Consider the following 230,686-nt stretch of genomic DNA (forward strand, 5'->3'; position numbering starts at 1 on the left):
CAAACCATTAACTGAAAACCTTAAGGTGGTTATTGCGGCGGGGCTCACCTCTTCCCATCCCGAACAGAGAAGTTAAGCCCGCCTGCGCAGATGGTACTGCAGTATTGTGGGAGAGTATGTCGTCGCCTTTCTTTTGAAAACCCTGTTTCTAACGAAGCAGGGTTTTTTGTTTTATAGACTTTTGGGTTTTTATAAGCAAACCTGAAACCTTCTTCCAGAGCCGATGCGTTAGGGATGGGAGCGGCATCCTTTTGCTTTTTTCTTTAAAAAGCAAAAGATACAGCGCACAGCCCGGCCCAGAGGGAAACGCTATAATAATTATTATGTTGTTTTTTAATCTTTTCTTGGAATCATTTCCAGAAGCTCGTCCATGCTGTTTGGAATGGTGTATAACGAGATGTTTTTGGAAATTTCGGGTATATCTTCGAAAGCTACTGCTCCCAAATAATTTTCAGCAAAATCAAAACTATATACCTGCCAATTTTGGGTGTTTTGTAAAAGAGTTGAATCAATTTGGTATTGCCCGTCTAAACTCGGAAGGTTTTTAAAATCTTCATCAATTCCTTTTCCTAATGCTTTTACAAAGGCTTCTTTACGGGTCCACGATGTGTAAAAGGCATGTTTTATATCTGATGAGTTTTGAATCTGCAGAACTTCTTTATCTTCAAAAACATCTGGAAGCAGAGTCGTAAATTTAAAATCATTAGACATGTATTCAATATCCAATCCAACTTTTTTTCGGGAAATGGCTATGGCGGCAAATTCTTCAGAATGAGAAACATTGAAATGCAACCACGGATGAGATATTAAATAAGGCTTTTTATTGAAATTATAGTCGAAGTAAATATCTTTTATGCGTAATTTACTATATGCGGCTAAAATAAACTTTAAAATGGCCCTATAGGTAATAAAACGATTGGTATCTGATTCTTTGTAATAGCGCTGTGATTTTTTTATTTCTTTGTCGCTTAAATATTTAGAAAGATCAGATTTTAAGTCGGTGAAATTAGGTAAATAAATAGTATAGATAATAATATCATCACTGTCTAAAAAAAACTTTTTATCAGGAATCGATTCTGCACTTTTTACATCTGAAAAAGAGATAGAGAGCTTAGATGTTTTCATGTTTCTCATCTAAAATATCTTGGATTAATCGTGCTAATACTTTGTCATTTGGCGGAGCAACAATATTTAAGTGATTACCAGAAATATTGTGAATAGTTACGCCACCTAATGCTGCTTTTTTCCAGCCTAAATGTGTAGGGTCTAATTTGTAGTTATCATCATCTTTTGATCGAAATAAATCAACTTTGAAAGCTTGTGGTTTTAGATGATAAAGGTCTACAATTTTTTTAACCATCTTGTCAGCTTCAATAAATTGCTGAAGCGCCAGTTCTTCTTGTTCGGTCATTATTTTTTTCTTTCCAAAATGTCTTTGCAAGATGTATTCTTTTTTACCGTTGATTCGCATTTTAAAGGCTTTCCAGCTTAATAACATTTCTTTTAGGAAATCTAGTCTTCTATAAGTAACATCCATATAACGAACAAGTTGTTTACGGCGGTAATTTCCATAATAGTATGAAGAATCTACATAAGAATCTAGTAAGGCGGTTAAACTTACTATTTTCCCTTGTGCTTTTAGCTGGCGTGTCATTTCAAAAGCTACAATTCCGCCAAATGAGAATCCCGCCAACGCATAAGGTCCTTTCGGATTTACTTTGATAATGGCGTCTATATAATGTGCCGCCATTGCTTCTATGGACTCGTACCATCCGTCAAAACCTTTTGGTTTAGTACCTTGGATACCGTAAACCGGCTGATCTTCGTCGAAGTGTTTACTCAGATTTATGAAATTTAATACATTCAGCCCTGCGCCATGAACGATAAAAAGTGGAGGTTTGTTTCCTGTTGGTTTTATCGGAACTAAACAATCGGAATAAATTTCCGTACCTGTATTTAATAATTTAGCAAATTTTTCGACAGTAGAATATTTGAACAGTGCTGATAGTGGAATTCGTTTACCAGTATGTTTTTCTATCTCAATCATCACTTTTACACCTTTGATTGAATGACCGCCCATTTCGAAGAAATCACTAAAAATATCGATATTTTCAATGTTTAGGCTTTCTTTCCAAATAGTTGCGACTATATTTTCTTCTTCAGTACGTGGTGCAGTATAGGTTATTTTTTTATTGACTTTATATTGTGATAGTGCTTTTCGATCTATTTTTCCGTTAAGAGTTGTTGGAATCTTTTCTATTAAATTAAAATCATGAGGAATTAATTGTACCGGTAGTTTTGCTGCTAAACTTTCACGCCATAAAGGAATTTTAGTTTGTGCTTCTTCTATTTCTGAATCAGGTACAATATGGGCAATTAGAAAATTTTCGTCAGCCAGTACTACAGCTGATTTTATTCCATCAAGAGACAGAAGTGCTTGTTCGACTTCTCCTGGTTCGATACGATGCCCTCTAATTTTAACCTGTTGATCTAAACGTCCCAGACATTCTATTTCATTATTAGGAAGTAACTTTCCTAAATCTCCTGTTCGGTAAAGTATTTCTTTTTCATCGTCGGAGAATTTGTTTTTAATGAATTTTTCGGCTGTCAGTTCAGGTCTATTCCAGTAGCCTTTTGCAACTCCGTCACCACCAATTATAATTTCGCCAATATTTCCTGGTGCAACAAGCTGACCTTGCTCATTTACTATATAAATTTGTGTATTTCCAATTGGTTTACCTATAGTAATTGTTTTATCATCGGCATTTATTTGTTTTAAAGAAGACCATATTGTTGTTTCTGTTGGACCATAAACGTTCCAAAGCGAATCGCATTTATTTAAAAGCTCTTTGGCTAGATCAACAGGCATTGCCTCACCTCCGCATAATGCTTTAATTGGAAGTTTTTCAGACCATCCAGAATCTAAAAGCATTGACCAAGTAGTTGGTGTAGCTTGTAAGAAATTTATTTTTTCATTTTTTACTAAATCAAGTAAGAGCCTTCCGTCTCTTGCGGTTTCATGATCGGCTAGAATTAATGTTGCTCCTTTTATTAAAGGCAGATACAATTCTAATCCTGCAATGTCAAACGAAATTGTAGTGATTGATAGCAGTCTGTCATCTTGCTTTATACCTGGCTCCAAAGCCATACTGCAAAGAAAGTTAACTAAATTTTTATGAGTGATAGGCACTCCTTTTGGATTTCCTGTTGATCCCGATGTATATAGGATATAGGCAGTGTTTTCGGCACTAAGGGTAAAAGGAAGTGGTACTGTCGAGTACTGACTCAATGAATCGATAATATCTTCTATAAAAAGCATTTGTGACCATGATGGTAACGATGCAAACACTTCTTTGCTGGTTAATAAAACTTTTGCACCCGAATCGTTTAGCATAAATTCTAAACGTTCTTTTGGATACTCTGGGTCTAAGGGTAAGTAAGCAGCCCCACATTGCATAATGGCTAACAATGTATAAAGCAGTTCAGGGCTTCTTGGGAACGAAACAGCTATAAAATCACCAGATTGAATGCCTTGTGCCTTTAAATAATGAGCAAATTGATTTACCTTTTCTTGCACTTCAAAATAGGTCATTTTTGATCCGTGAAATTCTAGTGCAATACTTTCAGGTGTTGTTTCTGCTTGGGCCTTAAATAATTCCGTTAGAGTAACATTTGGATAAGGCATTTTGGTATTATTTAACGCTGTATAATCTGTTAAATAATTACCTCCAATTAAATTAGATAGCGGATTGTTCGCGTTGGCTATTACCTCTTTGATTATTCCTTCAAACGAAGCCATCATTTGACTTATAGTTTCTGATTTAAAGAGTGTTGTATTGTATGTCCATTGAAATGAAGGACCGTCCTTCGCTCTAAAAATATGAAGCTGTATTTCAAAAGTACCATATTGTCTTGGGTTTGCATTAAAACTATGGGTAAGACCTGTATATGAAAATTCATTTTCGATAGTTCGTGCCAAATCAACTGTTAATATAACAGGTACAAGAGGAATTCTAGAAGGGTCTCGTGCGATGGCAAAACTCTTTAAAAGATGTCCAAAGCTAACTTGCTGATGTTCGTATGCGTCAAATAATTCAGAATTTCGTTGTTTTAAGTATTCTGAAAAACTAATGTCTGGAGTAATTTTACTGCGTAATGGAAGCAGGTTAACGCAATCGCCAATCAATTGTCTCATATCATACAATGTATTTCCTGAGGAAGGAAATCCGACAACTAAATCATTTTGACCTGTAGTTTTGCATAAGAAAACTTCAAACGCTGCTAACAAAGTGGTAACTAAACTGCATCCTGAATTTATACCTATGTTTTTTAATTTATTTATAATAGTATCATCCAAAGGAAAATCAATTCGGTCACTATTGTATGTTCGTAAAGCAGGTCTTGTGAAATCTAATGGTAATTCGATTGTTGGAACAGATTCTTTATAAATATTAATCCAAAAATCTTCTAGAGTTTTGTATTCACTACTTTCCATAAATGAATTAATCCTTTCGGCAAATTCACTAAAACGTTCTGGAGTTGGCAATTGAGGTTTTTCATTTTCGAAATAAGCTGAATAAAGTGTTCCAAGCTCTTCGAGAATAATATCAATACTTAATCCGTCTCCAATAATATGATGGATTGTTAAAGTGGCAAGATGTTCAAAATCATCAATTTTAAGCAGGTTAACTCTAAACAATGGACCATTTACAAGGTCAAAAAGTTTATTGACTTCTTCTTTGACTAAGCTGTTTATTGCAGGTTCTTTTTCAGTAAGTGGAAGATTAGAAAAATCATTATGTGAAATTTCGATAGTAAAATCAGTATAGATGCACATAAAACGTCCGTCTGGACTAAAAACAGACCGCAAACCTTCGTGACGCTGCACCAATGTATTTAAGGCTTTTTCGAAAATATCTACTACTAAATTCCCTTTAAATTTGATAGATACCGACAGGTTGTAAGCCTTGTTCGCATCACTGCCTCCAAAAATGCAATCTGACCATATTTCCTGTTGCGAATAGGTGGTGTAGATAACTCGTTCGATTTCAGGTGAAAATGGATTAAATTGAATTATAGTTTCAGTTTCCATTTCTGTTTGTATTTGAGGTTGATTTTTCATTGTTTTCCTATTTTAAACGTAATTGAACAGTTTTTAAATTGACAATTTAAAATATTAGTTGTCTCTTGTACTTCTCTAGTTTTATAGTTTGATCTTTGTCAAACTTCCATCTTGATTGGGATCTTGAATAAACCATGCAGGATTTCCATTTTCGTCCCGACCTAGTTTACTACCTTTTACAGGCGGTTCGTTTGCGTTTATGATGTATTTTTTTTCTGAACTATTGCTTTCAGAAAGTTGTTGATCATTGGTTTTAGAAAGATCAAGTGTTTTTTCTTTTTTTAGAAAACCATTAGTTCCATTAATATGTCCGTTAGTACCATTTGTTTCTGTTATGTTTTCATTACTAAGTTTTACAGAATGAAAATGTTCCGCTTTTAAATTTGTGAATGAACCATTTCCATTAACTGAAGTAGTCTGATAATTTTGTAATTGATCTACCTTTTGGCTCAAAAGCTGAATTTGTTGAACAATTTGTTCTAATGAAATCTGATTTTGATTGGATGATAATTGAATTCCAGTTGATAAAACAGTTGAATCAATAGTTTGAACAGAAGGTGTTTCAGTCTCAGTATTTGGGTCAGTCAGTTGTTCTTCAGGAAGATTCGCTTCAACATAATCTGCTAAGCGTGATGGTGTTGAATATGCTTCGTTGAGTTGTCTGAATGTAATTGGTAAATCGAACTCTTTTTTCAGTTTTCCTGATAGTTGTGTAAGCGATAACGAATCTAAACCTAATTCTAAGAATGTATTGTCAATAGCTTCAGATTCATAAGTTATTCCAGAAGCATTTTTTATAATTTCTGAAATCTTAAGCAATACCGAATCTTTTCTAGAATTAGTTGTTTTAGTATTTATGATGTCGTTGTTTTGAGTCTCAATTGGAGATGTATCAATACCAACAGTTTTTTGAACCACAATAGTTTCAATAACTCCTAAAGGTTCAATCCAGCAAGGTTTACGGTCAAAAACATAACTTGGCAGTTCAATTTTTTGTCTTTGCTGTGCGCTATAAAAAGCTTTCCAATCTGGATTTACACCTCTTGCCCATAAATCGCCTAAAGCATTTAACAGAGTAGAATATTCATTGTCCTGCTCGTCTTTTGGGAAATTTAGACTAGGGAAAACAGGAATAATTTTTCCAGCAGCTTGTTGGCGAGCCAAGGTTGTCAATGTTTGTCCTGGACCAACTTCCAATAGTATAAAATCATCCAACTCAAAAGCAGTATCCATTGCGTCTGCAAATCGTACGGTGTTTTTTAGCTGGTTGACCCAATATGTTGTGCTTGTTGCCTCGGTATCTGTAAGCCATGTTCCAGATGCAGTAGAAATAATTGGCAATCTAGGAATGTTAAGTTTTACTTTTTCTAATTCATTTTTGAAGTCATCTAAAATAGGTTCCATCATAAAAGAATGAAAAGCATGACTTGTATTTAATAGTTTGTTCGGAATTTCTTTAGCATCTAGTTCCTGATTGAAAGCGGCAATATCTTCTTTTGTTCCAGAAACAACACAGAATTGAGTTGAGTTTATAGCAGCAATTGAAAGTGTGCTAGGGAGCAATTCGTTTAATTGATCAACTGGGACACGTACGATTAACATCGATCCGCCAGGCAGTCCACTGATTAATTTTCCTCGAACCGTAACGATATGTAATGCATCTTTTAAACTCAGAATCCCAGCCAGATGTGCGGCCGCAAACTCACCAATACTATGACCACATAGGAAAGTTGGTTTTATTCCCCAGCTCATCCATAATTGTGCTAATGCATATTCTGTGACAAATAGGGAAGGCTGCGTTAATCTAGTATTTTTTAATTGTTCTTCCGCTTCAGGGCAATCGTCTTTTGGATAAATTATATCTCGAATATCGAGCTTTAATTCGTCCATTAATAGTTCGGCACATTTATCTACGGCTTCACGGTATACTTTTTCGTTATCGTAAAGCGTTTTCCCCATTTGAACATATTGAGATCCTTGTCCAGGAAATAGAAAACCTATTTCTGATGGTGCACTCTTTAAAACTGAAGATTTAGTGGTTTTAGCTTTTAGACATAGTAATTTTTCAGCGGCATCAGCTGTAGAATTAGAGATTAAAAAACTTCTATGATTGAAATCATCTCTAGTCATATTTAATGAATAAGCAATATCTGCCAGTGGTATTTCTCTTGATTTATCAATAAAATGACCTAAAGCATTTTCGTAGCCCAATAAACTGTTTTGATTTTTTGCAGACCACATTAAGAGTTGTAAAGGACGCGAAGCTGAAGAAGGAACAGGCGTTTTGTCATATTCTTCAAGGATAGCATGAACATTTGTACTTCCGATACCAAATGAACTTACTCCAGCTCTTCTTTTACCGTCTGCATTCCAGTCAATTAGAGTGTTGTTGACATAAAAGGGACTATTGTCAAAATCGATATTGGGATTTGGTTTTACAAAATTTACCATTGGCGGTATTTTTTTGTAACGCATTGCCAATAATACCTTGATTACTCCAGCAACGCCAGCGGCAGCAGTGGTATGGCCCATGTTGCTTTTAATAGAACCTAATGCACAATAGTTATTTCTTTCTTGTTTGCCATAAGCTATTTTAAGCCCTTCAATTTCGATTGGATCACCAATAGGAGTTGCGGTACCATGAGCTTCCATATAACTAATTGTAGAAGGTGATACTTGTGCATCATTAAAAGCATTAATTATTGCACCCGCTTGTCCTTTTGGGCTTGGAGCCATAAAGCTTCCTTTATCACCTCCGTCGTTATTTACACCAACACCTTTAATTACTCCATAGATAATATCTCCATCTTTCTCAGCTTCTTCGAGTCTTTTAAGAACTACTACTCCAGCTCCGTCGCTAAATACAGTACCTTTTCCAGAAGCGTCAAAAGATCTGGTAGAACCGTCTGGACTTTTAATAAAGCCATCATCATAAAGGTGTCCGCTGTTTATTGGTGCAGTTACACTAGATCCTCCTGCAAGGGCAATATCGCACATGCCGGTTCTTATTGCTTTTACAGCTTCGGCAATTGCTAATAATGAAGTTGAGCAGGCAGAGTGAACGCTTACAGATGGGCCTTTAAGATTTAAATGGTACGAAGTACGAGGAGCAATAAAATCTTTTCCATTAACGGTATAGATTTGTAAATCGCCTATAGCACTTTTTAATTCTTTGTTTGAAAAGATATTATTTTCATAGTAAGAATTGATTTCACTGCCTGAATATACTGCAATGCTTCCTTTATAATGTTTTGGTAAATGTCCGGCTTGTTCTAGTGCTTCGTATGAAATCTCCAAAAATATTCTGATTTGAGGATCCATTGCGGCGGCAAGCTGCGGATTTAAGCCAAAGAAAGCGGCGTCAAATGTTTTTGCAGAAGGCAAAATTCCTCTTGCTCCAATATAAAGCGGATCATTGCGAAGACTTTCGGGTAAACTGTTGTCTAATTCTTCTTTAGTAAATAGAGAAATCGTTTCTTTTCCATCTCTAAGATTTTCCCATAACTCGTCTATAGTGTCTGAACCTGGAAATCTTCCGGCCATACCAATAATAGCAATGTCTTGCCAGTCGGTTTTGTTATTTGTGCTTTTGAATGTAAAGATGTCTTCTTTACTATTATTCTCACTACTATTTTCTTCTAAAATAACGGCTAATTCTCTAATTGTAGGATGAATATAAATTTTTGAAACAGGGACATTTTTCGATAACTGCTGTCTCATTATAGTTGTTACTTTTTGCGCAAGTACCGAACTTCCTCCCAGATCAAAAAAATCATCATCAATTCCAATGCTTTCTATTTTTAGTTCTTCGCTCCAGATTTTTGCAATGTCCTTTTCTAGTTGTGTAGTTGGTTTTTTAAAAAGTGGTGCAGAATCTGGTCTGTTATATTCAGGAACGGGTAAGTTCTTTTTGTCGATTTTTCCATTGGGTGTTATAGGGAATTCATCAATCCAAATATATTTTGATGGCAGTAGTATTTCTGGCAGTACCTTAGAAAGCGACTCATGAATTTGTTTTTCATCCTGCAATTGATCATCAGATTTTAGATAAGCTACAAGTTTGTCTTCGTTTCCAAGATGACGGCTTACAATAACTGCAGATTGTTTAATGTTGGGCAGTGTATTTAATGTAGCTTCGATTTCTCCTAATTCAATACGATGACCTCTTATTTTTACTTGATGATCGATGCGTCCTAAACATTGGAACTCTCCACTTGGAAGTAATTTTCCTAAATCTCCTGTGCGGTACAGAATGGAATTTGGCATCAATGTAAATGAATCTGGAATGAATTTTTCGGCTGTAAGTTCTGGGCGTTTCCAGTAACCTTCTGCGACTCCGTCTCCACCAATAACTATTTCCCCAATTTCTCCCGATCCTACAATTTTACCTTTCTCATCTAACAAATAAATTTGAGTATTTGCAATAGGAAGTCCAATCGTAATTAATTCATCATCAGATTTAATTTGTTTGACAGCAGACCAAACCGTAGTTTCAGTAGGTCCATACATATTCCAAAGCGATTCACATCTTTCAGTTAGTTTACGGGCTAGATTTAAAGGCATCGCTTCACCGCCGCATAAGGCTTTTAATCGCAACGGATTTTCCCAGCCGGAATCAAGCAGCATTTGCCATGTCGTTGGAGTAGCTTGTAATATTGTAATTTCCTTTTTTTGTAAATGATTGAGTAAAAGATGCCCATCTCGAGTAGTTTCGTAATCAGCAAAAACTACTGAAGCACCTGAAATTAAAGGCAGAAATAATTCTAAACCTGCAATGTCAAAGGAAATGGTTGTAATAGAGAGTAGTTTGTCTTCCGGTTGAATGCCAGGCTCAATTGCCATGCTGTAAAGGAAATTTACTAAGTTCTTATGAGTAACAGTAACTCCTTTTGGCTTTCCAGTTGATCCAGAAGTGTACATTATATAGGCAACGGATGTATTAGGAACCGAAAGACTTAATGGTAAATCTGGATATTGATCAAGCGAAGATAATATCTCTTCTATTAGTATATTTTTCGAATTTTTGGGTAATGAAGCTGATAATAGTTTTGTAGTTAGTAAAAAACTTGCTTCAGAATCTTCCAACATAAATTCTAGTCGTTCAGATGGAAATTTTGGATCTAATGGCAAATAGGCTGCTCCGCATTGCAGAATTGCAAATAGAGAAGCAATCAAATTAGGATTTCTTTCCATAGATACAGCTACAAACTGTCCAGGACATAAACCTTGGGCTAAAAAATAGTTAGCCATTTGATTTATGGTTTTTGCTAATTGCTTATAGGTAATTTTTTGATTGCCAAATTCAAGTGCTGTTGAATTTGGAGTTGCCTCGGCTTGTTTTATAAAAAGCTCATGCAATGCATTTTGAGGATAACTCATTTTTTTCCAATTTACCTCGTTGTCAAAACTATTGTTATTAGATCTTTTCATTTTAATGATATTAAAATTAAAATTGAGCAAAATAATATGATAAAATCGGCGTTACTAAAAATGAAACTTGGTTTAAAACCTTGTTGTTTAGTTTTTTAGTGATGTGTAATTGTAAGTTTTAATTACAATTAGCAGCTTTGTCAATAAACAGATGTAAGAATTTTAATTGGTTCTGGCTTTTATTTTGGCTCTGTATTAAAATGGTATTTTTCACTTATTCTTTAATAAGTTGATCAAAAAAAGGAATTTTTTTTCAGTAAATCTTGCATTTTCCATATAAAGCTATTATTCTCGATGAATAGCATGTTTTAAATTGTATATGACAAATTTTATTAAAAATTGTAAGGAGAATTTTGGAGAGAAATTTTGCTTTTGAATGTCTTTTTATACCAATTTTGGGTCCATTTGAAGGGATTTCACGAGTCTATTTTTTTGTTTTTTTTCAAAAAAAATACTGTAAGTATATAAAATATAGAATAAATATTTATTTTTGCGACATGTATCTGTTTGATTTGTAATTAGATATGAAAATAGTTGATTGCATAGAAGATTAATTGTTATGTTAGGTAATAATTATGAAATACAAATAATATGGGCAGGTGTTTTGAGGATTAAATAAAAAGTAAGTACAGATGTAATTTGTGAAATAAAACGGCGTTAATTTTAGTAGTACTAACCTGTTTAGATTTAGGCCAAAAATATTTCAAATACATCTTTAAAGTAATACTATATTAAAAGTCTTTTTTTACAATTGACCATCCAATAAAAAGAAAAATTTAACTTTTTCGATGTAAGTAAATAGTTATTAAAATACTACGTTTTAGGTAGTTAATCGGAATTAACATTATTTTTATCGATTATTTTTTGAGATTAAATATTTTTGCAGTATAAATAAACAAGAGAATTTAACGCAACTGTGAAGTATCTGAAATCGACAAATATCAACCTACTGATAGTAATAATGTTATTGATTCCTTTTGTAGGAATTTGCCAAACGACGACCCCAAATTCTAATGAAATGATGGAAACCATTATTGCTTCCGGAAGCAATGCAAGTGGTAGTTCTGGAACGGTAACTTATTCTATTGGACAAGTATTTTATACTTATATAGGTGTAGAATCTGTCTACAATGTGGCTCAAGGTATACAACACCAAGAAAATGGCACTTCGTTAGATACCCCAGATATAGAAAAACCTACAACACAAATAGTTGCTTTCCCAAATCCAACAATAGATTTTGTAAATATTAGTATGACCGGATTAGAGCTCGAAGGACAAAAATCTTATAGACTCTATGATATACAGGGAAGACTGTTAAAGCAAAATTTAATTAATCAGACTGAAGCTCAAGTAAGTCTCAGTTATCTAAGTCCGTCTATTTATATTTTGGTAGTATATAATGACAGCCAAATTTTGAAATCATTTAAAATCATTAAAAATTAAAAAAAATAAAAATCTAATGAAACTTGCACATACCCTTTTATTATTATTTGTGACTGTTACGTTTAAGGTATTTGCACAATCACCTGAAAAAATGAGTTATCAGGCCATTATCCGAGCACAGGATAATAGTTTGGTTGTTAATTCGAGAATTAGTCTTAAAATTATAGTGCATCAAGGTGCTGCTACTGGGACTAATGTTTATCAGGAAACACATTCTGTAAATACAAATGGTAATGGTTTGGTTTCTCTTGAAATAGGAACCGGAACAATTGTTACGGGTAATTTTAGTCAAATTGCTTGGGATAAAGGACCTTATTTCATAGAAACACAAGTCGATGTAAAAGGAGGGACTAACTATAATATTACAGGCGTTACGCAGCTTTTAAGCGTTCCGTATGCATTGTATGCTAAAACTGCAGGTTCTACTACTGCAACAGCCAGTAGAGCCGTGATTGTTTCATTTACTTCTTCAAGAAATATTGCTGTTGCAGATATAAACAATACAATAGAATGTACAACAACGTCTACATTAACTCTTACTTCTGATTTTGGAAGTATGGCAGTGGGTGAGACTATCAATTTGGAAGCTCATAATGGTGCGGTGCTTACAATTCAGGCTGCTTCTGGTGTTGCTCTTAATTATACCGCTGGTGGAAGCGGAAAGTTTACAAGCACAGCTGGAAACGTGAGGTTTGGATTTCTTAGAAAAACAGGCGCAAATTCCTATATTATTTCAGGACAATGAAGCATTTAATTTATTTTTTACTCTTTTCAACTGCAGTTTTTTCTCAGAACTATCATTATGCAATAGATGAAGCTCCAGTGAAAACTCCTCCTCCAGTAGTAACTCCAGGCGTAAATAACCAAAAAGAAGAAATTGATTATTTTAATGCTTATTTATTGCCTGTAACTCAAAAAGCAACTATTCAGGCCGCTTTAGATAAATACGGTTCTGTGCGATTGGAAAAAGGGGACTACACGGGAGTGGATATTGTAATGAAAAGTAATCAGCGATTGTATGGATATTCTACTTTAAGTCCAGTATCCAATATTACAATTGCAGCAGGAAGTACCAATGTGCTTTTGCAGGATTTATTGCCAAATGGTAAAACAATAACTTTTCAGGCAGGAGCTGTTATTTCGAATTGTACGCTAAAGTCAATTAAATGGGCAACTGTTAAAGCAACTAATGCTCAAATAGAAAACAATTTATTTATTAATGTAATGAGTGCCATACAATTTGATTGTAGTGCATCAGGATATTTTAGAAATAATAAAATCATAAAGCATCAAGTGCATGGTACATCCAACCAGCTTGTAATGAAAGGAAACAGCACAACGCCGAGTTATGGGAATGTACATTTACACTCTAATTTCTTAACGCCTGCTGGAGATGCTACAGATATTAATAATCTGCAGTCGATGACATTCGTTGGATTGGACAGTGAAGCTTGGAATTTTAGCGGTACTGGTACTAAACCAATGTTGTATATGCAGAACATGGGGAATGTAAAGATTACAGATTTTGGAGGAGGAAACGGATATTCTACAGTTCAAACCCCAACTTTTGATATTACTGCCAATAATTTGTTCTTCTTTAATAAACTTATTCAAGGAGAAGGAACAAGCGGCGCTCCATCTGTATCAGGAAAAACTAATGTACTTTATTTTGTTGGAGAGCATGATACTTATAAAAGAAGTACTTCGCCTGTTACAGGATTCGACTTAAAAGCGCATATCCGCGGAATAGGACTGGATAAAGAGGTTACTTTGAATGGAACATCTCAGAATGTTGCTATTTCAGGTTCATCTGCTATTTCTTCGGCTATTGTTGGTACAAAATATACACCATTCAGCCGTACAACGTGGGAAACCTTGCCAGATCCTTTAGGTCCGAACTGGGCTTCTGATAGATCAGGAAAAACAGATAATACCAGTTATATTCAGAATTTAATAAATACTAAAGGTATTGCAGAACTTCCAGAAGGTACTTTTTATATTAGTTCAACTTTAAAAATGCCTGTAGATGGAACAAAAGGAATTATTGGAGCAGGAACAGGAAAAACAGTAATTGTTGGTCTAAAAGACGATTTCCCTTTAATAACGCTTTCAGAGTCTGCAACTGGTGATAATAATTTCGTGCTTTCTCATCTAACATTGCAAGGTGGAAGCGTTGGAGTATATGCTCCAGATGAAATGGATTTGATTGCTTTTACAAATTTAAAATATGTCGTATTTAGAAATCAAAACTATGGTATTCATTTGTATCGAATTTTTGGTTTAGACAACTGCTTTTTTGATAGTTTGAGTTTTGTAAATTGTAACATAGGGTTCTTCCAAGATCCGAATCCTGTATATACGATTAAAGAAGCAGGATATGTTGATAAAGTGGTTTTCTACAACGGACAGTTTTTAAACTGTGGAACGGCAGTATCTATGAAAGCAACAAGAGCAGATAATCTAAATGCATGGATTAATTGTAAGTTTGATGGAAATAGTTTGGCTTTTGATATTTCAGGACATAATTTCCCTATAGCAGCCAATTGCGATTTTACGAATCATAAAGGACCTCATATTATAAGAGATGCTCCTTTGTCTTTATACAGCTGTAATTTCTATAATAATGCAAGCACAGACGCTATAATTAGAGGACAAGGAAGTTTTATGGAAGGCTGTACGTTGCAAGATAATATTCCAGTGTTTTCTTCGACTGTGCATTATCAAATGAGCAACTACATCCTTAATTCAACCATTAGAGGAACTGTTACAAGAACTTACGGAATGACTCAAGGTGTATATGTAAATAGTAATTTACAATCCAATACTGCCTTTAGTAAGTTGCTGGTAAACATGAAAGATAATGTTCCAATTATATTGATAAACGAAACGCCAAATCCTTATCCGCAACTTTTAGTAACACAGTAAAAGATTGCATAAAGATTCTTGATTATTTTTTAGATGTCCTAAGTTTGAAAAGTAGTCTGATATAATATCTATAAAAAACACTTCTAAAAAGAGGTTGAGATTAGTTAAGCTAAGTTCTCAGCCTCTTTTTTCATTTTTATCTAGAAAGCCACTGTAATTACGTCATTCGGCGGGTAAAACTACGCGATTGTTTTCTTACATCGTCAGGTTTTGAGGTCAATATTAGGTCGATTTGAGAGCCTTAAAACTCGTCATGTTGTATTTTATCGGATTTTAAAATCCGTTGAACAGATTTATTATTATAAACTCGAAACATTATATATTTTTGATCGAAATTTAAAATGAATGATAAAGAAAAATCGTCATTTAGCTTTAAATCTTATTAATAATTGAATGGTTGATGTGTTAAGGTGATTTTTTTGTAAAATAAATTGAAATGCGTTGCAGATAATTTTATAATGAATTGTGACAATACCATCTAAATACGAATTATTTATATTTTTTATTTTTTATTTTTTATGAAATATAGTGTATACGAAAATATTAGAAAGATAAGAGAATTAAAAAATTTGACTAGAGAATACGTAGCAGCTGAACTAAAAATGAGTACCAGCGGTTACGGTAAGATTGAAAGAGGCGATGTTGATTTGACAGTTTCCAAATTGATTGAAATTTCAAAAGTTTTGGAGGTTTCAATAGAGTTCATCTTTAAATTCGACGTTTCAATTTTCTTTAGTGAAACCAGATAGAATCTCTTCCTATAATTTGTTGAATATTATAAAAGCAAACTTTAAAAGTTTAAAAAAGTAATAAAAAAATAAGATCATGGAAAATTACTACTTAAAGATAAAAGAGTATCGGTTGCAAAATAATCATACTCCAGAATATGTAGCTATTCAAATGGAAATGAGCGTAAAAACATATGAGAAAATCGAAAATGGAATGATAGATCTTAAACTATCTAAATTGGATCGATTAGTAAAAATTCTAGGTATCAAAAAAAGCCAAATCTTCCAATTGGAAAATTAATATTTCTTCCAATTATCATCTGCTTTCTTCATGAAAAAGAAGAGTTTCAAGTAAGGTGTAATTTCTTGAAAAACTCTTTTTTTTCATTAATTATTATTTATGTTTTACTTTTAAAACATATCCTAAAGATTCCAAAATTAATACATAGTGTGTTTTTGTAATATCTTTTACAACTGCATTTTGATCGCAAAATGGACCAGAATTTAAATGTACTTTATCTCCAATCTGATATTGCATAACTGATATTTCTGAAGCCGTGTCTCCAGTATTCAACCATTCTTTTATAGTCTCAATTTCTTGGTCTTTAACGATAGCATGTCTTCCAAGCCAAAACAAAAAGCGAACAACACCAGGAGAATGAAATACAAGATTTCTATCTTTTTCTGCTAATTGTACAAAAATGTAATGATTAAACAATGGCACTTCTACCTTTACCTTCCTATCTGATCTTTGTTGCACTTTTTTTATGACAGGGCAATAACAGTTTATATTAAACTTGCTTAATTGTTCTGCGGCTCTTTTTTCCCATTTAGGTTTGGTGTACACTACATACCATTTCATAATTGTGACTGTATTAAAATAGTTGTTTTAAAAAAAGTTAAGCTCTTTGTCTTGTTAAATATTCTTTTAATAAAATAATAATCTGATACAATTTTGCCTCTTGTTCAAGACCGCTTTTTCAAGTCAAATTAGTAATAGAGATTGAAAAAAATCGGCTTTAAAGGCATCAGATTTTTTATCTGTAAACTAAGAAGTAAATTTAATTCTGACATTCGAAAATTATGGATGCTTTTTATAGTAAAATTTCCTTATTAAGGACATTTAGCAACAAAAATGAAATTTCTCATCAGTCGTATTATTCTAATTTTATCTTAAATTATTGCAATAGATATGTTGCTTTGATTGGTCTAAATTTTACGTTTTACGAATCAAAAATTGGATCATTTTTAAAGTAATAAACAGCAATAATTTTTTAAAATTTTCACCATTTTATTTTTCTTTTTTGAGTAGTTATAATGTAACTATTCACGGGGAACCCTTATTCAAAAATTAACGAAAAAGCTTCGGAACCCCAGTAAAATGGCTTATTACAATTTTTGAAAATCATACTACATTAACAAACATATTTTTTAATTTAAAACATTAAGCAGATGAGAACTGGAATAACATTTAGTGCTTTTGATTTGTTACATGCGGGGCACGTTAAGATGCTTGAAGAAGCAAAACAACATTGTGATTTTTTAATTGTTGGTTTGCAAACAGACCCAACATTAGATCGCCCAACAAAAAATAAACCCACACAAACTGTAGTGGAACGTTACATACAGTTAAAAGCGTGTAAGTTTGTTGATGAAATTGTTCCTTATGCGACAGAGCAGGATTTGGAAGATATCTTGAAAGCTTTTACTATTGATGTTCGTATTTTGGGCGACGAATATAAAGACAGAGATTTTACTGGAAGAAAATATTGCGAAGAAAAAGGAATCGAGTTGTACTTTAATACTAGAGATCACCGTTTTTCGAGCACTAATCTGCGTCATGAAGTTTATCAGAAAGAAGTTTTAATGCATTCAAATGGCAATTAGTACAGTAACTCATGTAGTTTTAACGGGAGGAATTGGCAGCAGATTATGGCCTCTTTCTAGAAGAACGCTTCCAAAACAATATCTTGAGCTTTTTGATGGGGAGTCACTCTTTGAGAAAACAGTGGCTCGTAATGAAAATGTTTCTTCTAATATGATTGTAGTAGGAAATATTGAAAATTACAAAATGAGCAATGCTATTATGGAAAAGTTCAACAAGTCTTTCACCCATATCGTAGAAGCTGTTCCCCGAAATACGGCAGCCGCAATTGCATTTGCGGCATTTGCATCAGATCCAGAAGATATTCTGCTGATTACACCATCAGATCATATTATAGATGGAGAACACAGTTACAATGATGCTTTGCAAAAAGCTATTGTATTAGCCGGTCAGAATTATTTGGTCACTTTTGGAATAAAACCAACTAAACCAGAAACGGGCTACGGCTATATAGAGTTCGAAAACGAAGATGTGATAGCATTTCATGAGAAACCTAATCTAGAAACAGCAAAGATTTATTTGGAAAACGGAAACTATTTCTGGAACAGTGGTCTTTTTTGTTTTAAAGCAGGTACTTTTCTAGCAGAGTTGGAAAAACAGGAACCAGAAGTATACTGGAGCTCCAAAACAGCTTGGGAAGCCAATACAGATGGGTTTTTGGATTATGAATTGTCTTTAAAAATTCCTTCTATAAGTATCGATTATGCAGTAATGGAGCGCAGTGACGACATAAAAGTTGTTCCAGCTCAATTTGAATGGTCAGACTTAGGCTCTTTTGAATCGGTTTATGATTATTTAGTTCATAAAGGTCATCCCATAGATGCGAACCGAAATATTGTGATAGGAACCTCAATGCATACCACATTTATTGGCGTAAAAAATTGTATATTGATTTATACTATTGATGCTTTAATGGTGCTGCAAAAAGAGAACTCTCAAGAAGTAAAAGAGGTTTATCAGCAATTGGAGTCTATTGCGTCTCCATTATTATAAAGGAAAAATCAAGAAAGAAAATTACAGGTCTTTATAAAATAAAAAGCGACTAACACGATGGATAAAAATTCTATAATATATATCGCAGGACACAAAGGAATGGTTGGAAGCGCCATTTGGAGATCTTTAACAGCAAAAGGATATAATAATCTTATTGGGGCATCTAGCAGCGAATTAGATTTAAGAGAACAAAATGCAGTTCGAGATTTCATTCAGAAAGTTAAGCCAGATGTAATTATAGATGCTGCAGCAAAAGTAGGCGGGATTTTGGCCAACAATGATTTTCCATTTCAATTTTTAATGGAAAACATGCAGATTCAGAATAACCTTATTAATGAAGCTCATAATGCCGATGTAGAAAAATTTATCTTTTTAGGTAGTTCCTGTATTTATCCCAAATTGGCACCACAGCCATTAAAAGAGGAGTATCTGCTTACTGCTCCTTTAGAAAAGACGAATGAATGGTATGCTTTGGCTAAAATTACGGGTGTAAAATTATGTGAAGCCATTCGTGAACAATTCGGAAAAGATTTTGTGAGTTTAATGCCTACAAATCTATACGGTACACATGACAATTTTGATTTAACAAGTTCTCACGTTCTGCCAGCTATGATTCGTAAATTTCACGAAGCCAAAGAAAGCAACAATGCTCCAGTAATACTCTGGGGAACTGGAAATCCGATGAGGGAATTTCTATTTGTAGATGATATGGCTGAAGCTGTAGTTTTTGCATTAGAAAATGAACTTCCAGAACATTTATACAACATTGGGACAGGAGAAGATTTGACAATTAAGGAATTGGCTACTGCGATTCAAAAAGTTGTTGGACATACTGGAGATATCATCTGGGACGAAAGCAAACCTGACGGTACACCTCGAAAATTAATGGATGTTTCTAAAATGCATAACATTGGTTGGAAACACCAAGTGAACTTAGAAGAAGGAATACAAAAAACTTACAATTGGTTTCTAGAAAACATTAAAAACCTAAAACAAAAGAGCTATTAATTACGACCTCTTTTTATTCTAGAAAATCTACAAAAACCTTACAGTTAATACTTTATAAACTTTGCAACATTGCAACACAATGCCTTTGTGCCTTATAATAACATTATGACTCTATTAAAAAAAACAGCGTTCATTACGGGAGTGACAGGACAAGACGGAGCCTATTTAAGTGAATTTTTATTAGAAAAGGGCTATATCGTACACGGATTAAAAAGACGTACTTCGATGTTTAACACAGATCGAATAGACCATTTATATCAAGATCCTCATATAAAACATAGGGATTTTATATTACATTATGGAGACATGACCGACAGTACAAATTTAACTCGCTTAATTCAGGAAATACAGCCTGACGAGATTTATAATTTGGCAGCGATGAGTCATGTAGCAGTTTCATTTGAAACTCCTGAGTATACCGGTAATGTTGACGCATTAGGAACATTAAGAATTCTTGATGCAGTACGTTTATTGGGATTAGAAAAAAAGACAAGAATTTATCAGGCATCTACTTCAGAGTTGTATGGAAAAGTGCAAGAAGTACCGCAAACTGAAAAAACTCCTTTTTATCCAAGATCCCCTTACGCAGTAGCAAAAATGTATGCCTTTTGGATTACAGTAAACTACAGAGAGGCTTATGGAATGTATGCTTGTAACGGTATTTTGTTTAATCACGAATCACCTATCCGTGGGGAAACTTTTGTGACCCGTAAAATTACAAGAGCAACTGCAAGAATAGCTTTAGGATTACAAGATAAACTTTATTTGGGTAATCTAGATGCCCAACGCGATTGGGGGCACGCTAAAGATTATGTTAGAATGATGTGGATGATTTTACAAGCTGAAGAACCAGAAGACTGGGTTATTGCTACAGGAAAAACCACTCCAGTTCGTGAATTTGTGAGAATGAGTTTTGCAGAAGTTGGCATAGAATTAGAGTTTAGAGGAAAAGGTGTTGATGAAAAAGGTTATATAGCATCATGCAGTAATCCTGATTATCAAATTCCAGTTGGTACAGAAGTATTAGCTGTTGACCCGAACTATTTTAGACCTACAGAAGTAGATCTGTTGATAGGTGATCCAACCAAAGCTAAGACTAAACTTGGCTGGGAATGTCAATATGAACTCGAAGAATTGGTGCAGGAAATGATGCAGTCCGATTTAAAATTGATGAGAAAAGAACAGCTTCTTAGAGAATGTGGCTTTACAATAATGAATTACTACGAATAAGAAATTAGGAAATTAGAATAAAGTTAATAAACATTTTTGCCTTCAAAAAAACATATTTAAATGAAAATCAAAAATATTTGTTGTTTAGGTGCTGGTTATGTAGGCGGTCCTACAATGTCGGTTATCGCATTAAAATGTCCGGAAATTAAAGTTACTGTTGTTGATTTAAATGAAAGCCGTATTGCGGCCTGGAACGATGAAAATTTAGATAATTTACCTGTTTACGAACCAAGACTTGCAGAAGTAGTAGGTGAGGCTAGAGGACGTAATCTTTTTTTCTCTACAGATGTAGATAATGCTATTGATGCTGCAGATATGATTTTCATTGCTGTTAATACCCCAACCAAAACGTATGGTGAGGGAAAAGGAATGGCCGCTGATTTAAAGTTTGTTGAGTTATGTGCAAGACAAATTGCCAGAATAGCTAAAAACGATAAAATTATTGTAGAAAAATCTACTCTGCCAGTTCGTACTGCCGAAACATTACAGACAATTTTAGACAGCACTGGTAATGGAGTAAAATTTGAAGTTTTATCTAATCCAGAGTTTTTGGCAGAAGGAACTGCAATAGAAGATTTGTTCAACGCAGATCGAGTATTGATTGGAGGACAGCAAACTCCTGAGGGAAAAGAAGCAATTCAATCACTGGTTGATATCTATGCACACTGGCTGAAGCCAGAACAAATTTTGACTACCAATGTTTGGTCATCTGAATTATCAAAATTAACGGCAAATTCGTTTTTGGCACAGCGCATTTCTTCAATAAATGCACTTTCCGCTTTGTGCGAAGTCACAGAAGCAAATGTTGATGAGGTAGCAAATGCAATAGGGACAGACAGTAGAATTGGCCCTAAATTCCTCAAAGCTTCTGTAGGATTTGGAGGATCTTGTTTTCAAAAAGACATTTTAAATCTCGTGTATTTATGCCGTTTTTTTAATCTGCCAGAAGTTGCTGATTATTGGGAGCAGGTAATTATTTTAAATGATTATCAGAAGTATCGATTTGCTAAAAAAATTATAAGCTCTTTGTTTAATACGGTTAGCGATAAAAAAATTACTTTTTTAGGCTGGGCTTTTAAAAAGGATACTAATGATACCCGAGAATCGGCTGCAATTTATGTTGCGGAACATCTTATTGAAGATGGTGCACAGATACATGTTTATGATCCAAAAGTTCCTGAAGCAAAAATTAAAGCTGACATGCGTTATTTATGGGAATTAAAAGGATTTACAGAGCAAAAAATAGAAGCAAAGCTAAATCAGATTTATGTTTATAGCGATCCAAAAGAGGCACTAGATCAGGCTCATGCTGTTGCAGTATTAACAGAGTGGGATGAATTTAAGACATATGACTGGGAAAACATATATATCAAAATGTATAAACCAGCTTTTGTTTTTGACGGAAGAAATATTCTGGATGCAGAAAAATTAACAAACATTGGTTTTAGAGTTAAAGGAATTGGAAAAGGCTGAAATTTTCAATTGTAAAAGAGAATCTATTTTTTAACTATTTTAATTTCATTTCTTGAAAGATATTTTGATAAAACTTAAAGACCATCCAAAATACGATACGATTGTAAGCTGGGGAAAATTAATTTCTATAACAGGAAGTGCACAGGTTATTGTACAGGGAGTTGGTTTTGTTTCAGGTATTTTAATTATTCGATTACTTTCTGTTCAAGAATACGCTTTCTATACTTTAGCCAATACAATGCTTGGCGCCATGTCGGTATTATCTGACGGCGGAATTTCTACAGGTGTATTGGCACAAGGCGGAAAGGTTTGGGAAAACAAAAAAGAATTAGGAAAAGTGCTGGTTACAGGACTCGAAATGCGTAAAAAATTTGCAGTAATAAGTTTGTTTATATCCCTTCCGATTTTACTTTACTTACTGCTTCACAATGGAGCAGGCTGGATGACTTCTATACTGATTATATTGTCTATAATTCCTGCATTCTACGCTACTTTGTCGGATTCTTTATTGGAGATTCCTTTAAAACTTAATCAAAGTATTTTGCCACTCCAAAGAAATCAAGTTATTGTAAGTTTCGGTCGATTGTTAATGGTGGCTTCAACCATATTCCTATTTCCTTTTGCTTATCTTTCAATTTTAACCAGCGGAATAGCAAGGATATATGGAAATATTCGTTTGAAAAAACATACGAATGTTTACGCTGATACATCAGAAACGGAAGATCCAGTAGTAAAAAAAGAGATTTCTTCGATTGTTAGAAAAAGCTTACCAGGACTTATTTATTATTGTTTTTCGGGACAGATTTCAACTTGGATCATTTCAATTTTTGGAAACCCAGCATCGATTGCACAAATTGGGGCGCTTGGAAGAATAAGCTCAATCATAACGCTGTTGATGGTCGTTTTTTCGATATTAATTGTTCCGAGATTTGCTAGAATACAAAATCAGCCACAAAAATTATTACGACACTATACCAAAATATTGGTTGGTATGACAATACTTCTTTTGTTTATAGTGGTTTGTACCTATTTATTCTCGGATCAGATTTTATGGATTTTAGGTAGTAATTACAAAAAACTAAATACAGAATTGGTTTTGTTAATGATTGGAACTGCAATTACCACCATAATGGCCGCCGCATTGGGACTTTATTTAAGCAGGGGCTGGGTTTTAAAATATTACATTTCGATTTCAGGAAGTTTGCTGCCTATCGTACTGAGCTGTTTTATTTTTGATGTATCAACTTTAAAAGGAATTCTATATTTAAATATTCTTGTTGCAATTGTACAGATGGTATTACATGTATGCTACGGATATTATAAAATTCTGGAATTGAATAAGAATGACGATCAGATATCTAAATGAGTTTTTTTTGAGGTAAAAAAATGCAAAATGAAATATTCAATTGGAATTCCAGCATTTAAAGGACAATATCTCACAGAATGTATAGAGAGTATATTGTCGCAATCATTCACAGATTTTGAATTGATTGTAGTTAACGATTGCTCTCCCGATGGAATATTTGATATTATAAAAAAAAATGACGATCCTCGTATTCGTTATTATGAAAATGAAGTAAATATTGGTGCAGAACATGTTATTGATAATTGGAATAAATGCTTAAGTTTTGCAAAAGGCGATTTTTTTATATTAATGGGAGATGATGATAAAATGTCTCCAGATTATTTAAGTGAGTTTAATAAGTTAATCGATAAATATCCTGATCTAGATATTTTTCATTGCAGAATAAAAGTTATAGATGAAAAATCTCAGGAAGTTGAACTGAGCAATTGCTGCCCTGAATATGAAGATACTGATAACTATATTTTAAATTGTATAGAAGGAAGAAGTGAACAATTCATCTCTGATTTTGTCTATAGAAAAAGTACATTATTAAGTAACGGAGGTTTTTATAAATTACCCTTGGCTTGGTCTTCAGATTATATTTCGGCTTTTATCGCCTGTGGAAATAAAGGAATAGCATACACATCAAGCCCTGTATTTTTTTACAGAAAACATCAATCCAATATTACAAGTACCAGTAGTTTAGAACTAAAAAGAATTGCCATTATTGGAATGGAAAACTGGATAGAAAAATATTTAAACACTTCAAAAAAAAATTCTCACCCGCTTACTGCAGCATTTAAGAAATTTGAACAAGAAAATAAAGAAGCTTTTATTCAACAGATGATAGGCAGAAGCAGATTGAATGGTTTGTATCTCTGTATTGTCAACAGAAAATTATTTAAAATATACGTTGTTAATTTTATAAGTCTTCTATATAATATGTGGCTTAAAAATTAAGTCTATTAGATCCAATTTAGACTAGAATAAAGTTCTAAAAGAACTTTAAAATCTTCAAAACTTCAAAAACTTTTTAATACAAGCACAAATTATGGACATTTTATTTGTTTGTGGCTCCGCTGAAGCTGGAAAAGATGGTGTTGGTGATTACACTCGCCGTTTATGTGCTGAATTATTGCATAGAAAACATGACGTTAGAATATTGGCACTATGTGATAATCAATCCAATTTTTTTGTGACGGAAAACCAATTGATTGGGAAAGATCAGGTTACAGTTTATCGTATACCTGTTGCTACAGATGTCAAACAAAGATTTGCATGGACAAAACAAATAGTAAATGATTTTCAGCCTGATTGGATCAGTTTACAATTTGTTCCTTACAGTTTTAATCCAAAAGGATTACCATTTTGGTTGCCTTCGTTTTTTAAGAATTTAAAAGGAAATTATAAGCTTCATATCATGTTTCATGAATTGTGGATTGGAATGGATTTAGATGCCACAATTAAAAGTAAGTGTATTGGTTTGATACAAAAGGCGCTGATTTCAAAAATTTTAAAAACAAAAGAGAAAGTAGTCATTCATACACAAACCGATTTATATAAATCTAAAATATCGAAATTAGGCTACAATGCGCAAATACTGCCTTTGTTTAGCAACATAGCCAGAAGTAATGAAGTCGAACATAAAGGAATGGTCTATCATTCGGACTTGAGATTCTGTGTTTTTGGCAATATTCATTACGGAGCTCCGGTAGAACAATTTATTTATGATTTAAAACTTGTCTTATCCATTTCTAAAGAAATTAGAACAGTAAAGTTTGTTTTTATTGGAAACTGCGGCGCTGAAATCGAAGAGTGGAAAAAAGTTTTGAAGGCAAACGAAATTAGATTCGAAGTAACAGGATTTGTAAATGATTTTGAGATAAGCCAAATTTTATCAAGCTGTCAATACGGAATTTCAACGACGCCTTATTTATTAAATCAAAAAAGCGGTAGTCTGGCTTCTATGTTTGACCACGAACTAGCTGTTTTATGTGTAGCGAGAGATTGGAATGTAAGAGGATTTAAACCAAGAGTATCTTCAAATCTAATGAAATACGAAAATCATAAAACGATTAATAGTTTTTTGGATAGAAAATTCACTGTTTTAAATGACAATAATTTAGAGTTTGTAGCTACAAAATTTCTAAGTGGTTTAAACTAAGTTTTAAGATATGGCCAGCCTAAGATATATATGGAAAAACCGAATCAAATACCATCCGTTCAGCAAAGCTTTTTTTATTAGCTGGGCCAAACGTTTATTGACTTTTCCAGAATTAATTAAGAATAACAGAAGAAGAAAAAAACTAATTAATAACGGTGCCAATATAGCCGAAACAGCCGAAATAGGAATCGTTAATATTAATGGTAGAAAAGAAAATTTATCGATAGATGATTTTAGCACTTTAGGCAAAGTAGAAATTGCTCTACATGATAAAGTCAGTATTGGTAAATATGTCTGCATAAACGACGGTGTCATTATTCTAAGCGCTTCTCATGATGTTTCAGATCCTTTGTGGAGACATAAAAAAGCACCAATTTCAATAGGAGATTATGCATGGATCGCAACAAATGCAATTATATTACCGGGTGTTAGTATTGGTAAAGGAGCAGTTGTAGGAGCAGGAGCGGTAGTGAGTAAAAATGTCAAAGATTATGCGATAGTAATTGGAAATCCGGCAAAAGAAATTGAAAAAAAGAGAACCGAGAATTTAAAATATAATCCTTGTGAATTTCTAGCAACAAATAACGCATGGCTAAAATGATTTTGTTTTCACATCCAACATTAAATGCAAATTCTAAAGCATTAATTAGTGGTCTGCACAAAAATAACACGCTATATAAATTATATACTTGTATTGCTATTTTTCAGGGACAGTTGTTTTTTAAGCTTGGAGAAAATCCTAAACTGAAAGATTTAAAAAGAAGACGTCTAGATGCTAACTGGAAAGATTTTACGGTTTCCAAATCCTTTTTTGAATTTGGACGTTTGATTGCTTCAAAACTGCGTTTGAACTATTTAGTAAAACACGAAAAAGGGTTCTTTTGTATTGATAATGTTTACCATAAACAAGATAAATGGGTAGCCGATAATTTGGCTAAAGCAAAAAGAAAAGGCGTTTTTGGAGTTTATGCTTATGAAGATGGAGCATTGGCTACTTTTTTAAAAGCAAAAAAAACAGGACTTTATTGTATATACGATTTACCGATTGGCTATTGGAAAAGTGCCCGTTTATTAATGAAGAGAGAGTTTGAAATTAATCCTGATTGGGCAGAGACACTTACAGGTTTCAACGATTCGACTAAAAAATTAAATAAAAAAGACCAAGAACTAGCTTTGGCAGATGTCATTTTTGTAGCCAGCACTTTTACCAAAAAGACTTTAGAAGAGTACTCTGGACAATTACCTGAAATAAAAGTTATTCCATACGGTTTTCCCGAAGTGAAAAGTAAAAAAGAATATCTACCGCTTGTCAATAGAAAACTTAAAGTCTTATTTGTAGGCGGATTATCGCAGAGAAAAGGACTTTCCTATTTGTTTGAAGCTGTAGACGGATTGCAAGACAAAATTGATTTAACAATTGTAGGACATAAAGCAGTTCCTAATTGTAAAGCTCTTAATCAGGCTTTAGAACAGCATACTTGGATTCCGTCATTGTCTCATGATCAGATTTTGGCTTGCATGAGAGAACATGATGTATTTGTTTTTCCATCGCTTTTTGAAGGTTTCGGTTTGGTAATCACTGAAGCAATGTCGCAGGGAGTTCCTGTGATAACAACAGACCGCACTGCAGGTCCAGACCTAATTGATCACGGAAATGATGGATGGATTGTTCCAGCAGGATCTTCGATGGCGATTAAGGAGGTACTAAACGAGATACTTGAAAAACCAGCATTGCTCAAACAATTAGGATTAGCAGCTCAAGTAAAAGCACAGAACAGACCTTGGTCGGTTTATGGTCAGGAAATGGCCGATGAGCTTTCTTTACTAAAAACTTTTTAGACAATATCTTTTAAGAATAACAATGAATGAACAAGAAGTAATTCCGAATTATAAATCCTTGAAAATTACCATTTGGCTTTATTTTTTTCTTTGGATTTTTGAAGGGGCTTTGCGCAAATGGATCTTACCAAGTTTGGCTACTCCACTGTTGGTAGTTCGTGATCCAATTGCTATTTACATATTGGTTAGAGCACTATATCTGAATGTGAAATTTATGACTCCATACATTGTATTTAGTTTTATTTTCACATTATTAAGTCTAGCCATTACATTGACTTTTGGTCACGGAAATTTATTTGTGGGTATTTATGGAGCAAGAATTATGCTGCTTCATTTTCCACTCATTTTTATCATCGGAAAAGTTTTTACAAAAGAAGATATACTCAAACTAGGACGCGTTCTTTTGGTGCTGAATATATTCATGACCATCATTGTATATTTTCAATTTAGCAGTCCGCAAAGTGCTTTCATAAATGTTGGTATTGGAGGAGAAGGTAGTGCTGGATTCTCTGGAGCTATGGGATACAGCAGACCGCCGGGAACATTTTCTTTTACTACTGGACTATCTATTTTTTACACTGCGGTATCCGTTTTTGTATATTATTTCTGGTTGTCTAAAGAGTATTGTTCAAAAATCTTATTGTACACCAGTACCATTGCTTTAGTTATTGCTTTACCACTGACGATAAGCCGAGGTGCAGTAGTAGCAGTACTCATAGTAGGGCTTTTTGCTATTATGGCATCGGTAACAAGTGCAAAAATGTTAGGTAAGTTGGTATTTACAGCCGTTGTTTTTGTTATTGCTTTTTTAGTTTTACAAAACTACGTGACAATATTCAGCTTAGGAACTGAAGTTTTTATGGATCGCGTTGATAGCGCAAACAGATCTACTGGTGCTGGAGGAGGTTTAAAAGAATCTATCCTTCTTCGAATTGTTGGAGATTTTTTAGGTCCATTTATCGATCTTTTTACTCATCCAATGTTCGAAGGTAATTTAGGTATGGGAACCAATGCTGGCGCGCAAATGCTGACAGGAAAAGCTGTTTTCTTGGTATCAGAAACAGAATTTGGTCGTTTGGTTGGTGAACAGGGAATCATTTTTGGAGGCGGAGTCATATTGATACGTTTAGTATTGGCCTTAAGAATTACAGTCAAATCATGGAAACTGCCAAAAGAAGAAAGACTGCTTCCTTTCACTCTTTGCGGTGCTGCTTGTCCGGCATTATTTCAAGGACAGTGGGCACAGCCATCTGTATTGGGTTTTGCAGTTATTATGGTCGGCTTAGTTATGGCAGCTTTAAATAAAGTTGATACTCCTTTAGAAAACAGCACATTATGATTAAAGAAATAATCTTAGTTGGCAATTACGCGCCTGATAAGCAGTACAGCATGCAGATTTTTGAAATATTGATGGCTGAAGGATATAGAAAATCAAAATTTAATGTCAGTACCATTCGTCCTGATGAGATTTTTAGAAAATTAGCCTTCAATAAAAACAGTTTAATAAAATGGCTGGCTTATATAGATAAATTCGTCTTATTTCCTGTCAAGCTCTTGTTACTGAGGTTTACGAATTTAATTTTATTCAAATCGGTAAATTATCATATTTGTGATCATTCAAATGCATTTTATCTTTATTTTTTGCCTAAAAACAAAACGATAATAACCTGTCATGATGTTTTGGCAATACGAGCAGGTTTAGGATTTTCTGGCACTTATTGCCATGCAACAAAATCGGGACAGGTATTGCAGAAAATAATTCTGAATGCACTATCTGGAGCAAGAAAATTAGCGACTGTATCTGATTTTACTTTGAATCAATTAATTGAAATTGATAACAAACCTGGAATAACTAAAAACTGGATTACAATTCACAACGCGATTTCTGAAAAATTTGCCCCTTCGTCTGAAGATGAGGTTCATAAAATCCTTGATAAATTTCAGCAGTTAAAAAATAAAGAGATAATACTGCATGTTGGTTCAGACTTGGAACGAAAGAATAGGAAATTATTAATCTATATGATTTCAGAATTGCAGCATGATTGGGACGGATTATTAGTTCTGGCAGGTGAACCCTTAAACTCAGAATTATTAGACTTAATTCAGGAATTAAAGGTTTCCGATCGAATTATACAAATACATAATCCAACAAACAATGAAATTATAGCATTGTATTCGATATGTCAAGCCATGATTTTTCCGTCTTATTCAGAAGGATTCGGATGGCCGATAATTGAAGCTCAGGCTTGCGGAGCACCTGTTATTACAAGCAACAAAGCTCCAATGATGAATGAAGTTGGCGGTAATGCCGCACTTTATGCCGATCCAGATAATCCAAGTTCTTTTTTAGATCAGTTTCAAAAAATAAGAAATAAAAGATTTAGAAACGAAATAGTCATAAAGGGCTATGAAAATGCCAAACGATTTGATTTTAATAATACTGTAAATCAATATGTTCAATTAATAAAAAACGAAGTGTGATAGTATTAAAAATTTTAGCCGTTTTAATGCCTTGGCCAATTAAAAGATTCATCCTCGTTCAGTTTTTTAAATATAAAATTGATCCTTCGGCAAGAATTGGACTTTCATGGATTTATCCTAAAAAGCTTATTATGGATGCTAATTCCAATATTGGAAATTTTAATGTAGCAGTGCATTTGGATTTAATTAAAATTGGAAAACATTCCAGCATAGCAAGAGGAAATTGGATCACTGGATTTCCTACTAATACAGATTCGAAGCATTTTGCGCATCAAAAAGACAGGCATTCAAACCTGATTATCGGCGAACATTCTGCCATTACAAAAAATCATCATATCGATTGTACCAATAGTATCGAGATAGGAAATTTTGTTACTGTAGCAGGTTATGCAAGTCAATTACTGACACATTCGATTAATATCGAATTAAATATTCAGGACAGTCATCCTATTACAATCGGCGATTATTGTTTTGTCGGAACTGCGTCCACAATTTTAGGTGGTGCATCATTGCCTCCTTATTGCGTATTGGGAGCAAATTCACTATTGAATAAATCTTTTACGATTCCTTATCGCTTATACGGCGGGAATCCAGCAAAAGAAATCAAAGAATTGTCACAAGACTTTAAGTACTTTAATAGAGAAACGGGTTTTGTTTATTAAAGAATACGAAAAACAAATAGTTTTAAAATGAAAGTAATCCACTTTATAGCTGGTATCGATAAAACAGAGGGAGGAACTACAGAATTCATGAGATTGTTGAGTTCTGAATTGAAAAACCACATTGAGCTTATCGTTGCTACAAGATTTTCTTCTTTTCCTATTGAATTGGAAGGAGTAAGAGTTAAATTTTTCGACACCAGCATTACACGATGGTTTTCTGTTGTAAATGAGTTTTATCATTTTTTAAAAACAGAAAAACCAGACATAGTTCACGTTAACGGAATATGGAGTCCTCAAAACTGGGGTTTTCAAAAAGCAGCTCAGAGATTAGGAATCAAAGTAGTTGTTTCTCCTCACGGCATGTTGGAACCTTGGATTATGTGTAATAATTCTTGGAAAAAAAAACTAGGCTTGTTTCTGTATCAAAAAAAAGCGCTTAGAAAAGCAAATTATATTCATGCGACAGCCAGTATGGAATCGGCAAATATTAAGGCTTTAGGTTTTACAAATAAGATTTGCATTATTCCTAACGGTATTGACCTTAGCGATGTAAAAGAGATTAAAATCAATTACGGAACCAAGAGAATGATTTTTCTATCGCGAATACATCCAAAGAAAGGTATTGAATTACTATTGGAAGCTTGGAGAAACAGCAACACGGAAGACTGGACACTAGAAATAGCCGGTAGTGGCGACGAAAATTACCTTCACAGTTTAATTCAAAGTGCCAATGACTTAGAAAATGTACGTTTTGTTGGAGCACTTTATGGTAATGAAAAATGGGAATTTATGCGATCTGCCGATGTAATGGTGCTTCCCACTCACAGTGAAAATTTTGGAATCGTAATAGCAGAAGCACTCGCAAGTGGCGTTCCTGTTATAACCACAAAAGGAACTCCTTGGGAAGATCTGGAAGTTTATAAATGTGGCTGGTGGATCGATTTGTCGGTTTCGAATTTAGAAAAAACAATAAAAGAAGCTTTGGAAACACCAACTCCAGTTTTGGAACAAATGGGATGGCAGGGCAGAAAACTGGTTAAAGAAAAATACGAAATAAAAGCTGTAACCAATCACATCGTCGATTTATACAACAAAATTATACTCAAATAAAAAACAAATTGGACTTATCAACTTATAATCATTCTTTCAGTTTAAAAAACAAAATTTCAAGATTGATTTGGAATTGTGTTGCTATAATTCTGTTTCGTCCATTTGTTTCTCGGTTATTTAAAAAATGGAGAGTTTTTGTACTGAAATGTTTTGGAGCAAAAATAGAATGGTCTACTCATATTTATGCTTCAGTAAAAATATGGGCTCCGTGGAATCTGCAGATGGGAGCCAATTCTAGTTTAGGACCAAACGTAGATTGCTACAATCAAGGTAATATAACAATTGGTGCTAATACGGTTATCTCACAGAAAACGTATTTATGTGCCTCTTCTCACGATTATACAAAAACTGATTTTCCTCTAATCTTAAAACCTATAACTATTGGAAATGGTGTCTGGGTTGCAGCAGATGCATTTATTGGACCTGGAGTTTCCATTGAAGACAATGCAATCATTGCCGCAAGATCGGTTGTCAATAAAAAGGTTGAAAAAAATGCAGTAATGGGAGGCAATCCTGCCACATTAATTAAACTTCGAATTGTTGAATAATCAATAAATATAACCTCAAGAATATAAGCTTTGGAAAATAAATTTAGTATTGTCATTCTAGCCTACAATGAAGAAGATACGCTGGGAGGCTGTTTGGATTCGATTAAATGGTGCGATGATATTGTTGTTATCGATAGTTTTAGCAGTGACGCAACTGTTGCAATTGCAAAAGAAAATGGTGCAAGAGTTTTTCAGAATAAATTTTCAGATTTTGCCCAACAACGCAATTTTGCCAATGATACTGTTGATTTTAAATACGAATGGGTATTTCATCTCGATGCAGATGAACACTTTACCGATGCTTTGAGAACAGAATGCAACAAAGCCATAGAAAGTTATCATTATGGAGCATTTTTAGTGCCGGCAAAAGAAATTCTTTGGGGTACTTGGCTAAAACATTCAGCAGGAACTGTCTATCAAATGCGTTTTCATAAACTAAGTGATGCCCGCTTCGAACAATATGGTCACGGACAAAGAGAATGTGATCTTAAAAGAGGTTTAGGAAAATTGGAAAACTCATACGAACATTATTTTTTTAGTAAAGGCGTAAATCAATGGTTTGTCAAACATTTGCGATATGCAGCCGAAGAGGCAGAAAATGAAAAAAACGTAAGTCTCAAAAAAATACCTTTCGGGAAATTGATTTCTGGAGAATCTCATGAAAAAAGAAGGGTTTTAAAAGCTTTGAGTTATAAAATGCCATTTCGCCCTTTATTCAAATTTTTCTATATGTATATACTAAAAATGGGTTTTTTGGATGGTAAAGTTGGCTTTAAATTCTGTGTAATGAAAAGTATTTACGAGCAATTTATTATTCTGAAAAAATTCGAATCAGAATGGAATAACTAATAAGGTTTTAAGAGCAACAAAAAAGAATAAATAATTAAAAAATTAAAGATGAATATAGCATTTAATGTTAATAGATTAGCAATGATTGGTCTTGGTGTAACCTTGAAATCGTTATTAGACAACTGTTCTAATCCTAGTAAAATCAATATTTATATATTATGTTCTGATTTAAATATAGAGGACAAATCAAATATCCACAAACTGCTTTTGACTTATGGTTTAAATGAAGTAAAGTTGATTGACTTTGATGTAAATGAGCATTTTGGAACTTTTAGTTCTTTGCAGGGAGACTTGACTACATACGGACGATTGCTGTTACAGGATTATGTAAAAGAAGATGCTGTTTTATATCTGGATGCAGATTTAGTTGTCGAGTTAGATGTTTTAACATTAGAAGGATTTGATTTTCAAGGAAAAGGAATCGCTGCGGTAGACGGAGGAAAGATGAAAGATGCACTCGATCATCCGTTTTTATGCAATGAGATTGGACTAGGTATGGATCTGGCTGTATTTAACGCTGGTATAATCTTGTTTAATCTAAAATATTGGCGTGAGAAAGATATTAAAAATCAATGTTTAGCTTTTGGAAAAAAATACGGAACTAAATTAAGATCACATGATCAAACTATATTGAATGCTTTTTTTGCTGGAAATTTTGCTTTTCTGCCTTTAGAATTTAACATGCCTTGGTTTGCACAGAATAAAAGACCAGAAGCTAAAAAAGTCATTCTTCATTTTGTTGGATCTCCAAAACCTTGGGATGTACTTGGAAAATATGTTCACAGAGGATTTTCAGTTTGGAAAAGCTATTTAAATGCCGATTGGGAAAAAGCCTATTACCATTATAATCAAGGCGAATTTTTAAGAGCATGGCATATCAGAAGATCATACGCCAGATTGTTACTCTTAAAAATGAAATCAAAAAATTAAAAAGATTTAGAAATAGGAATATTATATACGCTTTAAATAGATTCTAATGAAAAAAATACTGATAACCGGTGGCGCTGGATTTGTAGGTTCACATTTATGTAAAAGATTATTGAATGAAGGAAATGAAGTAATTTGTCTAGACAATTATTTTACAGGAGCAAAATCTAATATTATTGATTTATTAGATAATCCGTATTTCGAAATGGTTCGACATGATATTACAGAACCTTATTATGCTGAGGTTGACGAAATTTATAACCTGGCATGTCCTGCCTCTCCCGTACATTATCAATACAATCCGATAAAAACAATTAAGACTTCGGTTATGGGAGCGATTAATGTGTTAGGATTGGCAAAACGTGTGAATGCCAAAGTATTGCAGGCTAGTACAAGTGAGGTTTATGGTGATCCTCTTGTACACCCTCAGACCGAAAATTATTGGGGACATGTTAATCCGATAGGGATTCGTTCTTGCTATGATGAAGGAAAACGCTGCGCCGAAACTTTATTTATGGACTATCACAATCAAAATAAAGTGGCTATTAAAATCATCCGAATCTTTAATACTTATGGTCCAAATATGAATCCGGCAGACGGAAGAGTAGTTTCCAATTTTATTGTACAGGCTTTGCAGGGAAAAGATATTACCATTTTTGGAGATGGTTTGCAAACCCGTTCTTTTCAATATGTGGATGATTTAGTAGAAGGAATCATTAGAACGATGAATTCAGACCCTGCTTTCCTTGGACCGGTAAACCTTGGAAACCCTAATGAGTTTACAATGCTGGAATTGGCCGATGCTATTATTGAATTAACAGGATCAAAATCAAAAATTATTCATTTGGATCTGCCACAAGACGATCCAAAACAAAGACAGCCTGATATTTCTTTAGCAAAAGACAAGCTTAACGGCTGGGAACCTAAAGTTCAATTGCGTGAAGGTTTAATAGCTACAATAAACTATTTTGACAAACTTTTATTGAAACACTAAAAGGCCTTTTCTTTAACAAAACACCCTAATTTTTTCAACTGCTTTTTTTCTCAATTTCCTTATTAAGGAAACAGATTCTGCTACACTTTATTCTCAAGCTGGCTTTTTTGTGCTTTTAACGAGTTTTGAGGTGCTTCATCGAGAACTTTTTTTAGTAAAATACCTTTGTTTTAATTTTAACTTGAAATTGTGAAAGAGCAGTTAACTACAGAAGAATATTTATAAATGAAAAAATAATTTTTATGAGAGTTACTATAATCACAGTATGTTACAATCGCAAAAACACGATTGAAAAAGCGATCAAAAGTGTATTGGAACAAAATTATAATAATATCGAATATATTATTATAGATGGCAATTCTAAAGACGGAACAAAAGAAATTATTGAGTCCTATAAAGATAGAATAAGCCAATACATTTCAGAACCTGATAAAGGAATGTATGATGCGATAAACAAAGGATTAAAATTAGCCACAGGAGATGTGATTGGGTTAATGCATTCTGATGATGAGTTTTTTGACAGAAAAGCCATTTCAAGAATTGCAGCCCGTTTTGAAAATGAGGCCAATATAGACGGAGTTTATGGCGATGGAGTTTATGTTTCAAACGATAATGACGAACGTTTGATCAGAGATCGAATAGGAGGTGTTTTTAACATAAAGAAAGTAAAAGAAGGCTGGTTGCCATTGCATCCGACGGTTTATTTAAAGAAAAGTATAATTGAAAAACATGGTTTATACAACCTGGACTTTAAAATTGCTTCGGATACAGAATTCTTACTTCGCTATTTATACAAATATAGAATCAAGATGAGTTACATCGATTCTTATATCGTAAAAATGAGAATGGGAGGTATGAGCACCAGTTTTAAAAGAGCTTTTGAAGTTTTACAAGAAGACTATAAAATTTATAAATATCACGGTTTAGCCGCGATGGAAACAGTATTTCTTAAAAAAACAATTGCGTTAAAACAATATATAGCCCATTAACAAAAAAGAATTCTGCTTTTAATTTTTTAGAAAGTATAAAGCAGAAATTAAAAGTTGCAAAGACAATTTATCAAAAGGTAATCATTTAAGACAAGCCATTATAAATAGAAAAAAGTGAAAGCAGGTTTAGTTTAAGTCACATATCATAAAGGGGTTATTGAGCGCTGAATAGTTTTCATTTTATTTCAATTCAATTAAGAGTAATCAAAGAATACTAATATATACCACAATTAACATGAAGAAAATTTTCCTTTCGATAATCTTATTGCCTTTATTGATGCTTGAATCTTGCACCACAAAAAAGCAAATGTTGTATTTACAAGATTTGGATAAGTATGCAAATTCGACGATAAATTATACTTCGCCAAAAATACAGCCCAACGACATCTTAAAAGTGGAAGTGGGAGATCTTAATCCGTTAGTAGCGGCGCCTTTTAATATCAATAATGGAAATACCGGTACACAAACTTCTGTAGATATGATGAAATTATCAGGATATCTGGTTAATCCGCAGGGAAGCATAATGATGCCGATTTTAAATGAAGTTAAAGTTGGAGGTTTAACGCCTGCCAACGCAGAAATCAAGATAAAAGAACGTCTTATCAACGAGAATTATTTGGTAAATCCAACTGTACAGGTTAGAGTGCTCAATAATAAATTTACCATTTTGGGAGAAGTAAATGCTCCTGGGGTAAAGTCTTTTACAGAAGAATCAATCAGTTTTCTGGATGCAATAGGAATGGCTGGAGATTTAACGTATTCAGCAATTCGAAAAGATATAAAACTGATTAGAGAAGTTGATGGAAAACGTCTGGTTTATCATGTAGACTTGACTTCGGCCTCATGGATGTCTAACCCGAATTTCCGTATCAGACAAGGTGATGTAATTGTTGTAACACCAAATAAATTAAAAGCCAATAGTGGAGGATTAATTAAAGACCCAATACAATTGCTGGGAATAACAGCTTCTTTAGCAGCTCTGATAATAGTTATTGTAAAATAAAAATAGACGGAATATAAAAGAGTATTTCAGAATTAGATTTAAAAACATACTCACGGTTATTAATGCGACTGTGTCTTATTAATTGAATAGTTATGGATTTGAAAAAAGAATTTTTAAAGTATTTTCAGTATTGGCCTTGGTTTTTACTTAGCTTGATTGTATTTATGGGAGCAGCCTATATTTTTATCAAAATAGTACCGCCAACATACGAATCTTCGGCTATGATTTTTATTGACAAAAAGCAGGAAGATGAAACAAAAATAATCAGGATTAGTACTGATAAAAAGAGCGGTGAAGAAAACCTAGAAGATGAAATAAGACTGATTACTTCAAATGAATTTTTATTGGATGTAGTAAAAAATCTAAATCTAAATTTTGATTACTTCGAAAAGGTATTTACAGTACAAAATAATTATGTAAATGAAGTTCCTTTTGTTTTAACTCCAACAGTTTCAAGAGATTCATTACCGCACGTTTCTTATGAAATTAAAGTGGATAAAGAAGGTTTTACCTTAACAAATCCTGAAACAGAAAAAACGTATACAGCAAAAGGATACGACGGAAAAGAATCAGTTCCAGGCCTGCCGTTTAAAATTCAATTATCGGCTAAGGCCAAGAAAAATCCATCTTTTTATTTTGATAATGAATACAAAGTAAATATTGTACCAACAGGCGAAGCTTTAAAAAGTTTGAAGTCAGCTCTTATGGTTATGGCCGATGAAAATGCAAAAGGTGTAATCGAATTAAAACATACAGGTTCAAGCCCAGACCGTTCCAGAAAAATATTAAGCGAAATTATTGTGGAGCTTGACAAAAGTATTGTGGTCAACAAACAAAAAGTATTTAGAAATACCGTTTCCTACTTAAATCAAAGAATTAAAAGCTTTAGTAAAGAAAAAGATTCAATCGAAAGTGTAAAAGAACAGTATTTACAAAATAACGATATCGGGGTAATGGAGAATTACATTACCGAAAAAACGGCAGATAGAAGTCAGAAAAAAGAGAGTTCTATGCTTAACGAAAGACAAATATCTCTTGCCAGTTTTGCTTTAAACGATATCAAACAATCTGGTCCAACGCAGACTTTAGGAACCGATTATAATTTAGAATCTCCTATCGTAAACCAAATGCTTGTAAATTATAATACCAAGCTTATGGACAGCCAGTTAATATTGCAGCGAGCATCAAGCAATAATCCTGCCTATATTACTTTAATGACACAATTAAAGGTTCAGAAACAAGAAATAATAAATACTCTTGCAGGATATTTAAATTTTCTGAATCAAAACAATAAAGCCAATAAAACAGAGCAAAGTATTGCCGAAGCGAAAGTAAAAAGCATTCCAACAAAAGATAAGGTACTGGGGAACATCAACAGTAATCTTAACATGAAGGAAGAAACCTATGTGGCCTTATTGCAAAAGAAAGAAGAAGCCGTTTTAAATGGTGCAATCTTAGAATCTAATTTGAAAACGCTGAATGCACCTGAAACCAATTATTCAGCAATTTTCCCACAGCCTAAGGCTTTTATGTTAGGAGCCTTTATGTTTGGTTTATTGCTTCCTTTCGGAGTGACCTATATGCGTTTGTTTCTGGATACCAAAATTCATAATGAAGAAGATGTTCAAAAGGTAATTAAGGATATTCCAATTTTAGGACATATTCCTAAAATAAGTCTGAATGATAAGTTAGACAATACAGCAACTTCTCGTTCTTTGATTGCCGAAGCATCACGAGCCTTGGTTTCTAATATTTCCTATTTGATGCCAAGGAAGAAAGACAGCAAAGGAAGCGTAATACTTTACACATCATCGATTCAAGGAGAAGGAAAATCATTCTGCGCTTTTCATAATGCAATTACAGTTAGTAATCTTAATAAAAAAGTATTGCTTATAGGTGTCGATTTAAGGAACCCCCAACTGCATGACTATTTCAGCGTAAAGAGAAATGTATCTGGACTTTCTGATTTCTTGGCCAATAAAGATGATGATTGGAAAAAATTCCTTCAGAAAGACGATAAGTTTTCTAAAAATCTGGATGTTTTGTTTGCGGGAGAAGCTCCTCCAAATCCTTCTCAGTTAATAACCAATTCTAATTTCGAATCATTGATTGAAGAAGCCAGAACAATTTACGATTATATCATATTAGATACTGCTCCAGTACAGATAGTATCGGATACGCTTAATTTCAGTTATCTGGCAGATGTAACCGTATTTGTTGTAAAATATGATTATACAGATAAAAGCAATTTGGTTCATGCTGGTAATTTTATCAAAAAAGAGCAACTTAAAAACGTTGGAATTGTTATAAACGGCGTAAACATGAAAACGGCATACGGCTATGGTTATGGCGTAAGTTATGGTTACCACTATCAGGAAGCGAAAGTAAAGAAACCTTGGTACAAAAGAAGTCTTACTGTAAAAGAAGCTTAAGAGTAGAAAGGCCTATTTACTAAAATTAAATAATATAAAATGTTTCATAAAATAGTTCTATTGCTATTGTTCTTGGTCATTGGTGCGGTTTTTTATTTTTCTTGGCTGTCAGATCCTAGTTTATCTAGTGAGAGTTATCTGCCGGGATGGCTTTTAAATTGGAGTAATCATTATTACAATTTGCGCACTGCTGTTCCTTTTGTAGCTGTAGGTTTTCTATTAGAATTATATGCTGAACAAAATAATATAAACGAAGTAAATAATAACAAAAATTTAAATTTCATACAAAACATAATTATTGCGGCGATCATTGTTAGTGTAGCCGAAGGAGGGCAGTTTTTAATTCAAAGGAGAAGCCCAGATTTAATGGATATTTTTTATGGAATTCTTGGAAGTTTAATAGGTGCATTAGGTTATAATTTATTGAAAAAAATAAAAAATGCGAAACAGACATAAATTTACTTTCATAATGTGCTGCGCTATTGCCGATATGATTGCAATGGTGGTTGGAACAATGATTTTTTTGAATTTTGCGACCGAAGAAAATATTGGATGGAATGGCTTATTTCTCAATAAAATGATTCCAATTACAATTTTAAGCTGGCTGTTTTCAGTTACTTACTTTCAATTGTACAGAGTAGACGTTCTTTTTAGTTTAGATGAATTTTTCCGCAATAGCTGGAGATCTTTTTTTACACAAAGAGTTTTATGGCACAGCTACATTTTTATTTTTCAGGATGATGTGTTGTACAACTTTGGAAGCAAGGCAAATTTATTTCAACTAAGTTTTTTATTGTCCTATTTTCTATTATCCAGAATATTATTTACTCTGGTAATTGGAAAAATAAAAGGTTGGGTTTTTAAACAATATACAGTTGCCATTTGGGGCTTTAATAAAACCAGTATCGAATTGGCTTCTCATTTAGAAAGTAATTCCTTCTTTATTAATTTTTTAGGTATTCTTAACGAAAATTCGTCTATAGAATATACAAGCAATGAGGAGTTTACTTTCGCACTGTCAGAAGCTATTAATGATGCCTCAAAAAATGATATCAACGAATTGTATATTGTGTCTAAACCAGACTTTATTTCAGACTTGAATTATTTCTTTGAGCTGGGTGATAAACATTGTATGCGTTTGAAATTTGTTCCCGATTTTTCATCCATATCAAAAAAGCATTTTAACTCAAGCCATTTAAATAATTTTCATGTCATAAAGCCTCGTTTTGAGCCTTTACAAAATGCTTATAATAGATTGGCAAAGAGAATTTTTGATCTTACATTCAGCATTTTGGTAATTGTTTTCGTCCTGTCTTGGCTTTACCCTTTGTTGGCTTTTATAATTAAAAAACAGAGCAAAGGACCAGTATTGTACAAACAGATGCGAACAGGAAAGAAGAATCAGGAATTTTGGTGCTATAAATTTCGAAGTATGTACGTAAACATGGGAGACGAAACACAGCAGGCACAAAAAGGAGACAGTAGAGTAACACCAATAGGAAAATTTATACGCCGTACCAGTTTAGACGAAATGCCTCAGTTCTTTAATGTTTTGATCGGAAATATGAGTGTCGTAGGACCGCGCCCTCACATGATTAAACATACATCTGACTATAATGACCACATTAACAATTTTATGGTGCGTCATTTTGTTAAACCAGGAATTACAGGTCTGGCTCAGGTTTCGGGTCTTAGAGGAGAAACCAAAAAAGTATCTGATATGAGACGTCGCGTTACAACCGATATAGAATATGTGCAACGCTGGAGTCTTATAAAAGATATTAAGATTTGCTTCTTAACGGTTATTGTAACCCTAAAAGGAGATAAAAATGCTTTTTAATAATAAAAACAAACTCAATATTAAACTTAAAAATAAACTAATAACTAATAATCATGGACATTACTAATTACCTTATAGGTTTACTTACTGGAGTTTCAGTGACAACCTTTTTCATTGGAAAAGAATGGTATAAATATTATACTAAATACACTATCCAACAGAAACAATTAGATCGAGTTCTGAAGTTGAACGATAAAATTAAAAAACTGAAAAGTTACAGTCCAGCAGAAACAACAAATATGAATGTTGGCGTTTAAAATTATTATTTTCAAATTTTAGTTTTACTCAGGTGCTTATTGATATATAAATCAGATAAGCGGACTGTTTTATGACAAAGAACAGCAGTACTTGCAATTTTGTTTTTACTAAGAATTTAATCCAGTAGAAATAGAAGTGTTTAAAAATGCTGCTAATTTATAATTGAATTTGATTATAATGAGCTCGATATTATATCGGGCTTAACCCTTTTAGAATTAAATGCATGCCGATTGTTGTGTTCGCATAGTGTTAAACTAACTGAAACCAATCAAAATTGTTGTTTTTAACGAACTGTTTTTTTGTGTTCCCATAAAGCAAAATCCCCAAATCTTCAATTTACTTACTTAGTGCCTTTTGGTGAGTTGTAATCTCTTTTTTACCCCCTTTATCTCTAAATGTTTATTCCTAATTGTTTTAAAACAAAGAATAAACAGCTAACCTTCTTGCAGTTTTGTAAGACTTCCCAAATCTTAATTTAAAGACCATTTTTTTGGTCTACTGTTTATTTTCTTGTCTGTATTGATTCTTTAAGGATGATTTTTATTTAGAAATTATCTGAAATCAAAGAATGAATATTGGATATGAAATGCTATTGCTTCCATTAAAGAGTCCCTGTACTTCTAGTTAAGGGATTTTCTTGCGTAAAAAAGAATGTTCTGTGTTTGTGAAGTGTAATCTATTATAAAAAAAGATAAATGCTAATTCTTAAGAGATGATTAAAAAAGAAAAAGTTTTAGTTCGTGACAATAAAGGAATCTTTTTAAAAATGTTTAAAAGAAAATTTAAAGGGGAATTTGAATTTTCTGAGGATTCTTTTTTGCTTCAAAATGAAAATAAATCAACAGGTTATGATCATTCTGTATTTGTAGTATATGAGTATTCTGAGCTGTTAGATTTTTTTGAACTAGATAGCATAAATTCAAATTTTATGGTGTGTTTGTTTAGCAAGCACCTCTATAATAGTTTATCTCGAATAGAAGAAATTAAAGATCTGATTTTAATAGATGCCTCAAAAACTAAAACGGAAATTTTCGAAGATTTAAAAAACTGTTTTAAAAACTCCTCCAATATAATTCCGAAGTTCTCCAACAAAGGTTTTTCAAAATCAAAAATGCCCAAGAAGCAGTTAGAAGTGCTGCAGAGAGCTTTATATTTTATGATGTAAAAAATAACCGAATGCATAGCTCAGCTGGTTAGAGTCCCCGGTTTTAATATTGGGACGGTCGAAGGTTCGAATCCTTCTGCGTTCGCTTGAGGAGGTAGTCTATAATTTGTAGACTGCCTCTTTTTTTTTTATTATTATGTTGTCTCTCAGTTAAACATAAAAAAGTCCCACCGAAGCAGGACTAAAGATTTTCATCTACGGCATATAGCCTTATTGTGATAAGATTAAAGATTAGAAATTTTAATCAATTACAAATATATTGAAAAAGTATATTGGTTTGAGTAAGGAAAACTCAAAAACTTTCTTCTAAAATTTTATGAATTTAGATTAAGTTCGGAGTCATCTATACAGAATAATTTTCAACCTTTTTATGTTAGAATTCAAAGTTTTGGTGAAGGAAAAACAGGATGGTCTACCTTCAATCCAATAAAAGTAAAAATTTCAGTTTCAGGAATAATCTCTAAAATGTGATTCTATTTAAAAAAAATGGTGTAAATTTACACCAATAAAAAATATTATTATGACACGACAAAGTATCACTTTAGCCAAGCAAAATGATGAATGGCTGAAAGCACAAGTTGCAGAAGAAGAATTTACCAGCAAGAGTGAAGTTGTTAATTATTTAATCAAGCAAGCACGTGAACGTGAAGAATATCACAACTTTGTTCAAATGAAAATTGATAGAGGTGTTAAAAGTGGGTTTGCAGAAACACAAACTCGAGAAGAAATGCTAGCCGAGTTTAAAAAACGATTAAAAGGTGTATAATTATTTTTTGACTAATGAAGCCAAAGAAGATTTATGGCGAATTTATGAATATGGCGTTTATAAATTCGGACTAACACAAGCCGATAAATATTTCAATATGCTGTATGATTGTTTTGAAAGAATAGCTTCTAATCCATATCAATTTCCAATTGTAGTGAATTATAGAAATGCAGAGCGATTTTGTGCTTGTGGAGTAGATGCCATTTATTATAATATTAATAAGGAAAAAGTAGAAATTATTGCAATAATTGGAAGGCAAAATTTTCCATAATATAAATGTAAGTGGTTTGATCAGAGATTAGAAAACACGATATTTTCGCTTTCCAATGCTTTCATTTGAGCATATTGTGGTTTGATTAAAGATTAGAAAACACAATATTAGTTGGATTGTTTCCTGCTTACATACAATGAATTAGAGTTGAATATCGTTTGAAAAAATGCTTCTTTTATGGTTTGATAGTCCATAATTGAGGCATTTTTTATATTCTAGGATGTGGTAAATCAAGTTATGACTTGGATAATAAATGAAGTATTAAAACAATTCCAATTGTGTAGGTTTTGGCTCTTTAGGAACTTCGGCTTTTCCCAAAATTCAATATATTTCCAAATTGTTTATAGGACGAAATGGTTCCATAATGTCATCGGCAAGTGCAAAAGCATTGTACTTGCTTTTATGATGGATTCCTAATGTATTCAACAGTCCACTTCCAGAAAGCGCCCTTGCAGTTGCGGCTCTTAAAATTGCATAACCGTAATTCAAAAAATTATTAGGATAGTCGCCATATCGTTCTCTTTTTATTCCATTAAATTCTAAATTTGGCTGAGGAAAATGTTTCCAATACTGCTGCGCTGCAACTCCTTCCATATTCGATGAATCTCCGCTTAATACTTTACTGGCTAAAAATGCAAAACTATTTTTAGAATCAGTTATTTGTTGAAGTAATTGTCCTTGATTCTTAATTTTTTCAATTATAGTTTGTTGCCACAATTGTTTCTTTAAAGGTATCGATGCTTCAATCTGGTTCTTGAATATTTCCTGCTGAATATGATGACTATTAAGATTTAACAGCATTCCGTTAGGAAGATGATTTTTTCCGCAGATAATTATTGAAGTATTGTTTTCAACAAGTAGATTCATAGCGGGTATACTGAGATAAATTTCATTATGATCAAGAACAAGAAATCCTATGTCTTCAATTGGTATACAACTCTCTTTCATTTCTGACTTTAATACCAGCTGATTATTTTTTGCCGTTATCGAAAACTTGTTTTCAATTAAAATAGTTCTTTTAAGCATAAATTTAGATTTAAATTATAAATAACAGTTAAGTATACATACTCGGTTATTTGCCTAAGTTCGACTTAAAAGAAGTATTAGTTTTATGGATTTCCATAATTCAAAACTTTTAGTTTAAACATTTAAAATTAATGTGTCAAAAGCCTTCATTTAGTATTAAATCATTTTTTCGATTTAAAAAAAGATTTATTAAACCTTTATCAGAATAGAAAAGTATCTTTGCAACTTGCGATTTATGACCTTCTTTTTTTCGCAACAATTATTTCAATAACCTGATAATGTCACAGAAAAACAAATCCATTTATACGCTTCAGTTCATTTTACTTTGCCTGAGTTCGTTGCTATTTTCATCAAGTTTTAATATGATTATTCCAGAACTGCCGAGCTATTTGACAAGTTTAGGAGGCGCGGAGTATAAAGGACTGATTATATCGCTTTTTACACTTACCGCAGGAATCTCAAGACCTTTTAGTGGAAAATTGACTGACAAATGGGGACGTGTTCCGGTTATGGCTGTAGGTTCTGTAGTATGTTTAATCTGCGGATTTTTATATCCGGTTTTAAGCTCGGTTTCCGGTTTTCTGTTTTTACGATTGGTACATGGTTTTTCGACGGGATTTAAACCTACGGCAACTTCTGCTTATGTGGCCGATATTATTCCGCAGGAACGTTGGGGTGAAGCTTTAGGAATGCATGGATTGTGTTTTAGTATCGGTGGAGCTTTGGGACCAGCTTTAGGCGGATGGGTGGTAAATGCGTATGGAATCGATGTAATGTTTTACAGTTCTTCATTTTTAGCTTTTTTGTCTATCGTTATTGTAGCTAATATGAAAGAGACTTTAGAAGCAAAAGAAAAACTACATCGATCAATGTTTTTTATCGGAAAAAGAGATATTATTGACCGTGGAGCACTTCCAGCGGGAATTATAACTTTCTTTTCTTATACCGCTTTCGGATTGATTTTGACATTAATTCCAGATTGGAGCCAACATTTGGGAGCAGCCAATAAAGGAATCTTTTTTACTGCTTTTACTGTAGCATCTGTTATGATGAGGTTTGGAGCAGGAAAAGTTTCTGATAGATACGGTAGAACGAATGTTATTCTAGTTGGACTGATTATAACTTCTATCGCATTATTTGTCATAAGCGAAGGAACGACAGTTAATATGCTTTTAGCGGGCGCAGCCGTTTACGGAATGGGAACAGGAATTTTGTCTCCAGCAATAAATGCATGGACTATTGATTTGAGTGACCCGCAGCACCGTGGAAAAGCAATTGCGACAATGTACATCTCGATGGAAATTGGAATTGGATGTGGCGCTTTACTAGGAGGAAGTTATTACAGTGATATTATTGACCGAATACCACAAATCTTTAAAATTGATATTCTCTTATTTGTAATGGGAATTCTCTATCTTTTGTATTGGAAAAGGAAAACTGCTGACAGAAAAATGATATAGAAATTATGTAAAAATCAATTGGTAATTAGAATATTTTATTTCGGTTTAAAATACGTATTTTAGTATCAAAGCTAAAATTAATCTCATTTTATTACTGGAAGAATGTACATCAAAAGCCTATTATTTTGTTTCGTTTTATTTTCAATTAAAGTTAATTCACAGATTATAGAAGAAAAAAAGAATTTTCGAGCGGCAGATTCACTTTTAAAAGAACATAGTTTTTCTGTTCATAGAGATAATTATTTTTTAACTGGTATTCCAATAAACGAAGCAGTTACCCGTAATACCGCCGATGTAAAATATCAGATCAGTTTTAAGCAGCGTTTAACTGGTAAACCATGGGTTGGTGGTTTTTTCCCTTATTTAATGTATACACAAAAAGCTTTTTGGGATATTTATGCCAGTTCGAAACCATTTTCTGAAATCAATTTTAATCCAGGTGTAGCCATTGTTCGTCCGTTTTATTTAAAAGGAGGAAGATTGACTTACGGAACTATTTCATTTGAACACGAATCAAACGGAAGAGATTCTATTTATTCTAGAACTTGGAACATGCTCGCCTTTTCATTAAAATCACAAATTTCGCCCAGATGGACCGTAGGAATACGAGGCTGGATTCCTTTAGTAGATAAAGAGGACAATCCGGGATTGACTAAATATGTTGGTTATGGCGAAGCAAGTGCGACTTATCAAATAAAACCCGGAAGATGGAGTGCCGATGTGCTTTTTAGAAAAGGAAGCGGTCTTCTCAATTATGGATCATTGCAGACACAAGTCAATTGGAAACCCTATAAAAATGAAAACTATTATCTCACTTTACAATGGTTTGTAGGATATACAGAAAGTTTAATTGACTATCAGGAACACAAAAGCATGCTCCGAATAGGATTTACCATTAAACCAGAAAATATGGGGATTTTCTAAAATTATTTCTTTCCTGCAGCCCAAAAAATAGCATTTTTAAGCAATGTGGTATATGCTTCATTTTGAAACAAATCAGGAGAATGTCCCATAAAAATATAAATATTTCGTGAGGCAAAATTTGTATTGGTCCAAATCACGGGATGATCGCCCATTTTTATTTTAGAATCAGGAATATAAGTAGATTCATCTACGGAAGCCAGTACATGAACATTGTTTCTCGGACTTTTATTATAAGTATACCATTCCTCTTTTTGTACTAAAAATTTGGTGGAAACTCCTTTTGTAACAGGATGAGTGTTATCTTCAATTTTAACTTTGCCAGAAGCAAAATCAGGAATGTAATTTTCAAATCGTATCCCACCCATAAAATCAGAAAACCACTGCCACATAGGATAGCCGTCAAACTCACCAAGCAAAGTAGCATGATGCAAACCAATCCAGCCGCCTTTGCCACTATTCATATATTTTTCAAATGCTTTCATAGATTCTTCACTCCAAGCATAAGGAGGATAGTCCAGCTGTAAAAAGACTTTATATTGTTTTAGAATAGTTTCATTAATGATTTTAGTATTCTCAATATAATCGATTGTGAAATTGTTGTCAAGTGCCAGTTTGTTTAGCCACGGTTTAGCGGCTTTAGTAAAATCTAGATGATGCCCTCCATTTTCATATAAAACCAGCATTTTAAACTTTCCTTTTTTAGACTTCTGAGCGATGCAGTTTCCATGAAAGAAAAAACAAAACAGAACTAGAACAATTGCAAATATTGAATTTTTCATTTTCTTTTATTTTTGAACCAAAGCTGTAATTGCCTGTAAAAACCATGCAGAATGTGGAATCCATTGTTCGGTCCAGCGCCATTCATTTCCGTTGTCTTCCATTTTAAAATCAATTCCAGATCCGTCTCCATTTCCATCTTTTCCAGTAATTCCGTTAGAAATACCACCTCTTTCAGAACCGTGTCCGTAATTAGAATGCATGTAAGGAACATTCTTCTCTCCAAATTCATACATAAAACACATCGAGTAAGGATTACAGCCTAAGATCCATGATAACTGTTGTGAAGCATATACATCCAGTGATTTTTGTGTAGTATCATTTTTCGAAAGACCGAGTGCTTTTCCGCCTTCAATTGTAGCAGTTGACAGCGAGGCTAATCTTGCGTTTTCGCCCTGCCACCACCAGCCCGTTTCGTTTTCATGCGGAATAAAAAAGCCATCCTTTATTGTATCATTGTATAAAAAAGTCTGTCGTGCATAACCAAACGGGTTACTAACATTTTGAGTCACAGCCAAATTGTAATCCAGTGCTTTTTTTATAACAGTAATAGTTGCTGTTTTTTCAGCAGGATCATTTTCTTTTTTCAAATAACGAGTTAAAGCGACTATTGGCAAACCTGCATCTGCTGCGTGCCAAAAAGGACGGTTGCCATCATTACTTCTAAACCAGCCTTTATCTGTCATTCGGTTTTCCAACTTATGAGCCCATTTTCTAGCTTCGTTTTTATAAAAAGCATCGTTAGTGGTAATCCATAATTCTGTTGCGGCCATTAAAGCACAATAATCATCAATAATATTTTCTTTACCATCGTCATCGTACTTTGTATTGTTTGATAAAAGATGGGCATAAGCTCGTTTGGCTCCTTCCAAGTATTGTCTTGATGTAAAATCCCCGTTTTTTTTCCATTGTGAGATTCTAGCTAGTGCAGCAATCGCCATACCAGCGCCTTCGCGAAATGCAGCCTGATATTCATCTGTAGTAATACTATTTGCCTTTAAACCTACGATTCTTCTTGCCGCAGGATTTTTATCAAAATAGCTAAAAACAATCATATAAAAGTAATCTTCATCAGAAAGACACCGCATTAAATAATCTGCACCCCAAATGGCTTCATTATCCAATGAATCTTTTATTTTCCATTCTGTAAGCTGTTTCGGAATAGCTTCAGAGGTATTTATTAGTGACCAGGTTACCAAAGGAGTTTGTTGTGGCGATACAAAATTGGCATAAGCCAGATGCGAAAAATATTTGCTCACATCTCCTGAGGCATCACACCAGCCACCTCTAACATCGACTTTTTTTGAGCTTCCAAATAGCAGAATGTTTTTATCGGCTTCTAATTCTTCCGGAGTATTAGCTCTTTGTTTGTTATAATAATGTACAATCGATGAAATGGTTCGTTTTGCCAATATATTTTCTTCAATTTCAAACGAAGGAGAAGTAATTGTTTGATTCTCGTTTTTTATTGTGATTTTGTATTGGCCTGTTTTTTGGAAAGATGAAAAATCGGCTTTATAAAACAGTCTGCCAAGTTTCCAGTCGTCAACGCTTTCTGCATTTCCAACTTTTGCAGTAAAAACAATTTTTCCAGTTTTGGAATCGATAATACTAAAGGTGGTATTTTGAAGAGGAGTTTCAGTCCCGATTATAGCAATTTTGGGACTTTTTGGATCAAAACCAATTTGGTTTATATAAATAACAGGATTGCCGTAAGCTATAACAGAAAGAAAAAATACCATTACAGCATAACTTAATTGTTTTCTGAACTTGAACATAATTTACTTTTTAATAATAAGTTTTAGAATGAAACTTAAGCAAAGGCAAATTACAAAAAAGTACAATTTTGAACTATTATACAATCTTTAGCCCAAAGATATCTGGTTTAAGAATTGTGCTTGAGGACTTGTATTTACTGATAATTTGGTTGAAATTAATACAGCAGTGATGTGTATTTGATGGGATTTTTACCTAATTATAAAGAGTAGTTTTTACCATTTTAAGTTGATCAAAGCATTTAGAATGTATGGCAGCACCTTCTTTATACTCTTCAAGAGTCATACCATATAAATAAGGAATATTTGCAGAATCTGTCTGATTTGCTGCTGTAACTTTAAATTGCTCTTTAATAGATTTAGTTTGTCGATTTTGTTTTCTATTGTTTTTGTTTCGGTCAGTCATAATAGTTAGGTTTAAATGAAAAGGAATTTTTGTAATCCTTGTTTTAAGAAGTTAAAAGTTTAATTCTTTCAATAGCTTCTTTGTTTTCATAAGCCACTTCTACTAACGCTAATAAAATATCATTTCGTACAATAGTTTTGTTTCTTACGTTTCTAATTAAAGCTTTACTGGGAGCAGGCTGTCCTTTTTTGATAATGCGCGAAATAGTCAGCTCAACATAGGTTACAGGTAAATGCTTGTTAATAAATTCATAAGCTTTTTCATTGTGAGAATTATCTTCTTTAAAATTGCTATTTTTGATTAATTTTGACATATATTTGCTAATTATTAATTAGTATTTTTATTAAAAGACAAATGTAGGAATAATATTATATTATTTGTCTTTTTTAATGTTAAAAAATATATTTTAACTATATTTTTTTTTGATTTTAAATAATGATGTATAACGAGAAATTAAGCAAATTCTTTAAGGCTAAAGGATTAAAGCAAAAAGAGGTGGGAGAAATTTTAGGATTCAGCCCGGCAATGATTGGGAGATATTTACATGGCACGGCTAGTATAGGCTCTGAATTTATTCTTAGTTTAAGTAAAAACTTTCCCGACGTAGATTTAAATGATCTTTTTGCACCAGAAGATGGGCAAAGTATGGTTAATGAAGCAGGAGCAGTTTATGAAAAGCAGAATATGCTGAATGACTTAGAAGAAATCGAAGGGCGTATTCATAATATTAGACTGCGGCTGGCAGAGAAAAAATTTGAGGAATAGTTCTAAATAGTTTTCCGAAAATATCTAACACTTACAGGTTTTAACCAAAAGATTTAAAAAACCACTCATGAGGAGTGGTTTTTTTATGAATTACAGGGTATGTTTAAGTGGTTGTATTGTAATTGGTTAAGTTTTTTTTTATTAAATTTGATAGAACAATTTCTAGCCAACAACCACATGGAAAAATTAAAACGACCGGTTTATGTTAAACCTGGAACTGATGATTTTTTTAAAAAGATGCGTTTAGAAGTGAATGAAACGGTCTTAAATAACTCATCATTGTATCGATTAAATGTTGTCAAGTCTCTAGGACTTTTAGCCGTTTTCTTTTTATGCTACGGCTGTATTTTGATTTTTGGAAACCAGACTCCTTTACTTTTTCTCTTTTACATTTTGTCTGGAATTACAATGATTGTTTTATTTATCAATGCTTTTCATGATGCGGCGCATGGAGCTTTGTTTAAGAAACCAAAGCATAATGAATGGTTTTTGTATGTCTTAGAATTATTTGGCAGTAATCACTGGCTTTGGATGCGTCGTCATATTGGTCTGCATCACGCTTATCCAAATGTTCCAGATTGGGATATTGATATTAAACAGAGCGATATCATTCGAATATTTCCCAATAGTCCATTGTTTAATTACCATAAATACCAGCATATTTATATGTGGTTTATTTATCCGTTGTATAGTTTGAACTGGATTTATATCAGAGACTTTAAAGATTTTTTTGGTACTAAAAACAATTATGTCAAAAAAATAGTAGAGAAGATTCCGAAAGAAGAAGTCTATCGTTTATTTGCAGCCAAAATTATCAATTTGATTTATATCCTTTTTATCCCGATGATGCTTTTAAATCAGCCTTGGTATATGGTATTTTTTGCTTGGCTTTCTATGCACATGTGTGGCAGTGCCATAGGTGTTGTCGCTTTAGTTTCAACTCATGTCGACGAAGATGCTCATTTTCCAAGTACCGATGAAGAAGGAAATCTCTCGGATACTTGGGCTGTGCATCAAATGGTTGTCACCAAAGATTTTAGCACAGAAAGTAAATTAGCCAATTTTTTATACGGCGGATTTACACATCACGTAGCACATCATCTTTTTCCGGGTGTCGGACATACTTATTATCCTTACATCACACCCATTATAAGGCGTTATGCTGAAGAATACAATTTGCCTTACACGTCTTATCCTTTTTATCATGCCGTGCGTTCGCATTTTAGAATGCTGAAGAATAAAGGTGTAAAAGAAAATATTTTAATGGTAGGAGAGATTTAAAAAAAAAACGGTTTTATAACCGCTTTTTTTAGTTATGAGTTATGAGTTATGAGTTATGAGTTATGAGTTATGAGTTATGAGTTATGAGTTATGAGTTATGAGTTTTTGCGCTTAACCCTTAACGCTTAACCCTTAACTTCTCAACCCTTAACATTCTCCTTCTTAATATTCAAATCCTTCAATAAATTGTCTTTGATTTCAATATCAAAATTATCTTCTTTGAAAATGGTGAGTTTTGATTCGGCGAATTTGTAAACATTTATTTTATTGTTTTTCACATCAATATAAAGATCATACGAGTAAGTGCTGCAGTCATGTTGTTTACAGCCCCAGGCATGAAGTATATTTTCTTGTTTTTCAAAAGGCGTTTCAGTATTCCAGTATTTTACCATTTGATCGTAATCAGCGCCCATTAATTTTTTCAATCTTGGAGCCAGACTGCTTTTGGTTAAAAACTGAGTTCCAATCACACTTTTATCAACCAAAGTATATAGAGAATCTATTGGATTTATAACAGAGCTATCCGTTTTTAAAGCTTCTGTTTTTATAGAAGTTGAATCGGTTGTAGGAACGCTTTTTATTATTTCCTTTTTGCAGGATATAAATAGAATACTGCTCAATAAGACTATAGAAATGTACTTGGTGCTGCAATTCATAATAACTGATTTTAGAATTAATAATAGAATTTATAAAGTTGTAAGGGGCTGATTTTTATAAAGATATTAAAATAATATTTCTTTTGAAAGTAAATTAAGACGTTTGTAGTCCTTCAAAAATTGAATTTCAGATTTTGCGAAGAAGTGATAAGCGAGGCAGATTTAAGTTTTTTTGCTTAACTTCAATTTTTAAAAATTATTAAGCAATGAAGTGTTTTTCAAAATTATTGATTGGTTTTCTTTTTTGTGTTTCATCTTTACAAGCGCAACATGAAGCCTATGAAAATGAGCAGGATTCAAAGGTTTCAGATACCACTTTTGTAAATCTGAGGGATTACAGCAACAATTTTATTTATGATATGAAATATGCGACCGAGGATAATTTTTTGAAAGCAAAAGTATACGATTGTGCCGAATGTATGTTGCGCTTAAAAACTGTAAAAGCCTTAATTGCTGCCAATAATGAGTTTTTGAAAAAAGGATACCGAATCAAACTATTTGATTGTTACAGACCGCTGGATATTCAGAAAAAAATGTGGGAGATTGTATCGAATCCAGAGTATGTGGCCGACCCAAAAAAAGGCTCCATCCATAATAGAGGAGGAGCCGTAGATATTTCTTTGGTTGATATAAATGGTAAAGAAGTCGATATGGGAACTTCTTTTGATTTTTTTGGAATTCAGGCCAGTCATAATTTCAAACAGCTTTCAAAAGAAATTCTTTCAAAAAGAGCCTATTTGAAAAAAGTAATGATCAAGAATGGTTTTAATTCATTTGATTCTGAATGGTGGCATTATAATTTAAAAGCAGGTTTAAAAGACAAAGTAGCCAATCAGAAATGGAAATGCGATTAATTATTCAACACATCGTATGTTTTCCATGAAATAAGTATTGGGCTTTGTAACCTTTCCTGTTAACTCTGAAGTAAGTTCACGTTTTACAATATAATCTTCTATATTGGTTAGATATTTTATTCTCATAATGGAGATTGGAGACTTTTTGAGTTCTTCATAATTATCTTTCATAAACATGAAAATCCCAGTATTCACACGGTTATCATAATCTTTGTCATCACGTACCAGTGTACCACAGCTTTCCTGATCGATATGTATTAAGGTTACTATTTTTCCGTTTTCTAACTGTAAAAAGATTTTGGAGTTTTTATCAAAACAATTGGCCTTAATAAAATCTTTGCTTTTCTGGATAGATTGCAGATTCAGCGTTGGCAAACCATCAGTCTGAGCAAGAGAGAAGAAGATATAGTTAAAAGTTCCTCCAAAATATTTCTCACTCATTAAGAATTCGTTCGTTACTTTATAAGATCCGATAGAGTCATTTACGTTTACACTGTATTCACATGGTTTTTGTGCAAATGCGGTAATAGTTAATAAAAAAAGAGTTAGTGTAAATAGTTGTTTCATTGCTTAGATTATTTTGCTGCAAATTAAAACTATTTTGTTATCTTTTACATCGGTTGTAAAAAAACAATACAAATTTCCACCATTTTTTATTTTCCACTTTTTTCTAATGTTTTCTACGGTCTCTGGAAAATTACGAGTTGTGATATTCGCCTGCTGATTTACAAGCTCATTCTTCATCTCGTTTTTGTTATATGAAATGACTTTTTGAACCTCAAATCTGCGTCCTGGGAAATCAATTAAATTTTCTGAAGTATATAAATGGGAATGTTTGTGCAGTTTGTTAATTTGAAATATAGTACTGATTTCATCAAAACCTCCTGATTTCATGATTGCCGAATTGGGTTCATAAATATATTTCAGTGGTAAACCGTATGAAGGATATAGTATTTCTCCCAAAATAAACTCAAAAGTCTCGGTTTTATCTTTTAAAATATTGGCCGTTTTTAGGGTTATTTCGCCCGAATAATTTTTATGAATTTCAAAAAGTAATTCTTTCACTTCATTTTCAAGAGCAATAACATGAATGTTTTTGACATTTTTAAGTTCCGATAATCCAGCAGAAATATCTAATAATGGAGCTGTTTTGATTAAAATAGAATCCGCTTTTTCAAAATAAAGATCCAATAATTCAGGTACATTGGGCAGACAGTCTTTCAGCATAAAAACTTTGCCTTTTGCATCATTTCTTCGTGATGGATCAATATAAATCCAATCGTATTTCTGATTTGATTCTTCTAATAAATGAATGGAATCTCCGGAATGAAAAATACAATTTTCGACTCGCAGTTGTTGAAAATTGTGTTTTACGATTTCAGATAAATCCTCATTGATTTCACAATGTGTAATGGATTCAAATTTCTTAGAAAAATAATAATCATCAACACCAAATCCTCCAGTAAGGTCAATTAAGGTTTTGCCGGAAATTAAGTCTGCTTTATAAGCGGCTGTTTTTTCTGAAGAAGTCTGCTCAACCGAAACTTTACTCGGATAAATTATATTTTGTTCCGAAAACCAAGTTGGAAGTTTATCTTTTGCTTTTGTTCGTGCTTCAATTTGATTTAAAATTGAAATCCAATCCATTTCTGGAAACGGATTTTTCTGAAGCGCTAATTTTGTTAAATCTGCACTCGTATTCTGAATGATAAATTCTTGAATATCGGGATGCAAAATAGGATTGTTCAAAGCTAAATTCTTTCGGTTAATACGGAGACAATTTTATTGTTAGGAAAAAATTCTTTTAAAATTACTTTAATCATTGTAAAAGCTGGAACTGCGATAATCATACCAACAATTCCAAACGTAATACCGCTGATCAAGATGATTAAGAATATTTCTAACGGATGCGAATTTACACTTTTTGACGAAATTATCGGCTGGCTGATATTATTGTCAATTGCTTGTACCAATAAAAAGCCTATCACTACATAAATTGTTTTTGGCAAAATTTCCGATTGAAAATCCTGGCCAATCATGCTGATCATTGTTAATATTGCAGCTAGAGAAGTTCCTATAATTGGGCCTAAATAAGGAATTATGTTTAGAATCGCACATAAAAAAGCAATGACAAAGGCGTTTTTATTTCCGAAAATAAGAAGTACAATTAAATAAAGAATGAATACAACAATCAGCTGCAGTAACAAACCAATAAAATATCGGGTTAAAAGATGGTTTATTTTTGTAATAGAATTTAAAATTTTGTCTTCATTGGAGTCTGGAAGTACTCTTCGTGCTTGGTCTTTAAAAACATCTTGATCTTTTATAAAGAAGAAAGTGATAAAAAAAACAGATACCAATCCCATTCCCATATCGGCCATAAAATTGATAATCGAATTGATAAATCCTGTAAAATAACTAAAGTCTAATACAGAAGTAAGTTTGGAATCTTTTATGACTTTATTTAAATCGATATGCTGGATATTAAAATATTCTTCAAGATGTTTTTCAGTTTCCATGAACTGAGTTTGAAGATGTGCCGTATCCAAAAGAGACAAATTATTGGCCTGAGAGATAATCAAAGGAACAAATAACAGAATAAAACCTACTATTAGAAAAATAAAAAGGATTATTGTTGTTGTGGCAGCCATTGTATTGCTGAATTTTAGTTTATTTTTTAAAAATAAAATCAGCGGATTCGAAATTAGACACAAAAGTAAAGAGATGCATAGATAGATAATAACGGTTTGAATGCTATATAAAAAATATAAAACGATACCAATAATTAAGATCGTTGCTAAAGCTCTTAAAATTCCGTTCGAAATAGTTTTTGACGTGATCATGTTTAAAATTTAGACTATAAATATAGGAAAAAGCATTTTAAAATTTGAGTTTAAATAAAAAAAGCGAGACCTGTTAGATCTCGCTTTCACCTAGTATTTTGTCAGCAATTATTGTGCAAATGAAGCTCTTGCACCTCCACTTGTGAAAATGGCAGAAATTCTGCTTTTTTGTCCATTTGAGAACATGTACATAGCTGCATCATCCACATAATCCATGTAGTTCATTGTCATTTCTACAGGTGTGCCAGAACAAGTACTGTAGTGTGGGTATGCAGGAACTCCATAGTTTGCAGTATTATGAGTAGGAGTATCGGCAACAAGGTCACTTCCGCAAGTTGCATCTCCCCAGATATGACGTAAATTCATCCAGTGTCCTACTTCGTGTGTAGCAGTTCTTCCTAAGTTAAAAGGAGCGTTTGCAGATCCTGATAAACCAAAATAACGAGAATCGATTACAACTCCGTCTGTAGATGAAGCTCCACCAGGAAATTGCGCATAACCTAAGATACCGCCACCAATGTTGCAAGACCACATATTTAGTTTAGTTGTTGGAGAAGTAGGTGCAAGTCCGCCTTGAGCAGTTTTTTTCATGGCGTCGTTTGTTCCCCAAGAAGTTTTGGTTGTAGATTTTCTGATAACTTGATCTAAAACAAATGTAATACCGATGTTAGCTTTAACTCCTGAGAATAATGCAGGAACATTATTATAGTCAGAGTTTAAGGCATTAAAATCTTTGTTTAAAACATCAATCTGTGATTGAATTTGTGCATTTGAAATGTTCTCTGCTGTAGTTCTGTAAAGAACGTTAACGACAACAGGAATTTCAATTTTGCCATTTACAAGACGGCCAGTAAAATTAGAAGGATTGTATTTGGCAGTAAATGCTTCAATTTCATTCATTCTAACAGCTAACATAGGATTTTCTTTTAATTGCGCTTCCAAAACTTCTTGAGTTGCACATCCTCTTCGTGAAGCAACAGTTGCATCTGCATTGCTAGATTCAGATTCTCCATTTTGACAAGCAAACAGCATTAAAGCCGCAAATGTGGTAATAATAACTTTTTTCATAATAATTTGGGTTTTTGTTATAAAAATGTTGATTAGTTAAACATTACCGCAATTTTATAACAAAATTAAATTACAGAAAAATTTTATAAGACTTATTTTGTGAGAATTTTTACAACCCCCTACAAATGCTGGCTCTTACAAAAATGCTTATAAAAATATTAATAAGATTTTACTTATTTTATATTTTTTTTGATGTACTTCGTCGTGATTATTTGCATTTAATCGATTATTTAGATAAGACAAATTAATGCAAAATTCAAAATATTGCATTAAAAGAAACTTTAAGAGTCTGATTTTTTATAAAGAAGTAAGTTCGTAAAGTGCAATACTTGCAGCTTGAACAACATTCATACTGCTGTTTTTGCCAAACATATTGATATGAACAATTTGGTTGGAAATAGTTAAAAGTTCTTCTGAAATCCCGTTGATTTCGCTTCCAATTAAAAGGGCAATTTTTTTGTTTTTAGGAATTACAACTTCTTTTAGAGGTTTGCTGTTTGAAGTTATTTCTAAAGCAATTATTTCAAAACTATTTTCAGTTAAATAGGTTTGAAGTTCAGTATAATTTTCAATTATGGCGTGAGGCACATGAAGATGTGTGCTTCGGGAAGTTTTGTTTATTTTACGAGGTGTCAGCGGAATATCTTTTCCCAAAAAGATAATGTTTTCTACTCCAAAAGCTTCAGAAATTCGGAACAAAGAACCAATATTCTGCTGAAAGTAAATATGATCACAAACTAAAGTAATCGGAAAAGTTTTTCTTTCAAATTGATTTTCTTCGTGAGTAAGCTGCACTTTCTAGAATTTAATTGGTAAAAATATAATTGATGATGTTGGCTCCCATTTTTAAGGCTTTGTCTCTTACGTTTGCAGGATCGTTGTGTACTTCTGCATCTTCCCAGCCGTCGCCCAAATCGCATTCGTAGGTATAAAGAAGCACGAGTTTATTTTCTATGAAAATTCCAAATGCCTGCGGACGAGTTCCATCGTGTTCATGGATTTTTGGTAATCCGTTTGGGAAAGGAAATGGTTTCTGGAATATAGGATGATTGGCAGGAATTTCTACTAAACTATTATTAGGGAATATTTTCTTGATTTCTTTTCGAATAAATTGATCCATTCCATAATTATCATCAATATGAAGAAAACCTCCCCCAGTTAAATAATTTCTAAGATTAGTTACATCTGAATCGCTGAAAACGACATTTCCGTGTCCCGTCATATGTACAAAAGGATAGGAGAACAAATCTGGATTGCTGGGTTCAACAGTCGAAGGTTTGTTTTTGATGCGGGTATAAATATTAGCATTGCAAAAACTGATTAAATTAGGCAGTGAAGTCGGATTAGCATACCAGTCACCGCCTCCACTGTATTTCAGCAAAGCAATTTCCTGCGAAAAAGAAGAGATTGAAATCAATAAAAATAACAAGAATATTTTTTTCATAATTATATGTTTTGTCAATTTCGACGAAGGAGAAATCACACAAGAGATTCCTCACGGTATATCGCCAATCTTTGTAGAGTTACCAGTGTGATCTCTCGTTCCTCGCGATGACAACTAGTGCTATTGGATTTAGTAATGTTTTAATTAGAAACCTCATTAAAAAAAACAACGCTATGACAAGCCACAACAGCAGCAGTTTCCGTTCTTAAACGAGTATTTCCTAAAGTTACTGGTTTATAGTTGTTTTCTAATGCCAATGCAATTTCTTTTTCAGAAAAATCGCCTTCTGGACCAATTAAAATGGTAACATCTTCATTTGGTTTAAGAACTTCTTTCAATGATTTTTTATCGGTTTCTTCGCAATGTGCAATCAACTGAAGTCCTTCGTTTTTTTGTTTAATAAATTCTTTGAACGAAATAGCTTCATTTAATTTCGGAAGAAAAGTTTCATTACATTGTTTCATTGCCGAAAGAATGATTTTTTCAAAACGATCTCTATTGATGACTTTTCGCTCAGAGCGATCACAAAAAATTGGCGTTATTTCTTGAATTCCAATTTCAGTTGCTTTTTCCAGAAACCATTCAAAACGGTCATTCATTTTCGTTGGCGCAACAGCCAGATGAAGATGAAATTTAGGTTTTTCGGCATTGTTTATAGAAAGTACTTGGACTGTACATTTATTATCTGAAGCCAATGTAATCTGGGTTTCAAATAATAATCCAGAACCGTTGGTCACATGAAGAATATCAGAATCTTTCTTTCTGAGAACTTTTATAATATGACGGCTTTCTTCTTTATCAAAAGAAAAACTTTCGGTCTTTTCGTCTATATTCGGATTAAAAAATAACTGCATGTTTAAAATTCAATTCTTGCTTTGGAAACTACGGCAGAAGTTTCAAAACGGTTGGATAAGTATTTCTGATAACCTACAATTCCAATCATTGCAGCATTATCTGTTGTATATTCGAATTTCGGAATAAAAGTTTTCCAGCCATATTTGCTTTCTGTTTCTTTCAAGGTATTTCTAATTCCTGAATTGGCAGAAACACCACCTCCAATTGCAATTTGCGTAATTCCAGTTTCTTTTACGGCCAATTTAATTTTATCCATCAAAATTTCGATAATAGTATGCTGGATTGAAGCACAAATATCGTTTAGGTTTTCTTCAATGAAATTCGGATTTTCCTGTTTGTTTTTCTGAATGAAATATAAAATAGCGGTTTTTAGACCAGAGAAACTAAAATCTAATCCAGGAACTTTTGGTTTTGTAAAAGCAAAGGCTTTTGGATTTCCTTCCTTGGCATATTTATCAATTAAGGGACCACCTGGATAAGGAAGTCCAAGAATTTTGGCACTTTTATCAAAAGCTTCACCTACGGCATCATCGGTAGTTTCGCCGATAATTTCCATGTCGAAAAAGCTGTTCACTTTTACAACTTGAGTATGTCCGCCACTGATTGTTAAAGCTAAAAAAGGAAATTCAGGTTTGTCATAGCCTTCTTCGTCAATAAAATGGGCTAAAATATGAGCATGCATGTGATTTACAGCAATTAACGGAATTTTTAACGCCAATGATAAAGATTTGCTGAAAGAAGTTCCTACCAATAATGACCCCATTAAGCCAGGACCTTGCGTAAATGCGATTGCGCTTAACTGTTCTTTTTGTACATTTGCTTTACGAAGTGCAGCATCGATCACAGGTACAATATTCTGCTGATGCGCTCGCGAGGCCAATTCAGGAACAACACCTCCGTATTGATTATGAATTAATTGATTGGCTACAACATTTGACAATACTTTGTCGTTATGTAAAACCGCGGCAGCAGTATCATCGCATGAACTTTCGATGGCTAGAATAAAAACCTCTGGATTTTGCATATAAAGGCACAAATTTTGAATTATATTTGACAAACCAAAGGATTAAAATTTCTTTGATTTAAGCAGTGGCCCAAAATTAAAGAATTTTTATCAAAAACAGCCGCTCTTTGTCTGTTCTAATAAATTTAAAAGAAAACTAAAATTAAAGAAGCTATCAAAAAAGTAAAGAAAATAATATCCAGAACCCTAATTGGGTTGATTTTACTTTTGTTAGCGCTTGCTATCATATTGTCGCTTCCTGTAGTTCAAACTCAAATCGCGAACTACGTAACAAAGACTTTGAACGAAGATTTTAAAGTTGATATCAGTGTTGAAAAAACTGCTGTCAATATTTTTGGAGGAGTAAAATTAAAGAAAGTGCTGATTCGCGATCATCATAAAAAGACTTTAATTTATTCGGATATCATTACTACAGATATTGCGAGCTTCAGCAGATTGCTTGATGGAGATTTGATTTTTGGAGATTTGCGCCTGACAGGTTTGATTTTTAATCTGAAAACCTATAAAGGTGAGGACGAAAATAATATGAATAAGTTCATTCAAGCCTTTGAAGAAGAGAATACACCACCAAAGAAAAAATCGACTAAACATTTCCTGTTAACTGCTAAAAACGGTTATATTGAAAAAGGACGATTTTCTGTGGTCGATGAAAATAAGACTACGCCAAAATTCCTCGATTTTACTAAACTTAACGCCTATATAAGTGATTTTAAATTGTATGGGCCAGATGTAAATACTACGATTCATCGCTTTTCTTTTATGGATCACCGTGGATTGTATGTTTCGAATTTCGCTGGAAAGTTTAGTTATACTAAAAAGCAGATTAAAGTTGAAAATCTGGCTATTAAAACCAAAAGATCTTCTATTTATGGTTTGGCTATTTTGAATTATAAACCATCAGATTTTCTTGATTTTACAGATAAAGTAAAGTTTAATGTAACCATCGATTCTTCATCTATTGCAACTAATGATATTCGTCATTTTTATGATGGCTTGGGTAGAAATCAACATTTTAAACTAAAAACAAAGTTAGATGGTCCGCTGAATAATATGACACTTACAAGGTTAAGATTAAGTGATACGCACGGATCCAAAATCAACGGAACAATCAACTTTAGAAATCTTTTAGGCAGTAAAACCCAGAAATTTTCTATGGACGGAAAGTTTGATAAACTGCTTTCTAGTTACGACGATTTAGTAATGTTGCTTCCAGGAGTTTTAGGAAAGAGACTTCCTGTAGAAATGAAAAGAATCGGAAAATTTAATATTGTTGGAAAAGCAAAAGTTTCGACTACAGATTTAGAAACCGATTTTAAAATTGGAACAGATGTAGGAAATGGTCAAGTAGATCTTCATATGAACAATATGGATTTTATTGATAAAGCTTCTTATTCTGGAAATATTATCCTGAATGGTTTTGATATTGGAGCGGTTTTAAATCGAAAAGATCTTGGAAAAACAACTTTGAATTTGGATGTTGATGGAGTTGGTTTTACCGAAAAATACTTAAATACCATTATTAAAGGTGATATTTCAAAACTAGATTACAACAAATACACCTATAATAATATAGTACTGAATGGAAACTTTAAACTTCCATATTACAAAGGACAAATTACGGTAAGCGATCCGAACTTAAACCTAAGTTTTGATGGTTTGCTGGATTTAAGTAAAAAAGAAAATCGTTATGATTTTCATATCAACGTAGAAAATTCAGATTTAAGAAAACTCAAATTTGTAAGTGATTCTATTTCTCATTTTAAAGGAGATGTAGTGGTTCAGGTTACAGGAAATTCTATAGAAAACCTTCAAGGAAATATATTCCTGAAAGATGCTGAGTATCAAAATCCTAAAGCCAGTTATGTTTTTGATGACGTAACGGTAAGTTCTAATTTTGATGCAGATCGATTAAGAACCATCACGATTAGTTCGAATGATGTGGTTGATGGAAAGATTGTCGGGAAATTCAGATTTGATCAGTTGGATAAGCTGGTCATGAACTCTGTTGGAAGTTTATATACCAATTATAAACCTTATAAAGTTAGAAAAGGCCAATTTTTACGATTCAATTTCCGTGTTTATGATAAAGTAGTCGAAATGCTTTATCCTGAAATTAATATCGATTCTTCTACAACAGTAAGAGGGAAAATTGATTCTGATTTACAAGAGTTTAAATTTCGCTTCAATTCTCAAAAAATTACGGCAGCCAAAAATACTTTTGATAATATCCGAATTAATATTGATAATAAAAATGCACTTTACAATGCTTATATCGAATTAGATAGCATTAAAACTCCTTATTATAAGATTCGTGATTTTAATTTAATTAATGTCACAGCAAAAGATACGTTGTTTGTGCGTTCTGAGTTTAAAGGAGGAAATGAAGGAGAAGACTATTTTAATCTGGATTTGTATCACACTATTGACAAAAACAAAAATAATATCGTCGGGATTAAAAAATCCGAGATGAAGTTTAAAGACTATATCTGGTATTTAAACGAAGAAGCTGCAAACGATAATCAGATTGTTTTTGATCAATATTTTAAAAACTTTACGATTGATAATGTCATTTTATCTCATGAAAACCAGAAAATTGATTTAAATGGAGTAATCAAAGGAAAGGATTATAAAGATCTCGTACTGAATTTTGAAGATGTCGACATTAACAAAATTACCCCCGTCAATTCGAAGTTTGTTTTTGATGGTAATTTAAATGGAAGTGTTAATTATAAGCAGAATAAAAATGTTTACCAGCCAACAGCTTCCATAAAAATTGATCATTTGGTGATGAATAAGACAGAATTAGGTACACTTAATTTTGATATTTCGGGAGATGAAAGTTTTAGGAAATTTACAGTCAACTCGTCGATACAAAATGGTTTTACAGAATCGTTTAGAGCGAGTGGGAATTTTGCCATAGAAAATAAAGAAACTATTGTAGATATGAGTTTAAAACTCGAAGGATTTAATCTTGCTACTTTGGGAACTATTGGAGGTGATGTCTTATCCAATATCCGTGGTTCGGTTTCTGGAAATGCTGCAGTGGTTGGAAATCTGAAAAAACCAGAAATAAACGGACGTTTGTATGTTGAAAAAGCAGGAATGACAATTCCTTATTTAAATACGGATTATGAATTAAGTGATCGAACGGTAATTGATTTAACTAATGAAAAATTCTTATTTAGAAATAATCAGCTGACGGATACTAAATATGGTACAAAAGGTTTACTGAATGGAAGTATTGAACATAATAATTTCGGAGACTGGAAATTGGATTTAAATATCACATCTAAGCGACTCGTGGCTTTAGATACAAAAGATAGTGATGATGCAGCATATTTTGGTACGGCTTTTATTAATGGTTCGGCAAGTATAAGAGGTCCTGTAGAAAGTTTGTTTATTAAAGTAGAAGCGAAATCGGAAAAAGGTACTGAAGTCAAAATACCAATTAATAATGCACAAAGTGTAGGAGAGAGCAGTTGGATTCATTTTGTGACGCCGAAAGAAAAATACAATCTCGCCAATGGAATTGTGGAGAGAACAAGAAATTATAATGGTCTGGAATTAGAATTTGATTTCGATATTACACCAGATGCCGAAGTAGAAGTTATTTTAGATCGAAATTCGGGTCACGGAATGAAAGGAAAAGGATACGGATCGCTTTTGTTTAAAATCAATACTCTGGGTAAATTTAATATGTGGGGAGATTTCCAAGCATACGAAGGAACTTATAATTTCAAATACGGCGGACTTATCGATAAGAAATTTGCTGTAAAAAAAGGCGGTTCTATTATTTGGGAAGGAAACCCTATGCGTGCTCAGTTGAATTTAGAAGCGGTTTATAAAACGCAGGCCAATCCAGCCGTGCTTTTAGATAATACCTCTTCCTTTAATAAAAAAGTGCCGGTAGAGGTAGTTATTGGATTAAGAGGAGATTTAGCAAGTCCGGAACCTAATTTTGATATTCAATTTCCATCGGTAAGTAATGTATTGAAATCAGAAATTCAATATAAGTTAGACGATAAAGATATTCGCCAGACACAAGCTTTGTATTTGTTATCGACAGGTTCTTTTATGAGTACAGACGGATTTAGTCAAGGCGATTTTTCTGGAACTTTGACAGAAACCGCGTCAAGTTTGTTTGGAAGTCTGATAAAATCAGATAACGATAAAGTAAATATCGATTTGAATTATATTGCGGCAGATAGAAGAATGGGGCAGGAAGTTGATGGTCAGTTTGTGGCTAATATTTCTTCGCAGGTTAATGAAAGAATTACAATTAATGGTAAACTTGGAGTTCCGGTAGGAGGAGTAAACGAATCGGCAATTGTTGGAGATATCGAAATTTTGTATCGTGTAAATGAAGACGGGACAATGAATCTTCGTTTGTTTAATAAAGAAAATGATATCAATTACATAGGACAGGGAATCGGTTATACACAAGGTGTCGGTATTTCTTATGAAGTAGATTTTGATACGTTTAGCGAATTGGTGAATAAACTATTTAAAAGCCATAAAATCGAAAAAGCGGGAAAAAGTCCGTCAGACGATCTTCAAGATTCTTATCTCCCTGATTATATGAGTTTCTCAAATAAAAAGGAATCTGACAAAAACAAAAAGAAGGCGGAAAAAGAGCAAGAGAAAAAGAAAAAAGAAGAAGAGAAGGAAAAAGAAAAGAAAAAACAACAGGAACCTCACAATAATCAAGGCGTGATTCCGGACGATAACGATTATTAACACTTTGTTAAAAATAAGCATTTATAAAACCATTATTCTCATAATGGTTTTTTTTGTGCTAAATTTAGAGGCTCTAAAAGAGAATTTTTTAAGTGAGAAAGAAAATTCGATTTTTATAACACTTCATTTGGGTATTGTTAATTTTGATGATTTAATTAAAAAAAAGGCCTTTTATTATTTTAAATGAAATTTTTGCCATCAAAAAACTTATTAACGAAAACGTTTGAATTTAACATATTTTATTAATTTATAATAAACATAACGAGAATACTGGTGAATGTTTGCTAATTTTACAACTTTAATACTTAAATAATGTCAAAAACAATAAAAAAAGTAGGTGTTCTTACCTCAGGAGGAGACTCACCAGGAATGAATGCTGCAATACGATCAGTTGTTCGAACATGTGCTTATCATAATATAGAATGCGTAGGGATTTATAGAGGGTATCAAGGAATGATCGAAGGCGATTTTAAAGAAATGGGTCCTCGAAGCGTTAATAATATTGTAAATAAAGGAGGGACGATTTTAAAATCGGCTCGTTCTGTTGATTTTAGAACACCGGAAGGTAGAAAAAAAGCCCACGAAAACCTTTTAAAAGCTGGAATTGATGCTTTGGTTGTAATTGGTGGAGACGGAAGTTTTACTGGAGGTTTAATCTTCAACTCTGAATACAATTTTCCTGTAATCGGAATTCCTGGTACAATCGATAATGATATTTATGGTACAAGTTTTACACTTGGTTATGATACTGCTTTAAATACTGTTGTTGACTGTATTGATAAAATTAGAGATACTGCAAGTTCACATAACCGTTTATTCTTCGTAGAGGTTATGGGTAGAGATGCAGGTCACATTGCACTTAATGCCGGAATCGGTGCGGGTGCTGAAGAAATTCTTATTCCTGAAGAGGATCTTGGTTTAGATCGTCTTTTAGATTCACTACAAAAAAGTAAAGCTTCAGGAAAATCATCTAGTATTGTGGTTATTGCAGAAGGAGATAAAATTGGTAAAAACGTATTCGAATTAAAAGATTATGTTGAAGCTAATTTACCGGAGTACGATGTTAGAGTATCTGTTTTAGGTCACATGCAGCGTGGTGGTTCACCATCTTGTTTTGACCGTGTTTTAGCAAGCCGTCTAGGTGTAAAAGCTGTTGAATCATTATTGGAAGGGAAATCAAATTACATGGTTGGTCTTAAAGAAGATAAAGTGATTTTAACGCCACTTGAACAAGCTATTAAAGGAAAATCAGAAATTGATAGAGAATTATTAAGAGTGTCTGACATTATGTCGACATAAACCATATAAAAAGTTTAAAATAGAGAGAAGTTTATTGTGAGGAAATTAGACTTTGAAATAGTGTAATAAAAACAAAAGCAAAAATTTAGTAAAATGTCAAAAGTAAAATTAGGAATAAACGGATTTGGCCGTATCGGAAGAATCGTTTTTAGAGAGTCTTTCAACAGAGATAATGTAGAAGTTGTTGCAATCAATGACTTGTTAGACGTAGATCACTTAGCTTATTTATTAAAATATGATTCAGTTCACGGTCGTTTCAACGGAACTGTAGAAGTTAAAGAAGGAAAATTGTATGTAAACGGAAGAAATATCCGTATCACTGCAGAAAGAAATCCTGCTGACTTAAAATGGAACGAAGTTGATGTAGATGTTGTTGCTGAATGTACTGGTATCTTCACTACTATCGAAACTGCAAGCGAGCACTTAAAAGGTGGAGCTAAAAAAGTAATCATTTCTGCTCCTTCTGCTGATGCTCCAATGTTTGTAATGGGAGTTAACCACGAAACTGCAAAAGCTTCTGATTTAGTTGTTTCTAACGCTTCTTGTACTACAAACTGTTTAGCTCCTTTGGCTAAAGTTATCCACGATAATTTCGAAATCGTTGAAGGTTTAATGACAACTGTTCATGCAACTACTTCAACTCAAATGACAGCTGACGGGCCTTCTAGAAAAGACTGGAGAGGTGGACGTGCTGCTGCAATCAATATCATTCCTTCTTCAACAGGTGCTGCTAAAGCGGTTGGAAAAGTTATTCCATCTTTGAATGGAAAATTAACAGGAATGTCTTTCCGTGTTCCTACTGCTGACGTTTCTGTAGTAGATTTAACTGTAAAAGTTGCTAAAGAAACTACTTACGAAGAAATCTTAGCTGTGTTGAAAAAAGCTTCTGAAAATGAAATGAAAGGTATTTTAGGATACACAGAAGATGCAGTTGTATCTCAAGATTTCATCTCAGATAAAAGAACTTCGATCGTTGATGCTGGTGCAGGAATCGGATTAAACTCTACTTTCTTCAAATTAGTATCTTGGTATGACAATGAGTACGGATACTCAAGCAAATTAATTGATTTATCTGTACATATTGCAGGTTTAAAATAATAATATATATTTTTGCAAAATCCCGTTATGTAAGTAACGGGATTTTCTTATTTTGTTACCTCTATGATTAATGTAGAAATTACACTTTTAAATTAAGAATGGAGAAACCTAATCCAAAAAACTAAAAGAAATGAAATTAATAGTTGACAGTGGATCTACTAAAGCCGATTGGATTGCAATTGATGATAATGGAAAAGTATTATTCACAACACAAACTTTAGGATTAAATCCTGAAATTCTTGACGGACCGGAAATTGTTTCGAGATTAAACGACCGTTTTGATATTTTACAAAACAAAAAAAACGCATCACATTTGTTCTTTTATGGCGCAGGATGTGGAACAGACAGAATGAAAGAATATTTGAAACAAGTCTTTCAAGAGTATTTCTCTAACGCTATTGTTGATGTTCAAGAAGATACTTATGCTGCTGTTTATGCAACAACTCCAAAAGGGCAGGAAGCGATTGTTTCTATTTTAGGAACGGGATCTAACTGCAGTTACTTTGATGGAAAAGTATTGCACCAAAAAGTACAGTCATTGGGATATATAGTTATGGATGACTGCAGCGGAAACGTTTTTGGTAAAGAATTAATTAGAAAATACTATTTTAATAAAATGCCTAAAGAATTGGCTGTTGAGCTTGAGAAAGAGTACGACGTTGATCCAGATTTTATTAAAAATAAATTATATAAAGAGCCAAATCCAAATGCTTATTTAGCAACTTACGCTAAGTTTTTAATTAAGCATAAAGACACAGAGTTCTGCAGAAAAATTATCTTCAAAGGAATGAAATCTTTCGTTAAGAATTACATCAAACAATTCGACAACTGTAAAGAAGTTCCAGTACATTTTGTAGGTTCTATTGCTTTCTATTTGAAAGATGAATTACAAGAGACTTTTGATAAATATGAACTTCAATTAGGTAATGTTCTAAGAAGACCTATTGATGGATTAATTGCTTACCATGTCGCTAATCAATAGTTCTGGTTTTATGGAAATTGCCATTATCGCTCATGATGGAAAAAAGGCTGATTTAATTGATTTCTTAATCAAAAATGAAGCGATTTTACACAATGAAAAAATAAGGCTGATTGGTACAGGAACCACAGGAGGAAAAGCGGAAGCAGCAGGTTTTAAAACTCAAAGAATGCTTTCAGGACCTCTTGGAGGTGATGCGCAGATTGCAGGAAGAGTGGCGGAAGGAATTACACAAATGGTTTTCTTTTTTAAAGATCCTTTGTCAAGCCATCCGCACGAAGCAGATATTAATATGTTGATCCGTGTTTGCGATGTACATAATGTGCCGCTGGCAACTAATGAAGCAACGGCACAATTATTATTAGATGCTATTGCACAGCAATTATAGAGATCTCAACATTTACATTTTTTGGCAAACAAGCCACTTGAACCGTTTCACGAGCTGGAGCGGTTTTTTCGTTAAAATAAGATCCGTAAACCGTATTGATGGCGCCGAAGTTATTCATGTCCATAATGAAAATAGTTGACTTCACAACGTTCTCAAAAGTCATGTCTGCAGCTTCAAGGATAGCGGCAATGTTTTTCATAACTTGGTTGGTTTCGTCGTTGATGTTGTCTGTAACCAATTCTCCTGACTCAGGATTGATTGCAATTTGCCCAGAAGCATAAAGCGTGTTTCCAGATAAAACCGCTTGATTATAAGGTCCAATTGGTGCCGGAGCCTTATCTGTAAAAATGATTTTTTTCATAATGAAAGTATTTTGGTTCGAGAGTAGCTTATCGGTTAGAAACGCTTCGTTTGTTCCATTTAATATCGCTAAGCATACCAGATTTAATTCCGATAAAGAAATTCCAGTTTGAATTTGTTCCCATTGGCTGCCAGTTAAATGCCATTCTCCAGCTTAATAAGTCTCTTTCAAAACGAAATTGAGTAAAGGTAACTCCTTTTTGTACAAAGTCATAACCGGTAGAAACACCACCTTTCCATTTTGGTGTAATATCAGTATTAATAGAAATCATCAAGGAGTTTCCAGAGATTTGATTCTGTCTTGTTGTATTAGAATAAGTCAATGAGTAGGCTAAAGTCATATCCCAAGGAATTTTTGAATTAAAAAATTCGGTTATAACATCGTCTTTTTCTGGTTCATTTGCAAACTGACTATTTCTGCTGTCATTTAAATCGGTGTTCGTTCCGAATAAGTCGTCGCTTCGTCCTCCATTCCGCTGACTTTGGTTGTTTTTTTCTTTCCCGGTTCCTTTGTTCGAAAACGAATAGTTTACGGTTACATTGGCACTAGTTAATCTGAATAAACTTCCTCCATTATCAATATTAAACATATTGATTCTGTTGTTACCGCTGTCTAATGCATAAGGGTCTAAAGTTGCACCAAAGTTCATGTTCATTTTATTGTCAAAGAACTGAGTTCCACCACTAACTAAAATAGGTTGCCATGCTAAGGTTGTCTTGCCGTCAGCATTAAAATTATAACTAGTGCTAAAGTTTAAGTTGTTTAGCAGCATTATTTTTTTAGGTTCTGTTTTTGTGCTGTCTCTATCTCTAACTTTTGCTTCAAAAGTATTACTCAAAGCAAAACCGACGATGTTGGAGTTGTCTTTTCCAGGTGCTCCAAAAATACCATTTTCAAATCGTGTATATTGATTAGTAATAGTTCCAGATGCATCTACTGCATAAGTGTCGTAATAACGCTCAAAACTCGGCGTGTATGCATAGGTAATACTTGGACGCATGACGTGTCTGATGGATTGGATTTTTTTATCTTCTCCAAAATCAAACGTTCCATATATAGTAGTACCTAAATTCATGCTGAAATTGTAGGTTCTAAAAGAGTCAAAACCGTTTACTGTATTAGGTTCTACTTGTCCTGTAGAAGAGTCGTAGGCTTTTTTTATTGTTTTGTTAACCCATGTTTCCTGATAGGTAGTTGAAGCTCCGGCACTAAAGTATTTAAAAATCTTAAAGTTGGTGCTAAGCGGGATTGTATGCTGCATTCCTAATTGTGCATCTTGAAACATTTGTGGTTTAAAGAATAAGGAATCTTTAGTCTTGAAATAGTTTTTACCACTTACGTTGTATTGTAAGTTGATGTTTTTAATTAACCCCTTTTTTACGCCATTTTTTCCAACAAAAGGATAAACACGGTCAATACTTCCTTGTAACGAAGGAAGAGTCATGATAATGTCTTCTGTCTGGGTATTTTGACTATGGGTTGCAGATAATGCAATACGAGAACCCGGAATTGTATTAAAGGTTTTATTGTAGTTGATAGAGGAACTTAAAGTATTGTTCAAATTTGATCCGATATTGGCTTGGTTAATAGATCGTTTAAAATACTTACTACTACCCATATTTACCGATGCAGAAAAGCTTGAATTTGGATTTGATTTAGAATCTTTAGAATGAGACCACTGAATGTTGTAAATATTTTGTTTAGAGTAATCTGGATAACCACGCTCACTACTGATTAGATTTTCAAAACGGATATTTACGTTACCGCGGTATTTGTATCTTGTGGCATACGCAGATTCAAAACGCATGGCATAACTTCCGTTTGTGTAATAATCTCCTAATACAGTTAAATCGTAATTATCGCTTAAGGCAAAGTAATAACCTCCATTTTGCAATGAAAATCCTCTTGTATTCGAATCGTTGTAACTTGGAACAATAATACCAGAAACACTTTTTTCTTGACTTAAAGGGAAAAATCCATAAGGCAGTGCCAGCGGAGTAGGAACATCAGCAATAACCATTTGTGTTAAGCCGGTTACAATTTTTTTTCCGGGTACAAATTTTATCTTACTCGTTCGAAAGTAATATTCGGGATTGTCAATATCAGTTGCAGTTGTAATACGAGCACCTTTCAGGTAGTAAACAGAATCGTTTTCCTTTTTAGTAATCGCTGCTTTAATATTTAATTCTCCTTGTGTTGTTCTCGAATTATAGATTAATGCTTTTTTGGTTTTGAAATTAAAACGAATCGAGTCAGGTTGAACTTCGTTTGAGCCTTGTTTGAAATTAGGAAATTGAGTTAGAACACCAGCTGAATCTTTTATTCTACCAGCATACACTTCATCTTTTTCGTAATTAAGGACAATTATACCAGATTTTAATTCAACATCTTTATAATATAATTCTGCCTCGTTATATAGGGTGATTAATTTTTTTGTTTGATCAATTTTTGCATAATCTTTTGCTTTGTATCTCACTTTACCATCCAAAAAAGTCTTTTTGGGTCTTACCGTATCCAACTTTATGGTATCATTAAGCGCAGGTTTTTCTTTATCTGATTGTTTTACAGCAGGTAAGGGCTTTTTTTGGTTTTTTGTTTCTTGCGAATATAAATTACCACAACCTATAGTTAGGAAAAATGATATTAAAACGATATTAAATAAGTTTGTATGCAAAGGTTTAAATGCTATTTTTGTAAAATTATGGCGTGTTTTTTGACATGTCAAACTTACATATAATTTTTTGGCAAAAATAATCAATTCTAAAAATTATAACAGCTGCATTTTATTAAAATTAACTTTTAGATTTATGAATAGAATTAACAAATTTAAGGTAATATTTACTTTATCTCTAACATTTCTGTCTTTTTATGCTCAGAGTCAGTCAAATGTGTTTAAGGTGACTCTTGACGCGGGACATGGAGATCATGACTTTGGAGCTGTTTATAGTGGCAGGATTGAGAAAAATATTGCTTTAGCTATTGTTTTGAAAGTAGGGAAGATTTTAGAGCTTAATCCAAATGTTAATGTAATTTACACTAGAAAAACAGATGTTTTTATAGATTTGGTCGAAAGAGCCAATATTGCAAACAGAGCCAATTCAAATATTTTTGTATCTATTCACTGTAATGCCAATAAAAATACTGCAGCCGACGGAACTGAAACTTATGTAATGGGTTTAAGTAAAGTAGCATCTAACTTGGAAGCGGCGAAGAAAGAAAACTCGGTAATTACATTAGAGAAAGATTATAAGCGTAAATATGAGGGCTACGACCCAAATTCTCCCGAATCCATGATTGGAATGACTTTAATGCAGGAAGAATACCTGGATAATAGTATTTCACTGGCGACTAAAATTGAAGATAATTTTGAAAAATTAGGAAAAAAACTTCGCCAGGGAGGTGTAAAACAAGCGCCTTTTATGGTACTTCATAAAGCTTATATGCCTAGGGTTTTAGTAGAGACAGGTTTTATTTCAAATCCAACCGAAGGAAATATTTTAAATTCAGAAGAAGGTCAGGATGATATTGCAAGAGCCATCGCCGAAGCTATTTTGAGTTATAAAAGAGAATACTTTGGTTCAGGAGGCGAAACAGAGGAGAGTCGGCCCATAAAAGATACTTCAACTCCGGCAAAACCTAAAACAACGACTCCAGTCACTGCGGTGAAAAATGCACCAAAAGGGATTTTTTTTAAAGTACAGCTTATAGCAAGTATCAAAAAAACACCATTGGAACCAAAAAACTTTAAAGGGCTTAAAAATGTTACCATGTTATTTGAAAACAATATATATAAGTATTTTTACGAAGAAACTTCTAGCTACGAAACAGCACAAAAGTATTTGCAAGAAGCTAAAAGTAAAGGGTATGGCGCTGCATTTTTAGTAGCAACTAAAGATGGGGAAAAAATCAGTATTCAGGACGCGATTAAATAATAAGCCTAAGTTCGAATATTTATATTAATTTTGTACAAACACTTAGAATTTTGAAACTAACAAGAGAAATTAAAACGGCTATATTAGTCATCGCATCGATTTTATTATTTATCTGGGGTTACAGCTTTTTAAAAGGCAAAGATCTTTTTACAAATTATACCATGTTGTATGCTGAATATGATAATGTTGAAGATTTATCACTTTCAGCACCAGTTACCTTAAACGGATTAGCAATTGGTAAAGTAAATAAAATCACAATTGACGAAGTAACAGGAAAATTATTAGTTGAGCTTCAATTAAAAACAGATTTTCCAATTTCGAAAACAAGTACGGCTACAATTTATTCTCCAAGCTTAATTGCTGGAAAACAGATTAAAATTGTTCCAAATTTTGCAGATAAAGAATTAGCAGAAGACGGACAAAAGTTAGCATCAACTGTAGAACTTGGATTAACGGAATCTTTAGGAGGTAAAATTGAGCCAATTCAGCAGAAACTAGATAAAATGCTGGCCAATATTGATGTTCTGGTTACAGGATTGAATAATACACTAGATAAAAACACACAGGAAAATCTAAAGAAAACAATTGCTGAATTAAGTCAGACAATGACTCAGTTTCATAAAGCTTCTGGTAGTCTAAATAATATTTTAGATACTAATAAAGGACAGATTAATGGAATGGTTTCTAATTTTAATAAAGTATCAAACAACTTTAATAAAATTTCTGATTCTTTAAACAAAGCCGATTTAGGAAAAACAGTTCGTAATTTAAACCAGATGTTGGCAAAAGTAGATGCTTTAATGGCTAACTTAAATTCTGGAAAAGGTACAGCTGGAAAATTATTAAATGATGAAGCCTTATATAACAACTTAGCAAAAACTTCAAAAGAGCTTGAATTGTTATTGCAAGATGTACGTCTTTATCCAACTCGTTACGTAAACGTTTCTCTTTTTGGAAAGAAAAATAAACCTTATGTAGCACCAACAGAAGATACAAACTCAACTGATAAAAAATAATTATAAATGAGTTATTTAGATAATATTTTATTTGCCATACTTCTTATAGTTGGTTTCGGTTTTTTTGCAGCGAGCGTAAAAAAAATCATCCGAAACATTAATCTGGGAGTAGATGTGGATCGAAAAGATAATCCTAAGGCTCGTTGGAAAAACATGGCATTGATTGCTCTTGGGCAGTCAAAAATGGTGAGACGCCCTGTTGCTGGAATCCTGCATATTTTTGTATATGTCGGTTTCATAATTATTAATATTGAATTGCTTGAAATTATTATTGACGGGCTTTTCGGAACTCATAGGGTTTTTGCACCGTATTTAGGTGTGGTTTATGATGTTTTAATTGCTTCGTTTGAAATATTGGCAATACTTGTAATTGTTTCTGTAACGGTTTTTTGGCTTAGAAGAAATTTTATCAGATTAAAACGTTTTATACATTCTGATTTAACCGGTTTCCCAAAAAGCGATGCCAATTATATTTTGTATTTCGAAACCGTTTTAATGATTCTGTTTTTATTAATGAATGCTTCTGATTTGCATTTACAGAATGTACCAGGCGGTTATTCGCATTTTCATAAAGCAGGAAGTTATCCAATAAGTCAATTTATTGCGCCAATTTTTAATGGTACATCTAATGAGGTGGTGGGACTTTTGTTTGAAGTGTTTTGGTGGCTGCATATAGTAGGTATTTTGGTTTTTATGAACTATTTATATTTTTCAAAACACCTTCATATTCTTTTGGCATTCCCGAATACTTATTTCGCAAATTTAAAGCCAGAAGGTCAGTTTGATAATTTAGCATCAGTAACAAATGAAGTGAAATTAATGATGGATCCAAATGCAGATCCATTTGCAGCAGCACCGTCGGCAGATGAAAATGCGGCGCCAGCAAAATTTGGTGCAAGTGATGTTCAGGATTTAAATTGGGTGCAATTGTTAAATGCTTACACTTGTACAGAGTGTGGTAGATGTACTTCTTCTTGTCCTGCAAATCAAACAGGGAAAAAATTGTCTCCTCGTAAGATTATGATGGATACTAGAGATCGTTTGACTGAAGTTGGTAAAAACATTGATGCCAACAAAGGTGTTTTTGTTCCAGATAATAAATCACTTTTAAACGATTACATTACTCCAGAAGAATTATGGGCTTGTACGTCTTGTAATGCTTGCGTGGAAGAATGTCCTGTAAATATCAGTCCATTGTCTATTATTATGGATATGCGTCGTTATTTGGTAATGGAACAAAGTGCTGCTCCAATGTCATTAAATGCTATGATGACGAATATCGAAAATAACGGAGCGCCTTGGCAGTACAGTCAGCAGGATCGATTAAATTGGAAAAACGAGAACTGATTTTTAGTTCACGATAATAAATAAGAATTCAGATTTCAGGATAAAATTTGAAACTTTAAACTTTAAACAAAAGAGAGAGAAATGTCAGAAAGTTTAGTAGTGCCAACAATGGCAGAAATGCTTGCCGAAGGAAAACAGCCAGAAGTTTTGTTTTGGGTAGGTTGTGCAGGAAGTTTTGATGATAGAGCAAAAAAAATTACCAAAGCATTTGTGCGAATTTTAAATCGTACGAATGTATCTTTTGCAGTTCTGGGCACAGAAGAAAGCTGTACTGGAGATCCTGCAAAAAGAGCGGGTAACGAGTTTTTGTTTCAGATGCAGGCGATGATGAATATTGAAGTTCTGAATGCTTATGAAGCAAAGAAAATTGTTACGGCTTGTCCGCATTGTTTTAATACATTAAAAAATGAATATCCTGAATTAGGAGGCAATTACGAAGTTATTCATCATACAGAGTTCTTGAAGTCATTAATTGATAATGGAAGATTAACTGTAGAAGGCGGTCAGTTTAAAGGAAAGAAAATCACTTTTCATGATCCTTGTTATTTAGGAAGAGCGAATAAAGTTTACGAAGCACCACGAGATTTGATTCAGAAATTGGATGTGGAATTGGTAGAAATGAAACGTTCTAAAGCAAACGGATTATGTTGCGGCGCTGGTGGAGCACAAATGTTTAAAGATGCAGAACCAGGAAACAAAGAAGTAAACGTATTGCGCACGGAAGATGCCCTTGAAGCAAAACCAGATATTATTGCAGCAGGTTGCCCATTCTGTAATACGATGTTAACAGATGGTATTAAACATGCACATAAAGAGGGAGAAGTAAAAGTAATGGATGTTGCTGAATTAATAGCAAACGCACAAGATTTATAATTTTTTGAGGTTCAAAAAGGCAAAGATGCAAAGGGACAAAGTTTTTAAACATGAAACCTGAGACTTGAAACTCTTCAAAAAATCTAAAATCAACAATCTAAAATTAAAATGTATATACCTTTTGAAGATTTACCAGGTGAGTCTAGAGTCTGGATTTACCAATCGAACAGAAAATTTTCTGAGGAAGAGTTTTCTGAAATTGAAACCGATTTAAAAGCGTTCGTGGAACAATGGGCTGCGCATGGTACAAGTCTTGAAGCTTCTTATTTATTAAAGTACAATCGATTTATAATATTGGCTGTAAATCAGGACGTGCAAGCAGCGACTGGTTGTTCTATTGACAGTTCGGTTGAATTTATCCAAAGTTTAGAGAAAAAGTACAACGTCGATTTATTGGACAAAATGAACGTTACTTTTAAACTTGGAGAACATATTGCACATAAACCATTAATTGATTTCAAGAAAATGGTAAAAGATAAAGCGGTAACTGGAAATACAATTGTGTTTAATAATCTGGTAACTAATATTGAAGAATTTAATGACGCTTGGGAAGTTCCTGCGGCCGAAAGCTGGCACAGCAGGTTTTTTTAAGAAAATCTATAAAATAATTTGAAAAGGCATGAAAACTAAATTTCATGCCTTTTTTTATTTCTGGTAGGATTCTAATTGTTAATTCATTATTATTGTTTTCTGAAACCTCAGTAATATAATTTGAATTTTATGAAAGAAGAAATTAAAATGATGGCTGGCATTTCGGCTAAATCAAGTTTGAAATGGCTGATCGTGATGGTAAGCGGAAATGTATTTACGATAATCTGTTTTTTAATAATTCTTTTTCAAAATGCTGATTTTGCAGGTGGTGGACATGGAAATGTATACGCTTTTTTAACTGGTTTGTTTTTTAACAATATTTGTGGATTTATTTTATTTGCAGGAGCGCCTGTTTTTGCCTTTTTATATTTTGTAATCGCTAATAAAGTTGCAATTCAACAGATGATTTATTTGACTTGGAAAAACAAAAAAATTTCTGATTACATTGATTCGAAAGTGGTTCTTTTAGTAGATAAAATAACAGACTCCAATAGTTTAGTAGGCACAATTTCTAATGAATCAATTTTAAGATTGAAATTGTTGGAAGCTAATAAAAATGACAAGGAAAATTCAAGGATAAAAAAGAGAATTATTAATTATCTGTTTCAAAAAATAAGATTGGACGATGTTGATTTTAGTAAAGAAGATTTAAAATTGTCAGAGATAGTTTCTTTGAAAATAAATCAGTTTATCTCTGAAACGATAGAACCTTCATTGTTGTTCTTTTGGCTTTTATTTTTATTACAGGTTGTTTTGTTTGTGGTTGCCCAGTTTTAGAACGGTTAATTGAAAACTAAAAGGTCTAATTTAGCCCCGATAGAAGCGGTATCTCCCGATTTAGAAAAACAAGGCTTTTTCAGTCGTAGTTTTTGTTGATCAGGAATTTAGCGGATAGTGGAACAAATGGTTCTTTTTATTCGATATTGTGTTGCTTCTAAAAATATTTATTAACTAGAATTGGTCTAATTTTGTCAAAAAACTAACAATTTAAAAGCTTATTTAAACGTGATTTTTGAGTATTTTCGTAGAATTAAATTTAATCCATGAAAATAGCAATTGTTTGTTATCCTACTTTTGGAGGTAGTGGTGTAGTAGCCACAGAGTTAGGTCTCGAATTAGCCAGAAGAGGACACGAAATACATTTTATCACATACAGTCAGCCAGTAAGATTGGCTCTTCTAAACCCGAATGTTCATTATCACGAAGTAAATGTTCCGGAATATCCATTGTTTCATTATCAGCCTTATGAATTAGCGTTATCGAGTAAATTAGTCGATATGGTTAAGTTGTACAAAATTGAACTGTTGCACGTGCATTATGCAATTCCGCATGCGTATGCCGGTTATATGGCAAAACAAATGCTGAAAAATGAAGGCATTAATCTGCCAATGATTACAACACTTCACGGAACGGATATTACTTTGGTTGGAAATCATCCTTTTTATAAACCAGCAGTTACTTTCAGTATTAATAAATCAGATTATGTAACTTCGGTTTCGCAGAGTTTGAAAGATGATACTTTGAAGTTGTTTAAAATTAAGAACAAAATTAAAGTGATTCCTAACTTTATCGAATTGGATAAAGTAAAGAAAGATCCAAATGCACCTTGCCATCGTTATGTAATGGCAAATGAAAATGAACGTATTATAACACATATTAGTAACTTTAGAAAAGTAAAACGAATTCCAGATATTATTAAGATTTTCTATAACGTTCAAAAGGAGATTCCGGCCAAATTAATGATGGTGGGAGACGGACCTGAAAAAGAAAAAGCGGAAATTTTATGTCAGGAATTGGGGATTTTAGACAAGGTGATTTTCTTTGGAAACAGTCATGAAATTGATAAAATCTTATGCATGACCGACTTGTTTTTATTGCCTTCTGAAACGGAAAGTTTTGGTTTGGCGGCATTAGAAGCAATGGCTTGCGGTGTTCCAGTAATTTCAAGTAATTCTGGTGGATTGCCTGAAGTGAATTTTGACGGTTTCTCTGGTTATTTGAGTAATGTGGGAAATGTTGAAGAAATGGCCGAAAATGCTTTAAAAATACTGAGAGACGACAAGGTATTGAATCAGTTTAAGGCAAATGCTTTGGAAGTGGCTAGAAAGTTTGATATTAAAAATATTCTGCCTAAGTATGAAGCTTTGTACCAAAAAGCGGTGGATGATTACAAGTATGAAAAACATTAAATCTTAAAGGGATATAAATGAAAAAGGTAATTTCTATTTTAGTAATTTTTGTTTTAGTTTCTTGCGGAGTAAAGAAAGTTGAAAGTTCAAATGCATTATATGAAGTTTTGACGCAACAATCTGACGGCGGTGGTAATATTAAATTTTTTGAAATTCTAACCGAGCCAAACGAGATAAAAATGTTGGAAAATGATCCGCTTTTGGCTGATAAGATGAAGAATCCAAATGTTCATGATTACAATTATGTGATTTTGAATATGGGAGAAAAAAATACCAGCGGTTATTCTATAGATGTTGAAAAAGTGGAGGAAACGGATAAAAATATCATCATAACCGTAAAAGAAAATAGCCCGGCGAAAGATGCTATGACAATGCAGGTTATTTCATATCCTTACACTGTAGTAAAAATACATTCTAAAAAAGAGATTATTATTAAGTAGTTTAGTCCTTAGTTATTAGTCCTTAGGTGAGAGATTGTGAGTTAGATGTCAGGCTGAGCGAAGTCGAAGTCCTTTTTACATAGTAAGCTTTTTGAATTTTGCTTTAGAAACTTAGTTAAATACATAAAAAAAAACCTGTCGCTTTTAAACGACAGGTTTCTTTTTACAATTATTTTTTATTTTTATTTAGAATCTGAATTTAACTCCTAAACCAACGTCAAATCCAAAGTTGTCATCATCATAGTATCCAGAACCAATTTCAGGTCTTGCATCTAAAGACAATGTAAGTGGTACTTCTTTAAATCTGTATTCGATACCAACATCTCCTGCTGCAAATACATAAGTTCCGCTGTCTTTAAATCGGTTGTCATTGTAGTGGTAGTTATAATCCCAAGCAGCTAAACCTCCACCGACACCGGCGTACCAGTTAAATCCTCCTTCGATGTTCCAAACCCATTGGTAAAGAGCTACTCCTTTGATAGCGTCTACATCTCTGCTGTTTCTCCAGCCTAAATCGAATTCAAGTCTGTTTTTTTGATTTAATCCTAATTGGTAGGATACCTCACCACCAAATCCGTTGTTGTCTCCTAAACGTAATCCTAATGCGTGTTTTGAAATTTCTTGTGATTGAGCCGTAAATGCTAAACCAAAAAGCATAATGGCAGATAGTATTATCTTTTTCATAAAATGATAAAATGGTTAAATTATTTTTTTTCAAATGTATTATTACACTTATACAGAGAACGTATAATATTTTTGAAAATTGTTATATAATTTACATTTTTGTTTTACTAATACTACAATCTGCTTGTTTTGAGCTATAAAAGTAAAATTATTTCAATATTATCGATGATATTAATTGTGAAGAGAGAATGTCTTCCATTTCAAAAAGGTTTTCTTCTTCAACAAAATTACTTGCTTTATAGGAGAATAGTTTCCAACGTTTTTTATGATATTCAAGTGCCGTTAGATTTTCTACCCAGTCGCCTGAATTTAAATATAACGTAGAACCATATTTATTTTCTTTGGTCATGATTTTAGGTTCATGAATATGGCCGCAGATCACATAATCGTAGTTTTTTTCGATAGCCAAATCTGTTGCGGTAGTTTCAAAATCGGAAATAAATTTAACCGCTTTTTTAACGCTGGCTTTAATTTTTTTAGAAAAAGAATAAGGTTCGCGACCTAATTTTGCCAGACACCAATTTACAAATCGGTTCATTAGAATTAAGTAATCATACCCTAATCCACCCAATTTAGCAATCCATTTTGAATGTTGTACTGAAGCGTCAAACACATCTCCGTGAAAAATCCAGGCTTTTTTATCGTCTAATTCTAAAACTAATTTATCGACCAAAGCAAAATTCCCCATATTCATATCACTGAATTTACGAAGTATTTCATCATGATTTCCAGTAATATAATACACCTTTGTTCCTTTAGAAGCCATTCCGATAATGCGCTGAATCACTCTTAAGTGTGCTTTTGGAAAGTAAGATTTTCTAAACTGCCAAGCATCAATTATATCACCGTTTAAGACTAAAGTTTTCGGTTTAATGCTTGAAAGATAGTTGTTTAGTTCTTTTGCATGACTTCCATAAGTTCCTAAGTGAACATCAGAAAGAATGACCAATTCGACATTTCTTTTTTTCAATTTTTCTTGATTTGAAGTTTTACAAATTAAAAAAAATCTGCAGCGTTTTATTTTATCAAAAGGTTATGAAAATGTGGATAATTTTACCAAATTGTGATTTTTAACCGACTTAATGTTTAGTTAATAATACCAGTTTTAAATTTTTTAATTTAATTCATAAAACTTACATTTGCTCAAAACAAAATACAATGGCAGGAAACAGCTACGGCACCCTATATAAAGTAACAACATTTGGAGAATCTCATGGTGAAGCTTTAGGCGGCATTATTGACGGATGCCCTCCAGGAATACAACTTGATTTTGAAGCAATTGAATTAGACATGGCAAGAAGAAAGCCAGGTCAGTCCGCAATTGTAACACAAAGAAAAGAACCAGATGCGGTTCAGTTTTTATCTGGAATCTTTGAAGGAAAAACTACAGGAACACCAATTGGTTTTATAATTCCAAATACCAATCAAAAATCAGATGATTATTCACATATAAAAGACAATTACAGACCAAGTCACGCTGATTATGTTTACGATCAGAAATATGGTTTCCGTGATTATCGCGGTGGCGGAAGAAGTTCTGCTAGAGAAACAGCGAGCAGAGTAGTAGCTGGTGCAATTGCAAAGCAGATGCTGCCAGAGATTAAGATTAATGCTTATGTTTCTTCTGTTGGTCCAATTCATTTAGAAACGCCTTATCAAGAATTAGATTTCTCTAAAATAGAAAGCAATCCTGTTCGTTGTCCAGACGAAAAATCGGCTGCAATTATGGAAGAATATATTCGTGATATCCGCAAACAGGGAGATACTGTTGGAGGAGTTGTTACTTGTGTGATTCAGAACGTTCCAGTTGGTTTAGGTGAACCGGTTTTTGATAAACTTCATGCTGAATTAGGTAAAGCAATGCTTTCTATTAATGCTGTGAAAGGTTTTGAGTACGGAAGCGGTTTCTCTGGTTCTGAAATGAAAGGAAGCGAACACAATGATTTGTATAATCCTGATGGATCTACAAAAACAAATCTTTCTGGTGGTATTCAAGGCGGTATCAGCAACGGGATGGATATTTATTTCAGAGTTGCTTTTAAACCTGTTGCTACTATTATGCAGACTCAAGACTCATTAGATAATAAAGGAAACATTACACCAATGACTGGAAAAGGACGTCATGATCCATGTGTAGTGCCTCGCGCAGTGCCTATTGTAGAAGCAATGGCAGCAATTGTTTTGGCTGATTTTTATTTGATCAACAAAACATATTAATAAAAGGTAAGACAGTGAGGGTCTTATATTTTAATAATCAAAAAATAAATTAATGCAAGAAATTACAGAAACTAAAAAAACATCATTTCTTTCGGGATTAACAGGGCAGATTATAATTGCAATGGTTCTTGGAGCCATTTTAGGAATTATATTGCACAATACCATTTCGCCAGAAGCAGCACAAGCATTTAGCAGTAAAATAAAAATGCTGGCTACCATTTTCATTCGTTTGGTGCAAATGATTATTTCTCCGTTGGTTTTTACTACTCTGGTAGTTGGAATTGCAAAACTCGGGGATATTAAAACCGTGGGAAGGATTGGTGGAAAAGCTATTGGATGGTTTTTTACAGCTTCGTTTATTTCTCTTTTAATTGGATTGTTTTACGTAAATATTCTACAGCCAGGTGTTGGTTTGAAATTGGAGCACGTCGATATGGCGGCAGCTTCTGAAGTTACAGGTAAAACACAAAATCTTTCATTTGATAATTTCGTTGAGCACATTGTGCCAAAAAGTATTATCGAAGCAATGGCGACAAATGAGATATTGCAGATTGTAGTTTTCTCTATTTTCTTTGGTTTAGCAGCAGCATCTTTAGGCGCTACTGTAAAGCCTATTATTGGCGCTTTTGATAAGTTGTCTCATATAGTTTTGAAAATGGTAAATTACGTGATGAATTTTGCTCCAATTGGTGTTTTTGGTGCAATTGCAGCCGTATTTGCTATCAGAGATGCAGAAGAATTGATTATTACTTATTTTAAATTTTTCGGGTCTTTTTTAATTGGTATCAGTACTTTATGGGTTATTCTGATTGCAGTCGGTTATATTTTCTTAAAAGGAAGAATGACAGAATTGTTAAAACGTATAACTGGACCATTGGCGATTGCTTTTGGGACGACTAGTAGTGAAGCCGTATTTCCTAAATTAACGGAAGAATTAGAAGGTTTTGGAGTAAAAGATAAAATCGTTTCGTTTATGCTGCCTCTTGGTTATTCTTTTAACCTTGACGGAAGTATGATGTATATGACATTTGCAAGTATTTTTATTGCCCAATTTTATAATGTGCATTTAGATTTGGGAACGCAGATGGCAATGCTTTTGGTTTTAATGCTTACCAGTAAAGGGATTGCTGGTGTTCCAAGAGCCAGTTTAGTTGTTGTGGCAGCAACTTGCGGTATGTTTGATATTCCAATTGAAGGAATTGCATTGATTCTTCCAATTGACCATTTTTGTGATATGTTTAGAAGTGCAACCAATGTACTTGGAAATGCCTTAGCAACCTCAGTTGTAGGACAATGGGAAGAAAATAAAGAATAAATTTTAACACTAAGAATAGGATATTTATAGACCTAGTGTGCTTAAAAACAATAGAAAAGCTGTATTTTTTTATGAAATGCAGCTTTTTTTTATTTTAAAGTGTATATTTGAGAAAATTAGCCGATTAATGCCCCCAATACGGATTTTTTTACTTCTATTTTTTGCACTGAATTGCTGTGCCAATTCGGTATTATCTCAATCCAATTGTAATCAAGATCCTGAACTTGATAAGCTTGTAAAAAAAGCACTTTTAAATTTTAGAGAATCCAATTTTGATCAGTCTCTCAAAATTTCCAGAACCGCACTTAATGCCGCTACTTTACTAAAAGATTATTGTTTGATGTCTCGGTCTTACAATATTATAGCAGCCAATTATAATGAATTAACAGACTTTGACAAGGCTATTTTTTTCTACAAAAAAAGTCTTTTTTATGCCGACAAAACCAGTAACGATTCTCTAAAAAGTAATATTTACAATAATCTGGGGAATATGTATTGTTTTGAAAAGAAACAATTTGATGAAGGAATTCGTTATTATAAAAAATCAGTTGCTTATGCTTTGAAAATAAATGATTTAAAGGAGGTTTATTTTACAAATGTAAATATTGCTTGGGCTTACTTTGATGTTGAAAATTATGAACAAGGGAATTTATTTCTAAAATATATAAACAGTGCTAAAAACAAATATAGCGATGGATCGACAGAGGTTATTGTGGAGATGCTTAACGGTATTTATTTAAGTCATAAAAATGAAAATAATACCGCAAATACTTATTTTCTAAATGCAATTGAATTAGGTAAAAAAGCGCAGGAAAAAACAGATTTGGCAAGTGTATATTTGGAATATTCTAAGTTCTTGAATAAAATAAATAAACATAAAGAAGCGTATCAGGCGCTGGTTAATTATAATGCTGTTTCTGACGATATTTATAGTGTTAAGAAGATAAAGAAAGCTTCAATTGCGGGAATTGGAGTTGAGTTAGATGAATACAAAAGGCAGATCAATAAAATCGAAAATGAGAAAGTGGAACAATCTCAAAGCCTTAAAAAGTCGAAAATTATTGTAATTCTGTTTGTTCTTATTTCTTTAATACTTCTTTTTTTAATTATCACTTTAGTTAAGAATATCAGGTTCAAGAAAAGACACAATTTAGAGCTTGTAAAAGCAAAAGAAATTGCGGAAGAGGCTTCTTTGCTTAAAACACAATTTATTTCCACTATAAGCCACGAATTACGAACTCCTCTTTACGGAGTGGTAGGAATTACCAATATGCTTTTGGAAGAACATAAAGAACTTTCTAGAAGCCAGCATCTAAGTTCGCTTAAATTTTCTGCCAGATATCTTCTTTCACTGGTAAACGACATTCTTCAGATTAATAAAATTGAGGAAAATAAAATTGTCCTAGAGAATTTGACATTCAATATCTCAGACGAAATTATAGTGATAAAAAATTCGCTTTCTTTTCTTTCTCAGAAAAATAACAATAGAATTTCAATCGAGATTGACCCTGATATTCCGGAATATTTAATTGGTGACAAACTAAGATTATCTCAAATTTTGATGAACTTGGTGAGTAATGCATTAAAATTTACCAAAGACGGACAAGTAGAGATAATCGTCAAGTTGAGTAAAGTTGAAGGGAAAATGAACTATTTAGATTTCCTGATTCGAGATAATGGTATTGGAATAGCAATTGTGGATCAAAGTAAAATCTTTGACAAGTTTGTACAAGTTGGAAGAAAAGAAGAGGATTACCAAGGAACTGGACTTGGGCTTAGTATTGTAAAGAGGTTATTAGGGTTGTTTGGAAGTACCATTACTTTGGACAGTGATCTTGGAAAAGGAACTTCATTTTCTTTTGAAATTGCCTTCGAACATGATCTTGCCAAGACGAAAAGTATTATCGATGAAATCGAAGTTGATTTGACTTCCTATGAAGCATACAAAATTTTAGTTGTAGAAGATAATTTAATCAATCAGCTGGTTACGAAAAAGATCATTGAGAAAAATAATTATACGTGTAAAGTGGTTGATGATGGTTTTGCGGCGCTTAAAATTTTGGAAGATGAAGTTTTCGACTTGATTTTAATGGATATCAATATGCCGTTAATGAATGGTTTTGAAACTACAAAAAGAATTCGGCTTGCTGGAGTAGAAACGCCAATTGTCGCATTGACTGCTTTTGATAAAGATGAAATTACAGATGAAGCACTTTCGTCTGGTATGAACGATATTATTATTAAGCCTTTTGAGCCTGTTAAATTGTTTAAAATAATCAATTACCTTATAAAAGAAAAAAACGCTGTTTAATACCAGCGTTTTTTATTTTTCTTAGAAGAATTGGATTTTCTAGATTTATGAGCACCACCGCTTCTGTTTGAATTTTTTGGTTTTTCTCCAGCTTCAGGACTTCCGGAATGCCATTGATAGGGATGATCTGAAATGGTTTTTACATCAACTTTAATTAATTTTTGAATGTCTTTCCAATAAGGTAATTCATCTTTGCCACAGAAAGAAATTGCAATTCCGCCATTTCCAGCGCGACCAGTACGGCCAATACGGTGTACATAAGTTTCTGGGATATTAGGTAAATCAAAATTGATTACATACGGCAATTGTTCAATGTCAATTCCTCGTGCTGCGATATCAGTAGCAACCAAAACGCCAACTTCTTTGTTTTTAAAAGCGTCTAAAACTCTTTGTCTTGCATTTTGAGATTTATCTCCGTGAATTGCTTCTGCAGGAATATCTTTTTTGCGAAGTGCTTTTACAACATTATCAGCACCATGTTTAGTTCTAGAGAAAACCAGTACGTTTGATAAGTTTTCTTCTTTAATTAAGCTATATAGTAAGTTCCTTTTTTCAGTTTTGTCAACAAAGTAAACACGCTGTTCTACCTTTTCTGCTGTTGATGAAACGGGTGAAACTTCTACTTTTTCTGGATCTTGCAAAAACATTTCGGCTAGTTCGCGAATTGCAATTGGCATGGTAGCAGAAAAAAGCAAGGTTTGTCTGTTTTTTGGTGTAAGTTTTACAATTTTTTTGACATCATTGATAAAACCCATATCCAACATTTGATCGGCTTCGTCTAAAACTAAAGTATGCAGATGATTTAAATCTAAAAAACCTTGTTTATGAAGGTCAAGCAAACGGCCTGGTGTAGCAACTAGAATATCTATTCCGTTTTTTAAAGCATCAACCTGTGGATTTTGAGAAACACCACCAAAAATAGTAAGCTGTGTTAAATTGGTATATTTGGCATAAGTGTCAAAACTTTGACCAATTTGAACTGCTAATTCACGTGTAGGTGTAACTACAAGTGCACGAATCTGTTTCGCTTTTTTTGATGAACCTACAATTCGATGTAATTGATGTATGATTGGGATGGCAAATGCTGCCGTTTTTCCTGTTCCAGTTTGCGCGCAACCAATTAAATCACGACCTTCTAAAACAACAGGAATTGATTTTTCCTGAATTGGAGTCGGATTTAAATAGCCTTCTTCAAATACGGCTCTTTGTATACTTTTTGAAAGTGATAAATCTTCGAATAACATATCTTATGGATTAAACATTTTAGTTTTAAGTACTAAAATGACGTGCAAAGATAGTTTTATTCAGTCAATCGTTTGTTTGAATTGGCTTTTATTTGGGAAAACGCTTTGTTTTTGGATTTGATGTGACGATTTACTTATTCTTTTTCGATGTTTGCTTTAATGAAATCGGTAACCAAATACCCAATCAGCTTACCAATTAAATTATTATTTGGAGCATTGTCCAAATCTGGTGCGCCCTCGCAGATATGAAGATAAGCCGCGTGTTTGTGCTCGGCAAAGAAAGAAACAAATTGTCTCAACTCTTCAACAGAAAAACCGCTGATTGTCATAGCGCTGCTGGCAATATTAGGAATGGCATCTAAGTCGATTTCAATTCCAAAAGCATCATTTTTAATAAAATCCAGAGCCGTAATCATTTCTTTGTTGAAATCCTTCTCTTTTCTAATGTTTACACTGTCATAAGTATTGTAACGAACTCTATCTTCTAGTTTTTTAATTATATCCAGAACACTTTTAGAAGTGTAGTTTTCATGAAGACCAAAGATGAAATATTTCTTTAAAAAACCTTCTTCATAAGCATAAGAGAATCCGTTGCCACTGTGTCTTCCTTCTAAAATTCTAAAATCAGAATGAGCATCAAAATTAATGGCATTAACAGGTTTCCCTTTTGCTAGAGCAGCACCTTTGATATTTCCGTACGCATTGTTATGGCCTCCGCCAATGATAATAGGTGTTTTTCCCGCTTTAATTATAGTAAAAATGATATGAGAAACTTCTTTGTCTATTTTTTCAACCAGCTGGCTTAATTTGGAACGATCATCAATATCGTTAAAATCAAGATTCTCGACTTCACGCATTTCATCAGCAACATTAATGTGTCCTAAAATAATAATGTTGCTTCCTTTGCAAAATCGATTGTGCTGAATGTTGGCAATACTTTTTATAGCAGACTGCCATGCTGAAGCTGCTCCGGGTCTTCCATAATTGGCACGAACACCAATATCTTCCGGAATTCCAAGAAGCACATATTTAGCTTCACTTTCTTTTAGAAAATTAACTTTGTCAGCACCTGAAGGGATGACAATCATTTTTTCTCCAAACTTTAATTCACCGCTTCGATGATTTGTGACTTTTGCTAAATCATTTATAGTGAAAGGGATTAATTTCTCCATTAAAAAAATTTATTTTCCAAAAATAATATAATTGTAGAAACTTACGTTATTACCTTATATTAATTCTTAAATTTGTTATTAAAGAAAATTTTTTTAAATATGGAAAACCCAAAGAACAACAATTCAAGTCTAAAAGCGATAATCGCAGTTTTAGCAGTCCTACTGATTGGTAGCTTAGTGTATATTTTTAAATTATCTTCTGATACAGAGGTAGTTAAAACGGAACTTACCACAACTTTGACAGAGAAAGAATCTGTAATGAAAGATTTACAGGAGTTAAAAGCTACTTATGATGCTGCAATTGCAGAAAATACTTCTATGTCTGACGAATTGATCCAGGAAAGAGATAAAGTAGTTGCTTTAATGGATGATTTAAATAAGTCTAAAGGAGATGTTTCTAAATACAGATCTCAAGTTCAAGCAATGCAAAGCAAAATGAAAACTTTGGTTGCTGAAAATGATGAGTTGAAAAAACAAAATGGTGTTTTAACTACTCAAAGAGATAGTACAATTGTGGTTTTAGGAGAATCTAAAAAATACAACGAAGTATTAGTTGGTCAAAACGAAGAGTTAGCTAAAACAGTAGAAAGAGGTTCTAAATTATCAATTTTGAATACAAAAACTGCAGCTTACAAATTAAGAAGTTCGGGAAAACAAATTGAAACTGATAAAGCTAGCCGTGCTGATGTTTTAAAAGTAAGTTTTACAATTGCTGAGAACCAAATTGCAAAATCTGGTGATAAAACGTACTACGTACAAGTTATCGACTCTAAAAATAATGTTTTAGGAGATAAGAAAACAGAAAATTTTGGTGATAACACATTGACTTACAGTTTTAAAACTACTGTGCAATACGAAAACAAATCTGTAAATGTTGTACAAGATTTACCAGGTAAAGATTTCGCTAAAGGAACTTACTTTATCAATGTATTTGATAATGATGAATTAGTTTCTAAAACTAGTTTCAGCTTAAGATAAGCTGTCAAAGGGATAAAATACCACTTAGATATTAAAGGTCTGTGCATTTCACAGACCTTTTTTTTATGGATTATTGTTAGGAAGAATTTTTCCTTCAATAAAAACGGATTCGATTAAATTGCTTCCAAAAGCATAAGGAATCTGATAATAAGAAGAAATAGGTTTTGTCAATATTAAGTTTGCTTTTTTACCTTTTGTAATGCTTCCGTGTGTTTCTGAAAGTCCCATAGCATAAGCCCCATTTATTGTTGCTGCGTTGATGGCTTCTTCCGGAGTCATTTTCATTTTGATACAGGCCGTTGCCACAACAAAATTCATATTTCCAGATGGAGTAGAACCAGGATTAAAATCTGTGGCTAATGCTACAGGTAACCCCGCTTTAATCATTTCGCGTGCCGGCGTGTATGGAATGCTTAAAAAATAAGAGCAGGAAGGTAAAGCAACCGGCATTGTTTCAGAGCCTTTTAAGGCTTCAATGTCTTCAGGATTCATAATCTCTAAATGATCGACAGAAAGCGCATTAAATTTAATTCCAGCTTGAATACCGCCAATTGAATTGAATTGGTTGACGTGGATTTTTGGCTTTAAGCCAAATGCGATACCAGCTTCCATTATTTTTTCTGTTTGTTCAACAGAAAAATAACCGCTTTCACAGAAAACATCAACGTAATCGGCTAGTTTGTTTTTGGCAATTTCTGGCAACATTTCGTTGATAATTTCATCTAAATATCCTGCTTTGTTTTCTTTATAATGAGTTGGAAAGGCATGTGCTCCAAGAAAAGTCGCTTTTATGGTGATTGGATAATTTTCGGAAAGTCGTTTAATCACGCGAAGCATTTTTAGTTCGCCATCAACGGTTAAGCCATAACCCGATTTTATTTCGACAGCTCCAGTTCCTAAATGCATGACTTCTTCTAAACGGACTTTTGATTGTTCGTAGATTTCTTCTTCTGGAGTTTCGTTTAGTTTTTTGGCAGAATTTAAAATACCGCCTCCACGATTAGCAATTTCTTCATAAGATAGTCCGTTAATGCGGTCTACAAATTCCTGCTCGCGATTTCCTGCGTATACGATATGCGTATGGCTGTCACACCAAGAGGGGAGGACTACTTTTCCTGTTGCATCAATTATTTTGTCTGCTTTAATTTCAGGAAGATTTTCCATTGATCCGAAATCTGAAATAAGATTGTCTTCTAGGATTAAGAAAGCATTTTTGATGGTTGGAAGCACTGCCATTTCTGCTCCAGAAACTTTTGCAATTGAAGTTTCGCGTACCTGTAGTAGTTCTTGTATGTTTTGGATTAAAGTGATCATTAGAAAGGATTGTTATAAAACACAAATTTCACAATTTTTCACTTATTAAGATGTGAAAACTTGTGAAATTCGTAAAAACTATTTGTTTGAAATTATTCTGAAACAGTAATTTCAAATATTTTATCCCAGTATTTTCCTGTGACAAAAATAGTTTTAGTAGCAGGATTGTATGCTATTCCGTTTAAAACTTCAGCATTTTTACTTTTTACAAATTTACGAAGACCAGATAAATTGATAATTCCTTCAACCGCACCAGATTTTGGATCTACAATGGCAATGGCATCTTTTTGCCAAACATTAGCATAAAACTTCCCGTCGATTAATTCTAATTCGTTTAATGCTTTAATTTTTGAACTGCCAGAATAAACATTAATGTAATCAATTAGTTTTTGGTTAGTCGGATCCATTTTCCAGATTTTTTCTGTCCCGTCTGAGTGATAAATGTATTTGTCATCGTGTGTCATTCCCCAACCTTCAATATCTTTATCGTATTTAAATGTTTTTTCCAGTTTAAAAGTTTTAGCATCATAGATAAAACCTGTTTTTTCCTGCCATGAAAGCTGGTATAATTTTCCATTGAAAAAAGTAATTCCTTCTCCAAAATATTCTTTAGGAAGATCTACTTGTTTGATTACTTTCCCGGTTTTATAGTCTACTTCTCTAAAATAGGAATCTTCTTTTTGCCCTGTACTTTCAAAAAGTCTTCCATCATGAAATTCCAAACCTTCAGTAAAAGCTAAAGAATCGTGCACAAAAGTATTTACGATTTTATAGTTTAGAAGTTTTGGTTCTATATTAGAAACTACTTCTATTCTTTTAGTAGCATCGGAAGAATCTCCCCCAAAATAAACGGTTGCTTTTAAGTACTGATATCCTAATTTTTGATCTTTTAATTCAAATTTGAATTTTTGAGCTCCTTTTGTGCTTCCCACTTTTTTGTCGTTAACAAAGTAAGCGATGCTATCGATTTCTTTCGATTTTGGATTAAAAACTCCGATTGAAACAGCTTGTTCAGATGTAAAATGAGCCGGAAAAGCAGAATCATCGATAGTAAATAAAGAATTTTCAGTTTTATTTTTATCTCCGCAACCAATTAATGTGATTCCTAATAAAATGACACCTAGGAAGTTATGTTTTTTCATAGTTTAAAATTTGAATAAGGCAATATACGACGATATTTTTATAGTGACAAAGCTCTTGCAAAAATATAAAAAGGTTGTATATTTGCACCGGCAAGTCCTACACGACCAGCTCCTGCAGACTCCCCCAGGATGGGAACATAGCAAGGGTACGCGGTTGAGCGGTGCGATGTAGGTCGCTTGCCATTTTTTTTTAGAATAATTTAATTTGTAATCTTCCTTTTCAGGAGGATTTTTTTATTTTTGGACGTTTGGAAGTTAGAAGTTATAGGTTAAAAGTTATGAAGTTTACTTTACTTTATCACACAAAATTTATAACTCATAACTCTTAACTTAGTAACTAACAACTTTAAAAAAATGAATAAAGTCGTTTTAATTACCGGAGGATCATCCGGAATTGGGAAATCTATTGGTGAATATTTGCATCAAAAAGGTTTCATTGTATACGGAACGAGCAGAAATCCTGAGAAAGTATTGAATTCTGTTTTTCCTTTGGTTGCTTTGGATGTTAGAAATGCAGTGTCTATCCAGACAGCAGTTTCTAAAATTATTGAAACTTCAGGCAGATTAGATATTGTGATCAATAATGCCGGAGTTGGTATTACGGGACCTTTAGAAGAAATTCCGACAGAAGAAATCCGAAATAATTTTGAGACTAATTTCTTTGGACCAATTGAAGTTATGAAAGCTGTTTTGCCGCAAATGCGTAAACAAAACTCCGGTTTGATTATTAATATTACTTCTATTGCTGGTTATATGGGACTTCCATATAGAAGCGTTTATTCGGCATCAAAAGGAGCTTTGGAATTGATTACTGAAGCTTTGAGAATGGAAGTGAAATCTTTTGGAATCGAAATTACCAATGTAGCGCCTGGTGATTTTGCCACCAATATTGCAGCAGGACGTTATCATGCGCCGGTGATTAAAGATTCGGCTTACGAAAAAGTGTATGGCGATGTATTGGCAACGATGAACGATCATGTTGATGCAGGAAGTAATCCGAATGAAATGGCTGAAGCAGTTTATAAAATTATTCAAACTAAAAAGCCAAATGTGCATTATAAAGTGGGGGCATTTATGCAGAAGTTTTCGATTGTTTTAAAACGTGCACTTCCAGATAAAGTTTACGAGAAAATGTTAATGAACCATTATAAATTATAAACTTATGGAAAAGATTGCAGAGTATTTGCCAGCTTTTTTTGGTGTTTTAGTTTTACTTGTTGTTTGGTTTGTGATTCGTAGAATTTTAGGAAGTATAAGTGACAAGATCAATAATTCTGAAAGTTATAAAGAAGATACCTTAAGAGTTTTGGAAGAAATTAGGGATGAATTGAAAGAACTAAACAGAAACAAATAATTTACGGTTTGTAAATATTTTGTGAATTTTAATATAATTTATAAATTGATTTAGTTTTTGAAATTGTTATTGGCATTGATTTCGTAATTTTGCACCGGCGTTTGCGTTAGGGATAGAGCCTTTTGTGAAGTGAAACGGAACAAAAGATTTAGCCGAAAGCCCGTTCGCCACGGCGAATACGCCCAGAATAAATCAACACAATTTAAATAATATAAATTATGAAATTTTTTATTGACACAGCTAATTTAGCTCAAATTAAAGAAGCACAAGCTTTAGGTGTTTTGGACGGTGTAACAACTAATCCATCATTGATGGCAAAAGAAGGAATCACTGGTAAAAACAACATTTTAAAGCATTATGTTGATATTTGCAATCTTGTAGAAGGTGATGTAAGTGCTGAAGTTAATGCGCTTGACTTTGAAGGAATGGTTAAAGAAGGTGAAGAGTTAGCTGAATTACATGACCAAATCGTTGTAAAACTTCCGATGACTAAGGAAGGTGTTATGGCTGCAAAATATTTTTCTGATAAAGGAATTAAGACTAACGTAACTCTTGTTTTCTCTGTAGGACAAGCGATTTTGGCTGCTAAAGCTGGAGCTACTTATGTTTCTCCTTTCGTAGGTCGTTTAGATGATATTTCTACAGATGGATTGAATTTGATTCAAGAAATTAGAGAAGTTTATGATAACTACGGTTACGAAACTCAAATTTTAGCTGCTTCTGTGCGTCATACAATGCATATCGTAAACTGTGCTAAAATTGGTGCAGACGTTATGACTGGACCGCTTTCTGCAATTTACGGATTGTTGAAACACCCATTAACAGATATTGGTTTAGCTCAATTCGTAGCTGATTTTGAGAAAGGAAACAAGTAATCCTTAGATACTTACAAAATTAAAATCGCCTTTTTTCTAACGAGAAAAGGCGATTTTTTTTACTTTTATATGAATCTTAAATAGCTGATTATGAAAGTAATATTGATTGTGTTGTGTTTTTTTACTGCTAGCTTTTCTGTGAATGCTCAGGCAAAAGTGATTACTTCGGTAAATGATGCGGGCGATGTTGCCACTTATGAATTGGATTGTTCTGTGAAATTCCAAAGTCTGGCAAAAGGGCTTCGGTATAATATTACGAGACATGAGTTTAAAGGTCCAGAGATGAAAAACAGTTACAGGCTGCTTTTGGTTATGGATGGATTTTATTCGAAAACATTAAACAGTGCAATGACGATTTCGGCCGTTTTAAGTGACGGTACTGTTTTAGATGCCAAAAAAACGATAGAAGATGATGGCTTTTTTGACGGTGCCTGTACTTTAAGAATAAAAGACCCACAAGCGCTTTTAAAGACTGATATTGACAAAGTGATTGTTCATGCGGAAAAGATGTGGTTTATTCTATTTCGGCGCAGAATAAGGCTGTTTTTAAAAAGAATCTTGAAAATGTTATTAATGCAAAGTAAAGGATCTGAGATACTAAGATTCTAAGTTTTTTTCTTATAGAGGATAAAAAAATCCAAATTCCGTTTTGTAAAATTGGAATTTGGATTTTTTTTTATATTGGAGTTTTAAATTTTTTAGTGTCCGCCACCTTCACTTTGTACGTGGCTGATACCTTGTTTTTTAAGAATTTTTGGACAATAGAATCCGTAGAATGCTAAATATGCAAAACCAAGAAGTGGAACAATGTAAGAGAAGTGTGTCCATGAAATTCCAAAAATACCTTCTGGACTTGTAAGGTCAAAGTCGCAGATACTTCCCTGAATTAATGGGATTACACCACCTCCAAGAATCATCATGATTAGGAAAGAAGAGGCTTTTCCTGTGTTTTTTCCTAATCCTGCGATAGCTAAATCGAAGATTGAAGGCCACATGATAGACAAGAATAAACCTCCAGAAATGAAGAAGAATTTAGCAATTTCTGGGTTTGGCCAAACTAATCCTAAAATCATCATAGTAATTCCTGAAAGTCCGAAAAGCATTAAAGTTTTTCCAGCATTTTTACCTCCTACGAAACTCACTCCAATGAATAACAAAATCCAAAGCGGGTAAATGTAGAATGAAGAAACATCGTGTGCTGCAAAAATATTAGCTCCGATAATTACACCAAATGCTACCGCAGGAACGATAAATTTAAGTGCTGTATTTACAAGGTTTGAAGTGTTGAAAACGTTTGTGCCGCCATTCCAGCGTCCAATCATTAAACTTCCCCAGTAAAGTGCAATAAATGGTGCTACTGCGTCTTCCAGAATGTTTCCAAATTCATGGGTGTGTAATAAGGCTGGTAAGTTACTAATAATAGTTACTTCTGTTCCTACATAAATAAAAATTCCTAACATACCCAAGTATAATTGTGGATAGTCAAGAATGTTGAATTTACTGTGTCCGTCTTTAATAATTGCTTCTTCCTCTTTTACCGGGTCTTCAATTTTGGAGAAATTCATGAAGATGGCTACAGCAATAAAAGCTAGACCTAAAATGATAAAAGGTAATTTAATGTCTTCTAATGAAAGAGCAGTTTTTTTGTTGTCTCCCATTCCAAACAAAGCAATCCCTAACAAGATTGCTCCAATTGTAGTTCCGAAAGAGTTAATTCCTCCTGCAAGAGTCAAACGGTGTGCTCCAGTTTCTGGGCTTCCCATTTTAATAGCTAAAGGATTAGCAACAATCTGCTGAATTGAGAATCCTAATCCTACTGTAAATAAGGCTGTTAAGAAGAAGGGGAAACTTTGAATTGTAGCAGCTGGAACGAATAAAAAAGAACCAACAGCTGAAAGGATTAATCCTGCTGATAATGTTCTTTTATAGCCGTATTTTTGCAAAATGTCTACTTTTAAGGAAACTATAAAGAATATAATTGATCCAACAAAGTATGCGGCGTAAAACGCCCACGCTACTAATTGTGATTGTACTTGCGATAACGTAAATACTTTTTTGAATACTGGAATCAGGATATCATTGGCAGAACCAACAAAACCCCAAAAGAAGAACACGATTATCAACGAGATAAACTGCCCCCATTTGGTTTGCACATTTTCTGAACTCATAAGAATAAGGTTAATTTTTTATTTTATTGTTTTTTGAAGACCGTAAATATATTTGTTAGGATTATCAAAAAAAAATAAAAGGGCATAAATAATGTTAAATTTATACCAACGACACTCTTTTTTCAACAAAGTGTTAATTTTAACCTACTTATAAAATGAATTTAAGAAATGAATTATTCTAAAATTTTATTTTTAACATCTTTACTGTAGTTTCTGCCTATCGGAATGTTGTGAGATTGGATTTGAACACGGTTTCCTTCAATAGATTTTACCTTATTTAGTGCAATAACATAAGATTTATGTATTCTAAGAAAGCGATCTGCGGGTAATTCTTCGGATAAAGAGGTTAGAGATTTGTGAGTAATATAGGTCTTGTCTGGCGTGACAACTTTGATATATTCTTTCATTCCCTCGACAAACAAAATTTCTTCAATATTAATTTTCATCATTTTTTTATCGACTTTAATAAAAATATGTGAGTCGCCTTTTGCAGTTTCGACTTTAATATTGTTTTTGAAATTATATTCGGTCGTGATTTTATTAATGCACTTTATGAATCTTGGCAACGGAATTGGTTTTACTAGATAATCTAATACATCTAGATCATAACTTTCGGCAGCAAATTCTCTAAAGGCGGTTGTGATGATTACTTTGGTTTTGCTTTCGATTAAACTGATCAATTCAAAACCAGTCATCATCGGCATGTTAATATCTAAAAAGACAGCATCAACAGGAGTACTATTGATAAAATCCAGCGCCTCTAAAGAGTTGTTGAATGTTGCAATAACTTCAAAATCTGTAAAATTGGTAAAATAATTTTGCAGGACTTTGATCGCTAATGGCTCATCATCAATTAACACGCATTTAATCTTCATTATGAGTTGGTATTTGTAGTCTGGTTATGTAGAAATTAAGTTTGGTTTTTTGTTTCAGAGAGAAGTTGTTTCGGTAAATAAGCTTTAATCTCTTTTTTGTATTTACTAACCCAATTCCACGTTTGGCTTTCTGATTTTGTGAAATTACAAAATTATTTAAGATTTCAAAATCAAGAATTTTATTATCGATAACCTTGCAATTGATTTTGATTTTTAAGTTTTTATTATTTAAACCGCCATGTTTAAACGCATTTTCGACTAATGAAATAAAAATTAGCGGTGGGACCACAACATCTTCAATATCCGATTCCAGATTCATAGTTACTTCTACATTCTCGAAACGAAGTTTTTCAATTTCGATATAATTCTGAATGTAATCAATCTCTTTTATTAAAGGAACAAATTTGGTTCCTTTTACATCATAAAGTACATATTCCATTAGATTGGAAAGTTTGATAATAACATCGGGAACTTTTTTGGAAGATTCTAATGATAATGCGTATAAGTTGTTTAAGGTATTAAAGAAAAAATGCGGCTGAATTTGATTTTCGAGATATTTCAATTTGATTTTGAACTGGTTTTCTCGCAGCGATCTGTTTCTTTCTCGTTCTTTCAACCAAGTTAAAGTCAGGTATACTGAAGATGCCATTGCCAAAACATACAGTTCTCCAATGCAGACAGCAACAATATGATTTATTTCAAACGGATGGTACTCTCGATTTGCTTCCGGCCAGATATTTTCGGATATAATGTAATAGGTAAGTGCTGTTTTAAGTAAATAAATCGCAAATAAACTCAGCAGTAATAAAAATGTATACATAATATATTTCTGCTTTAGTACATATTTAGGAACTAAAACAAATAAATTCAGATATACTAAAGGAATAACCAAAGAGAACTCAATTAAGTTCGATTTGAATGCATAGGGATAGTCATTAAAGTAAGCCCCCCATCTTAAAAAGTTCAAAGTAAAATACACACCCCAAAACCAAATATGATTTTGCAGTTTTATGTTAAACTTAACTTTTCGAATTTCTTTCAACGGGCTAGTGATTAGGAGTTTTGGGTTTTTCTTAACAAGAATTAAATCTTGTGCAACTTTAAACAATTAAAGGCAAAGTCGCAATTTTTTTGAATAAAATTTCCCAAATAAACTTAATTGGTGTTTTATTTTTTAAATAGAACGTTTTCGTAAAACGCATTATTGAATGATTTATGTCGTTGGTTTACAGAAAGTGGCAGTTGGTATAAAAAATTTCAGCTGAATTTATTTTAACAATATATTTAGCATATTAACTAATATAACCAGTAGCTTATTTCTTAAATAACTAAATAGGCGTTGGTAAATAAAATCTAAAACTTATGAAAAATAAATTACTCATTTCTATTTGTGTTTTTTTAATTAGTTTTTTAGGATTAAGGGCGCAAGAAACACCTTATTACTATTATAAAGGAAAAAAAGTTAATTTGACTGTTGATAAAAGTTTTGTTAATATCAATGCGGAGCAAAATGTAGATAAGTCTGCTATAACAGCCCTAGGAATTAAAGAATTTGAACTCTCAGCTGATGAATCAAAAAATGCAACTGAAAAGACAGCAAAACTAGAATTTAAAAATGAGCAAACGGATGCAGAGTTTAATCAAAGAATTAAAAAGCTCAGAGAAAATCCAAGTATAAAGAGTGTTTCTTTATATTATAAAAGAGGAGATGCTAAGCCTATTGGAACTTCAAGTTTTTTTTACGTCAAACTGAAAGATGTACAAGACATTAAATTACTACAAAAAACTGCTTCAGAAAAAGCTGTTGAAATTGTTAAGCAGGTTCCATATATGCCGGAATGGTATATTCTTTCTGTTAAAAAAGAAGCTAATGGGAATTCAGTAGATTTATCTAATCAGTTTTATGAAACAGGCCTTTTTGCAGATGTAGATCCTGCTTTTATGTTTGATTTTAAAAAGACCTGTACAAATGACCCTGATTTTGGAAGTTTATGGGGGTTAAATAATGTTGCTAATCCAGCAATTGATATAAACGCTTGTCAGGCTTGGACAATATCACAAGGAAATGGTGTAAAAATAGCAGTGGTTGACCAAGGGATAGATAAAACCCATAATGATTTGGCGGGTAATATTTCTCCTTTAAGTTTTGATGCACAGTCAGGATCTTCACCAAGTGTTTTTATCAATGGTAATAAACATGGTACTCATGTTGCAGGAACGATCGGAGCAATTAAGGATAACAATTTACAAGTAGTTGGGGTTGCCCCATTATCAAAAATAATGACTGTAAGCCATTCTTTGTTGCCAACTTATACGATTTCAGCAGAGCTTGCTAGTGGGATAAGCTGGGCACGTCTAAATCAAGCTGATGTCATTAATAATTCGTGGGGAGATCAAGCAGGATATTATTATGGACAGCTATATAGTGCAATACTTGAGCAATCTATTACACAGGCAATTAACGAAGGAAGAAATGGAAAGGGAGCTGTAGTTATTTTTGCTTCGGGTAATTATGCTCCTGTAATGGACTATCCAGCTTATTTTAATGATAATATTTTGACTGTCGGTGCCATAACATCTGTCGGTGCTCGATCTAATTTTTCGGGTTATGGTGCAAAATTAGATGTTGTAGCTCCAGGAAGTAATATTTTATCAACAATACCTGGAAATCTGACACTTCCTGACAGTGGTACTTCAATGGCTGCGCCGCATGTAGCTGGTATTAGTGCTTTGATACTTTCTGTTAATCCTAATTTGACAGGTCAGCAGGTTCGAGATATTATTGAACAAACATCTCAAAAAGTAGGAAGTTATTCTTATACAACAACAGCTGGGAGATCAAATGGAACATGGAATACAGAAATGGGATATGGGTTAGTAGATGCTTATGCAGCTTCTTTGTTAGCTTGTATGGGTTCATTACCAGTAATAACAGGAAATGATGGAATCTGTACTAATGCAACGTATGCAGGACCATCTGGTGCGACAACCTATAATTGGTCAGTAACGCAGGGAAGTAATTTGGTTACGCTTTCAGGAAATAACACAAGTTCTGTAACATTGACAAGAACCTCCCAAGTAGTTAATGGTCCTATTACTCTTAATCTTTATTATGGTAATGCATCATGTGGTTATAGAACGATTACTAAAAACATTACAGTAGGTAGTAATTTTACAGTTACTTCATCGGGTGTTGGGCCAAGTGGTCAAGTCGATGTTTATATATATGGTGGAGCTCCTCCGTATAAAATTTATAGAGGAGAATCAACCTTAATATATACTGCGAATTCAGTAGGAACATATACAGTTCCTTTTGGATGTAGCGGAGGAATATTGAAAGTAGAAGCAGATACTTCTTGTGGTCTCACTGCAATAAGAAAAATGTATGGAGGATGTTCAGCCAAATTGTCAACCCAAGCTTTAGCAGATTCAAATTCAAAATCGAATAGCTTTTTGTATAATGTCTATCCGAATCCGTCAAGCGACATCATTAATATAGATTTGTCGAACGAAAATGAAACGGAAAATCTTAATATCCCAATTACAGCAACATTATATGACTTAAACGGAAAAGAGCAAAGAAGTATTTCCATAGTTGATAATAAGGGAGTTATTGATGTAAGTAAGTTTCGAAAAGGAATTTATGTATTACATGTAAATATTAATGGAAAAACAGAAAGTCATCAAGTTTTAATTGAATAATAGAGACTTAAAGGAACAACAACATTTCTAAAGCAATACCTGATTGTATTTTACATTTTTAATGAAATACAATCAGGTATTCTTTTTTGGAAAGATATAGTTTTCATTAAATCTAAAATTTGTTAACATAAAATTACCATAATAACAATTTGGCTGAAAATTTGATTTTTAATATTGTGAATTTGTTATTGTTTTTAATTTTTAGATGAAGAATAATTGTAAAAATATAGTAAAAACAATATTGTTGTAACAGGAAAACGTTTTCGTAAAACGCATTATTGAATGATTTATGTCGTTGGTTTAAATTTTGTTGTCGTTGGTTTAATTTATTTTTTTTAACAATGTCTTAAGAATAATTTTACTTCATAACTAACAAAATAAAATAAACATGAAAAAAATTTTCTTAATCTTTATGATTGTTTTTACAGCGCAGGTTTCGCTTGCACAAGTAAAAAGTGTCAAGGGTGTGATTACAGATTCTGATGGTATGCCATTACCAGGTGCTTCTGTTGCAGTACAAGGAGGTCAAAAGGGAACAACTACCGATTTTGACGGATTGTATTCAATTGAAGCTCAAAAAGGTCAGACTTTAGTTTTTACTTATGTTGGACTGGAAACTCAGACAATTGTTGTAGGCGATGCTACTACAATTAATGTAAAGATGGTGCAAGGAGCATCAAATGCATTAAATGAAGTTGTGGTAACTTCTTTAGGTATTAAAAAGACAAAAAAATCTTTAGCATATGCAGCTCAAGAGCTTAAAGGTGAAGAGTTGACTCGTGTTAAAGATGCCAACTTAATTAATACTGTAGCTGGTAAAATTGCAGGTGTAGCAGTTACAAGAAGTTCATCAGGTGCTGGTGGAACTACAAAAGTAACTATTCGTGGTAATTCATCTTTTGTAAATAATCAGCCGTTATATGTTATTGATGGTATTCCTTTGTATAATGGAGGAGCTGGACAGCCAAACGGAACTTTTGGAGATTTAAATGGAGGAAATAAAGATGGAGGAGATGTAGTTTCTTTAATTAATCCAGATGATTATGAAGGAATGACAGTTCTGAAAGGTGCAGCAGCTTCTGTACTATATGGTTCTCAAGGAGCAAATGGGGTTATTTTGTTATCTTCTAAAAAAGCAAAAGCTGGAGCAGAATCATTTAATGTGAACTCTGTTACAACATTTGAAACAGCTGCTTATCTTCCTGAATTTCAATCTGATTATACTTCTAATGCAGGAGATCCAAGATCTTGGGGTGCAAAACAAAAAGTTGAAGGTGATAAAGAGATTAAAGACTTTTTTGATGTAGGAAATACTCAAATTACATCTATGACTTTTACAAAAGCTACAGAAGGTGCTTCAACAGCTTTAAGTTATGCTAATACAGATTCAAATGGTATAATTCCAGGAAATCATTTAAAGAAAAATAACTTCGGAATTCGTCAGACAAGTAAATTTTTTGATGATAAGTTAAGTGTTGCTGTAACTGCAAATTATGTTACTCAAACAATTAACAACAGACCAACAAACGGATTGTACTTTAATCCAATTGCTGGTGTATACAGCCATCCGAGAGCATTTACTTTGAATGACTTAAAAACTTATGAAGTTTTTGATCCAGTGAAAAATATGATGCAGCAAAACTATCCTGGATTTGCTACAGTAAACGAAAGTAATGAAAATCCTTATTGGCAGATTAACAAACAAAAATCTATTGATAAAAATAATTTCTTTACAGGAGCAATTGCTTTAGATTACAAAATTGCAGAATGGTTCCATTTAACTTCTAGATATAGCTATAACAGAAACGAAAGTAATTTCCAAAAAGGAATGTATGGAAGTTCTGCAACTTCTTTAGTACATCCTACAGGGAGATATATTAATGCAAATCTTATTGGAACACAAAACTACGCTGATTTGATTGCTTTGTTTAATACAAAAATTAACGACAATTTTAGCTTTAATGGTACTTTAGGTACAAGTATAAATCACTCAAGAGCAACTGGATTAACAATTGATTCAGGAATTGGTGGAGGATTAGTTTATGATAATATATTTACATTAGGAAATTTTGTGAATAATAATGGAAATGTTCAAACAGGTGCGGAGAGAGAAGTTCAATCTGTATTTGCTGCTGCAACATTTGGTTACAAAGATTACTTATTCTTAGATGTTGCAGGAAGAAATGACTGGTCTTCTACATTAGTTAATACTCAAGATCCAGGATATTTTTATCCAGCTGTTGGTGCAACAGCAATTCTTAGTGAAATGACAACGATGCCAGATTTTATTAATTATGGTAAAGTTCGTGCAACTTTTGCTCAGGTTGGTAATGATATTGCTTCAACAATTACAAGTCCAACATCTAGTATTGTAGCTGGAAATATTGTTAATCCTACGGTTGGACCTAGACCGGGAACTAGCTTGAAAAACGAATTAAAATCTGAATTAGAGCTTGGTACTGAATGGAGAATGTTTAATAACAGATTAGGTTTTGAACTTTCATATTATACTTCAGATACGAAAAACCAATTCCTTCAAGTACCTGCTGAATCAACAAATGCTAATGGATATACTTTCTACGCTATTAATGCAGGTAGTATTTCAAACAAAGGTTTTGAGGTTGTTTTATCTGCTGATATTGTTAGAGGTGAAAAATTCAATTGGGAATCAAGAATCAACTATTCGCAAAATAAAAGTAGAGTTAATGATATCCCTTCGGAATCAACAGGAGGAAGAATTGTACTTACAGATCCGGGTTCTAACTCTTACAGATATTCATTGATTGAAGGAAGACCATTTGGAGTAATCGAAGGTTTCGATTTTCAAAGAGATGCGCAAGGCAGAATCTTGGTTAATGATGATAATACACTACAGAGAACAGATTGGAAAGAAATTGGAAATGCAAATCCTGACTTTATGCTGGGCTGGTCTAATACTTTTAAATTAGGAGCATTTAGAGCAAATATTTTGCTAGATGGCCGTTTTGGAGGAGAAGTTCTTAGTTTAACACAGGCAATCAATGACTTTAACGGAGTTTCTAAAGCTACAGGAGATGCAAGAAATGCAGGTAGTGTTAAGATTAATGGTGTTAGAGCAAGCGATAATACTCCGGTAACTTCAATGGATCCATACGAATATTATAGTAATGTGGCTGGAAGAAATGGTGTTAGTAGCCAATATATTTATAATGCAACGAATGTTAGCGTAAGAGAGGTTTCTATAGGTTATACATTCGATAAAGCAAAAATACCATTTGTTCAAACGGCATCTATTTCCTTAATTGCTAGAAATTTATTCTTTATTTATAAAGATGCTCCATTCGATCCAAACGTGGCATTGAGTACAGGTGAAGGTTTACAAGGAGTTGACGTATTTGGAATGCCGTCAACAAGAAGTATTGGTCTTAATTTAAACTTAACATTCTAATCTTACAATCATGACACTAAATATTATAAGAAAAACAGCAATATGTTTCTCGTTACTGGCAGCTGTTAGTTGTACAGATAATTTTGACGAGATGAATCAAAATCCAGTAGGAGCGACTACGCCGGATTTAGAACAAAATTTTAATAACATTAAAAGTTTGATAAAACCAGCATTTACCAGACTTTATATCTCAGATGTTACTTGGCAGTATCAATTGCAGCAAAGTTTGCAGGCAGATGGATGGTCAGGATATATGACTACTCCAAATGAATTTGGAGGAATAAACAATCATAACTACAATTTAAATCAAAACTGGAATGGTTATGCTTGGGATGATGCGTATGTAAATATCATTGCAAATTTGTTTAAAATTGAACAAAGAGCAAAAGGAAAATATGATCAGTTTTATGCATGGTCACTTATTATTAAAGTGGCCACTATGCAACGTATTACAGATATGTATGGTCCAGCAGTATATTCTAAATTTGGAGGAGAAGGATTAGCAACTTATGATTCTCAAGAACAAATCTATGCTCAGATGTTTAAAGACTTAGATTTCGCAGTAACAGATTTAACCGCTAGAGTTGCTGCTAGTGAGGTTTCTAAATTTACAGAAACAGATCAGTCTAATTATGGAGGGAGTTATTCTCAGTGGGTTAAATATGCAAACTCTCTACGTTTAAGATTAGCGATGCGTATTTCTAAAGTAAATCCAACATTAGCAAAAACGGAGGCTGAAAAAGCTGTAAGTCATTCAATAGGAGTATTTAAAGTAAATGCAGATGTCTTAAAAATTAAATCACCATTAGATTTAAATGTTATAGATGTAATGAGTCATGCTTGGGTAGGTCTATTCATGGGAGCTGATATGGAATCTATTTTAGGTGGTTACCAAGATCCTCGTATGGCAAAATATTGGGATCCATCGGTTCAAGTTGCGGGCGAATACAAAGGAGTTAGAACAGGTATAATTTATCCTACACCTACAACTTATGCAAATTTTTCGCAAACTGGAGCGAGAACCAAAACAGGAGAAGTAACATGGATGTCAACAGCTGAAGTTTACTTTCTTAGAGCAGAAGGCGCTTTAAGAGGATGGAATATGGATGGAGTGGCAAAAGATTTGTATGAAGCTGGTATTAAAGCTTCTTTTGATCAGAATGGTGTAGAAGGAGCAGCAGCATACATTAGCGATAATGTAAAAGTTGCTAAAGATTATGTAGATCCTATTAATGCAGCAAATAATTCTCCAGCAGTTTCTAAAATTACTGTGGCTTGGGGAGCAACAAATGAAATAAACTTAGAAAAAATCATCACTCAAAAGTGGATTGCTACTTATCCTGATGGGCAAGAAGCATGGTCGGAATATAGAAGAACAGGTTATCCAAAATTATTTAGAATAACAAATAACAAAAGTGGTGGTGTAATTAGTACTGAATTAGGGGTACGTAGATTGCCATTCCCTTTATCTGAAGCAACAAACAACCCTAAAGGAGTTGAGTCTGGTGTTGCAGTGCTTGGTGGTGCAGACAATGGTGCTACTAGACTTTGGTGGGATGTTGATAAAGCAAACTTCTAAGAAAAACAAGAATATTAAGTTTGGTTAGTAGTAATGGTATAGGCGGTGTGAGCTGTCTATACCATTCTTAAATCAAAATGTTGATTACTACAAAAAAAGAAAAGAAATGAAAGGTGCTTTAGATATAAAACCTGATATTAGTTATAAAAGCGCAGGAAAGTTTGAAGAAACTCGATTTGAAAAAATTCATAATGAAATCTTCAAAAATTCTGTAGAAGCTTCTGTAATTGTAGCTCAGGAAATTGCGCAGCTGATTCGGTCTAAACAGGAGAAAAACAAATCTTGTGTTTTAGGATTGGCTACAGGTTCTTCTCCTATAAAAGTTTACGAAGAACTGGTGAGAATGCATAGAGAAGAAGGACTAAGTTTTAGCAATGTAATCACTTTTAATTTGGATGAATATTATCCAATGACAAAAGAGAACAATCAGAGTTATCACTATTTCATGCATGAGCATCTTTTTAATCATATTGATATCAAACCTGAAAATATTAATATTCCAGATGGTACAGTTGCAATTGAAGAAATCAATCAGTATTGTATCGATTATGAAATGAATATTAAAAATGCAGGTGGTCTTGATTTTCAATTATTAGGAATTGGACGTACTGGCCACGTTGGTTTTAATGAGCCAGGTTCGCACATCAATTCTGGAACCCGAATTATCACATTGGATCATATCACTAGAGTAGATGCTTCGTCTGCTTTTAATGGTATTGATAACGTGCCGAAACGTGCCATTACAATGGGAGTTTCAACAATTATGAGATCAAAGCGTATTGTTTTGATGGCATGGGGACAAAATAAGGCAGATATCATTAAGAGAACTATTCAAGGAGATATTAGTTCAGAAGTTCCAGCGACATTTTTACAAAATCATGCGAATGCGACTTTTGTTTTGGATCAGTCTGCAGCTTCAGAATTAACTCGTTTTAAAACACCTTGGCTGGTTGGCGAATGTCTTTGGACTCCAGAAATGAAGAGTAAAGCGATTGTTTGGTTGTGCCAAAAAACAAAACAGTCTATTTTAAAACTGACAGACCGTGATTATAATAATAACGGAATGTCTGATCTTTTGGCTCAAGAAGGTTCTGCTTATGATATGAATATCAATATGTTCAATATTTTACAGCATACCATTACGGGATGGCCGGGAGGAAAACCAAACACAGATGATTCGCATCGCCCAGAAAGAGCGAATCCGGCAAAAAAGAGGGTGATTCTTTTTAGTCCGCATCCAGATGATGATGTGATTTCTATGGGAGGAACTTTTTCTAAATTAATCAAACAAGGTCACGACGTACATGTCGTGTATCAAACCTCTGGAAATATTGCAGTTTCTGATGAAGAAGCATTAAAATTTGCTGAAGTAGCCAGTGATTTTGTTGGTGAAGAAAAAGCGGATATCAATTTCAAAGCTGTTATCGATTTTCTAAACAATAAATCGGAAAACCAAATTGATTCTTTGGAAGTTCGAAAATTAAAAGGACTTATCAGAAGAAGAGAATCTTATGGCGCAACAAGATATATTGGACTTAAAGATGAGAACACGCACTTTTTAGATCTTCCTTTTTATGAAACAGGACAGGTTAAAAAGAATCCGTTAGGTCAGGAAGATATTGAAATTGTAAAAGATATTATTGCTAAAATAAAACCGCATCAGGTTTTTGCAGCGGGAGATCTAGCAGATCCGCACGGCACGCATGAAGTCTGTTTGAATGCCATTTTTGCTGCTTTAAAAGAACTTAAACCAGAACCTTATATGAAAGACTGCTGGTTATGGCTTTACCGAGGAGCTTGGCACGAATGGGATATTCATGAAATCGACATGGCTGTTCCGTTAAGTCCATCCGAAGTTCTATTAAAACGCCACGCTATCTTATTTCATCAATCGCAGAAGGACAGAGTTATGTTTCAAGGAAATGATTCTAGAGAGTTTTGGGTTAGGGCAGAGGATCGAAATAAAAATACAGCCGTTTTATATGATGAATTAGGTTTGGCTGAATATGAAGCGATAGAAGCCTTTAAACGTTTTGATTACTAACTATTTTTTTGACGATTCATTTTGAAAATGAATCAAATACAAAATTCAGATTGATCTCATTGCAAAAGTGAGGTAAAGCAGAAATCGGTCTGGGTTTTGTTTTTTTAATAAATTAGGGATACTAAACTATCCAACCAAAAAAAGAAAAAATGAAATATCTATTTGTACTATTGTTTGCGGGCTTATCTGCAAGCGCTCAGGTTAAAAAAGAGCAGCTCAATCTTATGCCTTGGCCTCAGAGCGTGGTTATTAATGACGGTAATTTTGCCTTAACTAAAAGTTTTAAAGTAAATATTACAGGTAATCCAAATCCAAGAATTTTTGGAGGAGTAACGCGTTTTCTGCGCCGTTTAGATGGTAGAACAGGTATGTTTTTCGGACAGGGATTCATCACAAAATTAAATGAAGTCCCAAATGCCGAATTGCAGATCAATTGTACAAAAAGTGGTAAAATTGGTTTATACGAAGACGAAAGTTATCATTTAGATATTACATCAAATAAAATTACGCTTAATGCTTCAAGCGATTTAGGAGCTTTGCACGGTTTAGAAACATTATTGCAAATGCTTCAAAACAATGCCTCATCGTATTATTTTCCAGCTTCAAAAATTTCCGATTTTCCAAGATTTACGTGGAGAGGTTTAATGATTGATGCTTCAAGGCATTTTCAGCCAGTTGATGTGATCAAAAGAAACATCGATGCATTGGCAGCAATGAAAATGAATGTTTTTCACTGGCATTTGGTTGACGATCAAGGCTGGAGAATTGAAATGAAAAAACACACAAAGTTTATCGAATTAGCTTCAGATGGACTATATTATACACAAGAAGAAATTAAAAATATCGTGAAATACGCAGATGAACGCGGTATTTTAATAGTTCCAGAAATAGATGTTCCAGGTCACGGATCGGCAATTTTGACTGCTTACCCAGAAATTGGCAGCAAAGTGATTACGCTGAAGGGAGGAACATCTGAAAAAAATATTGAAGGTACAGCAATTGCTACCTATGGAGTTGAAAGAAATGCGGGAATTTTTTCTCCAACATTAGATCCTTCAAATCCTAAAACATATCAGATTTTAAGTGGTGTTTTTGATGAGGTTTGCCCATTATTTCCAGGAGATTATTTCCATATTGGAGGAGATGAAAATGAAGGAAAAGATTGGGATGCCAATCCGAAAATTCAAGAATTTAAAAAGAAACACAATTTAAAAACCAATCACGAATTACAAACCTATTTTACCATGCAGTTGGCTCCGATGTTGAAAAAACACGGAAAACAATTGATGGGATGGGAAGAAATCTTAACGAAAGATTTATCTAAAGAAGCTATTGTACATTCTTGGAGAGGACCAAACGAAGGAATGACAGCTGGACAATCATTAGTAGATGCAGTTAAAAAAGGATATAAAACAGTTTTATCAAATGGCTATTATATCGATTTAATGTACCCAATTGCAAGCCATTATTTAAACGATCCAATGCCAAAAGGAGCTAATCTGACAAGCGAGGAAAAAGCAAGAATCCTAGGAGGTGAAGCAACCATGTGGACTGAATTGGTTACTCCAGAAACCATAGATTCAAGACTTTGGCCAAGAACAGCCGCAATTGCAGAAAGACTTTGGTCTGCTGAAGATATTGTAGATGTAGAGAACATGCGTAAACGTTTGGAAACAATTTCTTTCCGATTAGAAGAATTAGGAATTACACACATTAGAAATAAAGCAGTTATTTTAAGAAACATCGCTAATAATCAAGATATAAAATCGCTTAATGAGTTTGCAAAAGTATGTGAGCCATTAAAAGGATATACAAGAAATAAAGGAGGAACCGAATACCAAATGTATTCTCCATTTACTTTATTTGCCGATGCATGTGGGCCAGATGCAAAAGATTCACTTGCATTTAACGAAGCGGTTAGCCAATATTTAACAAACAAATCGGCTGATAATAAAGCAAAAGTGACTGCATTTTTTAATAAATGGATAGCAGTTCATAAAGGATTGACTGAGTTGAGTGCCAACGCACCTCTGGTACAGCCAATTCTGCCGTTAGCCAAAAAACTAAGTGATGCATCACAAGAGTTACTGCTTGTTTTAGAAAATAAATCGACTTTGAAAACTGCAGATTTAAAAAACTTGATAGAACAATGCAATACAAAAGACCATGCAGATGTAGAGTTGTCTGTATATGAAAGTTTAAAAAAATTAATTTAAGGTTAGGTTTGAATTAGTCTTTAGTACGTCTTTAAGCTTACTAATGTTTTTTTAGAGTACTGATTATCTCTGCCAGACGATTCTGGCAGAGTAATCTAAAAACTTTGAGAACTTTTTCAGAATTCTAACCAATAATCAACTAAAAAATAACCAATAACGGAGTATTAACCTTTAAAAAACCAAATAGAAAGAATACAACAAAACATGACAAAAAAGAGTATAGATTGATGAGTAGTCCCAAATTTATCATTTGTATTTAAGATTAATTTTTTAAAAATTATAAATAAATATCAATCACTACTATTGGCTAATGATTATGTATGAATCAGTAATAGTAATATTTATCTATAGAATTTAATTTGAGTTTATTTCCAATCGACAGCAGCCTTCCAACCTGCAGTTGAGCGAAACCCAGAAGCTTGATGCTGCTGTGGCCCAATTACTTATTTTCTATTAACTAATATTTATTAATTATGAAACATTTTTACAGATTGCTCTTTTTGTTACTGTTTCCCTTACTTGCGTTGGCGCAACCAGCCCACGGAAAAAAAGTAGTAGGGTATTATGCGCAATGGTCTATCTATGCCAGGGACTTTAATGTTCCGAAAATTGATGGAAGTAAATTGACGCATTTAAATTATTCTTTTTATGGGACGACTTATGATCCTGCCCATCCTGAGAATACAAAATTAAAATGTTTAGACACTTATGCTGATTTTGAGCATATGGAAGGTGGAATTCCTTGGGATGCACCAGTAAAAGGAAACTTTTATGATTTAATGAAATTGAAAGAAAAGTATCCGCATTTAAAAGTTTTAATCTCTGTCGGAGGATGGACAAAAGGTCAAGATCTTTCTCCAATTGCTGCAAGTCCTGTAGCAAGAGCGGCTTTAGCAGCAGACATGGCAAACTTCATTACTACATATCCGTTTATTGATGGTTTCGACATCGACTGGGAATATCCTCTTTCTGGCGGAACTGACGGCACAGAAATAGTAAATGGCGCGCCTGTTCCTCCACAAAAATATAGCCCTGATGACAATAAAAATTTAGTGCTTTTATTGAAAGCGATGCGTCAGGCAATGCCAAATAAACTGGTTACAATCGCTGCTGGAAACAATGTTAGAAATGTTTCTAAACAGTATTTAGGGCCAAACAACAGAGCACAATACGGAATGACAGAAGATATTTCTACTTATTGTGATTACATTACCTATTTCGGATACGATTTTGGCGGAAACTGGTATGATAAAACCTGTTATAATGCACCATTGTATGCAAGTGGAAATCCTAATGATCCATTGTATGGCGCAGCACAATCAGAGTCATTAGACGAATTAACAAATCAATATTTAAACGTAATTGGTTTTCCTGCTAATAAATTAATTATGGGATTGCCTTTTTATGGAAAAAAATTCGATAACGTTGCTGCAAATTCAACAAACGGATTATTTGTTGCAGCACCAAGATATATAGTTGGTGGATGTACAAATCCGCAAAATCCAACAGGTACATGGGATGGTTCTGGTGCTTGTGAAAAATCAGGAAGTATTGAAATTTGCGATTTAGTTGGAAATCCGGTTACTAATTCTCATGCTTATTTAGATCCAAATACTATGATGGTAACTCCAGCCGCAGCTTCTGCGGGTTGGGTAAGATATTTTGATAATACTACAAAAGTTCCTTATTTATATAATGCTACTTCAAAAGAGTTTATTTCGTATGAAGATAAACAGTCAATGGATTTAAAAGTACAATACATAAAATCCAGAAATTTGGCAGGAGGAATGATTTGGGAATTATCTCAAGACACTAGAGGTTCGATTCCGAATTCATTATTAAATCAGGTAGATACTTCATTTGGCAGTGTTGTTCCGGGAACAGTAAGTATTGCAGGTTCTGTAAAAAACGGATCAGCTTTGGTTACAAATGTTACAGTTGAATTACGAAATGCAAGTAATGTAGTTATTCAGACCGTAGTTTCTGCTAATGGAAATTTTACTTTCAATAATTTAACTTCTGGACAAAATTATACACTTACAGCATTAAAAGCTAGTTATACTTTTACTCCAGTAACGTTGACAAATGTAACAGTGAACCAAACAGCTGTTGTTATTAATGGAACACAGCCAACTTACACTGTAAGCGGAACAGTTTTGGATGGAAGCACTCCAGTTTCCGGCGTAACCGTATCTGCTGTTTCAGGAAGTTCAACATTAACAGCAGTTTCAAATGCAAGCGGAGTTTATAGCGTTGCAGGTTTAACAGCAGGTTTAAACTATACAGTAACAGCTGCAAAAACAGGATTCTCTTATACTCCAGCTTCAACAGTTTACAACGCTATTGATTCAAACAAAACTTTGAATTTTACTCAAGGTGCAGCAGTTGTAACTTACACAGTTAGCGGAACAGTTCTTAACGGAAGTACTGCAGTTTCTGGCGTAATTATTACAGCAGTTTCTACAGCAGGAAATGTTACAGCAACAACTAATTCAAACGGAGCTTATACACTTACATTAGCCTCTGGTGGAAATTATACCGTAACAGCATCTTTAACAGGACAAACTTTTTCTCCGGCTTCAACAGTTTATTCTAACTTAAATGCGAATAAAACATTAAACTTTACTCAAGATGTTGTATCAACTTCAAGTAAAATCAGCGGAACAGTTAAAAACGGAACAACTCCGGTTGCAGGTGCAAAAGTAGAATTAGTTTTACCTTGGACAGACAATAATCACAATTGGAAAAGTGTTTTAGCAACAACAGATGCTCAAGGAAAATACAGCTTTGATAATTCTGTGATTGATGGTTATACACAAGCTTTAAGCTTGAAACTAAATTCATGGCAAAATGGAGAAGTAGCTTATTACCCGAACAATCTGGCCAACTTTGCAATTCCTACAAATCCAACTGTTTATAATTTTAATACAAGTTCAACAGCAAAATCTGCTTTAGCGTTGGCTGCAAATTTAATTAGTGGTACAGTTAAAAATGGTTCAACTCCAGTAGCAAATGCAAAAGTAGAAATTGTTTTGCCTTGGACAGACAATACACATAACTGGAAAAGTGTTCTCGCAACAACAGATGCATCTGGAAATTATACTTTCGATAATTCAGTTGTAGCAGGCTATACACAGATTTTAAGTTTGAAATTAAACTCTTGGCAAAATGGAGAGTTAACGTATTACCCAAACAATCTAGCAAATTTTGCCGTTCCAACAACTCCAACAGTTTATGATTTTAATAGACAAGCAGTAGTAACGACTAAACCAATAGTAGCCATTACAGCGCCAACAGCTTCGGCGGTTGCTATAAATTTAGGATCATCAATTAATTTTGTTGCAACTGTTGGATTAAGTGCTTCCGATGCTACTACAATCTCATCTGTGGTGTTTAGTTTAGATGGACAAAACATAAGTGCTTCCAACTCTTCAGGAACTTATACAGCGAGTTGGACACCAACGGCAAATCAGTTTTCGCTTTCTCATACGTTAACGGTTACAGCTACTGCATCAAACGGAACAACGGATTCAAAAACATACAGCTTTACATTAAATTGTTCAGGTGCAAACTGTCCCAATACATTACCTGTAATTACTTGGAATTCACCATCAAACACTACTATATACCAAAGTTCTTTCCAGGCTGTGCCTATTTCAGTTACAGCTGTTGATAGTGATGGATCTGTTTCAGGCGTTACTATTACAATAAATGGTGGCACGTTCAATATGACAGCAGGTACAAATAATACTTACACGTATAATTTTACACCATCTGCTTATCAGGATTATCCGGTTGTAATCAAAGCAACAGATAATAAAGCTGCGGTAACTACCTTAAACAATACTATTAAAATTGCTACAATAAGTGGTAACAGATTCATACCGCTTCCATCTAAAATTATTTTAGGGTATGCGCATTCTTGGGAAAATACTTCAGCACCATTCTTATATTTTTCTCAAATTAAGGGAAGCAAATTTAACGTAGTGGATTATTCTTTCGTAGAAACTGTTAATCGCGATGGTTATACGCCAATACTAACTACTAATGACGCTAGATATTTGACCAATGGTGTTTTCGATAAGCAATTGTTGAAAAATGATATAAAAACATTAAGAGATAGCGGTGTTCCTGTTATTGTTTCTATTGGAGGCCAAAATGGTCACGTTGTTTTAGAAAATGTTACTCAGAAAAATATTTTCGTTAATGGTTTAAAAGCCATTATTGACGAGTACCAATTTGATGGAGTTGATATTGATTTTGAAGGTGGATCAATGAATTTTAGCGCAGGAGGTTTAAGAGATATTTCTTATGCGGGTATTTCTGCTTATCCGAGATTGAAAAACGTAGTAGATGCATTTAAAGAGCTAAAAGCTTACTATGGTCCTGGATTCTTGTTAACTGCAGCTCCAGAAACGCAATATGTGCAAGGTGGATATACTACTTACACAGATACTTTCGGTTCGTTCTTGCCAATTATTCAAAACTTGCGTAACGAGTTGGATTTGTTAGCGGTACAATTGTATAATACAGGAGGAGAAAACGGATTAGATGGCCAATATTATGGTACAGCTAAGAAAGCAAATATGGTAACAGCCTTGACTGATATGATCATAAAAGGATATAACATTGCATCAACAGGAATGCATTTTGATGGCTTGCCAGCTTCAAAAGTTCTTATTGCATTACCAGCTTGTCCGAGTGCAGCAGGTAGCGGATACCTAACTCCAACAGAAGGAATTAACGCTATGGACTATTTAAGAAACGGAACCAATTTCACTGGAAGAACCTACACTATGCAGCCAGGCGGACCATATCCTTCTTTAAGAGGTTTAATGACCTGGTCTGTAAATTGGGATGCCTCTTCTTGTGGTAATTCATCTGAATTATCTAAAGCATACGCGGCTTATTTTGCATCGCAAGCTACGGCTAAAACATTGGCTGTAGAAGATATAACGGCTGATAGTAATACAACTTTAGCTTACTTTAAAAACAATACTTTATCGGTATCTGATGAAACGGAAGACATTGTTCAGGTTGATGTGTTTAATACGATAGGACAGGCTGTTACGAGTCATAGAAATATTCAAAACAACAAAGAAGTACTGCTTAATAGCCCAAGTTTTGCTAGTAAACAGATTTTTGTAGTTATAGTAACAGATAAATCTGGACACAAAAAGTCATTGAAAGTAATGAACTTTTTAAACTAAAATAAAAGGATTGAAAATTTAGAAATAAGAAAATTGGGACGGTTAAAATTGAGTTTGGTTATTTATTTTTTAACCTAATTTTTATTTCTTAAATGCTGTGAATTGAGGTAATTTGTTATTTGGTTTTTGCCTCAAGTAGCGCATTATGAACCCGACAATTTTATTGTCGGGTTTTTTTTATATATGATTTTCACTAAGCGGAATAATAACTCAATATAGCACACGGATTAGGCGGATTTACTTCGTAAAGACGCGGATTAAAACGGATTTTTCATTAATCTATCCAAAAAATAAAATAAAAAAATCCGTTTTAATCCGCGTTTTCGCGATAGCGAATCCGTATCATCTGCGAACCATTTCTTCACAATAAAATCCTAATTAAAAACTATTTTAAGTACTTTTGATTTTACAATTATCGCATAAAACTTCATGAAAAAATCATTCATTATTTTAATCACATTTTTAGTTTCAACTCTTTCTTTCAGCCAAACTAAATTCGGAAATCCAGAAGTTGATCCCATTCAAATTCAAAAAACTTACCCAGAATGGTCCGTTTATCAGAATAAAAAAATAATGCTTTCGAGAGATTTTACCGCTTTAGACGAAGCTTCAAAAGAAATCTCAAAAGAAGTTTTTCTAGATAAATTAGCAAACGAAAACTATATTCCAATTCGATTAAAATCTGAAGAAAGCGCATATGTTTATAAGCTTTTTAAAATTTCACCAAAAACAGACACAAGCATAAAAGCGACAATCAATCAAATTGGTTTTGATGCTTATAAAAACTATAAAATGGAAGGAACAGCATTTCCGCAATTTTCTTTTAAAGATCTAGATGGAAATCTAGTAACCAACGAATCCATGAAAGGAAAAATCATTGTGATAAAATGCTGGTACATTCACTGCACGCCATGCATCAGAGAATTTCCTCAAGTAAATAAATTGGTTTCAGCATATAAAGACAGAAAAGATATTGTTTTTATGAGCTTAGCCGAAGATTCAGCAGAACAATTAAAAACATTCTTAGCCAGAAAACCATTATTATATTCTGTAATTCCAGATATGAAAGAGTATATGAATAATGCTTTACAGTTGAATTCATTTCCAACACATTTTATTCTAAACAAAGAAGGAATGATTGCAAAAGTGCTTCCTAATTTTGAGAGTCTTGAAGTGGCTTTGGCGAAAGAAAGTAAAATGTAGTTTTTTTAACCATATGAGCTCATATAAGAGATTATAAGTTTTTTTTCTTATAGCAGAAATTATAAGTTTAGTTTAAATGAACTTATATCACTTATATGGTTGAAATTATTCTTTTTTTAATTTCATTATTTCTCTGTCAAAATCAGATAAATATTCTCTATCTTGGATAATTCTATATTTATCGAACTCCATCTCGGCTTTAATTTTTGCTTCTAAATAAGAAATTTTCCCTTTATCATTCAAAATAGGATAACTGGAAAGCTGAAGAAAATTGTTTAGAAAAACAGTCCAATCTTCCATTTGCATAATAATTTGGCGTTTAGCATAATTTTCAGCCAAATCTAAGTAGGCAGAAACAATTCTGTTTAGTTCTTGGATATGCGCCTCATTTAAATAATTTTTAGCAACACTGACATCACTTTTCTGAATTTTTCCATTTGGAGCATCTTTCCATGTCGAAAGTCCCATATAGATTTTAGTTGCATCTGCTTCCGTATAAATAATTTCGGCTGCAGTTTTGCCTGTTATTGCCCAATGAAGTTTATTTTGAACGGTTGCAAAAAAAGTTTTGGTTTCTGAACTATCTCTTTCATAATTTGCAGAAAGAGCATAAATATCGGTTATTTTTTGGTAAAAACGTCTTTCGGAAGTTCTAATTTCACGAATGCGCTCCAGTAATTCTTCAAAATAATCTTTACCGAAAGACTTTCCATTTTTCAGCATTTCATCATTAAGAACAAACCCTTTAATAATAAATTCTTTTAAAGTTTTGGTTGCCCAGATTCTAAATTGTGTTGCTTGTTTAGAATTTACTCTATAACCAACTGCAATGATTGCATCTAGATTATAAAATAATGTACTGTAGTTTTTACCGTCAGAAGCAGTTGCTCGAATTTTTCGAGTAACTGAATCTTTATCTAATTCTTTAGATTTGAATATTTTTCCTAAGTGATATGTTATAGTGTTTGATTCTACTCCAAATAACAGAGACATCGCCTTTTGTGAAAGCCAGAAATTTTCATCCAAAAAAGTAACTTCAATATTAATATTAGCTTCAGAAGTTTGATATAATAAAATAGGCGCTTGCATAAGTTCAACTAAAATAAAAAGTGAAGATAAGTAAAATGTAATTTTAAACCATATAAGTAATGTAAGAAAGTATAAGTCTATTTTTAAATGAACTTATATCACTTATATGGTTTTGTTATTTATGCAACGTTCTTTCTCTGCGCCTTTGCGCCTCTGTGAGAACCCATCATCAACATAAAAAACTTTGAACCTTTGCCTCTTTGCAACTCTGAACCTTTTTCCGTACTTTTGCACCAAATTAATTAAAAAGACATTCATGTTAACAGTCAATAATTTATCAGTTCAGTTTGGTAAAAGAGTTTTATTTGATGAAGTAAATACAACTTTCACTCATGGAAATATTTACGGAGTTATCGGAGCAAATGGTGCTGGAAAATCTACTTTCTTAAAAGTAATTTCGGGCGATATCGACCCAACTTCTGGACACATTCATTTAGAGCCGGGAAAACGTATGTCGGTTTTAAACCAGAACCACAACATGTTCGACGAACATACTGTTTTGGAAACTGTTTTAATGGGAAATAAAGTGCTGTACGCTGTTAAAAAAGAAATGGATGAACTTTATTTAGATTATAATGATGCTAATGCAGATAGAATTGGAGAGCTCCAAGTTCAGTTTGAAGAAATGAACGGATGGAACGCAGATTCTGATGCTGCAGCAATGTTATCTAACTTAGGAATCACAGAAGCGGATCATTATACTTTAATGGCCGATATGGAAGGAAAAATGAAAGTACGTGTGCTTTTGGCGCAGGCACTTTTCGGAAATCCTGATTTGCTGATTATGGATGAGCCTACCAACGATTTGGATTTCGAGACAATCGCTTGGTTAGAAAACTTCTTGGCAAACTACGAAAACACTGTAATCGTTGTATCTCACGACCGTCACTTTTTAGATGCGGTTTGTACACATATTTCTGATATTGATTTCGGAAAAATCAATCACTACTCAGGAAACTATACTTTCTGGTACGAGTCTAGCCAATTAGCGGCAAAACAGCGTGCACAGCAAAACAAAAAAGCAGAAGAGAAGAAACAAGAGTTGGAAGAATTTATTCGTCGTTTTAGTGCAAACGTGGCGAAATCGAAACAAGCGACTTCTCGTAAAAAAATGATTTCGAAATTAAATATTTCTGAAATTAAACCTTCTAGCCGTCGTTACCCAGCGATTATCTTCGATCAGGATCGTGAAGCGGGAGATCAGATTTTGAATGTAGAAAACTTAGCGGCTTCTGTAGACGGAGAAGTTTTATTTAAAGATATTAACTTGAATATGGCAAAAGGCGATAAAATCGTTCTTTTTTCTAAAGATTCACGTGCTACAACAGCTTTCTACGAAATCTTAAACGGTGAGCAAAAAGCAGATTCTGGAACTTTTGACTGGGGAATTACAACCAATCAAGCGTATTTGCCAGCTGAGAACCATAAATACTTCGAAAACGATTTGACTTTGGTTGATTGGTTACGTCAGTATGCTAAAACAGAAGAAGAGCGTGATGAGGTATTCATTAGAGGTTTCTTAGGGAAAATGATTTTCTCTGGAGAAGAAGCTCTTAAAACGTCTAGAGTTTTATCTGGAGGAGAAAAAGTACGTTGTATGTTGTCTAGAATGATGATGGAGCGTGCAAATGTTTTAATGCTTGATGAGCCAACAAACCACTTAGATTTGGAGTCTATTACAGCTTTCAACAACTCATTGAAAAACTTTAAAGGTTCTGTAATCTTCACAACGCATGACCACGAGTTCGCGCAAACTGTTGGTAACAGAATCGTAGAATTAACACCAAACGGAGTTATCGACCGTTACATGACGTTTGACGAATATCTTGATGATGAAAAAATTCAAGAGCAGAGAAAAAAGATGTACAATCTTTAATTTTTGAAATTCCAATATATTAAAAATCCCAAATTCCAAATAAAACTTGGAGTTTGGGATTTTTTGTGTTTAAAAATATAGCCACTAATTACACGAATTTCCACGAATTAAATTTGTGCTAATTTGTGTAATTTGTGGCAAAAAAAAACAATCCCGCTATAAAAATGGAATTTGGGATTTTTTATTTGTTTATTTTACTACTATTTGCTGCCGAACATTTTAGCGAAAATCCAGATAATAATCGCAATAATAAAAATTACGATAAAAATTCCGAATCCCATTCCGGCTTTAAAAATGTCTCCAACTAATTCACAGCTTGTAAATGAAAACAGTATTACAAATACCATTAACAATCTTAGTATTTTATTTTGCATGACTTCTGATGTTTTAAATTGATATTTAAAATTACTTCAGGAATCAGGAAAATGTATTACAGAATTTTTTGGAAATGTTTTAGGATTTGGATTTGAATTTGAATAATTGTTATTAAAGATGATTTTCTATATCCATCATTTGATGTAAAATTCTAATAATTTCTATTTGGTCCTCTTTTATATTGATCTTATAGAAAATCAGATGTGATTTAATCTTACTGCGAAAATATCCTTTTCTGATATAATTTACATCCTTTCCGGATTTTGGATTTAAACATAAATATTCGATTTCATCCATTATTAGATCTACATATCTATGAGCTTGTTCACGTGACCAGTTTTCAAAAGTATATAACCATATTTTCTCTAAATCATAAGATGCTTCATTACTGATCTTATAATTCATTGTCAGGATATTTTTTGTCAAGATTATTCAAAAAAGAAACACGATCGAAATCTTTTACAAATCCAGATTTTTCACCTTTTTTCAATTCTTTAATTAGCTCACTTTTTTTTGATTCTTCTTCTTCAAACATTCTCAGAGCTGTACGGATAACTTCACTCGCGGATGAAAATCTTCCGCTTTTTATCTGAGAACTTATAAAGTTATCAAAATAATCACCTAATAATATTGATGTGTTTTTTGGCATGACTAAAAAAATTTATCAAATATACCAATAATTGGTATGTTTTGCAAAAAAAAAGAGCTATTAGATCGACTAATATTATAGAGATGGAATTTAGTCCAGTTAGACAAAAAAGAAATGTTATTTGGTTATCCTAAATCATTCCCTTGTTACTTTTCGTAATCTAGGCCCTTCATTATCATAAATATAAATGTACCACTGAACATATGGGTCTAGAATAAAAATAGGATGAATAATAAAATCATCTTCTCGATCACTATTAAGAGGAATAATTACACATTCTAAATCGTATGCCTCAATTTGTTTCCATCCAAGGCTGGTATTTAAGTAGTTTTTTATCCCATTATTAGTCATTTCAATTATTTCATTATGATGATTAATAAAATACAATAACCTATTTTTTATTTCTAGCCAATTAATATCTCCTGCGTCATCAAAAGTAAATTCATGGTCTATTTCATTTATCAATAAATTACCAAACCAACTACTTTCAAAATATTGTTTAAATTCTATTTTGTACTCTTTGTTTAATTCAATAGTCATTATTACGATTATTTAAAATTGTGATTGACTAGTTTATATGTTTTGCTAAAAACATATTTTAAAACTTAAAAATATCTATAAAAAAGTGGAATTTTATTTACAAAATAGAAAAGAAATATTTCCAACCCCAACACCCCAACAAATAAAATCAGATTCCGTATATTTGCGCAACCAAACATTACAATCACTTATGAGTCAAAAAGTATTACTTAATTCGAAAGAAGTTACTATCATACTCCATCGTTTGGCTTGTCAGTTAATCGAAAAACATCTTGATTTCTCTAATACAATTTTGGTTGGAATTCAGCCAAGAGGAGTTTTTTTAGCTGAACGTTTAAAACAAATATTAGAAAACGAATACCAAGTTCCTGAAATTTCTTTAGGATACTTGGATATCACTTTTTTTAGAGATGATTTCCGTCGTACTGATAAACCGCTTGAAGCCAATAAAACCCAAATCAATTTTATAGTCGAAGACAAAAAAGTCATTTTTATTGATGACGTTTTGTTTACTGGAAGAAGCATTCGTTCGGCTTTAACTGCCATTCAATCTTTCGGAAGACCCTCAGAAATTGAATTATTGGTTTTAATTGACAGACGTTTCAGCCGTCATTTACCAATTCAGCCAGATTATCGCGGTCGTCAGGTAGATGCGATTAATGGAGAAAAGGTAATTGTAAGCTGGAAAGAAAATGATGGTGAAGATGTTGTTCATTTGGTTACCAATTAAAATGAATCGTTAAAAATTGAAAATACAATCATGACAGAGAACGAAGAGTTTATTTATGAATCAATTTTTAACCAGGTAAGAATGGGATTTCTTTCTGTTGATGATATTAAAGACAACATCATGGAAGAAATTGAAGATAATGAATTTGAAGAAGAAATTTCAGAAGCTTGGGCTTTTGAAAAAATCGACGAAGAATACCAAAAGTTACTTGCAGAAAGTAAACAATGGAAAAGCCCGACTGATACCGAAAGACTAATAAACGCGTTTGATGAATTATGCGATCAGAATATCGTAGCGCTTCACAATGCAGGTTACACTACAAGTGATGGCGAATATGAAGTGGTTGAGGTAGAAAGAGAGCTTCGTGAAAATGGAGTTACATCTGACGGCTACTGTTTTTATCACGAACAAGATTTAGCGAGAGCGATTGATCCTGAAAATCCAAGTTTGTATATCGCTTTTCAAAAAGTTGATAACTCTGATCCAGCAGTTACAATTGAAGTTGGAAAGAAAGTTGCCGAAGTTCTGAGAAATAATGGTTTTGAGGTAAAATGGGAAGAAACTGCTTCTCGAAAAATTGAAATTCCAAATTTCAGATGGCAGCAGGTTTATAATGAAGATTCGAGAGACCTTCAGGATTATGGAGAAGTTGTAGAGAGAATGATCGAATAGAGTAGCTGCTCTTTAAAGAAGCATGGAATGAAACCCGTTTTTCATTCGGAATTTGACCAATAATATTAAAGAAACAACAATGAAAGAATTAAGCGTAAATCATTTATTAGGAATAAAATACATTAACGAAAATGATATTAACCTGATTTTTGAAACGGCAGATCATTTTAAAGAAGTCATTAACCGACCGATTAAAAAAGTTCCTTCATTACGAGATATCACCATTGCTAATATTTTCTTTGAAAACAGTACCAGAACCAAACTTTCGTTTGAATTAGCGCAGAAACGTTTATCTGCTGATGTCATCAGTTTTTCTGCAGCTCAATCATCCGTTAAAAAAGGAGAAACCCTGATTGATACTGTAAATAATATCCTTTCGATGAAAGTGGATATGGTTGTAATGCGCCACTCCAATCCCGGAGCGGCTTATTTTTTATCTAAAAATGTCAAAGCCAGTATCGTAAACGCTGGAGACGGAGCACACGAACATCCGACACAAGCTTTGTTGGACAGTTATTCTATCAGAGAAAAACTGGGAGATGTTGCAGGAAAAAAAGTAGTTATTGTAGGTGATATTCTGCATTCGCGTGTAGCGCTTTCAAACATATATGCTTTGCAGATGCAAGGCGCAGAAGTAAAAGTTTGTGGACCAAAAACGTTGATTCCGAGATATATTGAATCTTTAGGTGTAAAAGTTGAACCGAATTTACGCAAAGCGCTAGAATGGTGCGACGTTGCGAATATGCTACGTGTGCAAAACGAACGTATGGATGTGAATTTCTTCCCATCAACGCGCGAGTACGCACAACAATACGGAGTAGACAAACCGCTTTTGGATTCGCTAGGAAAAGAAATCGTAATCATGCACCCGGGACCAATCAATAGAGGAGTAGAGATTACTTCTGAAGTGGCCGATTCGGATCATTCAGTAATCTTAAATCAGGTGGAGAATGGTGTTGCAATTAGAATGGCGGTTATTTATTTACTGGCTTCTAAGATTCAGTAGTTTATAAGTATTCAGTGTTCAGTTTTGAGTATTCAGTCGTTGTAGCAGTTTTCGGTTTTGAAATGAGTGTCACACTGAGCGGAGTCGAAGTGCTTTTATAAACAGATTTGCTTTGCAAACGTGGGCTTCGACTCCGCTCAGCCTGACAAACTTGAAACTTCGAACATGAAACTTGAAACAACAAAAAAACTTATTAAATTAGCATAATAAATATAAGCCCACAAATTATAAAATGAAAGTAGATCAAAAAGGACATACCGTTACAATTAAAGACACTCAAGGAGATGTAAATGCTTTCTTGGAAAAAGTAACGCAGCAATTTAAAACTTTTGAAAAGCACAATATTATAATCGATTTGTCTTCTGACGAAGTTTCGGAAAATGATTTGAAACTTTTTTTACCACTTTCAAAAACTCATAAAAAAGCTAAAAAATCGTTTGTAATTGTAGCATCTGATCTTGATTTTAATGCTATTTCAGATAAATTAGTTGTAGTGCCTTCGCTTTTAGAAGCACACGATATTATCGAAATGGAAGAAATAGAGAGAGACTTAGGATTTTAGATTTCAGATTTTAGACTTTAGATTTTAGATTATAACTGAATCTAAAATATTTACAGCAATTCTAAAATATTTTACCAATCTAAAATCAACAATCTAAAATCTAAAATGAAATTAACAATACTTGGCTGTTACGCCGCAACTCCCAGAACACTTACCAACCCGACCGCACAGGTTTTAGAAATTAGAAACAGATTATTTTTAATTGACTGTGGCGAAGGAACTCAGGTACAGCTTCGAAAGAATAAAATTAAATTTTCGAAGATCAATCACATTTTTATTTCACATCTTCACGGAGATCATCTTTATGGATTGATTGGAACGATTTCGACTTTTTCCCTTTTAGGAAGAACCACAGATTTACATATTTATGGACCAAAAGGAATTAAAGAATTAATTCTGCTTCAATTGAAATTGACAGAATCCTGGACAACTTACAGTCTGTTTTTTCATGAGCTGGAATCAAAGGAAAGTGAAGTGATTTTTGAAGATGCTAAAGTCATTGTAAAAACAATTCCACTGAAACATCGTGTTTATACAAATGGCTATTTGTTTCAAGAAAAACCCGCTGAACGAAAACTGAATGTAGAAGCTGTCCAATACTATAATGTTCATGTAGCTTATTATCAAAAAATAAAAAACGGCGGTAATGTTACTTTAGATGACGGAACTGTTATCGAAAATGAAAAACTAACTTTCGATCCTGAACCGGCAAAAAGTTATGCGTTTTGTTCTGATACTGTTTACAATGAAGAAGTAATTCCGATTATAGCGAATACAGATGTTTTGTATCACGAATCTACTTTTTTAGATTCGGAAGCAAGACTGGCAGAAAAAACGCTGCATTCAACTGCAAGAGAAGCGGCGACTATTGCTTTAAAAGCAAATGTCAAACAATTAATTTTAGGACATTACTCTACACGTTATGACGGTTTAGAGCCATTTAAAAAAGAAGCAGAACAAGTTTTTCCAAATGTGCTTTTAGCAGATGATGGATTGAGTTTTGATCTTTAAAGTTGCTAAGATTCTAAGATGTTGAGATTCTAGGTTTTAGAACTTACATAATATAGATGCCACCCTGAGCGGAGTCGAAGGGCTTTTGCAGTACGAGAGGGCTTCGACTTCTCTCGGCACGACAAACCTGAAATAAAAAAACTAAAATCAACAATCTAAAATAATAGTCATGAGTGATTTAAGTAATTATAGAAAATCCTACGAGAAAAGTGAATTACTGGAAACAAATATTCCCGAAGATCCTATTAACCTTTTTAACCGATGGTTTCATGAAGTAGAAGATTTTGGCGGAAGCGGAGAAGTAAATGCAATGACAGTTTCTACTATCGGTTTGGATGGTTTTCCTAAATCTCGAGTTGTCTTATTGAAAAAATTCTCAGAAGAGGGTTTTATATTTTATACTAATTATAATTCTGAAAAAGGAAAAGCTATAGAAGCAAACCCAAATGTCTGCCTGTCTTTTTTTTGGCAGGAAATGGAACGTCAGGTCATTATAAAAGGAATTGCACAGAAGACTTCGGAGATTATTTCGGATAACTATTTTGATTCTCGTCCGGAAGGAAGTAAGCTCGGAGCAGTGGTTTCACACCAGAGTGAAGTGATTCCGTCCAGAGCTTTTTTAGAAGAAAATTTGAAAAAATTGGAAACCGAGTTTGAAGGAAAATCAATTCCGAGACCTGAAAATTGGGGAGGATATATTGTTACTCCGTTACAAGTTGAATTTTGGCAGGGAAGAGCAAATAGATTGCATGACAGAATACGTTACACCAGTCAATCTGATTTTTCATGGAAGATTGAGCGACTTTCTTCTTAATTTGTAGGAAAATTATATTTACATTAAAAATTAGTATGTATTTCATCGATTTTTTTTGTAGTTTAACGGTAAATTGAATATGTTTGATATAGAAAATTAGACGAGAAATTATTCAAAAATAAATTTAAAGGATTTGCCCCAACATCTACTTTAAACTGCTAAAATGCTGTTGATTATGGAAAAGATTAAGCGCACCATGTTGTTCATTGCGATTTTAGTCGCAATGAACGCATGTTCTGCAGATACCGCCGAAGGAAGCGTGGATAATACTCCAGTCTCAACGCTTGTTACAAACTACACTTACAATGACACAGAAGTTCAGACCATGAAACTCATAAACGATTATCGAGTTAGCGTTGGTTTGCAAGCTTTAGAGAGAATTAATCATATCTCTTTTAAATGTCAAGAACATAATCTTTATATGATTGAGAATAACGTTGTAGATCACAATGATTTTACTGCGAGATCTAATAATATTACAAATGTTTTAGGAGCTAAAAAAGTTGGTGAGAACGTTGCCTACAACTATAAAACTCCTGAAGCGGCTTTGAGAGCCTGGCTGGAGAGTCCAGGCCACAAAGAGAATATCGAAGGCGATTTTACTCACTTCGGACTATCTGTAACAACAGATGCTGCTACAGGCAAAAAATATTATACAAATATTTTTGCTAAGCTTTAAACGAATATTGAACAGGTTGGTTTTTTAGAAGTCGTTGCAATTCATAGAGTTGTAACGACTTTTTATTTACAAAAAAACTGCCTGTATATACAAGCAGTTTTATTGGTTAGATAGTTTTGGTTTTTACAATGCCGTAATAATGAATTCGCTTCTTCTATTGGCTTGATGTTCTTCTTCGGTACACTTAACACCATCAGCACATTTATTGACCAATTGGGTTTCTCCAAATCCTTTTCCAGTTAATCGGTTAGGAGCTATTCCATTTTTAATCAACCATTTGATTGTTGATTTTGCTCTTCGGTCAGATAAAGCTTCATTGTATTTATGAGTGGCTCTGCTGTCTGTGTGCGAACGAATATCAAGTTTCATGGTTGGATATTCATTTAGAACCACTAATATTTTTTCTAAATCTAAAGCCGCCTCAGTTCTAATATTAGATTTATCTAAGTCAAAATAAATCATTTTAATTCCGAAACACTTACCTAAATCATCTCCAACAGTAACTTTACAGGTCGATTTTTCTAACGCAATTGGTAAAGTTGTTTTTCCTGTTGTTTTTGAAATGGTTACACTTAATTCTTTTGTGGTATATTCTGGTTTTTCGGCTCTTACAAGGTAGGCTTTACCGCAATCTACAGGAAAGGAATATTTGCCGTAATTGTCAGTGACTGTGGAGTTTTTAACATTCATTTGGTTGTCAAATAATGTGATTTTTGCGCCCGGCAGAATTGTTCCAGTTTCAAGATCTGTTACAATACCTTCAAGTTCTTGAATACATTTCAGTTTTTTAGTTTCTAGAAATTTATAGATGTCATCAGAACCTTGTCCGCCTTCTTTATTAGAACTGAAAAAACCTCTTCTTGTAGCGGTGTCAATGATATATGCGAAATCGTCTTTGGGTGAATTAATATCTCCACCAACATTTTGAACATTACTGATTTTTCCATCATCTTCAATATTGGCAACGAAAACATCCAAACCTCCTAATCCGGGATGGCCATCAGATGAAAAGTAAATTTCATTTTCATTGGTAACAAACGGATAAGTTTCTTTTCCCTCAGTATTAATTTCGTTTCCTAAATTCTCAGGTGTGCCATATCCACCGTTCGGATTGATAGTAACTTTATATAAATCAGATTGCCCAATAGACCCCGGCATATCAGAAGAAAAATATAATGTTTTTTCGTCAGGACTTAAAGCAGGATGGCCAACGCTGTAGTTATCGCTATTAAAAGGAAGCTCTGTAATATTTGTCCATTTGTTTTTTTCGTCTAAAGTGGCTTTGTAGATTTTTATTAAAGTGACTTTATGATCATCTTTTCCCTTTTTTCCGTCAATGTAATTGTTTCTAGTAAAGTAAACTGTTTTTCCATCTTTAGTAAAAACGGGCGCCGCCTCGTGAAATTTGGTATTAATAGCCGATTTGAATTTGTTTACTTTTCCAGTATTTCCAGTTTCTGCGTTTAAATCGGCATTGTAGATGTTGGTAAAATACTCGCCAGTCCATTTGTGTTTGCGCTGTGAAAAATTACCAGTATCTCTTGCAGAGGCAAAGTAAATTTTGTTGTTATAAACGTAAGATCCGTAGTCTGAATATTTACTGTTTATTCCTGCATTTTCAACTTTATATCTTCCTGAATTGGCTTTAATTTGATCCAAATAATTAACATCATCTTTATAAAATTTTGCTCTCGAATCGTTTTTTGATTTTGCCTTAAATTCATCAAACATTTTATTCGCCTTACTAATGTCTCCTGTTGATTTTAGAGATTGCGCATATCTATAATAGTATTCTGGCTCGACAGTTGTATTCATTGCAAACAACTCACCATACCATTTTGCAGCACCTTCAAAATTGGAATTAAAATAGTAGGCATTACCTAATTTTTTGAACATGTCTTCTGATTTGTAACCTTTATTGGCTACTTTTTCATAGGTTTTAATGGCATCAACATAAGCATAATTATCATACTTCTTATCACCAGAATTTATTTTTGCCTGTTGCGCATAAGTGCTAAATGAAAAAGAACTTATAATGATTAAGAAAAGTAGTGTATAGTTTTTCATGATACAATTTTTTAAAAGAAACGAGGAGTTGTTATTTTACCATTGTTTTTGAAGAACTCATAGCGCAGGAAAATCTCGTGTGAGCCAGAATTATAGTTTCTTAGATTGGTCGTTTCATTATCATAGCCGTAACCAATATAGAGTCCGTCGGTAATTTGGAATCCTGCCATTGCACTAACAGCAGCATCCCATCTATAAGCAACACCCAGAGTTAATTTTTCAAAAAACATAAAGTTTGCAGACACATCCACCTGAAGCGGAGCTCCCTCAACCATTTTGGTAAGAACTGCTGGTTTGAATTTTACCTCCTGAGAAAAATCGAAAACATAACCTCCTATTAAATAGTAGTTTATCTTGTCTTTGTAAATAGCGACATCATTATCATTGTAACGGGTGGTTTGAATAAAATTAGGTACAGATAATCCAATATAAGCTTTGTTGGAATGCCAGTAAACACCTGCTCCAATATTTGGCGAAAAATCATTGTTTATGCTTTGAAGCTGTCTATCTCCTGCGGTTTCAGGATTTAATTTATCAACATCAAGATTAAAAATATCGGCGGTACCTTTTATACCAAAAGAAAGCTTCCATGTTTCTGATGTTGGAATACTGTACGAAAGATCTACAGAAAATTGATTTTCATTTGTCGGTCCAATTTTATCATTTACCAATGAAATTCCAAGTCCGATATTACTGTTATTAATTGGTGTGTTAATAGAAATTGTATTGGTTTTAGGAGCTCCTTCCAATCCAATCCATTGATCACGATGTAAAGCAAAAATACTTAGGGCACCTCGAGAACCAGCATAAGCGGGGTTTATGTTTATTGTATTGTACATATATTGGGTAAACTGCGCATCTTGCTGTGCATACCCGCTATATGTAACTAACAGAATGACGATTAAAAATAATTTTGTTCTCATAATAGATATTTATTATTTTAATTATTACCACTGATTTTTTTAATATATTGAAAATCAATGCATTCTTTTGTTCAAAATTAAGCAAAATTTCAATTTATTCTTTTTTAATATGTTGTAAAAGAGTGGATTATGTTTGTTTTTGCTTGATTTATTATTTGGACAGATATAAATATCCGTCAAGTTTGTTTTCTTGAATAGTATTATTTCCGTCTAGTGACTTATAATTAATGATATAAAAGTAAGTTCCAGTAGGTAATCCGTCAGACTGTTTGATGGTTGTTCTTCCTCTCGAAGTGCCATCAAAGAAATTTGTTGTGTTGTTATAATTGACAGTTTCGAAAACTAAGATTCCCCAGCGATTATATATTTCGACGGTATTTCCCGGATAGCAGGTTACATCATCGATGTTGTCAATTTTAAAGGTATCATTCATTCCGTCGCCATTAGGAGAAAATGCATTGCGAGGTAAAACATCCCCACAAGCCAAGACTTTACAATCGTCATTAACTTCCATATTTAGGACAATACTTCTAGGACATTTTTCATCGGCTATTAAATATTCAAAAGCATAACTTCCAAGTGCCAGACCAAAAGGATTAAGAACACTTCCTTGAAGAGCATTAGTATTGTTTTTGTCAACCCAAGTTCCAGTAATCGGACTGCCTTCTGGAAGTAAAGAAGTCAAGTTGATCAATGATGAATCATCTGTACAAGCAGTACTGCTAATCTGTGTTACTCCATTTGGAACTACAACAATAGTTACAGTCGCTGTATCGCAGTTTTGAGAACTTAATTTATCACAGATTCTATAACTGTAAATATAAGTCCCAGCTGGTGTCAAACTCGATACAGTTACATTTCCAGCATTATCAATTGTAATATTTGGATTTGTTCTATCGCCATTTTGAGTAATAAGAGTAAAGTCAACTAATTGAAGTGTTGCAGGAACAGCTCCTTTTAAATCATTACTTAATACATTACCCACAACTCCAAAAGTGTTACATCCGATGTTGTTATAATTGTCATCATTTGCCACAACTGGTGTTGGCGGTGCAGGAGCATCTTGAATAATAACAGTTACAATTGCAGTATCACAATTTCCAGCATCGGCTTTTTCGCAGATCTGATACGTTAGAGTATAAGTCCCAACTGGAGCATTAGCTGCAACGGTTACCGATCCATCAGCATTTAAAGTCAATATTCCTTTAGGGTCTGGTGTTACTGTTGTTAAGGTTACATCAGCAGGATTGACAGCAGTATTATTTAATAAATCATTAGTGAAAACATTTATCACAGTTGTCGCAACAGCAGGTACAGTGATTGGTGTAGGACTATCGTCATTGGCAACAATAACAAAAGTTGGTCTTGCTGTACAGTAGGGATCTGCAGGCGGATAGTTAACTGTAATAGTTTCAGTTGGATTTAGTGATATTACCAAATTAGCTGTTGGGCGTAATTTTTCGAATCCATCAGCCCCTTGCACCCATTTATTGTTTTCAAAGATCCATCCCGGCCAGTCAATTCCTTTTCCGGTTCCATCTACAACTGCTCCTGGCCATAAAATTCTACCGCTTAACGCTAAATTTGGCATAGTGGTAATTGTATTGTTACTGCTGTCAGTCCACGTAATTGTTACATTATCGACAGGAGTAAAATTTACAGGAGTAACCACATAATCAATATATGGAACATCATTAACACATGTTGGTGTTGCTGTAACCGTCATTTTTGGGGCTTCGATTGTAATGGTAACCGTTGCCGTATCACAGTTATCTGTTTGTGCTTTTTCGCAAATTTGATAAACCAAAGTCAATGTTCCTACAGGAGCATTTGGCAGCACATCTATAGAACCATCAGGATTTAGGTGTAAATAATTATTTGGTGTTACAGTTGTTAAGATAACATCAGCAGGATTAACTAAAACGCCATCTAGCGTATCATTTGTAAATACATTTATGACATTTGGCGTCGTATGATTTACACCAGCGATAGGACCTGCATTATCATCATTTGCGACAATGACTTTTTTAACTCTGCAGTCTACGCTAAAGCTCTGAACCAGTTCTGTTTTATTTCCAGCACAATCTGTTAAAGTATAAGTTCTTGTTAGAATATAAACATTTCCGTTACATCCGCTATTAGTATCTGTTACTGTAATATTTACTGTCGGACTGCAATTATCCGCTGCATCTTTAATATCGGCAGGACTTCCAGTAGGAATTAAATCAATACTTGCCAAATTGGTTACATTAGCAGGAGCAGTTCCTGTTGGAGGAGTCGTATCTTTTACTTTAATAATTTGAGTAAAAGAAACGGTGTTTCCTGCACAATCGCTGGTTTTCCAAGTACGAGTTAATGTATAATTAGTTGGGCATCCGTTCAAGATATCCGATTTTGTTTCTGTAAACACAATTGGTAAATCGCCATTACAATTGTCAGAAGCTTGCATTTCTGCTGGTTCAGGAACCGCATCACAAGATACTTCAATGTCAGAAGGAAGATTACCTGTAAATATTGGAGCAGTAGTATCTTGGATAGTTATCACTTGTGTGAAAGTGTCAGAGATATTGCCACAATCGTCTGTTACTGTCCAAGTATTGGTATAAGTTCCCGCATTACCGCAATTAGCAGAAGCAACAAACTGACCGCTTACTTTTACAATATTAGTTACATCAGTATCACAAGAATCTGAAGCTTCAGGGAATAAAGCCTGTGCAGCTGTTAATGCATTTTGATTACTGCATTCAATAGTTCTATCTAAAGTTCCAGCTTGAGTGGTCCAAGTAGGTGCTGTATTATCTTGTACAATAATAGTTTGGCTAACAGGAAGAGAAGCGTTTCCACATATGTCTTTTGCAATCCAAGTTCTCGTTTTTGTATAAGAGCCAACACAATTTCCGGCTGTTATAGTATCAGTGTAAGTTAGAGAAGCAATAGTTCCTGTATTATCTGTAGCGGTCGCTTGTGCAAAAACAGGTTCTGCTGGACAGCTAATAGTTGTAGTTTCCGGTAATGGATTAATAACTGGAATAATAGAATCTCCATCAAGAATTATAAATGATTCCGAAATGGTACATCCATTTGCATCTGTAATTAATACAGTATAATTTCCAGAAGCAAGATTAACAGCAGTTGCAGTTGTTTGAACTGGATTTGTATTCCATGAATAAGTGTATCCTGCAGTACCGCCAGAAACAGTTACCGTTGCAGTACCGTTGTTTCCTCCGCCACAGCTAGCATCTGTTTGGTTTTTTACCGTGCTCAAAGCATTTTGAGGCTGTGAAATAGTAATAGTACAAGTCGTAGTGTAACCTAATTTATCTGTGGCAGTTACAGTATGTAAACCAGCGTTTAATGCAACAGCCTGCGCTGTTGTTTCTCCATTATCCCATAAGTAAGTATAGTCACCATTACCTCCAATAGCTGTTACGGTTGCTTTACCAGTATTTTCTCCAAAACATTTTACAGGGCTGTCTTGAGATATACTGCAAGAAAGTACATTTGGTTCCGTTATCGTTACAGTGCAAGTCGTTGTACAGCCTTTAGAGTCGGTTACGGTTACAGAATGTAATCCCGCACTCAATGCTGTTGCAGTTTGAGTCGTTTCATTATTATCCCATAAGTAAGTATAATTTCCGTTACCGCCAATTGGTGTTACAGTAGCTTCTCCATTACTTAAACCATTTGAAGTAACTGCTTTATTTTGTGTAATGGAACAGCTTAAAGCAGTAGTTGGCTGTAGTATTATAACTGAATTGGATTGAGAAGAACAAGAATCTGTTACTGTTAAAGTATAAGTTCCAGCAGGAAGGTTTGAAACTGTTGCAGTAGTTCCAACTTCAACATTGGCACTGTTTTTCCAAGAATAAGTTACAGTTCCCACGGCATTGCTTATAGTTCCCGCTGTTACAGTTCCTGTGCTTTCGCCAAAGCATGAAACGTCAGTTTTAGAAGAATCTCCAAGAGCTAATGAAGCGTTTGGCTGTGAAATTGTCACAGAATTTGATACAGAAGAACAAGAATCTGTTACCGATAGAGTGTAAGTTCCAGCAGGAAGGTTTGAAACTGTTGCTGTAGTACCGACTTCAACATTGGCACTGTTTTTCCAAGAGTAAACTATAGTTCCTACAGCATTTGTTATAGTTCCAGCAGTTACAGATCCAGTACTGGTTCCGAAGCAGGAAACATCAGTTTTAGAAGAATCTCCTAAAGTTAATGCACCACTTGGCTGTAAAATACTTATAGTTAATGTTCCTTGACAGCCATTGACATCTGTAGCGGTAACTTCATAATTTCCAAAACCTAAATTATTTAAGGTTTGAGAAGTGCCAGTATAAGCCGAACCATTCTTTTTCCAAGAATAAGTATAAGGAGCAACTCCGCCTGAAGCATTATTTACTGTAATTGATCCCGTAGATTGATTGAAACATTTTACATCTACGTGTGAAGCCGTTGCTTCTGTTATTGTAACAGTGCTTTTTGTAACCACTACAGGTTTTATATCGAAACAGTTGGACGAATTTGTTCCTTTTATATAATAAGTACCAGGAATTGCTGCGCTGGAATTGGCAAGCGGAATTGTTGCCGCTAAATCTGTCCAATAAGTATAAGTCAATCCTGTTGTGCTTCCAGCAATTATACTGGCAGCGGTTAAATCTAATGAAGTTGCCGGTGCACAAATAGGAAGCGGATTAGTTACTATAACCGTTGGTTTTGTATTTACATTCACTACAATCGCTTTTTTAGGACCAATACAAGCATTTGTTTTTCCTTCGGCAACGTAATAGGTAAACTGACCTGCTGTTGTAGTCGAAGGAGTTATAGATTGCTGTGCAGTCGAAGTTGCAGTGAGGTAATAGTATAATGTATATTCTGGTTTTGTTGCAACAGCAGTTAAAGGAACTGCAATATCTCCAATACAATAATTTACTGGATCTGGAATCGTAGGCGTTGTTGTAATACTTTCAATAGTAATCGTAAATTGAAAGTAACAGCCACTGCTGGCTCCTCCAGGAGGAATAGCATAATAAGTTGAGGTTCCAACTGTTGCTGGAAACGGATTGTTAATCGTGTATTGAGTTGTAGTACCAGCCACAACAGGATAAGCATTATAAAATGTTGATCCAGTAGGAAATGATCCTAATACATCGGTTACTGGAATTGATGTCATAGAACTGTTGCAAAAAGTAAAAGCAATAGTTGGTGGTGTTGCCTGACAATTTGCATTAGTGTAATCTGTTGAATTGATAGAGGTCTGAAGCGGAGCTGCTATAGAAGTTCCTGTACAGTTTCCAGAGTTGGTATAACCTAAAATTAAAGACTTATCAGCTACAGTTACTCCAGAATTTGCTCCTTTTCCACTCAATACACCATTTACCTGAATATTGTTATTACAGTTTGAGTTTTTAAGTAAAGCACAGTTTTCTGTAGCTTTTAATTTGAATGTTAATTCAGCCAAAACAGTGTCTGGATTAGAAGGTAATGGTAATGTGCCTATATCCCAAACTATCGATCCATTGGCCCCAATTGTTGGTTCATATGTTAATGAGTTTGGGGTAGGAAGCGGAGAAAAATTTACAATTCCCGCGATACTACCGTTAACAAATGTCGCATTGTATGGAATAGGAATCACAATTTTACTGTTTTGTATGGCTTCTGAACCTTTGTTTTTTATTTGTACTTTGTAACCAAGTTCCTGACCTGGCAAAACGGTATACGGACCTGCACCAGCATTATTTCCGTTGATAGTTGTAGCAGTAAGTACACCTTCAATTTCTGGAACATAAGCATCAACTGCCATTACTATAGAAAAAATGGCGTAAGTATCAACTGTAGATCCGTATCTAAAAGTGGTTGAAGTCTGGTTATTTCCAATAAGGTCTTTCGCGCTGTTTGGCAGGTTGAACATACTGATATCTATACCTGAATTATTGATTAAATTCGGATTTCTATTATTTCCTCCAGTATTTATGGTAGAATTAAAGAAATTAGTTGCAGTATTTGCCGAGTGACTTAAGCTTTGATAAGTGTTTGTATTTAATCTTTGAATTTGAAAATAATCGCCATCATAATATAAGTCGCCTTCTCCCGCCATGATACCCAGTTTGATACCAACAGGACCAGATGTCACCGAATTAAATCCAGAAACAGGAATAGTGTAATTTGCAGTTGTATTATTTGTCACAAAGGCATGACCATCAAAAACAGTAATGTCTCTGTTTTTCATGTTTGAGTTTTCATAAATAACAACTAAACCCCATCCAGCATATTTTCCTATCGTACCTCCATCAGCACCTTCGGTTGCAGCTATATTGGCGGCAAAATATTCTCCAACTCCATTAGCTCTTACATAATCGGTAACTTCTGCATAGGCAGAAAACATATTATTATCTGCATTGGTTGGAAAATAAATATCAGTAGCTGTAAATTCAGTGTAATCAGTATTTACAGGACCTTTGAATAAAATTTTTCTTTTATCTAAAGTTTTAGTTACGCCATTTTTAGTAACAGTAAAAGAATTAGGACTATTAGCGGCATCAGAAACCCTTCCTGTCCAATACAAACCTGCATAAACAATGTTGTAGCAGTTTGTTAATTTCGCACCGCTGTCATTCAGCAGATCCAAAGTGGCTCCAGAAGAATTATGAGTTTGATTATTAGTATCCCTGTCCACATAAACCATTGGATTGGTTCCATTAGGTTCAGTGTTACTATAATTCTGTAAAGTCAAATTGCTATTTCCAATCATCGTAAAATCTCCTTTGATTTTATAGATTGTTCTGGCAGGAGAATAAGAAGAAGTTCTTTCTTTAAACGGTTTTATTACTTGCGCATTCCCTTCATTAATACCAATAACTAGAATTAAAAAGAAATTAAAAACCGTAAAACATTGAGAGTATATTTTTTTCATAGTAATAGTTTTTTAATTATCCGCCTATAGATATTTTGTAAAGGAGAACATATTTTGAAGTATCGTTTTGGATCAGATTACTGATTGTGGCAGGAGTTGTATCAATTTTTGAAATAATGATGATGTATTGTAATTTTTCAAAATCAGAGAAAGAGTTCAAATCGATAGACTTGTTTAAATCTGCTGCTTTTTCAATTTTAATCGTTACAATCTGAATGTCGCTTTTTGAAGAAACCGAAGTGTTTAGGCTGTTAATAGAATTGCTGTCTGTGAATAAGGCTGTTGGCACATCGCCATAAGTCTTTGCTTCCCCCGAAGAAGCATAAACTGCCGATTGTAAATCAAACAGTAGATGTTTAAGATTACTAAGCTTAGAATTCTGCCCAGAGTTTTCTAAGTTTGTTAAGTACGAATCCACATTTTCAATTTGACCAAATGAAAAATTTGTCATTAAAAAAAACAGCAGGAAAAAAATGTTTTTTTGAAAAATGTTCTTTTTGAAAGAAAAAATAAACTTACAATTATTAACAAATTTTACTGCTTTTTCAAGAGTAGATTTAGCTCTCATAACTCAAAGATTTTGTTTTAATGTATTTAAAGTATTTTAACAGAATCAAAGTTATATAGTCCGTTTATTTTTGATTTTTTTTCTCTGCAACTAACCTAAAAACTCGTTGAAATGATCTTTTTTAACAAAAAATAGCGTTAAAAAGCATTTTTTTTAACCTAAAAAAGCAAATTTTTTAATGTGTTTTTTTTGCTTTTTTGACGAAAATTCGTTCTTTTGAAATATTGTAAATATTTAAAAATCAGATATTTAGTTAATTTTTTACAAATATGGATAATATCGATTAAATGCGGATTTTATAGATGAAGAACATAAAACAAAAAAATAGAGCCATTTTAATTTTACCTAAATGTTAACCCTTTAGAAAAGAATCGTACTTGTTAAAATTTTGATATAATGTTAACAGAAATAAAAAAAAGAAAAGGTTTAAAATATCTTTTGTACATTAGAAGTTAAATAAAAATATGAGCCTTCTTATCTAGGTTTTTTTAAATTTAACTGCTTATGAAAAATCTTATTTTAATACGTCATGCTAAATCAAGTTGGGAAGCACCTTTAAAAGATTTTGATCGTCCGTTGATGAAAAGGGGAATCTTAGATGCGCATGATGTCTCATTAAGTATTTCCAAATATCTTCCTAAAACATATATAATTTGGAGCAGTACTGCTGCTAGAGCCTCAGAAACCGCTTTGATTTTTGCACAAAATCTTTCTTATCCTTTAGAAAGCATCATTTTTAGAGATGATTTGTACACTTTTGATGAAAGACAACTGGAAAAGGTTATCAAATCATGTGATAATAGTTTAGAAAGCGTTATTCTTTTTGGACATAACGAGGCTATTACAAATTTTGTTAATAAATTTGGAGATGTTTTTATAGAGAATGTTCCAACTTCTGGCTTTGTCTCGTTGCAATTTGATGCCGATAACTGGAACACGATAGATAAAGGCAAAACTCATAAAACTATTTTCCCCAAAGATTTAAAATAATAACAGTGTACGAACAGAAATATATCGATAGAGAAAAAAGCTGGTTGGCGTTTAATGCAAGAGTGCTTCAAGAAGCAGCAGATAACACAGTTCCGCTTTTAGACAGACTACGTTTTGTTGGAATTTTTTCAAACAATTTAGACGAATTTTTTAGGGTTCGGTACGCAGCCATTCGACGATTAAGTCTTTCGGGCATTTCTGGAGAAAAATATTTAGGAGGTATTTCAGCTCATCAATTAATTAAAGATATTACAGAAATTGTAATTCAGCAGCAGTCAGAAAGTTTACGTATTCTTGGAAATATCGAAGCCGAACTTGAAGCTGAGAATATTTTTATTATCAACGAAACACAGATAACACCAAAACAAGAATGTTTTCTGAAGGACTTTTATACGCAAAAATTAAGTCCAGAATTGGTAACAATCATTTTAAATGATTTAGCCGTTTTTCCAATTCTAAAAGATACTTTAGGCTATCTGGCGGTTCGTTTAGAGTTAAAAAATGATGAAGTTCGTTATGCTTTGATTGAAATTCCGAAAAACATAAACCGTTTTGTTGTCCTTCCTTCTGAAGATGAAAAACAATATGTTATTTTAATTGATGATGTAATTCGTTTTAAACTGAAAAACATCTTTAATATCTTTGATTATAAGACTGTTTCAGCTCATATGATTAAAATTACTCGTGACGCTCAATTGGATATTGATAGTGATTTGAGTAAAAGTATGTTGGAAAAAATTGCTTCATCTGTAAAAGATCGTCGTATTGGAGAACCGGTTCGCTTTATTTACGACAGTTTGATTGAAGACGATACTTTGCGTTTCTTTTTGGATAAAATGAAAATCGTAGAAACCGATAGTATAATTCCGGGAGGAAGATATCACAATCGTCGTGATTATATGAGTTTTCCAAATCTAGGACGTTACGATTTATTGTATAAACCAAATGAGCCGTTACCAGTACCAGGTTTAAGTTTGGACGGAAGTATTTTAGAAAAAATTAGTAAAAAAGATTATTTGGTGCATGCGCCATATCAATCATTTTCATATTTAACTAAGTTTTTACGTGAAGCAGCTTTAGATCCAAAAGTGACAAGCATCAAGATTACATTATATCGTTTGGCTAAGAATTCGCAGATTATCAGCTCGTTGATAAATGCAGCTAAAAATGGTAAACGTGTAGTGGTGCAGATCGAGCTTCAGGCGCGTTTTGATGAAGCTTCGAATATCTCGTATGCAGAGCAGATGCAGACCGAAGGAATCGAATTGATTTTTGGAATAAAAGGGCTTAAAGTACACAGTAAAATATGTGTGATTGAAAGAATGGAAGAGGGTAAAAACCGTCGCTACGGCTTTATTTCGACAGGAAATTTCAACGAATCTACAGCTAAAATATATACAGACGTAACATTATTAACTTGTCATCAAGGAATCTTAAAAGATACATCAAAAATATTTGAGTTCTTTGATATCAATTACAGAGTTCATAGATACAAACATTTAATTGTATCGCCTCATTATACGAGAACCAAATTTATAAAACTAATTGATCGTGAGATTCTTCATGCTTTGGCTGGAAGAAAAACACACATCAAGTTAAAAATGAATAGTTTATCCGATTTTAAAATGATCGATAAATTGTATGAAGCTAGTAATGCAGGTGTTAAAATACAGTTGCAAGTAAGAGGGATTTGTTCTCTTATTCCAGGAATTCCGGGAATGAGCGAAAACATCGAAGCGATTAGTATTGTCGATAATTACTTGGAACATTCAAGAGTCTATATTTTTGGAAACGCAGGACTCACAGAAGTCTATATTTCTTCAGCCGATTTTATGACTCGAAATCTAGATGGAAGAGTTGAGGTAACCTGCCCGATTTATGACCTTGAAATTAAAAAAGAACTAATAGATAATTTCAACATTGCCTGGAAAGGAAATGTAAAAGTAAGATACCATTCTTATAAATTAGATAATAAGTATAAACCTAAAAATCATCATGCCCCGTTTAGAGCGCAATTTGAGACCTATAAATATTATCAGAACAAAATCGCCGTACTAGATGAGGTTCCTCAAAAAGTAAATTAATTTAAAAAAAAACAATTTCAAAATCATAAAGTGAGCATGATTAATATTAGGAAGTTTGCAGCAATAGATATCGGATCAAATGCCATGAGGCTTCTGATAGCTAACGTTGTAGAACAAGAAGGAAAAGAACCACAGTTTAACAAAAGTTCCCTTGTTCGTGTACCAATTCGTTTAGGGCAGGATGCCTTTACAGTTGGAGAGATTTCACCAGAAAATATAGATCGAATGGTGGATGCCATGAAAGCATTCAACCTTTTGATGAAAGTACATAAAGTTGAACGTTATATGGCTTTTGCAACTTCTGCAATGCGCGAAGCCTATAATGCAAAAGAAGTTGTGGCTTTAATTAAGAAAAAAGCAGATATTAAAATCGAAATAATTGATGGTAAAAAAGAAGCTGCTATTATTGCTTCTACCGATTTACATCATTTAATTAAATCGGACGAAACTTATCTTTTTGTGGATGTTGGAGGTGGAAGCACGGAGTTTACACTTTTCTCTTCTGGAAAAATGATTACTTCAAGATCTTTCAAAGCAGGAACAGTTCGTTTGTTGAATAATATGGTGCATGATGTGGTTTGGGATGAAATCGAAAAATGGATTAAAACCAATACAGCAGATTATGAAGAGGTTACACTTATTGGATCTGGTGGAAACATCAACAAGCTTTTTAAAATGTCTGGAAAACAGCAGGAAAAACCGCTATCTTACATTTATATCAACTCACAATACGCTTTCTTAAATTCATTGACATACGAACAGAGAATTGCAGAATTAGGATTAAATTCTGACCGTGCCGATGTAATTATCCACGCAACAAGAATTTATCTGAATGCAATGAAATGGAGTGGAGCCCGCCAGATTTATGTTCCTAAAATCGGACTTTCTGATGGTATCGTAAAAGCGATGTATTATGGTAAAATTTAATTTTTAAAGTTTTTTTAATAGCCACGAATTCACCAATTATTTGCAAATATTAATTCGTGAATTCGTGGCAAATATTTTTCTAATGAAATCAATTTTTCAGACCATTCAAGATTTTTCAGTAGAAGAATTAAATCTTTTAGATGATTTAATTACTATTCGGACTTTGAAAAAAGGAGAGTTCTTATTGTCTGAAAATCAAGTTTGCAATGAAATTGTATTCATAAAAAAAGGAATTTTACGTTCCTTTTTTTTAAACCATAAAGGCGACGAAATTACCAATTGTTTTGCTTTTGAAAATGAATTTATGGCATCTTTCGCCAGTTTTATAACTGAACAAAAGGCAGAAGAAAACATTCAGGCTCTTATCGATACAGAATTACAGGTCTTAAATCGTAAAGCTCTGGAAAAACTGTATCAATCAGGTTTTAATTGGCAGGAAACGGGAAGAAAACTGACTGAATTAGAATTTGTAAACCTGCATAAAAGAATGGTTTCTTTTCAGAAATTATCAGGTTCACAACGCTATGAAGAACTTTATAAAAATCATCAAAAATATTTACAGTTAATTCCGTTGCAATACTTGGCTTCTTATTTAGGAATAACTCCAAGACATTTAAGCCGAATTAGAAAAACAGTAGCTTAGATTTAAAAGTTTTATTTCACGCAGATTTTAAAAGATTTAAGCTGATTTAATAAAATCTGCCTAATCGAAATATTCGTCATTATAATCTTTATCTACCTAATCTGCGTGAAAAATTATAGATTGTAGAAAAGTTTTTTAGGACATTTGTCCAGTAAAAGAAAACACACTAATAGTATTTTTGAAAAAACATAAACATGAAAAAAATACTGATTATAAACGGACATCCAAATCCTGAAAGCTTTAATTTCGGAATTGCTGAATCTTATAAAAACGGAGCAATTACTTCCGGAGCACAAATTGAAACAATTACGATAGCTGCTTTAAAGTTTAATCCCAATTTGCAATTCGGTTACCAAAAACGAACTGAATTAGAACCAGATTTACTTGAGTCTTGGGATAAAATCAAAAAAGCTGATCATTTGGTTTGGATACATCCTGTTTGGTGGGGCGGACTTCCAGCAATTACAAAAGGTTTTATCGATCGATTATTTCTACCCGGAATGGCTTTTCAGTACAGAGAAAATTCGGTTTGGTGGGATAAATTATTGAAAGGGAAAACAGCACATATTATCACGACTTTGGATCAGCCAAGCTGGTACTACAGATTTTTTTTTGGAAGACCGAGTGTTAATCAATTAAAGAAATCTACTTTAGAATTTTGTGGTGTAAAACCAGTAAAAGTAAGCTACATCGGAATTGTAAAGGGTTCAGAAGAAAAACAAAGAAAAAAATGGCTGGAGAAAGTTTATAATTTCGGACTGCAGCATAAATAGTTCTTATTCTTAGCTATTAATTACACAAATTGATTTTAAGTTTTTTTTTAATTGAAATTCGTGGAAATTTGTGCAATTCGTGTTTTAAAATAAAAAGAATAGTAATTATGTGAAATCTAATCCAAATGTAGAACGTAAAAGCTCAATGTTTGGATTGATTTCTAAGAAACGATTGTATCGATCTTGATCATTGAAAGCTCTTATGGTTTGAATTTCTTCGTTTACAATTATTTCAATGGTAATATCATGGTTGTGTAAATGTCCTTTTAAATACCCTAATAATCCATTCATTTGGTTTTCAAAATCCAGTTTAGAACCTTCATTTGGAAGTTCGTAAGTAATTGTTGTTCCATTTAATACTGGATCACTGATCAATAGGATTGATTCCATGATCTTAAGTCCCTTTTGACCTAAACGTTCCGCATATTTATTCCAATGGAGACGCATATCGGTTTCGTTAAATTCTTCAGTTAAAAAGACAGTCGTAGGTTTAACGTAAGATTTACTGCTGGCTTCCATTTCTTTTTTCTTGCGGATACTGGCAAGTGAAAAAGCAGAAACCTTAGGTGTGTTATCTGTTGCTGTTTTTGGAGGCTCCGGAGCCTGAACTTTTGGAGTTTCAACAGGAGGAGTTTGAGCTGTATTTGAAATAGTTACAGCAACAGGATTATCATTGCCATTTTGATTGACATTGACATTGTTATTTGTTTTTTCTTCCGAACTTGGAATTTGAGGTTTTGCACTAGGAATTTCAACAATCGAATACCCTCCGTTTTTAAAGTAAACGGGCGGAATTATGAATTGCTCAACTTTTTTTTTTCTCCATCAAAGTTGATAGAGGCCAATTGCATCAAGCATAATTCAACTAAAAGTCGTTGATTCTGACTCAATTTGTATTTCAAATCACAGTCATTTGCAATATCAATTCCTTTTAATAAAAATTCCTGAGAGCACTTTTGTGATTGTGCAGCGTACATTTGCTGTGCTTGTTCTCCAACTTCCAATAAAGCAATGGTCGAAGGCGTTTTGCTAACTAACAAATCTCTAAAATGAGACGCTAGTCCGGCAATAAAATGATGGCCGTCAAAACCTTTAGCCAGAATATCGTTGTAAGCCAATAAAAGCTTTGGAATTTCATTTTCTAAAAGTAAATCGGTAATTGAAATATACGTTTCGTAATCTAAGACGTTAAGGTTTTCAGTTACGGCTTGACGTGTTAAATTAGTACCACAATAAGAAACTACGCGGTCAAAAATAGATAAAGCATCACGCATCGCACCATCTGCTTTTTGAGCGATAATGTGTAACGCGTCATCTTCAAAATTGATTCCTTGGCTTTCAGCAACATCAGCTAAATGTTCTTTAGCATCTTTTACCGTAATTCTTTTGAAATCAAAAATTTGACAGCGAGATAAAATCGTTGGAAGGATTTTGTGTTTTTCGGTTGTTGCTAAAATGAAAATAGCGTGTTTTGGCGGTTCTTCCAATGTTTTAAGAAAAGCATTAAAAGCGGCCGAAGACAACATATGGACCTCGTCAATGATATATACTTTGTACTGTCCGGTTTGTGGTGGTATTCGAACCTGATCGATAAGGTTACGAATGTCATCAACAGAGTTGTTTGATGCAGCATCCAGCTCAAAAACGTTAAAAGCAAAATCTTCAGTAGGGTCATCATATCCCGGCTGATTTATTTTTCGTGCCAAAATACGAGCGCACGTAGTTTTACCAACTCCACGTGGTCCTGTGAATAAAAGAGCAGAAGCCAAATGGTTGGTTTCAATAGCATTCAACAAAGTGTTGGTAATGGCTTTTTGCCCCACAACATCTTTAAATGTCTGAGGACGATATTTACGCGCCGATACTACAAATTGTTCCATATTCTTTTTTATTCGATAGCAAAGATATGACTTTTGTTTCGTTGTTTAAAACCGATTTTGGTTATTTGGAGAAATTCTTTTTCTTAAAAATAATAAAGATTAAACTTAGTAATAATACAATGTTGACAACCAGAGAAATGATGATATATTGGCTACAAGTTTCTACTTTATCCTGAGCTTTTTCTTTTTCAATAATTCCAATTTGATCTTTTTTATATGCTCTTAATTGTTCTAATTGATAAAAAAATGTAGTAAGGGTTTCGTTTTTGATCTTTAAATTTATAATGTCATTTTCCAGCGAGTCTATCTTTGTGATTTTTTCGTTATAATTTTTTACAAAAGGAACAGGAGGCAAAAATCCAGGAGGAATTTCCATTGTTTGGGAGGGTAGACAATAATTAAGACTTATGGTCTTGTCTTTGTTTAAATTAGCATAGACAATCCATAAATCTTTTTTAAATGGATTGATTTCACAATTATTTTCTCTGCTTTTTCCATGTATTATTTTAGATTGATATTTTCCTTTGAAAAGTTCAATTATTCTGAAATCGTATGTATTTTGAATAGTATCAATTTTTATCAACTCTCCATAAAATACAATATCAGCATATCTAAGTCCCTTTTTTACTAATGTTTCTTTTTTATGTGGAGGACATTCACAAGCAAACGAATTGTTTAAAAAGAAAATGCTTAATAAAAATAATATACATTTTAATTTCATAAATTAGATTTTAGTACAATTATAATCATTATGGCAGTATATTTCAATATTATAATCCCTTTTGAAAAGTTTATTTTTGAGTTAAAAGATATAATCGATAAAAACTCGGTTAATCTGTATGCAGAATATTTGAATGATAAAAAAGGATTTTACTATGAACTTATTGATCCAAAAAGCGAAAACATAACCTTTTTCTCTAATAAAGATTATCGTGGTTTTTTCTTTTCTTCTAAAATCATAGAAATAAAAGAGGGAAATTTAATTTTAGGAAAAACCAGTAAAAAAGACAGCATCAGTTTTTATGATGATGCACTTTTTGATTATTGTATTGAAGGAAAAGGGGGAAGGGAAGATCAGGATAATCTTGAAATAATCAATTTAAGAATAATCAGTAAAAATCCGGATGAACAGATTGCAAAATTTTACAATTCCTTACAGAATACTTTAAAAAAGACCGAAGGTGTAAATAGTGGATTGTTGATTGCGAATTATTTTGACAGCAAAGTTTTTTATTTTAAAACACATAAAAACATGCTCTCCGATTTTGATAAAAAGGATATTAAATATTCAAAGCAAGATTAAGGTTGTGAATTAACTGTTTTACGCAACCATTAATTTACTTTCGCTAAATCAAGACTTCAAGCCTCAGTTTTACTGGGAAACTTATAAAACCACAAGCATATCCTATAATGTTTTAGATTTCAAACTGTTTAATTTTAGATTGTTAATTATTTAAAAGGAAACGTTATGAAATTCAAATCAATTTTATTAGGAATGAGTTTGTGTATTGCTTTGGTATCTTGTAAACCAAATGATGCAGATATTGAAAAAGCAATCAGTGAAAAACTAAACAATACTCCAGAAATTCAAGTTTCGGTTCATGATGGCGTAGCAACGATTACAGGAACTTGTGAGGACGAAATTTTCAAGAAAAATATCGAAAAAAGCGTTCGATCGGTTAAAGGTGTAAAATCTGTTGTAAATACCTGCGAATTGGCCAGAGCGAATCAAGAACCTGCCGCAGCTGCTGTTGTAATCAATCCAGATACAGAATTGGACAAATCGGTGCATAAAGTCGTAGATGCTTATGATGGCGTTAGCGTAACAGTTGTTGGAGGTGTAGTAACACTTTCGGGAGAAATTAAAAGAGACAAGCTACAGCCTCTTATGCAAAGCATACAAGAATTGAAACCGAAAAAAGTAGATAACAAATTAACCATAAAATAAATTGTTATGAGTTTACAGGATAAATACAAAGAAGTGACAGATTTGGCTTCTCAATTGGGAGCAACAAATTTAGAAGTAAGAGAACAAGATAATGTTTTGTATATCGATGGAATAGTAAAATCGGCAGAAGACAAAGAAAAACTTTGGAATGCTTATGGAACAATTGATCCCGATTACAGATCAGCTGATGTTGTAATGAATATCAAAGTTGCAGAAAGCAACTCGAAAGAATATACAGTAAAAAGCGGTGATTCGCTTTCGAAAATCGGAAAAGAATTTGGCGTTTCCTGGCAGACCATTTTCGAAGCCAACAAAGATGTAATTTCGAACCCCGACTTAATTCAGCCAGGCTGGAAATTGAAGATACCAACAACAGTATTGTAGTTTTACCGTTTTAAAAGCCCTCGTTAAGATGGGCTTTTTTTGTGTTTTTTAACCGCAAAGAGCGCAAGGAATTACGCAATGATCGCAAATAAATTGAAAGAACAATGAATAGTAATTTAAGATAAGAATGTTTCTCATTTTATATTATCCCGAGGAACGAGGAATCTCCGTAAATAGCCCGTCAAAGATTGATGATTTTTTTGTGTAGATTCTTCGTTTCTCGGAATAACATAGATTGTGGTTACTTTAGAATAAAAGATAATTTTCTTATGAAACTGAATGCCCTAGCCTCGATAGAAGTGAAAATCCTTTTGTGCCGGGGTTCGGCGCAAAAGATTGTAACGGATAGCGGGATCAGCTCCTAAAAAACTACCTTCCCTTAATACTTAATTGAAATAAAAACTGTGCTGTTTCCTGATCTGAGTCGGCAGAAAAACCAGCTACATACACTCCTTTTTTGCCACTAACAGACCTAATTCCGTATACAACTGCCTCATCCGCTGGGTCCGATTCCCCTTCGTATCGATACACATGAACAATTTCAAATTTCTCAGGATTTTTTTTAATCAGGTCAGCATTTCGATTAAAATCACATGTAAATCCTTTTTCATTCAATTGATCTAAAGCCTTTGAAACAGTTGCGTAATGATACATTCTTCTCATGATAACTGAATTTTAAAATTATAGAATCTTAAAGATAACTATTTTAAAATTAAAAAGTTAGAATAAACCCCGTAAAAACTGAAATTTAAAATCATTATTGTTAGTTCATAAAGTATTACTTTTGCACCGCAGACCGCCTTATCGTCGTTCCGATTTATCGGAAGGGAGGAAAGTCCGGACACCATAGAGAAGCATAGCGGGTAACGCCCGTCGGTCCCGATGCAAATCGGGATTAGGACAAGTGCAGCAGAAAGTATGTACAGGTAATGCTGTAGTGAAACCAGGTAAACTCTATGCGGTGAAATACCAAGTATATCGGCATTTAAGGGCTTCTCGTTCGTTGCCGAAGGGTAGGTAGATTGAGTCCCGAAGTAATTCGGGATCTAGATAAATGATAAGGTATTGTTTTGTTGCAAAATGAGACAAGAACAGAATCCGGCTTACAGGTCTGCATTTTTTATATATTTGTGAAACTAACTAACCACATTTCATGAATATCAGTACTCCAAATCCTTCTTCGAAAAACAATACAAGTATTCTTAAAACCATACTGACCAATCTAACTTTTTGGGTTCTTGTTTCAATTATTGCTGGAGTTTTACTCGGACATTTTTCACCTGAAAATGGTGTCAAAATGGAAGTCTTAGGAAAAAGATTTGTAGATTTGATTAAGCTTTTTATTGGCCCGATTATTTTCCTGACCATTGTTTTAGGAATTTCCGGAATGGGAAACCTGAAAAAAGTCGGAAGAATTGGTATTAAAGCATTAACCTATTTTGAAGTGGTTTCTACTGTTGCATTGGCAATTGGTGTTGCGGTTGCTTATTTGTTTCAACCCGGAAAAGTAGATAAGTCTAAATTAACTTTAGGAGATGCAAGTCAATATACAAATGCGAGTGCAAAGGATTTTTCGTGGCTCGAATTCTTCTTGTCCAATTTTACTTTACAGGTTTTATTAGCGGCTATAGTCTGCGGCATTGCTTTGAACTTTTATCAAAAAAGAGAACAGAGCATTTTGGTTTTAGAACGTTTTTCTAAAGTGGTTTTTACTTGTTTAAAATATGTCATGTACCTCGCTCCAATTGGAGCTTTTGGCGGAATGGCTTATACAATTGGAAAGTTTGGATTACAGACTTTAATTCCGCTTGGAAAATTGATGCTTTGTGTTTATCTGACAATGGCACTTTTTGTGTTTCTGATTTTAGGAAGTATTTTGAGATATTATAAAATCAGTATTCTTTCGATCTTAAAATACATTAAAGAAGAACTTTTGCTGGTTTTGGGGACTTCATCTTCTGAAGCCGCACTGCCAAGTATTATGGTCAAACTGGAAAGAATGGGTTGCAGTAAATCAGTTGTAGGTTTGGTGATTCCGACAGGATATTCTTTTAACCTTGACGGAACTTCAATTTGTCTTTCCATGTCGGTGATATTTTTAGCGCAATTATATGATGTACATTTGAGTTTTTTCGAAATTTTAACAGTAATCGGAATTTTGATGATTACTTCAAAAGGCGCCGCAGGCGTTACAGGAAGCGGATTTATAGTCCTAGCTTCTACTTTAACAGCACTTCATAAAATTCCTGTAGAAGGTTTGGCATTCTTGTTAGGAGTTGATAAATTTATGAGCGAAGCCAGAGCGATTACAAACTTGATTGGAAATACCGTAGCAACAATTATAATTTCGAAAACAGAAAGAGATTTTACGGAGTTGAATTTAAATCCTGTTTTAGAAGAGTAATTTGGGTTTTACCACAAAGACGCTAAGGAGCAAAGTTTTTTTGTTTCCTTTAGGGCTAAAAATTGCTCGCAAAGTCGCAGAGTCGCAAAGTATATTTAAAAAGAGAAGCTTTGCGACTCTGCGACTTTGAGAGATTTAAAAAAGCTTTACGCCTTAGCGTCTTTGTGGCAAAGGAAAAGTAGTGTCTTAGCGCCTTCGAGGCATAAAAAAAATAAAGATGAAGAGAATAGGAATCTTAGGACTGGGTGGTGTCGGAGGTTACTTCGGCGGACTTTTAGCGAAAGCGTATTTCAAATCAGAGGATATTGAAATTATTTTTATTGCTCGAGGCGAATCTCAAAAAGCCATTAAAGAAAACGGATTAAAGATTATTACAGACGATTCTGAAACAATTTTTCACCCCAATTTAGTTTCGAATAATCCCGATGTAATTGGCCAACTGGATTATCTAATCTGTGCGACCAAAACTTATGATATTGAAGAAAGTCTAACCTCTTTAAAAGACTGCATCAAAAAGGAAACGATGATTCTGCCTTTATACAATGGTGTTGATGCACAGGAAAGAATTCAGAGATTGTTTCCAGAAAATGAAGTTTTACAAGGCTGTGTTTATATCATTTCGATGATTTTCTCGCCAGGAACTATTCGTAAAATCGGATTTTATGAAAAGCTTTTCTTTGGTTCCAAAACAGCTTCTGCTTCTCAATTAGAAGAATTGCAAAGTATTCTCCAAAAAGCAAAAATAGAAAGCTATTTAGTCAAAAATATAGAAGAAACCGTTTGGGAGAAGTTTATATTTATTTCGGCTTTAGCTACTGCAACTTCTTATCTCAATCAGAATATTGGAGAGATTTTAAAAAATGCAGATTCAAAAGTGATATACATAGAATTACTTCATGAAATTGAAGATGTTGCACTGGCAAAAGGTTTAAAGTTACCACGAGATATTGTTTCTCAAACCATTATAAAACTGGAAAAATCGCCTAAAGAAGCCACTTCCTCAATGCACAGAGATTTATTAGCTGGCAAAAATACTGAAGCCATTTCATTGACACAATTCGTAGTTAACGAAGGAAAAAAATACGGTGTAAATACACCTCTTTATGAAAAGATTGCATCTATCCTGATTAAATAAATTAAGTTAAAGCCATATTTTTCGCAATCCCGATAACTATCGGGAGCAGAGTCGCAAAGTTTTAATAATTAAAAGAAAACTAAAAAAGAAAAGCTTTGCGACTCTGCGCCTTTGCGAGATTAAAAAAAACTTAGCGACTTAGCGCCTTTGTGGCAAAAAGACTTTTCAGACAAATCTTAGCTTTCATCCTTTGTTGCGCGCACTAAACTAATTCCGGAGGTAAAGAAAACAATTCCTAATATGCCGTAAATAATCAGCGATTTAATATCTCTTGTTTCTCCAGAAGTGTTGGAGAAAATAACAGCTGTATAAATAAGTCCTACAATTCCGAGGATTGTCAGTAATCCACCGAAAAATCTTTTTAGGTTCATGATGTTAGATTTTAAAATTTACTTCAAATTTAAAATCATAAAATCAAAAGCTTGTTATACAATTGTTTACTTAAATTATATGATTTGCAGAAACCTATTTTTCTATTTTAAATTCTAAACCAATATTACGGACACTTTCAATCTTAATTTTTGGATCTGAATTAAAGTATTTTCTAAGTCGGCTGATAAAAACGTCCATGCTTCGACCTGAGAAATAATCATCTTTTTTCCAGACCGACATTAAAATCTGGTCTCTTTTTAATAACTGATTGTGGTTTAGATATAAATATTCAATAAGTGAAGCTTCCATTTCTGTAAGCTGCTGCACATGATTTTTATTGTTAAGAGTTAGACGTTCATTGTCAAAAACATACGAACCAATTTCAATTATAGTATTTCCTTCCAGGCTTCTCTTTTGCTCAATTCTTTTTAAGATATTCTGCAGACGCAAAACCAGTTCGTCGACTTCAAAAGGCTTTGCGATATAGTCGTCTGCGCCTAGTTTTAAACCAATGAGTTTATCTTCTTTTAATTTTCTTGCAGTTAAAAAAATAAAAGGAATTTCAGGATTGATTGTAATGATTTTTTCTGCCAAAGAAAATCCGTCCAATATTGGCATCATGACATCAAAAACACAAATATCAAAAGTTTGTTTGTTAAAATAGTCCAAAGCGATTTCGCCATTTTCTGCCCAAGTTACTTCAAATTGGTGCAGTTCTAAATATTGTTTTAGAATCGTAGCAAAATCAAAATCGTCTTCGGCTAAAAGTAATTTTTTCAAAATAAGGGATTTAAACTTTTAATAAAATAGTAAACTCGGTTCCTTTTCCCAAATCGCTCATTACACTAACAGAACCCTGATGTGCTTTTACGATTTGAGCTACATAATATAAACCTAAACCTAAGCCTTTTGTGTTGTGCAGGTTTCCTTGCTCAACGCGATAGAACTTATCAAAAAGGAGTGATTGCTTGTTTTTGGCAATTCCAATTCCGTCATCTTCAATGCTGATGGAAAACTGTTTTTCAACAATTTTTGTTTTGATTGTAATGGTACTAGAACCATATTTTACAGCGTTTTCCAAAACATTTAAAAAAGCAGTTGTCAAATGAAATTTATCTAAAACTAAAATTGTTTTCTGAGTCTGGAAATCGGTTTTAAGATTGATTTTTGGAAACGTAATTTTAAAATCATTGATAATAGAAAGCAGAAATTCTTCGGTTTCTATTTTTTCTTTCTGTAACTCAAGTTCATTTTCTGCGAGAGAATTAGCCATAACCTGATCAATCAAACTCTGTAAGCGATTGTTCTGGCGCGAAATTGTATTGACAATAGCATTGAAATTTTCATCATTGTCACGAATGTTTTTCTGTTCTAAAATTTTTGTAGAAATTCCTAAAGTAGCAAGAGGCGTTTTTAGTTCGTGCGTGATGTTGTTGATGAAATCGGTTTTTACATCGCTTACTTTTTTTTGTTTGATTAAAGCTTTCAAGGCAATAACAAAAAGCGTAATTAAAGTCAGAATCGATAATAAAGAAAGGATCAGAATAAAAGTCATTCTTCTTAAAATGATTATTTCCCAATCAATAACCGAAACATACATGGAATCTTCCGTCAATAATTTATAATTCTGATTTTCGAAAGTCCCATTCGTAATCCCAACATAACTTCGAACCAAAAAAGCCTGATGTAAAGAATTCAGATTTCCATAAAGTTTGTTTTCAATGAATGGTTTTTCAGAAAAAATGGTATCATTCTTTTTTGCGTTTTGATACAGTATAAATTTGTTTAAAACAATAGCAAAATCAATTTTGAAATACGGCAAATCTTTTTCAAATTTTCGTTGGATTTGTTGTGTTACGGCACTTTGGTATTCATTTTTCAAAACACCAATTTTAATATCCTGTTTGGTATTTTTTCCTTTGATATAATTTTCAGATAGACTTTTGTAAAGTGCTTCTTTTTTAGCCACTAATTCCGAATCAATATCGCTGTAATTATTGGTGATCTTACCAATTTCATTTTTAATCTGCGTATGAAACTGTGCTACTTTGTATTCGTAAGCCGTCTTTACTAAATAACATTGTACTGTCATCAACACAATAAGTGCGATTACAGAAAATGAGATTAATAAATTGATTCTTTGTTTCATTTTTGTGTCGAATTATAGCTTACAGATAACTCTGATGGAATAAGTTTTTTTAAATTATTTCTAGAAAATTTTCTCTCGCAGATTTAGCAAATTGAGCAGATTTTTTATCTCCTAAATCAGTTAAATCTGCGGGAGATTTAAAAATCAATAGGCTAATTTTCTTCGTCAAAAATAATGTTTTTAAAGCATAAATAGCCCGTTAACTCCGCATTAACCTCCCATTAACCTTCGCAATTGGTTTTTCAAAGCATTTTTGCATCATCATAAACCAAAAAACGATAAAATGAATATCTATCTGCCCTTGAAACTTTTAATTGCGCTTTTGCTTTTCTGCCTTTCTTTTATTGCCAATGCGCAAAATGAAACGCCAAAAGATTCTATTTCTAATCAGGAATTGAAAGAAGTCGTCATAGCTCAAAATAAAAAGACTTTTACCAATACCAACGGAAATATAAAAGTCGATGTTGCCAATTCTGTTTACAATGCGATTCCCAATCCGGTAGATTTGCTTTCGAAACTTCCAAATGTACAAGTGAGTGCAGATCGCGAAAGTATATCGATTGTTGGCAAAGGAAATCCGCTGATTTATATTGATAATCAAAAAGTAGGAATGAACGACTTAAATGCGCTGCCTGTTGACGATATTAAAACAATTGAGATTATTCAGAATCCATCTTCGAAATACGAAGCCGAAGGTCGTGCAGTGATTTTGATTACCAGAAAATTAAGCAGAAAAGACGGTTTTAAAACGAATGTTTCGGAAACCGCTTCTTTCAAAAAAAACTATAATAATTATTTAGGATTTAATTCTAGCTTTAAAAAGAATAAACTGGAATGGAAAGCTAATTTTAATTACAACAAATTGCAACCTTGGGAAAACCATAGTATTGCATATAATATTCCGCTGGCAAATATTGTTTCAGATTATGATGTTTCGGCAGTTACTTATAGAAAGGAATATATTTTCGGCGGAGGGTTATTTTATAAAATTAATGAAGAAGATTATTTTTCTGTGAATGTAAATGGAAGAAGAAGAAACGACACTTTTGACATCAATACATTCACTTTTAACAAAAATGAAAACGAAGAAAATAATGTTTACACCTTCAGTGATAATTCCAGTTCAAAGAATTTCATTAATTCGTTTATCAATTATTCTAAGAAAATAAAAGCGATTGATACGAAAGTATTTGTTGGTCTTCAGGGTTCCAATTTTAATCAGGATTTGTGGAGTTTAGTGCAGAATAATTTTAATGAAACTGAACTGCAATTATCTCAGAATCGTAATCAAAAGTTTGATGTCGATGTACTTTCGGGTCGAATTGATTTCGAAAAAAAGTTTAAAAACGAATGGAACTGGGAATACGGCGGATTGTATTCCAGTGCCAAATCCCAATCGGATTACGATGTTTTTGATTATGATAAAAATGAAAACGCCACCTTCGATTATCACTTTAAAGAAGCTAATTCTGCAGTATATACTCAGCTTTCGGGTAAAGTTAAAAAAGTTGATTTTTCTGTCGGACTCAGACTTGAAAATACAAATGTAAACGGAAAATACAGTACAGATAACGCTTTTCTAATTCATAAAAATTATACGAACCTTTTTCCAAAAGCGCAGTTTTCATTTGCCATCGATAGTACTAAAAGTCTAAGTGTAGATTATGCTAAAAGTATTTCAAGGCCCAATTATTCTTCTTTGAGTATGATTGCGACTTACATCAATCCGTATTTTATTTATGGAAGCAATATCAATTTGGGACCAACTTTTATAGATGTAGTTTCAACTGTTTTTCAATATCACGATAAATCAGTAAAACTGACTTTGTATCAAAACAAAAATCCTACTTATCAGGATTTTGTATTTGATGATCAAAATAATGTTTTGACTTTTACCGAGAAAAACTTCCGAATAGAATCCGGTTACAACATCGAATTCACATTGCCATTTGTCTATAAATTTTGGACGAATATGAACTCTTTAATTTTTGCAACCAACAAAATTGAAGATGATTCGGCAGTATTCAATTCTTCTAAAACTTATTTGTATTACTATTCTAATAACACTTTTAAACTTCCTAAAAATTTTACTTTCGTTCTGTCTTTTTGGGGCGCAACGAAACAAAAAGAAGGTGTTTTTGAACGAAATGCAAAACTAATTTTTGATATGTCATTAGCAAAATCGTTTGGTAAAAACTGGACTTGCACTTTGAATTACAATGATATTTTTAAGAACACAATTTATTCAGAACGCTTTACAATCAATACTATCAGTTCAAGAGCCAGATATTTGGTCGATGCCAATGAAGTTTCTATAACCCTCAGATATTCTTTTGGAAAAATTAAAGAAAGTGAGTTTAAAGAAAAAAGCGTCAATGAGAATGAAAATAGAATCAGGTAAGATTTAAATTCCAATAATTCAAATTCCAAACTTCAAATTGGAATTTGGAATTTGAGATTTGGAATTTTATAATTTAATAATCCTCTTCTTCAGATTCTTTTTTTATAGTATCGTGCGGTAATTCTTCATCGTCATCGGTTGAATTTAGTTCAAAAAAACTAAAAAAAGAACCGCCGTAACTTTTCTGAAATGAAAAATTACTCATATGATCGAGTTTGGTATATTTAGAATGTTCGATAATCATCATTCCGTCTTCTTCCAATAAATCTCTTTCAAAAACGGTCAAAACAATCTTTTCAAAGGTCGCCTGATCCAATCCGTAAGGAGGATCTGCAAAAATGATATCATAAGTTGTTTTAGTATTATCTAAAAACTTAAAAACATCACTTTTTGTTGCAGCGATATCAAAATCAAATTCTGATGAAATTTGTTTGATGAATTTTACGCATCCGAAATCGCCATCTACAGAGGTAATTGGTGCGCTTCCACGTGAAGCAAATTCAAAACTGATATTACCGGTTCCCGAAAATAAATCCAAAACCTTTAAGCTGTCAAAATTGAAATGATTATTCAAAACATTAAACAATGCTTCTTTACTCATATCAGTCGTTGGTCTTACAGGCAGATTTTTTGGCGGATTAATTCGACGCCCTTTGTATTTTCCTGAAATGATTCTCATGATTGAAATAAGATATAATGTTTTTGATTTTGAGCTGTTGAAAAACTATTTTTTTCCTGAAGTTTAGAAACATCTAGAAAAGAAATATGACGAACATATTTGTAAGCAATTTGATAAAATGGATCGTTTTCTGAAATAGTTCCTAAAAATTCTAATCTAAAACTTTCCGGATTCATGCTTAACTGTTCTGCGGTAAACAAAATGTAGTAAATGAAGTCTTCCGGTGTTTGATATTCAAATGAATTGAATAATAAAAGCTTCTGATTCTGAACCACTATGATTTCAAAATTCCCAGGGTTAAAATTAATGACCATTTTCTTTTCGTCATCATTACGAGAATTATCCAGCAGTTTTTCTACCAAAATAGTGTTGGCATGTCTGTAATTAAAAGATCCCACGTTATCAATCAGAAAATTATTGATATTCACATACGGAATATAAACAGAATTCATTTCGTAATTTGGGATTCGGTCAAAAGTAAAAAAGTCAGTTTCAAATACTTTTGTAGTGTATTGCAGATAACTTCCCAGGTAATTTTCATCAAACAAGGCGGTCGGAACAAAAGTCGAAAGATTGTTGGTATGAATAACCATTACATCATCATAATTACCCTTTAGTTCAGGATTGTTCTTGAATGCATCGCTGAATAAATCTTCAATTTTAGCCGTTTTGTTTGAAGTATCAAATTTAATTTCTTTAAATGAAGTAATGACATTATTTAAAGTATCAAAACAGCAATATGAAAATCCAGACAGTGAAACCTGAATAGAAAGTTTTTTGTAATTTTTTGAAGTAATGTTGGTGTTGTGTAATGACATAATTGATTTACAATTCGTTACCTGTTTTAAATCAAGAAAGAATTTAAGCGACCACAAACTTACAAATAAAAAAAATAACAATGTCAATTTCAATGGCAATGAAAAGGACTTAATTGACTGGCAATTTCAAAATTTAATATTACAAGAAAGTTAGCAGAATATTATTATTTTGTTTATTATGAACTATTTAAGTGTTTAAATGAATTTAAGTTTTAATAATCGCTTTTAATTTTGAGATTGAGATTGAAATTTGGTTTTTTCATTACTATTGCCATTGATTTTGCGATTGCCATTGAAGTTGTTTTTTTGCCATTGCTATTGATTTTCGCTCTTGCAATTGAAATTTGAAATTGCCATTTAAAAAGGCGAACTTTGCGTTTCAAATTTTCCTTATGAATTCAGCACACTTTTACGGTATTTTACAAAAACGATTTCCTTTTGTTCCAACTCTTAAACAGGATATCTTTTTTCAAAAAATCGCTATTTTTTTAACCGAACCACAAAATGACACTATTTTCGTTTTGAAAGGATATGCCGGAACAGGAAAAACGACTTTAATTTCTACAATCGTAAATAATTTGGGAGATATTAACAAGAAATACGTTTTGCTGGCTCCAACTGGGCGTGCAGCGAAGGTGATTTCAAATTATTCAAATAATCCGGCTTTTACAATTCATAAAAAAATATATTTTCCTAAAAAATCATCGGGTGGAGGAGTGGCTTTTACAAAACAGGTTAACAAACATAAAAACACCATTTTTATCGTCGATGAGGCGTCGATGATTTCAGATAGTACGTTAGATAGCGGTTCGCTTCTGGATGATTTGATCAATTATGTGTATTCTGGGCAAAATTGTAAAATGCTTCTTTTGGGAGATACGGCTCAGCTTCCGCCGGTTAATTTAGATGTTAGTCCGGCTTTAGATATCGATACTTTGGGTTTTCATTACAGCAAAGAAATTGAACATATCGAATTGGACGAAGTGATGCGTCAAGAAGAAAGTTCTGGGATTTTGTATAATGCTACAGAATTACGTGAATTACTCAAAGAAAGCTTTATTACAGAATTCCGATTTAATGTAAAGAAATTTAAAGATATTGTTCGATTAACAGATGGTTACGATATTCAGGATGCAATCAATATGGCGTACAGCAATTACAGTATTGAAGACACAGCCTTTATCGTTCGTTCCAACAAAAGAGCCAATCAATATAACGAACAAATCAGAAGCCGAATTTTATTTAAAGAAAGCGAACTTTCGGTTGGTGACTTTTTGATGGTGGTAAAGAATAATTACTTCTGGCTGAAAGAAACGGATGAAGCGGGATTTATTGCCAACGGAGATATTATTGAAGTTCTGGAGTTATTCGGAATCAGAGAATTATACGGATTTACATTCGCGAAAGTGAAAATCAGAATGGTCGATTATCCAAATCAGAAACCTTTTGAAACCGTTTTGATTTTAGATACTTTAAAAAGTGAATCTCCTTCTTTAACTTACGAAGAATCCAATCGTTTGTATGAAGAAGTAATGAAGGATTATGAAGACGAACCAACTAAATACAAAAGATTCCAAAAAGTAAAAGAAAACGAATATTTTAACGGTTTGCAGGTTAAATTCTCCTACGCTATTACGTGTCATAAATCACAGGGAGGTCAATGGAATACGGTCTTTGTAGAACAACCGTATTTACCGGATGGGATTGATCGTGACTATATTAGATGGCTTTACACGGCAATGACACGTGCAAAGAATAAGCTGTATTTGATAGGGTTTAAGGACGAAAGTTTTGAGGAGTAAAGTTTTTTCGCCATGAATTTCATTAATTCAAAGCTTTAAAAAAATTTGTGAAAATTCGTGAAATTCATGGCGAAAAAAAATCTTTTTGCAACTTTGTGTAATAATTACTAATGGACGAGATAAATAAAAATATAAGAATGAAAATAATAGCGGTAATTCCGGCACGATATGCTTCAACCCGTTTTCCGGCAAAACTGATGCAGGATTTAGGAGGCAAAACAATAATTTTAAGAACCTATGAAGCTGCGGTTTCGACAAAACTATTCGATGATGTTTTTGTAGTAACCGATTCTGATTTGATTTTTGACGAAATTGTTTCCAACGGTGGAAAAGCAATTATGAGCATCAAAGAGCATGAATCTGGAAGCGACAGAATTGCTGAAGCTATCGCAGATCTTGATGTTGATATTGTAGTAAATGTTCAGGGAGACGAGCCGTTTACAGAAACAGAGCCTTTAGCACAAGTATTATCTGTTTTTAAAAATGATCCCGATAAAAAGGTTGATTTGGCTTCGCTGATGCGTGAAATTACAAATGAAGACGAAATTAATAACCCGAATAATGTAAAGGTGGTAGTGGATCAATCGCAGTTTGCATTGTATTTTTCGAGATCTGTAATTCCGTATCCAAGAGAAAAAAATGTTGGAGTAAGATATTTTCAGCATATCGGAATTTATGCTTTTAGAAAACAGGCTTTACTAGATTTCTACAGCCTTCCAATGAAATCTTTAGAAGCTTCTGAAAAATTAGAGCAATTACGTTATTTAGAGTTTGGAAAAAAAATTAAAATGGTCGAAACAACTCATGTTGGAATTGGAATCGATACAGCTGAAGATTTACAAAGAGCCAGAACGATGTTGAAAGATATTTAATTCGTGATATAGAACGCGGATGAAACGGATTCGCTTTCGCGAAAGCGCAGATTGAAACGAATTTTTGTTTTATTGCAACGGGTTAATCTTATTTTTGTCATTTCGACCGAAGGGAGAAATCGCACTCGGGATTCGACAAAGATTGCGTAAAGAACTTTGTCATAGTTTTAAAATTTGGCAAAGAATAGATATAAAAAAAGCTCCAAAATTTTGGAGCTTTTTTTATATCTAAAAATATTCTAAATTACTGGTATAAAGCAGGATATTTAGAAGGATTAACTTCATTCATCATTTCGTAAATTTTCTCGAAGATATCTTCAGCAGAAGGTTTTGAGAAATAATCACCGTCAGTTCCGTATGCTGGTCTGTGTGCTTTTGCAGCTAGAGTCTGCGGTTTGCTATCTAAATATTTATAAGCGTCTTGTTCTTCCAGAATCTGCTGTAAAATATATGCTGAAGCACCACCAGGAACATCTTCGTCAATTACTAAAAGACGATTCGTTTTTGCGATACTTTTCACAATGTCTTTATTGATGTCGAATGGAAGTAAAGACTGAACATCAATTACTTCACAATCAATTCCTAATTCTAATAATTCGTTAGCGGCCTGCTGTACCAAACGTAATGTTGATCCGTAAGAAACTAAAGTAATATCAGCACCTTCTTTTAAAGTTTCTACAACTCCAATAGGTGTTTTAAATTCACCAAAATTTAAAGGCGTTTTTTCTTTTAGTCGGTAACCGTTCAAACATTCAATAACTAAAGCAGGTTCGTCACATTCTAATAAAGTGTTGTAAAAACCAGCCGCTTGTGTCATATCTCTTGGAACCAAAACATGGATGCCACGAATAGCATTGATAATCATTCCCATCGGAGAACCAGAATGCCAGATACCTTCCAAACGGTGTCCACGAGTTCTGATGATTAACGGTGCTTTTTGTTTTCCAACAGTTCTATATTGTAATGTAGCTAAGTCGTCACTCATGATTTGAATAGCGTACAATAAATAATCTAAGTATTGAATTTCTGCAATAGGACGTAAACCTCTCAATGCCATTCCGATTCCCTGGCCGATAATGGTAGCTTCACGAATTCCGACATCGGCAACGCGAAGTTCTCCATATTTTTCCTGCATTCCTTCCAAACCTTGATTTACGTCTCCGATGTTTCCAACATCTTCACCGAAAATTAAAGTTTCAGGATACTTTGCAAATAAAGCATCAAAATTATCACGAAGAATCATTCTTCCGTCTAAATCTGGTTTTGCATTTTCAGCATATTTAGGAAGTACTTTTTCAACAGAAAATACATTTTGAGCAGACTCAGAATGCTGATTGCTACTGAATTTTTCCTGAGTTTCAGTTAAGAAACGCGTAATCCAGTTGGACAATAAAACTTTACTGTTCGGAACTTCAATAAAACGAAGAATCTTTCTGGCATAAACTAATAGTTCTTTCTTTAAAGGCGCTTTGATTGCACTTAATTCAGAAATTAATTTTTTAATTCTTTCTTTATGATTGATGCTTGCTTCCGCAATTTGTTCTAGTAATTCAAGAAGATTTTTCTGCTCCTCAATAATTGGATTGATGAATGAATTCCAAGCTTCTTTTTTAGCTTCAAGAACATGTTTCTTTAATTCGAAATCAAGTTCTGAAAGCTCTTCTGGAGAAGCGATATTGATTGCAATCATCCACAAACGCATTTGGCGGATACAGTCATAATCTTTTTCCCAAGCTAATCTTTCTGCACTTTTATAACGTTCGTGAGAACCAGAAGTAGAGTGGCCTTGAGGTTGCGTTAATTCGCTTACGTGAATTAAAACCGGAATATGTTCTTCTCTTGCGATTGCTCCAGCTCTTTCATAAGTCGAAACCAATTCCGCATAATCCCAGCCTTTTACTCTAAAGATTTCATAACCTTTAGCATCTTCATCACGCTGATATCCTTTTAAAATTTCAGAGATATTTTCTTTGGTAGTTTGGTGTTTAGCATGAACAGAAATTCCGTATTCATCATCCCAAACGCTCATTACCATTGGAACCTGTAAAACTCCTGCAGCGTTTATGGTTTCAAAAAATAAACCTTCAGAAGTACTGGCGTTACCAATTGTTCCCCAAGCTACTTCATCACCATTGACAGAAAATTTGTCTTTGATGGTAATTCCATCAACATTTCTGTAAATCTTAGAAGCCTGTGCTAATCCCAATAATCTTGGCATTTGTCCTGCAGTTGGCGATATATCTGAGCTTGAATTTTTTTGTTTTGTTAGATCTTTCCAAGAACCGTCTTCGTTTAAACTGTGTGTAACGAAGTGTCCTCCCATTTGTCTTCCTGCAGACATTGGGTCGAAAGCTAAATCAGTATGACCATATAAACCGGCAAAGAACTGTTTTGCGTCCAATTCGCCAATAGCCATCATAAAAGTCTGATCGCGATAGTATCCAGAACGAAAATCCCCGTTTTTAAAAGCCTTGGCCATTGCCAACTGTGGCACTTCTTTTCCGTCTCCGAAAATCCCAAACTTTGCTTTTCCTGTTAATACTTCTTTTCGACCTAAAAGACTACATTCACGACTGATTACAGCAGTTCTATAGTCATTCAATACCTCAGTTTTGAAATCTTCAAATGTCAATGTAGTATTGTTTATTTCTTTTATCATAATCTTGAAGGGTCATGTTTATGTCGCGAAATTACTTAAAAACAATCAATAATCATAATTCTTTAAACTAAATATAATTTAATTATTTGTATTTAAAATGAAAAAACAGGACGTTTTATTTATGTTGTTTGAAATAAAAAATCGGTATTTTTGATAATTTCGCAATATTTTGTTTAAAATTTATTTGATTAAAACCATTTTCGGGTAAAAAGAGTAACTAATGTTTTTGGTGAAAAAGTGATAATAAATCGTACTTTTTCATTGTAATTTGGTTGAGATATTTCCCATCCTTTATTAGAATACACTGGAAAATAAAGTTCAAAGTAATCAGGAACTAGATTTAAACGTACTCCAGTATCGTAAACAAAATGTTCACTTTGATGTTTATTTTTAAGAAAACCAATATCTCCGTAAAGTTCTACCCAGTTCCAAACGGCATAACTGGCATTTAAAGTCGTCATCCACTGATTGGCATACGAAGGTTCAAGCTGTGATTTAAAACCACCTTCCGCAATTACATACTGCTGACTAAAAAAACCTGTGCTTTCAGATCTTCCAAAAAGATTGTAATCAAATAAATAATCGGTAGGTCTGTCTAATCCAAAACTAAAATAATCGGAGTTTGTGGTGTTATAAACAAAACTTCCAGCAAATAATCTTAAGTTCAGTTTACGATTGTTTTGAAATAATCTTCGGTATTCAATTTCGCCGGAAACTTTTCCAAATCCGCTGGAAAACTGTAAATCGGTCATTAAATTAAAATGATCAATAAGTTCCGTTTTGGTGTTTGAATATCGTGCATTAAAAATGGAATAATTAGGCTCGGAATTATCCGTGATATAATCGCTTGCTTCACGATTTACGATGACCTGACGAAACAAAAACTGTTGTTTTCTATTGTCCCTAAAATCTTTTTCACGGATTCGGAAAACTACCATCGGATTTAATCTCAAATAAGTCGCATCTGGTGCATAATGGAAATAATTCTGACTAAAAGAATAACGAACGTTGAATAAAGTACTGTTTCTATAATATTGATTCCAAGAAAAAGCAGAAGAACCAGACAAACTTCCTGTTTTAGTAGAAAATGCAGGATTAATATCAAAAGTAAAAGGCTTGTCTAAAATAGTTTTATTGTGAAAACGAACTCCAGGAGTAAGACCATCATAATAATTGTAATAGATAGTTGGGATATATAAAATCTGATTGTAGTAAGGATCTTCTAAATCTTTAGCGAAATTAAACTTAATAGGACGATTGGTTATAACAACACTTTTTAATGACTTCCAGTTGTTTCTCTGATTGTATTCCGGAACTTCATTATCATAGTTTATAACAATTTTATCGGCATTTTTTCTTTCAAATTCGTAAACAGAATCTTTTGTTTTAGGTTCGATCCATTCTTTAAAAACGATTTTATTTTTCTTCAATCCGTAAATAGGAATGGGAGCATAAATTCCAGTTTTGTTTTTAATGGAAAAAGTGACGCTGTCGGGAGTTCTTGATACATTCGAAAATTTATAATCAATAATATCTCTGGAGTCGATTATAGTATTAAAAAACCAGTCTATCTTTTTTGGGCTTTTTTGAGTTAAAATCTTTTCAAAATCATAACGATTTGTCTGCTGGTTTTTGTTGAGATTATAAAACTGTTTTACGCTTTCAGGAACAATATTATGGTTTAAATAATCGTCAAGATAGCTTAAACTTAAACCTGCACGGTATTTACTGGCAATTTGCTCGTTGAATTTGATCAAAGTATTTTTTGGATCTCCCAATGGCTGATCTAGATTTTTACGAGCCATAAGCATATAATAATAGCTGTACTGTTCGTTAAAAGTTAGATTGGTGATGTTATAACTTTTGAAGAGTTTCATATCCGAGAGCCTGCCCAGCATTTTTTTATCCAGATGATTTAGTTCCATATATTTCATCATGGCATAAATCTGAATTGCGTCGTAAACCCAATTGTCTTTTCTGGAATCCATGCGAAGACTGTTTTTGAGATAATTGTTTAAAAAGGTTTTTAAAAATTGAATTTCAAAGATAAAATCATCAGAAAACGGACTGATAAAAGAAGGCAGCTGATTTAATCCATAAAAAGGATTTCGATCATAATCGGTCTGTGAAACTGTTATTTTTTCGTGCGGATATTGACCGATAAAATCAGTTGCAAAAGAAACTACACGATCAATAATTATAGCTTTCTGAATTTCATCGATTTTCTTGTTTTTTAAATTGGTTTCCACTTCAACTAAACCATTGTCATAAGTTCTAAAAGATCTTTGTTTTTCAATATAAAGACTGAAATCGGTTCTGTTTTTTCCAGAAAATGAATAAATACTATAATCATTATTGGAAACGTCTTTAGAAACCGAATTCAAATCGGTTGTAATAGAATACGAATTTGGGATTTTAATTTCAACTTGGTAATCTGTCGCAGCGTTGGCAATATCATCTAAGTTGAAATTGTTGTATTTTATGAAGTTATGATTTTCGAAACGAGCTGGGCTTAAAAACCAATTTTTAAGCAACATGCCACCATTTTGATCAAAACCAAAATGAGTGAATTTATCATTAGGAATTTTAGCAATATAAGTAAGATGAAGATCGATTTTTTCGCCAGGAAGTAGTCTCTGATTTAATTTAACAATAATAAAATCAGGATCTTTTTCGTTTCTTTCCCATTCAAGAGCCATCGTATCAGTAAGACTCAAAATAGTTGTTTTGCCTCTGTCGACAGCTTTTGCTAAATGAAAACCTCTATAGAACTCATCCGAAAAACGTTTTGCTAACGGCGTATTTTTATCTGCAAAAGCATTATTCCAATCATTTAAAACTATAGAAGTTAAAGTATCTTGTGAAATGTTGTGATACGTAATATCCTGTTTTACATTCAGTGTTTTAAGTTCGAGATTTACCGCCACCTCCATCTTAGAAAGATGTTGTGCTGAAAGTTTTACAGAAAACAATAAAACTACAATTGGGCAGATGATTTTAAAAAACAATTTCAAGAATGGCGCAAGATTTATCAGACATACTTAAGTTACGTAAATAAAGTTACTTCGGATTTTTGTAAAAATAGCATAAAAAAAGCTGTTTAAAAAAACAGCTTTCAATTTTTACGTATTTGTAATAAAATTTAACCATATAAGTGATATAAGTTCATTTAAAAGGATTGCTTTAAGCGTAACACTTAAATATACTTATATCACTTATTTAGCTTGAAAATATTTAGAAATTCGGACTCAAATCGTATTTCTTGTAGAATTTATCCAAAACATCAACAACTTCGTCTTCTGTATCAACAATTTTGAATAAATCCAAATCTTCTGGACTAACGGTGTGCATTTTTTCTACCAAAACTGTTTTTACCCATTCAATTAAGCCCGACCAGAATTCAACTCCCACCAAAATAATCGGAAATTTTCCAATTTTTTTAGTCTGAATCAAAGTGATGGCTTCAAACATTTCGTCCAAAGTTCCAAAACCACCCGGCATTACAACAAAACCTTGAGAATATTTTACGAACATTACTTTTCTCACAAAGAAATAATCAAAATTCAAGTTTTTATCGTGATCAATATAAGGGTTAAAATGCTGTTCAAAAGGTAATTCGATATTTAAACCAACCGAAGTCCCACCGCCTAAGTGTGCGCCTTTATTACCAGCTTCCATAATTCCGGGACCACCTCCTGTGATAACACCGTAACCTGCTTTACTGATTTTATAAGCAATTTTTTCTGCCAATTGATAGTATTTATCATCTGGTTTAGTTCTTGCCGAACCAAAAATAGAAACACAAGGCCCAATACGTCCCATTGCTTCGTAACCGTTTACAAACTCAGACATAATTTTAAAAATTGCCCAGCTGTCATTGGTTCTGATTTCATTCCACGTTTTTTGTTTTAAACGATCCTGAATTACTTTATCTTCATCATTATCAAAATCTTCTAATCTCATTTTAGGTATTTTAATTTATTATGTTATTCTGTTTTTAGCTTAATTGAAATAAGGAGCTCATTCCTGCTGTCCGCTATATCTTTTGTGTCCCAATAGCTATCGGGACCACCACAAAAGGATGTCGCTTTCATCAGGGTTAGGGCAGTTAGTTTCAAATAAACAATTGGTTTAATTGAAATATTTTACCCCTTAAAAGCTTGAATTTTTCAAAAAAAGCGGACACTAAATTAACACTTTTTTCCAGAATTGTTACGGAAAACGGGAATTATAATCTAAATCTAATGTTGAGATAATGATAGATTCGTGCTTTTTATTTCATTATCAATGTATTAATATAGATTGTGAATTTAGAATGTGCCGTTCCTACGGAACTTAATTGAACGGGCTCAAAATTCCCAACGGATTAAAATCCGTTGCTACAAAACACATCGTTCCTCCGGAACTTCATTGCAATCATCATCAAAATTGTCAAAGGATTAATCCTCACTACTATCTTGAAGTTATTATTAGATGTTTAATTTGTTAAGGAATTCATTAAAAGTGCAATTTTCTTTAAAAGAGCCATCAGCTCGATTTATACTGTAGCAACGGATTTCAATCCGTTAAAGAATAAAGCAAATTCGAAAAAAAGAGCCATAGGCTCGACCAATATTGTAGCGACGGATTTTAATCCGTCGTTGATATGTGAAAGCAGAACAAAAGATCCGTAGGATCGGTCAATATTTTCAGAAGAATTTATATGTAAATCTTTGTCAAAGTTCTAAACTTTGACAAAGACCTTTTCTTTACTCCAATTCTTTTTTCAAAAACTTAGCTGTATAACTTTTTTTATTCTTAGCAACTTCTTCCGGAGTTCCTTTGGCAACGAGTTGTCCACCACCTTTTCCACCTTCCGGACCTATATCGATAATATAATCGGCTAGTTTGATTACGTCCATATTATGTTCGATTATTAAAATCGTATTTCCTTTATCAACCAGTTTATTAATTACTTCCATTAAGACACGAATATCTTCAAAGTGTAATCCAGTAGTAGGTTCGTCCAGAATATAAAAGGTATTTCCGGTATCTTTTTTAGATAATTCTCCGGCCAGTTTAATACGCTGTGCCTCACCACCTGAAAGCGTTGTACTTTGCTGACCAAGTGTAATATATCCTAAACCAACATCCTGAATGGTTTTGATTTTTCTGTGAATCTTCGGAATGTTCTCAAAAAACGGAACCGCTTCGTCAACCGTCATATCCAAAACATCCGAAATAGATTTTCCTTTGTACCTAATCTCTAAAGTTTCTCTGTTGAATCGTTTCCCTTGACAGGTTTCGCATTCTACATAAACGTCCGGTAAAAAGTTCATTTCGATGGTTCTTACACCAGAACCTTCACAGGTTTCGCAACGTCCCCCTTTTACATTAAAACTGAAACGTCCTGCTTTATAACCGCGAATCATACTTTCTGAAGTCATTGTAAACAGATTTCTGATTTCAGAGAAAACTTCAGTATAAGTTGCAGGATTCGAGCGTGGTGTACGTCCAATCGGACTTTGGTCGATATCAATAACTTTGTCAATATGTTCTAGACCTTCAATTTTTTTATAAGGCTGTGGTTTTTTAACACCATTAAAATAATAGGCATTCAGAATCGGGTAGAGGGTTTCGTTTATCAAAGTCGATTTTCCACTTCCTGAAACTCCTGTAACGCAAACCAGCTGACCTAACGGAATTTCGATAGAAACATTTTTTAGGTTGTTTCCTGTAGCTCCTGTAAGTTTTAAGAATTTACCGTTTCCTTTTCGTCTTTCTTTAGGAATATCAAATTTCATTTTACCATTCAGATATTGAGCGGTAATGGTATTTGATTTTAAAGTTTCTTTTGGAGTTCCAATACTAATGATTTCTCCTCCATATTTTCCGGCTTTTGGGCCAATATCAATTACATAATCGGCTGTTTCGATCATGTCTTTGTCGTGTTCTACGACGATAACTGAGTTTCCAATATCGCGTAATTGTTCTAAGGATTGAATCAGTTTTTCGTTATCTCTTTGGTGTAAACCAATACTAGGTTCATCCAAAATATATAAAACGCCAACTAATTGCGATCCAATTTGTGTTGCTAAACGAATACGCTGAGCTTCTCCACCAGAAAGTGATTTTGAACTTCGGCTTAAAGCCAAATAATTCAAACCAACATTCATTAAAAAGTTCAAACGATCTTTAATTTCTTTTACAACTTCAGAAGCAATTAAAAGCTGTTTGTCAGTCAAATGATTATTCAAATCATGAAACCATGCAGTTAAGTCTGAAATATCCATATCACACAATTCGGTAATATTTTTTTCATTTACTCTAAAGAATAATGCTTCTTTTTTAAGACGTGAACCTTCGCAAACCGGACAAGGAATTTCGTCCATAAAATCTTTTGCCCAGCGTTTGATACTGGTTGTAGCACTTTCGTCATACTGATTTTTAATGAAATTAGAAATTCCTTCAAAATCAATCTTATATTCTCTTGTTACGCCAAGATCTTTTGAGCTTATGGCAAATTTATCTTTTCCGCCATACAAAATCATCGTCATGGCTTCTTCCGGAATCTTCTCGATTGGATCAGTAATTTTGAATCCAAATTTTTCTCCAATGGTTTCTAATTGTTTGAAAATCCAAGAAGATTTATATTCGCCAAGCGGAGCAAAACCACCGCTTTTTATGGATAATTTCGGATTTGGGATAATCTTTTTGACATTGATTTCATGAACCGTTCCCAATCCGTTGCAATGCGGACAAGCTCCTTTTGGAGAGTTGAAAGAAAATAAATTCGGTTCTGGATTTTGATAGGATATTCCGGTTGAAGGGCACATTAAATTTCGGCTGAAATAACGAACTTCATTGGAATCCTGATCTAGAATCATCAAAACATTTTCACCGTGATGCATGGCAGTATTGATACTTTCTGATAATCTTTTCTGATTGTCAGGCGTATTTTCAATCTGCATTCTGTCTACCACAATTTCAATATCGTGTGTTTTGTAACGGTCTAATTTCATTCCCGAAACCAAATCCTGAACTTCACCATTTACGCGGACTTTTAGAAATCCTTGCTTCGTAATTTGTTGGAATAGTTCAGCATAATGTCCTTTTCTGGCTTTAATGACCGGAGCCAAAATATTGATGCGTTTTCCTTTATAATCCTGAATAATCAAATCTTTAATTTGTTCATCAGAATAAGAAACCATTTTTTCGCCTGTGTTGTAACTGTAAGCATCAGCACCACGAGCGTATAAAAGTCTAAGGAAATCGTAAATTTCAGTAATAGTTCCCACAGTTGAACGCGGACTTTTACTGGTCGTTTTTTGTTCAATTGCAATTACAGGAGAAAGTCCGTCGATTTTATCTACATCGGGACGTTCCAATCCGCCAAGAAATTGCCTCGCATAGGCAGAGAAAGTTTCAACATAACGACGCTGACCTTCAGCATAAATAGTATCAAATGCTAAGGATGATTTTCCCGAACCCGATAAACCAGTAATGACAACCAGTTTTTCACGCGGAATGGAGATATCGATATTTTTTAGATTATGAACTCTTGCACCAAGAACTTCAATAGTATTGTCTTTTTCTAACATAATTTTGAGCAAAACGCAAAGTTACCACTTTGATTTGTTCTTTTAGTACTAGACTATAGAAGTTTATGTTAAAAATTGTAACAAAAAACGCTAGTTTACACTAGCGTTTTCTCTTTCGGGTTGCTATATATTCTTCTATGGCTTCTTTGGTTGTGTACCAGTTTCGACCTTCTTTATAAGCATCTATTTTACCTGTTCGGGCAAGTAGACTAACGTATTCTTGTCCGTAATGAGTTTCTGGTTCATTGACAATATCTGATATTGGCTGATAATCATAAGTACTTCCAGGCATTGCGTTCAGGTAAATATTTAAGGTTCTTTCTAATGCCTGGCACATCAAGAGTGTAAGTTTTTGATAATTACCATTGTTCGCTTGATTTATTGCCTCGTAATATTTTTTTCTGTCATTCTTAAGAATGATTGCAGGAGGAAAACCACAACGCATTAAAAGGAGATTCATACTTAAACGAACAGTTCGACCGTTTCCATCAAAAAAAGGGTGAATCCATACTAGTTTATGATGGTAAATTGTAGCGAGTTCAATATCATTTAAACCTAATGGATTTGTATTGATAAAGTCAATTAATTCATCGATATAATCGGAAACTTTATTGGCATTTGGAGGTGAAAAATTAGCTCCTGAAATTCTAACGCCGCCATTTCGAATACGTCCTGCAAAATCATCTTCGATAGAACGTAAGACTAAACCATGAATAGAGAGTATATCAATACTTCTTAGTTTATAATTTTCATTAACAATTGAATATAGATAATCAATTGCTTTATCATGATTATGTGTTTCAAAATGTTCACGCAACGATTTTCCTTTAATGGTAATACCTTCCTGAATTACCATTTGGGTTTCGCGTAAGCTCATTGTATTTCCTTCAATACTATTTGAATTGTATGTCCATTCCAGAGATAAGCTTTCGCGGATTTTATTCAAAGCAATATTAGGCAATGGTCTGCTGGTTTGCAGTTCCTGCCTTTTTTGATACAATCTATCAAAGGTTGATTGAAATTCTTCTCTGTATGTTAGGTCTATATTCCACATTATGACCACAAAGGTATTTCTTAATATCGGATAATAAAAACTTTTAACTTATCCGATATTAAGCTTTATTCTATTGTCATGGCACGTAGTTTTGTTCTATAAGCTTCTAGAGCAATAGACTTGGAAATAAACCCGTGGTATTTTCCATTTCTCAAGACAGGAAGAAATGCCGATTTCGATTTTTCGAATTTGCTCATTACAATTTCCATGCTGTCAAAAGAAGAAATTGTGGCTAATGGCGTTTTCATTACGTCTTTAATCTGGGTATATTTTACACGATAAGAATTAAAAATAATTTCTCTGATATCATTAAAATGAACCACTCCAAGTAACTCTTTTTCATTATCAACAACTGCAAAAACAACTTGATTGGAATGAGAAATAAGATCAACCAATTTGCTCAAATTTTCTTCAGGATGAACTGTTAAATAATCACATTGAATAATAGTATCAATGTCTAAAGTTGAAAGAATATTAGAATCTTTATTGCTGGTAAAAGCGTGACCTTTTTTCACTAATCCTTTTACGTCAAGTGAATATTTTTCGTAACGTTTTGAAATTGCAAAACTGATGGAAGAAACAATCATAAGCGGAATCATTAATCCGTAACCTCCAGTGATTTCAGCGATTAAGAAAATTGCAGTTAAAGGGGCATGAAATAAACCGCTCAAAATTCCGGCCATTCCAACCATTGTAAAGTTGGTAATTGGTAATTTTGATAAACCAATCATGGTAATAAGCTTAGAAAAGAAATAGCCTAGATAAGAGCCTAAAAATAGAGAAGGAGCAAAGTTTCCTCCGTTTCCACCACTTCCAAGAGTTAATCCAGATGCAAAAACTTTCATCATCATAGTGGCACCCACAAAAAGGAGTAAAACCCACTGATTATTTCTAAAATCTGCAAAAAGTGTATTGTCTAATAATTTTCCAGGATCGGTTTCAGATAAAGTTCTGATGCTTTCGTAACCTTCACCAAACAGAGTTGGAAAAACAAAAATCAGCAATGCTAAAAGTGACGAACCAATTAATGCTTTTTTATAAGGATTGATCTGTTGTTTGGCAAAATAATGTTCTACTCTCTGGAAATTTCGGGAATAATAAATTGCTGTTAGCCCTGTTAAAACCCCTAATATTACATAAAAAGGAATATTGTGATAATCGAATGTTTCTTGTTTTTTGAAGCTTAAAAGAATGCTTTCGTCCAAAACAATAGCCGAAACTAATGCACCAGTTGCCGCAGATATCATGATAGGTGTAAAAGCAGAAATGCTAACATCTACCAATAAAACTTCAATTGCAAAAAGAACACCGGCAATTGGAGCATTAAAAGCAGCAGCAATTCCCGCTGCAACACCACACCCAATTAGTAAGGTTCTGTCTTTATATTGCATTTTATAATTCTGGGCATAATTAGAACCAAATGCGGCACCTGTAATTACAATGGGACTTTCCAAACCTGCAGAACCTCCTAAACCAACTGTTAACGAACTCGTTACGATTTGAGCATACATCTGCTTTCTCGGAATGATACTGGCTTTTTTGGCAACGGCATAAAGGATTTGAGAAGTTCCTTTTTGGATACTTCCATTAAGGACTTTTTTCACAACAAAAACGGTCAATAGAATCCCGACAATCGGAAGGATACTATTAATAAAGCTTAACTTTAGAATTCCGTTAATGTAAGTTGCAAAAGAGAATACGCTGTGTGCGAAAGTTTTAAGAACAATTACGGCAAGAGAACATGAAATTCCAATAAGAACGCTTGACAAAAAAAGAAACTGCTTTGGAGTCATTAAGGATTGTGCCAACGCAATGATGCTTTCGAGTCTTCTGAAATATTTTTTTAGCATTCTGATTTAAAATTATTCTTTCTTACAAAATTAGTTCATAATCCTAGATTAAAAAAATAAAAACGAATATCTCTTAAAAACCTACCGCTTTGTCATCTCCTCTAAAGTCGGCTCCGCCTTCTAGTTTGCTGTCAGGCAAAACTAAAATGGCATCAACTTTTCCTATAATTGGAGTTGGTTTTTCATTGATTAAGTAATTTTTAGCTTTTAGTTTGTCTATTGTTTTTGTCTCAAAAGCATTTGGTTCAAAAGTAATCAAATCAGGAAGCCACTGATGATGAAAACGTGGCGCATTTACGGCTTCCTGCATGCTCAGATTGTATTCGTAAACATTTAAAATAGTTTGCAAAACCGAAGTAATAATAGTAGAACCGCCTGGAGTTCCCACAACCATAAATAATTTTCCGTTTTTCTCAACAATTGTAGGCGTCATTGAACTTAACATACGCTTTTGTGGTGCAATGCTGTTGGCTTCATTTCCAACCAAACCAAACATATTTGGAGAACCTGGCTTTGCACTAAAATCATCCATTTCGTTATTCAAAAAGAAACCTAATTCGTCGCAGTAATATTTAGAACCATATCCGTCGTTTAAGGTTGTGGTTGCTGCAATTGCATTTCCAAATTGATCTACAATAGAATAATGTGTTGTTTCGGTACTTTCGGCATAAGTAACTTTTCCTTCTTTTATTTCAGAAGACAAAGTGGCTTTTTCTGGATTAAAACTTGCCATTCGATCGCGTAAATAATTTTGATCTAATAATTCTTTTACTGGAATTTTAACAAAATCCGGATCTCCTAAAAAGTAGCTTCTATCGGCATAAGCTCTTCTTTCAGCTTCGACAATAATCTGAATGGCATCGGCTGAATTATGTCCCATTTTGGCTAAATCATACGGTTCCAGCATTTTTAGAATTTGTGCCAGACAGATTCCGCCACTGCTTGGTGGAGACATTGAAGTTATTTTTAAATCTTTATACGTAAACTGAAGCGGTTTTCTCCATTTAGCTTCATATTTAGCCAAATCTTCCATTGTAATAATGCCGCCTTTTTTCTTCAGATAATCAACTAAAATTTTAGCTGTTTCACCTTTATAGAATTCATTTCTTCCTTTTTTCTGAATTCTTCTCAAAGTCTTGGCAAGAGCAGGATATTTGATAGTATCATTTTCTTTGAAATTTCCAGAAAGCAGAGAAGATTCTCCGTTAATTTTGACAATGCTTTCGTGGTAATCTTTTAAGCTTTTTTCTTGTTTTTTGGTAACCACGACACCTCTTTCGGCTAAAGCAATTACTGGTTCCAAAATTTTGGAAATTGGCATTGTTCCGTATTTTTTATGAACCGCAAAAACGCCGGCAATAGTTCCGGGAACTCCAATAGCTAGAGCTGTTTCGGTACTTTTGCCTTTAATTACATTTCCGTCACTGTCTAAAAACATGTCTTTTGTGGCAGCCAAAGGTGCTTTTTCGCGATAGTCCAAAGAACCAACTTCTCCATTGGCTTTTCGATACACCATAAATCCGCCACCGCCGATATTTCCTGCAAATGGAAAAGCAACAGCAAGAGCCAATTCGGTTCCAACCATAGCGTCAAATGCGTTGCCTCCTTTTTTCATGATATCGGCCCCAATTTTCGAAGCTTCTTCTCGGGCAGAAACCACCATTGCTTTAGTCACTACTAATCCGGTTGGGTTGACTTGCTGAGCATTACTGCTCATATAAATAAAGGTTATTAAAAGCGTAATTTTTTTCATACTGTATAAATTGTAATTAGAAATGTGCTGTTAAAGGGAAAGTAATTTTTCTCCAGCTTGTTTTCTTATTTCTTCAAAAAATAAAGTGAATTCTTCTTCAAAATCATCATAAAACTCATTTAATTCCTCTACAGCATACTGCATTTTAGAAATGTTTTTAGAACGGCGATCCATTTGAGTCAGAATTTGATGTATTCCTTCTGTAGTGCGATAACTTAAAAGCCAGTTTCTTTCAATCATATAAGGCATTAAGCCCTGTGTTTTTTCAGTCAAAATACCATAATTGTCATGTAATGAATTGTAAAATCGACTAATAAAGCTTTCTAATTTTTCATCAGAATAATTGGTCCAGTTTTTTGCCAGAAAATGATCGTAAACAATATCTACAATTACTCCGGCATAATGATGGTATCTATCATGCAGTCGTTTGGTGCTTTTTCTGAAAATATCATGAGAATCGGTATAAGTATCAATGAATCGGTGCAGTAAAATCCCTTTTTGCACGTCTTCGGGAAAATGTTCAAATTGTTTGCCGCGAATTCCATCGGCCATAAAATTCCCTATTTTAATCAAATCATTTTCTCCAGAAAGATATATATGGGCTAAGAAATTCATTTTTTCTATAATTGCTGAGAATCTTAGTGGCTAAGTTTCCGAGTTGTTTTAGTAAATGTATAAAAACTTTTTCAAATCATTTTGTTATAAAAACAACACAATGAAAGTGCTTTCTTATAAGTTAAATTTAAAATCTTAGAAACTTAGGACCTTAGTAACTCGGTAACTTTTTTATATTTGTAAAAAAATAACCCTAACTCACAAAAATGACTTTAATAAAATCTATTTCTGGAATCCGTGGGACGATCGGAGGAAAAGTAGGAGATAATTTGACTCCTGTAGATGCTGTGAAGTTTGCTTCGGCATACGGAACTTTCTTAAAAAACAATATTGCTAAAGATAAATTGACAGTTGTAATTGGTCGCGATGCCAGAATTTCTGGCCCGATGATTCACAATCTGGTTGTAAATACTTTAATTGGTTTAGGAATAAATGTAATTGATCTTGGACTTTCTACAACGCCAACTGTGGAAGTGGCTGTTCCTTTAGAAAAAGCTGATGGAGGCATTATCTTAACAGCTTCTCATAATCCAAAACAATGGAATGCTTTAAAATTATTAAATGCAAAAGGTGAATTCTTAAGCGGTGCTGATGGCGCTAAAATTTTGGAAATTGCTGAAGCAGAAGCTTTCGATTTTTCTGATGTGGATAGTTTAGGCGAAATTATTTCGAATGATGCTTACATGGACATTCATATCGACGAGGTTTTAAATTTACCTTTAGTGGATATTGAAGTTGTTAAAGAAGCTAAATTTAAAGTGGTTGTTGATGGTGTAAATTCTTCAGGAGGAATTATTATTCCAAAATTGCTAAAACAAATGGGAGTGGAAGTAGTAGAATTGTACTGTGAGCCAAACGGACATTTCCCTCATAATCCAGAACCTTTAAAAGAACACTTAACGGATATTTCTGAATTGGTTGTAAAAGAAAAAGCGGATTTAGGAATTGTGGTGGATCCAGATGTAGATCGTTTAGCTTTCATCAGCGAAGACGGAGAAATGTTTGGCGAAGAATATACATTAGTTGCTGTTGCCGATTATGTTTTGAGTAAAACTCCGGGAAATACAGTTTCTAATATGTCATCTTCTCGTGCATTGCGTGATGTGACTAAAGCGCACAACGGAAACTACGAAGCAAGTGCTGTTGGAGAAGTAAATGTGGTTGAATTAATGAAAAAAAATAACGCTGTAATTGGTGGTGAAGGAAACGGAGGAATTATCTATCCTGAATTGCATTACGGACGTGATAGTCTGGTTGGAGTTGCTTTATTCCTAACACATTTGGCAAACAAAAAAATGTCGGTTGCTGCATTGAGAGCTTCTTATCCAGAATATTATATGAGTAAAAATAAAATTGAATTGACTCCTCAGATTGATGTCGATGCCATTTTAACTCAAATGACAGAGAAATATAAAAACGAAGATATCTCGACAATCGACGGTGTAAAAATTGATTTTGCTACAGAATGGGTTCATTTAAGAAAATCAAATACAGAACCAATTATTCGTATTTACACAGAAGCTCCTTCTCAGGATGAAGCTGATAAATTGGCTCTTCGAATTATTGACGAAATCAAAGTAATCGCTGGAATCTAAGATTTTAGTTCTGAATTACAAAAAGCCTCTTTTTGTCAAAGAGGCTTTTTGTTTTAATCATTGGGGAATTTTAAATTTTAATTTTTCAGTTTTTAATAATTTTAATCGATTTTTCAGTTTTTCCATAAGCCACATTTATAATGTAAACGCCTTTAGGAAGTCTGTCCCCGATTTTAATATCTTGATTGGTAGAATAAGTATCAGATGAGTAAACAGTTTTTCCGTTCATATCAATGACTTTTAATTTTACAGATTCAGTTTCGGTAGATTTTATATGAAGAATTGATTGATTTTTTACAGGATTCGGGTAAATGGTAATACTGTTTTTTTCTAAATCAGAATCTTTTATGCCCAGATTCGCAGCAACTACATCAATGTAATTAAAATTGATATCGTTTGCTTTGAATTTAATTTTCAGATACACTTCGCCTTTTGGTAAAGGAACTCCATTAACAATTTTGTCTGCAAAAGTCTGCCAGTCTCCAGTTGCAGGGAATGTTTCATCTGTTTTGACGGCGATATCATTCACCAAAATATCAAATTTTCCAGTATTTACAGGTGATGCGACTCTGAGAGTCATGTTGTAAGTCCCTGCATCAGGTACATTCAGAATAAATTCGTTCCAGTCTCCTTCATTAATAAAACATACATTTTGTCCAGTATTACCGTCTAATGTTGCTTGCAAGCCTGTTCCTTTTCTTCTATAATGTTTATTACCTGTTATACGGCCAGGAACAGTTATTTTTTTAGCAGTATATGGCACATTAATGTATTCTGTTCCAATTGGCCGCAAAACGCCGCTGGTTGGACTTAATAATTGTCCTTCAAGCATATCGGTCCACGTAGGGTTTACTCTTCCAGAAAACCAAGAATAACGAAAAATGTCAGGATCATTTTCATAACTATTTAAAATTTGTTTCATGAAAGCAGTTTTTTCATCGGCTGTCTGAATAACTCTATTTGCAAATTCTGTAATCCAAAGCGGGCGATTGTATTTTTTTAAAAGCCCCGTAACTCCAATTACAGACGATGCTGTGGCATCGTAGGTATGAAAAGCAATGTAATCTACTTTGCAGTTTGGGCATAATTGAAAAAACTGATTGTGCCAAACGACTGGATCAGAAATATTGCCATAATTGTTTGGCCCATTATAAGCAGGTGAAGCACTTACTATTTCTAAATTTTTTGCGGCTGCAATTTTTTCAATATTTGGCCACGCATTTACAGCCTCCTGAGGTGTTAATCTGGCACCGTCAGTAAAATTAGGTTCGTTAAAGGCAAGCAGGTATTTAGCTCCGGGCTTTATTTTATTGATAAAAGCCTGAACATCAGTATCGCTTATTTTTCCCCATGCCATAGGGACAAATTCAACTCCTAATGATTGGTAGTTTGCATTTAAAGCAGATTCGGGTTCCGGCGACCAGTTATACCACCAAGATATACCAGGTTTCAAAGCCAGCATATCTGCTTCCGAATGATAGCCATAAGCAATTCCTCGTTTTGGACTTTGGGCAGAAACGCAAAAAATGAGAAAAAACAGCAAAACTGTTAAAGGTAATTTTTTGATCATGGATAATGATTTTTTTGTGGTTTTGTTTGATAATTAGAGAAACCCAAATTTATAGGGTTTCTATTTTTTTTGGCCAAAAAAAATCATTACAAAAACACATCAAAATTGTTTTGTTGACTGTTTTTTATTAGTTACGGGGGGGGGGTAAAATAGAAATTCCGAAAAACAATTTTGCTTTTCGGAATTTTTTAGTCAATTATTCAATTCTATGCTTCCATCTTTTATGCGTCCATAAATAAAATTCTGGTTTCGCAAGAATTTGTTTTTCAACCTCTTTCAAGTACATTTCAGTAATTTCGAAATCTTTAAAGTCTTTTGGATTATCGGCAAGAGATAAAAAAGTAGCTTCATAAAATCCTCTTTTCACTTTTTCGACTTTTACCATAATTACTGCTAAATCGTATTTTTTTGCCAGCATTTCCGCGCCGGTATGAACAGGAACTTCAATTCCCATAAATTTCATGGAATGAAAAATTCTGTCAAGTTTAGGTGATTGATCACTAGCCAAACCATACATGCTTAATACTCCATTGCGCTGGTTTTGAGCCATGGTTGGAATTGCTTTTCTGGTTTCAATCATTTCTGTATTGTATTTTGAACGGATTTTTCGAACTAATTTATCAAAATACGGATTGGCAAGTTTTTTATAAACTGCAACTCCTTGAAATCCAAGTTTAGGATTTATAGTTAAAAGCCATTCGTAACTGGCGTAATGCGAAGCTACGAGAATTACACTTTTTCCTTTTTTTGCATAATCCAAAACCAAATCGATGTTGGTTACATGAAATCTTCTTTCCATTTCTTCAGGAGACATACTCATGGTTTTAACCATCTCCAAAAACATATCGCACATGTGTTTGTAGAATTTCTTTTCAATGTCTTTTCTTTCAGCATCGCTTAAATGTGGTAAAGTCAATGCCAGATTTTCGCGAACCACTTTTTTACGATATCCAATAACTCTGTAAATCAGAAAATAGACGAAATCTGAGAAGAAGTAAAATATTGGGAAAGGTAATATAGAGATTAGCCACAGTAATGGATAGGCCAGAATATAAACAAGAAACTGCATGTAATTTTTTTTTGACAAAGATAAATTAAAAATGATTAGCGATTGATATTTTGCTTTCGTGCTAACTTATCTTTAAGAATGATTATATTTACAATTCACAATAATTTTGATTTATGAATATCATTTTAGCAGGAATTATAGTTGCCAACGCTGTTATTAGTTATAAAGGATTTAATGATCTTTCTTTTTTTAGAAAGTACGAATTTCATGTAGGAAGCATTCGTTCGGGTGAACAGTTTAGAATGCTTTCTTCTGGTTTTCTGCATGTTGATATGCTACATTTAATTTTCAATATGCTGACACTCTATTTTTTTGCTCCCGTCGTATTGGATTGGCTCGGAACTTTTTCTTTCGTTCTGATTTATTTTGGGAGTTTGATTTTCGGAAGCCTTTTGACGATGCTTTTCCATAAAAATGACTACAGCTATCGTGCCGTTGGAGCTTCAGGCGCGGTAACTGGTGTTTTGTATTCTGCAATATTGTTAAGACCTGACATGATGCTCGGAATATTTTTTGTCATTCCGATGCCAGCCTATATTTTCGGAATTTTATATTTATTGTATTCCATTTACGGAATGAAAGCTAAAAATGATAATATTGGCCATACAGCTCACTTTGGTGGTGCTATAGGTGGTTATGTGATAACTTTGATAAAAGAACCTTCTTTATTTGCCGATCAAACTTTGATGGTAATTCTGCTTGCAATTCCAATTGTAATCCTTTTTGGGATGGCAAAAATGGGAAAATTATAATGCTGGCATAACTTTTGGAAAGCCTTTACTAAATATTAAAATTTAACAAAAATGAAAAAACTAGTATTATTTTTAACAATTATGTTTATGACTATGTCTTACGGCCAGGAAATCAAACAAATACCTCTAATCAATGTAAACGGGGAAGGAAAAGTAAAAGTAGCACCTGATCAAGTTTGTATTTCAGCTACGGTTGAAACAAAAGGGAATAATGCTAAAGACGTTAAAAAACAGAATGACGAAAAGATCGATGCTGTTTTAAAATTCATCAAAAAAATGAATATCCCAACGGCAGATTTCAAAACAAAGCAAGTTGCTCTAAATCCGCAATACGATTATGAGAAAAAGAAAACTTCTTACAATGCTACACAAACGGTAGAAATTGTAGTAAAAGATTTGTCTAAATATGATGAATTAATGGAAGGTTTGGTACAGCAAGGAATTAATCGTATCGATAGAGTTTCCTTTGAATCTTCTAAATTAGCACAATATCAGTCGGAAGCTAGAAAATTAGCAATGAAAGATGCGAAAGTAAAAGCTGAGGAATACGTATCTGTTCTAGGACAGAAAGTGGGTAAAGCATTTACGATTTCAGACAATTCACAAGTTTATCATCCACAGCCGGTTTATGCAGCGATGAGAATGAAAGAAGCAGATTCAATGGGAGCTTCAAACGAAACTTTAGCCATTGGAGAAATCGAAATTACCGCCAATGTTAGTGTAAGTTTTGTTTTAGACTAAACGACATAAAAAATTCCAATATTTAAAAAATCCAAATTCCAAATTTTCTGGGATTTGGATTTTTTTTTGAATGACTTTTTTGCAAACGACAAGAAAAGAGTCCTGATTTTGTACTAAGATGAAATTCAGGACTTTTATATTTATTGTTTAACGAATTTGAAATTTTTAGTGGCTTTTCCTGCCGTCGAAACTTTTACCATATAAACTCCTTTAGCTAGACCATTTATTGGTATTTCTGAGCTAATTTCGTCTTCTACAAAGATTGTTTTTTTCAATAATACTTTGCCTCCGGTATCATAAACAGAAACAGTAGATTCGCTATTAACCGGATTCTCAAATTTTATCCTGAAAGCATTTGAAGCTGGATTTGGAAAAATATAATTAGTTGAAGCTATTGCCCAATTGTAATTAGGAGCACTTAAGGTTGAAGTGTCATAGATAGCATACAAAGCCGCATCAGCTTGTGGAAGTTGTACACTTAATGCACTTTGTATAGTGCTGGTCGTGCCAGAGAATAATTCTTTTACATTATAATTTCCGGAACTTAATCCAAGACGACTTAAATTGATAGTATTGTTAGTTGTTGCATTAGTATAATTAAATACCGCTATGTAAGTAACATTATCTTTTGTTGCCGAAAATATGTTAGCAGCATTATATCCAGTATTTCCATCAGCAGGGAGAAAATGCATTTCGTTTCGAGCAGTATTAAGCACGTCATTATTTTGTAAAAGAGTCTGAGCTTTTGTTTTCCATGCGCCGGCTACAGAAAAATCGTCACCACTTGTAACTGTTCCTGTTACCACGCTGCTTAATAATCGTGCACGATTTTCACCTAAAGAAGCATTACCAAAAACAACATGATCGGCATCCAGATAATCATAAATCTGATTTTGCCACCATCCGTAAGTTGTACTATTTAAAGTATAGTCAGTATCGCTAATGCTTGCATACGCATCGCAGGCAATACGTCGAACATGTACAAAAGGACCTGTTGAGAGATTAGGAGAAATAGCAGCCTGAACCAACATTGTTCCGTTTATTTCATCTATTAAATATTTCATGCCTTCCTGATAGGCTTCCATACCGGTGTGGATTTGGTAATTGACAAAACTATCAGCTTCGATGCTGGCATGCGTCAGAAAATCAATTTTTACCATTTCAAATCCAGCTGTTTTAAAACGATTTATAAAATATCGTATTCTGGCTTTTGTTCCAGGACTTGTCGGATCCATTGCATAAGCACCATCAAGCTCAAAAGGATTTCCATTTACCATAGTCCAGCATTGATTGTATTGATAGGAACTTCCTTCGACTTGACGATTGTATTTACCCCAATCTACAAAAGGAGCCCAGTAAATACCAGCTTTGAAACCTTTGCTTTTCGCATAAGTAACAAATTGTGCAAGTTCAGCATCACTCATATTGTCCCAATAGGAATCTAGATCTATAAACAATGTATTGTCTTCGGTTTTGAACGCTGGGCAGTCATCGTGGAAAAAATCTACTACTGATTTGGCTTTAGTTAGATTAATGCTGGTTTGCATAGCCCCCCAGCTGTTCCATCCAATAGGTTTTGGAGCAGTCCAGTCAAAAATATATTTTGGTTGCATTACAGCATTAGCTTGTGCAAATTCCTCAAGACCAACTCGCCAGTCGTCGTTGGCACTAATTATTATTTTTGGTGAAGGACAGCTCGTTTGTCCTACGTTTACCCAGCCATGACCTCTTGTGTCTCTTGTAACTTCTTTTTTTGTCCATCCTGCAATAACAGAAACGTAAGCAGATGATGCGCCTCCACCATTAACTGTAATGCCCGTTTTCCATTTTGTATGTTCAACAGAACCAATAGCCAAACCTTTACGATTAGTGTTGTTGTAAATACTGGTAACTTCAGAAGCAGTAAAGTCTGAAGAATTAAGTGGATTAGCATTATAACGAATCCATGCATCATTGTCATAAGGTACAAATAAAGCTCTGGTGTCCCCACTGCCAAAATTTGGAGTTACTTCATAACTTGTTAAAGGAGACATTTTGTAACAATTAGAGCCATTTCCGGTAAGCACAACTTGTACTGCAAGATAATTTTTATTGCTATAAGTATAAAATATCTGTTGCATTCCCAAACTATAATTGCCACTTAACGTAAAAATATGTTTAGTACCGCTTCCAATATTATCTGTAAATGATTCTGAAGTATAGACAGCTGTTCCAAAATTATTGCTGACATATTGTTGGTCACTGTTAGCGTAAGCAGAGGCGTTGGCAATTACAGTATTTCCATTGAATTTAATACTGTACGTTTTAGTACCTAAATTGTAAACGATACTATTATTGCCAAATGAAATAGTTTGAAGATTAGAAGAGTTAATTGGACTTAAAACGAACTTATCCAGATTGGGAGCCCAGGAATTGGGATTGTCCCAAAGCAGAGTAGTGGTACCACTATTTAAATAGACGCTTAAATTTTTAGAAGCCGCTGTACTCCATCCGCCGCTTGGATCACAAGGAATTGCTATTGCGTTTGCAGAACCGGCTGTTAAACGAATAGTTCGGGGATCGCCGGTACAATAAAATAATTGAAGATTGTACCATCCGGTAGAAGCTACAGTAACATTGACTGATACACTGCTGTTTCCGCCCAGATTACCAACAATTTTTCCGGAACAGGAATCGCAGTTCTGAATGTCGGCATTGTTGGTACGGGTGCCGTTTTCAAATTCATAAGTTTGGGCCGAACCATAAACCGCCATTAAGAGCAGTAAAGCAGTAAAGATCCGTCTAATTGATAATTTTTCATTTGTAATTTTTTCTTGCATAATAATTTAGGTTTAGATAGTTAAAATGCAGTACTATTCTATACTGTGCTACAATGATAAGAAAAATACCGATATATTGTTAAAAAAGAGAGGTTTTTTATTTTGGCTGACTATTAAAAACACTATTCTTAAATTTTAACAGGTATTCAGCTTAGAAAATTAATTTGGTGATCTTTTGAGTATTTAAAGTATCGGAGTAAACCTGAAATCTAGAACAATTAGATTTTTTTTTTGAAATAATAGGATAATGTTTAAAGCTTTTAATTTGATGTTATAAGGCAATTATATAAAAATTGAATAGAATTAACATATGATATTTAGAGTGAAAATTTTATGGATTCAATACTTTATATTACCAACTGATTTGGTTGTAGATGCCTTATTATGAGTACCAAACAGAGTTGTGTTTTACTATTAAGGTTTAATTGTAGAGCTTCTTTAACTAATAGAATGTTTTATTTTTTTTTTTGAAGTGCTTGCGAAGTAAATTATAATTTGTATCATTGTAGTATAGAATAGTATAATAACAGAAAAACATATTGAATGAAACCCTATCCTTTTTCTAGAAATAAACTGTTTTCATCCCTTTTTTTGATGAGCATTTTTTGCATTTCAGCTTTTGCACAAAAGACTATTAAAATGAACTTTGGTAAAAACGGAATCATTACTTACGATTCAAAACAAAAAACAGTTGCAGTTAGTCAATCTGGTAAAATTGTATTTAGCGGAGCAAAAGCTTCTGTTATAGTTAACGGAAAAACCATAACGACAGATTCATATCCGGATGCTGTTTTTGCAAAACAAACCATAAAAGATGATTTAGGAAATGGAATTAAATATACCTTGACTTATAAGGATAAAAATAATCCAACCTTGATTCAAAGTTTTTATACTTATAGTAATAGGACATATTTTATCACACAAATTGAAATTTTAAGCAACGGACAAACAATCGCGACTAATTGTATTGCTCCACTAGCTTTAGGAAAAGCCAGTTTTGATAAAATTGAAAATCTGCATACCGTTTTTATTCCTTATGATAATGATGCTTTTATAAGTTATAATTCTAAGAAACTTGATACTATTTCGCAAAATACTAGTGCAGAAGTTGGAATTATATTCAATAACAATTCAAGAAACGGTTTTATTGTAGGTTCGCTTGAACATACCGTTTGGAAAAGCGCTGTTAAAACAATCAATAAAAATAAAGAAGCACAATTTTCGGCTTGGGCTGGATTTTCAGAAAAAGAAATAACTAGAGATAGTATTGCGCACGGAATAATAAAAGGTGAAAAAGTTTTGTCTCCTAAATTCTTCGTTGGATATTATTCTGATTGGAGAGAGGGAATGGAAGAATATGCAAAAACAAATCGTATTGTAGAGAAACCTTTTGTTTTTACTTGGGATAAACCAACTCCAGTTGGCTGGAATAGCTGGGGCGTTTTGATGGAGAAAATTAATTTTGAGAATACGACTAAGGTTGTCGACTTTTTTGCCAAATCAATTCCGCAGTTTAGAGTTGGAGATACGGCTTATATTGATTTGGATTCTTTTTGGGATAATATGGTTAAAGGCGGATTTACTGGAGATTTCAGCAAGTTGAAAGAGTTTGCCGATTATTGCAAAAGCAGAGGCTTAGAACCTGGAGCATATTGGGCGCCGTTTACAGACTGGGGCTGGAAAGACGGACCCAATCGTAAAGCCGAAGGAAGCGATTATACTTTTGGAGAAATGTGGACAAAAACTGGAGATACTTATTTTGATTTTGACGGTGCACGCGCTATCGATCCAACACATCCGGGAACTTTAAAACGTGTTGATTATGTGATCAATAAATTGAAAGCCTGCGGTTTTAAAATGATTAAAATTGACTTTTTAGGTCATGCCACCGCAGAATCAACTTCATTTTACGATAAAAACATTACTACAGGAATGCAGGCTTACCAAGTAGGAATGGAACATTTAGTAAAAGCATTAGACGGACAAATGCTAATTTATGCTGCAATTTCTCCTAATATGGCTACAGGCCGTTATGCACACGTTCGCCGTATTGCATGCGACGCTTGGAAAACAATCGAACAGACACAATATACTTTAAACAGTGTGAATTACGGTTGGTGGCAAACGTATTTGTATGATTATATAGATGCAGACCATGTTGTTTTTGCAGATGTTACAGAAGGCGAGAATCGTGCGAGATTAATTTCGGCTGTCATTACAGGAACATTAATTACAGGAGACGATTACAGCAAAGAAGGAATCTGGAGCAAACGTGCAAAAGAATGGCTTCAAAATCAAGAATTGCTAAAAATTGTTGCCAATGGAGTAGCTTTCCGCCCAGTAGAAGGGAATACTGGAAAACTAACAACTGAAGTTTTCGAACAAAAAATAGGAAATGATTGGTATGTGGCGGTTTTAAATTATGGTGCAGCAGCTAAAAATTTTGCTCTGCCATTAGAAAGATTAGGTGTTAAGAATGGTAAGTATAAATTGCAAAATCTTTTTACAGCCGAAACTGTTGAGATAAAAAACAACAGTATTGATTTAAATCTTGGTGCTAAAGATGCTGGTTTATTTAAAATAGTAAAACGTTAATTTACAGGTTTATGAGAAAATATTTTTTTAAGAAATCGGCTTTAGTATTTAGCTTATTTATTCTTTCCTCAAACGTAATAAACGCAACGGTTTCATTGCCATCTTTTATTACGGATAATATGGTTTTGCAGCAAAAAAGTACTGTTCCGTTTTGGGGAGAAAGCGATAAAAAATCAGTGTCTATTACAACTTCTTGGGATAAAAAGACTTATAAAGCCAATGTTATAAATGGTAAATGGAATGTAGTTTTAAAAACGCCCGTTTATGGTGGCCCTTATACTATTGCAATAAATGACGGAGATTTAAAAACACTGCAAAATGTTTTAATTGGCGATGTGTGGCTATGTTCTGGACAAAGTAATATGGAAATGCCTTTGGAAGGCTGGGGAAAAATCGATAATTATAAAGAAGAAATTGCTAATGCCGATTATCCTCAAATACGATTATTACAAGCCGAACATATCGAAAGCACTTTACCTCTAAATACACTAAAAGTGCAACACGATGGGTGGAATGTATGCAGTCCTAAAACTATTGCCGATTTTAGTGCGACAGCTTATTTTTTTGCCAGAAAAATTTATAAAGAAAAAAAGATTCCCATTGGATTGATTCATTCTTCTTGGGGCGGAACATTAATTGAAGCTTGGACAAGTTCTGGAGCGTTAAGCACAATCCATGATTTTGATGTTCAGATTGAAGCGATGAAATCTGAAACCAATGCTGCCGCATTATTACAAAAATATAATGCTGACATGGGAGATTGGGAAATGAAAGTGAGAGGTGCAGATGAAGGATTTGAGACAGGAAAAGTGATTTGGGCAGCACCGAATTTTGATGATACTTCATGGAAAACAATGAAAGTGCCTTCTTTCTTTGACAGCAACGGATTAGGGAATTTTGATGGTGTAGTCTGGTTTAGAAAAAAAGTAAATATTTCAGATACTGGTAAAGATTTTACTCTGAATTATTTCGCTGATGATGACGATATAATTTGGTTTAATGGGAATTATATTGGAGAAACCAGAGGTTATAATGTAGAACGCCATTATACTATTCCAGCCAAATATTTAAAGAAAGGTGAAAACCTAATAACAATAAGAGTTTTTGACGGAGCAGGAAATGGAGGTATTTATGGCGATGAAAATATCACTTTAAAATCGGATAAAGAGACTATTTCATTGACCGGAGATTGGAAATATGTTATTGGTGTCGACAGTAAAGATTTACCTGGAAAACCGTATTTGGCACAAGGACAAAACCGACCAAGCGCCATTTACAATGCCATGATTGCGCCTTTGTTAGATTATAAAATAAAAGGAGTAATATGGTATCAAGGCGAGAGTAATGCCGAACGAGCACATCAATATCAAAAGTTAATGCCACTCTTGATAAACGACTGGCGAGATAAATTTAAAGACAAAAATCTTCCGTTTTTCTTTGTGCAGCTAGCCAATTACAAACAGCAGAAAGAACAGCCCGGAGATTCTGATTGGGCAGAATTAAGAGAAGCACAATTTATGGCTTTAAAAGTTCCCAATACAGGAATGGCTGTGACAACTGATATTGGTAATGTAGAAGACATTCACCCAAAAAACAAACAAGACGTTGGCGCACGCTTGGCGAATATTGCTTTAGCAAAAGTGTATAATACCAAAATTGATTATTCGGGACCTCTTTATAAATCATATAAAATTGTGCATAACAGCATTATTCTGGATTTTGATTTTAATGAGGGAATTAAAGCTAACGAAGATTCATTAAAAGGATTTTCAATCGCAGGATCAAACCAGAAGTTTTATTGGGCAGAAGCAAAAATAGTTGATGGAAAAGTAGTTGTTTATGCTCAGGAAGTTCCAAACCCTGTGGCTGTAAGATACAATTGGGCAGACAATCCAGAAGGAAACTTAACCAATGCATCAGGATTACCAGCATCATCATTTAGAACCGATAATTGGAAAGGAATTACAGAAGGAAAAAAATAAAAAATAACATATAATAAAATGAAAAAACAAAGTATCAATTTAAGGCAGTCTTTTGCGATAGCATTTTTTATTCTCACGAGTTATTGCAGTACAGTAACCGCACAACAGATTATCGCTGTAAAAACAAAAACTAACGCATTAGTTTTACAAGTAACTCCCGGAAAAGAAGTTAACACGATTTATTTGGGCGAAAAACTAGCAAACGATTCTGATTATTCAAAAATACAAAGTCAGTATCGTCAGGGAACAGATTATTCTGGAATTTATAACGCAGCTTATACAGCATCGGGGTCTAAAAATTTATTAGAACCTGCAATTACAGTAACACATGCTGACGGAAACACTTCTTTGGATTTGCTATATGTAAGTCATAAAACGAATACGGTAAGTACAGGAGTTACTCAAACTGAAATTACATTAAAAGATCCTGTATATCCAGTTGAGGTTCATTTGTTTATTCAAGCTTATTACGATACTGATGTGATTGAGCAATGGACAACTATTCAGCACAATGAAAAAGGAAGCATTACTTTAAATAAATATGCATCGGCTAATTTATATTTGAAAGGATACAAAAACTTTTATTTGAATCAATATCATGGAGACTGGGCAAAAGAAATGCAGCCAGAAGAAACTAAAATTACTCACGGAATCAAAACTTTAGATACGAAATTAGGTTCTCGCACCAATTTATTTCAGCCTTCTGTTTTTATGGTTTCTTTAGATAAACCAGCAACTGAAGATGAAGGAAAAGTTTTGTTTGCAGGTTTAGAATGGTCGGGTAATTTTAGAACCGATTTAGAATTAGATCCATTGAACAATCTTCGTGTTATTTCCGGAATCAATAATGCGGCGGCAGCTTACAAATTAGCTAAAAGCGAAGTGTTTACTACGCCTAAATTTTGGTACACTTTATCTTCTAAAGGAAAAGGAACTGCAAGCCGTAATCTGCATGACTGGTCAAGAACTTACAAAATCTTAGGCGGAAAAGAAGATCGTTTGACCTTATTAAACAACTGGGAAGCAACTTATTTTAATTTTGACGAAGAAAAACTTAAAGTTTTAATCGCCGATAGTAAAAAACTAGGCGTTGATCTGTTCTTGTTGGACGATGGCTGGTTTGGAAATACGTATCCTCGTAACAACGATGATGCAGCTTTGGGAGATTGGGATGTCAATAAAAAGAAATTGCCAAACGGAATTGGAACTTTAGTAAAAACGGCCAAAGACAATCAAGTGAAATTCGGAATCTGGATTGAGCCTGAAATGGTAAATCCGGCAAGTGATTTGTATAAAAAACATCCTGATTGGGTTATCAAACAACCCGGAAGAGCAGAACATTATTTCCGTAATCAATTGGTTTTAGATTTGGCAAATCCAAAAGTTCAGGATTTTGTTTATGGAGTGGTAGATAATCTTTTTACTGAAAATCCAGAATTGGCTTATATTAAATGGGATTGTAATGCTGTGATTTATAATGCTTATTCTAATTATTTGAAAGACAAACAGAATAATTTCTACACCGATTATGTAAACGGATTGTACAAAGTGCTGGAACGTATACGCGTAAAATATCCAAAAGTTCCAATGATGCTTTGTTCTGGCGGTGGAGGAAGAGTAGATTATGGTGCTTTGAAATACTTTACAGAATTCTGGCCAAGTGATAACACAGATCCTTTAGAGCGTGTTTACATGCAATGGGAATACTCGTATTTTTATCCAGCGCTTACTATTGCGGCACACGTTACAGACTGGGGAAAACAACCCCTAAAATACCGTACAGATGTTGCTATGATGGGAAAATTAGGTTTTGATATTGTAGTAAAAGATTTAAATGAGAAGGATTTGGCTTTCACTCAGAAAGCAATAAAAAACTATAACGAATTAAGCAATACCATCTGGCAGGGAGACCAATATCGTCTGCAGAATCCTTGGGATAATGATGCCGCTTCTGTAATGTTTGTCAATAAAAATGGTAATGAAGGGGTAGTTTTCAGCTATTCTGTTAACTCTAGATATGAAGCAGGAACTCATCTTCCAATTAAACTAAAAGGATTGCAGGCTGGACAAAACTATAAAGTAGAAGAAATCAATGTATATCCAGATAAAAAACCAGTGGTAGAAACCGCTGTATATTCGGGCGATTTTTTAATGCAGGTTGGGATTAATCCGAATGTTACAGCATCAAACAGCAGTGTTGTTTTAAAAATTACTAAGGCCTAAACTAAATTTCAAACATTAGTATATATTTGTAATACAATATTTTCTAAATAAATACTTATTAAAACGATTTATGAAGCAAATTATTCAGCAAATCAAAAATCTTGAATCTATTAATTCCTTATCCAAACATGAGCAATTGGTTCAAGGAATAATTAATGCAATTGATGAGAAGGTAGTCGTAAAAGGTGATTTACTTCCGTCTGTGAATACTTTTATAAGCGAATTGGGTTTTGCGAGGGAAACCATTGCTAAAGCTTATAAGGAATTGGTACACAGAGGAATTATCGAATCAAAAAACCGATTAGGTTATTTTGTTGCGACAAATGATGTAAAACAGGAATTAAAAGTGGCATTGTTGATATTTGCTTTTGATATTTTCCAGGAAACGTTTTATGAGAATTTTAGAAAAGGATTAGGGAAAAATGTGCAATTGGATATTTTCTTCCATCACAATAATTTTGACACTTTCGAAAATATTGTTCAGAATATAAAAGGTAAATACGGCATGTTTGTTATTGCACCTATTCCAAACAAGAAAACACCAGCTGTTTTAAAACAATTGCCAACAAACAGAGTTTTACTGGTAGACCGTTTTATAGAAACAGATGAAGATTATAATTATGTTGCACAAGAGTTTGGAGATTCGTCTTACAATGCTTTTGTGCAGCTTAAAGATAAAATTAAAAAATACGATGAACTGATATTTTTCTTTAAACCATCATCAGCAGAGCCTAACGAAATTTTAAATTCGTTTAAAAGATTCATGAAGGATTATAATATTAAAGGGGTTATAAAAGAAGAATATGTCGCGGGTTCATTAGAAAAAGGAAAAGTGTATTTTACGATTCACAATCTGGAACTTTGGGAAATGCTGAAAGATTCCAAAATCAAAGGTTTGAAAATTGGTAAAGACATTGGGTTTATTTCCCACAATGATGATATCGTTAAAGAGATTATTTTTGATGGAGTAACCACATTTTCTACAGATTTCGCAGAAATGGGAAAAAGAGCGGCCGATTTTGTTTTAAACCGAAAGAAAACACAAGAGATTATTCCGACCATTCTTATCGATAGAAACTCGTTGTAATTTATGAATGTTTTATCTATTGTTAGTTTTCTGCTAATTACAGGTTTAGTGGCCTTTATTTCGGTACTAAAAACACGAAAAAAAAAGGTACAGACTACCAGTGGACTTTTCTTTGCAGATCACAACAATAATTTCTTTATAGTTGGCGGTGCTTTATTGCTGAGTAATATCAGTGCTAATCAGTTTATAGGCGAAAACGAATCTATTTACACCAATAACATGAGCGTGATGGCATGGGGTGTGAGTTCTGTATTGGCAATGCTGTTGGTGGCGGAGTTTTTTCTTCCAATTTACTTTCGTACTGGAGCAATGACAATTCCCGATTATTTGGGGAAACGTTATGATGAATCGACTAAAAGGCTGGTGTCCATTATATTTCTATGCAGTTATATTGTTAATTTACTTCCAGCTGTTTTATATGGTGGTGCTGTGGCGCTGACTGGAATGTTTAATTTTCTGTATCCGTTAGAATTAAGTTATTGGCAGAATATCTGGGTGATGGTATGGCTAATTGGGCTTACTGGTTGTGCCTATTCCGTCTTGGGTGGTTTGCGTGCCATATCCATTAGTGATACGGTTTTGAGTGTTGGTTTGCTGACGATTGGCATTGCATTTCCATACTTTGGTTTTAAATTTTTAGGAAATGGAGACTTTTTCAAGGGACTTCACACCTTGCTTTCAGAGCATAAAGAACATCTGAATTCAATTGGAGGACCACACGACGAAATTCCGTTAAGTACCATTTTTACAGGAATGTTTATCATGAACCTGTATTATTGGGGAATGGAACAATTTATTGTCCAGCAGGCACTTTCAGCAAAAAGTTTATCACACAGTCAGAAAGGAATGGGATTAGCCTGTTTAGGAAAATTATTGTGCCCTTTTATAATTAATATTCCGGGACTAGTAGGAGTTCATCTTTATAAAAATCTGGAAAATACAGCTGAGGTTTTTCCTTTGGTTATAAAAGATACTTTACCCGGAGTTATGATTGGACTTACAGCGGCTGTTGTTTTAGGAGCGGCAATAAGTACTTTTAATGCAGGACTAAATAGCAGCAGTACTTTATTTGTTTTAAATCTTTACAAACCTTGGTTAGAGAAAAGAAAGAAAGAAGTTACAGAGAAACATTTGGTTTATACTGGCCGTAAATTTGAAATCATTGTTTCGGGTTTAGCCATGTTTGCCGCACCGTTTATAATGTTTAGTAAAGCTGGTTTTTATACCTATCTGCAACAGTTGAGCGGTATGTTTTGCTTGCCTATTTTTACTATTATCCTAATCGGATTTGTATTTAAAAAAGTGCCACCACAGGCAGCAAAATTAGGAATGATCTTTTTTATTCTGAGTTACATTATTTTTAATTATGTGCTTGATATTAAATTACATTATTTGCACATGCTGGCACTTCTTTTTGTGTTAACTTCAATATGCATGCTGTTGGTTTCTAAACTTCATCCAACTTACAATTATACAGAAATCAAGTTGGAAACGGTAGAATTGTCGCCCTGGAAAAATCGTTATTGGTATTTTACAGCTTTAATAATCGGTATGATAAGCATTTTTGTTTTATTCTCGAAATGGGGAATAGCTTAGTGAAGGTGCTGAGGTTCTGAGGAACAAAGGTTCAAAGGTTTATCTTCTGTAGAGACGTACTGTTGTGCGTCTTTTTATATTTAGTATGTAGACCGACAGGTTTTTAAAACCTGTCGGGTCTAATAATAATTTAAGTAAGATAGATTTAAAAGATTTTTAAAGAGGGAACGTGTTACTGTTCGTCTTTTTTTAGTTTGTATTTTGCATAAATTTCCCATGACTATTTCTCCCGATTTTATGTTTATTTTCTTCATTTTTAATTAAATAACACTTCGTTTTTGTCTGAGAATTCTTTGGTTTATCAAATCCTTTATTTTCTTTTTCCTTTTTTATACCCCGTATTTATAGCAAAGCCGAAATAAATCAATAAAAAAAATAGCAAATTCTTAAAACATAAATTTGGATGTAATGAAAATATTTGTATGTTTGCAATGTTGTAGTATAGTATAGTATAAGTCAATTCGTTTTCTCTTATTTTCATGCTCAATAAAGAACAAAAAACTAACTCACTAATTTATTAACTAAAAAACCAAATTATTATGAGAATTGCAATAAGATACTTATGCTTCTTAGTAGTTATGTTGTGTGCCGGTACACTTTACTCACAAACCATAACCGGTAAAGTTACAGATAATGAAAATTTACCTTTACCAGGCGCGACCATTCTGGTAAAAGGTACAAAGAACTCAACGGTAACAGACATTGATGGTAGTTACAAATTGTTAAACGTAAAATCTGGCTCCACTCTGGAATTTACTTTCATAGGATTTAATATGCAAGCAGTAAATGCAAATAAATCTGTAATAAATGTTTCTCTAATTCCAAACACTCAGGAATTGAATGAAGTTGTAATCGTTGGAGCTACAATGAAAAAGGGAGATCTTACGGGGGCTGTCAGCAGTGTTTCTGGTGATAAACTTAGAGAAGTTCCTACTCCAAATGTTGTGCAGGCATTACAAGGACGTGCTTCAGGTGTGTATGTGCAACAAAGTGCTGTCCCTGGTCAGGCGGGTTCAATAAGAATTAGAGGAAATAACTCTCTGAACTTTGGTGGTAACCCGATATTTGTAATTGACGGATTAGTTACTGATGGTAATTTTGAAAACATTAATCCTGACGATATTGCAAGTATGGAAGTTCTTAAAGATGCTTCAGCTACAGCATTATATGGTTCAAGAGCTGCCAATGGGGTAATCGTAATTACAACAAAAAAAGGCTCAAGATCTGGAGAAGCAAAAATACAATATGATACATGGACTGGTGTGTCTGAATTTGCTAGAAATATCCCGCTGATGAATGCCCAGCAGTTATTTGATTTAAGAGTTGATGCTTATGCAAATCGATATATGGATGAACATCCTGGTGCTGATCGTGCAGCTTATATTAATCAAATTAAGTCAGATGGTTCGACTGTATTTGCACCTTATGAATTGGAATCTTACAGAACTGGTAAAAGCTATAATTGGCTAGATCAGGTAACGCGTTCAGGTTTTCAAACCAATCATAATTTAAGTTTTAGCGGAGGAGGAGAAAAAGGAACATACTTTGTAAGTTTCAACTATGTCGATCAAGAAGGACTTCTTAAAAACTCTGATTTTAAAAGATATAATGGGAAAATTAATCTTACGCAAGATTTAAAATCTTGGTTGCAGTTTGGTACTAATACAACTTTTTCAAGAAGCAAGACCAATTACCAAGAAAGTAGTGCGTTTGGTGTAGCATTAGGAGCGAATCCATTATTGCCTATAGATCCTAAGGCTACGTATCTTAGATATGGTGAAGTATTTGATCAAAATCTTTATAATCCGATAAAAAGCCTTGATATCATAAATTCAAGCACACGTAACAGACTTACAAGTAGTAACTTTTTAAGTGCAAAACCAGTAAAAGGGCTTGATATTAGAACGACTCTTTCTGTAGATGTTATAGATCAGGCGAATTTTGATTATGTGCCAAGTTATACTGGACAGTCGCTTAGAAATTCTATGAACGGTGAAGCGCATCACTATAGATATTCACAGTTGAATTATCAATGGGATAATACCGTTACTTACAGTAAAGTTTTTGCTGAAAAGCACGATGTAAGTGTAATGGGAGGATTTTCTGTAATGAGTAATTCAGGTAATAGTACAGATGTAAGAGCTCGCGGATTTGTTAGTGATGACTTGACTTATATGGCATTATCAGGTGCATATCAAAAAGATAATGCACAGTTAGGTTCTAATTTTACAGATTATACCAATCAGTCTTATTTCGCAAGAGCTAATTATACTTTTGATGGTAAATATAATATAACAGGTACAATAAGAAGAGATGGTTCCTCTAAATTTGGACCTAATAACAAATGGGGAACCTTTCCTTCAATAGCGGGAAGTTGGGATATTGCTAAGGAAAATTTCCTTTCCGGATTTGAAAAATTAAGTCAGCTTAAGTTTCGTATAGGTTATGGTATTGTGGGGAATCAAAATGTAGATGCTTACAGATACTTCGCATTATACAATGCACAGGTTAGTAATAATTCAGGAACTTATGTATCTGATAATTATATTGACAATTTTGATCTAAAATGGGAAAAACAAAAACAATTTAATATTGGACTGGATGCTGGTTTCTTTAGAAATAGACTGACAGCAAGTGCTAATTATTTCCATATAAATAATGACGATCTTTTAATGTTGCGTAATATGCCGGTCTCGTCAGGATATAAATATAAGCTGGATAATATTGGTGCAACAACTAATGAGGGTATCGAATTGGAACTTAGCGGTGACATTATTAAAAACAAAGATTTTAGATGGAATGTTTCTGCCAACATATCATCAGCAAAAAACAAGGTTACAAAACTTTATGGAGATGCAACAGAAATATACAGTTTAGGTGGTTATAGTAATAATGAAATTCAGCGTACAGGAAACTTCTTTTTAGGAAAATCGGTTAATACAGTTTATGTGTTCCAATATGATGGTATAGCACAACAGGGAGAAGATCTTAGTAAAGTAAATTATGGAAGCCGAACTGTTCAGGCAGGAGATATTAAAATTAAAGATCGTAATGGAGATGGTGTTATAAACGATCAAGACAGATATGTGGTTGGCGATTTGAATCCTGATTATTATGGAGGTTTTTCTACAGATCTTAATTACAAAGGTTTTGCATTAAATGCAGTATTTGCCTATTCAATAGGCGGTAAGAGACCAAGTGGTACTTACGAAAGCTATATGAATTCAGGAGGAATGAGTGCAGCACATACAGATCTTTTAGATCGTTGGACTCCAACAAACACTAATACAGATGTGCCAAGAGCTTATTATGGAGGAGGAAGATATACTTTAGGAGAAACAGATAAAGCAATACAAGACGCTTCATTCCTAAGATTAAATGCACTTACACTATCGTATACATTACAAGACAAAGTTGCAGAAAGTGTTTTTCTTAAAAATTGCAGGTTTTATGTAACGGGATCGAATCTGTTTATTATTACTAAATACAAAGGTTATGATCCTGAGGGAGGAGATTCTTATCCTTTATCTAGAATGGTAGTTCTAGGATTAAATGTATCTCTTTAATCAAATTAATTCTAAAAATTATTTTTATGAAAGCAAAAATTATAGCCTTTATGGCCCTAACGATATTATCAGCTTCATGTTCTTCAGATTTTTTAGATCAAGAACCAAAAAGTTCTCTTACTGCTGCACAAGCATATGGTAGTTTAGGTAAAATAGAACCTGTTCTTTTAGGAGCGATAACAAATTGGAGAAATATGCAAAAAGACCGTGCTGGACTTTATACTTCTCTAGGTACAGACGAAGCGCAACAAGGAGCTTTGCAGGTAACTGGAGATGCAAACCAAGCGGGGCTAGATTTGTACAATGGTTTCCTAAGTCAGGAGAATCAGGCAATTGGACAATTATGGAATGACAGATGGCCAGTAATTGAAGTAGCGGCGCAATCTATTAGAGCATTAGGAATTAATACCGAAGATGATAGTGCAAAACGCGATCTTTTGATGGGTGAAGCTAGTTTTTTAAGAGCAACATTAATGTTTGAACTTACACAATACTGGGGAGAAATACCGATTAATGATAAAGCAAAATCGGCAGAGTTTGGTTTAAAGCGTCAGCCTTTAGATTTGGTCTATTCTTATATAGTTGCCGATTTGGAAAGAGCAGTAGAAAAACTTCCTGTAAAACAAAGAAATCCTGCATTTCCTGCAAAAGGAGTAGCTCAAGCGCTTTTAGGAAAAGTATATCTATACGCACCAGAAGCATCAGGATACCGTGATTATAACAAAGCAAAAAAATGGTTTGAAGAAGTTATTAAATCTGGAAAATATAGCTTGCTGCCTAATTATGCAGATGTTTTTAGTCCAGATCATGCTAATTCTTCAGAATCTTTATACGAATGGCAGTATAACAACAATTGGCCAGATAACAACCAGATACAATGGCAGACAGGTTCAAGAGTTTTGGCCAATATGGATCAATATGCCTATTTTGGAGGTTACGATCTTATTCTTCCTACTCAATATTGCTATAAAGACAAAACGGCTGGAGGATTATGGGAAGCTGGTGACACACGTAAAAATGCCAGTATCCGTTATGATTTTACTTATAAAGGAGTTACGCCAACACTTCCTGCAGGTTTTGGAGGAGATGAGCTGGATCCGCACATTAAAAAATACGAAGATATTCGTGTAGACGGAAAACAATCATTTTGGAATTCAGGTAAAAATAAAGCGTATATAAGATATTCTGATGTATTGCTTAACTACGCAGAATGTTTAAATGAATTAGGAAGCACAACAGAAGCTGAAAGTTATGTGAATCAGGTTCGAACAAGAGCTTTTGGAGGAACATTGCCAGCAGGAATGGCTTGGAGCGGACTTTCTCAAGCTCAGTTTAGAGATCAGATTCTAGATGAACGTATGCGCGAATTGGCTTTTGAAGGATGGAGAAGAATGGATCTTATTCGTACAGGAAAACTGGTAGAATTGGTTGGCGCTCGCAACAAATGGGCAAAACAAAACGGTACCATTGCAGCATTTCATAACCGTTATCCTATTCCAATTGGAGAGATTAAGCTTAACGATGAGATTGGCCCAGAGGATCAAAATCAGGGCTATTAATATCTAAAAAAAATTCAATAGTAATTTTTATTTTTTTGGTTCATGTGGTTCGGTTAATGCCACAGTTTTGATTTGTAATGCCATTTTGGGTATAGGTAGTAACAGTACTGAGTTCTTCTGTTCGAAAAAGCTTATTCCAAAATGGCATTCTTATTTCTTATAATTCAACAATTTTTAATCATTCAAATAACAGTATGAAATTTTATACTTTTCAGGTTTATATCTATTTATTTGTTTTCAATGCCTTATCGTTCCATTTTTATGCCCAAAATAAAGTAAGCCTTAACTCTTCTGAGATTGTCTGGAAAATTAAGCCACAAGCAGAAATAGGAAAAGACAGCCTTAAAATGTTTGCTCCAAATTATGCCGATAGCGATTGGGTAAAAGCAGTAGTTCCAAGTACCATTTTTAATTCTTATGTCGTGAGCGGTCTGGAGAAAGACCCTAACTTTGGCGACAATATCTATCAAGTTGATAAATCCAAATACGATCGCAATTTTTGGTATCGTTCTGAATTTACTATTCCAGAAAATTTTACCAAAGAAATCATCTGGCTCAATTTTGAAGGCATCAATCGTGAAGGACAAATTTATCTTAACGGAAAAAAGTTAGCCGTTTTAAGCGGAATGATGCAACGCGGTAAATTTGATATTACAAAGCTTGTAAATCGTAAAGCAAAAAATGTCTTAAACATTTTAGTAAGCATTCCAAAACAGCCATTAAATAACTACGGAAGTCCAACTTACATTTCTAGCGCAGGATGGGATTGGATGCCTTATGTTCCTGGATTAAATTCTGGAATTACTGATGATGTTTTTTTAACCAATACTGATAAAGTCACAATTGAAGATCCATGGATTCATACCAATCTGCCAACAAACGCAAGAGCAGATCTGGAAATAAAAGTAGACTTAAAAAATGCATCTGGACAAAATCAGGAAGGAGTTCTTACGGGTGTAATTATGCCCGGAAATATTACTTTTTCTAAAAAAATAAGTTTAGATGCTGATGGAATCACGAATGTAAAATTGACAAAAGAACAGTTTCCGGAACTTTCCATTCAAAACCCGAGACTTTGGTGGCCAAACGGATATGGAGATCCTAATTTATATACTTGCCAGTTTACTTTCAAAATTGGAAATGTAGTTTCGGATAGTCAAAAGATAACTTTTGGCATTAAAAAATATACTTACGATACAGAAGGCGGCGTTTTACATATTGCCATAAATGGGAAACGAGTTTTCTTAAAAGGAGGAAACTGGGGTATGAGCGAGTACATGCTTCGTTGCAGAGGTGAAGAATACGATCTTAAAGTAAAACTTCACAAAGAAATGAATTACAATATTATCCGTAATTGGTTGGGTTCAACAACAGATGAAGAGTTTTACGAAGCTTGTGACAAATACGGCATCATGGTTTGGGATGATTTTTGGCTAAATGCCAATCCGAATCTGCCATTGGATATTCATGTTTTCAACAGCAATGTAATCGAGAAAATAAAACGAGTTAGAAATCACGCCAGTATTGCAATTTGGTGCGGAAATAATGAAGGTTTACCGCAGCCTCCGCTAAATGGTTGGATTGCCGAAAACATCAAAACGTTTGACAACAACGACAGATATTATCAGCCATGTTCGAATACAGGAAACTTGAGCGGGAGCGGACTTTGGGGCAATAAAGATCCGAGGTTTTATTTCACAAAATATCCAGAACCTTATGCGGGAACAGGCGACGGTCCAAGTTGGGGATTAAGATCTGAAATTGGTACAGCCGTTTTCCCTAATATCGAAAGTTTTAAAAAGTTTATTCCAGAAAAAGACTGGTGGCCAAGAAACGATATGTGGGACAAACATTTCTTTGGACAAAAAGCATTTAATGCCACGCCAGACAATTATGATAAAAGCATCACAGAACGTTACGGCAAACCGAATAATCTGGAAGAATACACCCGAAAAGCACAATTATTAAACATAGAAACCAACAAAGCCATGTACGAGGGCTGGCTGGATCATATGTGGGAAGACGCTTCGGGAATTATGATCTGGATGAGCCAATCTTCTTATCCAAGTATGGTTTGGCAAACTTACGATTACTATTATGATTTAACGGGAGCTTATTGGGGAGTAAAATCGGCTTGTGAGCCTATGCACATTCAGTGGAGTCCTGTAGACAATTCGGTAAAAGTAATCAATACAACAGGAACCGATTTTAAAAACCTAAAAGCAGAAGCTTCTGTATATAATTTAGACGGTAAAGAAATAGCAAAATTCAAACAAAATACAATTGTAGATTCTTATTCGAATACTGCGACAGAAAGCTTTGTGATTCCGTTTTATTCCAATCAGAAAGATTTGGCTTTTCAAAAAAATGTTACCGCATCCTCTACCGATGGAGGAAATACCAGAGATGTTGCAGACGGAGATTCAAACACGCGCTGGGCAAGTAATTCGACAGATAATGAATGGATTTATGTAGATCTTGAAAAAGAATTCATTATCAATCGAGTAGTTTTAAATTGGGAAAATGCCTTTGGAAAAGAATACAAAATTCAAATTAGTTCTGATGCCAAAAACTGGACAGATGTAAGCGTGATTAAAGACGGAAAACAAGGACTGCAAACTATTTCATTTGATGAAACAAAAGGACGTTATGTTCGAATGTTAGGTATAAAACGTGGTTCTGGCTGGGGATATTCATTATACGATTTTAAAATTTTCGGAGCAGAAACCAATATTGATAATTCCGATTTAAGTCCGGTTCATTTCATCCGATTAAAATTAAAAGATGCCAATAGCAAATTAATCAGCGAGAACTTCTATTGGAGAGGAACCAATATGAAAGATTTTACAGATTTGAATAAACTCCCAAAAACTAAAGTAAATGTTTCCAGCAAAGTGGTAAAACAAAATGGAAAATATGTGATAAAAGCCAAAGTTTCAAGTCCGTCTAGAATTGCTTTCGGAATTCATGTGCAACCAATAAATGATAAGTCAGGAACTCAGATTTTACCAGCAATTATCAGTGACAGTTATTTTACTTTATTGAAAGGCGAAAGCAAAGAAGTAAGAATAGAATTTGAAGAATCGGCATTAAAAAATGGAGAAAAACCAGTAATAAAAGCCGTACCATACAACAACTAAATGGAGAAATCTATCCTAACAGGTTTCCAAAACCTGTTAGGTATGTTTTAAAAAATTTCAAGATAAAAAACATCCTGGGAGGAAAAGTTCTTTTGACAGCAGAGAATATTTATAGATAGATGTTTTATCTGAAAAGCCCCAGCGGGGCAATATATTTATAGCATTTCAGTAAGAGAAATGAAAAAAAGCTCCAGAGGAGCGACATGTAACATAGATTGTAAAAAAAATATGTCACTCCTCTGGAGTTTTATATTGCAGACGTCTATTCTAATACTATAAATATTTAGCTTCTCTGAAGCTTACCAAAAAAGAGAAATTCTTTTGGATGAACATTTAAATTATTACGTTCTAAATAAAATCAATAAAAATTTATCACAGATAAAAAAAATCATTTAAATCCGTGTAATCTGTGGCAAAAACAATAAAACCATGAATATCAAAAAAATCAAAGCTCTGTTTTTTACACTAATACCACTTTTGGGTTATTCGCAAAATAATCCTTTGGCGTTATGGTATACAAAACCTGCTTCACAATGGGAAGAAACGCTACCCTTAGGAAATGGCCGTTTAGGAATTATGCCCGATGGCGGAATTGAATCCGAAAAATTAGTCCTAAACGATATTACTTTATGGAGCGGATCTCCACAAGATGCTAACAATTATAAAGCCTATACTTTTCTGCCTCAGATAAGAGAATTGTTATTGGCTAATAAAAACAGCGATGCCGAAAAATTGATTAATGATAATTTCGTCTGTACAGGGCCAGGTTCAGGAAGCGGAGATGGTGCAAACGTACAATTTGGATGTTATCAGGTTTTAGGAAATATGACATTGAATTTTGATTATAAAACCAAATCAAAAGCGACCAATTATTCACGAAATCTGGATTTACAAACCGCTTTAGCCTCAACACAGTTTACGATTGACGGCGTAACGTATAAAAGAGAATATTTTGCCGGATTTGGAGACGATATACTGTTTGTAAAGCTAAGTTCCAGCAAAAAAGGAAAACTCAATTTTACCGTTCACTTAGACAGACCGGAACATTTCAAAACAATCAACGACAGTAATAATTCCTTAGTGATGACAGGTCAGTTAAACAACGGAATTGACGGAAAAGGAATGAAATATAAAGCCAAAGTAAAAGCCAAAACGACAGACGGAACAGCTTTATATACCAATAATACAATCGAAATTAAAAATGCTACAGAAGTAGTGCTTTACATTTCGGCGGGAACCAATTTCAAAGATCAAAATTTCGAATCTGCAGTAGATAAAACTTTGGATGCTGCTTTGCAGAAAAAGTTTCAGAATCAGAAGAAAAAACATATCGAAAACTATCAAAAATTATTCAATCGTGTAGCATTGAATTTTGGAAAATCAACAAAAAATGCATTGCCAACAAACGAACGTTTGGATGCTTTTATGAAAGACCCTGATTCCGATACTGCACTTCCTGTTTTATTTTATCAATATGGTCGTTATTTAAGTATCAGCAGTACGAGAGTAGGATTGCTTCCTCCAAATTTACAAGGGTTATGGGCGCATCAAGTACAAACTCCTTGGAACGGAGATTATCATTTGGATGTGAATGTACAGATGAATCATTGGGCGTTGGAAACAGCCAATTTATCTGAATTGAATCTGCCTTTAAAAGATTTGGTTAAAGAAATGGTGCCTTACGGCGAAAAAACAGCAAAAGCCTATTACAATGCAGACGGCTGGGTAGCTCACGTAATTACCAATGTCTGGGGATTTACAGAACCAGGTGAAAGCGCCTCTTGGGGAATTGCAAAAGCGGGTTCGGGCTGGTTGTGCAATAATTTATGGAATCATTATTTGTACACGAATGATCAGGCTTATTTAGCCGAAATTTATCCAATCATAAAAGGCGCTGCACAGTTTTACAACAGCATGCTGGTAAAAGATCCGGAAACAGGCTGGCTGGTAACTTCGCCATCTGTGTCGCCTGAGAATTCATTTTTCATGGAAAACGGTCAGGATGCTCATGTATGTATGGGGCCAACAATAGACAATCAGATTGTTCGTGAATTGTTTAATAATGTGATTAATGCATCTGCAAAATTAGGATTGGATAATGACTTAAGAATCGAACTGGAAAAACGATTAAAATTATTACCGCCATCAGGAATAATTTCGCCTGACGGAAGAATTCAGGAATGGTTAAAACCATATAAAGAACCAGACCCGCAACACCGTCACGTTTCTCATTTGTACGGACTCTATCCGGCACCTTTGATTACACCAGAAAGTACGCCCGATCTTGCTGAAGCGGCTAAGAAAACACTGGAAGTAAGAGGAGATGATGGACCAAGCTGGTCAATTGCCTATAAAATGCTTTTTTGGTCGCGTTTGAAAGAAGGCAATCGAGCTTATAAATTATTTAAAACCATTTTGAGACCAACTTTAGCCACCAATATCAATTATGGAGCAGGAGGAGGAGTTTATCCAAATTTACTTTCTGCTGGTCCGCCTTTCCAAATCGATGGTAATTTTGGAGCTACAGCAGGAATTGGTGAAATGCTGATACAAAGCCACGCTGGATTTATCGAATTATTGCCTGCAATGCCAGATGCTTGGTTAAAAGAAGGAGAAGTAAAAGGACTTAAAGCTGAAGGAAACTTTACTATAAACATCAAATGGGATAAAGGTAAAGTGACGAAATATGAAATTTTATCTCCTACACCAACAAAAGTGAAAGTAAAAGTAAACGGCGAATTAAAAGAAATCACTTCATCTAAATTATAAGTTCGAGTAGTAATCCTGCAAGGTTTCAAAAACTTTGCAGGTTTTATATTTTAAGTTGTGCTAAAAACTACACCTACAAAGGTTTTGAAAACCTTGCAGGAGCCAAACAGTAATATGAATTGCCTCCAGCTTTAGCTGGAGGTTTAAAAAGTCTATCAGATAGGGCTTTAGCCAAAATCTCGATGTTTTGGCTAAAGCCCTAATAGGATCTAATCTCAAGAACCTACAGCTAAAGCTGTAGGCAATTCAAAAAATAATGAAATCATATTTCATAAAATCTTTATCTTAAAATGAAATTCAAAAAAATAATATACTGTTGTGCAATTGTGAGCTCGCTAAATTTAGGAGCACAAACGGCAGAAAAAAAAACTTCTCATGTAAATCCGTTTATTGGAACAGGAGCAGCACATGGTTCACCGCTTTCGGGAAATAATTATCCTGGAGCGACAGTACCATTCGGAATGGTGCAATTAAGTCCAGATACAAGAAACATACCCGATTGGAGTGTTGCAAGCGGTTACAATTATAACGATACCACCATTGCAGGTTTTAGTCACACACATCTAAGCGGAACTGGTGTAGCCGAATTATTTGACGTAATGTTGATGCCCTTCAGCGGTTCTGTTGTAAAAGAAGAAGCAGGACAGAATGCCTATCAGTCTAAATTTTCTCATGACAAAGAATTTGCAAAACCGGGGTATTACAGTGTAGAACTTTTGGATTATCAAATAAAAGCAGAATTGACGGCAACAACACATGCCGGTTTTCATAAATACAGTTTTCCTAAAAATAAAGAAGCTCATATTGTAATTGATTTAGATCATTCGATGAAAAAATCAGACTGGAATACGCGTGTTATTGCTTCTCAATTGTCTTTTCCGAATGATTATACCATTGAAGGATATCGCATCATTACAGGCTGGGCGCCAATGCGAAAAGTATATTTTCATGCCGAATTTTCACAGCCAATACTTCATAATCATGTAGCAGATGGTGGTAATGTCTATGAGAATGCCAAAATAGTAAACGGAAATGCCATTAGGGCGATATTAGATTTTGATACTTCAAAAGAACAGGAGATTTTGGTAAAAGTCGGAATCTCTGCCACAAGTATCGAAAATGCTCGTCTGAATGTCCAGACTGAAATTCCTGTTTGGAATTTTGAGGCAATTGTAAATACCGCAGATGCTGTTTGGGAAAAAGAACTAAGCAAGATAAAAATTGAAGGCACGGAAGAACAAAAACAGATTTTCTATACGGCTTTGTATCATACATTTATTCAGCCAAATACTTTGTCAGATGTTAATGGCGATTATCCGTCAGCAGATTTTACGGTTAGAAATTCATCCAAATCATATTATTCTACTTTTTCTTTGTGGGATACGTATCGCGGCGCGCATCCTTTGTACACTCTTTTACAGCCAGAACGTTCGGCTGATTTTGTAAACAGTATGCTGGCGTATTATAAAGTTTTCGGTTATTTACCAATCTGGCAGTTATGGGGACAGGAAAATTATTGTATGATAGGCAATCATGCTATTCCAGTTATTGTAGATGCTGTTTTGAAAAAAATCCCCGGAATTGATGCGGAAACGGCATTCGAAGCGCTAAAGAATTCTTCTTTGAGAGAACATCCCGGATCGCCTTTTGGAATATGGGAAAAGTATGGATATATTCCTGAGAACCTGAAATCGCAGTCGGTTTCATTGACTTTAGAAATGGCTTATGATGATTGGTGTGTGGCCGAATTGGCGAAGAAATTAGTTAAAATTGATGAATACAATCAGTTTGCAGAACGTTCTCAGTTTTATAAAAATTTATATGATAAAAAAATAAGTTTTTTCAGGGCAAAAGACGATAAAGGCAATTGGATTGGACCTTTTGATCCGTTAAAGTATGGAGCCAATGGCGGTTATCCGTTTACGGAAGGAAATGGCTGGCAGTACTTTTGGTATGTTCCCCAAGACGTCAAAGGACTTATAAATTTGGTTGGTGGAAATAATGCCTTTACCAAAAAGCTAGATACCTTTTTCACCCTAGAAGACAAACCAGAAGAAGTAAATGATAATGCTTCGGGCTTCATCGGTCAATATGCGCACGGAAATGAACCAAGTCATCATATTGCGTATTTATACAATTATGCAGGTGAGCCATGGAAAACACAAAAATATACTGCTGATATTTTGAAAAAGATGTATAATACCACTTCATCAGGCTATTCTGGTAATGATGATTGCGGTGAACTTTCGGCTTGGTATATTTTCAGTTCAATAGGGTTTTATCCTGTCAATCCCGCAAATGGTGTTTATGTGATAGGTTCGCCACGATTGAAAGAAGCTTCTATAGAATTGAAAAACGGCAAGATTTTTAAAGTTACAGCTAAAAACGTTTCAGATCAAAATAGCTACATTCAAAGTGCTAAACTGAATGGTAAAAGTTATACCAAGACTTTTGTAAAACATACAGATATTGAAGCTGGAGGCACTTTAGAATTTGTTATGGGACCAAAACCAAATAAAAACTGGGGAAGCAAATTAGAAGACAGACCTATTAATTAAATTATTTGTTTTTTTCTCTCCTGCAAGATTTTCAAAACCTTGTAGGTATAGAGTAGTACAATTGACCGCTAACTATACTCACTAAAGCACACTGATAAAACTGATTTACTTCGTAAAAATGGGGATTAAAAACGGATTTCTATTTTAAATTTTAAAAATCCGTGGTAATCTGCGTCTTCGCGTTAGCGAAGCCGTCTCATCTGTGTGCTATTTTTAAGATTAGTTAAAGTAACGGTTAGTCAAGTTGATTAGAAGTGAAAAAACTTATATCTACAAGGTTTAGAAAACTTTGCAGGAATGCAATCCGATTATAAAAGCAAGACCCGACAGGTTTTTAAAACCTGTCGGGTCTACTGTTAAAAATAGTTACTAACTTAAACAGAAATGGATTCCTCGTTTTTCAATAAAGATAAATGTATCGTAACTCCAGAATGGCTTTTCTCTTCAGAAAGCACAGTGGTAAAACTTTCCTCTGCCTGCATCTTTTTATCCAATCCCATAAAACCTAATCCCTGCATGTACAAACAATGAATTTTATTACGCTTGTCCAGATCATCTTCCCAGATCATTAAATCGGGTAAGGAAACAGCAAAATAATCAATGGTTACATGATCGTTTAGATGCTTTTGTCCGTAAGCAGCTAATTTTTCAAAACGTTTATTGGCTTCGGCAGGATTGTTTAATTTTAAATGAGCCAAACCTTGATAGAAAATTTTATCCGGCTGTTGGTCATTATAGAAAATTGCCGCTGTTGGTTCTTCTAATCCCTGAGTTGCTTTATGCCACCAGTTATTCGCTTCTTCTAAATTATTTTTCTTTTCAAAAGCTACTCCAAGCCAATAATGAATATCATTTTCTTGTGCGCCCGGCAGTTTTCCTTCTCCCAGATTTTCAGGATAAATTTGCGCCTGTTCTAGAAGTTCAATCGATTTATCATAATGGCCTTCAGAAATCTGTTGTTTTGCAATTTCAATTAAAGAAATAAGATATTGTCCGCTCACTTTTCCTTCACCGCCTTCCCACGGGTGAAATTTTCTATTTTGTAATAAAGTCAGCGCTTTGTCATGTTTGCCTAAGAGATTGTACAAAGCCACTCTTTCTAAATAAACATCATCTCTCTGAATAACTAATTCTAAATGTTTTTCTAAGAAAGCCAGCCTGAAGACTAAATCTCTATTTAAACGTTTGTACAATTGATCCAATTCCATTAAAATTCTAGAATCTTCTACATCTAAAGAAAATGCTTTTTCTAAACTTGAAAGCGCTTTTTGTTCATCATTTAATTTATTGTAATAAGCCAATGACAAGTTTCTATGAACAGTTGGAAATGTGTCATCTATTGCTGCCGATTTTTCCCAACAGGAAATCGCATCATCATAAAATTTCGAAGCATACCAGAAGTTTCCTAAATAATACAAAGCTTTGGCATCATGAGTCTGTTTCTGAATTACTTCAGAAAGAACTAAAGCCGCTTCAATCTGATTTGGAAAACAATAATCCGGTTTTGCCTGAGAAGCCATTTGGAAACATTTTTCGGCTTGACCGACATCATTTAACTTTTCATAAAATGAACCCGCAAAATACCACGCCATCGGATAGGTGTTTTCATCTTTCAGTCCTTCATTTAATAATGAAGCAGCTTCTTCATATAAACCGGCCGCATTGTAATCTAAAGCATATTCGATATAAGTATGAATGTTATTTCGGATAAGCGCATTTAGATAATCCAAATCCTTTTTATCATTACTCAAAATATATTTTTCATACAATAAACCAAAATTAAAGCCGTCATTTTTTAAATAACTGTTGATTAAATCAACTGCTTTTTCTTTTTGATTTAACTTTCTAAGAAACGCTGCTTGCAAATGCACTGCTTTATGATCTTCGGTGTTTTTTGAAATGGCTTTTTTGATATGTTCCAATGCCAATTCATAATCGCCTTTTAAAGCATCAAGCTGTGCCACATAAAAATATCCCTGATTCTGCCAAGCCGCATTCCATGTAGATTTGTAAAAAGCATCGTAAGCCTGTTCATTTTTGTTTTGATATTTAAGGCAAAGCCCCAAATTGAAATAAGCCTCACCATCATACGGATTCGGATTGCGTTGTGTCAACGTTTTGATCGCAGCTCTGAAATAAGGTTCGCTTTCTGCAAATTTTGCTCTTCGCATCAGCCATAATCCCATTGCATTATTGCATCGAACATCGCCAGAATCACGTTTTAAGGCTTCTTCGTAATACGGAATTGGACTGTAAGTAGCGTGTCTGTATTGTTCTAAATGTTGTGCTGTCAGAAACAACTGTTCGTTATTTTCTATGTTTTCAGGAGCAAGTGCAGGTTTGGCGGCTTCTGGGATTTCATCTTCATTTTGTCCTTCGTAAACCCAGTCAACTAGAACTTTGTTAGCTGCATCGGTTACAGAAATCGATAAGCCTTCTAAAGAAACATTCGCAAAATCAATAGTTTCTTCAAATGAATTGTTTGGAGAAGCATCGTATTGTTTTTGTAATAAAACAACATCATTATTTTTTAAAGTAACGGTTGTTTTAGGATAAACGCCTGTTGTGTACGCTTTAATGACTAATTTATTGTCAACACTCTCCAGATTAACCATCGCGTTTTTAGTAGCATTTTTAACAATACCCAAATCTCGGTACGGCATAAAATATTGCGTAAATTCCTTTTGTTCACCCGGCATAATCCAAGTAAAATCTGGCTGATTATCTGTGTAGACACCACACATCAATTCGATATATGGACCATCTTCATCGGTAAGATTGCGATCCCAGGCACGTCCGAAATCGCCATGTCCCCAAGTCCATTGTTTTTTTCCAGGAGAAACATGATGATTGGCAACGTGCAGTAAACCACCTTTTGAATCATTTTCGTAACCGCCTACAAAATTATATTTGGATGCAATGGCCATATAAGATGTCGGAACCGGAATATTTTTATAACGAGAAATATCAGTTCCTGGCGAATAATCTACTTTGTAATACGTTCCTTTTGCAATTGGAAATGATGAAACATCACGTTTACCGTGATCAAAAACAGCGTTTACATCAGGCGGAAAAACCGATTGATAATCGTCGTTTACTTTAACTGCAGGATTAGCCCACCATAAAAAAGTCTGTGGGAACGATGTTCTGTTGTACAATTGTGCTTTAATTTCCAAGTAAGCTTTATCAGGATACAATCTAAAACCAGCCATACCTTTGGTTCTAAACATGCGTTCCACTTCACTGCACCAAACAGTTGCGCTTCCGTCTTCATGTTCTTCGATTTTAAAATCAACAGGATCAAAAGTGGTTGGTCTATGGTGCTGAGGCCAGTTAAATTCAATTCCACCAGAAATCCAAGGACCTGTAAGTCCAACCAATGCAGGTTTTACAACCTGATTGTAATAGACAAAATGACGTTCTTTGGTTTTGTCATACGCCATATGAACTCTTCCGCCAAGTTCAGGCAGAATCATTATTTTAATGAATTCATTTTCAAGATATACGGCTTGATATTCTTTATCTGTTTTTTCATCCGCGATTTTTTCAATAACCGGATAAGGATATACCGATCCGTTACTTCCCTGATACACTCTTTTCTCAATAAATACAGGATTTTTTTCAGGTTTGCCCACCTCATAAGTTGGCAGGATTATTTTTTCCTTCCAAACATTTACTTTTTGCATGATGTAATGAAATTTAAATTATTGAATATGTTTTGATTGATCAGAAGCCATAAGCTCCTCAATCTCTTCAAGACTTTTGTTTTTCGTTTCAGGAAGTTTTCTGAAAACAAATAGAAATCCTAAGGCACAGATAATTCCGTACAGCCAGAAAGTGCCTGACGTGCCCAGATAGTTGTTGAAAATTGGAAAGGTTTGAACCAATAGCGCAGATGCAATCCAGAGTGCAAATGTGGCAACAGACATTGCAACACCTCTGATTCGGTTAGGGAAAATTTCAGATAAAATAACCCAGGTAATAGGAGCAAGGGACATTGCATAGATAGCAATGGCTAATAATACCAATAAAAGCAATGGGAATCCAGTAACGCTGGTGTAATAAAAATATCCTAGTAAAGCATAAATAACAGCAAGTGCTCCAGAACCAAATAACATTAATTTTTTGCGGCCTAATTTGTCTACAGTTCCCATCGCAACTAAAGTGAAAACTAAATTAATGCTTCCTGTTATCACAATGTTCATGAAGAGATCATTGATGCTGTAACCAGCTGATACAAAGATTTCTTGAGCATAATTGAATATAATATTAATACCACACCACTGCTGGAAGGCAGCCAATATAATTCCAATGAATAAGATTGAGAACGCTTTTTTGTCGAATAATGTTTTGAAATTGGTTTTTTCGCTCTCGTGTGTAAAGCTTTCTTTAATTTTTGAAAGTTCTTCTTTTGCATAAGAAACTCCACCAATTTTAGCAAGAGTATCTTCTGCCGAATTTTGGCTGTCTTTTTTAGCCAAATATCTTGGACTTTCTGGAATTAAAAACATTAAAATGAAGAAAAGCACAGCTGGAAAAAATCCTGCCCAAAACATCCATCGCCATCCAGTTTGTCCGTTCCAAGACGCAAGAATTTGTTCGTGAGAATAACCAGTTGGAATCACTTCTGTGATTAGCATATTGGTAATCTGTGCTGCAAGAATACCAATAACTACTGTAAGCTGATTTATGGATACAAAGAGCCCTCTTGTTTCCTGAGGTGCAATTTCGGCAATGTATAAAGGCGAAATAGTAGAGGCAACTCCAATTCCGAGTCCTCCAATAATACGCCACATAATAAATATGTTGAAAGTTTCTGAAGCTCCTGTTCCAATTGCAGATAATGAGAATAATACAGCAGCGACAATAAGCAAAGGACGTCTTCCGTATGTGTCGGCTAGTTTTCCTGCAACAGCGGCACCAGCCACACAGCCAAAAAGGGCGCTACTCATCGCCCAGCCCTGAAGAGCAGGAGAATCTGAAATGCCAAAGTAAATTTCGTAAAATGGTTTTGCTCCGCCAATAACAACCCAGTCATAGCCAAAGAGTAAACCACCCAGTGCTGCGACAAGGCTGATTGATAGTAAAAAGGTATAATTATAGTTTTTCATAAAAAGGTTTTATAGCTTTTGTAAAATTAGCGGAATCGGAACCTTTGATTTATGGATATTTTTTTTGAATAGATGGATTATAATCTGATTTTTTGAATGTCTGCGTTAAAATACGAAAACAATTGCGTTACTGTTTGTATTCTGTGCGATATTGTATAGGCGAAGTGCTCATTACTTTTTTAAACAAACGAGAGAAATATAACGGATCATTAAAGCCTAAATTAAAACTGATCTCTTTTATGCTCATAGTCGTAAAACTGAGATACTGACAGGCTTTCTGCATTTTTAAATAGTTGAAATAATGTATAGGAGAATAGCCGGTCTGTTTCTTGAATAAGGTGAAAAAATGAGAAGGCGAATAATTAAAATAAGCCGCCACATCGTTTATTTTTAAGGATATATCCAGATGTTTTTTCATGTAATCAATTGCCGATTCAATAGTATTATCCTCTGAAAATTTTCGGTTCTTTTGAATGAAATATTTCTCGTACAAAAAAGTATTCAGTAGCTGCCATAACGAAAGATTCGCAAATTCTAGATTGCTGGCGCTGTAACCGTCTTCCATAACATCTAATATGTTTTCAAACAGTTCGATACGTCTTTCTTCAAGAGATAGCTGAGGTGCAGAATCTGGAAATTCGGTTATGAATTTTTCATAAAAATGAGTTGCCTGAGATCCTGTAAAATGAATCCAGTAAATACTCCACGGATTTTGTTTTAAAGCATAATAATCATGTGCAATTTCGGGAGGTATAATATAAAAGGTATTCACTTTAAGTGTTATCGTTTTGTTTTCTTTACTGATAATGCCTTCTCCTTTATAGCAATAAATCAAAATGTATTGTTTACTTCCATGTTTTCTTTTCATAGAATGATGACTCGCATTTGGAAAAACACCGATATCGGTGAAATACAAACTCGCTATAAGCGGATTCTTTTTAATAATCGAAAGTATGTTTTTTGGAATTACAATCATTCTTTGTCCCAAAAAACCTTCTTTGACTTTTATCTTTTCTTTTTGTGCTGAATTTTTCATAGCCCTGATCGTGTTTTTCAAATATCGTAATTTAATCCATGCTTTCACAAAAAAAGTCCATTTTGAGAATAATAATCAAAACTAAATTTGAAAAACTATACTAACCTTAATCTTTCTAATCATTTTTAAAACCATATGAATTCCTTAAATAGTATTGTTTGTGAACCTTTTGGCCAATACGGCGGAAAGGAAATTTTCAAATTTAAAATTACAAATGTTCATAGTAATACTATTGAACTATTGAATTATGGAGCCATAGTAAAATCCATAATGATGCCTGATAATTTTGGAAATAGAGAAAATATAGTTTTAGGATTTCCCACTTTAGAAGGCTATGTTAAAGATCAGGCTTATATAGGAGCAACAGTTGGTCGTTTTGCCAACAGAATTAATAATGCGGCATTTTCTATCGAAAATAATACTTACTATCTCGATAAAAACGATGGTAAAAACAATAATCATAGTGGTTGGGCTGGATTTAATAACAAAGTGTTTGATTTTATTGTAGAAGAAGATGCCGTAATTTTTATGCTTGAAAGCCAAGACGGAGAAGGCGGTTTTCCGGGAAATTTGAAAACCAAAATAATCTATCAATGGACAGATAAAAATGAATTAAAAATTGATTTTTGGGCTGAAGCCGATGAAGCAACGCCTTTAAACTTTACGAATCATTCGTACTTTAATTTATCAGGTTGCAAAGAAAAAATACAGCATCATAACCTAAAAATTGAGGCGGATAAAATACTGGAAAGTACAGAAGATTATATTCCGACAGGCAAAATTATAGATGCAGGACAATATTCTTTTGATGGTCAAAAATTAGGTGATGTTACGAAAGATGCCGGTTTGAATACCTATTACATTTTTAACAAAAATAAAAGGGACAAAAACGCTGTTTGTGAATTGTCTGATGAAAAATCAGGAAGAATAATGCGGGTTTATACTTCGTATCCAGGTGTGCAGTTGTATACAGGAGATTATTTAAATAGTACAATAATCGGTGAACATTCCAAACGCTATACTTCTTTTGACGGACTTTGTTTGGAATGCCAATATTTTCCTGATAGCCCGAATCATGCTCATTTTCCTAATACGATATTCAAATCGGGACAGGTTTATAATGAAACGATTACATACACTTTTGATATTCAAAAAAAATAAATTCTATCTATCACCTCTAAAAATTATACCATGAAAAAAATGTTTGTTTATCGAACTTTAAATTTGCTGCTACCCGCAGTATTTTTTGTGCTGACGAGCTGTGTCGCCCAAAATGAAGAACTTTCTTTAAGGTCAAAAGATAATTTCAATAAAATCAGTTTGTCTTTGACCAAAGACGGAAAATTATCGTACAAGGTTTTTCGTAAAGACAAAACCATAATCGAAGATTCGCCACTTGGACTTGTTTTTGAAAATCAGGACTTTTCATCAGGATTAGTTGTTGAAAACGTTTCTGCTGTAGAAGAAAAGCGTGAAAAATACGAACTTAAAGTAGCGAACAATAAAGTGGCAGATCATGTTTTTAAGAGTAAAAGTGTTATGTTCAAAAACAAACAAGGCACTATAATGACAATTGATCTAATTGCTGGAGAACAAGGAGTTGCTTTTAGATACCGATTTGCTGACAAAGAAAAAGAACCTCGAATTCTTAAAAATGAATTGACAGGATTTCATATTGAACAGAAAGCAAAAGGATGGTTGCAACCTTATAATAAAGCGGGGGATTATACTCCGGGTTATGAGGATTTTTATATTAATGTAAAGCCTGGAGACCCTATAAGTGGAGCAAGAGGTGAATCGGTTGGGTGGTGCATGCCAGCACTTTTTAATGTAAATAATACTCAGAATTGGGTTTTAATTGCTGAATCAGGAACCGATGGATCATTTCCGGGCTGTCATTTAGCGCCAGATTCTAAAGACGGGATTTACAGCATAGCTTTCGCTAAAAACGATGAAAAATTCACATTGCCTTTGCCAGATAAAGGAACAGCTTATCCTCAGTCAAACTTACCTTGGACAATGCCGTGGAGAGTGATTATGATTGGCGATAAAGCAGGAGATATTTTATTATCAACCATGATTACCGATTTAGCTCCGGCTTCTAAAATTACGGATACTTCGTGGATTGAAACCGGAAAAGCCGCTTGGTCATGGTGGTCGCATCCTGAGGATTTTACACCAGAAATGTATAAAAAGTTTACTGATGTTTCGGCTTCGTTTGGGTTTAAATACACGCTTTTTGATGCCGGATGGGAAAAAGCTAACAAAGATGGAAAAATTATTGATCATGCGTTATCCAAAGGAGTTAAACCTTTGGTTTGGGGTTATTCTTCAGAATATTTCGATCCAGAAAAAAGAAAAAAAAGATTCAAAGAATTGGCTGATATGGGTGTAAAAGGCGTTAAAATCGATTTTTGGTGTTCAGACAGACAAGAAGTAATGGCAGCACTGCAATCGGTTTTTGAGGATGCGGCTAAAGAACATTTATTAGTAAATCTGCACGGTACAACCATGCCAAGAGGATGGCACAGAACATGGCCAAATTTTGTAACTGCTGAAGCTATTTTAGGAACTGAAAGTTATTTTTATGAGCCAAGATTCCCGGAAAAAGCGGCAGAACAAAATACAGTATTGCCTTTTACAAGAAACGTGGCAGGACCAGCAGATTACACGCCATTTGCTCTGACTTTTAGAAAATATACACGTTTAAACACGGCAGCACATGAATTAGCTATGACCATGATTTATACTTCAGGAATTATCCATTTTGCCGATTCTGAAGAGGTTTTCGCGTCGCTTTCAGACGATCTTAAAACTCTGTTTAAAGAAATGCCTGCGACTTGGGATAAAACAGAATGCATAATTGGTGAGCCTGGAAAAGCAATAGTTTTGTCTCGCCAAAAAGATAATTTAAATTATATAGTTGGAATAAATGGGACTAATGTCTCACAGCCTATATCAATTGATTTGAAGAAATATGCTAAAGGTTTTTCTAAATTTAAAATCATCTCCGAAGGCAAAGATCCGTTAATGGAATTTAAAGTGGAGTCTTTTCCTGTAACATCAAAATGGCAGTATAATTTAGTTCCAAAAGGAGGATTTATTATACAGTTTATAAAATAAAATTCCTTGTAATTTAAGCAAAAAAGGCTGTCTCATACGAGACGGCCTTTAAAGACTAATAAAATAAAAATGTATTCTAAAGTTTTACTTTCCTGATTGGCTTTCAGGGTTCATAATAACTTCGACGCTACTAGAACTATCCAAAACGTGCTTACTAAACTGCTGAATAGTTTTCTGATTAATTTTAGAAATTAAGTTTTTATATTCTTCATCTGTTGAAAACGGAATCTGATTTAAGCTGTAATTGTATAAGGTTGTAGCCCAAAAAGCATTCGTTTTAAGCGATTCCTCTCGGTTTTTCAACAACGCTTTTTTAATGTCTTCCAAATCATTTGCATTCACTGGATTGGTTTTTAAATCATTGATTTCTTTCCAGACAATCTGCATTAATTTTTCCTGTTTCTCAGGATTGCAGTCAAAAGTAAGGGCAAGGCTGAAGGATGGTTTTGGAATCAATTCCAGATTACCGCCAACGTTTACACCGTAGCTTCCGCCTTCTTCTTCTCTAATGGTCTGCAAGAAACGTTTAGAAAGCAATTCACCAATGATATAGATTGTCATGGCATTTTCCTTACTGTATTCTGTTTTTCCAGAAAGATTCAGGTAAACAGTACTTTTTGCCACTTCCATAGGACGATTGAAATGCACAACTGTTTTTCCTTTTTTCGGACCAATATTATGGTCTGCGAACGTTTCTTTTACAGCAGGATTTGATTTTAAGTTGCCAATGTACTTCTGAATCAGTTCTAAAGCTCCTTCAGGAATATTCCCAACAAAAACAAAAGTAAAATCTGAAGCATTTTTAAAGCGGTCTTTATAAATACTTTCGGCTTTCTGTAAATCAATGTTCTGTAAAAACTTTTCGTCAAAAATAAAAGTCCTCGGATTATGATTAGAGTTTGCTAAATCAACAGAATCTTTAAATGTATTTCCGTTGTCTTTTTTGATGGTTTCTAAACGATTTTTATACTGTTCTTTTAGTATGCCGAAAATATTTGGATCAAAGCGTGGTGCTTCAAAAGAAAGATACATCAATTGCAGCATCGTTTCGAAATCGGCTTTGTTGGAACTACCTTGGAATCCCTGCGTATTTTCGCCAATAAAAGGAGCAGACTGTGCTACCTTACCAGTCAGTTTTTCTTTTAGAGCGATATTGTCAAAATTCCCTAAACCAGACGATCTTGCTATAGTTGTTGCAATTTCGGCAGAAGCCAAATCTTCGGTTTTAATTAAAGATTTACCGCCTTTAGAAAAAGCTGTCAATACAACTTGATCTTGTGAATAAGTTGTAGGTAATACAATTACGTTAGCACCATTTTCTAAAGTATATCCTTTTGCCGCAGCAATTCCTGGAACTTCAAATGTTTTTTTAATTGCAACAGGTTTTAATTCTTTTGCAATCAAAGGTTCGTTGTTTTCTTTTTTAGTATAAGGCTCTAAAGTCTTGTTTTCGACTTTTTTCATTACTTGAACTACCGCCTCTTTAGTTGGAAAATTTACTTTATCTTCATCAGAACCGGTTACTAAAACGACTTGATTGGTTGGTTTTTGAATGGTTTTGATATAAGTATTTATTTCTTCTAAAGTGATGTTTTTGATAATGCCTACAATCAATTTATAATCGTCTTCAGCAGAAAGAAATGGTTTTGCTTTTAAGAAATAATTCGTCAGTTTTTCCGACCAACTGTCATTGTCTACTTTATCTTTATTGCTGATAAAATCGTCATAAGAACTAATAAACAGTTTTTTAGTTCTGTCTAATTCTGCTTGTGCAATTCCAAAACGTTTTAAACGCTCCGCTTCTGTATAAGCATCTTCAAAAGCTTCTAATGTCTTTCCTTTTTTGGCTGAAGCCGAAATATTAAAGGAAGTATTTAATCTCGAAATGGGCTGAAAATAGGTTTGTAAACCTAACGCAGCACTTTGGTTTTTTAAAATCAATTCTTTATAACGATTGTTTAGAATGTTGGTGTAAAAAGAATTCATTACATTTTTACGGGTCAAAATACTGTCTTTTACCAAAGGTTCATCCAAAACATACTGCAATGTAATGTTAGTTGAAGAAGCTTCTTTATCAGATGCAGTTCCAAAATACAATTCATCATGTTTCGGAATTTCAAAATAGGTACGTGGCGTTGCTTTTTTAGCTAATGGAATTCCAGAAAAAATAGCTTTTACTTTCTGTTCCATTGCTTTTACATCAATATCTCCTACAATAATTACAGCCTGCAAATCGGGTCTGTACCATTTTTTATAATAATTTCTCAATTCAGGATATTTGAAGTTATTGATGATATTTAAATCTCCAATAACATCTCTTTTGCTGTATTTTGAACCTTTATACAAAACAGGATCAGTCTGCATTTTTAAACGAAAATCACTTGTACGGCGCGTTCTCCATTCTTCTCGGATTACGCCTCTTTCAGCATCAATTTCTTCATTAGTTAAAGAAAGAGAACCTGACCAGTCGTGCAACACCCAAAGGGTAGAATCGATTAGCTTTTCATTCGTAACCGGAACCGTACTGATGTTGTAAACTGTTTCATCTTGAGCCGTATAAGCGTTGATATCTTTTCCAAAGGTTACCCCATTTTTTTCCAGCATTTTAATGATGCCTTTTCCTTTAAAATGTTCCGTTCCGTTAAACGCCATGTGTTCTAGAAAATGCGCCAATCCGTTTTGATTGTCGTCTTCTAAAATAGCGCCGACATTTTGAACAAAGTAAAAACTGGCTCTGTCCTTTGGTTCTTCGTTATGCAGAATATAATATGTAAGACCATTTTTTAATTTTCCAGTCGTAACGTCTTTATGTAGCGGAATCGTAGTTTTAAACTGCGAAAATGCACCTTGAAAAGACAAAGCCATAATCGCAATAATGATATTTTTTTTAGTTTTCATTTTTTTTGAATTTTATCTTCTATTTCTTCTAATAAGTAGAAAAGCACCGCTTAGTATGATTAATAATGGAAAGATTCCTATAAACAAGATTTTGTTGATGAAAACTTGATTTGACGTAATCGTGATTTTATTATCGGTTTTTAGAGGACGTGTAGTATCAATTGGAAATTGATAATTGCTGAACCAGCTGAAAATATCGGTTACAAACTGGAAAGTTCCAGATCCGCCACGGCTTAATTCGGCATTGCCCATAAAATCGGCATCTCCGGCAACAATTATTTTTTGTGTTTTACCATTGATCTTTCTCGTTAAAGCAGTTACAAGAGGAATTTCTTTTGAAGAAGGCTGTTTCTTTAAATCTTCTGAAATTGAAGTAATTCCTGCCTGAGATTCCCATGCCGGTAGCTTATTGGTTTTTAAAAGTGGTGTAACTTTAAATCCAGCTTCTTTTGTTACAGTAACACCACTACTTCCTAAAAGCGGGATAGGATTATTGATTTTGCTTAATTTGATTACAGTAGAATCGACATTTTTTTGAAGCTCGGTTACTAAGAAATCAGGAGAATTCGTTTCACTTTCCTGCACTAAAGTCTGTTTTGTAAATCCGATTCCTAGTTTATCTGTTATAGAAACCAAAGCCGAATTCGTTTCAGGTTCTGCTAAAAGCATTACGTTTTTACCTTCATCAACATATTTAGTAATACGGTTGACAGCACCTTGACTTAATTGTGTTTTAGGATCTGCAATAACTAAAACGTCAGTTGTAGACGGAATATTCTGCGCATTAATATCTACAGAAACAACGTCAAAACCTTGATTGATTAGCGAGTTTCTGAATGTTATTTCATTAAATCCAGTTTTATAATTTTTATCTCCATTTTTTTCAATGCTACGTTCCATGTTTCCAGTTGCAAATACAATTTTTACAGGATTAGAAACTAGGCGTTTTAATGAAGCAGAGATTTCTTTTTCAAAAGGTACTTTAAATAAGTCATCAAACATTCTCAGGAAAGTCTTCTTGCCATTGTATTCTACGGTTCTGACCACTCTGTTTTGTTCAGGTCCTAAATCGATAAATTTTTTAATTTCTGCAGGAGTATATAATTTTTTAAGTTTCATATCCTGCGACTCGACCATTTTTTCGGCAAGCTGTTTGTCGTTTAGCCCTGGATTTTGGGCATACAAAGCTTCATTTGTTGAAGTGTCATAGTAATAAACGTACTCCATTTCTATTTGGGGCAAAAAACGGGTATATTTTGAAAAACTCGCAATATCAGAATTTTGAGAGTATGGCATCGCCATGTAATAATTAATATCTAGTAAGTTAACATAGGTTGTTATCTTAACAGGGCCTTCTATCTTATCAACCACATCTAAACTGCTTTTGGTTAATGTATTGTCCTTATTTCGGGTCATATCGTGATAGAAAGTAAGTGGTGCTCTAGAAGTAATATAACCAAGAGATAAGACTGCAGCAATCAATACAGTATACTTTAAAACTCTTTTGGATACGGTTTGTGCATCTCTTCCGGTCTGTAGTTTATAAATACTCAATACAATAAAAAGACTGCTTACCAAAACAAAGTATAATACATCTTTACTGATAATCAATCCTTCCAGCATTTCGTTGGCACGTCCCGCAATGGAAAGGAAATAAGTAATGTCTTTTACGATTTCGACATCCTGCCAAAGTTTTCCAATAAAATTTAAACCTGCTAAAACAACTAATGTGCTGATTGCGGCAACTACCTGATAAGAAGTCAGACACGACATAAAAAGTCCGATTGCAGCATACGTACATACCAATAAATAAAGACCAATTAAACCAGAAATAGCAAATTTAAGATCTAAATTTTCGATAGAAAAATAAGCAATAGCAACCTGTAAGCCTAAAATAGCAATGAATAAAAGGCAATAAGCGGCAATCGCTAAATATTTACCTAAAACAATGTCTTTAATTCTAATTGGCGAAGAAAGCAGTAATTTGATTGAACCGCTGTTGATTTCACGGCTTACTAATCCCATTGTTAAAAGCGGAACATACAGATAAAGGTAATTCTGCATTTCAGTATACAATCCGCTGAAACCAGAAAAAACAACCTGTGATAAATTGTCCATACTTTGTCCAATTTTCTGTGCTTTTTCGAAACGTTCGATGGTGTTGAAAAATTTCCAGCTTGACTGGATTGAAAATATTACTAAAACAACCCAGGCAACTGGCGAGTAGAACATCGTATTGAGTTCTGTTTTAGCAATTCTATATATTGTTTTCATTTGTTTATTTTTTTAAGAAAGAATAGCGTTTTTAGATGGGGCTTTTTTAGATAATTGAGCAAAGATTTCGTCTAATGAAACTTTTTCAAATTGAATTTCACGAAGTTTCCAATTTTTCTGAACGCTTAATGAGACAATTTTTTCAGCAACTTCTTGTGTACCGCTGAATGTAATCTGAACTTTTTTAGGAGTCAAGTAAACGGCATCTGTAACCTCAGAAATTTCTTTGAATGCCTCAACAGCCGGCGGGTTTTCAAAGCTAGCCGTTAATTTATCGGCTTCGATATAATTGTTGAAAGCTTCCAGCGTATCAGAAAAAACCATATGTCCGTTTTCAATCATTTTGATATCCTGGCAGGTTGCCTGAACTTCAGAAAGAATGTGAGAAGAAAAGATTACGGCTTTGTCTTGTGCTATTTTCTTAATTAAATTTCTAACTTCCAGAATCTGATTTGGATCTAATCCGTTTGTAGGTTCATCTAAAACGACCAATTTAGGCTCATGGATAATCGCCTGCGCAATACCCACACGCTGTCTGTAACCACCCGACAAGTTTTTAATCAAACGGTGGCTGAAATGCGAAATCCCGCATTTTTCTTTTGCTTTTTCTACAGCGTTTCTTAGATTTTCTTTTGGAACTAATCTTAACTGCGCACAGTGAATTAGATATTCATCTACTGTTAAATCTAAATGCAAAGGCGGTGTCTGCGGTAAAAAACCGATTAATTTTTTAGCTTCGACCGGGTTTTCTTTTAAGTTAATTCCATCAATAAAAATATTTCCTTTGGTCTGGTTTAAAACGCCGCAAAGAATATTCATGGTAGTAGATTTTCCGGCTCCGTTAGATCCTAAAAGGCCTAAAATCCTATTTTCTTTAATTTCGAAATTGATATTTTGAATTGCCCAATCCTTACTGTATTGATGCGACAAGTCCTCAACTCTTACAATTGTGGTTGTTTCCATAGTGTTTTTTAAATCTCAGGAATGTTTTTTATGAAACATTCCTGAGTAATTATTTAAATGATTTAGTTATATCCTAAGTTTTGAGTTAAAAAAGGATTAGAGCGTCTTGCTGTTTCCGGTATAGGGAATAGATTGTCTGTTGAAGCCCATATTTTGCCCGGAGTTGTACTTAGAACTTCATCGATTTTTCCGGTTCTTTTAAGATCGAACCATCTGTGTCCATTTTCGGTAAATAGCTCTCTTTGTCTTTCTAAAGCTATTAATTCCAGTAACTGATTAGAATCTGTTAAGGTAGTGTTGCCAAGTAAAGCCCTGTTTCTGATTACATTGATATCTTGCTGTGCGCCTGTAATATCATTTAATTTTACTCTGGCTTCGGCTCTTATCAGATAAAGTTCTGCTAATCTAAGAATTGTTGAACGCTCTACAGGTGTTGTAGTATACGAATTTTTATACTTTCTTGGAATTGTATATGTCAATCCATCTGCGGCAACTGTAGTACCAGTCCAGTTTGTTTTTCGGGCATCACCGGTTTCAAATAGTGTGTTTCCGTTTCTTAACATGTATGTTCCTGAAGATGAAAACAATGCACTGCCTTCATAAGTATAAGTAACATTTGAATAAGGAATCTGTAAAATAGCCTCTTTATTGTCTGCGATAAACGGGCTGTTGGTACTTGTCAATCCTGTAATTATTTTATAATTGCTGCTATCGTTAATTACTAAAGTTGCCAGATCTGAAGCCTCTGTCCAGTTTCCTAGGTACAAGTAAACTCTGGATAATAAAGCATGGGCAGCTGCTTTTGTAGCTCTAACTCGTATAGCACTATAGCCAGAAAAATCAGCAGGAAGATCAGTTGCAGCTTCTTTAAGATCAAGAATAATCTGATTGTAAATCTCTGTTTGAGTATTGCGAGGAGCAAGCGATGTTTCGTCGATATTTGTAGTTAAAACTAATGGCACATCACCCCATAGATTTGTTAGATAGAAATAAGAATATGCACGAAGAAATTTTGCTTCGGCTATCCATTGTTTCGCTTTAGTAGGGGTAAGGGTTTTACTGCCGCTAATTCCAATTATGGCATTGTTAGCATTATAAATTGTTTTATAAAACTCCGTCCACATTGTCCCAGCAGAGCTGTCTGTATCAATCATTTCATTGGTCGTATAGACATTGCTGAGCTGAGTTTTTAAAATTAACTCATCTGAGGTCTGTCCAAGAATGGTATGTAAAGAGTTATAATAAGTATTCGTTACCATACTTTGGTAAATTCCGTTTATGGTGGCTTCTGCAGTAGGATCGGAGGCATACACAACTTCAGATGACAATTCATTGATTGGCAGCTCAGCTTCAAGCATATCATCACAGCCAGTTAAACCGATTAAAAGAAAAAACGAAAATATATAGATGTATTTTATTGAATTATTTTTCATGGTTTTAGGTTTAAAATGTTAATTGTGTTCCTAAAGTTATTGTACGCAAAGGAGGTAAAACCAAACCTGGAGCTTCAGGATCAAATCCTTTGTATTTCGTAAAAGTTATCAGATTTTGTCCTTGTAGTGTTACACGCGCATTTTTAAGAAATTTTCGCGTGCTTTCATCTAAAGGAATAGCATAAGAAGCGCTTACATTTTTAAGTTTGATATAAGAAGTATCAGTAAACGTAGCATTTGAAACTATATAATTGCCATAACTTGAAAGGTAATTAGAACTTAAGACATTGCCCTGTGCTAAGTAATCATTGTACTCATCTACCTGAAAGTTTGCAAGTCCGTATGGATACCCTGGCTGTATGCCTGTAGTTGACATTAAAGTTCTTCCGGATTGTTTTACAAATTGGAATAAAAAGTCAAGCGAGAATGCTTTATAAGAAATTGAATTTGAAATCCCTCCATAATATTTCGGATATGTTGGTCCATAATATTGTCTGTCACCAACACCAGTATCAGAAAGTCCAGTAGAAATTTTTCCATCTCCATTGGCATCTTCAAATTGTGGTACACCATTTACTACGCCGGTATATTTATATAAATATTGACTGTTTAATGGTCTTCCTACAACATATTGTGAGTAGTAACTAGTATTTTTTATACCATCAAATGATAATAATTTATTAGAATTAGTTGAAATATTAAAAGAGGTTGACCAATTAAGGTTTTGCGTTTTAACGTTTGTCGTTGAAAGTGTAAACTCCCAGCCTTTGTTTTCAACAGCTGCACCTAAATTAGCGGTATAAGTTGTAAATCCTGCTTGTGGGCTAAGGGTATAATTAACCAATTGGTTGTCTGAAATGTTTCTGTAATAGGCGGCAGTAAAAGAAATACGGTCATTTAAGAAATTTAGATCCATAGCAGCTTCAAATTTTTTAGAAACTTCCCATCTATAATTCGGATTTGCAATTCGGGTTGCTGACATAGAAGCATTTCCGTTTCCGTAAGTTCCTGTAGAATAGGTGTCAGCATATCCGTAATCTCCAATACCATCACTTCCCACTTCTCCATAACTTGAACGAAGCTTACCAAAACTTAGCCACGAGTTGTCTTTTAAGAAATCTTCTTCCGTAAATACCCATGCAGCACCAATAGAACCAAAATTTCCATATTTATTATTTGCTCCAAAGCGGGAAGAACCATCTCTTCTAAAATTAATGTTTAAAATATATTTATTCATAACATTATAATTCAGCCTGCTAAAAAGTGATATATATTTATATTCAGAGGAACCGTTATATACTTTTACAGTTGTAGCTGTTCCAGTAATACCAATAAGGTTGTCAGCGCTATATACAGAAGAAGTTACATAAGATGGCATTTCTGATCTTCTTTTTTGATAGGATCCACCTACTAAAGCAGTTAGATTTCCTTTCCACAATGAAGTGGAATAATTCAACTGAGGATCAATAGTGAAATTATTAGTATTGTTAGTCGAAACAACATAAGATCTTAACGAGTTTAGACTGATTTTGAGAGCATCATAATAAGCGTAATTACTGGCTGAAGCAGGTTGATATTGCTCGGAAGTCATTTCTGCAGTTCCATATCCTAAATCAGTTTTAAAAGATAATCCCTTTGCAATTTCATAGTTTACACTAAAACTTGTAATTAAGTTGGTCCCTTTATCTTCAACTCTTTTTCCTAATGCTGCCAGAGGGTTGATATCACTAAAATAAGTAGAAGCCCAGTAAAAAGAGTCATCTGCGTTATAAATAGGACGATTTGGAGCTGTACTTATTGCGTAGCTTGCGATGTCAAAAAATGGCAGTTTATTTTTATCCGTTGCAAAAATTACAGAAGCTCCTATCTTCAGTTTTTTGTTTAACGTATAATGATTGATGTTAAAATTGGTGGAAAATTTATTGTAGCCAAAATCTCCAGGTAGAACGGTTGTTTCATTATGATAACCAGCACTTAATAAAAAGTTTGTAGTGTCATTTCCACCTTTTAAGCTTGCAGAATAATTATTGAAATTAGCCGATCCGCCAATTAATAAATCCTGCCAATTAGTATATTGATTAGGATCCCAGTTTGTTAAAGCTATTCCGGTACTAGAGTTACTTGCATTTGCATTTGCATTTGTTAAGGCAGTTTGTAACATGTTAAGATAAGCAGGCGTATCTAAGGTTCTAACTCTATTGGCAACTTGAGAAATTCCTGAGTTAGTACCTATAGTAAATTCTGTTTTACCTGCTGAACCTTTTTTAGTAGTAATAAGTACTACACCATTTGCACCTCTGGATCCATAAATTGCAGTTGCATCTGCATCTTTAAGAATTTCAATACTTTCAATGTCATTAGGATTAAGAATGTTTAAAGGGCTTGTTGATTTTTGTGCTCCTCTAATTGCATATGGCTGTTGATTATTTGTACCTACACCCGTTTGTTGTGCCTGTTCTTTTATATCATCACCAATATATGGAACTCCATCTACAATGTAAAGAGGAAGAGTCTCTGCAGCAAGAGAGTTTCTTCCGCGAATACTGATATTAATATCACTCCCTGCATAACCAGATGTTTGAGATACAAATACACCAGGTGTTCTTCCTTGTAAACTTTGTAAAATATTAGTTATAGGTTGTTTTTGAATGTCTTCAGATGTGATTTTAACTACAGATCCTGTAGAAGTTCTTTTTGTTGTTGTACCGTATCCAATAATTACAACCTCGTCTAACTTTGCCAAATCGGGTTGCATTTTGATGGTAACTGTGGTTTGGTTTTCTACGGTAACTTCCTGTGTTTTGTATCCTAAATAAGATATTTTTAAGACATGTTTTCCTTTTGGTAATTCGATAAAAAACTGTCCGTCAAAATCAGATATTGCTTGTTTATTGCCTCCTACAACTGCAACAGAAACACCTGGAAGAGGCTGTCCGTTTTCGTCCAGCACTTTTCCGTTAAGCATAATAGTAACTTCTTCGGCATTTTCTTTTTTTTCGGTATTTACAGCAATTTTAGCAACTTCTTTTTTATAAATCACGACATTTTTATCCACCTGTTTGTATACCAGATTACTGCCCTGAAATACAATATCCAGAATATCGCTTACACTTCTGCTGCCTCTTGGAGTAGTAACTTTTGGGAAATCTTTTATGATCTGTGGCTGATAGGCGAACAATAATCCTGTTCTGTTTTCGATAGTTTTAAATAGCGTTTTAATATCCTGATTATGTAATTCAATGTCAACAGATATTGACTCTAAGTTCTGACCACTCATTTCAGTTGCGAAAATCATATGAGTGCCGCAGGTCAGTAAGAAAATGTGGAATAAACTGATTCGCATAATCATAATGGTTTTTTTTGACAAGTGAAAAAAAGACGAATTCTTTTCACTGTCAAACATGGTTGTTTTACAGCGTAATTTCATAAATTTGCTTGTTTTTTAATGGTTACTGGATTAATTGTTAAAAATCTTGGCCATCTGGTGTAGGAGCTGGATGGCTTTTTTAATTTAGTTTTGGTTAATTGGTCTTTGTTTTTAAGGTTAATATTTATTTTCAAAGCTTTCTAAGTAGGAGGTTAGTCAGCCTTATCTCTTCTCTATATTCTATATTCTATATTCTATATTCTATATTCTATTTTCTATATTCTATTTTCTATTTTCTATTTTCTATTTTCTCTTTATTCACAGCCTTTCCCGTCCAAAATGACATTTCCGGCTTTATTGTAACGATATTCTGTTTCGATAACACTGCTGATTACCTTCAAGACATGATCTAAATCTTCTTCATTTAAGAAACTGGCAGTAATTCGGCAATTCTTAATTTTTTCATTCGAGATTAAAATCTGCACTTTATATTTTTGAGCTATTAATGAAACAGCTTCAGCCATATTCAAATCATCCAGAATCAGGTAATTGCTTTTCCATTCGGTTACAATAGCCGCACTTACATTATTTTGTTCAAAGTTCAAAGTGCTTTTGTTTACTTTAATCTGCTGATTTGGAGTGATTACGCCATACACTTTTTCAACATCTCCAACCTGAACTTTACCACGTGCAACAGTAACTTCGATATTGTCTGAAGAATTTTGAGCATTAATATTAAAAGCAGTTCCTAAAACTCTAGTCTGAATTTTACCAGTATGTACGATAAATGGTTTTTCGGGATTGTGTTTAATGTCAAAAAAAGCTTCTCCAGTTAAGGTAACTTCACGAGTTTTGGAGTCAAAAGAACTTTGATCGTATTTCAACGTACTGTTATCATTTAACAACACTGTACTACCGTCTGGAAGATGAACCAATTGTTTACCGCTAAAGTCAATTAAAGTATTTTGCGCTACAGCAGCTGGTATTTCAGTTGTAATAGTTGGAACTGTTGCTTTTTGCTTAAAGAAGAATGAATTTCCCAAAGCAATTAATAAAGCAATACTTGCCGCTGCAAAAAGCGATCGTAAAACGATTTTTCTTTTTCGTTTTGGATTTAAATCGACCACTTTAGGTTCATTTTGCGGTTTAGATAAAATATAGTTCAGAATATCGTCACTCTGTTTTTTATCCATTACATCTGTAACATAATCACTTTTCAGCATCTCATGAATTTTTTCCTTCAGAAAATCGTCATGCTCGCCCTGCTGCATTATTTCCATCATTTGCTGCTGTTCCGCATCAGATAGATTATTCTGCAGATAGCCTTCAAATAACTCTTCGAACTTTTTTTGCTGCATTTGTTTCGTTAATTAAATTAGTACTTGTTTGTAAATGATAGTTTGGAGTTTTTTTTTTTTTTTTTTTTTTTTTTTCAGCCCTTCTAATTTTAGGGATAGAACACGTTTTAAATGTTCCTTTTATATAAAGACCATTTAAAAAAGGGGAGGGAGTAGTTGAAAGTGAAAAAAATGTAAAAAAAATGTAAAAAAATGTAGTTCTTGGCTTTTTTGAAAGAAAAAACTTTAGTCTAGAACTTTAAAAATAGCAGTAATGACATGAACATATTCATGTACGGAGAAATTTTAAGACGTATAAATTTTAAAGCCTGAGCCATGTGTTTTTTTACCGTCTCGGTTGAGATGCCCAAATCTTCACCAATTTTTTGATGACTAAGGCCGTCTATTTTAGCCATTTGATAGACTTTTTGCTGTTGAGGTGGCAACTGTTCAACGATTTGATTTAAAATCGTATTGTACTGTTCATCTTTGATATTGCTGTCAGTATCAATAATTCCAGCTTCTTTCTGATTGAATTCGGCTATTTGACTCGTTTCTCGTGCGATTTTTTTAATCGAATTGAACAAATGATTGCGTGAGATTATATAGAGGTAATTTTCAAAATGAGTTACTTCTGCTAAATTCTCGCGATTTTGCCATATTTTTAAAAAGATGTCCTGAACAGCTTCTTCTGCTTGAATTTTCGATTTTGTAATTCGTAAAGCAGTAGAATACGCATTATTTTTATATTGATTGTACATATTGGTAAACGCAACCTCACTTCCTTGAGACAATTCAAGAAGAAGTTTTTTTTCGTCTATATTCGAATTTTGAGCCATGTTTTGGTAACAATCAATTCAGCAATATTATTTATTTTTTTTGAAATGAAGATTATTTATCGATAACAAGCCTCGAAAAATGTTATTTTACCATTTTATCATTAAAATAATAAATAATCGTAAAAATAAGTAGCACTCTTTTGCATAAGATTCAATGAAGTAAAATTGCGCTGTTTGATATATTGTAGGTTAAGTCTTGTTTTAATTGAGAATTGAGCAGAATAGAATTAAAATTTGATTCTTTTTTGAAGTATATTTATAAAAAATATAGATTTGTCTTTTTTTCAGACCCTTCTTTTTTTATCAGAAAATTATTCAATCTTTAATTTGATTTTTAATTATGAAAAAAAAGTTGTTTTTATTACTCAGCTTAAGCTGTAACATTATTTTTTCGCAAACGATCAAAAAACCTTTGATCAGTGCGATTACTTTAAAGGATCTTAAAACAGATATGTACCAGATGGCCGGCGATCATTTTAATGGCCGTGAAGCTGGTACTTTAGATGAACTAAAAGTATCCATGTGGCTGGCAGAGAAAGCCAAAGAAGCTGGAATGTCACCAGCGGGAGACGATGGTACTTTCTTTCAGTTTTTTGATTTATACCGACATCAGGTTACCAATAATACCAAATTTAAAATCGGACAAAAAGAATTTAAATTATGGAGTGAGGTGCTGGTTGCCGAAACGACCACAAAGAAAGTTGAAGCTCCCATTTTATTTTTAGTTAACGCTTCTGCTGAGGAAATCAGAAAAGCAGATGTAAAAGGAAAAGCTGTTGTAGTATTGGCCTCTAAAGAGGGAATTTCAGATAATATTTCGCTTTTCGAGAGACGTTATCCAGGTTTTGTCAAGCAGAAATATTATGAAGATTTAGCCTACAGAGGTGCTGCGGCTTTTATTATTGTTGCAGATGAGCTGGGCGAAAAAAGTTGGTCTGAAGTGGAACCTCAAATGAAACGAGGTGTATACGGAATAGAAGGATACCGTGATAAAATGCCTGTTCCGCCTAGAATGCCTGCTTTTTGGGTGCACAATAATCAATTAGAATTTCTTAAAAACACAAAAGACTTTTTATCTGCCGAAGTAGTTTCAGAAACTTACAAATATCCATCTGTGAATGT

General features: G+C 33.7%; 170 protein-coding genes, 1 rRNA gene and 2 other RNA genes (1 of these 173 cut by a window edge). 105 read left to right on the forward strand and 68 right to left on the reverse strand.

The window, feature by feature from the left end; genetic code table 11:
- Positions 1-21 precede the first annotated feature (21 nt).
- Positions 22-131 (forward strand): 5S ribosomal RNA (gene rrf, locus BM289_RS09990).
- Between the two features lie 202 nt (positions 132-333).
- Here the strand turns inward: rrf and BM289_RS09995 are convergent.
- The 3 genes from BM289_RS09995 to BM289_RS10005 form a co-directional block, all read right to left on the reverse strand.
- A complete protein-coding gene (locus tag BM289_RS09995) occupies positions 334-1,125 on the reverse strand; it encodes a 4'-phosphopantetheinyl transferase family protein (protein WP_167365410.1) in 792 nt (263 codons plus the stop codon).
- Positions 1,112-5,122, reverse strand: coding sequence for a non-ribosomal peptide synthetase (locus BM289_RS10000; protein WP_091492886.1), 4,011 nt, complete (start codon positions 5,120-5,122; stop codon positions 1,112-1,114). Before BM289_RS10000 ends, BM289_RS09995 begins: the two co-directional genes overlap by 14 nt.
- Positions 5,123-5,203: 81 nt before the next feature.
- On the reverse strand, positions 5,204-10,552 hold the full coding sequence (locus tag BM289_RS10005) for a type I polyketide synthase (protein ID WP_091492887.1): 5,349 nt from the start codon (positions 10,550-10,552) through the stop codon (positions 5,204-5,206).
- A gap of 1,018 nt (positions 10,553-11,570) precedes the next feature.
- Here BM289_RS10005 and BM289_RS10010 point away from each other — a divergent pair.
- The 5 genes from BM289_RS10010 to BM289_RS10030 all read left to right on the forward strand — a co-directional run bounded on the left by BM289_RS10010 (position 11,571) and on the right by BM289_RS10030 (position 15,950).
- On the forward strand, positions 11,571-11,996 hold the full coding sequence (locus BM289_RS10010; RefSeq protein ID WP_167365411.1) for a T9SS type A sorting domain-containing protein: 426 nt from the start codon (positions 11,571-11,573) through the stop codon (positions 11,994-11,996).
- A gap of 16 nt (positions 11,997-12,012) precedes the next feature.
- Positions 12,013-12,741, forward strand: a complete 729-nt coding sequence (locus tag BM289_RS10015) for a hypothetical protein (RefSeq protein ID WP_143102064.1) — start codon at positions 12,013-12,015, stop codon at positions 12,739-12,741.
- Positions 12,738-14,921: a hypothetical protein gene (locus BM289_RS10020; RefSeq protein WP_091492891.1), complete on the forward strand. Its 2,184-nt coding sequence runs from the start codon at positions 12,738-12,740 to the stop codon at positions 14,919-14,921. The genes BM289_RS10015 and BM289_RS10020 overlap by 4 nt, the downstream gene beginning before the upstream one ends.
- A gap of 518 nt (positions 14,922-15,439) precedes the next feature.
- Positions 15,440-15,670 (forward strand): helix-turn-helix transcriptional regulator, encoded by a 231-nt coding sequence (locus BM289_RS10025; protein WP_091492892.1) that lies wholly within the window; start codon positions 15,440-15,442, stop codon positions 15,668-15,670.
- Between the two features lie 76 nt (positions 15,671-15,746).
- Positions 15,747-15,950, forward strand: coding sequence for a helix-turn-helix domain-containing protein (locus BM289_RS10030; RefSeq protein ID WP_091492894.1), 204 nt, complete (start codon positions 15,747-15,749; stop codon positions 15,948-15,950).
- Between the two features lie 93 nt (positions 15,951-16,043).
- On the opposite strand, the gene BM289_RS10035 is transcribed toward BM289_RS10030, so the two are convergent.
- On the reverse strand, positions 16,044-16,511 hold the full coding sequence (locus BM289_RS10035; protein ID WP_091492896.1) for a UpxY family transcription antiterminator: 468 nt from the start codon (positions 16,509-16,511) through the stop codon (positions 16,044-16,046).
- Positions 16,512-17,101: 590 nt separating this feature from the next.
- Between BM289_RS10035 and BM289_RS10040 the strand changes: the two genes are divergently transcribed.
- The 27 genes from BM289_RS10040 to BM289_RS10170 all read left to right on the forward strand — a co-directional run bounded on the left by BM289_RS10040 (position 17,102) and on the right by BM289_RS10170 (position 43,881).
- Positions 17,102-17,536 (forward strand): adenylyltransferase/cytidyltransferase family protein, encoded by a 435-nt coding sequence (locus tag BM289_RS10040; protein WP_091492898.1) that lies wholly within the window; start codon positions 17,102-17,104, stop codon positions 17,534-17,536.
- Positions 17,526-18,527 (forward strand): mannose-1-phosphate guanylyltransferase, encoded by a 1,002-nt coding sequence (locus BM289_RS10045; protein WP_091492899.1) that lies wholly within the window; start codon positions 17,526-17,528, stop codon positions 18,525-18,527. The genes BM289_RS10040 and BM289_RS10045 overlap by 11 nt, the downstream gene beginning before the upstream one ends.
- Before the next feature lie 57 nt (positions 18,528-18,584).
- Positions 18,585-19,535, forward strand: a complete 951-nt coding sequence (locus BM289_RS10050) for a GDP-L-fucose synthase family protein (RefSeq protein WP_091492901.1) — start codon at positions 18,585-18,587, stop codon at positions 19,533-19,535.
- A 105-nt stretch (positions 19,536-19,640) separates the two neighbouring features.
- Complete coding sequence (gene gmd / locus BM289_RS10055) at positions 19,641-20,765, forward strand: GDP-mannose 4,6-dehydratase (protein WP_091492903.1); 1,125 nt, start codon at positions 19,641-19,643, stop codon at positions 20,763-20,765.
- A 60-nt stretch (positions 20,766-20,825) separates the two neighbouring features.
- Complete coding sequence (locus BM289_RS10060) at positions 20,826-22,238, forward strand: UDP-glucose 6-dehydrogenase (RefSeq protein WP_091492904.1); 1,413 nt, start codon at positions 20,826-20,828, stop codon at positions 22,236-22,238.
- A gap of 52 nt (positions 22,239-22,290) precedes the next feature.
- Entirely contained in the window at positions 22,291-23,604 is a 1,314-nt protein-coding gene (locus BM289_RS10065; RefSeq protein ID WP_091492906.1) for a lipopolysaccharide biosynthesis protein, read from the forward strand.
- Positions 23,605-23,631: 27 nt separating this feature from the next.
- Positions 23,632-24,543, forward strand: a complete 912-nt coding sequence (locus tag BM289_RS10070) for a glycosyltransferase family 2 protein (protein ID WP_091492907.1) — start codon at positions 23,632-23,634, stop codon at positions 24,541-24,543.
- A gap of 91 nt (positions 24,544-24,634) precedes the next feature.
- Complete coding sequence (locus BM289_RS10075) at positions 24,635-25,747, forward strand: glycosyltransferase family protein (protein WP_091492909.1); 1,113 nt, start codon at positions 24,635-24,637, stop codon at positions 25,745-25,747.
- 10 nt (positions 25,748-25,757) lie between these two features.
- Entirely contained in the window at positions 25,758-26,348 is a 591-nt protein-coding gene (locus tag BM289_RS10080; RefSeq protein ID WP_091492911.1) for an acyltransferase, read from the forward strand.
- The gene (locus BM289_RS10085) at positions 26,336-27,586 is read left to right on the forward strand and encodes a glycosyltransferase family 4 protein (protein WP_244165354.1); all 1,251 of its coding nucleotides are present in this window, start codon (positions 26,336-26,338) and stop codon (positions 27,584-27,586) included. The genes BM289_RS10080 and BM289_RS10085 overlap by 13 nt, the downstream gene beginning before the upstream one ends.
- Before the next feature lie 22 nt (positions 27,587-27,608).
- On the forward strand, positions 27,609-28,925 hold the full coding sequence (locus BM289_RS10090) for a hypothetical protein (RefSeq protein ID WP_091492912.1): 1,317 nt from the start codon (positions 27,609-27,611) through the stop codon (positions 28,923-28,925).
- Positions 28,922-30,067, forward strand: a complete 1,146-nt coding sequence (locus tag BM289_RS10095; protein ID WP_091492914.1) for a glycosyltransferase family 4 protein — start codon at positions 28,922-28,924, stop codon at positions 30,065-30,067. Before BM289_RS10090 ends, BM289_RS10095 begins: the two co-directional genes overlap by 4 nt.
- A complete protein-coding gene (locus BM289_RS10100) occupies positions 30,064-30,729 on the forward strand; it encodes an acyltransferase (RefSeq protein ID WP_244165355.1) in 666 nt (221 codons plus the stop codon). Before BM289_RS10095 ends, BM289_RS10100 begins: the two co-directional genes overlap by 4 nt.
- 27 nt (positions 30,730-30,756) lie before the next feature.
- Positions 30,757-31,839 (forward strand): glycosyltransferase, encoded by a 1,083-nt coding sequence (locus BM289_RS10105; RefSeq protein ID WP_091492917.1) that lies wholly within the window; start codon positions 30,757-30,759, stop codon positions 31,837-31,839.
- An 8-nt stretch (positions 31,840-31,847) separates the two neighbouring features.
- Entirely contained in the window at positions 31,848-32,387 is a 540-nt protein-coding gene (locus BM289_RS25800; protein ID WP_317043568.1) for an LbetaH domain-containing protein, read from the forward strand.
- Between the two features lie 30 nt (positions 32,388-32,417).
- Positions 32,418-33,236 (forward strand): glycosyltransferase family 2 protein, encoded by an 819-nt coding sequence (locus BM289_RS10115; protein WP_091492921.1) that lies wholly within the window; start codon positions 32,418-32,420, stop codon positions 33,234-33,236.
- 48 nt (positions 33,237-33,284) lie between these two features.
- On the forward strand, positions 33,285-34,166 hold the full coding sequence (locus tag BM289_RS10120) for a glycosyltransferase family 8 protein (RefSeq protein ID WP_091492923.1): 882 nt from the start codon (positions 33,285-33,287) through the stop codon (positions 34,164-34,166).
- A 46-nt stretch (positions 34,167-34,212) separates the two neighbouring features.
- Positions 34,213-35,157, forward strand: a complete 945-nt coding sequence (locus BM289_RS10125) for a UDP-glucuronic acid decarboxylase family protein (protein WP_208610245.1) — start codon at positions 34,213-34,215, stop codon at positions 35,155-35,157.
- 242 nt (positions 35,158-35,399) lie between these two features.
- The gene (locus BM289_RS10130) at positions 35,400-36,146 is read left to right on the forward strand and encodes a glycosyltransferase family 2 protein (RefSeq protein ID WP_091492925.1); all 747 of its coding nucleotides are present in this window, start codon (positions 35,400-35,402) and stop codon (positions 36,144-36,146) included.
- A gap of 235 nt (positions 36,147-36,381) precedes the next feature.
- Positions 36,382-37,149, forward strand: a complete 768-nt coding sequence (locus BM289_RS10135) for a polysaccharide biosynthesis/export family protein (RefSeq protein WP_091492927.1) — start codon at positions 36,382-36,384, stop codon at positions 37,147-37,149.
- A 92-nt stretch (positions 37,150-37,241) separates the two neighbouring features.
- Positions 37,242-39,581, forward strand: a complete 2,340-nt coding sequence (locus tag BM289_RS10140; RefSeq protein ID WP_091492929.1) for a GumC family protein — start codon at positions 37,242-37,244, stop codon at positions 39,579-39,581.
- A gap of 39 nt (positions 39,582-39,620) precedes the next feature.
- The gene (locus BM289_RS10145; protein ID WP_091492930.1) at positions 39,621-40,037 is read left to right on the forward strand and encodes a VanZ family protein; all 417 of its coding nucleotides are present in this window, start codon (positions 39,621-39,623) and stop codon (positions 40,035-40,037) included.
- Positions 40,021-41,421, forward strand: a complete 1,401-nt coding sequence (locus tag BM289_RS10150; protein WP_143102065.1) for an exopolysaccharide biosynthesis polyprenyl glycosylphosphotransferase — start codon at positions 40,021-40,023, stop codon at positions 41,419-41,421. The genes BM289_RS10145 and BM289_RS10150 overlap by 17 nt, the downstream gene beginning before the upstream one ends.
- A gap of 53 nt (positions 41,422-41,474) precedes the next feature.
- Positions 41,475-41,678, forward strand: coding sequence for a hypothetical protein (locus BM289_RS10155; RefSeq protein WP_091492932.1), 204 nt, complete (start codon positions 41,475-41,477; stop codon positions 41,676-41,678).
- A gap of 713 nt (positions 41,679-42,391) precedes the next feature.
- The gene (locus BM289_RS10160; protein ID WP_091492934.1) at positions 42,392-42,844 is read left to right on the forward strand and encodes a hypothetical protein; all 453 of its coding nucleotides are present in this window, start codon (positions 42,392-42,394) and stop codon (positions 42,842-42,844) included.
- Positions 42,845-43,364: 520 nt separating this feature from the next.
- The gene (locus BM289_RS10165; protein WP_091492935.1) at positions 43,365-43,610 is read left to right on the forward strand and encodes a ribbon-helix-helix domain-containing protein; all 246 of its coding nucleotides are present in this window, start codon (positions 43,365-43,367) and stop codon (positions 43,608-43,610) included.
- The gene (locus tag BM289_RS10170) at positions 43,603-43,881 is read left to right on the forward strand and encodes a type II toxin-antitoxin system RelE/ParE family toxin (RefSeq protein WP_091492937.1); all 279 of its coding nucleotides are present in this window, start codon (positions 43,603-43,605) and stop codon (positions 43,879-43,881) included. Before BM289_RS10165 ends, BM289_RS10170 begins: the two co-directional genes overlap by 8 nt.
- 321 nt (positions 43,882-44,202) lie before the next feature.
- Here BM289_RS10170 and cas1 read toward each other — a convergent pair whose 3' ends face one another.
- Positions 44,203-44,907, reverse strand: coding sequence for a type II CRISPR-associated endonuclease Cas1 (cas1, locus tag BM289_RS10175; protein WP_208610246.1), 705 nt, complete (start codon positions 44,905-44,907; stop codon positions 44,203-44,205).
- Between the two features lie 278 nt (positions 44,908-45,185).
- Between cas1 and BM289_RS10180 the strand changes: the two genes are divergently transcribed.
- Complete coding sequence (locus BM289_RS10180) at positions 45,186-46,367, forward strand: MFS transporter (protein WP_091492939.1); 1,182 nt, start codon at positions 45,186-45,188, stop codon at positions 46,365-46,367.
- Positions 46,368-46,469: 102 nt separating this feature from the next.
- Positions 46,470-47,291 carry a phospholipase A gene (locus BM289_RS10185; protein WP_091492940.1) on the forward strand — a complete coding sequence of 274 codons (822 nt, stop codon included), beginning with the start codon at positions 46,470-46,472 and terminating at the stop codon, positions 47,289-47,291.
- A gap of 2 nt (positions 47,292-47,293) precedes the next feature.
- Here BM289_RS10185 and BM289_RS10190 read toward each other — a convergent pair whose 3' ends face one another.
- From BM289_RS10190 to BM289_RS10205, 4 genes are all read right to left on the reverse strand, one after another.
- The gene (locus BM289_RS10190; RefSeq protein ID WP_091492942.1) at positions 47,294-48,070 is read right to left on the reverse strand and encodes a ThuA domain-containing protein; all 777 of its coding nucleotides are present in this window, start codon (positions 48,068-48,070) and stop codon (positions 47,294-47,296) included.
- Positions 48,071-48,076: 6 nt separating this feature from the next.
- A complete protein-coding gene (locus tag BM289_RS10195; protein WP_091492944.1) occupies positions 48,077-49,846 on the reverse strand; it encodes a glycoside hydrolase family 9 protein in 1,770 nt (589 codons plus the stop codon).
- Between the two features lie 193 nt (positions 49,847-50,039).
- Positions 50,040-50,249, reverse strand: a complete 210-nt coding sequence (locus BM289_RS10200) for a hypothetical protein (RefSeq protein WP_091492945.1) — start codon at positions 50,247-50,249, stop codon at positions 50,040-50,042.
- 43 nt (positions 50,250-50,292) lie between these two features.
- A complete protein-coding gene (locus tag BM289_RS10205) occupies positions 50,293-50,562 on the reverse strand; it encodes a hypothetical protein (protein ID WP_091492947.1) in 270 nt (89 codons plus the stop codon).
- A gap of 122 nt (positions 50,563-50,684) precedes the next feature.
- Here BM289_RS10205 and BM289_RS10210 point away from each other — a divergent pair, with 122 nt between their 5' ends.
- On the forward strand, positions 50,685-51,014 hold the full coding sequence (locus tag BM289_RS10210) for a helix-turn-helix domain-containing protein (protein ID WP_091492949.1): 330 nt from the start codon (positions 50,685-50,687) through the stop codon (positions 51,012-51,014).
- Between the two features lie 177 nt (positions 51,015-51,191).
- A complete protein-coding gene (locus BM289_RS10215; RefSeq protein ID WP_091492950.1) occupies positions 51,192-52,295 on the forward strand; it encodes a fatty acid desaturase family protein in 1,104 nt (367 codons plus the stop codon).
- A 140-nt stretch (positions 52,296-52,435) separates the two neighbouring features.
- On the opposite strand, the gene BM289_RS10220 is transcribed toward BM289_RS10215, so the two are convergent.
- Positions 52,436-52,951, reverse strand: coding sequence for a hypothetical protein (locus BM289_RS10220; RefSeq protein ID WP_143102066.1), 516 nt, complete (start codon positions 52,949-52,951; stop codon positions 52,436-52,438).
- Between the two features lie 206 nt (positions 52,952-53,157).
- On the opposite strand from BM289_RS10220, the gene BM289_RS10225 reads away from it, so the two are divergent.
- Positions 53,158-53,805 (forward strand): M15 family metallopeptidase, encoded by a 648-nt coding sequence (locus BM289_RS10225; protein WP_091492953.1) that lies wholly within the window; start codon positions 53,158-53,160, stop codon positions 53,803-53,805.
- Here the strand turns inward: BM289_RS10225 and BM289_RS10230 are convergent, their stop codons facing one another.
- From BM289_RS10230 to tsaD, 8 genes are all read right to left on the reverse strand, one after another.
- A complete protein-coding gene (locus BM289_RS10230) occupies positions 53,806-54,372 on the reverse strand; it encodes a hypothetical protein (protein WP_091492955.1) in 567 nt (188 codons plus the stop codon). It lies immediately after the preceding gene.
- Between the two features lie 3 nt (positions 54,373-54,375).
- A complete protein-coding gene (locus BM289_RS10235; RefSeq protein ID WP_091492957.1) occupies positions 54,376-55,554 on the reverse strand; it encodes a class I SAM-dependent methyltransferase in 1,179 nt (392 codons plus the stop codon).
- Positions 55,555-55,556: 2 nt separating this feature from the next.
- Positions 55,557-56,648 (reverse strand): AI-2E family transporter, encoded by a 1,092-nt coding sequence (locus tag BM289_RS10240; protein WP_091492959.1) that lies wholly within the window; start codon positions 56,646-56,648, stop codon positions 55,557-55,559.
- Positions 56,649-56,756: 108 nt separating this feature from the next.
- Positions 56,757-57,716, reverse strand: coding sequence for a zinc metalloprotease (locus BM289_RS10245; protein WP_091492961.1), 960 nt, complete (start codon positions 57,714-57,716; stop codon positions 56,757-56,759).
- Between the two features lie 297 nt (positions 57,717-58,013).
- Positions 58,014-58,511, reverse strand: a complete 498-nt coding sequence (locus tag BM289_RS10250; RefSeq protein WP_091492962.1) for a TrmH family RNA methyltransferase — start codon at positions 58,509-58,511, stop codon at positions 58,014-58,016.
- A gap of 10 nt (positions 58,512-58,521) precedes the next feature.
- A complete protein-coding gene (locus tag BM289_RS10255; RefSeq protein ID WP_091492964.1) occupies positions 58,522-59,160 on the reverse strand; it encodes a DUF4159 domain-containing protein in 639 nt (212 codons plus the stop codon).
- 140 nt (positions 59,161-59,300) lie between these two features.
- Positions 59,301-60,014: a 16S rRNA (uracil(1498)-N(3))-methyltransferase gene (locus BM289_RS10260; protein WP_091492966.1), complete on the reverse strand. Its 714-nt coding sequence runs from the start codon at positions 60,012-60,014 to the stop codon at positions 59,301-59,303.
- Between the two features lie 2 nt (positions 60,015-60,016).
- The gene (gene tsaD / locus BM289_RS10265; protein WP_091492967.1) at positions 60,017-61,039 is read right to left on the reverse strand and encodes a tRNA (adenosine(37)-N6)-threonylcarbamoyltransferase complex transferase subunit TsaD; all 1,023 of its coding nucleotides are present in this window, start codon (positions 61,037-61,039) and stop codon (positions 60,017-60,019) included.
- A 195-nt stretch (positions 61,040-61,234) separates the two neighbouring features.
- Between tsaD and BM289_RS25885 the strand changes: the two genes are divergently transcribed.
- The 5 genes from BM289_RS25885 (at position 61,235) to BM289_RS10290 (ending at position 69,540) form a co-directional block, all read left to right on the forward strand.
- Positions 61,235-65,776, forward strand: coding sequence for a translocation/assembly module TamB domain-containing protein (locus tag BM289_RS25885; RefSeq protein ID WP_244165356.1), 4,542 nt, complete (start codon positions 61,235-61,237; stop codon positions 65,774-65,776).
- A gap of 312 nt (positions 65,777-66,088) precedes the next feature.
- Positions 66,089-67,075, forward strand: coding sequence for a 6-phosphofructokinase (gene pfkA, locus BM289_RS10275; RefSeq protein ID WP_091492971.1), 987 nt, complete (start codon positions 66,089-66,091; stop codon positions 67,073-67,075).
- 93 nt (positions 67,076-67,168) lie between these two features.
- The gene (gap, locus tag BM289_RS10280) at positions 67,169-68,173 is read left to right on the forward strand and encodes a type I glyceraldehyde-3-phosphate dehydrogenase (RefSeq protein WP_012026555.1); all 1,005 of its coding nucleotides are present in this window, start codon (positions 67,169-67,171) and stop codon (positions 68,171-68,173) included.
- A 130-nt stretch (positions 68,174-68,303) separates the two neighbouring features.
- On the forward strand, positions 68,304-69,155 hold the full coding sequence (locus BM289_RS10285) for an N-acetylglucosamine kinase (protein ID WP_091492972.1): 852 nt from the start codon (positions 68,304-68,306) through the stop codon (positions 69,153-69,155).
- A 10-nt stretch (positions 69,156-69,165) separates the two neighbouring features.
- Positions 69,166-69,540, forward strand: a complete 375-nt coding sequence (locus BM289_RS10290; RefSeq protein WP_091493358.1) for a methylglyoxal synthase — start codon at positions 69,166-69,168, stop codon at positions 69,538-69,540.
- Here BM289_RS10290 and BM289_RS10295 read toward each other — a convergent pair.
- Positions 69,521-69,901 (reverse strand): RidA family protein, encoded by a 381-nt coding sequence (locus BM289_RS10295; protein ID WP_091492974.1) that lies wholly within the window; start codon positions 69,899-69,901, stop codon positions 69,521-69,523. The two genes, BM289_RS10290 and BM289_RS10295, sit on opposite strands and share 20 nt — an antisense overlap.
- Before the next feature lie 28 nt (positions 69,902-69,929).
- Positions 69,930-72,626 carry a putative LPS assembly protein LptD gene (locus BM289_RS10300; RefSeq protein WP_394332978.1) on the reverse strand — a complete coding sequence of 899 codons (2,697 nt, stop codon included), beginning with the start codon at positions 72,624-72,626 and terminating at the stop codon, positions 69,930-69,932.
- 82 nt (positions 72,627-72,708) lie between these two features.
- Here BM289_RS10300 and BM289_RS10305 point away from each other — a divergent pair, with 82 nt between their 5' ends.
- From BM289_RS10305 to BM289_RS10340, 8 genes are all read left to right on the forward strand, one after another.
- Positions 72,709-73,833: an N-acetylmuramoyl-L-alanine amidase family protein gene (locus tag BM289_RS10305; RefSeq protein ID WP_091493360.1), complete on the forward strand. Its 1,125-nt coding sequence runs from the start codon at positions 72,709-72,711 to the stop codon at positions 73,831-73,833.
- A 50-nt stretch (positions 73,834-73,883) separates the two neighbouring features.
- Positions 73,884-74,849 carry an MlaD family protein gene (locus tag BM289_RS10310; RefSeq protein WP_091492977.1) on the forward strand — a complete coding sequence of 322 codons (966 nt, stop codon included), beginning with the start codon at positions 73,884-73,886 and terminating at the stop codon, positions 74,847-74,849.
- A 6-nt stretch (positions 74,850-74,855) separates the two neighbouring features.
- Positions 74,856-76,196 (forward strand): 4Fe-4S dicluster domain-containing protein, encoded by a 1,341-nt coding sequence (locus tag BM289_RS10315; protein ID WP_091492979.1) that lies wholly within the window; start codon positions 74,856-74,858, stop codon positions 76,194-76,196.
- A gap of 81 nt (positions 76,197-76,277) precedes the next feature.
- Complete coding sequence (locus BM289_RS10320; protein ID WP_091492980.1) at positions 76,278-77,069, forward strand: (Fe-S)-binding protein; 792 nt, start codon at positions 76,278-76,280, stop codon at positions 77,067-77,069.
- 108 nt (positions 77,070-77,177) lie between these two features.
- The gene (locus tag BM289_RS10325) at positions 77,178-77,660 is read left to right on the forward strand and encodes an ABC transporter ATPase (RefSeq protein ID WP_091492982.1); all 483 of its coding nucleotides are present in this window, start codon (positions 77,178-77,180) and stop codon (positions 77,658-77,660) included.
- A 129-nt stretch (positions 77,661-77,789) separates the two neighbouring features.
- On the forward strand, positions 77,790-78,437 hold the full coding sequence (locus tag BM289_RS10330) for a hypothetical protein (protein WP_091492983.1): 648 nt from the start codon (positions 77,790-77,792) through the stop codon (positions 78,435-78,437).
- Between the two features lie 266 nt (positions 78,438-78,703).
- Positions 78,704-79,849, forward strand: a complete 1,146-nt coding sequence (gene bshA / locus BM289_RS10335; protein WP_091492985.1) for an N-acetyl-alpha-D-glucosaminyl L-malate synthase BshA — start codon at positions 78,704-78,706, stop codon at positions 79,847-79,849.
- A 17-nt stretch (positions 79,850-79,866) separates the two neighbouring features.
- Positions 79,867-80,289, forward strand: coding sequence for a protease complex subunit PrcB family protein (locus BM289_RS10340; protein WP_091492986.1), 423 nt, complete (start codon positions 79,867-79,869; stop codon positions 80,287-80,289).
- Between the two features lie 186 nt (positions 80,290-80,475).
- Here the strand turns inward: BM289_RS10340 and BM289_RS10345 are convergent, their stop codons facing one another.
- Positions 80,476-80,973, reverse strand: coding sequence for a hypothetical protein (locus BM289_RS10345; protein WP_091492988.1), 498 nt, complete (start codon positions 80,971-80,973; stop codon positions 80,476-80,478).
- 148 nt (positions 80,974-81,121) lie between these two features.
- Entirely contained in the window at positions 81,122-81,943 is an 822-nt protein-coding gene (locus BM289_RS10350; RefSeq protein WP_091492989.1) for a UDP-2,3-diacylglucosamine diphosphatase, read from the reverse strand.
- 188 nt (positions 81,944-82,131) lie between these two features.
- Between BM289_RS10350 and aroC the strand changes: the two genes are divergently transcribed.
- From aroC to BM289_RS10365, 3 genes are all read left to right on the forward strand, one after another.
- The gene (gene aroC / locus BM289_RS10355) at positions 82,132-83,190 is read left to right on the forward strand and encodes a chorismate synthase (protein WP_091492991.1); all 1,059 of its coding nucleotides are present in this window, start codon (positions 82,132-82,134) and stop codon (positions 83,188-83,190) included.
- A 52-nt stretch (positions 83,191-83,242) separates the two neighbouring features.
- Positions 83,243-84,505 carry a dicarboxylate/amino acid:cation symporter gene (locus BM289_RS10360; RefSeq protein WP_091492992.1) on the forward strand — a complete coding sequence of 421 codons (1,263 nt, stop codon included), beginning with the start codon at positions 83,243-83,245 and terminating at the stop codon, positions 84,503-84,505.
- A gap of 340 nt (positions 84,506-84,845) precedes the next feature.
- Positions 84,846-86,816, forward strand: coding sequence for a response regulator (locus BM289_RS10365; RefSeq protein WP_244165357.1), 1,971 nt, complete (start codon positions 84,846-84,848; stop codon positions 86,814-86,816).
- Here BM289_RS10365 and BM289_RS10370 read toward each other — a convergent pair.
- Both BM289_RS10370 and BM289_RS10375 read right to left on the reverse strand, forming a co-directional pair.
- Positions 86,813-88,060 carry a DEAD/DEAH box helicase gene (locus tag BM289_RS10370; protein ID WP_091492996.1) on the reverse strand — a complete coding sequence of 416 codons (1,248 nt, stop codon included), beginning with the start codon at positions 88,058-88,060 and terminating at the stop codon, positions 86,813-86,815. The genes BM289_RS10365 and BM289_RS10370 overlap by 4 nt on opposite strands.
- Before the next feature lie 134 nt (positions 88,061-88,194).
- Positions 88,195-89,232 (reverse strand): formimidoylglutamase, encoded by a 1,038-nt coding sequence (locus tag BM289_RS10375; RefSeq protein WP_091492998.1) that lies wholly within the window; start codon positions 89,230-89,232, stop codon positions 88,195-88,197.
- Between the two features lie 99 nt (positions 89,233-89,331).
- Between BM289_RS10375 and BM289_RS10380 the strand changes: the two genes are divergently transcribed.
- The gene (locus BM289_RS10380; protein WP_091492999.1) at positions 89,332-90,210 is read left to right on the forward strand and encodes a hypothetical protein; all 879 of its coding nucleotides are present in this window, start codon (positions 89,332-89,334) and stop codon (positions 90,208-90,210) included.
- A 63-nt stretch (positions 90,211-90,273) separates the two neighbouring features.
- Here BM289_RS10380 and hutI read toward each other — a convergent pair whose 3' ends face one another.
- Positions 90,274-91,524, reverse strand: a complete 1,251-nt coding sequence (gene hutI / locus BM289_RS10385) for an imidazolonepropionase (RefSeq protein WP_091493001.1) — start codon at positions 91,522-91,524, stop codon at positions 90,274-90,276.
- A 92-nt stretch (positions 91,525-91,616) separates the two neighbouring features.
- Positions 91,617-92,666 carry a glutaminyl-peptide cyclotransferase gene (locus tag BM289_RS10390; RefSeq protein ID WP_091493003.1) on the reverse strand — a complete coding sequence of 350 codons (1,050 nt, stop codon included), beginning with the start codon at positions 92,664-92,666 and terminating at the stop codon, positions 91,617-91,619.
- A gap of 88 nt (positions 92,667-92,754) precedes the next feature.
- Here BM289_RS10390 and ffs point away from each other — a divergent pair.
- The 5 genes from ffs to BM289_RS10415 all read left to right on the forward strand — a co-directional run bounded on the left by ffs (position 92,755) and on the right by BM289_RS10415 (position 95,504).
- Positions 92,755-92,852: signal recognition particle sRNA small type (gene ffs / locus BM289_RS10395), an RNA gene on the forward strand.
- Positions 92,853-93,020: 168 nt separating this feature from the next.
- Positions 93,021-93,824 (forward strand): SDR family oxidoreductase, encoded by an 804-nt coding sequence (locus tag BM289_RS10400; protein WP_091493004.1) that lies wholly within the window; start codon positions 93,021-93,023, stop codon positions 93,822-93,824.
- A 4-nt stretch (positions 93,825-93,828) separates the two neighbouring features.
- Complete coding sequence (locus BM289_RS10405) at positions 93,829-94,020, forward strand: hypothetical protein (RefSeq protein ID WP_091493006.1); 192 nt, start codon at positions 93,829-93,831, stop codon at positions 94,018-94,020.
- Positions 94,021-94,238: 218 nt separating this feature from the next.
- On the forward strand, positions 94,239-94,895 hold the full coding sequence (gene fsa / locus BM289_RS10410) for a fructose-6-phosphate aldolase (RefSeq protein ID WP_091493007.1): 657 nt from the start codon (positions 94,239-94,241) through the stop codon (positions 94,893-94,895).
- Positions 94,896-94,985: 90 nt separating this feature from the next.
- Positions 94,986-95,504: a hypothetical protein gene (locus BM289_RS10415; protein ID WP_244165358.1), complete on the forward strand. Its 519-nt coding sequence runs from the start codon at positions 94,986-94,988 to the stop codon at positions 95,502-95,504.
- A gap of 89 nt (positions 95,505-95,593) precedes the next feature.
- Here the strand turns inward: BM289_RS10415 and BM289_RS10420 are convergent, their stop codons facing one another.
- From BM289_RS10420 to BM289_RS10430, 3 genes are all read right to left on the reverse strand, one after another.
- Complete coding sequence (locus tag BM289_RS10420) at positions 95,594-97,063, reverse strand: MFS transporter (protein WP_091493009.1); 1,470 nt, start codon at positions 97,061-97,063, stop codon at positions 95,594-95,596.
- Positions 97,064-97,236: 173 nt separating this feature from the next.
- Positions 97,237-97,938, reverse strand: coding sequence for a LytR/AlgR family response regulator transcription factor (locus tag BM289_RS10425; protein WP_091493011.1), 702 nt, complete (start codon positions 97,936-97,938; stop codon positions 97,237-97,239).
- Positions 97,928-98,980, reverse strand: a complete 1,053-nt coding sequence (locus tag BM289_RS10430) for a sensor histidine kinase (protein WP_091493363.1) — start codon at positions 98,978-98,980, stop codon at positions 97,928-97,930. Before BM289_RS10430 ends, BM289_RS10425 begins: the two co-directional genes overlap by 11 nt.
- Before the next feature lie 320 nt (positions 98,981-99,300).
- Here BM289_RS10430 and BM289_RS10435 point away from each other — a divergent pair, with 320 nt between their 5' ends.
- The 7 genes from BM289_RS10435 (at position 99,301) to BM289_RS10465 (ending at position 117,319) form a co-directional block, all read left to right on the forward strand.
- The gene (locus tag BM289_RS10435; protein WP_091493012.1) at positions 99,301-101,640 is read left to right on the forward strand and encodes a S8 family peptidase; all 2,340 of its coding nucleotides are present in this window, start codon (positions 99,301-99,303) and stop codon (positions 101,638-101,640) included.
- A gap of 388 nt (positions 101,641-102,028) precedes the next feature.
- Positions 102,029-105,067: a SusC/RagA family TonB-linked outer membrane protein gene (locus tag BM289_RS10440; protein WP_091493014.1), complete on the forward strand. Its 3,039-nt coding sequence runs from the start codon at positions 102,029-102,031 to the stop codon at positions 105,065-105,067.
- A 10-nt stretch (positions 105,068-105,077) separates the two neighbouring features.
- On the forward strand, positions 105,078-106,646 hold the full coding sequence (locus BM289_RS10445) for a RagB/SusD family nutrient uptake outer membrane protein (RefSeq protein ID WP_091493015.1): 1,569 nt from the start codon (positions 105,078-105,080) through the stop codon (positions 106,644-106,646).
- A 106-nt stretch (positions 106,647-106,752) separates the two neighbouring features.
- Entirely contained in the window at positions 106,753-108,690 is a 1,938-nt protein-coding gene (gene nagB, locus BM289_RS10450; protein WP_091493017.1) for a glucosamine-6-phosphate deaminase, read from the forward strand.
- Positions 108,691-108,839: 149 nt separating this feature from the next.
- A complete protein-coding gene (locus tag BM289_RS10455) occupies positions 108,840-110,906 on the forward strand; it encodes a beta-N-acetylhexosaminidase (RefSeq protein WP_091493018.1) in 2,067 nt (688 codons plus the stop codon).
- Between the two features lie 473 nt (positions 110,907-111,379).
- A complete protein-coding gene (gene chiA / locus BM289_RS10460) occupies positions 111,380-116,116 on the forward strand; it encodes a T9SS-translocated chitinase ChiA (protein WP_091493020.1) in 4,737 nt (1,578 codons plus the stop codon).
- Between the two features lie 429 nt (positions 116,117-116,545).
- Positions 116,546-117,319: a TlpA family protein disulfide reductase gene (locus BM289_RS10465; RefSeq protein WP_091493021.1), complete on the forward strand. Its 774-nt coding sequence runs from the start codon at positions 116,546-116,548 to the stop codon at positions 117,317-117,319.
- Positions 117,320-117,424: 105 nt separating this feature from the next.
- Here BM289_RS10465 and BM289_RS10470 read toward each other — a convergent pair whose 3' ends face one another.
- A complete protein-coding gene (locus tag BM289_RS10470) occupies positions 117,425-118,408 on the reverse strand; it encodes a virulence RhuM family protein (protein ID WP_091493023.1) in 984 nt (327 codons plus the stop codon).
- Positions 118,409-118,664: 256 nt separating this feature from the next.
- Between BM289_RS10470 and BM289_RS10475 the strand changes: the two genes are divergently transcribed.
- Positions 118,665-120,284: an ABC-F family ATP-binding cassette domain-containing protein gene (locus BM289_RS10475; protein WP_091493024.1), complete on the forward strand. Its 1,620-nt coding sequence runs from the start codon at positions 118,665-118,667 to the stop codon at positions 120,282-120,284.
- A gap of 200 nt (positions 120,285-120,484) precedes the next feature.
- Here the strand turns inward: BM289_RS10475 and BM289_RS25420 are convergent, their stop codons facing one another.
- The 4 genes from BM289_RS25420 to BM289_RS10490 form a co-directional block, all read right to left on the reverse strand.
- A complete protein-coding gene (locus BM289_RS25420; RefSeq protein WP_167365412.1) occupies positions 120,485-120,658 on the reverse strand; it encodes a hypothetical protein in 174 nt (57 codons plus the stop codon).
- A gap of 112 nt (positions 120,659-120,770) precedes the next feature.
- Positions 120,771-121,064 (reverse strand): type II toxin-antitoxin system RelE/ParE family toxin, encoded by a 294-nt coding sequence (locus tag BM289_RS10480; protein WP_091493026.1) that lies wholly within the window; start codon positions 121,062-121,064, stop codon positions 120,771-120,773.
- Entirely contained in the window at positions 121,054-121,308 is a 255-nt protein-coding gene (locus tag BM289_RS10485; protein WP_091493027.1) for a type II toxin-antitoxin system ParD family antitoxin, read from the reverse strand. Before BM289_RS10485 ends, BM289_RS10480 begins: the two co-directional genes overlap by 11 nt.
- Positions 121,309-121,443: 135 nt before the next feature.
- Positions 121,444-121,848 (reverse strand): hypothetical protein, encoded by a 405-nt coding sequence (locus BM289_RS10490; protein ID WP_091493029.1) that lies wholly within the window; start codon positions 121,846-121,848, stop codon positions 121,444-121,446.
- A 190-nt stretch (positions 121,849-122,038) separates the two neighbouring features.
- Here BM289_RS10490 and pyrR point away from each other — a divergent pair, with 190 nt between their 5' ends.
- The 7 genes from pyrR to BM289_RS10525 all read left to right on the forward strand — a co-directional run bounded on the left by pyrR (position 122,039) and on the right by BM289_RS10525 (position 127,322).
- The gene (gene pyrR / locus BM289_RS10495) at positions 122,039-122,578 is read left to right on the forward strand and encodes a bifunctional pyr operon transcriptional regulator/uracil phosphoribosyltransferase PyrR (protein WP_091493031.1); all 540 of its coding nucleotides are present in this window, start codon (positions 122,039-122,041) and stop codon (positions 122,576-122,578) included.
- A 30-nt stretch (positions 122,579-122,608) separates the two neighbouring features.
- Positions 122,609-123,250: a DUF6891 domain-containing protein gene (locus BM289_RS10500; protein ID WP_091493033.1), complete on the forward strand. Its 642-nt coding sequence runs from the start codon at positions 122,609-122,611 to the stop codon at positions 123,248-123,250.
- 79 nt (positions 123,251-123,329) lie between these two features.
- Positions 123,330-124,256 (forward strand): aspartate carbamoyltransferase catalytic subunit, encoded by a 927-nt coding sequence (locus BM289_RS10505; RefSeq protein WP_091493034.1) that lies wholly within the window; start codon positions 123,330-123,332, stop codon positions 124,254-124,256.
- Positions 124,257-124,488: 232 nt separating this feature from the next.
- Positions 124,489-124,818 carry a ribonuclease Z gene (locus BM289_RS10510; protein WP_091493036.1) on the forward strand — a complete coding sequence of 110 codons (330 nt, stop codon included), beginning with the start codon at positions 124,489-124,491 and terminating at the stop codon, positions 124,816-124,818.
- Positions 124,819-124,923: 105 nt separating this feature from the next.
- Positions 124,924-125,829, forward strand: a complete 906-nt coding sequence (locus tag BM289_RS10515) for a ribonuclease Z (RefSeq protein WP_091493038.1) — start codon at positions 124,924-124,926, stop codon at positions 125,827-125,829.
- Positions 125,830-125,998: 169 nt separating this feature from the next.
- The gene (gene pdxH, locus BM289_RS10520) at positions 125,999-126,643 is read left to right on the forward strand and encodes a pyridoxamine 5'-phosphate oxidase (protein ID WP_091493039.1); all 645 of its coding nucleotides are present in this window, start codon (positions 125,999-126,001) and stop codon (positions 126,641-126,643) included.
- A gap of 175 nt (positions 126,644-126,818) precedes the next feature.
- Positions 126,819-127,322, forward strand: coding sequence for a CAP domain-containing protein (locus tag BM289_RS10525; protein WP_167365413.1), 504 nt, complete (start codon positions 126,819-126,821; stop codon positions 127,320-127,322).
- Positions 127,323-127,445: 123 nt separating this feature from the next.
- Here BM289_RS10525 and BM289_RS10530 read toward each other — a convergent pair whose 3' ends face one another.
- The 4 genes from BM289_RS10530 to BM289_RS10545 form a co-directional block, all read right to left on the reverse strand.
- On the reverse strand, positions 127,446-129,389 hold the full coding sequence (locus tag BM289_RS10530; RefSeq protein WP_091493041.1) for an OmpA family protein: 1,944 nt from the start codon (positions 129,387-129,389) through the stop codon (positions 127,446-127,448).
- A gap of 11 nt (positions 129,390-129,400) precedes the next feature.
- Positions 129,401-130,312, reverse strand: coding sequence for a PorP/SprF family type IX secretion system membrane protein (locus BM289_RS10535; protein WP_091493043.1), 912 nt, complete (start codon positions 130,310-130,312; stop codon positions 129,401-129,403).
- A gap of 151 nt (positions 130,313-130,463) precedes the next feature.
- Entirely contained in the window at positions 130,464-137,222 is a 6,759-nt protein-coding gene (locus BM289_RS10540; RefSeq protein WP_091493045.1) for a T9SS type B sorting domain-containing protein, read from the reverse strand.
- Between the two features lie 16 nt (positions 137,223-137,238).
- Complete coding sequence (locus BM289_RS10545; RefSeq protein WP_143102067.1) at positions 137,239-137,673, reverse strand: hypothetical protein; 435 nt, start codon at positions 137,671-137,673, stop codon at positions 137,239-137,241.
- A gap of 621 nt (positions 137,674-138,294) precedes the next feature.
- Between BM289_RS10545 and BM289_RS10550 the strand changes: the two genes are divergently transcribed.
- From BM289_RS10550 to BM289_RS10570, 5 genes are all read left to right on the forward strand, one after another.
- Positions 138,295-138,780, forward strand: a complete 486-nt coding sequence (locus BM289_RS10550) for a SixA phosphatase family protein (RefSeq protein WP_091493048.1) — start codon at positions 138,295-138,297, stop codon at positions 138,778-138,780.
- Between the two features lie 5 nt (positions 138,781-138,785).
- Positions 138,786-140,864 carry a polyphosphate kinase 1 gene (ppk1, locus tag BM289_RS10555; RefSeq protein ID WP_167365414.1) on the forward strand — a complete coding sequence of 693 codons (2,079 nt, stop codon included), beginning with the start codon at positions 138,786-138,788 and terminating at the stop codon, positions 140,862-140,864.
- A 36-nt stretch (positions 140,865-140,900) separates the two neighbouring features.
- Positions 140,901-141,791, forward strand: coding sequence for a Ppx/GppA phosphatase family protein (locus tag BM289_RS10560; RefSeq protein ID WP_091493052.1), 891 nt, complete (start codon positions 140,901-140,903; stop codon positions 141,789-141,791).
- A gap of 82 nt (positions 141,792-141,873) precedes the next feature.
- A complete protein-coding gene (locus BM289_RS10565; RefSeq protein ID WP_091493370.1) occupies positions 141,874-142,434 on the forward strand; it encodes a Crp/Fnr family transcriptional regulator in 561 nt (186 codons plus the stop codon).
- 194 nt (positions 142,435-142,628) lie between these two features.
- On the forward strand, positions 142,629-143,207 hold the full coding sequence (locus BM289_RS10570) for an NAD(P)H-dependent oxidoreductase (RefSeq protein WP_091493054.1): 579 nt from the start codon (positions 142,629-142,631) through the stop codon (positions 143,205-143,207).
- Between the two features lie 105 nt (positions 143,208-143,312).
- On the opposite strand, the gene BM289_RS10575 is transcribed toward BM289_RS10570, so the two are convergent.
- From BM289_RS10575 to BM289_RS10585, 3 genes are all read right to left on the reverse strand, one after another.
- A complete protein-coding gene (locus BM289_RS10575; protein ID WP_091493055.1) occupies positions 143,313-143,726 on the reverse strand; it encodes a DNA polymerase III subunit gamma/tau in 414 nt (137 codons plus the stop codon).
- A 275-nt stretch (positions 143,727-144,001) separates the two neighbouring features.
- Positions 144,002-145,087 carry a DNA polymerase III subunit gamma/tau gene (gene dnaX / locus BM289_RS10580; protein ID WP_091493057.1) on the reverse strand — a complete coding sequence of 362 codons (1,086 nt, stop codon included), beginning with the start codon at positions 145,085-145,087 and terminating at the stop codon, positions 144,002-144,004.
- A gap of 61 nt (positions 145,088-145,148) precedes the next feature.
- Positions 145,149-145,808 (reverse strand): hypothetical protein, encoded by a 660-nt coding sequence (locus BM289_RS10585; RefSeq protein WP_091493059.1) that lies wholly within the window; start codon positions 145,806-145,808, stop codon positions 145,149-145,151.
- Between the two features lie 30 nt (positions 145,809-145,838).
- Here BM289_RS10585 and BM289_RS10590 point away from each other — a divergent pair, with 30 nt between their 5' ends.
- The 3 genes from BM289_RS10590 (at position 145,839) to BM289_RS10600 (ending at position 147,419) form a co-directional block, all read left to right on the forward strand.
- A complete protein-coding gene (locus BM289_RS10590) occupies positions 145,839-146,390 on the forward strand; it encodes a hypothetical protein (RefSeq protein WP_091493060.1) in 552 nt (183 codons plus the stop codon).
- A gap of 165 nt (positions 146,391-146,555) precedes the next feature.
- Positions 146,556-147,035 (forward strand): BON domain-containing protein, encoded by a 480-nt coding sequence (locus BM289_RS10595; protein ID WP_091493062.1) that lies wholly within the window; start codon positions 146,556-146,558, stop codon positions 147,033-147,035.
- A 6-nt stretch (positions 147,036-147,041) separates the two neighbouring features.
- Positions 147,042-147,419 carry a LysM peptidoglycan-binding domain-containing protein gene (locus BM289_RS10600; RefSeq protein WP_091493063.1) on the forward strand — a complete coding sequence of 126 codons (378 nt, stop codon included), beginning with the start codon at positions 147,042-147,044 and terminating at the stop codon, positions 147,417-147,419.
- Between the two features lie 369 nt (positions 147,420-147,788).
- Here the strand turns inward: BM289_RS10600 and BM289_RS10605 are convergent, their stop codons facing one another.
- Complete coding sequence (locus BM289_RS10605) at positions 147,789-148,082, reverse strand: SH3 domain-containing protein (RefSeq protein WP_091493065.1); 294 nt, start codon at positions 148,080-148,082, stop codon at positions 147,789-147,791.
- A 125-nt stretch (positions 148,083-148,207) separates the two neighbouring features.
- On the opposite strand from BM289_RS10605, the gene rnpB reads away from it, so the two are divergent.
- The 3 genes from rnpB (at position 148,208) to BM289_RS10620 (ending at position 150,958) form a co-directional block, all read left to right on the forward strand.
- Positions 148,208-148,541, forward strand: an RNA gene (gene rnpB / locus BM289_RS10610) — RNase P RNA component class A.
- Positions 148,542-148,572: 31 nt separating this feature from the next.
- Positions 148,573-149,823 carry a cation:dicarboxylate symporter family transporter gene (locus tag BM289_RS10615; protein ID WP_091493066.1) on the forward strand — a complete coding sequence of 417 codons (1,251 nt, stop codon included), beginning with the start codon at positions 148,573-148,575 and terminating at the stop codon, positions 149,821-149,823.
- A 217-nt stretch (positions 149,824-150,040) separates the two neighbouring features.
- Entirely contained in the window at positions 150,041-150,958 is a 918-nt protein-coding gene (locus BM289_RS10620) for a ketopantoate reductase family protein (protein WP_091493068.1), read from the forward strand.
- A 176-nt stretch (positions 150,959-151,134) separates the two neighbouring features.
- Here BM289_RS10620 and BM289_RS10625 read toward each other — a convergent pair whose 3' ends face one another.
- From BM289_RS10625 to BM289_RS10635, 3 genes are all read right to left on the reverse strand, one after another.
- Positions 151,135-151,329, reverse strand: coding sequence for a hypothetical protein (locus BM289_RS10625; protein ID WP_091493069.1), 195 nt, complete (start codon positions 151,327-151,329; stop codon positions 151,135-151,137).
- Positions 151,330-151,423: 94 nt separating this feature from the next.
- Positions 151,424-152,110, reverse strand: a complete 687-nt coding sequence (locus tag BM289_RS10630) for a response regulator transcription factor (RefSeq protein WP_091493071.1) — start codon at positions 152,108-152,110, stop codon at positions 151,424-151,426.
- A 10-nt stretch (positions 152,111-152,120) separates the two neighbouring features.
- On the reverse strand, positions 152,121-153,479 hold the full coding sequence (locus BM289_RS10635; RefSeq protein WP_091493073.1) for a sensor histidine kinase: 1,359 nt from the start codon (positions 153,477-153,479) through the stop codon (positions 152,121-152,123).
- A 283-nt stretch (positions 153,480-153,762) separates the two neighbouring features.
- Between BM289_RS10635 and BM289_RS10640 the strand changes: the two genes are divergently transcribed.
- Positions 153,763-155,880, forward strand: coding sequence for an outer membrane beta-barrel family protein (locus BM289_RS10640; protein ID WP_091493074.1), 2,118 nt, complete (start codon positions 153,763-153,765; stop codon positions 155,878-155,880).
- 73 nt (positions 155,881-155,953) lie between these two features.
- Here the strand turns inward: BM289_RS10640 and BM289_RS10645 are convergent, their stop codons facing one another.
- Positions 155,954-156,559: an RsmD family RNA methyltransferase gene (locus tag BM289_RS10645; protein WP_091493076.1), complete on the reverse strand. Its 606-nt coding sequence runs from the start codon at positions 156,557-156,559 to the stop codon at positions 155,954-155,956.
- Entirely contained in the window at positions 156,556-157,377 is an 822-nt protein-coding gene (locus BM289_RS10650) for a DUF3822 family protein (protein WP_091493373.1), read from the reverse strand. Before BM289_RS10650 ends, BM289_RS10645 begins: the two co-directional genes overlap by 4 nt.
- A gap of 392 nt (positions 157,378-157,769) precedes the next feature.
- On the opposite strand from BM289_RS10650, the gene BM289_RS10655 reads away from it, so the two are divergent.
- On the forward strand, positions 157,770-159,179 hold the full coding sequence (locus BM289_RS10655; RefSeq protein ID WP_091493375.1) for an ATP-dependent DNA helicase: 1,410 nt from the start codon (positions 157,770-157,772) through the stop codon (positions 159,177-159,179).
- Between the two features lie 137 nt (positions 159,180-159,316).
- Complete coding sequence (kdsB, locus tag BM289_RS10660; protein WP_091493378.1) at positions 159,317-160,051, forward strand: 3-deoxy-manno-octulosonate cytidylyltransferase; 735 nt, start codon at positions 159,317-159,319, stop codon at positions 160,049-160,051.
- Between the two features lie 244 nt (positions 160,052-160,295).
- Here kdsB and BM289_RS10665 read toward each other — a convergent pair whose 3' ends face one another.
- The 8 genes from BM289_RS10665 to BM289_RS10700 form a co-directional block, all read right to left on the reverse strand.
- Positions 160,296-162,710, reverse strand: a complete 2,415-nt coding sequence (locus BM289_RS10665) for an alpha-ketoacid dehydrogenase subunit alpha/beta (RefSeq protein ID WP_091493077.1) — start codon at positions 162,708-162,710, stop codon at positions 160,296-160,298.
- A gap of 188 nt (positions 162,711-162,898) precedes the next feature.
- A complete protein-coding gene (locus BM289_RS10670; RefSeq protein ID WP_091493079.1) occupies positions 162,899-165,643 on the reverse strand; it encodes a gluzincin family metallopeptidase in 2,745 nt (914 codons plus the stop codon).
- 301 nt (positions 165,644-165,944) lie between these two features.
- A complete protein-coding gene (locus tag BM289_RS10675) occupies positions 165,945-166,673 on the reverse strand; it encodes an LOG family protein (protein WP_091493080.1) in 729 nt (242 codons plus the stop codon).
- Positions 166,674-167,458: 785 nt separating this feature from the next.
- Entirely contained in the window at positions 167,459-170,290 is a 2,832-nt protein-coding gene (uvrA, locus tag BM289_RS10680) for an excinuclease ABC subunit UvrA (RefSeq protein ID WP_091493082.1), read from the reverse strand.
- 100 nt (positions 170,291-170,390) lie between these two features.
- Positions 170,391-171,344, reverse strand: a complete 954-nt coding sequence (locus BM289_RS10685; protein ID WP_091493083.1) for a Fic family protein — start codon at positions 171,342-171,344, stop codon at positions 170,391-170,393.
- Positions 171,345-171,409: 65 nt separating this feature from the next.
- Positions 171,410-173,194, reverse strand: a complete 1,785-nt coding sequence (locus BM289_RS10690; protein ID WP_091493085.1) for a chloride channel protein — start codon at positions 173,192-173,194, stop codon at positions 171,410-171,412.
- Between the two features lie 73 nt (positions 173,195-173,267).
- Entirely contained in the window at positions 173,268-174,947 is a 1,680-nt protein-coding gene (ggt, locus tag BM289_RS10695) for a gamma-glutamyltransferase (RefSeq protein ID WP_091493087.1), read from the reverse strand.
- A 30-nt stretch (positions 174,948-174,977) separates the two neighbouring features.
- Positions 174,978-175,562, reverse strand: a complete 585-nt coding sequence (locus BM289_RS10700; protein ID WP_091493089.1) for an acyl carrier protein phosphodiesterase — start codon at positions 175,560-175,562, stop codon at positions 174,978-174,980.
- A gap of 206 nt (positions 175,563-175,768) precedes the next feature.
- Between BM289_RS10700 and glmM the strand changes: the two genes are divergently transcribed.
- Positions 175,769-177,157: a phosphoglucosamine mutase gene (glmM, locus tag BM289_RS10705; protein ID WP_091493091.1), complete on the forward strand. Its 1,389-nt coding sequence runs from the start codon at positions 175,769-175,771 to the stop codon at positions 177,155-177,157.
- Between the two features lie 85 nt (positions 177,158-177,242).
- On the opposite strand, the gene BM289_RS10710 is transcribed toward glmM, so the two are convergent.
- On the reverse strand, positions 177,243-178,727 hold the full coding sequence (locus BM289_RS10710) for a glycosyl hydrolase (RefSeq protein WP_091493092.1): 1,485 nt from the start codon (positions 178,725-178,727) through the stop codon (positions 177,243-177,245).
- 196 nt (positions 178,728-178,923) lie between these two features.
- Positions 178,924-179,796, reverse strand: a complete 873-nt coding sequence (locus tag BM289_RS10715; RefSeq protein WP_091493094.1) for a lysophospholipid acyltransferase family protein — start codon at positions 179,794-179,796, stop codon at positions 178,924-178,926.
- Between the two features lie 113 nt (positions 179,797-179,909).
- Between BM289_RS10715 and BM289_RS10720 the strand changes: the two genes are divergently transcribed.
- Both BM289_RS10720 and BM289_RS10725 read left to right on the forward strand, forming a co-directional pair.
- Positions 179,910-180,548 carry a rhomboid family intramembrane serine protease gene (locus BM289_RS10720; RefSeq protein WP_091493095.1) on the forward strand — a complete coding sequence of 213 codons (639 nt, stop codon included), beginning with the start codon at positions 179,910-179,912 and terminating at the stop codon, positions 180,546-180,548.
- A 51-nt stretch (positions 180,549-180,599) separates the two neighbouring features.
- A complete protein-coding gene (locus BM289_RS10725; protein WP_091493097.1) occupies positions 180,600-181,289 on the forward strand; it encodes an SIMPL domain-containing protein in 690 nt (229 codons plus the stop codon).
- A 140-nt stretch (positions 181,290-181,429) separates the two neighbouring features.
- Here BM289_RS10725 and BM289_RS10730 read toward each other — a convergent pair whose 3' ends face one another.
- Positions 181,430-184,108, reverse strand: a complete 2,679-nt coding sequence (locus BM289_RS10730; RefSeq protein WP_167365415.1) for a T9SS type A sorting domain-containing protein — start codon at positions 184,106-184,108, stop codon at positions 181,430-181,432.
- Between the two features lie 639 nt (positions 184,109-184,747).
- On the opposite strand from BM289_RS10730, the gene BM289_RS10735 reads away from it, so the two are divergent.
- The 10 genes from BM289_RS10735 to BM289_RS10780 all read left to right on the forward strand — a co-directional run bounded on the left by BM289_RS10735 (position 184,748) and on the right by BM289_RS10780 (position 207,183).
- A complete protein-coding gene (locus tag BM289_RS10735) occupies positions 184,748-186,703 on the forward strand; it encodes an alpha-galactosidase (protein ID WP_244165359.1) in 1,956 nt (651 codons plus the stop codon).
- A gap of 11 nt (positions 186,704-186,714) precedes the next feature.
- The gene (locus tag BM289_RS10740; protein ID WP_091493100.1) at positions 186,715-188,685 is read left to right on the forward strand and encodes a sialate O-acetylesterase; all 1,971 of its coding nucleotides are present in this window, start codon (positions 186,715-186,717) and stop codon (positions 188,683-188,685) included.
- A gap of 18 nt (positions 188,686-188,703) precedes the next feature.
- Positions 188,704-190,908, forward strand: a complete 2,205-nt coding sequence (locus BM289_RS10745) for an alpha-galactosidase (protein ID WP_091493102.1) — start codon at positions 188,704-188,706, stop codon at positions 190,906-190,908.
- A 70-nt stretch (positions 190,909-190,978) separates the two neighbouring features.
- Complete coding sequence (locus tag BM289_RS10750; protein ID WP_091493103.1) at positions 190,979-191,995, forward strand: GntR family transcriptional regulator; 1,017 nt, start codon at positions 190,979-190,981, stop codon at positions 191,993-191,995.
- Between the two features lie 3 nt (positions 191,996-191,998).
- Positions 191,999-193,591, forward strand: a complete 1,593-nt coding sequence (locus BM289_RS10755; RefSeq protein WP_091493105.1) for a solute:sodium symporter family transporter — start codon at positions 191,999-192,001, stop codon at positions 193,589-193,591.
- Positions 193,592-194,130: 539 nt separating this feature from the next.
- A complete protein-coding gene (locus tag BM289_RS10760; RefSeq protein ID WP_091493107.1) occupies positions 194,131-197,157 on the forward strand; it encodes a SusC/RagA family TonB-linked outer membrane protein in 3,027 nt (1,008 codons plus the stop codon).
- A 26-nt stretch (positions 197,158-197,183) separates the two neighbouring features.
- Complete coding sequence (locus BM289_RS10765; protein ID WP_091493109.1) at positions 197,184-198,716, forward strand: RagB/SusD family nutrient uptake outer membrane protein; 1,533 nt, start codon at positions 197,184-197,186, stop codon at positions 198,714-198,716.
- A gap of 194 nt (positions 198,717-198,910) precedes the next feature.
- Entirely contained in the window at positions 198,911-201,856 is a 2,946-nt protein-coding gene (locus BM289_RS10770) for a discoidin domain-containing protein (protein ID WP_091493111.1), read from the forward strand.
- 429 nt (positions 201,857-202,285) lie between these two features.
- On the forward strand, positions 202,286-204,625 hold the full coding sequence (locus tag BM289_RS10775) for a glycoside hydrolase family 95 protein (RefSeq protein WP_091493112.1): 2,340 nt from the start codon (positions 202,286-202,288) through the stop codon (positions 204,623-204,625).
- Between the two features lie 290 nt (positions 204,626-204,915).
- Positions 204,916-207,183, forward strand: a complete 2,268-nt coding sequence (locus BM289_RS10780) for a GH92 family glycosyl hydrolase (RefSeq protein ID WP_091493114.1) — start codon at positions 204,916-204,918, stop codon at positions 207,181-207,183.
- Positions 207,184-207,557: 374 nt separating this feature from the next.
- On the opposite strand, the gene BM289_RS10785 is transcribed toward BM289_RS10780, so the two are convergent.
- The 3 genes from BM289_RS10785 to BM289_RS10795 form a co-directional block, all read right to left on the reverse strand.
- Positions 207,558-210,869, reverse strand: a complete 3,312-nt coding sequence (locus BM289_RS10785; protein WP_091493116.1) for a DUF5107 domain-containing protein — start codon at positions 210,867-210,869, stop codon at positions 207,558-207,560.
- Positions 210,870-210,887: 18 nt separating this feature from the next.
- Positions 210,888-212,294: a sugar porter family MFS transporter gene (locus tag BM289_RS10790; RefSeq protein WP_091493118.1), complete on the reverse strand. Its 1,407-nt coding sequence runs from the start codon at positions 212,292-212,294 to the stop codon at positions 210,888-210,890.
- Between the two features lie 127 nt (positions 212,295-212,421).
- On the reverse strand, positions 212,422-213,330 hold the full coding sequence (locus tag BM289_RS10795) for an AraC family transcriptional regulator (RefSeq protein ID WP_091493120.1): 909 nt from the start codon (positions 213,328-213,330) through the stop codon (positions 212,422-212,424).
- 135 nt (positions 213,331-213,465) lie between these two features.
- Between BM289_RS10795 and BM289_RS10800 the strand changes: the two genes are divergently transcribed.
- The gene (locus tag BM289_RS10800) at positions 213,466-214,491 is read left to right on the forward strand and encodes an aldose epimerase family protein (protein WP_091493122.1); all 1,026 of its coding nucleotides are present in this window, start codon (positions 213,466-213,468) and stop codon (positions 214,489-214,491) included.
- Between the two features lie 30 nt (positions 214,492-214,521).
- On the forward strand, positions 214,522-216,453 hold the full coding sequence (locus BM289_RS10805; protein WP_091493124.1) for a glycoside hydrolase family 97 protein: 1,932 nt from the start codon (positions 214,522-214,524) through the stop codon (positions 216,451-216,453).
- A gap of 84 nt (positions 216,454-216,537) precedes the next feature.
- On the opposite strand, the gene BM289_RS10810 is transcribed toward BM289_RS10805, so the two are convergent.
- The 7 genes from BM289_RS10810 to BM289_RS10845 form a co-directional block, all read right to left on the reverse strand.
- Positions 216,538-219,351 carry a M16 family metallopeptidase gene (locus BM289_RS10810; protein ID WP_091493125.1) on the reverse strand — a complete coding sequence of 938 codons (2,814 nt, stop codon included), beginning with the start codon at positions 219,349-219,351 and terminating at the stop codon, positions 216,538-216,540.
- Positions 219,352-219,363: 12 nt separating this feature from the next.
- The gene (locus BM289_RS10815; protein WP_091493127.1) at positions 219,364-221,625 is read right to left on the reverse strand and encodes a Gldg family protein; all 2,262 of its coding nucleotides are present in this window, start codon (positions 221,623-221,625) and stop codon (positions 219,364-219,366) included.
- A 12-nt stretch (positions 221,626-221,637) separates the two neighbouring features.
- Positions 221,638-222,588, reverse strand: coding sequence for an ABC transporter ATP-binding protein (locus tag BM289_RS10820; RefSeq protein ID WP_091493128.1), 951 nt, complete (start codon positions 222,586-222,588; stop codon positions 221,638-221,640).
- Positions 222,589-222,650: 62 nt separating this feature from the next.
- The gene (locus tag BM289_RS10825; protein WP_091493130.1) at positions 222,651-224,021 is read right to left on the reverse strand and encodes a RagB/SusD family nutrient uptake outer membrane protein; all 1,371 of its coding nucleotides are present in this window, start codon (positions 224,019-224,021) and stop codon (positions 222,651-222,653) included.
- A gap of 10 nt (positions 224,022-224,031) precedes the next feature.
- Positions 224,032-227,448, reverse strand: coding sequence for a TonB-dependent receptor (locus BM289_RS10830; protein ID WP_091493131.1), 3,417 nt, complete (start codon positions 227,446-227,448; stop codon positions 224,032-224,034).
- Between the two features lie 254 nt (positions 227,449-227,702).
- Entirely contained in the window at positions 227,703-228,746 is a 1,044-nt protein-coding gene (locus tag BM289_RS10840) for a FecR family protein (RefSeq protein WP_091493133.1), read from the reverse strand.
- A gap of 230 nt (positions 228,747-228,976) precedes the next feature.
- Complete coding sequence (locus BM289_RS10845; RefSeq protein ID WP_091493134.1) at positions 228,977-229,564, reverse strand: RNA polymerase sigma factor; 588 nt, start codon at positions 229,562-229,564, stop codon at positions 228,977-228,979.
- 340 nt (positions 229,565-229,904) lie between these two features.
- Between BM289_RS10845 and BM289_RS10850 the strand changes: the two genes are divergently transcribed.
- Positions 229,905-230,686, forward strand: the 5' portion of a protein-coding gene (locus BM289_RS10850; RefSeq protein ID WP_091493136.1) for a M28 family metallopeptidase. The gene runs 688 nt beyond the window's last position; the window shows 782 of its 1,470 coding nt (coding positions 1-782); it begins with the start codon at positions 229,905-229,907; the stop codon falls past the right edge of the window.

This window comes from Flavobacterium phragmitis, from assembly GCF_900112575.1.
Lineage (GTDB): Bacteria > Bacteroidota > Bacteroidia > Flavobacteriales > Flavobacteriaceae > Flavobacterium > Flavobacterium phragmitis.

Excerpts from the sequence above, each read along its gene's own strand:
- BM289_RS09995 (WP_167365410.1), bottom strand. The coding sequence starts at position 1,125 with ATGAAAACATCTAAGCTCTCTATCTCTTTTTCAGATGTAAAAAGTGCA.
- BM289_RS10000 (WP_091492886.1), bottom strand. The coding sequence starts at position 5,122 with ATGAAAAATCAACCTCAAATACAAACAGAAATGGAAACTGAAACTATA.
- BM289_RS10005 (WP_091492887.1), bottom strand. The coding sequence starts at position 10,552 with ATGAAAAGATCTAATAACAATAGTTTTGACAACGAGGTAAATTGGAAA.
- BM289_RS10010 (WP_167365411.1), top strand. The coding sequence starts at position 11,571 with ATGATGGAAACCATTATTGCTTCCGGAAGCAATGCAAGTGGTAGTTCT.
- BM289_RS10015 (WP_143102064.1), top strand. The coding sequence starts at position 12,013 with ATGAAACTTGCACATACCCTTTTATTATTATTTGTGACTGTTACGTTT.
- BM289_RS10020 (WP_091492891.1), top strand. The coding sequence starts at position 12,738 with ATGAAGCATTTAATTTATTTTTTACTCTTTTCAACTGCAGTTTTTTCT.
- BM289_RS10025 (WP_091492892.1), top strand. The coding sequence starts at position 15,440 with ATGAAATATAGTGTATACGAAAATATTAGAAAGATAAGAGAATTAAAA.
- BM289_RS10030 (WP_091492894.1), top strand. The coding sequence starts at position 15,747 with ATGGAAAATTACTACTTAAAGATAAAAGAGTATCGGTTGCAAAATAAT.
- BM289_RS10035 (WP_091492896.1), bottom strand. The coding sequence starts at position 16,511 with ATGAAATGGTATGTAGTGTACACCAAACCTAAATGGGAAAAAAGAGCC.
- BM289_RS10040 (WP_091492898.1), top strand. The coding sequence starts at position 17,102 with ATGAGAACTGGAATAACATTTAGTGCTTTTGATTTGTTACATGCGGGG.
- BM289_RS10045 (WP_091492899.1), top strand. The coding sequence starts at position 17,526 with ATGGCAATTAGTACAGTAACTCATGTAGTTTTAACGGGAGGAATTGGC.
- BM289_RS10050 (WP_091492901.1), top strand. The coding sequence starts at position 18,585 with ATGGATAAAAATTCTATAATATATATCGCAGGACACAAAGGAATGGTT.
- gmd (WP_091492903.1), top strand. The coding sequence starts at position 19,641 with ATGACTCTATTAAAAAAAACAGCGTTCATTACGGGAGTGACAGGACAA.
- BM289_RS10060 (WP_091492904.1), top strand. The coding sequence starts at position 20,826 with ATGAAAATCAAAAATATTTGTTGTTTAGGTGCTGGTTATGTAGGCGGT.
- BM289_RS10070 (WP_091492907.1), top strand. The coding sequence starts at position 23,632 with ATGAAATATTCAATTGGAATTCCAGCATTTAAAGGACAATATCTCACA.
- BM289_RS10075 (WP_091492909.1), top strand. The coding sequence starts at position 24,635 with ATGGACATTTTATTTGTTTGTGGCTCCGCTGAAGCTGGAAAAGATGGT.
- BM289_RS10080 (WP_091492911.1), top strand. The coding sequence starts at position 25,758 with ATGGCCAGCCTAAGATATATATGGAAAAACCGAATCAAATACCATCCG.
- BM289_RS10085 (WP_244165354.1), top strand. The coding sequence starts at position 26,336 with ATGGCTAAAATGATTTTGTTTTCACATCCAACATTAAATGCAAATTCT.
- BM289_RS10090 (WP_091492912.1), top strand. The coding sequence starts at position 27,609 with ATGAATGAACAAGAAGTAATTCCGAATTATAAATCCTTGAAAATTACC.
- BM289_RS10095 (WP_091492914.1), top strand. The coding sequence starts at position 28,922 with ATGATTAAAGAAATAATCTTAGTTGGCAATTACGCGCCTGATAAGCAG.
- BM289_RS10105 (WP_091492917.1), top strand. The coding sequence starts at position 30,757 with ATGAAAGTAATCCACTTTATAGCTGGTATCGATAAAACAGAGGGAGGA.
- BM289_RS10120 (WP_091492923.1), top strand. The coding sequence starts at position 33,285 with ATGAATATAGCATTTAATGTTAATAGATTAGCAATGATTGGTCTTGGT.
- BM289_RS10125 (WP_208610245.1), top strand. The coding sequence starts at position 34,213 with ATGAAAAAAATACTGATAACCGGTGGCGCTGGATTTGTAGGTTCACAT.
- BM289_RS10130 (WP_091492925.1), top strand. The coding sequence starts at position 35,400 with ATGAGAGTTACTATAATCACAGTATGTTACAATCGCAAAAACACGATT.
- BM289_RS10135 (WP_091492927.1), top strand. The coding sequence starts at position 36,382 with ATGAAGAAAATTTTCCTTTCGATAATCTTATTGCCTTTATTGATGCTT.
- BM289_RS10140 (WP_091492929.1), top strand. The coding sequence starts at position 37,242 with ATGGATTTGAAAAAAGAATTTTTAAAGTATTTTCAGTATTGGCCTTGG.
- BM289_RS10145 (WP_091492930.1), top strand. The coding sequence starts at position 39,621 with ATGTTTCATAAAATAGTTCTATTGCTATTGTTCTTGGTCATTGGTGCG.
- BM289_RS10150 (WP_143102065.1), top strand. The coding sequence starts at position 40,021 with ATGCGAAACAGACATAAATTTACTTTCATAATGTGCTGCGCTATTGCC.
- BM289_RS10155 (WP_091492932.1), top strand. The coding sequence starts at position 41,475 with ATGGACATTACTAATTACCTTATAGGTTTACTTACTGGAGTTTCAGTG.
- BM289_RS10160 (WP_091492934.1), top strand. The coding sequence starts at position 42,392 with ATGATTAAAAAAGAAAAAGTTTTAGTTCGTGACAATAAAGGAATCTTT.
- BM289_RS10165 (WP_091492935.1), top strand. The coding sequence starts at position 43,365 with ATGACACGACAAAGTATCACTTTAGCCAAGCAAAATGATGAATGGCTG.
- cas1 (WP_208610246.1), bottom strand. The coding sequence starts at position 44,907 with ATGCTTAAAAGAACTATTTTAATTGAAAACAAGTTTTCGATAACGGCA.
- BM289_RS10180 (WP_091492939.1), top strand. The coding sequence starts at position 45,186 with ATGTCACAGAAAAACAAATCCATTTATACGCTTCAGTTCATTTTACTT.
- BM289_RS10185 (WP_091492940.1), top strand. The coding sequence starts at position 46,470 with ATGTACATCAAAAGCCTATTATTTTGTTTCGTTTTATTTTCAATTAAA.
- BM289_RS10190 (WP_091492942.1), bottom strand. The coding sequence starts at position 48,070 with ATGAAAAATTCAATATTTGCAATTGTTCTAGTTCTGTTTTGTTTTTTC.
- BM289_RS10195 (WP_091492944.1), bottom strand. The coding sequence starts at position 49,846 with ATGTTCAAGTTCAGAAAACAATTAAGTTATGCTGTAATGGTATTTTTT.
- BM289_RS10200 (WP_091492945.1), bottom strand. The coding sequence starts at position 50,249 with ATGACTGACCGAAACAAAAACAATAGAAAACAAAATCGACAAACTAAA.
- BM289_RS10205 (WP_091492947.1), bottom strand. The coding sequence starts at position 50,562 with ATGTCAAAATTAATCAAAAATAGCAATTTTAAAGAAGATAATTCTCAC.
- BM289_RS10210 (WP_091492949.1), top strand. The coding sequence starts at position 50,685 with ATGATGTATAACGAGAAATTAAGCAAATTCTTTAAGGCTAAAGGATTA.
- BM289_RS10215 (WP_091492950.1), top strand. The coding sequence starts at position 51,192 with ATGGAAAAATTAAAACGACCGGTTTATGTTAAACCTGGAACTGATGAT.
- BM289_RS10220 (WP_143102066.1), bottom strand. The coding sequence starts at position 52,951 with ATGAATTGCAGCACCAAGTACATTTCTATAGTCTTATTGAGCAGTATT.
- BM289_RS10225 (WP_091492953.1), top strand. The coding sequence starts at position 53,158 with ATGAAGTGTTTTTCAAAATTATTGATTGGTTTTCTTTTTTGTGTTTCA.
- BM289_RS10230 (WP_091492955.1), bottom strand. The coding sequence starts at position 54,372 with ATGAAACAACTATTTACACTAACTCTTTTTTTATTAACTATTACCGCA.
- BM289_RS10240 (WP_091492959.1), bottom strand. The coding sequence starts at position 56,648 with ATGATCACGTCAAAAACTATTTCGAACGGAATTTTAAGAGCTTTAGCA.
- BM289_RS10245 (WP_091492961.1), bottom strand. The coding sequence starts at position 57,716 with ATGAAAAAAGTTATTATTACCACATTTGCGGCTTTAATGCTGTTTGCT.
- BM289_RS10255 (WP_091492964.1), bottom strand. The coding sequence starts at position 59,160 with ATGAAAAAAATATTCTTGTTATTTTTATTGATTTCAATCTCTTCTTTT.
- BM289_RS10260 (WP_091492966.1), bottom strand. The coding sequence starts at position 60,014 with ATGCAGTTATTTTTTAATCCGAATATAGACGAAAAGACCGAAAGTTTT.
- tsaD (WP_091492967.1), bottom strand. The coding sequence starts at position 61,039 with ATGCAAAATCCAGAGGTTTTTATTCTAGCCATCGAAAGTTCATGCGAT.
- pfkA (WP_091492971.1), top strand. The coding sequence starts at position 66,089 with ATGTCAAAAACAATAAAAAAAGTAGGTGTTCTTACCTCAGGAGGAGAC.
- gap (WP_012026555.1), top strand. The coding sequence starts at position 67,169 with ATGTCAAAAGTAAAATTAGGAATAAACGGATTTGGCCGTATCGGAAGA.
- BM289_RS10285 (WP_091492972.1), top strand. The coding sequence starts at position 68,304 with ATGAAATTAATAGTTGACAGTGGATCTACTAAAGCCGATTGGATTGCA.
- BM289_RS10290 (WP_091493358.1), top strand. The coding sequence starts at position 69,166 with ATGGAAATTGCCATTATCGCTCATGATGGAAAAAAGGCTGATTTAATT.
- BM289_RS10295 (WP_091492974.1), bottom strand. The coding sequence starts at position 69,901 with ATGAAAAAAATCATTTTTACAGATAAGGCTCCGGCACCAATTGGACCT.
- BM289_RS10305 (WP_091493360.1), top strand. The coding sequence starts at position 72,709 with ATGAATAGAATTAACAAATTTAAGGTAATATTTACTTTATCTCTAACA.
- BM289_RS10315 (WP_091492979.1), top strand. The coding sequence starts at position 74,856 with ATGAGTTATTTAGATAATATTTTATTTGCCATACTTCTTATAGTTGGT.
- BM289_RS10320 (WP_091492980.1), top strand. The coding sequence starts at position 76,278 with ATGTCAGAAAGTTTAGTAGTGCCAACAATGGCAGAAATGCTTGCCGAA.
- BM289_RS10325 (WP_091492982.1), top strand. The coding sequence starts at position 77,178 with ATGTATATACCTTTTGAAGATTTACCAGGTGAGTCTAGAGTCTGGATT.
- BM289_RS10330 (WP_091492983.1), top strand. The coding sequence starts at position 77,790 with ATGAAAGAAGAAATTAAAATGATGGCTGGCATTTCGGCTAAATCAAGT.
- bshA (WP_091492985.1), top strand. The coding sequence starts at position 78,704 with ATGAAAATAGCAATTGTTTGTTATCCTACTTTTGGAGGTAGTGGTGTA.
- BM289_RS10340 (WP_091492986.1), top strand. The coding sequence starts at position 79,867 with ATGAAAAAGGTAATTTCTATTTTAGTAATTTTTGTTTTAGTTTCTTGC.
- BM289_RS10345 (WP_091492988.1), bottom strand. The coding sequence starts at position 80,973 with ATGAAAAAGATAATACTATCTGCCATTATGCTTTTTGGTTTAGCATTT.
- aroC (WP_091492991.1), top strand. The coding sequence starts at position 82,132 with ATGGCAGGAAACAGCTACGGCACCCTATATAAAGTAACAACATTTGGA.
- BM289_RS10360 (WP_091492992.1), top strand. The coding sequence starts at position 83,243 with ATGCAAGAAATTACAGAAACTAAAAAAACATCATTTCTTTCGGGATTA.
- BM289_RS10365 (WP_244165357.1), top strand. The coding sequence starts at position 84,846 with ATGTCTCGGTCTTACAATATTATAGCAGCCAATTATAATGAATTAACA.
- BM289_RS10370 (WP_091492996.1), bottom strand. The coding sequence starts at position 88,060 with ATGTTATTCGAAGATTTATCACTTTCAAAAAGTATACAAAGAGCCGTA.
- BM289_RS10375 (WP_091492998.1), bottom strand. The coding sequence starts at position 89,232 with ATGGAGAAATTAATCCCTTTCACTATAAATGATTTAGCAAAAGTCACA.
- BM289_RS10380 (WP_091492999.1), top strand. The coding sequence starts at position 89,332 with ATGGAAAACCCAAAGAACAACAATTCAAGTCTAAAAGCGATAATCGCA.
- hutI (WP_091493001.1), bottom strand. The coding sequence starts at position 91,524 with ATGATCACTTTAATCCAAAACATACAAGAACTACTACAGGTACGCGAA.
- BM289_RS10390 (WP_091493003.1), bottom strand. The coding sequence starts at position 92,666 with ATGAAAAAACATAACTTCCTAGGTGTCATTTTATTAGGAATCACATTA.
- BM289_RS10400 (WP_091493004.1), top strand. The coding sequence starts at position 93,021 with ATGAATAAAGTCGTTTTAATTACCGGAGGATCATCCGGAATTGGGAAA.
- BM289_RS10405 (WP_091493006.1), top strand. The coding sequence starts at position 93,829 with ATGGAAAAGATTGCAGAGTATTTGCCAGCTTTTTTTGGTGTTTTAGTT.
- fsa (WP_091493007.1), top strand. The coding sequence starts at position 94,239 with ATGAAATTTTTTATTGACACAGCTAATTTAGCTCAAATTAAAGAAGCA.
- BM289_RS10415 (WP_244165358.1), top strand. The coding sequence starts at position 94,986 with ATGAAAGTAATATTGATTGTGTTGTGTTTTTTTACTGCTAGCTTTTCT.
- BM289_RS10420 (WP_091493009.1), bottom strand. The coding sequence starts at position 97,063 with ATGAGTTCAGAAAATGTGCAAACCAAATGGGGGCAGTTTATCTCGTTG.
- BM289_RS10425 (WP_091493011.1), bottom strand. The coding sequence starts at position 97,938 with ATGAAGATTAAATGCGTGTTAATTGATGATGAGCCATTAGCGATCAAA.
- BM289_RS10435 (WP_091493012.1), top strand. The coding sequence starts at position 99,301 with ATGAAAAATAAATTACTCATTTCTATTTGTGTTTTTTTAATTAGTTTT.
- BM289_RS10440 (WP_091493014.1), top strand. The coding sequence starts at position 102,029 with ATGAAAAAAATTTTCTTAATCTTTATGATTGTTTTTACAGCGCAGGTT.
- BM289_RS10445 (WP_091493015.1), top strand. The coding sequence starts at position 105,078 with ATGACACTAAATATTATAAGAAAAACAGCAATATGTTTCTCGTTACTG.
- nagB (WP_091493017.1), top strand. The coding sequence starts at position 106,753 with ATGAAAGGTGCTTTAGATATAAAACCTGATATTAGTTATAAAAGCGCA.
- BM289_RS10455 (WP_091493018.1), top strand. The coding sequence starts at position 108,840 with ATGAAATATCTATTTGTACTATTGTTTGCGGGCTTATCTGCAAGCGCT.
- chiA (WP_091493020.1), top strand. The coding sequence starts at position 111,380 with ATGAAACATTTTTACAGATTGCTCTTTTTGTTACTGTTTCCCTTACTT.
- BM289_RS10465 (WP_091493021.1), top strand. The coding sequence starts at position 116,546 with ATGAAAAAATCATTCATTATTTTAATCACATTTTTAGTTTCAACTCTT.
- BM289_RS10470 (WP_091493023.1), bottom strand. The coding sequence starts at position 118,408 with ATGCAAGCGCCTATTTTATTATATCAAACTTCTGAAGCTAATATTAAT.
- BM289_RS10475 (WP_091493024.1), top strand. The coding sequence starts at position 118,665 with ATGTTAACAGTCAATAATTTATCAGTTCAGTTTGGTAAAAGAGTTTTA.
- BM289_RS25420 (WP_167365412.1), bottom strand. The coding sequence starts at position 120,658 with ATGCAAAATAAAATACTAAGATTGTTAATGGTATTTGTAATACTGTTT.
- BM289_RS10480 (WP_091493026.1), bottom strand. The coding sequence starts at position 121,064 with ATGAATTATAAGATCAGTAATGAAGCATCTTATGATTTAGAGAAAATA.
- BM289_RS10485 (WP_091493027.1), bottom strand. The coding sequence starts at position 121,308 with ATGCCAAAAAACACATCAATATTATTAGGTGATTATTTTGATAACTTT.
- BM289_RS10490 (WP_091493029.1), bottom strand. The coding sequence starts at position 121,848 with ATGACTATTGAATTAAACAAAGAGTACAAAATAGAATTTAAACAATAT.
- pyrR (WP_091493031.1), top strand. The coding sequence starts at position 122,039 with ATGAGTCAAAAAGTATTACTTAATTCGAAAGAAGTTACTATCATACTC.
- BM289_RS10500 (WP_091493033.1), top strand. The coding sequence starts at position 122,609 with ATGACAGAGAACGAAGAGTTTATTTATGAATCAATTTTTAACCAGGTA.
- BM289_RS10505 (WP_091493034.1), top strand. The coding sequence starts at position 123,330 with ATGAAAGAATTAAGCGTAAATCATTTATTAGGAATAAAATACATTAAC.
- BM289_RS10510 (WP_091493036.1), top strand. The coding sequence starts at position 124,489 with ATGAAAGTAGATCAAAAAGGACATACCGTTACAATTAAAGACACTCAA.
- BM289_RS10515 (WP_091493038.1), top strand. The coding sequence starts at position 124,924 with ATGAAATTAACAATACTTGGCTGTTACGCCGCAACTCCCAGAACACTT.
- pdxH (WP_091493039.1), top strand. The coding sequence starts at position 125,999 with ATGAGTGATTTAAGTAATTATAGAAAATCCTACGAGAAAAGTGAATTA.
- BM289_RS10525 (WP_167365413.1), top strand. The coding sequence starts at position 126,819 with ATGGAAAAGATTAAGCGCACCATGTTGTTCATTGCGATTTTAGTCGCA.
- BM289_RS10530 (WP_091493041.1), bottom strand. The coding sequence starts at position 129,389 with ATGAAAAACTATACACTACTTTTCTTAATCATTATAAGTTCTTTTTCA.
- BM289_RS10535 (WP_091493043.1), bottom strand. The coding sequence starts at position 130,312 with ATGAGAACAAAATTATTTTTAATCGTCATTCTGTTAGTTACATATAGC.
- BM289_RS10540 (WP_091493045.1), bottom strand. The coding sequence starts at position 137,222 with ATGAAAAAAATATACTCTCAATGTTTTACGGTTTTTAATTTCTTTTTA.
- BM289_RS10545 (WP_143102067.1), bottom strand. The coding sequence starts at position 137,673 with ATGACAAATTTTTCATTTGGTCAAATTGAAAATGTGGATTCGTACTTA.
- BM289_RS10550 (WP_091493048.1), top strand. The coding sequence starts at position 138,295 with ATGAAAAATCTTATTTTAATACGTCATGCTAAATCAAGTTGGGAAGCA.
- BM289_RS10560 (WP_091493052.1), top strand. The coding sequence starts at position 140,901 with ATGATTAATATTAGGAAGTTTGCAGCAATAGATATCGGATCAAATGCC.
- BM289_RS10565 (WP_091493370.1), top strand. The coding sequence starts at position 141,874 with ATGAAATCAATTTTTCAGACCATTCAAGATTTTTCAGTAGAAGAATTA.
- BM289_RS10570 (WP_091493054.1), top strand. The coding sequence starts at position 142,629 with ATGAAAAAAATACTGATTATAAACGGACATCCAAATCCTGAAAGCTTT.
- BM289_RS10575 (WP_091493055.1), bottom strand. The coding sequence starts at position 143,726 with ATGGAAGCCAGCAGTAAATCTTACGTTAAACCTACGACTGTCTTTTTA.
- dnaX (WP_091493057.1), bottom strand. The coding sequence starts at position 145,087 with ATGGAACAATTTGTAGTATCGGCGCGTAAATATCGTCCTCAGACATTT.
- BM289_RS10585 (WP_091493059.1), bottom strand. The coding sequence starts at position 145,808 with ATGAAATTAAAATGTATATTATTTTTATTAAGCATTTTCTTTTTAAAC.
- BM289_RS10590 (WP_091493060.1), top strand. The coding sequence starts at position 145,839 with ATGGCAGTATATTTCAATATTATAATCCCTTTTGAAAAGTTTATTTTT.
- BM289_RS10595 (WP_091493062.1), top strand. The coding sequence starts at position 146,556 with ATGAAATTCAAATCAATTTTATTAGGAATGAGTTTGTGTATTGCTTTG.
- BM289_RS10600 (WP_091493063.1), top strand. The coding sequence starts at position 147,042 with ATGAGTTTACAGGATAAATACAAAGAAGTGACAGATTTGGCTTCTCAA.
- BM289_RS10605 (WP_091493065.1), bottom strand. The coding sequence starts at position 148,082 with ATGAGAAGAATGTATCATTACGCAACTGTTTCAAAGGCTTTAGATCAA.
- BM289_RS10615 (WP_091493066.1), top strand. The coding sequence starts at position 148,573 with ATGAATATCAGTACTCCAAATCCTTCTTCGAAAAACAATACAAGTATT.
- BM289_RS10620 (WP_091493068.1), top strand. The coding sequence starts at position 150,041 with ATGAAGAGAATAGGAATCTTAGGACTGGGTGGTGTCGGAGGTTACTTC.
- BM289_RS10625 (WP_091493069.1), bottom strand. The coding sequence starts at position 151,329 with ATGAACCTAAAAAGATTTTTCGGTGGATTACTGACAATCCTCGGAATT.
- BM289_RS10635 (WP_091493073.1), bottom strand. The coding sequence starts at position 153,479 with ATGAAACAAAGAATCAATTTATTAATCTCATTTTCTGTAATCGCACTT.
- BM289_RS10640 (WP_091493074.1), top strand. The coding sequence starts at position 153,763 with ATGAATATCTATCTGCCCTTGAAACTTTTAATTGCGCTTTTGCTTTTC.
- BM289_RS10645 (WP_091493076.1), bottom strand. The coding sequence starts at position 156,559 with ATGAGAATCATTTCAGGAAAATACAAAGGGCGTCGAATTAATCCGCCA.
- BM289_RS10650 (WP_091493373.1), bottom strand. The coding sequence starts at position 157,377 with ATGTCATTACACAACACCAACATTACTTCAAAAAATTACAAAAAACTT.
- BM289_RS10655 (WP_091493375.1), top strand. The coding sequence starts at position 157,770 with ATGAATTCAGCACACTTTTACGGTATTTTACAAAAACGATTTCCTTTT.
- kdsB (WP_091493378.1), top strand. The coding sequence starts at position 159,317 with ATGAAAATAATAGCGGTAATTCCGGCACGATATGCTTCAACCCGTTTT.
- BM289_RS10665 (WP_091493077.1), bottom strand. The coding sequence starts at position 162,710 with ATGATAAAAGAAATAAACAATACTACATTGACATTTGAAGATTTCAAA.
- BM289_RS10670 (WP_091493079.1), bottom strand. The coding sequence starts at position 165,643 with ATGGAGGTGGCGGTAAATCTCGAACTTAAAACACTGAATGTAAAACAG.
- BM289_RS10675 (WP_091493080.1), bottom strand. The coding sequence starts at position 166,673 with ATGAGATTAGAAGATTTTGATAATGATGAAGATAAAGTAATTCAGGAT.
- uvrA (WP_091493082.1), bottom strand. The coding sequence starts at position 170,290 with ATGTTAGAAAAAGACAATACTATTGAAGTTCTTGGTGCAAGAGTTCAT.
- BM289_RS10685 (WP_091493083.1), bottom strand. The coding sequence starts at position 171,344 with ATGTGGAATATAGACCTAACATACAGAGAAGAATTTCAATCAACCTTT.
- BM289_RS10690 (WP_091493085.1), bottom strand. The coding sequence starts at position 173,194 with ATGCTAAAAAAATATTTCAGAAGACTCGAAAGCATCATTGCGTTGGCA.
- ggt (WP_091493087.1), bottom strand. The coding sequence starts at position 174,947 with ATGAAAAAAATTACGCTTTTAATAACCTTTATTTATATGAGCAGTAAT.
- BM289_RS10700 (WP_091493089.1), bottom strand. The coding sequence starts at position 175,562 with ATGAATTTCTTAGCCCATATATATCTTTCTGGAGAAAATGATTTGATT.
- glmM (WP_091493091.1), top strand. The coding sequence starts at position 175,769 with ATGACTTTAATAAAATCTATTTCTGGAATCCGTGGGACGATCGGAGGA.
- BM289_RS10710 (WP_091493092.1), bottom strand. The coding sequence starts at position 178,727 with ATGATCAAAAAATTACCTTTAACAGTTTTGCTGTTTTTTCTCATTTTT.
- BM289_RS10715 (WP_091493094.1), bottom strand. The coding sequence starts at position 179,796 with ATGCAGTTTCTTGTTTATATTCTGGCCTATCCATTACTGTGGCTAATC.
- BM289_RS10720 (WP_091493095.1), top strand. The coding sequence starts at position 179,910 with ATGAATATCATTTTAGCAGGAATTATAGTTGCCAACGCTGTTATTAGT.
- BM289_RS10725 (WP_091493097.1), top strand. The coding sequence starts at position 180,600 with ATGAAAAAACTAGTATTATTTTTAACAATTATGTTTATGACTATGTCT.
- BM289_RS10730 (WP_167365415.1), bottom strand. The coding sequence starts at position 184,108 with ATGCAAGAAAAAATTACAAATGAAAAATTATCAATTAGACGGATCTTT.
- BM289_RS10735 (WP_244165359.1), top strand. The coding sequence starts at position 184,748 with ATGAACTTTGGTAAAAACGGAATCATTACTTACGATTCAAAACAAAAA.
- BM289_RS10740 (WP_091493100.1), top strand. The coding sequence starts at position 186,715 with ATGAGAAAATATTTTTTTAAGAAATCGGCTTTAGTATTTAGCTTATTT.
- BM289_RS10745 (WP_091493102.1), top strand. The coding sequence starts at position 188,704 with ATGAAAAAACAAAGTATCAATTTAAGGCAGTCTTTTGCGATAGCATTT.
- BM289_RS10750 (WP_091493103.1), top strand. The coding sequence starts at position 190,979 with ATGAAGCAAATTATTCAGCAAATCAAAAATCTTGAATCTATTAATTCC.
- BM289_RS10755 (WP_091493105.1), top strand. The coding sequence starts at position 191,999 with ATGAATGTTTTATCTATTGTTAGTTTTCTGCTAATTACAGGTTTAGTG.
- BM289_RS10760 (WP_091493107.1), top strand. The coding sequence starts at position 194,131 with ATGAGAATTGCAATAAGATACTTATGCTTCTTAGTAGTTATGTTGTGT.
- BM289_RS10765 (WP_091493109.1), top strand. The coding sequence starts at position 197,184 with ATGAAAGCAAAAATTATAGCCTTTATGGCCCTAACGATATTATCAGCT.
- BM289_RS10770 (WP_091493111.1), top strand. The coding sequence starts at position 198,911 with ATGAAATTTTATACTTTTCAGGTTTATATCTATTTATTTGTTTTCAAT.
- BM289_RS10775 (WP_091493112.1), top strand. The coding sequence starts at position 202,286 with ATGAATATCAAAAAAATCAAAGCTCTGTTTTTTACACTAATACCACTT.
- BM289_RS10780 (WP_091493114.1), top strand. The coding sequence starts at position 204,916 with ATGAAATTCAAAAAAATAATATACTGTTGTGCAATTGTGAGCTCGCTA.
- BM289_RS10785 (WP_091493116.1), bottom strand. The coding sequence starts at position 210,869 with ATGCAAAAAGTAAATGTTTGGAAGGAAAAAATAATCCTGCCAACTTAT.
- BM289_RS10790 (WP_091493118.1), bottom strand. The coding sequence starts at position 212,294 with ATGAAAAACTATAATTATACCTTTTTACTATCAATCAGCCTTGTCGCA.
- BM289_RS10795 (WP_091493120.1), bottom strand. The coding sequence starts at position 213,330 with ATGAAAAATTCAGCACAAAAAGAAAAGATAAAAGTCAAAGAAGGTTTT.
- BM289_RS10800 (WP_091493122.1), top strand. The coding sequence starts at position 213,466 with ATGAATTCCTTAAATAGTATTGTTTGTGAACCTTTTGGCCAATACGGC.
- BM289_RS10805 (WP_091493124.1), top strand. The coding sequence starts at position 214,522 with ATGAAAAAAATGTTTGTTTATCGAACTTTAAATTTGCTGCTACCCGCA.
- BM289_RS10810 (WP_091493125.1), bottom strand. The coding sequence starts at position 219,351 with ATGAAAACTAAAAAAAATATCATTATTGCGATTATGGCTTTGTCTTTT.
- BM289_RS10815 (WP_091493127.1), bottom strand. The coding sequence starts at position 221,625 with ATGAAAACAATATATAGAATTGCTAAAACAGAACTCAATACGATGTTC.
- BM289_RS10820 (WP_091493128.1), bottom strand. The coding sequence starts at position 222,588 with ATGGAAACAACCACAATTGTAAGAGTTGAGGACTTGTCGCATCAATAC.
- BM289_RS10825 (WP_091493130.1), bottom strand. The coding sequence starts at position 224,021 with ATGAAAAATAATTCAATAAAATACATCTATATATTTTCGTTTTTTCTT.
- BM289_RS10830 (WP_091493131.1), bottom strand. The coding sequence starts at position 227,448 with ATGAAATTACGCTGTAAAACAACCATGTTTGACAGTGAAAAGAATTCG.
- BM289_RS10840 (WP_091493133.1), bottom strand. The coding sequence starts at position 228,746 with ATGCAGCAAAAAAAGTTCGAAGAGTTATTTGAAGGCTATCTGCAGAAT.
- BM289_RS10845 (WP_091493134.1), bottom strand. The coding sequence starts at position 229,564 with ATGGCTCAAAATTCGAATATAGACGAAAAAAAACTTCTTCTTGAATTG.